Source organism: Hyphomicrobium sp. 2TAF46 (genome assembly GCF_052114865.1).
Taxonomy (GTDB): Bacteria; Pseudomonadota; Alphaproteobacteria; order Rhizobiales; family Hyphomicrobiaceae; genus Hyphomicrobium_B.
In genome coordinates this window covers 55,635-284,963 of record NZ_JBFRFO010000006.1, presented here as the reverse complement: position 1 = coordinate 284,963, position 229,329 = coordinate 55,635, and the positions used below count along the sequence as shown (strand labels likewise).

Annotated in this window: 213 protein-coding genes and 1 tRNA gene (2 of these 214 running past the window's edge); 124 read left to right on the top strand and 90 right to left on the bottom strand. The window is 59.3% G+C overall.

Features of this window, described 5'->3' with window-relative positions; genetic code table 11:
- Position 1, top strand: a 1-nt sliver of a protein-coding gene (locus AB4Z24_RS14555; protein WP_441709294.1) for a hypothetical protein. The gene continues 3,338 nt to the left of window position 1, outside the view; just 1 of its 3,339 coding nucleotides falls inside the window; its start codon lies off the left edge, out of view; its stop codon straddles the left edge of the window (only 1 of its three bases is visible, at position 1).
- 2 nt (positions 2-3) lie between these two features.
- Here AB4Z24_RS14555 and AB4Z24_RS14550 read toward each other — a convergent pair whose 3' ends face one another.
- On the bottom strand, positions 4-852 hold the full coding sequence (locus AB4Z24_RS14550; protein WP_441709293.1) for a fumarylacetoacetate hydrolase family protein: 849 nt from the start codon (positions 850-852) through the stop codon (positions 4-6).
- A gap of 206 nt (positions 853-1,058) precedes the next feature.
- On the opposite strand from AB4Z24_RS14550, the gene AB4Z24_RS14545 reads away from it, so the two are divergent.
- Together AB4Z24_RS14545 and AB4Z24_RS14540 are read left to right on the top strand one after the other, a co-directional pair.
- The gene (locus AB4Z24_RS14545; protein WP_441709291.1) at positions 1,059-1,616 is read left to right on the top strand and encodes a PRC-barrel domain-containing protein; all 558 of its coding nucleotides are present in this window, start codon (positions 1,059-1,061) and stop codon (positions 1,614-1,616) included.
- Between the two features lie 53 nt (positions 1,617-1,669).
- On the top strand, positions 1,670-2,914 hold the full coding sequence (locus AB4Z24_RS14540; protein ID WP_441709289.1) for an MFS transporter: 1,245 nt from the start codon (positions 1,670-1,672) through the stop codon (positions 2,912-2,914).
- Positions 2,915-2,921: 7 nt separating this feature from the next.
- Here the strand turns inward: AB4Z24_RS14540 and AB4Z24_RS14535 are convergent, their stop codons facing one another.
- From AB4Z24_RS14535 to AB4Z24_RS14525, 3 genes are all read right to left on the bottom strand, one after another.
- The gene (locus AB4Z24_RS14535) at positions 2,922-6,077 is read right to left on the bottom strand and encodes an efflux RND transporter permease subunit (RefSeq protein WP_441709287.1); all 3,156 of its coding nucleotides are present in this window, start codon (positions 6,075-6,077) and stop codon (positions 2,922-2,924) included.
- A 1-nt stretch (position 6,078) separates the two neighbouring features.
- Complete coding sequence (locus tag AB4Z24_RS14530) at positions 6,079-7,293, bottom strand: efflux RND transporter periplasmic adaptor subunit (RefSeq protein ID WP_441709285.1); 1,215 nt, start codon at positions 7,291-7,293, stop codon at positions 6,079-6,081.
- Positions 7,294-7,635: 342 nt separating this feature from the next.
- On the bottom strand, positions 7,636-8,940 hold the full coding sequence (locus tag AB4Z24_RS14525; protein ID WP_441709283.1) for an NRAMP family divalent metal transporter: 1,305 nt from the start codon (positions 8,938-8,940) through the stop codon (positions 7,636-7,638).
- A 322-nt stretch (positions 8,941-9,262) separates the two neighbouring features.
- Here AB4Z24_RS14525 and AB4Z24_RS14520 point away from each other — a divergent pair, with 322 nt between their 5' ends.
- Positions 9,263-9,568, top strand: coding sequence for a hypothetical protein (locus AB4Z24_RS14520; protein WP_441709281.1), 306 nt, complete (start codon positions 9,263-9,265; stop codon positions 9,566-9,568).
- Between the two features lie 301 nt (positions 9,569-9,869).
- A complete protein-coding gene (locus AB4Z24_RS14515) occupies positions 9,870-10,292 on the top strand; it encodes a CBS domain-containing protein (RefSeq protein WP_441709279.1) in 423 nt (140 codons plus the stop codon).
- A gap of 381 nt (positions 10,293-10,673) precedes the next feature.
- Here the strand turns inward: AB4Z24_RS14515 and AB4Z24_RS14510 are convergent, their stop codons facing one another.
- From AB4Z24_RS14510 to AB4Z24_RS14500, 3 genes are all read right to left on the bottom strand, one after another.
- Entirely contained in the window at positions 10,674-11,165 is a 492-nt protein-coding gene (locus AB4Z24_RS14510; RefSeq protein ID WP_441709277.1) for a DUF302 domain-containing protein, read from the bottom strand.
- A 160-nt stretch (positions 11,166-11,325) separates the two neighbouring features.
- Complete coding sequence (locus AB4Z24_RS14505; protein ID WP_441709276.1) at positions 11,326-12,153, bottom strand: alpha/beta fold hydrolase; 828 nt, start codon at positions 12,151-12,153, stop codon at positions 11,326-11,328.
- Between the two features lie 82 nt (positions 12,154-12,235).
- The gene (locus AB4Z24_RS14500; protein WP_441709274.1) at positions 12,236-13,006 is read right to left on the bottom strand and encodes an alpha/beta hydrolase; all 771 of its coding nucleotides are present in this window, start codon (positions 13,004-13,006) and stop codon (positions 12,236-12,238) included.
- Between the two features lie 214 nt (positions 13,007-13,220).
- Here AB4Z24_RS14500 and AB4Z24_RS14495 point away from each other — a divergent pair, with 214 nt between their 5' ends.
- Positions 13,221-14,150 (top strand): cupin domain-containing protein, encoded by a 930-nt coding sequence (locus AB4Z24_RS14495; RefSeq protein WP_441709461.1) that lies wholly within the window; start codon positions 13,221-13,223, stop codon positions 14,148-14,150.
- A gap of 486 nt (positions 14,151-14,636) precedes the next feature.
- Here the strand turns inward: AB4Z24_RS14495 and AB4Z24_RS14490 are convergent, their stop codons facing one another.
- Positions 14,637-15,338 (bottom strand): DUF4336 domain-containing protein, encoded by a 702-nt coding sequence (locus AB4Z24_RS14490; RefSeq protein WP_441709272.1) that lies wholly within the window; start codon positions 15,336-15,338, stop codon positions 14,637-14,639.
- 233 nt (positions 15,339-15,571) lie between these two features.
- Here AB4Z24_RS14490 and AB4Z24_RS14485 point away from each other — a divergent pair, with 233 nt between their 5' ends.
- From AB4Z24_RS14485 to AB4Z24_RS14470, 4 genes are all read left to right on the top strand, one after another.
- Positions 15,572-15,796 carry a hypothetical protein gene (locus AB4Z24_RS14485; protein ID WP_441709271.1) on the top strand — a complete coding sequence of 75 codons (225 nt, stop codon included), beginning with the start codon at positions 15,572-15,574 and terminating at the stop codon, positions 15,794-15,796.
- A gap of 2 nt (positions 15,797-15,798) precedes the next feature.
- On the top strand, positions 15,799-17,310 hold the full coding sequence (locus tag AB4Z24_RS14480; RefSeq protein ID WP_441709269.1) for a sodium:solute symporter family protein: 1,512 nt from the start codon (positions 15,799-15,801) through the stop codon (positions 17,308-17,310).
- Positions 17,311-17,409: 99 nt separating this feature from the next.
- Positions 17,410-17,643, top strand: coding sequence for a hypothetical protein (locus AB4Z24_RS14475; RefSeq protein WP_441709267.1), 234 nt, complete (start codon positions 17,410-17,412; stop codon positions 17,641-17,643).
- A 624-nt stretch (positions 17,644-18,267) separates the two neighbouring features.
- Positions 18,268-18,693: a hypothetical protein gene (locus tag AB4Z24_RS14470; RefSeq protein ID WP_441709265.1), complete on the top strand. Its 426-nt coding sequence runs from the start codon at positions 18,268-18,270 to the stop codon at positions 18,691-18,693.
- 373 nt (positions 18,694-19,066) lie between these two features.
- Here AB4Z24_RS14470 and AB4Z24_RS14465 read toward each other — a convergent pair.
- From AB4Z24_RS14465 to AB4Z24_RS14455, 3 genes are all read right to left on the bottom strand, one after another.
- Positions 19,067-19,153: transfer RNA gene (locus AB4Z24_RS14465), tRNA-Leu, on the bottom strand.
- 64 nt (positions 19,154-19,217) lie between these two features.
- Positions 19,218-19,730, bottom strand: a complete 513-nt coding sequence (locus AB4Z24_RS14460; RefSeq protein ID WP_441709264.1) for a thioredoxin family protein — start codon at positions 19,728-19,730, stop codon at positions 19,218-19,220.
- Between the two features lie 112 nt (positions 19,731-19,842).
- Positions 19,843-20,757 carry a ketopantoate reductase family protein gene (locus AB4Z24_RS14455; RefSeq protein ID WP_441709263.1) on the bottom strand — a complete coding sequence of 305 codons (915 nt, stop codon included), beginning with the start codon at positions 20,755-20,757 and terminating at the stop codon, positions 19,843-19,845.
- A gap of 198 nt (positions 20,758-20,955) precedes the next feature.
- On the opposite strand from AB4Z24_RS14455, the gene AB4Z24_RS14450 reads away from it, so the two are divergent.
- Positions 20,956-21,243 (top strand): hypothetical protein, encoded by a 288-nt coding sequence (locus AB4Z24_RS14450; RefSeq protein ID WP_441709261.1) that lies wholly within the window; start codon positions 20,956-20,958, stop codon positions 21,241-21,243.
- Between the two features lie 135 nt (positions 21,244-21,378).
- Here AB4Z24_RS14450 and aspS read toward each other — a convergent pair whose 3' ends face one another.
- Positions 21,379-23,205: an aspartate--tRNA ligase gene (aspS, locus tag AB4Z24_RS14445; RefSeq protein ID WP_441709459.1), complete on the bottom strand. Its 1,827-nt coding sequence runs from the start codon at positions 23,203-23,205 to the stop codon at positions 21,379-21,381.
- 247 nt (positions 23,206-23,452) lie between these two features.
- On the opposite strand from aspS, the gene rnd reads away from it, so the two are divergent.
- A complete protein-coding gene (gene rnd, locus AB4Z24_RS14440; protein ID WP_441709259.1) occupies positions 23,453-24,607 on the top strand; it encodes a ribonuclease D in 1,155 nt (384 codons plus the stop codon).
- Between the two features lie 167 nt (positions 24,608-24,774).
- Here rnd and AB4Z24_RS14435 read toward each other — a convergent pair whose 3' ends face one another.
- The 7 genes from AB4Z24_RS14435 to AB4Z24_RS14405 all read right to left on the bottom strand — a co-directional run bounded on the left by AB4Z24_RS14435 (position 24,775) and on the right by AB4Z24_RS14405 (position 33,299).
- Positions 24,775-25,704 carry a DnaJ C-terminal domain-containing protein gene (locus tag AB4Z24_RS14435; protein ID WP_441709458.1) on the bottom strand — a complete coding sequence of 310 codons (930 nt, stop codon included), beginning with the start codon at positions 25,702-25,704 and terminating at the stop codon, positions 24,775-24,777.
- Positions 25,705-25,781: 77 nt separating this feature from the next.
- Positions 25,782-27,317 (bottom strand): Ppx/GppA family phosphatase, encoded by a 1,536-nt coding sequence (locus tag AB4Z24_RS14430; RefSeq protein WP_441709257.1) that lies wholly within the window; start codon positions 27,315-27,317, stop codon positions 25,782-25,784.
- A gap of 15 nt (positions 27,318-27,332) precedes the next feature.
- The gene (locus AB4Z24_RS14425; protein WP_441709256.1) at positions 27,333-29,504 is read right to left on the bottom strand and encodes an RNA degradosome polyphosphate kinase; all 2,172 of its coding nucleotides are present in this window, start codon (positions 29,502-29,504) and stop codon (positions 27,333-27,335) included.
- A gap of 93 nt (positions 29,505-29,597) precedes the next feature.
- Positions 29,598-30,272, bottom strand: a complete 675-nt coding sequence (locus tag AB4Z24_RS14420; protein ID WP_441709254.1) for a hypothetical protein — start codon at positions 30,270-30,272, stop codon at positions 29,598-29,600.
- 8 nt (positions 30,273-30,280) lie between these two features.
- Positions 30,281-31,366: an AI-2E family transporter gene (locus AB4Z24_RS14415; protein WP_441709252.1), complete on the bottom strand. Its 1,086-nt coding sequence runs from the start codon at positions 31,364-31,366 to the stop codon at positions 30,281-30,283.
- A 51-nt stretch (positions 31,367-31,417) separates the two neighbouring features.
- Positions 31,418-31,972 carry a CDP-alcohol phosphatidyltransferase family protein gene (locus tag AB4Z24_RS14410; RefSeq protein WP_290995912.1) on the bottom strand — a complete coding sequence of 185 codons (555 nt, stop codon included), beginning with the start codon at positions 31,970-31,972 and terminating at the stop codon, positions 31,418-31,420.
- Between the two features lie 193 nt (positions 31,973-32,165).
- Complete coding sequence (locus AB4Z24_RS14405; protein ID WP_441709250.1) at positions 32,166-33,299, bottom strand: DUF2066 domain-containing protein; 1,134 nt, start codon at positions 33,297-33,299, stop codon at positions 32,166-32,168.
- A gap of 221 nt (positions 33,300-33,520) precedes the next feature.
- Here AB4Z24_RS14405 and purM point away from each other — a divergent pair, with 221 nt between their 5' ends.
- Positions 33,521-34,654: a phosphoribosylformylglycinamidine cyclo-ligase gene (gene purM / locus AB4Z24_RS14400; protein ID WP_441709248.1), complete on the top strand. Its 1,134-nt coding sequence runs from the start codon at positions 33,521-33,523 to the stop codon at positions 34,652-34,654.
- A gap of 51 nt (positions 34,655-34,705) precedes the next feature.
- Here purM and AB4Z24_RS14395 read toward each other — a convergent pair whose 3' ends face one another.
- Positions 34,706-36,526 (bottom strand): methanol/ethanol family PQQ-dependent dehydrogenase, encoded by a 1,821-nt coding sequence (locus AB4Z24_RS14395; RefSeq protein WP_441709246.1) that lies wholly within the window; start codon positions 36,524-36,526, stop codon positions 34,706-34,708.
- A gap of 264 nt (positions 36,527-36,790) precedes the next feature.
- On the opposite strand from AB4Z24_RS14395, the gene AB4Z24_RS14390 reads away from it, so the two are divergent.
- Together AB4Z24_RS14390 and AB4Z24_RS14385 are read left to right on the top strand one after the other, a co-directional pair.
- Entirely contained in the window at positions 36,791-37,048 is a 258-nt protein-coding gene (locus tag AB4Z24_RS14390; RefSeq protein ID WP_441709244.1) for a hypothetical protein, read from the top strand.
- A 208-nt stretch (positions 37,049-37,256) separates the two neighbouring features.
- Positions 37,257-38,348: a glycosyltransferase family 4 protein gene (locus AB4Z24_RS14385; protein ID WP_441709243.1), complete on the top strand. Its 1,092-nt coding sequence runs from the start codon at positions 37,257-37,259 to the stop codon at positions 38,346-38,348.
- On the opposite strand, the gene AB4Z24_RS14380 is transcribed toward AB4Z24_RS14385, so the two are convergent.
- Entirely contained in the window at positions 38,341-39,660 is a 1,320-nt protein-coding gene (locus AB4Z24_RS14380; protein ID WP_441709241.1) for a glycosyltransferase, read from the bottom strand. The genes AB4Z24_RS14385 and AB4Z24_RS14380 overlap by 8 nt on opposite strands.
- A gap of 217 nt (positions 39,661-39,877) precedes the next feature.
- Here AB4Z24_RS14380 and purN point away from each other — a divergent pair, with 217 nt between their 5' ends.
- The 3 genes from purN to AB4Z24_RS14365 all read left to right on the top strand — a co-directional run bounded on the left by purN (position 39,878) and on the right by AB4Z24_RS14365 (position 42,668).
- Complete coding sequence (purN, locus tag AB4Z24_RS14375; RefSeq protein ID WP_441709239.1) at positions 39,878-40,531, top strand: phosphoribosylglycinamide formyltransferase; 654 nt, start codon at positions 39,878-39,880, stop codon at positions 40,529-40,531.
- Between the two features lie 197 nt (positions 40,532-40,728).
- Complete coding sequence (locus AB4Z24_RS14370) at positions 40,729-42,090, top strand: cytochrome P450 (protein WP_441709237.1); 1,362 nt, start codon at positions 40,729-40,731, stop codon at positions 42,088-42,090.
- A 383-nt stretch (positions 42,091-42,473) separates the two neighbouring features.
- The gene (locus tag AB4Z24_RS14365; RefSeq protein WP_441709236.1) at positions 42,474-42,668 is read left to right on the top strand and encodes a hypothetical protein; all 195 of its coding nucleotides are present in this window, start codon (positions 42,474-42,476) and stop codon (positions 42,666-42,668) included.
- 59 nt (positions 42,669-42,727) lie between these two features.
- Here the strand turns inward: AB4Z24_RS14365 and AB4Z24_RS14360 are convergent, their stop codons facing one another.
- Positions 42,728-43,234, bottom strand: coding sequence for a DinB family protein (locus AB4Z24_RS14360; RefSeq protein ID WP_441709234.1), 507 nt, complete (start codon positions 43,232-43,234; stop codon positions 42,728-42,730).
- Positions 43,235-43,288: 54 nt separating this feature from the next.
- Positions 43,289-43,711: a nucleoside-diphosphate kinase gene (gene ndk / locus AB4Z24_RS14355; RefSeq protein WP_441709233.1), complete on the bottom strand. Its 423-nt coding sequence runs from the start codon at positions 43,709-43,711 to the stop codon at positions 43,289-43,291.
- A gap of 240 nt (positions 43,712-43,951) precedes the next feature.
- Here ndk and AB4Z24_RS14350 point away from each other — a divergent pair, with 240 nt between their 5' ends.
- From AB4Z24_RS14350 to AB4Z24_RS14335, 4 genes are all read left to right on the top strand, one after another.
- Positions 43,952-45,367: a GYF domain-containing protein gene (locus AB4Z24_RS14350; protein ID WP_441709232.1), complete on the top strand. Its 1,416-nt coding sequence runs from the start codon at positions 43,952-43,954 to the stop codon at positions 45,365-45,367.
- A gap of 4 nt (positions 45,368-45,371) precedes the next feature.
- Positions 45,372-45,722: a DUF3147 family protein gene (locus tag AB4Z24_RS14345; protein ID WP_441709230.1), complete on the top strand. Its 351-nt coding sequence runs from the start codon at positions 45,372-45,374 to the stop codon at positions 45,720-45,722.
- A gap of 41 nt (positions 45,723-45,763) precedes the next feature.
- On the top strand, positions 45,764-47,665 hold the full coding sequence (gene abc-f, locus AB4Z24_RS14340) for a ribosomal protection-like ABC-F family protein (RefSeq protein WP_441709228.1): 1,902 nt from the start codon (positions 45,764-45,766) through the stop codon (positions 47,663-47,665).
- A gap of 177 nt (positions 47,666-47,842) precedes the next feature.
- Complete coding sequence (locus tag AB4Z24_RS14335; RefSeq protein ID WP_441709226.1) at positions 47,843-48,145, top strand: hypothetical protein; 303 nt, start codon at positions 47,843-47,845, stop codon at positions 48,143-48,145.
- Positions 48,146-48,227: 82 nt separating this feature from the next.
- Here AB4Z24_RS14335 and glyS read toward each other — a convergent pair whose 3' ends face one another.
- From glyS to AB4Z24_RS14300, 7 genes are all read right to left on the bottom strand, one after another.
- The gene (gene glyS / locus AB4Z24_RS14330; RefSeq protein ID WP_441709225.1) at positions 48,228-50,447 is read right to left on the bottom strand and encodes a glycine--tRNA ligase subunit beta; all 2,220 of its coding nucleotides are present in this window, start codon (positions 50,445-50,447) and stop codon (positions 48,228-48,230) included.
- Between the two features lie 139 nt (positions 50,448-50,586).
- A complete protein-coding gene (locus AB4Z24_RS14325) occupies positions 50,587-50,991 on the bottom strand; it encodes a hypothetical protein (RefSeq protein WP_441709223.1) in 405 nt (134 codons plus the stop codon).
- Positions 50,988-51,938 carry a glycine--tRNA ligase subunit alpha gene (locus AB4Z24_RS14320; RefSeq protein ID WP_441709221.1) on the bottom strand — a complete coding sequence of 317 codons (951 nt, stop codon included), beginning with the start codon at positions 51,936-51,938 and terminating at the stop codon, positions 50,988-50,990. The genes AB4Z24_RS14325 and AB4Z24_RS14320 overlap by 4 nt, the downstream gene beginning before the upstream one ends.
- A 168-nt stretch (positions 51,939-52,106) precedes the next feature.
- Complete coding sequence (locus AB4Z24_RS14315) at positions 52,107-52,301, bottom strand: hypothetical protein (protein ID WP_441709220.1); 195 nt, start codon at positions 52,299-52,301, stop codon at positions 52,107-52,109.
- Positions 52,302-52,320: 19 nt separating this feature from the next.
- Entirely contained in the window at positions 52,321-53,151 is an 831-nt protein-coding gene (locus AB4Z24_RS14310; RefSeq protein ID WP_441709218.1) for a S49 family peptidase, read from the bottom strand.
- Between the two features lie 96 nt (positions 53,152-53,247).
- Positions 53,248-54,048 carry a tRNA1(Val) (adenine(37)-N6)-methyltransferase gene (locus AB4Z24_RS14305; protein WP_441709217.1) on the bottom strand — a complete coding sequence of 267 codons (801 nt, stop codon included), beginning with the start codon at positions 54,046-54,048 and terminating at the stop codon, positions 53,248-53,250.
- Positions 54,035-54,268 (bottom strand): putative signal transducing protein, encoded by a 234-nt coding sequence (locus tag AB4Z24_RS14300; protein WP_441709215.1) that lies wholly within the window; start codon positions 54,266-54,268, stop codon positions 54,035-54,037. The genes AB4Z24_RS14305 and AB4Z24_RS14300 overlap by 14 nt, the downstream gene beginning before the upstream one ends.
- 100 nt (positions 54,269-54,368) lie before the next feature.
- Between AB4Z24_RS14300 and AB4Z24_RS14295 the strand changes: the two genes are divergently transcribed.
- Positions 54,369-55,385, top strand: a complete 1,017-nt coding sequence (locus tag AB4Z24_RS14295) for a polyprenyl synthetase family protein (RefSeq protein WP_441709213.1) — start codon at positions 54,369-54,371, stop codon at positions 55,383-55,385.
- Between the two features lie 13 nt (positions 55,386-55,398).
- Here AB4Z24_RS14295 and AB4Z24_RS14290 read toward each other — a convergent pair whose 3' ends face one another.
- The 3 genes from AB4Z24_RS14290 to AB4Z24_RS14280 form a co-directional block, all read right to left on the bottom strand.
- Positions 55,399-56,268 carry a 4-(cytidine 5'-diphospho)-2-C-methyl-D-erythritol kinase gene (locus AB4Z24_RS14290; protein WP_441709211.1) on the bottom strand — a complete coding sequence of 290 codons (870 nt, stop codon included), beginning with the start codon at positions 56,266-56,268 and terminating at the stop codon, positions 55,399-55,401.
- A gap of 69 nt (positions 56,269-56,337) precedes the next feature.
- Positions 56,338-58,158 carry a tetratricopeptide repeat protein gene (locus AB4Z24_RS14285; RefSeq protein ID WP_441709209.1) on the bottom strand — a complete coding sequence of 607 codons (1,821 nt, stop codon included), beginning with the start codon at positions 58,156-58,158 and terminating at the stop codon, positions 56,338-56,340.
- Positions 58,159-58,387: 229 nt separating this feature from the next.
- Positions 58,388-60,070 carry a 4Fe-4S dicluster domain-containing protein gene (locus tag AB4Z24_RS14280; RefSeq protein ID WP_441709207.1) on the bottom strand — a complete coding sequence of 561 codons (1,683 nt, stop codon included), beginning with the start codon at positions 60,068-60,070 and terminating at the stop codon, positions 58,388-58,390.
- 164 nt (positions 60,071-60,234) lie between these two features.
- Here AB4Z24_RS14280 and AB4Z24_RS14275 point away from each other — a divergent pair, with 164 nt between their 5' ends.
- Positions 60,235-61,119, top strand: a complete 885-nt coding sequence (locus AB4Z24_RS14275) for a uracil-DNA glycosylase (RefSeq protein ID WP_441709456.1) — start codon at positions 60,235-60,237, stop codon at positions 61,117-61,119.
- Between the two features lie 18 nt (positions 61,120-61,137).
- Positions 61,138-61,680, top strand: coding sequence for a molybdenum cofactor biosynthesis protein B (gene moaB, locus AB4Z24_RS14270; protein WP_441709205.1), 543 nt, complete (start codon positions 61,138-61,140; stop codon positions 61,678-61,680).
- Between the two features lie 21 nt (positions 61,681-61,701).
- On the opposite strand, the gene AB4Z24_RS14265 is transcribed toward moaB, so the two are convergent.
- Positions 61,702-62,409, bottom strand: coding sequence for a TIGR04283 family arsenosugar biosynthesis glycosyltransferase (locus AB4Z24_RS14265; RefSeq protein WP_441709203.1), 708 nt, complete (start codon positions 62,407-62,409; stop codon positions 61,702-61,704).
- Between the two features lie 150 nt (positions 62,410-62,559).
- On the opposite strand from AB4Z24_RS14265, the gene AB4Z24_RS14260 reads away from it, so the two are divergent.
- The 3 genes from AB4Z24_RS14260 to AB4Z24_RS14250 all read left to right on the top strand — a co-directional run bounded on the left by AB4Z24_RS14260 (position 62,560) and on the right by AB4Z24_RS14250 (position 65,639).
- Complete coding sequence (locus tag AB4Z24_RS14260) at positions 62,560-63,687, top strand: PA0069 family radical SAM protein (RefSeq protein WP_441709201.1); 1,128 nt, start codon at positions 62,560-62,562, stop codon at positions 63,685-63,687.
- Between the two features lie 32 nt (positions 63,688-63,719).
- Positions 63,720-64,358 (top strand): ribonuclease HII, encoded by a 639-nt coding sequence (locus tag AB4Z24_RS14255; protein WP_441709199.1) that lies wholly within the window; start codon positions 63,720-63,722, stop codon positions 64,356-64,358.
- Between the two features lie 165 nt (positions 64,359-64,523).
- The gene (locus tag AB4Z24_RS14250; RefSeq protein ID WP_441709197.1) at positions 64,524-65,639 is read left to right on the top strand and encodes a site-specific DNA-methyltransferase; all 1,116 of its coding nucleotides are present in this window, start codon (positions 64,524-64,526) and stop codon (positions 65,637-65,639) included.
- Between the two features lie 25 nt (positions 65,640-65,664).
- On the opposite strand, the gene mutY is transcribed toward AB4Z24_RS14250, so the two are convergent.
- Positions 65,665-66,795, bottom strand: a complete 1,131-nt coding sequence (mutY, locus tag AB4Z24_RS14245; protein ID WP_441709195.1) for an A/G-specific adenine glycosylase — start codon at positions 66,793-66,795, stop codon at positions 65,665-65,667.
- Between the two features lie 98 nt (positions 66,796-66,893).
- Between mutY and AB4Z24_RS14240 the strand changes: the two genes are divergently transcribed.
- The 9 genes from AB4Z24_RS14240 to AB4Z24_RS14200 all read left to right on the top strand — a co-directional run bounded on the left by AB4Z24_RS14240 (position 66,894) and on the right by AB4Z24_RS14200 (position 75,882).
- Positions 66,894-67,448 (top strand): DUF721 domain-containing protein, encoded by a 555-nt coding sequence (locus tag AB4Z24_RS14240; protein WP_441709193.1) that lies wholly within the window; start codon positions 66,894-66,896, stop codon positions 67,446-67,448.
- Between the two features lie 214 nt (positions 67,449-67,662).
- Positions 67,663-68,295 carry a DsbA family protein gene (locus AB4Z24_RS14235; RefSeq protein ID WP_441709454.1) on the top strand — a complete coding sequence of 211 codons (633 nt, stop codon included), beginning with the start codon at positions 67,663-67,665 and terminating at the stop codon, positions 68,293-68,295.
- 13 nt (positions 68,296-68,308) lie between these two features.
- Positions 68,309-69,115, top strand: a complete 807-nt coding sequence (locus tag AB4Z24_RS14230; RefSeq protein WP_441709191.1) for a DsbA family protein — start codon at positions 68,309-68,311, stop codon at positions 69,113-69,115.
- A gap of 57 nt (positions 69,116-69,172) precedes the next feature.
- A complete protein-coding gene (smc, locus tag AB4Z24_RS14225) occupies positions 69,173-72,634 on the top strand; it encodes a chromosome segregation protein SMC (protein ID WP_441709189.1) in 3,462 nt (1,153 codons plus the stop codon).
- Between the two features lie 654 nt (positions 72,635-73,288).
- Positions 73,289-73,699, top strand: a complete 411-nt coding sequence (locus AB4Z24_RS14220) for an AtpZ/AtpI family protein (RefSeq protein ID WP_441709187.1) — start codon at positions 73,289-73,291, stop codon at positions 73,697-73,699.
- 50 nt (positions 73,700-73,749) lie between these two features.
- Positions 73,750-74,466, top strand: coding sequence for a F0F1 ATP synthase subunit A (locus AB4Z24_RS14215; RefSeq protein ID WP_441709452.1), 717 nt, complete (start codon positions 73,750-73,752; stop codon positions 74,464-74,466).
- 63 nt (positions 74,467-74,529) lie between these two features.
- A complete protein-coding gene (locus AB4Z24_RS14210) occupies positions 74,530-74,754 on the top strand; it encodes a F0F1 ATP synthase subunit C (RefSeq protein WP_045835060.1) in 225 nt (74 codons plus the stop codon).
- Positions 74,755-74,801: 47 nt separating this feature from the next.
- On the top strand, positions 74,802-75,380 hold the full coding sequence (locus AB4Z24_RS14205) for a F0F1 ATP synthase subunit B family protein (protein ID WP_441709185.1): 579 nt from the start codon (positions 74,802-74,804) through the stop codon (positions 75,378-75,380).
- A gap of 10 nt (positions 75,381-75,390) precedes the next feature.
- Positions 75,391-75,882 (top strand): F0F1 ATP synthase subunit B family protein, encoded by a 492-nt coding sequence (locus AB4Z24_RS14200; protein ID WP_441709183.1) that lies wholly within the window; start codon positions 75,391-75,393, stop codon positions 75,880-75,882.
- Positions 75,883-75,973: 91 nt separating this feature from the next.
- Here the strand turns inward: AB4Z24_RS14200 and AB4Z24_RS14195 are convergent, their stop codons facing one another.
- Positions 75,974-76,543 (bottom strand): hypothetical protein, encoded by a 570-nt coding sequence (locus AB4Z24_RS14195; RefSeq protein ID WP_441709181.1) that lies wholly within the window; start codon positions 76,541-76,543, stop codon positions 75,974-75,976.
- Between the two features lie 256 nt (positions 76,544-76,799).
- On the opposite strand from AB4Z24_RS14195, the gene ispH reads away from it, so the two are divergent.
- The 3 genes from ispH to rnhA are packed head-to-tail and all read left to right on the top strand — an operon-like array spanning position 76,800 to position 79,282.
- On the top strand, positions 76,800-77,807 hold the full coding sequence (gene ispH / locus AB4Z24_RS14190) for a 4-hydroxy-3-methylbut-2-enyl diphosphate reductase (RefSeq protein WP_441709179.1): 1,008 nt from the start codon (positions 76,800-76,802) through the stop codon (positions 77,805-77,807).
- A 21-nt stretch (positions 77,808-77,828) separates the two neighbouring features.
- Positions 77,829-78,800, top strand: a complete 972-nt coding sequence (locus tag AB4Z24_RS14185; protein ID WP_441709177.1) for a homoserine kinase — start codon at positions 77,829-77,831, stop codon at positions 78,798-78,800.
- Positions 78,797-79,282: a ribonuclease HI gene (rnhA, locus tag AB4Z24_RS14180; protein WP_441709175.1), complete on the top strand. Its 486-nt coding sequence runs from the start codon at positions 78,797-78,799 to the stop codon at positions 79,280-79,282. Before AB4Z24_RS14185 ends, rnhA begins: the two co-directional genes overlap by 4 nt.
- Here rnhA and AB4Z24_RS14175 read toward each other — a convergent pair.
- Complete coding sequence (locus AB4Z24_RS14175) at positions 79,274-79,771, bottom strand: peroxiredoxin (RefSeq protein WP_441709173.1); 498 nt, start codon at positions 79,769-79,771, stop codon at positions 79,274-79,276. The genes rnhA and AB4Z24_RS14175 overlap by 9 nt on opposite strands.
- A gap of 54 nt (positions 79,772-79,825) precedes the next feature.
- Positions 79,826-80,650, bottom strand: a complete 825-nt coding sequence (locus AB4Z24_RS14170; RefSeq protein ID WP_441709171.1) for a protein-disulfide reductase DsbD domain-containing protein — start codon at positions 80,648-80,650, stop codon at positions 79,826-79,828.
- A 155-nt stretch (positions 80,651-80,805) separates the two neighbouring features.
- Between AB4Z24_RS14170 and AB4Z24_RS14165 the strand changes: the two genes are divergently transcribed.
- Positions 80,806-81,423: a YqgE/AlgH family protein gene (locus AB4Z24_RS14165; RefSeq protein WP_290995830.1), complete on the top strand. Its 618-nt coding sequence runs from the start codon at positions 80,806-80,808 to the stop codon at positions 81,421-81,423.
- A gap of 33 nt (positions 81,424-81,456) precedes the next feature.
- Here the strand turns inward: AB4Z24_RS14165 and AB4Z24_RS14160 are convergent, their stop codons facing one another.
- The 12 genes from AB4Z24_RS14160 to coxB form a co-directional block, all read right to left on the bottom strand.
- Entirely contained in the window at positions 81,457-85,260 is a 3,804-nt protein-coding gene (locus AB4Z24_RS14160; RefSeq protein WP_441709169.1) for an EAL domain-containing protein, read from the bottom strand.
- 14 nt (positions 85,261-85,274) lie between these two features.
- Positions 85,275-85,883 (bottom strand): GNAT family N-acetyltransferase, encoded by a 609-nt coding sequence (locus tag AB4Z24_RS14155; RefSeq protein WP_441709168.1) that lies wholly within the window; start codon positions 85,881-85,883, stop codon positions 85,275-85,277.
- Between the two features lie 6 nt (positions 85,884-85,889).
- A complete protein-coding gene (locus AB4Z24_RS14150; RefSeq protein WP_441709166.1) occupies positions 85,890-87,191 on the bottom strand; it encodes a M16 family metallopeptidase in 1,302 nt (433 codons plus the stop codon).
- Between the two features lie 2 nt (positions 87,192-87,193).
- Positions 87,194-88,588: a threonine synthase gene (thrC, locus tag AB4Z24_RS14145; RefSeq protein WP_441709164.1), complete on the bottom strand. Its 1,395-nt coding sequence runs from the start codon at positions 88,586-88,588 to the stop codon at positions 87,194-87,196.
- A gap of 84 nt (positions 88,589-88,672) precedes the next feature.
- The gene (locus tag AB4Z24_RS14140; RefSeq protein WP_441709162.1) at positions 88,673-89,467 is read right to left on the bottom strand and encodes an SURF1 family protein; all 795 of its coding nucleotides are present in this window, start codon (positions 89,465-89,467) and stop codon (positions 88,673-88,675) included.
- 2 nt (positions 89,468-89,469) lie between these two features.
- The gene (locus tag AB4Z24_RS14135; protein ID WP_441709160.1) at positions 89,470-89,844 is read right to left on the bottom strand and encodes a DUF983 domain-containing protein; all 375 of its coding nucleotides are present in this window, start codon (positions 89,842-89,844) and stop codon (positions 89,470-89,472) included.
- A 149-nt stretch (positions 89,845-89,993) separates the two neighbouring features.
- Positions 89,994-90,932 (bottom strand): cytochrome c oxidase subunit 3, encoded by a 939-nt coding sequence (locus tag AB4Z24_RS14130; protein ID WP_441709158.1) that lies wholly within the window; start codon positions 90,930-90,932, stop codon positions 89,994-89,996.
- A 124-nt stretch (positions 90,933-91,056) separates the two neighbouring features.
- The gene (locus AB4Z24_RS14125; RefSeq protein WP_441709156.1) at positions 91,057-91,659 is read right to left on the bottom strand and encodes a cytochrome c oxidase assembly protein; all 603 of its coding nucleotides are present in this window, start codon (positions 91,657-91,659) and stop codon (positions 91,057-91,059) included.
- A gap of 21 nt (positions 91,660-91,680) precedes the next feature.
- Positions 91,681-91,845 carry a protein CoxF gene (locus AB4Z24_RS14120; RefSeq protein ID WP_441709154.1) on the bottom strand — a complete coding sequence of 55 codons (165 nt, stop codon included), beginning with the start codon at positions 91,843-91,845 and terminating at the stop codon, positions 91,681-91,683.
- A gap of 7 nt (positions 91,846-91,852) precedes the next feature.
- The gene (locus AB4Z24_RS14115; protein ID WP_441709152.1) at positions 91,853-92,776 is read right to left on the bottom strand and encodes a heme o synthase; all 924 of its coding nucleotides are present in this window, start codon (positions 92,774-92,776) and stop codon (positions 91,853-91,855) included.
- An 87-nt stretch (positions 92,777-92,863) separates the two neighbouring features.
- Complete coding sequence (gene ctaD / locus AB4Z24_RS14110) at positions 92,864-94,489, bottom strand: cytochrome c oxidase subunit I (protein ID WP_441709151.1); 1,626 nt, start codon at positions 94,487-94,489, stop codon at positions 92,864-92,866.
- 95 nt (positions 94,490-94,584) lie between these two features.
- Complete coding sequence (gene coxB, locus AB4Z24_RS14105; protein WP_441709149.1) at positions 94,585-95,565, bottom strand: cytochrome c oxidase subunit II; 981 nt, start codon at positions 95,563-95,565, stop codon at positions 94,585-94,587.
- Between the two features lie 447 nt (positions 95,566-96,012).
- On the opposite strand from coxB, the gene AB4Z24_RS14100 reads away from it, so the two are divergent.
- Entirely contained in the window at positions 96,013-96,558 is a 546-nt protein-coding gene (locus AB4Z24_RS14100) for an invasion associated locus B family protein (protein WP_441709147.1), read from the top strand.
- A 78-nt stretch (positions 96,559-96,636) separates the two neighbouring features.
- On the opposite strand, the gene AB4Z24_RS14095 is transcribed toward AB4Z24_RS14100, so the two are convergent.
- A complete protein-coding gene (locus AB4Z24_RS14095) occupies positions 96,637-97,059 on the bottom strand; it encodes a hypothetical protein (RefSeq protein WP_441709145.1) in 423 nt (140 codons plus the stop codon).
- 478 nt (positions 97,060-97,537) lie between these two features.
- Between AB4Z24_RS14095 and bcsS the strand changes: the two genes are divergently transcribed.
- From bcsS to AB4Z24_RS14065, 6 genes are all read left to right on the top strand, one after another.
- Positions 97,538-98,350, top strand: coding sequence for a cellulose biosynthesis protein BcsS (gene bcsS / locus AB4Z24_RS14090; protein ID WP_441709143.1), 813 nt, complete (start codon positions 97,538-97,540; stop codon positions 98,348-98,350).
- Between the two features lie 54 nt (positions 98,351-98,404).
- Positions 98,405-98,713 (top strand): hypothetical protein, encoded by a 309-nt coding sequence (locus AB4Z24_RS14085; RefSeq protein WP_441709141.1) that lies wholly within the window; start codon positions 98,405-98,407, stop codon positions 98,711-98,713.
- A 617-nt stretch (positions 98,714-99,330) separates the two neighbouring features.
- Entirely contained in the window at positions 99,331-100,002 is a 672-nt protein-coding gene (locus AB4Z24_RS14080; protein WP_441709140.1) for a TetR/AcrR family transcriptional regulator, read from the top strand.
- On the top strand, positions 99,999-101,213 hold the full coding sequence (locus AB4Z24_RS14075; protein WP_441709138.1) for an efflux RND transporter periplasmic adaptor subunit: 1,215 nt from the start codon (positions 99,999-100,001) through the stop codon (positions 101,211-101,213). Before AB4Z24_RS14080 ends, AB4Z24_RS14075 begins: the two co-directional genes overlap by 4 nt.
- Entirely contained in the window at positions 101,213-104,350 is a 3,138-nt protein-coding gene (locus tag AB4Z24_RS14070) for an efflux RND transporter permease subunit (RefSeq protein WP_441709136.1), read from the top strand. Before AB4Z24_RS14075 ends, AB4Z24_RS14070 begins: the two co-directional genes overlap by 1 nt.
- A gap of 91 nt (positions 104,351-104,441) precedes the next feature.
- Complete coding sequence (locus AB4Z24_RS14065; protein WP_441709134.1) at positions 104,442-105,608, top strand: tellurite resistance TerB family protein; 1,167 nt, start codon at positions 104,442-104,444, stop codon at positions 105,606-105,608.
- Between the two features lie 87 nt (positions 105,609-105,695).
- On the opposite strand, the gene AB4Z24_RS14060 is transcribed toward AB4Z24_RS14065, so the two are convergent.
- From AB4Z24_RS14060 to AB4Z24_RS14050, 3 genes are read right to left on the bottom strand one after another with little or no spacing between them, the layout of a single operon-like run.
- Positions 105,696-106,799, bottom strand: coding sequence for an HlyD family secretion protein (locus AB4Z24_RS14060; RefSeq protein ID WP_441709132.1), 1,104 nt, complete (start codon positions 106,797-106,799; stop codon positions 105,696-105,698).
- Positions 106,792-107,544 (bottom strand): ABC transporter ATP-binding protein, encoded by a 753-nt coding sequence (locus AB4Z24_RS14055; protein WP_441709130.1) that lies wholly within the window; start codon positions 107,542-107,544, stop codon positions 106,792-106,794. The genes AB4Z24_RS14060 and AB4Z24_RS14055 overlap by 8 nt, the downstream gene beginning before the upstream one ends.
- On the bottom strand, positions 107,541-108,671 hold the full coding sequence (locus tag AB4Z24_RS14050) for an ABC transporter permease (protein ID WP_441709128.1): 1,131 nt from the start codon (positions 108,669-108,671) through the stop codon (positions 107,541-107,543). The genes AB4Z24_RS14055 and AB4Z24_RS14050 overlap by 4 nt, the downstream gene beginning before the upstream one ends.
- Positions 108,672-108,949: 278 nt before the next feature.
- Here AB4Z24_RS14050 and AB4Z24_RS14045 point away from each other — a divergent pair, with 278 nt between their 5' ends.
- Positions 108,950-109,666: a DUF2147 domain-containing protein gene (locus AB4Z24_RS14045; RefSeq protein ID WP_441709126.1), complete on the top strand. Its 717-nt coding sequence runs from the start codon at positions 108,950-108,952 to the stop codon at positions 109,664-109,666.
- A 104-nt stretch (positions 109,667-109,770) separates the two neighbouring features.
- Here the strand turns inward: AB4Z24_RS14045 and AB4Z24_RS14040 are convergent, their stop codons facing one another.
- Entirely contained in the window at positions 109,771-110,592 is an 822-nt protein-coding gene (locus AB4Z24_RS14040; RefSeq protein ID WP_441709125.1) for an alpha/beta hydrolase, read from the bottom strand.
- Between the two features lie 550 nt (positions 110,593-111,142).
- On the opposite strand from AB4Z24_RS14040, the gene AB4Z24_RS14035 reads away from it, so the two are divergent.
- From AB4Z24_RS14035 to AB4Z24_RS14025, 3 genes are all read left to right on the top strand, one after another.
- Positions 111,143-112,963 (top strand): hypothetical protein, encoded by a 1,821-nt coding sequence (locus AB4Z24_RS14035; protein ID WP_441709123.1) that lies wholly within the window; start codon positions 111,143-111,145, stop codon positions 112,961-112,963.
- A 117-nt stretch (positions 112,964-113,080) separates the two neighbouring features.
- Entirely contained in the window at positions 113,081-113,296 is a 216-nt protein-coding gene (locus AB4Z24_RS14030; RefSeq protein WP_441709121.1) for a hypothetical protein, read from the top strand.
- 120 nt (positions 113,297-113,416) lie between these two features.
- The gene (locus tag AB4Z24_RS14025) at positions 113,417-113,650 is read left to right on the top strand and encodes a hypothetical protein (RefSeq protein ID WP_441709119.1); all 234 of its coding nucleotides are present in this window, start codon (positions 113,417-113,419) and stop codon (positions 113,648-113,650) included.
- On the opposite strand, the gene pabB is transcribed toward AB4Z24_RS14025, so the two are convergent.
- Entirely contained in the window at positions 113,627-115,420 is a 1,794-nt protein-coding gene (pabB, locus tag AB4Z24_RS14020; RefSeq protein WP_441709117.1) for an aminodeoxychorismate synthase component I, read from the bottom strand. The genes AB4Z24_RS14025 and pabB overlap by 24 nt on opposite strands.
- Positions 115,421-115,739: 319 nt before the next feature.
- On the bottom strand, positions 115,740-115,955 hold the full coding sequence (locus tag AB4Z24_RS14015) for a 2TM domain-containing protein (RefSeq protein ID WP_441709115.1): 216 nt from the start codon (positions 115,953-115,955) through the stop codon (positions 115,740-115,742).
- A 192-nt stretch (positions 115,956-116,147) separates the two neighbouring features.
- On the opposite strand from AB4Z24_RS14015, the gene AB4Z24_RS14010 reads away from it, so the two are divergent.
- Both AB4Z24_RS14010 and AB4Z24_RS14005 read left to right on the top strand, forming a co-directional pair.
- Positions 116,148-116,357 carry a hypothetical protein gene (locus AB4Z24_RS14010; protein WP_441709113.1) on the top strand — a complete coding sequence of 70 codons (210 nt, stop codon included), beginning with the start codon at positions 116,148-116,150 and terminating at the stop codon, positions 116,355-116,357.
- Positions 116,358-116,884: 527 nt separating this feature from the next.
- A complete protein-coding gene (locus AB4Z24_RS14005; RefSeq protein ID WP_441709111.1) occupies positions 116,885-117,298 on the top strand; it encodes an NUDIX hydrolase in 414 nt (137 codons plus the stop codon).
- A gap of 99 nt (positions 117,299-117,397) precedes the next feature.
- Here AB4Z24_RS14005 and AB4Z24_RS14000 read toward each other — a convergent pair whose 3' ends face one another.
- Positions 117,398-118,663 carry a DUF763 domain-containing protein gene (locus AB4Z24_RS14000; RefSeq protein WP_441709109.1) on the bottom strand — a complete coding sequence of 422 codons (1,266 nt, stop codon included), beginning with the start codon at positions 118,661-118,663 and terminating at the stop codon, positions 117,398-117,400.
- 46 nt (positions 118,664-118,709) lie between these two features.
- Here AB4Z24_RS14000 and AB4Z24_RS13995 point away from each other — a divergent pair, with 46 nt between their 5' ends.
- Positions 118,710-118,832, top strand: coding sequence for a hypothetical protein (locus AB4Z24_RS13995; RefSeq protein WP_441709107.1), 123 nt, complete (start codon positions 118,710-118,712; stop codon positions 118,830-118,832).
- A 195-nt stretch (positions 118,833-119,027) separates the two neighbouring features.
- Here the strand turns inward: AB4Z24_RS13995 and AB4Z24_RS13990 are convergent, their stop codons facing one another.
- Positions 119,028-119,624: a hypothetical protein gene (locus AB4Z24_RS13990; protein WP_441709105.1), complete on the bottom strand. Its 597-nt coding sequence runs from the start codon at positions 119,622-119,624 to the stop codon at positions 119,028-119,030.
- Positions 119,625-119,926: 302 nt separating this feature from the next.
- Between AB4Z24_RS13990 and AB4Z24_RS13985 the strand changes: the two genes are divergently transcribed.
- Positions 119,927-121,702: an ABC transporter ATP-binding protein gene (locus tag AB4Z24_RS13985; RefSeq protein WP_441709103.1), complete on the top strand. Its 1,776-nt coding sequence runs from the start codon at positions 119,927-119,929 to the stop codon at positions 121,700-121,702.
- A gap of 41 nt (positions 121,703-121,743) precedes the next feature.
- Here the strand turns inward: AB4Z24_RS13985 and AB4Z24_RS13980 are convergent, their stop codons facing one another.
- The 3 genes from AB4Z24_RS13980 to AB4Z24_RS13970 all read right to left on the bottom strand — a co-directional run bounded on the left by AB4Z24_RS13980 (position 121,744) and on the right by AB4Z24_RS13970 (position 125,641).
- Positions 121,744-123,927 (bottom strand): amylo-alpha-1,6-glucosidase, encoded by a 2,184-nt coding sequence (locus AB4Z24_RS13980; protein ID WP_441709101.1) that lies wholly within the window; start codon positions 123,925-123,927, stop codon positions 121,744-121,746.
- Between the two features lie 74 nt (positions 123,928-124,001).
- Positions 124,002-125,093 (bottom strand): glycosyltransferase family 4 protein, encoded by a 1,092-nt coding sequence (locus AB4Z24_RS13975; RefSeq protein ID WP_441709099.1) that lies wholly within the window; start codon positions 125,091-125,093, stop codon positions 124,002-124,004.
- Between the two features lie 287 nt (positions 125,094-125,380).
- Entirely contained in the window at positions 125,381-125,641 is a 261-nt protein-coding gene (locus AB4Z24_RS13970) for a hypothetical protein (RefSeq protein WP_441709097.1), read from the bottom strand.
- Between the two features lie 595 nt (positions 125,642-126,236).
- Here AB4Z24_RS13970 and AB4Z24_RS13965 point away from each other — a divergent pair.
- Both AB4Z24_RS13965 and AB4Z24_RS13960 read left to right on the top strand, forming a co-directional pair.
- A complete protein-coding gene (locus tag AB4Z24_RS13965; RefSeq protein WP_441709096.1) occupies positions 126,237-126,494 on the top strand; it encodes a hypothetical protein in 258 nt (85 codons plus the stop codon).
- A gap of 171 nt (positions 126,495-126,665) precedes the next feature.
- Complete coding sequence (locus AB4Z24_RS13960) at positions 126,666-126,974, top strand: hypothetical protein (protein WP_441709094.1); 309 nt, start codon at positions 126,666-126,668, stop codon at positions 126,972-126,974.
- A gap of 71 nt (positions 126,975-127,045) precedes the next feature.
- On the opposite strand, the gene AB4Z24_RS13955 is transcribed toward AB4Z24_RS13960, so the two are convergent.
- The 4 genes from AB4Z24_RS13955 to AB4Z24_RS13940 all read right to left on the bottom strand — a co-directional run bounded on the left by AB4Z24_RS13955 (position 127,046) and on the right by AB4Z24_RS13940 (position 129,471).
- Entirely contained in the window at positions 127,046-127,327 is a 282-nt protein-coding gene (locus AB4Z24_RS13955; RefSeq protein WP_441709092.1) for a hypothetical protein, read from the bottom strand.
- Positions 127,328-127,637: 310 nt separating this feature from the next.
- Positions 127,638-128,219, bottom strand: coding sequence for an HdeA/HdeB family chaperone (locus AB4Z24_RS13950; protein ID WP_441709091.1), 582 nt, complete (start codon positions 128,217-128,219; stop codon positions 127,638-127,640).
- A gap of 500 nt (positions 128,220-128,719) precedes the next feature.
- Positions 128,720-129,052 (bottom strand): hypothetical protein, encoded by a 333-nt coding sequence (locus AB4Z24_RS13945; RefSeq protein WP_441709089.1) that lies wholly within the window; start codon positions 129,050-129,052, stop codon positions 128,720-128,722.
- A 266-nt stretch (positions 129,053-129,318) separates the two neighbouring features.
- Positions 129,319-129,471 carry a hypothetical protein gene (locus AB4Z24_RS13940; RefSeq protein ID WP_441709087.1) on the bottom strand — a complete coding sequence of 51 codons (153 nt, stop codon included), beginning with the start codon at positions 129,469-129,471 and terminating at the stop codon, positions 129,319-129,321.
- A gap of 224 nt (positions 129,472-129,695) precedes the next feature.
- Here AB4Z24_RS13940 and AB4Z24_RS13935 point away from each other — a divergent pair, with 224 nt between their 5' ends.
- The 4 genes from AB4Z24_RS13935 to AB4Z24_RS13920 all read left to right on the top strand — a co-directional run bounded on the left by AB4Z24_RS13935 (position 129,696) and on the right by AB4Z24_RS13920 (position 133,228).
- Positions 129,696-130,223, top strand: a complete 528-nt coding sequence (locus tag AB4Z24_RS13935; protein WP_441709085.1) for a hypothetical protein — start codon at positions 129,696-129,698, stop codon at positions 130,221-130,223.
- Between the two features lie 254 nt (positions 130,224-130,477).
- Positions 130,478-130,693 carry a hypothetical protein gene (locus AB4Z24_RS13930; protein ID WP_441709083.1) on the top strand — a complete coding sequence of 72 codons (216 nt, stop codon included), beginning with the start codon at positions 130,478-130,480 and terminating at the stop codon, positions 130,691-130,693.
- 292 nt (positions 130,694-130,985) lie between these two features.
- Positions 130,986-131,345 carry a hypothetical protein gene (locus AB4Z24_RS13925; RefSeq protein WP_441709081.1) on the top strand — a complete coding sequence of 120 codons (360 nt, stop codon included), beginning with the start codon at positions 130,986-130,988 and terminating at the stop codon, positions 131,343-131,345.
- 512 nt (positions 131,346-131,857) lie between these two features.
- Positions 131,858-133,228: a hypothetical protein gene (locus AB4Z24_RS13920; RefSeq protein ID WP_441709079.1), complete on the top strand. Its 1,371-nt coding sequence runs from the start codon at positions 131,858-131,860 to the stop codon at positions 133,226-133,228.
- 25 nt (positions 133,229-133,253) lie between these two features.
- Here AB4Z24_RS13920 and AB4Z24_RS13915 read toward each other — a convergent pair whose 3' ends face one another.
- Positions 133,254-133,562 carry a formate dehydrogenase subunit delta gene (locus AB4Z24_RS13915; RefSeq protein WP_441709077.1) on the bottom strand — a complete coding sequence of 103 codons (309 nt, stop codon included), beginning with the start codon at positions 133,560-133,562 and terminating at the stop codon, positions 133,254-133,256.
- A gap of 350 nt (positions 133,563-133,912) precedes the next feature.
- Between AB4Z24_RS13915 and AB4Z24_RS13910 the strand changes: the two genes are divergently transcribed.
- The 8 genes from AB4Z24_RS13910 to AB4Z24_RS13875 all read left to right on the top strand — a co-directional run bounded on the left by AB4Z24_RS13910 (position 133,913) and on the right by AB4Z24_RS13875 (position 141,491).
- Entirely contained in the window at positions 133,913-134,851 is a 939-nt protein-coding gene (locus tag AB4Z24_RS13910) for a sulfonate ABC transporter substrate-binding protein (protein ID WP_441709075.1), read from the top strand.
- Between the two features lie 87 nt (positions 134,852-134,938).
- A complete protein-coding gene (locus tag AB4Z24_RS13905; RefSeq protein ID WP_441709074.1) occupies positions 134,939-135,889 on the top strand; it encodes a sulfonate ABC transporter substrate-binding protein in 951 nt (316 codons plus the stop codon).
- Entirely contained in the window at positions 135,886-137,064 is a 1,179-nt protein-coding gene (ssuD, locus tag AB4Z24_RS13900) for an FMNH2-dependent alkanesulfonate monooxygenase (RefSeq protein WP_441709072.1), read from the top strand. The genes AB4Z24_RS13905 and ssuD overlap by 4 nt, the downstream gene beginning before the upstream one ends.
- On the top strand, positions 137,061-137,858 hold the full coding sequence (ssuC, locus tag AB4Z24_RS13895) for an aliphatic sulfonate ABC transporter permease SsuC (RefSeq protein ID WP_441709070.1): 798 nt from the start codon (positions 137,061-137,063) through the stop codon (positions 137,856-137,858). The genes ssuD and ssuC overlap by 4 nt, the downstream gene beginning before the upstream one ends.
- Positions 137,858-138,697 carry an ATP-binding cassette domain-containing protein gene (locus AB4Z24_RS13890; protein WP_441709068.1) on the top strand — a complete coding sequence of 280 codons (840 nt, stop codon included), beginning with the start codon at positions 137,858-137,860 and terminating at the stop codon, positions 138,695-138,697. The genes ssuC and AB4Z24_RS13890 overlap by 1 nt, the downstream gene beginning before the upstream one ends.
- Positions 138,698-138,867: 170 nt before the next feature.
- Positions 138,868-139,845 carry an aliphatic sulfonate ABC transporter substrate-binding protein gene (locus AB4Z24_RS13885; protein ID WP_441709066.1) on the top strand — a complete coding sequence of 326 codons (978 nt, stop codon included), beginning with the start codon at positions 138,868-138,870 and terminating at the stop codon, positions 139,843-139,845.
- Between the two features lie 11 nt (positions 139,846-139,856).
- Positions 139,857-140,702 (top strand): ABC transporter permease, encoded by an 846-nt coding sequence (locus AB4Z24_RS13880; RefSeq protein ID WP_441709064.1) that lies wholly within the window; start codon positions 139,857-139,859, stop codon positions 140,700-140,702.
- Positions 140,703-140,708: 6 nt separating this feature from the next.
- Positions 140,709-141,491 carry an ABC transporter ATP-binding protein gene (locus AB4Z24_RS13875; RefSeq protein ID WP_441709062.1) on the top strand — a complete coding sequence of 261 codons (783 nt, stop codon included), beginning with the start codon at positions 140,709-140,711 and terminating at the stop codon, positions 141,489-141,491.
- A gap of 785 nt (positions 141,492-142,276) precedes the next feature.
- On the opposite strand, the gene AB4Z24_RS13870 is transcribed toward AB4Z24_RS13875, so the two are convergent.
- The gene (locus AB4Z24_RS13870) at positions 142,277-142,516 is read right to left on the bottom strand and encodes a hypothetical protein (protein WP_441709060.1); all 240 of its coding nucleotides are present in this window, start codon (positions 142,514-142,516) and stop codon (positions 142,277-142,279) included.
- 493 nt (positions 142,517-143,009) lie between these two features.
- Between AB4Z24_RS13870 and AB4Z24_RS13865 the strand changes: the two genes are divergently transcribed.
- The 3 genes from AB4Z24_RS13865 to AB4Z24_RS13855 all read left to right on the top strand — a co-directional run bounded on the left by AB4Z24_RS13865 (position 143,010) and on the right by AB4Z24_RS13855 (position 144,767).
- Positions 143,010-143,303 (top strand): hypothetical protein, encoded by a 294-nt coding sequence (locus AB4Z24_RS13865; RefSeq protein ID WP_441709058.1) that lies wholly within the window; start codon positions 143,010-143,012, stop codon positions 143,301-143,303.
- A gap of 457 nt (positions 143,304-143,760) precedes the next feature.
- Positions 143,761-143,973, top strand: coding sequence for a hypothetical protein (locus tag AB4Z24_RS13860; protein WP_441709056.1), 213 nt, complete (start codon positions 143,761-143,763; stop codon positions 143,971-143,973).
- A gap of 491 nt (positions 143,974-144,464) precedes the next feature.
- Positions 144,465-144,767, top strand: coding sequence for a hypothetical protein (locus AB4Z24_RS13855; protein WP_441709054.1), 303 nt, complete (start codon positions 144,465-144,467; stop codon positions 144,765-144,767).
- A 532-nt stretch (positions 144,768-145,299) separates the two neighbouring features.
- Here AB4Z24_RS13855 and AB4Z24_RS13850 read toward each other — a convergent pair.
- Together AB4Z24_RS13850 and AB4Z24_RS13845 are read right to left on the bottom strand one after the other, a co-directional pair.
- A complete protein-coding gene (locus tag AB4Z24_RS13850; protein WP_441709053.1) occupies positions 145,300-145,719 on the bottom strand; it encodes a hypothetical protein in 420 nt (139 codons plus the stop codon).
- A 10-nt stretch (positions 145,720-145,729) separates the two neighbouring features.
- Positions 145,730-146,200 carry a hypothetical protein gene (locus AB4Z24_RS13845; RefSeq protein WP_441709051.1) on the bottom strand — a complete coding sequence of 157 codons (471 nt, stop codon included), beginning with the start codon at positions 146,198-146,200 and terminating at the stop codon, positions 145,730-145,732.
- Positions 146,201-146,677: 477 nt separating this feature from the next.
- Between AB4Z24_RS13845 and AB4Z24_RS13840 the strand changes: the two genes are divergently transcribed.
- Positions 146,678-147,256 (top strand): hypothetical protein, encoded by a 579-nt coding sequence (locus AB4Z24_RS13840; RefSeq protein ID WP_441709049.1) that lies wholly within the window; start codon positions 146,678-146,680, stop codon positions 147,254-147,256.
- Between the two features lie 287 nt (positions 147,257-147,543).
- A complete protein-coding gene (locus AB4Z24_RS13835; RefSeq protein ID WP_441709047.1) occupies positions 147,544-148,626 on the top strand; it encodes a hypothetical protein in 1,083 nt (360 codons plus the stop codon).
- Between the two features lie 315 nt (positions 148,627-148,941).
- Here AB4Z24_RS13835 and AB4Z24_RS13830 read toward each other — a convergent pair whose 3' ends face one another.
- The 3 genes from AB4Z24_RS13830 to AB4Z24_RS13820 are packed head-to-tail and all read right to left on the bottom strand — an operon-like array spanning position 148,942 to position 155,004.
- Complete coding sequence (locus AB4Z24_RS13830; RefSeq protein ID WP_441709045.1) at positions 148,942-150,162, bottom strand: GIY-YIG nuclease family protein; 1,221 nt, start codon at positions 150,160-150,162, stop codon at positions 148,942-148,944.
- Complete coding sequence (locus AB4Z24_RS13825; RefSeq protein WP_441709043.1) at positions 150,155-152,212, bottom strand: DEAD/DEAH box helicase; 2,058 nt, start codon at positions 152,210-152,212, stop codon at positions 150,155-150,157. Before AB4Z24_RS13825 ends, AB4Z24_RS13830 begins: the two co-directional genes overlap by 8 nt.
- 23 nt (positions 152,213-152,235) lie before the next feature.
- On the bottom strand, positions 152,236-155,004 hold the full coding sequence (locus AB4Z24_RS13820; RefSeq protein WP_441709041.1) for a class I SAM-dependent DNA methyltransferase: 2,769 nt from the start codon (positions 155,002-155,004) through the stop codon (positions 152,236-152,238).
- A gap of 482 nt (positions 155,005-155,486) precedes the next feature.
- Between AB4Z24_RS13820 and AB4Z24_RS13815 the strand changes: the two genes are divergently transcribed.
- On the top strand, positions 155,487-156,593 hold the full coding sequence (locus AB4Z24_RS13815; protein ID WP_441709039.1) for a hypothetical protein: 1,107 nt from the start codon (positions 155,487-155,489) through the stop codon (positions 156,591-156,593).
- 218 nt (positions 156,594-156,811) lie between these two features.
- Here AB4Z24_RS13815 and AB4Z24_RS13810 read toward each other — a convergent pair whose 3' ends face one another.
- The 3 genes from AB4Z24_RS13810 to AB4Z24_RS13800 all read right to left on the bottom strand — a co-directional run bounded on the left by AB4Z24_RS13810 (position 156,812) and on the right by AB4Z24_RS13800 (position 158,841).
- Positions 156,812-157,663 carry a hypothetical protein gene (locus AB4Z24_RS13810; RefSeq protein WP_441709037.1) on the bottom strand — a complete coding sequence of 284 codons (852 nt, stop codon included), beginning with the start codon at positions 157,661-157,663 and terminating at the stop codon, positions 156,812-156,814.
- Positions 157,664-157,960: 297 nt separating this feature from the next.
- Positions 157,961-158,380 (bottom strand): hypothetical protein, encoded by a 420-nt coding sequence (locus tag AB4Z24_RS13805; protein ID WP_441709035.1) that lies wholly within the window; start codon positions 158,378-158,380, stop codon positions 157,961-157,963.
- Between the two features lie 143 nt (positions 158,381-158,523).
- A complete protein-coding gene (locus AB4Z24_RS13800; protein WP_441709033.1) occupies positions 158,524-158,841 on the bottom strand; it encodes a hypothetical protein in 318 nt (105 codons plus the stop codon).
- Positions 158,842-159,030: 189 nt separating this feature from the next.
- On the opposite strand from AB4Z24_RS13800, the gene AB4Z24_RS13795 reads away from it, so the two are divergent.
- From AB4Z24_RS13795 to AB4Z24_RS13785, 3 genes are all read left to right on the top strand, one after another.
- Complete coding sequence (locus AB4Z24_RS13795) at positions 159,031-159,609, top strand: DUF3102 domain-containing protein (protein WP_441709031.1); 579 nt, start codon at positions 159,031-159,033, stop codon at positions 159,607-159,609.
- The gene (locus AB4Z24_RS13790; RefSeq protein WP_441709029.1) at positions 159,609-161,246 is read left to right on the top strand and encodes a recombinase family protein; all 1,638 of its coding nucleotides are present in this window, start codon (positions 159,609-159,611) and stop codon (positions 161,244-161,246) included. The genes AB4Z24_RS13795 and AB4Z24_RS13790 overlap by 1 nt, the downstream gene beginning before the upstream one ends.
- A gap of 278 nt (positions 161,247-161,524) precedes the next feature.
- On the top strand, positions 161,525-162,847 hold the full coding sequence (locus tag AB4Z24_RS13785; protein ID WP_441709027.1) for a tyrosine-type recombinase/integrase: 1,323 nt from the start codon (positions 161,525-161,527) through the stop codon (positions 162,845-162,847).
- Positions 162,848-163,149: 302 nt separating this feature from the next.
- On the opposite strand, the gene AB4Z24_RS13780 is transcribed toward AB4Z24_RS13785, so the two are convergent.
- From AB4Z24_RS13780 to copC, 4 genes are all read right to left on the bottom strand, one after another.
- Complete coding sequence (locus AB4Z24_RS13780) at positions 163,150-166,302, bottom strand: efflux RND transporter permease subunit (protein WP_441709025.1); 3,153 nt, start codon at positions 166,300-166,302, stop codon at positions 163,150-163,152.
- The gene (locus AB4Z24_RS13775; protein WP_441709024.1) at positions 166,299-167,615 is read right to left on the bottom strand and encodes an efflux RND transporter periplasmic adaptor subunit; all 1,317 of its coding nucleotides are present in this window, start codon (positions 167,613-167,615) and stop codon (positions 166,299-166,301) included. Before AB4Z24_RS13775 ends, AB4Z24_RS13780 begins: the two co-directional genes overlap by 4 nt.
- A gap of 818 nt (positions 167,616-168,433) precedes the next feature.
- Positions 168,434-169,345: a copper homeostasis membrane protein CopD gene (gene copD, locus AB4Z24_RS13770; RefSeq protein WP_441709022.1), complete on the bottom strand. Its 912-nt coding sequence runs from the start codon at positions 169,343-169,345 to the stop codon at positions 168,434-168,436.
- Entirely contained in the window at positions 169,345-169,716 is a 372-nt protein-coding gene (copC, locus tag AB4Z24_RS13765; protein ID WP_441709020.1) for a copper homeostasis periplasmic binding protein CopC, read from the bottom strand. The genes copD and copC overlap by 1 nt, the downstream gene beginning before the upstream one ends.
- A 208-nt stretch (positions 169,717-169,924) precedes the next feature.
- Here copC and AB4Z24_RS13760 point away from each other — a divergent pair, with 208 nt between their 5' ends.
- The 13 genes from AB4Z24_RS13760 (at position 169,925) to AB4Z24_RS13700 (ending at position 183,774) form a co-directional block, all read left to right on the top strand.
- On the top strand, positions 169,925-170,650 hold the full coding sequence (locus tag AB4Z24_RS13760) for a response regulator (protein ID WP_441709018.1): 726 nt from the start codon (positions 169,925-169,927) through the stop codon (positions 170,648-170,650).
- On the top strand, positions 170,647-172,077 hold the full coding sequence (locus tag AB4Z24_RS13755) for an ATP-binding protein (protein ID WP_441709016.1): 1,431 nt from the start codon (positions 170,647-170,649) through the stop codon (positions 172,075-172,077). The genes AB4Z24_RS13760 and AB4Z24_RS13755 overlap by 4 nt, the downstream gene beginning before the upstream one ends.
- Entirely contained in the window at positions 172,078-172,464 is a 387-nt protein-coding gene (locus AB4Z24_RS13750) for a hypothetical protein (protein WP_441709014.1), read from the top strand.
- A 55-nt stretch (positions 172,465-172,519) separates the two neighbouring features.
- Positions 172,520-174,025, top strand: a complete 1,506-nt coding sequence (locus AB4Z24_RS13745) for a TolC family protein (RefSeq protein ID WP_441709012.1) — start codon at positions 172,520-172,522, stop codon at positions 174,023-174,025.
- A gap of 104 nt (positions 174,026-174,129) precedes the next feature.
- Positions 174,130-175,527 carry a multicopper oxidase family protein gene (locus AB4Z24_RS13740; protein ID WP_441709010.1) on the top strand — a complete coding sequence of 466 codons (1,398 nt, stop codon included), beginning with the start codon at positions 174,130-174,132 and terminating at the stop codon, positions 175,525-175,527.
- Positions 175,528-175,683: 156 nt separating this feature from the next.
- Positions 175,684-176,199: a cupredoxin domain-containing protein gene (locus AB4Z24_RS13735; protein ID WP_441709008.1), complete on the top strand. Its 516-nt coding sequence runs from the start codon at positions 175,684-175,686 to the stop codon at positions 176,197-176,199.
- 28 nt (positions 176,200-176,227) lie between these two features.
- The gene (locus AB4Z24_RS13730; RefSeq protein WP_441709006.1) at positions 176,228-176,587 is read left to right on the top strand and encodes a copper-binding protein; all 360 of its coding nucleotides are present in this window, start codon (positions 176,228-176,230) and stop codon (positions 176,585-176,587) included.
- A 258-nt stretch (positions 176,588-176,845) separates the two neighbouring features.
- The gene (locus AB4Z24_RS13725; RefSeq protein WP_441709005.1) at positions 176,846-177,232 is read left to right on the top strand and encodes a hypothetical protein; all 387 of its coding nucleotides are present in this window, start codon (positions 176,846-176,848) and stop codon (positions 177,230-177,232) included.
- Between the two features lie 184 nt (positions 177,233-177,416).
- The gene (locus AB4Z24_RS13720; protein ID WP_441709003.1) at positions 177,417-178,619 is read left to right on the top strand and encodes a methionine adenosyltransferase; all 1,203 of its coding nucleotides are present in this window, start codon (positions 177,417-177,419) and stop codon (positions 178,617-178,619) included.
- Positions 178,620-178,707: 88 nt separating this feature from the next.
- Positions 178,708-179,415, top strand: a complete 708-nt coding sequence (locus AB4Z24_RS13715; RefSeq protein ID WP_441709001.1) for an ABC transporter ATP-binding protein — start codon at positions 178,708-178,710, stop codon at positions 179,413-179,415.
- Positions 179,416-179,419: 4 nt separating this feature from the next.
- Complete coding sequence (locus AB4Z24_RS13710; RefSeq protein WP_441708999.1) at positions 179,420-181,783, top strand: FtsX-like permease family protein; 2,364 nt, start codon at positions 179,420-179,422, stop codon at positions 181,781-181,783.
- 4 nt (positions 181,784-181,787) lie between these two features.
- Positions 181,788-183,026: an efflux RND transporter periplasmic adaptor subunit gene (locus AB4Z24_RS13705; RefSeq protein WP_441708997.1), complete on the top strand. Its 1,239-nt coding sequence runs from the start codon at positions 181,788-181,790 to the stop codon at positions 183,024-183,026.
- 67 nt (positions 183,027-183,093) lie between these two features.
- On the top strand, positions 183,094-183,774 hold the full coding sequence (locus AB4Z24_RS13700; protein WP_441708996.1) for a DUF6629 family protein: 681 nt from the start codon (positions 183,094-183,096) through the stop codon (positions 183,772-183,774).
- Between the two features lie 394 nt (positions 183,775-184,168).
- On the opposite strand, the gene AB4Z24_RS13695 is transcribed toward AB4Z24_RS13700, so the two are convergent.
- From AB4Z24_RS13695 to AB4Z24_RS13685, 3 genes are read right to left on the bottom strand one after another with little or no spacing between them, the layout of a single operon-like run.
- The gene (locus tag AB4Z24_RS13695; RefSeq protein WP_441708994.1) at positions 184,169-185,056 is read right to left on the bottom strand and encodes a ribose-phosphate pyrophosphokinase; all 888 of its coding nucleotides are present in this window, start codon (positions 185,054-185,056) and stop codon (positions 184,169-184,171) included.
- On the bottom strand, positions 185,053-186,612 hold the full coding sequence (locus AB4Z24_RS13690) for a thymidine phosphorylase family protein (RefSeq protein ID WP_441708992.1): 1,560 nt from the start codon (positions 186,610-186,612) through the stop codon (positions 185,053-185,055). Before AB4Z24_RS13690 ends, AB4Z24_RS13695 begins: the two co-directional genes overlap by 4 nt.
- A complete protein-coding gene (locus AB4Z24_RS13685; RefSeq protein ID WP_441708990.1) occupies positions 186,609-187,967 on the bottom strand; it encodes an MBL fold metallo-hydrolase RNA specificity domain-containing protein in 1,359 nt (452 codons plus the stop codon). The genes AB4Z24_RS13690 and AB4Z24_RS13685 overlap by 4 nt, the downstream gene beginning before the upstream one ends.
- 833 nt (positions 187,968-188,800) lie before the next feature.
- Between AB4Z24_RS13685 and AB4Z24_RS13680 the strand changes: the two genes are divergently transcribed.
- The 9 genes from AB4Z24_RS13680 to AB4Z24_RS13640 all read left to right on the top strand — a co-directional run bounded on the left by AB4Z24_RS13680 (position 188,801) and on the right by AB4Z24_RS13640 (position 195,896).
- Entirely contained in the window at positions 188,801-189,073 is a 273-nt protein-coding gene (locus AB4Z24_RS13680) for a DUF5676 family membrane protein (protein WP_441708988.1), read from the top strand.
- Positions 189,074-189,240: 167 nt separating this feature from the next.
- Entirely contained in the window at positions 189,241-189,444 is a 204-nt protein-coding gene (locus AB4Z24_RS13675; protein WP_441708986.1) for a hypothetical protein, read from the top strand.
- 34 nt (positions 189,445-189,478) lie between these two features.
- A complete protein-coding gene (gene copM / locus AB4Z24_RS13670) occupies positions 189,479-190,036 on the top strand; it encodes a CopM family metallochaperone (RefSeq protein ID WP_441708984.1) in 558 nt (185 codons plus the stop codon).
- Positions 190,037-190,203: 167 nt separating this feature from the next.
- Complete coding sequence (locus AB4Z24_RS13665) at positions 190,204-192,753, top strand: heavy metal translocating P-type ATPase (RefSeq protein WP_441708983.1); 2,550 nt, start codon at positions 190,204-190,206, stop codon at positions 192,751-192,753.
- The gene (locus tag AB4Z24_RS13660) at positions 192,750-193,127 is read left to right on the top strand and encodes a cupredoxin domain-containing protein (RefSeq protein ID WP_441708981.1); all 378 of its coding nucleotides are present in this window, start codon (positions 192,750-192,752) and stop codon (positions 193,125-193,127) included. Before AB4Z24_RS13665 ends, AB4Z24_RS13660 begins: the two co-directional genes overlap by 4 nt.
- A gap of 10 nt (positions 193,128-193,137) precedes the next feature.
- Entirely contained in the window at positions 193,138-193,458 is a 321-nt protein-coding gene (locus AB4Z24_RS13655; protein ID WP_441708979.1) for a DUF2933 domain-containing protein, read from the top strand.
- Positions 193,455-194,108, top strand: a complete 654-nt coding sequence (locus AB4Z24_RS13650; RefSeq protein ID WP_441708978.1) for a methyltransferase family protein — start codon at positions 193,455-193,457, stop codon at positions 194,106-194,108. The genes AB4Z24_RS13655 and AB4Z24_RS13650 overlap by 4 nt, the downstream gene beginning before the upstream one ends.
- A gap of 59 nt (positions 194,109-194,167) precedes the next feature.
- Positions 194,168-194,638: a hypothetical protein gene (locus AB4Z24_RS13645; RefSeq protein ID WP_441708976.1), complete on the top strand. Its 471-nt coding sequence runs from the start codon at positions 194,168-194,170 to the stop codon at positions 194,636-194,638.
- Positions 194,639-194,774: 136 nt separating this feature from the next.
- A complete protein-coding gene (locus AB4Z24_RS13640) occupies positions 194,775-195,896 on the top strand; it encodes an acyltransferase family protein (protein WP_441708974.1) in 1,122 nt (373 codons plus the stop codon).
- A 120-nt stretch (positions 195,897-196,016) separates the two neighbouring features.
- On the opposite strand, the gene AB4Z24_RS13635 is transcribed toward AB4Z24_RS13640, so the two are convergent.
- Complete coding sequence (locus tag AB4Z24_RS13635) at positions 196,017-197,336, bottom strand: hypothetical protein (protein ID WP_441708972.1); 1,320 nt, start codon at positions 197,334-197,336, stop codon at positions 196,017-196,019.
- Between the two features lie 160 nt (positions 197,337-197,496).
- A complete protein-coding gene (locus AB4Z24_RS13630) occupies positions 197,497-197,871 on the bottom strand; it encodes a DUF305 domain-containing protein (RefSeq protein ID WP_441708971.1) in 375 nt (124 codons plus the stop codon).
- A 701-nt stretch (positions 197,872-198,572) separates the two neighbouring features.
- Between AB4Z24_RS13630 and AB4Z24_RS13625 the strand changes: the two genes are divergently transcribed.
- The 13 genes from AB4Z24_RS13625 (at position 198,573) to AB4Z24_RS13565 (ending at position 216,265) form a co-directional block, all read left to right on the top strand.
- Positions 198,573-201,056: a heavy metal translocating P-type ATPase gene (locus tag AB4Z24_RS13625; RefSeq protein WP_441708969.1), complete on the top strand. Its 2,484-nt coding sequence runs from the start codon at positions 198,573-198,575 to the stop codon at positions 201,054-201,056.
- Positions 201,053-202,372 (top strand): alpha/beta hydrolase, encoded by a 1,320-nt coding sequence (locus tag AB4Z24_RS13620; RefSeq protein ID WP_441708967.1) that lies wholly within the window; start codon positions 201,053-201,055, stop codon positions 202,370-202,372. The genes AB4Z24_RS13625 and AB4Z24_RS13620 overlap by 4 nt, the downstream gene beginning before the upstream one ends.
- On the top strand, positions 202,369-203,682 hold the full coding sequence (locus tag AB4Z24_RS13615; RefSeq protein ID WP_441708965.1) for an MFS transporter: 1,314 nt from the start codon (positions 202,369-202,371) through the stop codon (positions 203,680-203,682). The genes AB4Z24_RS13620 and AB4Z24_RS13615 overlap by 4 nt, the downstream gene beginning before the upstream one ends.
- 25 nt (positions 203,683-203,707) lie before the next feature.
- Positions 203,708-204,277, top strand: coding sequence for a general stress protein (locus AB4Z24_RS13610; RefSeq protein WP_441708963.1), 570 nt, complete (start codon positions 203,708-203,710; stop codon positions 204,275-204,277).
- Between the two features lie 156 nt (positions 204,278-204,433).
- On the top strand, positions 204,434-204,721 hold the full coding sequence (locus AB4Z24_RS13605) for a hypothetical protein (protein WP_441708962.1): 288 nt from the start codon (positions 204,434-204,436) through the stop codon (positions 204,719-204,721).
- Between the two features lie 76 nt (positions 204,722-204,797).
- On the top strand, positions 204,798-207,365 hold the full coding sequence (locus tag AB4Z24_RS13600; protein WP_441708960.1) for a cation-translocating P-type ATPase: 2,568 nt from the start codon (positions 204,798-204,800) through the stop codon (positions 207,363-207,365).
- A 138-nt stretch (positions 207,366-207,503) separates the two neighbouring features.
- Positions 207,504-208,280: a polyphosphate kinase 2 gene (gene ppk2 / locus AB4Z24_RS13595; RefSeq protein ID WP_441709450.1), complete on the top strand. Its 777-nt coding sequence runs from the start codon at positions 207,504-207,506 to the stop codon at positions 208,278-208,280.
- 169 nt (positions 208,281-208,449) lie between these two features.
- A complete protein-coding gene (gene pgm / locus AB4Z24_RS13590; protein ID WP_441709448.1) occupies positions 208,450-210,102 on the top strand; it encodes a phosphoglucomutase (alpha-D-glucose-1,6-bisphosphate-dependent) in 1,653 nt (550 codons plus the stop codon).
- 29 nt (positions 210,103-210,131) lie between these two features.
- Positions 210,132-211,373, top strand: a complete 1,242-nt coding sequence (locus tag AB4Z24_RS13585) for an acetate/propionate family kinase (RefSeq protein ID WP_441708958.1) — start codon at positions 210,132-210,134, stop codon at positions 211,371-211,373.
- 17 nt (positions 211,374-211,390) lie between these two features.
- Positions 211,391-212,707 carry a glucoamylase family protein gene (locus tag AB4Z24_RS13580; protein ID WP_441708956.1) on the top strand — a complete coding sequence of 439 codons (1,317 nt, stop codon included), beginning with the start codon at positions 211,391-211,393 and terminating at the stop codon, positions 212,705-212,707.
- A gap of 27 nt (positions 212,708-212,734) precedes the next feature.
- Entirely contained in the window at positions 212,735-215,101 is a 2,367-nt protein-coding gene (locus tag AB4Z24_RS13575) for a phosphoketolase family protein (RefSeq protein WP_441709446.1), read from the top strand.
- A 5-nt stretch (positions 215,102-215,106) separates the two neighbouring features.
- Positions 215,107-215,706 (top strand): histidine phosphatase family protein, encoded by a 600-nt coding sequence (locus AB4Z24_RS13570; RefSeq protein WP_441709445.1) that lies wholly within the window; start codon positions 215,107-215,109, stop codon positions 215,704-215,706.
- 328 nt (positions 215,707-216,034) lie between these two features.
- Complete coding sequence (locus tag AB4Z24_RS13565; RefSeq protein WP_441708954.1) at positions 216,035-216,265, top strand: helix-turn-helix transcriptional regulator; 231 nt, start codon at positions 216,035-216,037, stop codon at positions 216,263-216,265.
- A 125-nt stretch (positions 216,266-216,390) separates the two neighbouring features.
- On the opposite strand, the gene AB4Z24_RS13560 is transcribed toward AB4Z24_RS13565, so the two are convergent.
- Both AB4Z24_RS13560 and AB4Z24_RS13555 read right to left on the bottom strand, forming a co-directional pair.
- Positions 216,391-216,747 carry a hypothetical protein gene (locus tag AB4Z24_RS13560; RefSeq protein ID WP_441708952.1) on the bottom strand — a complete coding sequence of 119 codons (357 nt, stop codon included), beginning with the start codon at positions 216,745-216,747 and terminating at the stop codon, positions 216,391-216,393.
- 248 nt (positions 216,748-216,995) lie between these two features.
- On the bottom strand, positions 216,996-217,241 hold the full coding sequence (locus AB4Z24_RS13555; protein ID WP_441708950.1) for a hypothetical protein: 246 nt from the start codon (positions 217,239-217,241) through the stop codon (positions 216,996-216,998).
- A 144-nt stretch (positions 217,242-217,385) separates the two neighbouring features.
- Between AB4Z24_RS13555 and AB4Z24_RS13550 the strand changes: the two genes are divergently transcribed.
- Genes AB4Z24_RS13550 through virB11 form a run of 10 tightly spaced genes read left to right on the top strand, consistent with a single transcriptional unit; the run spans position 217,386 to position 226,158 of the window.
- Positions 217,386-217,682: a TrbC/VirB2 family protein gene (locus tag AB4Z24_RS13550; RefSeq protein ID WP_441708948.1), complete on the top strand. Its 297-nt coding sequence runs from the start codon at positions 217,386-217,388 to the stop codon at positions 217,680-217,682.
- A gap of 3 nt (positions 217,683-217,685) precedes the next feature.
- A complete protein-coding gene (locus AB4Z24_RS13545; protein ID WP_441708946.1) occupies positions 217,686-218,024 on the top strand; it encodes a type IV secretion system protein VirB3 in 339 nt (112 codons plus the stop codon).
- Positions 218,017-220,386, top strand: a complete 2,370-nt coding sequence (locus AB4Z24_RS13540; protein ID WP_441708944.1) for a VirB4 family type IV secretion/conjugal transfer ATPase — start codon at positions 218,017-218,019, stop codon at positions 220,384-220,386. The genes AB4Z24_RS13545 and AB4Z24_RS13540 overlap by 8 nt, the downstream gene beginning before the upstream one ends.
- Positions 220,387-220,417: 31 nt before the next feature.
- A complete protein-coding gene (virB5, locus tag AB4Z24_RS13535; protein ID WP_441708942.1) occupies positions 220,418-221,143 on the top strand; it encodes a P-type DNA transfer protein VirB5 in 726 nt (241 codons plus the stop codon).
- A gap of 36 nt (positions 221,144-221,179) precedes the next feature.
- Positions 221,180-222,199, top strand: coding sequence for a type IV secretion system protein (locus AB4Z24_RS13530; protein WP_441708940.1), 1,020 nt, complete (start codon positions 221,180-221,182; stop codon positions 222,197-222,199).
- A gap of 2 nt (positions 222,200-222,201) precedes the next feature.
- Positions 222,202-222,384 (top strand): hypothetical protein, encoded by a 183-nt coding sequence (locus AB4Z24_RS13525; protein WP_441708938.1) that lies wholly within the window; start codon positions 222,202-222,204, stop codon positions 222,382-222,384.
- Positions 222,371-223,054 carry a virB8 family protein gene (locus AB4Z24_RS13520; protein ID WP_441708936.1) on the top strand — a complete coding sequence of 228 codons (684 nt, stop codon included), beginning with the start codon at positions 222,371-222,373 and terminating at the stop codon, positions 223,052-223,054. The genes AB4Z24_RS13525 and AB4Z24_RS13520 overlap by 14 nt, the downstream gene beginning before the upstream one ends.
- On the top strand, positions 223,051-223,968 hold the full coding sequence (gene virB9 / locus AB4Z24_RS13515; protein WP_441708934.1) for a P-type conjugative transfer protein VirB9: 918 nt from the start codon (positions 223,051-223,053) through the stop codon (positions 223,966-223,968). The genes AB4Z24_RS13520 and virB9 overlap by 4 nt, the downstream gene beginning before the upstream one ends.
- A gap of 11 nt (positions 223,969-223,979) precedes the next feature.
- Complete coding sequence (gene virB10 / locus AB4Z24_RS13510) at positions 223,980-225,125, top strand: type IV secretion system protein VirB10 (protein WP_441708932.1); 1,146 nt, start codon at positions 223,980-223,982, stop codon at positions 225,123-225,125.
- Positions 225,103-226,158: a P-type DNA transfer ATPase VirB11 gene (virB11, locus tag AB4Z24_RS13505; protein ID WP_441708930.1), complete on the top strand. Its 1,056-nt coding sequence runs from the start codon at positions 225,103-225,105 to the stop codon at positions 226,156-226,158. The genes virB10 and virB11 overlap by 23 nt, the downstream gene beginning before the upstream one ends.
- 225 nt (positions 226,159-226,383) lie before the next feature.
- Here the strand turns inward: virB11 and AB4Z24_RS13500 are convergent, their stop codons facing one another.
- From AB4Z24_RS13500 to AB4Z24_RS13490, 3 genes are all read right to left on the bottom strand, one after another.
- Positions 226,384-227,283 carry an ArdC family protein gene (locus AB4Z24_RS13500; protein ID WP_441708928.1) on the bottom strand — a complete coding sequence of 300 codons (900 nt, stop codon included), beginning with the start codon at positions 227,281-227,283 and terminating at the stop codon, positions 226,384-226,386.
- Between the two features lie 706 nt (positions 227,284-227,989).
- The gene (locus tag AB4Z24_RS13495) at positions 227,990-228,823 is read right to left on the bottom strand and encodes a HupE/UreJ family protein (protein WP_441708926.1); all 834 of its coding nucleotides are present in this window, start codon (positions 228,821-228,823) and stop codon (positions 227,990-227,992) included.
- A gap of 27 nt (positions 228,824-228,850) precedes the next feature.
- Positions 228,851-229,329, bottom strand: partial view of a cation diffusion facilitator family transporter gene (locus AB4Z24_RS13490; RefSeq protein ID WP_441708924.1) — the final stretch only. 868 nt of this gene lie beyond the right edge of the window; 479 of the gene's 1,347 nt are visible here — the last part of the coding sequence; the start codon falls outside the window, past its right edge — the gene reads right to left on this strand; the stop codon is at positions 228,851-228,853.

Below are 229,329 nucleotides of genomic sequence, written 5' to 3'. Positions count from 1 at the left end.
AGTTCAGAGCTTGAATTCGACGACCGTCTGACGCTGCGTTCCAAGGCCCTCGATCTTGAGTTCCATCACGTCGCCGGCCTTCAGGAATTCCTTCGGGTTGCGTGCGGTGCCAACACCGGGCGGCGTGCCGGTGGTGATGATATCGCCGGGGTCCAGAACCATGAATTGCGTCACGTAGGCGAGAAGCTCGGGGATTTTGAAGATCATCGTCGAAGTCGAGCCGGTCTGCTTGCGCACGCCATTGACGTCCAGAGACATGGCGAGGTTATCGGGATCGGGCACTTCGTCCGGGGTGACGAGCCACGGGCCGATCGGCCCGAACGTCTCGCCCGACTTGCCCTTCACCCACTGACCGGCACGCTTGCTCTGGAAGACGCGTTCCGACACGTCATTGCAGATGGTGTAGCCGGCGATGTAGTTCGCCCAGTCTTTCGCCTCGACGTAGCGCGCACGGGCGCCGATGACGAAAGCGATCTCGCATTCCCAGTCGAGGTGCCTGGAATTTCTCGGATACATCACGTCGTCATAGGGGCCGGAGATCGAGGTCGAAGCCTTATTGAAGAGAATGGGCTCGGCCGGGATTTCCTGCCCCGTCTCCTTGGCGTGGTCGGCGTAGTTGAGACCGATCCCGATGAAGTTGTGCGTTCCGGCGACGGGTGCACCGAGGCGGACACCGTCCGGCGCCTTGGGGAGCGACGCGAGATCGAGGCCGCGCAACCGCGCCAGGGCGGCCGGCGAAAGGTGTTCGCCAGCAAGATCGGGAATAACGCCCGAGAGATCGCGAACGGCGCCTTCCTTGTCGAGGATGCCGGGTCTTTCGGCACCCGGGGCGCCAAAGCGTACAAGTTTCATCTACAGGGGTCTCCAAAGGCAGCCGTCAAACCGTTCGGCCGAGCTTCTAAGCAGAAAAAGCCGGGGCTGCCAATCGCATGGCAATAACGGGCGGCATCGGAACTTGAGCCTTCCCGGCCGGTTGACATTCACCTGCGGAGTGTTCGCCGATCGATGCGGACCCTGCTGGAATCCACGTTTCGGCCTTCAGCCCTGGGGAACGATCCATGAGAAAGAGGTTTACGGCCGGTTGCTGCCTACCGGTCCTCGTTGCGGCGCTCGTTGCGGTCCTGGGCGCCGGACCCCAGGCCGCAAAGGCGGACACGGGCACGCTGGCGCAACAACCCGCCGCCAAGCCGGAAGCCGCGCCGCCAGCCAATGCACAGGCCAAGCCAGTTCCGGTCGAGCCCGCGCCCTCCGGGACACCGGCAATCGTGGTGGACGACAGTGCGGTTTCGAGCTTGCTCGGGAAGGACGTGAAAAGCGCAACGGGCGAAAAGCTTGGGCAAGTCACCGATATCCTAGTCGGGCGTTCGGGCGAGGTGCGCGCCGCGGTCATCGACTTTGGCGGTTTCCTTGGCGTCGGCTCGCGCAAGATCGCCGTCGCATGGCCGGTGCTGCATTTCTCACCGCAAGGCATCACGCTGGAAATGGGACGCGATGAGTTGCGCGTCACGCCGGAATATCATCCAGGAGAACCCGTCGTCATCGTCGGTTCGGCAGGCATCCCGCCGCCGGAGGCTACATCCTCACCTCCCCCGCAATCTCCGGCGGCGACCAAATGACGGCGCGACCTTCGCCCGTCGCAGCCACTCATTCCACTGCCGCGGATTGAGACATGGGCGGCTTCAAAGGGCCGTTGGTGCCTTCTCTCCACACACCGTCCAAACGAAGCCAGATCGGCGTTGACTGGTTCGCGTTTTTCCTGGCGGACGCGCAAGTCGGGTTCGGTCCGTTCCTGACTGTTTATCTGACATCAGAAAAATGGACGAATGCCGACATCGGCCTTGTGCTGACGATCGGCAGTCTCTTCGCTCTTATCGGACAAGTCCCTGCCGGTGCGCTTGTGGACGCGATCGGCCGCGAGCGGACGCTGGCCGCAGCCTGCACGCTGACCGTCGGCGCAACTGCATTTTCCATCGCGATCTGGCCGACATTCTACGCGGTGTTCCTGGCGCAGGTGTTTCATTCGGCGGCGAGTGTCGTGATCGGGCCGGCGCTGGCGGCGATCAGTCTGGGGCTCGTAGGGCACAATCTCATCGGCGAACGAATGGGCAGGAACGCCCGCTTTTCCTCACTCGGCAGCATGTTCGCGGCCGCGAGCATGGGCCTTTCCGGCTATTACTTGACGAGTCAGGCTGTTTTCTTTGTCTCGGCGGCGATGACGATACCAGCGGTGATGGCGCTCTACCTAATCCAACCTTCGGACTTTCATCGCGAGGAACTGGAGCCGAAGCACGAGCCCGAATATCATCTCCTGCAGGCCACCAAGACGATCTTCGGCAAGCGGCAATTGTTGATCCTCGGGGCGGCCGTCTGCCTTTTCCATCTTGCCAATGCAGCCGTGCTGCCGCTTGCCGCAAACCTCATCACCTTGCGCTCGAGCAAGTCTGCTACCGTTCTCGTCGCGCTTTGTATCATCGTGCCGCAGTTCATCGTCGCGTTGATCTCGCCCTGGATCGGGCGCTATGGCGATCAACATGGCCGGCGTCCGCTTATGCTATTGGGATTTGCGGCGCTTCCGGTTCGCGCGGCTTTGATGTCGTTCAGCTCCGATCCGGAAGTGATGGTCGCCATCCAATTTCTGGATGGGATCTCGGCAAGCGTGCTCGGCGTACTCGTTGCAGGCATCGTGGCGGACGTGACGCAAGACTCGGGCAACTTCAACCTTGCCCTTGGATTCATCGGCGTTGCGATGGGGATCGGCGCATCGATCAGCACGACGCTCGCGGGTGAGATCGCGCTGCACTTCGGAACGTCGACGGCATTTCTGACGCTCGCCGTGATCGGCTTTCTCGCGTTCCTCGTCGTCACGCTGGCAATGCCCGAAACGAGAGTCGTCGAGGACTCTGACAGCGAATAGGCCTCTATTATTCCGCCGGCTTCGCTCCTGGAGGCGGCGCGGCTTTGGTTGGCGCTTGCTTTTCGAGCGGCTCGCGCTTCGCTCCGGTTATCCAGTTGGACAAGCGATCCATATAGAGAAAGATGACCGGCGTCGTGAATAGCGTCAGAACCTGGCTGATCGCCAAGCCACCGACCATCGAATAGCCGAGAGGTTGACGGATTTCGGCGCCGGTTCCCGTGCCAAGCATCAACGGGACGCCGCCCAGGAGTGCTGCCAGCGTCGTCATCATGATCGGCCGGAACCGCAACAGCGATGCCTTACGTATCGCCTCAAGCGACGTCAGATGCTCGTTGCGCTCGGCGTGAATGGCAAAGTCGACGAGCATGATGCCGTTCTTCTTGACGATGCCGATCAACAGGATGATGCCGATCATCGCCACGAGGCTGAAGTCATATCCAAAGATCATCAATGTCGCGAGCGCGCCCGCACCGGCCGACGGCAACGTGGAGAGAATCGTGATCGGGTGAATGTAGCTTTCGTAGAGAACGCCAAGGATCAGATAGACCACGAAAAGCGCGGCCGCGATCAGCAGCGGAATTGTCGTCAGCGATTGCTGGAACGCTTGAGCGTTGCCTTGGAATGTCGTCTGCATTGACGCGGGCAAGCGAAGCTGGCGCTCGGCCGCCTTGATCGCGTCCGTTGCGGTACCGAGTGACACTTCCGGCGCCAAGTTGAAGCTGATCGTGACCGCGGGGAATTGCCCCTGGTGGGAGATCGAGAGTGGCGCAGTCGGCCGCGTAGTCCAACTCGCGAAGGTCGCGAGCGGAACGAGGCCGCCTGTCGTCGGTGAGCGAATGTAGAGATTGTCGAGGCTTCCCAAATCGCCCTGGATGGATGGCAGCACCTCCATAACGAGGTGGTAGCTGTTCTGCTGCGTATAGTACTGAGCGATTTGGCGCTGACCGAATGCGTCGTAGAGCGTCGCGTCGATTGCATCCGGGGTTAGCCCGTAGCGCGAGGCTTCGTCGCGGTTGATGTCGATGGTGAGCGTCGTTCCAGCGAGCTGCTGGTCGGTCGCCACGTCGCGAAGCTCGGGCAAGGTTTTGAGCTTATCGAGAATCTTCGGGGCCCAGGTGTTCAACTCATTCTCGTCCGCGTCCTGCAGCGTATACTGGAACTGCGTTCGCGAAGCGCGACCGCCGACAGTCACGTCCTGCGCTGCCTGCATGAAGAGACGCGCTCCTTCGACCTTTGCAAGCTTCGGCTGAAGCCGGCGAATAACTTGAAATGCCGTAGCATCACGCTGGGCTTTCGGCTTCAAGGTTATGTAGACGCGGCCGCTGTTGAGCGCGGAGGTGGGGCCTCCGGCTCCAATGGCCATGGCGACGGTTGCGACGGCGGGATCGCTTGCGACCACCTCGCCAATCTTCTCCTGGCGGCTAAGCATGGCCTGGAAGGAAATATCTTGGGCTGCTTCGGAAATGCCGGTGATGAGGCCCGTGTCCTGCTGAGGGAAGAAGCCCTTCGGAATCTCGATAAAGAGGTAGGCAGTGAGTGCCATGGTCGCGAAGAAGGTCATCAGCGTAAAGAACTGATGGCGAAGCACAAAGTCGAGGCCATGGGTATAGCCATTGAGCATCGCCGCGAAGCCGCGTTCGCTCAAATTGTAAAGCCGCCCGTGCTTGACGTCCTTTTCACTCTTCAAGAACCGCGACGCCATCATCGGCGTCAGCGTCAGCGAAACGAAGGCGGATACCGCTATCGTCATCGTAACGGTGACGGCAAACTCGCGAAAAATGCGGCCGATGATGCCGCTCATGAACAGCAGCGGGATGAACACGGCGACAAGCGAAACGCTGATCGAAATGACGGTGAAGCCGATCTCCTCGGCACCTTTCATCGCGGCGTTATAGGGCGTGTCGCCGTACTCGACGTAGCGGACGATGTTTTCCAAGACGACGATGGCGTCATCGACGACGAAGCCGACAGAAATCGTCAAGGCCATGAGCGAAAGATTATCGAGGCTGTAGCCCATGACGTACATGAGAGCGCAGGCCCCGAACAGCGCAAGGGGGACGGTGACGCTCGGTATGACCGTCGCCCACAAACTTCGCAAAAACACGAAGATGACCGCGACGACGAGTGCGACCGAAAGGAGAAGCGTGTATTCCACATCGTCAACGGAGGCGCGGATCGTTTCCGTCCTATCGCTCAAAATTTCGATGTGAATCGCCTTTGGCATCGATGCCTGAAGGCGTGGCAATTCAGCTTTGATGCGGTCCACGGTTTCGATGACGTTCGCACCGGGTTGCTTGAACACGATGAGAAACACGCCACGCCTGCCGTTCGTCCACGCCGCCTTTTTCGTATCCTCGGGGCCACGGACCGCCTTACCCACGTCGCGAACGCGGATCGGACTGCCGTTGCGGTAGGCGATAATCACGTCGTCCCATGCCTTTGCTTGCGTCAACTGGTCGTTGGTATAGATCGTGTAGCCGCGATTGGTGCTATCGAGCGAACCCTTGGGGCTGTTGACCGTCGTGATCGACAGCGGCAGGCGGACCTCCTCTAGAGTGAGGTTCCGCGCGTAGAGCTTGGCGGGATCCAATTGAATGCGGATTGACGGCTTCTGCTCGCCACCGATCGTCACCTGTCCGACGCCAGTGATCTGGCTGATCTGCTGCGCGAGCTTGGTGTCGGCGTTGTCATCGACCGCCGTCAGGGGCATTTCGTCGGATGACGCGGACAGGATCAAAATGGGGCTGTCCGCCGGATTGACCTTCCGATAGATCGGCGGCTGCGGCAAATTTTGCGGCAACTGGCCGCTGGCAGCGTTGATGGCCGCCTGGATGTCGTTGGCGGCGCCGTCGATATCGCGATTGAGATCGAACTGCACGACGACGGTCGTGACGCCGAGGCCGCTCGTCGACGTTGTCTGAGTGACGCCGGGTATCTGCGCAAACTGGCGCTCGAGCGGTTGCGCCACGTTCGATGCCATCGTTTCAGGGCTGGCGCCGGGAAGCGTGGCCGAAACCTGAATTGTCGGGAAATCGATCTGCGGCAGCGGCGCAACCGGCAGGCTCAGGAACGCGATGACGCCGACGAACAGAATGCCCACCATGATCAGCGAGGTGCCGATCGGATAGCGGATAAAGATGCCAGATACGCCGCCGGTCGCCATGTTAGTCGGCCTCCAGCACGGTGTGTTTGGATGCGGATATCGGGGCGCCAGGAGGCGTTGCTTTCTGTTTCTGCTCCTCCTTTTTCTGATCTTCTGGCAGGTCGACGAGCGAGCCCGGTTCCAGGCGATAATACCCGGCGGTAACGACCTGCTCTCCGGCCTTCACGCCGCTCTTGATAACGGCTTGGCCATCTTGGATTTCGCCGACGACGAGATCGCGCCGTTCAGATTTTCTGTCGGGCCCGACGACATAGGCGAACAGTTTGTCTGGCCCACGTTGGACGGCGGCGTCGGGAATAACGACGACATTCTTTTCCGTCGTGATCAACAGGCGCGTCGCGACCGTAAGCCCGGGCCAAAGTGTCATTTCGGTGTTCGGAAATTTGCCTTTCAACTTGATCGAGCCGGTGGTCGTGTCGACCTGGTTATCGACGAGCGAAAGCTCGCCCTTGGCGAGTTCCTGTTTTCCGTCCGACGTGAATGCGGTGACGGGCAGCGCTCCATGCTTCAGCTCATCAAGGATGCGAGGGAGCCGCTCTTCCGGCTCGGTGAAAATCACGGCGATGGGTTGAATTTGCGCAATGGTCGCGACGCCGCCGGTATCTCCAGCATGAATGATGTTGCCCTGGTCGACGAGCCGAAAGCCGACGCGGCCGGATATGGGAGCGGTGATGGTCGTATAGACGACCTGGACCTGCGCATTTGCAATCGACCCAGTATCAGCCTTGATGAGCGATTCCTGCTGCGTGATGTTCGACTTCTGCGTGTCGATCTGTTGCTGGGTGGTTGCAAGTGTGCCGACTTTCTCGAAACGCTCGAGATCGCGCTTCAGGTTGGCAAGGTTGGCCTCATCCTGCGCCTTCTTCGCGACGGCTTGATCGAGAATGGCCTGATAAGGCCTCGGATCAATCTGAATCAGAAGATCGCCGGCTTTGACGAACTGGCCCTCGTCGAAGGCGACCTTGACAATCTCGCCGTCGACGCGCGAGCGAACCGTGACAGTATTCCAGGCTTGCACTTGTCCGAGACTGTCCAAGTAGACAGGAAAATTCTTAATCTCGGCTGTCGCGACAGAGACTGGCACGCGTTCATCGGGCTTCTTTTTTGCAGAGGTCTCAGTTGCCACGCGGCGATGCTGCCAGACCCAGTAGCCGCCTCCGGCCAAGCCCAACAGAATTATCAGCCAAATGAAAGTTCTGACGCGGGTCCTCAACACGTCTGCTCCATGCGTGGCGACTGAGGAGTTGTGAGGCGGACACCCCGCCTCGCATAAACGACGGATTAGAGCGGCAGTTCCGTCGACCGCCCTTTCGGAGCGCCCGCCGACCAACGGCGGACACGTGCCTACTTATATAGTTACTGCTTGGATCCGCCGCGCACGTCGCGCCCCGGCATTCGCTCCGCTTGCGGATTATTCACGCGCCGACGGAACGGAAGGTTAGAATAGAACTTGTGGTTCAGATGCGAAACCGGCTCAAGGTAACGAAGGAGATGAGCGCTGCAGCGCACCGCGAGAGGCGATGCCGTTCTAGAATGTACGCGCAAGCAAGTGGGATCGTCAGATCACCAGGAACCCGATCGTCGCAAGAGCCATGACGAAAGTTGCCATCCAGCCGACGATAAGCATTGGGCGCGGGAGCGTGAGCCGCCCCATGATGTGAGGGTTCATCGCCATCACCATCATCACGGCCATTAACGGCGCAGCCAGCATGCCGTTGACGACCGCGCTCCAGTATAGAGCCTTGATGGGATCGATCGAGGTGAAGTTCAATGCCACGCCGCCGAGCGTCGCGACAGCTATCGTCGCGTAGAACGCCTTGGCTTCCCGCAGCTTGCAGTCAAGACCTTGCCGCCAGGAAAAGAGCTCGCTCACACCGTAGGCGGCGGAACCGGCCATCACGGGGACCGCCAGCATTCCTGTCGAAATGATGCCGATTGCAAAGAGCGCGAACGTGAATTCCCCCGCCACGGGACGAAGCGCCTCTGCGGCCTGAGCAGAGGTTTGGATTTCGGTCACGCCGTTTGCATTCAACGTCGCGGCGGTTGCGAAGATGATGAACAAGCCAATGAGGTTCGATACGCCCATTCCGACCATCGTGTCCGTTCGAATGCGCGAAAGTTCGCGGCCCGCGTTGCGAGGCGTGATGCACAACGGCTTGATATGCCGCCGATGCAGCTCTTCCACTTCTTGGCCGGCCTGCCAGAAGAACAGATAGGGGCTGATCGTCGTGCCAAGAACCGCAACGAGGCCCATGGCGTGGGCGGCATCGAATTTGAATTGCGGTATGAATGTTCCGTGGAGTGCCGTGCCCCATGGCACATGAGCGGTGAAAACGACGCCCACATACGTGAACAAGCATAATGTCGCCCATTTGAGCACGGCGCTGTACCGCGCGTAGCTCATGAAGGTTTCGAGAAGGATACAAACGATGCCCAGCAGTACTGTATAGACCCGCTCGGGACCGCCGATCAGCAAGCCTACCGCAGCCCCCATGGCGCCGACGTCAGCGCCAAGATTGATCACGTTCGCCACGAGCAGAAGACAGATAACCCCGCGCAGCAGCCACTTTGGATAATGGCGCCGCAAATTATGCGCGATGCCGTGCCCCGTCACGCAGCCGATCCTGGCCGCAACGGCTTGGATGGCGACCATCAGCGGAAAGCTGAAGAGCATCGTCCAAGCAAGGCCATAACCGAATTGCGCGCCAACTTGGCTATACGTCGCGATACCACTCGGATCGTCGTCAGCTGCACCCGTCACCAACCCTGGGCCAAGCGTTTCCAGTATCCCGGCCGATGAAGGCGGTGCCTCAATCCCGACAATTCCGGAGGCCGTTTCAGTCGCGTTCGGATCCATCGACATCGCCGACCTCCCCTTTTTTAGCTGTCCCTGCGAGCTAGCACCTCGAACCGAAAGGCAGCACAGCAATCAACTACAACAACGGGAATTCCGTATCTATTCGATGCGCCCTCGGCAAGCCACGCTCCGCTGAGCGTGGCCAGAATGCGCGCTGATATCAGTGCAATTTGTATCTATTCTCGAGGAGAGACTGGTTAAACCCACTTGGCTAGTTCAAGCGGACTATTGCGCGGGAGTGCACACCCCACGATGTGCGTTTTCGTTACAGCCGAATGGCAGCTCTGGAGGGGGGCCTTTGCCGTCCCAAGTTCAGAGGAGTTCTCGGATGAACATAACTTCAAAACATATCGTAAGCGCACTCATCGGCTCTCTTTCGCTGCTTGCGGTCGCTGCATCGAATGCCAACGCGAACTATCTGGGCTTGGCTGACGGCAACCCTGGCCCCGCCGATACTTGGGCGGCGACACATCCGGACTTCGGCAAAGTCACGCATTCCTATCATCCAGTGACAGGTCAACCAATGATGGGATTTCGCGCTGCGAGAGGTTGTGCGGGCTTGCGCGAGGCAGCAATAGAGACGGGCTCGGCGCGGATGTGGCACCGCTATCACATGTGCGCGGCGGCTCAGTAAGCTTTCTCTCGCCGGAGGTTTCTGGTGCGGACGGTGGGACTCGAACCCACACGACGTTACCGTCTCAGGATTTTAAGTTCGTCGATGTATCAATCGCTACGTAGGCCGTTAGGATGTCCTAGCGGCGCGAAGCGCACATACGCCGTTGCCAGTTTCCTCACCCAGATGCGGACATGAGCACGACAGCAGGCCGGACTGCTTTTGTCGAAACTCAGATCGTCGGGTTCGATCATGCCCGAATGATAGTGCTGAGGCGTGCAGTCGGACCTAATCGCGTGCCACACTTCAGAGGAGGTCGGCCATGAAAGTCAAAGAAGCGATGCATAAGGGAGTCGACTGGGTTGGCCCAGATACTCCGGTCATCGAACTTGCGAAATTGATGCGTAGCCGCGATATCGGTGCCGTTCCAATCGGAGAAAATGACCGCCTGATCGGAATGGTCACAGACCGCGATGTCGTCTGTAAAGGATTGGCGCTGGACAACTTCGATCCGCAACGGACGACGGTGCGAGATGTAATGACGGCAGGTATCCATTGTTGCCGCGATGACGATGACCTTGCCAAGGCAGTGAAGCACATGGAAAGCCAGAGCGTCCGCAGGTTACCGGTGATAAACAAGAGTAAACGAATGGTCGGCATCCTCAGCCTGGGCGATGTTGGCCATTCGGCGTCTAGCGATATGTTGGCTGAATGCGTCAAGAGCATCTCGGCCCACCACCACTGAAGTGCAGCACGCAAGGCCTTGCCGAGCGGTTTTTGAAATGGCGTGGTGCGGACGGTGGGACTCGAACCCACACGACGTTACCGTCTCAGGATTTTAAGTTCGTCGATTGATCAATGCTTATAAGGCTCGTTAGGACATTTTGATCTCAAATCGCTCTATTACGTTTCAGTACGTTAGTTGAAATGTCCTAACGGGGTCAGCTTTACGGCGATGTAAAACCTCGGTTCATCCAGCTTTCAACTTTCCCGTCGCCTAACTGGGTTCATTCAACATCGATAAGAGCCCAGTTACGAAATGCGCAATTCTCGCTGTTGCGGGTCTGGCCGCCCTGGCTGCCGCATCGCAGTCGACGCAACGCCCGCATCCGCACTCGTCGAGGCTCTAGCCGGCCACCTTGACCAGCGCCGCCTCGAGCTCACGATCGAGGTATCGCGCAACATCGTTGATCGTCTCGTCCTCGAACTGCCCGAAAAGCGTCGATGGCCTGTCATACTCGAATACTACGTCTCCCGCTTCTGTCTCAAAAAGCGCGACGCGGAGTGGAGCGTAGAGCGCTGCACCCAGATTGTGACGCGTCATCTTCGAAGCGGTAATTGGATTCCCAATCTCGTATTGCACAGCATTCCGCTTCCGGCCCGCGATTTCCAATAGCTCCCCATGGTCGCGTGAAATGAACATAAAGAGCCTAGGGCCGTTCTCTTCGATCTCTTTAATGCGTTCTTGATCACCGTTGCTCAGTAGAACTTTGATGTGCTCGTCGAGCTTCGGGAGATCAGCCTCGAGGGCGGCACGCACCTCGTTAAATGCTCGTCTGCAAGTGATCCGTACGTGTTCGACTGGGATCGGCGTGGACGATACTTTGACAGCAGGCATGGCTTTCTCCTTTGGATAGCCTTGAACATGACAGCGTGTGTCACGTCGACTTAGCGGGGGGTGTCTAGATCGCGACTATGTTCAGTCTCCGAAGCCGAACACCGGCGGACGTTCGCAAGACCGAGGCGAAGATCCAGAGACGCCGCTTCGATCTGGCGCGTCAGCGGAGGAAATCCAGAGCCTGCTGAACGAAAACGGGGTAGTACTGGAAAATGCCCCCATGGCTGGCATCCGGAAAAATGCTCAGCTGCGCGTTGGGGAGGCGGCGGGCAAGCTCGAACGAGTTGATCGTCGGCGCCATAACGTCATCGTCGCCGTTGGCAACGAGAACGGGGTGATGAATCTCGCTAAGCTTGGAAGGATTTCCCTGCCCCCAGGCATGAATGGCGGTTAGCTGTGCACCGATGGTCTCGTTGTTGATGCTAGCATCCCGATCTGCCGTGCGCTCGTTCAGGCGAGCGAGGAACGCATCAGCCGCAGCTTGACCGTTGCCAGTTTGAGTGAAGAACAGAAAATGCTTCGGATGTTTTCCTGAGGCGCCCGCCTTAGCGACAGCGTCTTGTAGAACTGCGCCCATGTTCGAGATCCCTTCGCCGCCTGCGGGACCAGAACCGGCGATGATGAACTTGCGGACGAGGTCGGGCTCCTCCTGCACGATCACCTGCGCGATGAAACCACCCAGCGAGAAACCCAACAAGTCGACTTTGCTCAAACCCAGCGCACGGATGAACGCGACCGCATCGCTAGCCATCGCTTCGACGGAAGCGGGCGTTGCGCCACCAGAAGCGCCAACGCCACGATTGTCGAATGCAATCACGTGGCGTTCAGCCGCTAGGCCATCGACGATCCTGGGATCCCAGTCATCGAGCACCGCAGTCAAATGATGAAGCAGGACGACGGGCAACCCGCCATTTTTTCCCAGCTCCCGGTAGACGAACGGGGTTCCGCCAACATCGATCGATTGGCTCAGGGCATTAACGAAAGACATTTCTTCATTCCTCTCGGTTGGACGGCAGCGACATCAAAGGCGAATGGAGGACTCCCGGCACAAATGCGCCGGGAGTCTAACGTCACTTCGCAAGCGCCGCCTTTTCGATGACCGCAGCGACTTCGTCCGCATGAACAACGAGCGAGGCGTGGCTGCCAGCGACATCGGTGACGTGGGCACGCATTCGGTCGGCGAACGTCTTCTGCACCTCAGGTGCGATGACCTTGTCCTTGGTGGTGATCACATAGAACGTTGGCTTGTCGCGCCAAGCTGCCGTATCGACGGGAGCCTCGAAGGCCACGTGATTCAGTGGGAGCTGGTGGTTGGCCAAGGATTCGGCAATTTGGGGAGGCAGATCGGCCGCAACCGCCGAAGGAAATACTTTCGGGTCGATGTAGAGGTTGCCTTTGTCGTCCGGATGAATTGCGGCCGTGCCTTCGGTGGCAGGACCGCCGTCGGACAGGGTCTTCAAGGATTGTCCCACATCGGGAGCGAATGCGGACACATAAACGAGCGCCGACACTTTGGGATCATCGCCCGCCTGTGTGATGACGACGCCGCCCCAAGAATGGCCGACGAGGACAGTCTTGCCGTCCTGCTTTGCGAGCGCCTGTTTGGTCGCATCGACGTCTGCAATAAGTGACGTGAGCGGATTTTCAACGAGGGTTACGTTGTACCCCTTTTTCGAGAGAATATCCGCAACCGGCTTCCAGCTCGTTTGATCGACGAAAGCGCCATGTACCAGTACAATGTTATGTGCCGCCCCACTGGGAAGCTCAGCCGCTTGGGCAGAGGTCACAATTGCTGCTGCACCAGCCGAGAGGATGGAGGCGGAGATTAGAAGATTTCGCATCGAATGTTCCTTTAGGAAGGTCGGACAGCTCAGGTCCAAAGATTGGTTGAGCGTTTCCAGTAGGACTCGCGGTTCTTCCATTCGCCTTGGCTGAAATCGTTGGCGTTCGCCGCGTCGGCCTGCGGCGCATCACCTAAGATGGGAGGATTTTGGACGATAGGCTTCTTCCGTCCGAATATTGTGTCGGATCGTGCGGTGGCTTAGAATGGCAGCTATGGATGTGCTCGCTGACGTTCTTGATCGTGTCCGCTTCGGGGGAACGCTGCTTTTCCACTTTGAGCTCGGGCATCCCTGGAGCCTGCAACTCCCAAAGCGCCCCTACGCTCTGTTCCATTACCTCAGTAAAGGCGCCGCCACTCTGGCTCTCGCACAGGGAGAAGATTTGCATATAAGCGCGGGCGACTTCGTCGTCATTACAAGTGGCGAACAACATCTGCTTTATTCTGATCGCCTGACGAAGCCCTTCCCGCTAATGGATCTTGAACGACCGCCCGGACGTCTCGGTGTCGTACGACACGGCGGCAATTCGGAGCCGACAGCGACGATGATCTGCGGGAATTTCACCGTATCGCAGCCCTTGCGCAGCAGCGTTCTTGAGTTCCTCCCTCCCGTGCTTGTGCTGAGACCGCCAACGAACGGCGAGGGACTCGATGCGATTCTGAAGCGCATGGTCTCCGAATCGGCGTCGGTGCGTCCTGGTCAGGACATTGCCCTCTCGCGATTGACGGAGGTCCTCTTTGTCGAAGTGTTGCGAAGCTGGATCACATCGCTCCGTCCGGGAGAAGGTGGATGGCTTGGAGCGATGGGCGATCCGCATATCGGACCTGCGCTGCAATTAATTCACGAACGACCGGAGAGGCCCTGGACACTCCAAGAACTAGGCAATCGGGTGGGCCTTGGCCGCTCGGCATTCTCCGCGCGCTTCACAAAGCTCGTTGGCCAGCCGATGCAGCGTTATCTGATCGCGCGCCGGATGGCAGAGGCTGCATTCCTTCTCGGATCGAGCGATGAGGCTATTGCGAGAATCGCCAGTCGGGTTGGCTACGAAACAAGCGCCGCATTCTCGAAGCTGTTCCATCGGCACTATGGCTTGTCGCCCGGTCGCTACCGCGCAACGCGGCATAAGACCGACAGCGAAATCTAATTATGAGCTATCTCTGCAGAGCGGAAGTCACGATATTACACCTGCAGTCCGAACAAGCGCGTCCTAACGCTCCATTTTGCGAAACCGGATCGCATCGCGCGACAATGGCTTTTTACTAGCGGCATCAGTTTGGTGCGGACGGAGGGAGTCGAACCCTCACAGCATTGCTGCCCCAGAATTTTAAGTTCGTCGATTGAGTAATTCCCGCAACGCTCATTAGGACATTTTGGGATCAAACAGCCCTATTAGGTATCAGTGCGTTAGTGAAATGTCCTAACGGCACGCAGGCGGTGTAGTCCGTTTCCGTAGGACTAGCCGCCGTTGTTACGCTTTCTGAGACGTCCGCTTTTGACCCTAAGCGGACATCGGATTCCCCCGCCAGCGTACTACCGCGCAGCTTCTGCTGCGCAGAGGAAGCAGGCATCCACCACCTGGTCGGGGCTGGCAGGTTGATCGGGCTGGAAGCACGTCTGCTCTTCGGTGGTATCAGCCCATCAGCCACCGGAAGGCCCTGGCAATGAAGGCTTGGCCGTCCCGTTCCACGGGAATCCCGTGGGCCATGACTACCTTCTTGGCGGGCCACTCGAGGACGCGTTGCAGCGCAGCCCGTGCTGCGCAGCGATCGACGAAGGCCACACGAAACTTCCTGGGCACGGACGGTTCGGCCGCCATCATCAGATCCAATCGCGCGATGACCGCCCGCCAGCCATGGAACCAGCCCACCGGAAATTGTTGAAGCAGGTCAGTGAAAAGAACTGTGCCGCTGTGCTTATGGAAGAAGACGACTTCAGTCGTAATCCTGTTGCCCCGCATGAGCACCTGATCAAGATCAGCCGCCCATTCAGGCGGCGGCACATCACCGAGTTCGGCATGGAGATCAAGATCCTTGCGTCGCACCCGTAGCCCAGGCGTCCCGTAGAGTCTGGCCAGCGGATAGGCCTCCTGCCACTCGTCAAGAAACAGGTGGTGCAGCGAATTTGGCGCAACCAAATGATGCACCTCGCCGAGAGCTTGCAATTCTCTTCGGAGGTCCTCGGAGAGTGCAACGGGCGACCAGATGAGGAGACCGCCATTGGTAAGCCGGATCACGACCATTCGCGTTGGATATCGGAATCCAATCACTTTGACTTCCGGTCCGTCGGCCAGCCATATATTTGGCCCGAAGGGCTGCAGCGACAGGGCATCCATCAAATCCACCGACGTATTCGAAGACCGATAACATCATAACTGTGCTTTTTACATGTTTTCAGTCGCAAGGCCGATTCCGCGATGGCGAGAAAGCGGACGTCAAGTGGCTGCTGCCTTGAGCGATTGTCGGGCAAATTTCCCAACTCCCCGCGTGTCTGGTGCCCTTCGACCCAACACCCGGACCGGGCAATGTCTGCGTTGATGGACGTCTGCCCGAAATCTGGGGACCACTCATGCGCGTGCCACTTCCGGTTTTCGTCAAGCTCTGGTTTGGATTCGATCTCCTGCTCGCCCTATTCCCGCCACTGCACTGGGCAGCAAGCGGCACGGAGCCGGTGCTCGGTGTGCCCAAGCCGCTCTTCTATCTTTACGGAACAAGCCTTTGCATCGCAGTCAGCGTTGTTGTCGCCTATCTCTGCGACAAGGGCCTCGGCGGCGGCCGGAGCGAGGAACGCTAGGCATGGCTCTCCTCATCACCTACGGCGCACTAGTGCTGTTCTTCGCCGTCGTGGTTCTGATTCTGCAGCGCTCCTATGTGGCGGACCGAAACTTTACGGACTTTGCCGTCGCGGGCCGTTCATTCAGCGGATTCTTCCAGGCGATGGCGTTCTTCAACACCTATCAGCCCGGTTTCGTCTTTCTCGGGTCATTCGGCTTCATCGTGAAGACCGGCGTCGTCGGCATGGGAATTTCGACGCTTCTGGCGCCGATCGTCATGTACCTGATGGCCGACCGGGTGTGGACATGGGGCGCCAAATACGATCTTCGGACGCAGCCCGACCTGATGGCGCTGCGCTATGACTCCAAACACGTTCGACTGGTCGCGGCCCTGGTCGGCATCTTCGGACTTTTTCCGTGGATGGTGCTCGGCATGCAATCACTGGGGGCGGTGTTCTTCGCGCTCTCGCTCGGACACTTGTCTTTTACCGCAGCTGTGGTGCTCGGCGTCGTCGTCATGACGATCCGGCAGATCTGGACGATCCGTATGGGCATGCGCGGCATCGTCATCTCGGATCTGTTCCAGGGCATCGTCGCTTATCTTTTCGGTAGCGCGCTCATCATCGGGCTGATCGGTTGGCTCTATGCCAACGGGGCGTCGCTTGCCGCCTTACCGGCGGAACGCTTCGAGATTCCGGGCCCCAAGACGGATAGTCCCCTTCTCTTCATGTCGCTGACGCTGCTGCCGCTGCTCTGCAGCCTGTGCTGGCCGGATCTCTTCGTCCGGCTCTACACCGGGTCAGGCGTTGCAGCCGTGAAACGCTCGTCGGCCTACTGCGCGCCAATGGCGCTCGTCTTCGTGTCGAGCCTCGGATTTCTCGCGCTGCTCGCTTCGGGCCGTCCCGATGTCGCGGCCAATCCTGATGCCGCATGGTTCACGCTTGCACTGGCCGCCGGAGGACCATGGTTGCTCGCGACGGCCGGCGTCGTGGTTTTCGCGGCCTCAATGGGAAATATCGATGCGACGGTGCAATCGATCGGCGCGCAGATCGCCAACGACATCCTCGGCGCGGTCCGCGCCGATGGCAAAGCGATGAGCCAGCGGGGACTGATGCTCACCTCCCAGATTGCCATGGCTGCGATTACGCTCCTCTCGGCTACGATCGCGTGTTTGCCGCTGCCGGCATTGTTCACGATTGCTCTATTCGCCTTCCAGATCATGGTGCAGATCTCGGTGCCGCTCTATGCCGGCATTTTCACAAAGTTCGGCAACCGGCAGGGGGCCTCGTGCGGCATGCTCGCTGGCATTATCACTGTCTGCGCGCTGCAGTTCGCCTGGCCAGTCGGCATTCCATGGGCCTATGGGCTGACGACTGGCGCGATCGGATTACTCGTCAATCTCGCGGTCTTTCTTCTGTTCGGCGTCGCCATTCCTCGCAAGCGCGTAGAGCAAGACCGCATCGATGCGCTGTTCGCGCGAACGTCCGGCAAACGCTCTGCCGAGCTTGAAGCCGTGCCAAGTTTCATATCGTAATCATCATTTCGGAAGAGCCATGTTTCGCCAAGCTCGATCGGTGGGTGGGGGCTGCGAGAAGGCAATAAAAAAAACAAACATGCACAGGGGGAATGTCCGATGGCCAATGTTGGAAAGACGGTGCGTCCGCAGCCGCGTTGGGTGACGGCATGGTTCATCGTCGATGCGTTCGTTGCGCTGGCGCCGCCCCTCTATTGGGCCTTTGACGGCGTTGGTACCCCCGTCTTGGGGATTCCGGCTGCAGTGCTCTATTTCGTGGCCGTATCGACCTGCATCGCGACGAGCATCGTTGCCGCCTACGCCGCGGAAGTTCGCAATGGGGATGCGCTCTGATGCTGATCACCTTCGGCTGCATTGCCGCATTCTTCGCCGTTATCGTCGTCATCCTGCAGCTCAGTGGCATGCGCGACAGCAGCTTCAGCGAGTATGCCGTCGGCCAACGGTCGTTCGGAGCCAATTATCAGGCGATGTCGTTCCTCAACACGTGGTACCCGGGTGCCATGTTCACGGCCTTCGGCGGCATGGCGGCGAGCGCAGGCGTCATCTCCTTCTATGTGCTGTCCTACAGCCTTCTCACCGTAGTGCTGATGTATCTGATGGCGCGGCCGGTGTGGGTGTGGGGTAAGGCGTTCGATCTCCGTACGCAGCCGGACCTTCTGGCGCTCCGCTTCAATTTGCGCCACATCAGGACCATCGCGGCCATCATCGGCATCGCGTCCGGCGTTCCATGGCTGGTGCTCGGCATGCAGGCGCTCGGCACGCTATTCCAGCATATGTCGCTTGGTGCGCTGTCGTTCTCGCAAGCGGTGATCGCCGGCGTCGCGATTATTACGCTGCGCCAAATCTGGACGGTGCGCATGGGGATGCGCGCGGTGGTGATTTCGGACATGGCGCAGGGCGTTATGTGTCAACGACCTCGTTGGCAACTACTGGCTGCTCGACCAGCGTCAGCTCATCGTGATCGCCAAGCTCGGCATGCTGGGCTTGACCATTCTGTCGTCGTGGCTGGCGTGTCTCGAATTGCCAGCACTGTTTCAGTTGGCGGTACTTGCCTATCAAGGCGTCATCCAACTGGCGGTGCCGCAGTTCCTCGGCATTTTCTGGCGGCGCGGGAACAAGTACGGTGCGATAGCCGGCATGGTTGCCGGTTTCGCTGTTGCGGTCACGCTCGAGCTTGCCTTTCCCGGCTATCTTCCGTGGGCCTACGAGTTGACCTCAGGGGCCGTCGCCCTCGTTGTCAACCTCACAATCTATGTTGCTGCCGCCTATGTCGTACCGCAAACGCGCGAAGAGAGGTCCCGTGTCGACGGGCTCTTTGACCTCATAGAGGCGAAGCGCGCTATACAGTTCGGCCCGCTCGACACCGCCCCGCAGACGACCTGATCTCTGAAAGGATAAGTGATGGACAGCCGCACGGCACAAGCGATCGTCCATTCTCATTTCACAGAGCAGGATATCGCCTTCATCGGCCGCTCGCGGCTATTCGCTATGATAGGGGATGCTGGAGCCATCACCCACCGGGGTCCGCTTCTGGCCCTTAGCAGAACAAGCTGCCTTGTCCGCTCACTGGCGAACTATGCACGTGCTGTCGGAGGCGCGTGATCCACACTTTCCGAAGGTCGGCCAAGGTCTGCTTTCTCTGCAAAGCGGAAGCCACTTCGTCGCCCAACGAGTCCAAAAAACGTGTCCTAACACGTCGCTCGCGCGAACTGACTATCAGTACGTCAAATCGACTTTTTCGATAGGCATTTCAGCTTGGTGCGGACGGAGGGACTCGAACCCTCACGACGTTACCGTCTCAGGATTTTAAGTCCTGTGTGTCTACCGGTTCCACCACGTCCGCGCCGGTCGGACTTATGGCGAGTCGAGCGGCCAAGTGCAACAGCCGGATGCAAATCCCTGACGGATCAGATCGGGTTTGCGCCCGCTGACGGGGCCGGGGCCGGGGCCATATCGAATACGTGGCGCGCTTTCTTCATCAGAGCAAGAAGTTCGGCGGGCGATTCGACATCCAGAGAATGCGGATATTGGGGGTCGCCCCCAACGAGCTTGTCGGAGACGTTGCCGTCGGGATCGATGAAAAGCGTGCGCGGGACATACGAGCCGTCAGGTGAAAGCTCGCTGTTGAGTTCCTTTTCCTGATCAACGTCAGCCAAGATCATGACGAAATCGCGCGAGGCGGCGACAACCGCTGGGTCTTTGAAGACTTTCCGAAAGCGTTTGCAAAACGAGCACCACGTCGCGTGGAAGACCATCAAAACGGGACGGCGGGATTTTGTCGCTTCATAGATACCGGAGCGTGCGTCGCGCCAGTTGATCTCGGCACCATTCCAATCACTCGCATGGTTCGCGGTGCGTGCGAGGGCTGCAAGAGGAAGCGCGGCCAATAATAGCGCAGCGCAAACAAGTGGACGGATCATGCTTTGGAACTCCAACGCTCGTGACTTGCTTTTTCGTGCTTTGGCGGCCGCGAAACAAGTCCGCGAAAATTAACTACACGTCATCGGCTGCGTCAGCGGCCTGCGTGTTCACTCAGGTAAACCGGTTTTCGTAAGCTTGCAGATGGATAAAGGCCGTTTCGAGAAGGGGCGTTGCGACGCCCTGCGCCCGCCCCCGGCGAATGATATCGCCGACGATCTGATCAGCTTCGATGCGGCCGCCACGTTCGATGTCGCGAAGCATAGATGCCGAAATCTTGGAGGTTGGATCGCACATCAGAGTATGCGTGAAATCGAGCATTGCCTGGTCCGGCGGGTAGCCGTTCGCGGTGGCAATGGCCGCGCATTCGCTCACGACGCCGGTCATAAATTCGCGACCCTGCCCGGCGCGATTGATCTCGCCGACGGAGGCGCGCATCAAGCATGTGGATGATGCGAGCCCGGCTATGAAGAACCACTTTCCCCACATCGAGGCAATGACGTCGTCAGAGTGACGCGCATCGCAGCCCTTCGCGAGAACATCGTGGAGCCTTGCCGATTTGCTCGTTTGCTCGGCAAATCTCGGCCCGAGCGTGACGGCTGCGAACGGCCCGAAGTGGTGAATGGTACCATCCTCGGTCAAGGTAACGCTGATCTGGCACATACCGCCGAGGACGCGCGGAGCGCCGAACGCATCGTCGAGAGTTTCAAGATGCTTCATGCCGTTGAGCAGTGGCAGAACCAAAGTTTCATTGCCGACGGCGGGCCGTATCGTTTCGATGGCTTCACCCAGGTCGTAGGCCTTGGCACTCAGGATCACGGCGTCGAACGGGCCTGAGATTTCCTCGCGCGTGATCGCGTTAACTGGCGTCGTCAAATTCCCGACGGGACTTTCGATCTTGATGCCGTCGCGGAGAAGTTGATCGCGGCGTTTCGGCCGGACGAGAAACGTCACGTCGGCGCCGGCCTTCGTCAGCCGTCCGCCGAAATAGCCGCCGGTTGCTCCAGCACCTAGAAAGAGAAGCCGCATGATTAAGATCCGCTTTTTGTTTCTGTCCGAACGGTAATGCCGGGAAGACGTCTTGAGTTTTAACGCACTCTCTGGCGATCACATCATCTCACGATTGGCAGTGTTTCGCGCACAGGGAGTTGTTTGGCGGTGATGCATGAAGCTCCCTATGTGGAGGGTGACGCGGAGAGATCCGCAGCGAAACATAATGGAGCTTACATGATCCGCATAATTTCAGTTGGACTGGCGACGGCCTTCTTTGCACTTCCTGCCCTTGCGGAAGAGTCACCTTCGAGCGATGCCGGAAAAACGGCAGCCTTTAGCGCCGAGCTTGCAAGCGCGGCCAATGCCGAGCAGGCCCGGCAGCAGCTCGCACATCAGGGCTATACGGCGATTTCCCCTCTTCACCGCGATTCCGGCCGTTGGGTCGGCACGGCCATCAAGGACGGCAAGACCGTATTTGTCGCCGTTATCGCGCCGCGGGCCCCGAACGTCGCGACGGAATAACGTCTTCTTAACAACAAAAATCGGCGCTCTCCGATCATGGATGGCGCCGATTTTTAGTTTCCGCCAAGGCAAGAGCTTTGCGCTGGATCCCCGGCCTGCGACACGGCTGCGCCGTGCTCGGCCGAGGATGACGAACTAATTCTTCTTCTCCGGTGCAACGACGCGGATGGAGAGTTCGCGGAGCTGCTTCGGCGCGGCCTCGCTCGGAGCCCCCATCAGCAGATCGGCCGCTTGCTGGTTCATCGGGAAGAGCGCGACCTCACGCACCGTCTTCCCTCCGGTCAGCAACATGACGATGCGCTCGATGCCCGCGGCCATGCCGCCGTGCGGCGGCGCGCCGTACTGGAAAGCGCGGTAGAGACCGCCAAAGCGCGCCTCGACGTCGGCCTTGGATAGTCCGGTGATCTCGAAGGCTTTGACCATCGTCTCCGGCACGTGGTTACGCACCGACCCCGAGGCGATCTCGTAGCCGTTGCAGACGATGTCGTACTGGTTCGCCTTGAGCGCGAGGAGTGCGTCGCGGCCGGACTTCTCGGCCGCTTCTAGCGCCTCACGCCCCCCCTTCGGCATCGAGAACGGGTTGTGGGAGAAGTCGATCTTCTTGTCTTCCTCGTTCCATTCGTAGAACGGGAAGTCGACGATCCAGGCGAGCGCAAAGCGGTTCTCGTCGATGAGCTTCAGCTCCTGGCCGACACGATCGCGCGCGAGACCAGCGAACTTGTAGAAGTTCGCCGGGTTGCCGGCGACGAAGAAGACGGCGTCGCCATCTTTCAGGCCGAGCTGCGATTTGATCGCGGCCGCGCGTTCCGGCCCAATGTTCTTTGCAACGGGACCGGCTCCGCCTTCTTCGCCATCGCGCCAGAAGATGTAGCCGAGGCCCGGCTGGCCTTCACCCTGCGCCCACGAATTCATACGGTCGCAGAAGGCACGGCTGCCGCCCGTCGGCGCCGGGATGGCCCAGATGCGCGCCTTCGGGTCTTTCTCGATCATGCCGGCGAAGACCTTGAAGCCCGAGCCGCGGAAGTGCTCCGTGACGTCGGCCATCTCGATCGGGTTGCGCAAATCGGGCTTGTCGGAACCGTACTTGGCGATTGCTGTGTCGTAGGGAATGCGCGGCCAGTTCTTCGTTACGGGTTTGGCCTTTCCTTGCCCGCCTTCGGCAGGACCTGCGAACTCTTCGAACAGGCCGGTGATGACCGGCTCCATGGTTGCGAAGATGTCTTCCTGCTCGACGAAGCTCATCTCGACGTCGAGCTGGTAGAATTCTCCCGGCAATCGATCTGCGCGCGGATCTTCGTCGCGGAAGCACGGAGCGATCTGGAAATAGCGGTCGAAGCCGGAGACCATCAAAAGTTGCTTATACTGCTGTGGCGCCTGCGGCAGTGCGTAGAATTTTCCAGCATGGATGCGGCTCGGCACCAGAAAGTCGCGCGCGCCTTCCGGGCTCGAGGCCGTCAGGATCGGCGTCGGGAATTCGTTGAAGCCTTCGTCGTGCATCCGGCGGCGGATCGACCGCGTGATCTCGAGCCGCTTCATGATGATGGCGTGCAGCGTCTCGCGGCGGAGATCGAGGAAACGATACTGCAGCCGCAGGTCTTCCGGATATTCCGGCTCGCCGAAGACCGGAACGGGCAATTCCTTCGCGGCCGACAGGACTTCGATTTCGGTCGCATACAGCTCTATTTCACCGGTCGGTAGCTCGGAATTCGTGGTGCCTTCGGGCCGGTCGCGAACCTTGCCGTCGATGCGGACGACCCACTCGGACCGCAGCGTCTCGGCCGTTTTGAAGGCGGGGCTGTCGGGGTCTGCGACGACTTGGGTCAGTCCATAATGGTCGCGCAAATCGATGAAGAGCACTCCGCCGTGGTCGCGCACGCGATGCACCCAGCCAGAAAGCCGCACATGTGAACCGACGTCAGTCTTCCGAAGGGCTCCGCATGTGTGCGAGCGATAACGATGCAGCTTAGCCTCGGCCATGGCCGGAAACCCTTTGATCGATGTGGGTGAAAATCGCCGCGGAAAAGCGCATGCGGCCGCGCGAAAGTCAAGGTTAGCACCCTACACGTTAATGGCCCAGGGACCCAAGGGCTCAGTCCGGACCTTACCGGGCCAGCGGAGCACTTCCGGAATCCCTTGCGAAAAAACGCCCTACCTCTGCGATCATCCTGATGGCGACAACTTCCTGACCATGCGCTATAGGGCTGCCCTGATGCGAATGATCACGACCACGTCAGAACTGTCGGCCCTTTGCGAGGTGCTGGCAAAAAGTGAATATGTTGCGGTTGACACCGAATTTCTGCGCGAGCAGACGTTCTGGCCGTTGCTGTGCCTTATCCAGCTCGCAGGTCCAGAAGCCGAGGCCGTTGTCGACCCGCTCAGCCCAGGCCTCGATCTCACGCCATTCTACCAGCTGATGGCGGACACCTCGGTCGTCAAGGTGTTCCATGCGGCGCGCCAGGATATCGAAATCATCTTCCTGAAGTCGGAGATCGTGCCCGCGCCCGTCTTCGATACGCAGGTCGCGGCGATGGTTTGCGGCTATGGCGACAGCATCAGCTATGTGAACCTCGTCAAGAAAACGACCTCGGTCGACCTCGACAAGAGTTCGCGGTTCACCGACTGGAGCCGGCGGCCGCTCTCGGAAAAGCAGCTCGACTATGCGCTTGCCGACGTCACGCATCTCAGAGACGTCTATCAGCGCCTGAAACAGACGCTGGAGAAGACCGGCCGCACGCCGTGGCTGCAGGAAGAGATGCACGTTCTCACGAGCCCCGCGACCTACGATGCGAAGCCCGAAAACGCCTGGCAGCGGCTCAAGCTTCGCGTCAAGGGACGGAAATCGCTGGCGGTGCTGATCGAGCTTGCGGCTTGGCGCGAGCGCCTTGCGCAAACGCTCGACGTGCCACGGGGCCGTGTGCTCCGAGACGATGCATTGTACGACATCGCCAATCAGATGCCGGCGAGCGCCGATTCACTCGGCCAACTCCGGACACTTTCGGATGGCTTCGCACGATCACAGCGGGCCAAGGAAATCGTCGACGTCGTCAAGGCGGGTCTTGCGCGCGATCCCAAGACGCTTCCCAAAATCGAACGCAATGAAGCGCTTTCGGCCGAAGCGAGCGCCACGCTCGAATTGCTGAAAGTGCTTTTGAAGGCTGCTGCCGCGGAACATGGCGTGGCGCCCCGCATCATTGCCGATACCGACGACCTCGAACAGCTTGCAACGTCGGACGAAGCCGACATTCTTGCGCTCCAGGGCTGGCGGCGGACGCTCTTCGGCGATGCCGCTCTGAAGCTGAAGCGCGGCGAACTCGCTTTGACGCTGGTCGATGGCGAAGTTCGCGCTGTGCCGGCTGCGAGATAGGGCTGACGCACCTTTCGTCATCCTCGCGGAAAGCGAGCGTACGCGAGTGACCGCGGGGATCCAGCGCAAGGCTGCCGAAGGCTCACTATTGCGTCTCCGACGATTCTAACGCTGGATTCCCAGCCTTCGACGCGCCCGAGGCGCTCTCGGCCGAGAATGACGAAAGCCTACCTCCTGCCCGGGTCGTAGGCGTGCTTCTGGCGCCATTCGGAGAAGAAGTACGACAGGCTGTCGTCGATATCCTGTGGCAGCACGATCTTGACGGTCACGAGCTGATCGCCCTGCGCACCGTTCTTGCCGCGAACGCCCTTGCCCTTGAGGCGGAACGTCTTTCCTGAACTGCTGCCCTTCGGGATGTTGAGCTGGACCCGGCCGGTTGGAGTCGGCACTTCTACGCGGCCGCCGAGAACCGCTTCGTCGATGGTAATGGGCAGATCGAGAAGAATGTCGTCGCCGTCGCGCTTGAAGTCAGGGTGCGGGCGCACCTTGATTTCGACCAGCGCGTCTCCCGGCTCCGAACCCTGACCGCCGTGGGTGCCCTTGCCCTTCAGCCGCAGCGTCTGGCCGTCCATCACGCCTTCGGGCACCGCAAGGTCGAGGACGCCGCCATCGGGCAGCGTAACGCGCTTTTTGGCGCCCAGAACGGCTTCGAGAAAATCGACCTCGAGCGAATAGCGCAAATCCTGGCCGCGAGGGGCAAAGCCATGGCCTGTGCGGCGGCCACCGCCTCCGGCCGAACCGAAAACATCGGAAAAAATGTCGGAGAAGCTGAAGTCTTCGAAGCTGCCCCCACCCGGGCGTCCTTCGAAGCCTCGCGCCGAAAACGGGCCGCGCTGCCCCCCAGCCGCCCGGTTCCACTGCGGACGCCGCATGTCGCCCTTGGCGTCGATCTCGCCGGCATCGTACTGGCGGCGTTTCTCGGGGTCGCTGAGGATGTCGTTGGCGGCGGTAATCTTCTTGAAGCGCTCGGCGGCGCCTGCATTGTTAGGGTTGACGTCCGGATGATTGGCTTTGGCCGCCTTACGAAACGCCGCACGGATCTCGTCCTCGGTGGCTCCCCGCGAGACGCCGAGAATTTCGTAAAGGTCTTCCGCCATGGAGGCTGTCTTCATCCCGGTAACTTTTGTAGCAGACTAGCAGAAAATGACGCACCGCAAGCGAGGCGTACTGCCTCTCAACGGGTAATTCGGATTTCCGGCCTTTTGCCGACCAAAGCCGCAAGCGTCTCGAATCGGCGGCGTAGCCTTTCACCGTCCAAGGCTGCGTAGGCCTCCGGTATCGTCAACACCAGGGTGCCGTTCTCGTAGCTGAGCGGCGTCTGGTCGATGACACCCGCCATGCCGATTGAAAGCATATGGGCAGTCCGGATGGCGGCACCAACGATCCGTGCCCGGCGCTGCACGCGTTTGCTGACCAGACTGCGCAGCCTCTCGGACAGATGCTGGCCGGTTTCCTCAGACGTTTCATGGCGATGAAAGACCGAGAGGGCCAGGAAGATGCGGCCCTGATGATCGACGCCGCCGAGGCCGGCATGGGCGATCGTATTGACGCTTTGCTCGCCGCGATAATCGGGATGGGCGCGCCAGCCGACATCGGAAAGCAGGCAGGCGGCATGGCGGAGGCGGCGCTCGTCAGCCGTCTCTTCCTGAGCGGGGTCGGCGAAGAGCAGATCGGTCCAACTGCAAAGCTCGATTGCATGAGCGAGAGATCGCGAACGTAAAGCCGCGTAATCTTCGCAGAAGCTGATCAGCGGATCGCGCGCCTGCTCGAAAGGCGGCAGAAGGCCATAGATGAGCCCTTCGCGAATTCCGAAAACGGAAAATACGACCTGACGCGGTTCCATCACGCGCAGCAGACGTTCGAGGACGAGCGCGCCGAACGGGAGCACCTCGCGGCGCGCCCTGGCGACACCGGTGATGCCCGGGATGTCGAGAGGCTTCTTTGCTTTGCGAAACTGCTCGCAGAGATCGAGCGCTTCGCGCGTCGTCAGCCGATAGCCCTGCATGACGCGCAGCGGATAATCGACGCGATCCATCTGCATCTTGGCGAGGGAACGCCACGTACCGCCGACTGCATAGAACGTCCGGCCGGCGCCGTTTCTGATCCACGGCAGGCTTGCGAGGGCACCATCGATAACTTCGACGGCGCGTTCGATCTTGTTGCCGGTTGTATCGATCAGTCGCAAGCCGCCAAGGGGCAGCGTGGCGGCCTCCTTGAGCTTATCGAGTTCAAGGTCGATCAGCTCGAGGCTGCCGCCGCCGAGATCGCCGGCTATGCCGTCGGCATCGACGAAGCCCATCCAGATTCCCTGTGCGGCGAGGCGTGCTTCCTTCTCGCCGGATAAGATTTCGATCCTGGCACCGATGGCCAGCTCGCCCTTTTCGATGAAGTCGCGGCCGTTCTGCGCGTCGCGAACGGCGGCGGTGGCGATGACCTTGAGATTTTTGACGCTCAGGATCTGCGCAATAACCCTGAAACGTGCGAGTGCGGCGAGTGCGCGATCAACCGCCTCGAGTCCGAGGCTGCCCGTCGTCGCAACCGAGCGGCCCAGACCGCACAGAATCTTTTCATTGAAGACGGGGGTCGGTGCGCGAACCGCACCTTCATAGACGACGAGACGCACCGAGTTGGAACCGATATCGACAACGCCGATAGGTTCCATTTCCGCGGTACGCTCGTTTGCGCCCGAGAGTTCTTTCCACCGTGTCAAAATTGGACTCCCGGTTCAACCGGGCTGGCGAAAGCGTTGCGGGAAATTCTCTTTGAGAGATTGCCCGCGGCCCGAAAGCGATGGATTGGTCATGAAGTACTTCTGGGCATTAAAGGCTTCCTCCCCCGGACCCGGTTGTATCCGGGTCGAGCTGCCATCGGCGTTGATCCGCCAGCTCTGTTGATTGTCCTTCAAGTTCGCAACCATGATCTGAGCGAGCACTTGTTCGTGTACAGTCGGGTTCTTGACGGGCGACAGGGCCTCGACGCGCCGGTCAAGATTGCGCGGCATCATGTCGGCGGAGCTGATGTAGACGGCGGCCTTGGCGGAAGGCAAGGCCTCACCGTTAGCGAAACAGTAAATACGCGCGTGCTCGAGGAAACGGCCAACGATGCTTTTCACCCGGATGTTGCTCGAAAGCCCCGGAATTCCGGGGCGCAAGCAGCAGATGCCGCGCACAACGAGATCGATCGGGACGCCGGCATTGCTCGCGTCATAAAGCGCCGAGATGATTTGCGCATCGACGAGTGCGTTCATCTTCCACCAGATGCCGGACGGTTTACCGGCCTTGGCGTTTCTGATCTCTTCGGCGATGTGTGTCATAATTCTGTTACGAATGCCGTGCGGGCTCGCCGCCATGCACTCGAGTTCCACGGGCTCGCCGTATCCCGTTACGAAATTCAGAATGCGGGTGATGTCACGCGCCATCACCGGATCGGTCGTGAAGAGCGACAGATCCGTGTAAACGCGTGCGGTTTGCGGATGGTAGTTGCCGGTGCCGATATGACAGTACGTCGCCAGCTCGGTGCCCTCCCGGCGAACGATCAGTCCCAGCTTGGCGTGCGTCTTCAGTTCGGTAAATCCGTAGACGACGTGCACGCCCGCGCTTTCGAGATCGCGCGCCCAGCGGATGTTCGCTGCCTCGTCGAAGCGGGCTTTGAGCTCGACGACGGCGGTGACGGATTTGCCGGCCTCAACCGCTTCTTTCAATGCCTGAATGATCGGGCTGTCGCGCGACGTTCGATAGAGCGTCCACTTGATCGCCATCACGTTCGGATCAGCCACCGCCTGACGCAAGTACTGAACGACGACGTCGAAGCTCTCGTAGGGATGGTGGACGACGATATCCTTGTTGCGAACGGCCGCGAAGCAATCGCCGCTGAATTCGCGGATGCGCTCAGGAAAGCGGATCGGGAACGGTTTGAATTGCAGATCGGGCCGGTCCTGCACGATGAGCTGCGAAGTGTCTGCTAGCGCCAGGATGCCGTCTTTGATGAAGACGCTCTCCTCGCGCACCTCGAGTTCGTCGATGACGAAACGGCGCAGACGTTCAGGCATCCGCGATTCGAGCTCGAGCCGGATGACGTTGCCGCGACGGCGACGCTTCAACTGACTTTCGTAGGAGCGAACGAGATCTTCGGCTTCTTCCTGGAGTTCGATATCGCTGTCGCGCAAGACGCGAAAGGCGCCCTTGCTCTTGATTTCGAAGCCGGTGAACAGCTCGGGCAAGAACATGCCGATAACGTATTCGAGCTGAATGAAGCGGATTTCCTTGGGCTTGTCGGGATCGGCTTCAAGACGGATGAAGCGCTCCAGCTGGCCGGGGATGGGAATGAGCCCATTCATCGTTTTGCCGTCGATCGGGCGCACCATTTCGACGACGATGGTCATCGCCTTGTTCGGAATGAACGGGAACGGATGCGCGGGATCGGCGGCGATCGGCGTCAGGATCGGAAAGATGTGCGTCATAAACAGACGCTCGAGCCAATCGCGCTGCGTCTTCGTCAGGTCCTCGGTTTGCTGCAGCACAAAGAACCCGGCACCGGCCAGCTCCTCCGTGATGGTGCGCCAGCTCGCCTGCTTGTCGGCCACAAGGACGGTCGCGAACTTGTTGATCGACGCAAGCTGCTGCATCGGCGTCATGCCGTCCTGCGAGAGCGTCGTGATGCCGGCGCGGATCTGGCCGTAAACACCGGCGGCGCGAACCATGTAGAATTCGTCGAGGTTGGCTGCGGCTATCGATAGGAAGCGCAGACGTTCGAGAAGCGGATGATTGACGTTGCCTGCTTCTTCAAGAACGCGACGGTTGAACTGGAGCCACGACAGCTCGCGGTTATAGAAGCGGTCCGGCCCTTGGGGAACGGTTTCGACACTCGTTTTGCCACTTCTTTTTTGCGCGGTTGCCATAGTAGGGGAATTGCTCCGAATCCGGTCGATAGATCTAGACTGTACACTACACCCAAATGACGGTTGGGTGGCTTAATGCTCAGTATAAGACGATTAGTAGCCAAGTGAGTCCAGCGTGACAGCAGCAATCGCACGCGTGACGCGGCGCTGCAGCACGAGCGCGCGGCGGTCGGCCTCCGCAACGAAGCGTTCCGCGGCCAGCATGGAGCGTTCCATCCGGACGAGAACGTAGTCCACCAATTGCGGCTCGACGCTCAACTGGCGGTCGGCGAAAAGCTTGACCAGGACGGCGCGAAGAAGCGTGTCATCCGGGGGATCGATGATCGCGAGCGGCAGCGCTTTCAGCCGGGAGCGAAGATCGGGAAGCGCAATCGCCAAATCCCCCGGCACGGTGTCGGTCGTCAGCAGGATCTGCAGGCGCTGCTCGCGGACGAGATTGAGAAGGTGGAACAGCGCTGCTTCATCGCTGATCTTCTGGACGTCCTCGACGAGAAGAGCCCCCTTGGAGGCCATCGCGGGCACCGCTTCCCGCGTGATCGCGGAGGCCTCGAACGGCGTTGCTCCGGCCCGTTTCAGCCAGATGTTGGCGAGGTGGGTCTTGCCGCTGCCCTTCGGGCCAGCGAGCACGGCGGCGCCAATCGGCCAATCCGGCCAGCGGTCGACGAGGGCGACCGCGGAGGCGTTCGATTCAGAGACAAGGAAGTCCTCAAGGCCCATCGCCGCCCGGTGCGGCAGTTCAAATACAAGCTGCTCAGGGGTCGTGGTCATGGGGCTGTTCAAGGCTTGTCCTTCAATTTCAGCTCCACCTCACCTTGATAGACCGATGACTCCAGATAGGTTCGGAGGGCAAAGCGTACGAGCACGCCGATTGCGGCGGAAACCGGCACGGCAACCAGAAGGCCGAGAAATCCGAACAGGTAGCTGAACGTCAACAGCGCAAAGATTATCCACACCGGGTGCAAGCCGACTTCGGAGCCGATGATGTACGGGCTCAAAATCCCCGATTCCAACGCCTGTCCGCCGAGCATGATGCCGGCGACAATCAGAATGGGCGTGATATCCGGCCAATGCTGCATGAACGCAATGATCATCGCCGCGAGCGTGCCGAGCGACCATCCGAAGATGGGAATGAAGGCGGCAAGGCCCGTCAACGAGCCGACGAGCAGGCCGTAGTCCAGTCCCGCCAGACTCAAGGCAATCGCGTAGTAGAGAGCCAGGAGGATGCACACCACGCCTTGGCCGCGGATGAATGCGGAGATGCGGCTGTCGATCTCGATGGCGAGGCCGCGGATCTGGTCCGCTTCGTGGCGCGGCAGCCAGGAGTCGATCTTGGCCATCATTTTCGGCCAATCGACAATGACATAGAAAAAGACGACCGGCGTAATGAGTACGATGGTGAAAAAGTTCACAGCGGCTGTGCCCTGTTTCCACAGTTCCTGGGCGAATGTCGCGATCAGAGACGGCGCCGCGGACGTGAAGGAATCGAGCGCCGATCTTACTGTGGCTTCGGCTTGCGGATATCGCGTCCCCAGGTGCTCGCGAGCGAGCGCTTCAATCGTATCCTTCAACCGAGTGATTTCTCGCGGCGCGGCTTCGACGAGCGCCGCTGATTGTTGCACGAGAACCGGGACGACGAAGACAAGCACCAGTATGATGATGCAGACCATCGCCGCGAGCAGGATAGCGGCGGACATCCAGCGCGGGACGCGGGCGCGGCCCATGGTGTCAACGATGGGGTTGAGGAAATAGGCGAGCGCCAAGCCGATCACGAAAGGGACAAGCGCCGGCGCAATCAGTTGAACGATATAAGCGAACAGCAGCGCAGTCGCCGTCCAGAACAGCGCGTGCCGCTCGAAATGCATTTTCGTCGATCCTTAAATCATCGGCCCAGTGGAATACATGCGCCCGAATGCTCAGCTTTTCGAGCCCGTCGTTTCGTAGAACGTCATGTGTTTCAGCCAGACGCGCAAATAGGCAACAAGTGAGATTATCGTCGTCGCAGCCGCGAGGAGCGTCAATAGCTGAACCGGGCCTTTCAGCTTCAGCGCGAAGCCCTCGTCCGCCAGCACAGTGGCGGCCAGCACGATCTGAGCGACGGTATTCATTTTGCTGACGGCGAGCGGCTTCATCGGCGTCGGGTGATCGAGCAGCCAGGACAGGACAACCGCGATGACGATCAGCACATCGCGGGAGACAACCAGGATGACCAGCCAGGACGGCAGGCGGCCCGTCACGCCGAGGGCGATGAAGATGCAGACGATGAGCAGCTTGTCGGCAAGGGGGTCGAGATAGGCCCCGAGCTCGGTTTCCCAATTGAAGCGCTTCGCGAGAAAGCCATCGACGGCGTCCGAGATACCGGCCACGACGAAGGCCAGGAAAGCAGCCTGGAGCTCGCCCGTAAGCAGCAGCCAGAAGACCACAGGTACGAGAATGACCCGGCCGAGCGTAATAAGATTTGGAATGCTCACGCCGAACTGGTCCCCGTCTTTTTGGATCGTGCGAAGTTGCAACCGGTTATGCCGCGCGACCCTAACCTTTGGATGTTTATCTCGTCGAGAACATCCTCCCTTGCACTGCGGAAATGCAGCAGCAACGAAAGCGCGCAGGGAGCACTATCCGCGGAAAGGCCGCCTGCCTTCTCACTTATATATTTAAATTATTTCAATATCTTGAGCGAAGGACCCAGGACCCTTCCGCGCCCGACATGCTCAGTCCCCGGGCGCCGAGGGCATTTGCCAAGCCGCGCGCGCCGCCGGGGTATTTGAGCGAGATGTCGGCGCTGCTTTCGGTAACGGCCCCGATGTTGAGCGCGTCAACACCCGGCGTGTCGAGGAGTTGCCCACGCATCTGGTCCCATTGGTCGGAGCTCGAGAACTGGACGGTGAGACTCACGTCCTCGCCGTTCCCGCTCGTCGATGCGGCCCATACGGGCATGTCGGCTCCCGGGGCGGCGGGTGGTGGCCCGGCGGTCTTAATGGCCTTCCAGCGGCCTTCCAGCACGCCCAGCGACACGATCGCGGCAAGCTGCGAGGCGTAGTCGAGATCGCCGTCCGATACGCGATACGTCCTCTTCAATAGCAGAGGCCCGACCGCGTCGCGTCCGGCCAGGGTGACGGTCAGCTTCTTGGACGCAACATCCGGCTCTGCAACGGCCATGACAACAAGACCGGTGCCGTAGTCGCTGGTGAGTGCGCGAAGGCCCTTGTCGTCGCCTGCCAGCATCGCGGACACGATATCGGCCTGGATCGAGGGCTTCAGGTCCTTCACCGTTATCGGCGTGATCGTGTGCTTCAGGTCGAGCCCGGTCCAGGCGCGGCGCCACAGGCCCGAGTCGTTTCCGGCGGTTGGCGGATTGCCCTGCTGCATGACCGTCAAAACCGTGACGGGAGGGGCCTGCTGATCGACGAACGGTATGCCCTGGCGCGACAGAGCGGAACGCACCGCGTCGGCCTGGAAGGAGAAATCGAGGCTCGCGATATAATCGGTTGCAGAATTGCGCTCGGAACGGACCGAGACGCCCGACACCAGATCACCGGCTTTCAGATCCGACACGGCCGACAGCCGCTTATAGGCCGTCACCGGCACCAGTCGCTTCAGGAGCGAGCGGAGGGCTGCCTGCTGACCATCGGCCATTGCCTGATCCTTCGCCGCGACCGCGTTGGCCGCATTCGCTTCGACCGGATAATTGGCGACGGTGTAGGCCACATCGGCGCCGGCCGAGAACGCAGGCGGGTTGAGGCCAACCGCCGCCGTCCACATGACTATCGCGATGGCTAGGCAGCGACCAACGGACACCGTAATCCCCCGTTTCACGTTTCAGGCGATGTATATGGCAGGCAAGTTAAGCATCCACGGAACTTGCCAGCGATCCCTTCGTTTGCTCTCGGGACCAGTCGCTGCTACGACCCCCATCACGGGTTGGCAATGGGGCAAAAGTGAGTTTAACCGATGCCTCCCCACAGCGCCGTTCAATGACGCAGCTTCAATTCCCAAAACTCTCCCCACGATGAGGACTAATGCCCGCGGCTGACGAGACTTCGAAACAATCCATCACCTATGCCGATGCGGGCGTGGACATCGATGCGGGGAACGCGCTGGTCGCTGCCATCAAGCCGCTGGCGCGCGCCACGAGCCGCCCCGGCGCCGATGTCGATCTCGGCGGGTTCGGCGGCCTCTTCGACCTGAAGCGGACTGGCTTTCGCGATCCGATCCTCGTCGCGGCGAATGACGGGGTGGGCACGAAGCTCAAGATCGCGATCGAAACGGGACGCCATTCGACCATCGGCATCGATCTCGTCGCGATGTGCGTCAACGATCTCGTCGTTCAAGGCGCGGAGCCATTGTTCTTTCTCGATTACTTCGCCGTCGGCAAGCTCGACGTCGCGGTGGCCCGTGAAGTCATCGCAGGCATTGCCGACGGGTGCCGGGACGCGGGATGCGCACTGATCGGCGGCGAGACCGCCGAGATGCCCGGTCTCTACAAGGGCGGCGACTACGATCTCGCGGGCTTTTCCGTCGGGGCGGTCGAGCGCGATGAAATTCTACCGCGCGCCGATCTCGCCGTCGGAGATATCCTGCTCGGATTGAGGTCGTCCGGCGTGCATTCGAACGGCTACAGCCTCGTCCGAAAGCTCGTCGAACATGCGGGGCTGACTTGGGATTCGCCGGCGCCCTTTGCGCCAGACCAGACGATCGCGGAAGCGCTGCTGACGCCGACGCGTATTTACGTCAAGCCGCTGCTTGCCGCCATTCGCGGAACGGGCGGATCAGGAATGAACGGCGCCATCAAAGCGCTATCGCACATCACAGGCGGCGGCCTTTCGGAAAACGTTCCGCGCGTGATGCCGAAGGACATGGCGGCGCGCATCGATCTTGCTTCCTTCGACGCGCCGCCGGTTTTCGGATGGCTCGCGAAGACGGGCAACATCAGCGATGCCGAGCTGCTCAGAACCTTCAACTGCGGCATCGGCATGATCGCCGTCGTCTCGAAGGCGAAAGTCGACGAGGTGATCGCCAAGCTCAAGGCGGCAGGCGAACAGCCGGTCATCATGGGCGACGTGATCCCTCCGACCGGCGAGAAGTCCGAGGCAAAAGGCAAAGGCGAGGCCTGGGCCGTGAAGTACGAAGGCAAGCTGCAGTTTTCGGTTTGACGCCTCCGACTCGCGTTCCGCGAGCCGGCCGGAGGCGTCGTTAGAGTTGGTTCAGGGCAACGCGAAAACGGTAAGCGAACCGCCGAGGCTCGTATAGTCCGCGAGCCTCGCGAAGCCGCCCACGGCGCCCGAGCCGTCGTCCGGATTGGTAAGACCGGCCGCAAGACCGATGCCCGCCCAGCCGCCGACGCCCGAGAAGACCGCAACGTACTGCTTGCCCGCGTGCATATAGGTCATCGGGTTGCCGACGATGCCGGACGGCGTTTTGAACTTGAAAAGCTCCTTGCCGTCTCGTTGATCGACGGCTTTCAGGTAGCCCTCCAAGGTTCCGTAGAAGGCTATTCCGCCTGCCGTCGTCAGCACACCCGACCAAACGGCGAAACGCTCCGACGTCGACCAAACGGTTTTTCCTTTCGCGCCATCCCAAGCGATCAGTCCGCCGGTTGCTCCTTGGGATGCAGGCGCTGGATACATCGTGAGCGTCGCGCCGACGTAAGGCTGACCGATGGCGTAGGACACCTTGAAGGGTTCGTAGTCCATGCACATGCGCGTGACGGGAACGTAGAAGAGCCCGGTCAGTCGCGAGAATGATGCTGGCTGCTGGTTCTTGGAACCAAGCGATGATGGGCAGATGCCCTTCGTTGTTTCATCCGTTCCTGTTTCGAATGGCGCGTACTTCTTGGCAACGACCGGACGCCCGTAGTTCGGGTCGTTTTTATCCATGACGATCGACGTTGCCCAATTGGTATCGGGATCGAACTTCTCGGCGACGAGCAGTTCTCCCGTCGCGCGATCCCAGGTGTAGGCAAAGCCATTGCGATCGAAGTGCGAAACGGTCTTTCGATCGTAGCCGTTGATTTCCAGATCGGCGAGGATCGGCTCGTTTATGCCGTCGTAATCCCATTGGTCGAACGGCGTCATCTGATAGGCCCAGCGCGCGACGCCGGTATCAACGTCACGGGCGAACATTGTCATCGCCCATTTCTGATCGATCGGTTTCCCATCAGAACCGGCGCGTTGAACCGGGTTCCATGTCGAGGGATTTCCGGTGCCGTAATAGATGAGGTTCAGTTCCGGATCGTAGGCCATGTAGCCCCACACCGGACCGCCGCCGATCTTCCACTGATCGCCGTTCCAAGTCTTGAGAGATGAATCCTTCCCGGCCGGCTTGCCGAGAACGAGCGTTTTTTCGGGATCGACAAGAATGTCCTCGTCGGGGCCCATCGAGTACGCGCGCCAGAGCTTGTAGCCGGAGTTCAAGTCGTAGGCGGTGATGTAACCACGGACGCCGAATTCGCCGCCCGAAACGCCGACGATCACCTTGTCCTTGACGACCAGCGGTGCGCCTGTGCCCGTTGCGCCCTTCTTCGGATCGTCATCAGCGACCTTCCAGAGTTCCATGCCGGTCTTGGCGTCGAGCGCGATCAAGGATGTGTCCGCGGTGTGAACGAGGATTTTGCCTTCCGCATACTGCACACCGCGATTGACGCTGTCGCAGCACATAACGGCAATGACGGACGGATCCTGCTTCAGTTGATATTTCCAGATGATCTTCTGGTCGCGGGCGAGATCGAGCGCCGTCACGACGTTCGGAAACGGCGTGACGAGATACATCGTGTCGCCGATGACGAGCGGGCCGCCTTCATGGCCGCGGAGCACGCCGGTCGAGAAGGTCCAGGCGACTTTGAGTTCGCCGACGTTGTCCTTGTTGATCTGATCGAGCGCGGAATATCGCGCGCCATTGTAGTCACCAGACTGGACGGCCCAGTTCGCGGCGTCCCTCACATGCGCAATCACATCACGGTTGGCTCGCGCCGCGGTCGTGAAGCTCATTACCGATACAAGAATTGCGAGGCCGAGCCACTTCTGCATTCCATAACCTCCGAGTGAGCCCTGTCGCCGACTTCGTTAAAATCAGGACTTGGAGCACATGGGCTCATCAGAGCTGCGGAATGAAACAATTTGAAAGGCGGCAAGCTGAAGCGTGCGCGCCACCACCGCGCGGAGGCCCTAACAGCGGTCGATCGCCGGTCCCCGCATTCATCCTTGCAGCGAAGCGGAGCAAAAGTTCGCCACGGAATTGAAAAATTTCAGGGCTAGCTTGCCGGGGAATCAACGTGCCACCGGAGGCACCCTATGTCTGGAAATGCAGCCGACCTCGCGGTCGGGGAATTCATCGAAATCAAGTACCGGGTTCCGCAGCGCGCCTTCGAGGACAACGGCGAGCCGTGCCTTTCAGACCGTTGGTTCATCGCCGAGATCATCTACCAGGATTACGATACCCCGCCTATGGCCCGGCTTGCCGATGGGCAGTTCACGGATATTCGGCCGTTCATGACCTGGCGGCGAATCCCAGGGCGCGGCTCCAGCGACTTCGCTGGAACACGCGGCTGAGGACAAAGATGATTAACTTGCCGGTTCCGCCGGCAATTCCGTCCGACTGTCACACAAACGAAAAGAGCGGGCGTCAGAAGCGGGGTGAACCGGACGAAAGATTCGGATTCGCCTCTCGTTATGCGCTCAGGCATGGGCCTGGGCCGTCCTGGCTGCCTCGCAGAATTTGCTGCCCGAGGGGATTCCAGCCCAACTTCGAGGTAGCGCCATGCGAATCCTCATCGCCACGGACGCCTGGAAGCCGCAGGTCAACGGTGTCGTACGCACCTATGAGAACCTGAAGCGCGAACTCGAAGCGACAGGCCATTCCGTCACGATCCTGTCACCGCTCGATTTTGCGACGGTTCCCTGCCCTGGTTACAAGGAGATCCGGCTCGCGCTCGCACGACGGTCCGTGGTCGCCCAACTCCTCAAAGAGGGCGCCTACGACCACATTCACATCGCGACGGAAGGGCCGATCGGGTGGGCGACGCGCGGCGTGTGTTTGCGGCGCGGCATACGCTTCACGACTTCGTTCCACACACGGTTTGCCGAATATATCGAGACCTATACCGGGCTTCCTGCCTGGATCAGCTACGCCTTTCAGCGGCGCTTTCATCGACCGAGCATCGGCACGTTCGCGGCGACGCCATCTCTCAGGGCGGATCTGGCGCGGCGCGGCTTTCGCCGGTTGATGCTCTGGTCGCGCGGCGTCGATACCAATCAATTCAAGCCGCGCGCGCCGTCTGATCGGCACACCGAAGACGCAGAGACAGGGCCAACGTTCCTCTACGTCGGGCGCGTCTCGCGGGAAAAGAACGTCGAAGCGTTTCTCAATCTCGATCTGCCAGGGCGGAAAGTGGTTGTCGGCGACGGACCTATCCTCGGCATGCTGCGCCGTCAGTATCCGGATGTGATTTTCAAGGGATCGAAGACCGGCGACGATCTCGCGCGCGAATATGCCAATGCGGACGTCTTCGTTTTTCCAAGCCGGACCGACACATTCGGATTGGTGTTGCTCGAGGCGATGGCTTCGGGCCTCGGCATCGCGGCTTATCCGGTTACCGGGCCGATCGACGTCGTGACGCCAGGAGTCACCGGATATCTCGATGAAGACCTGCAGGCGGCGGCGCTCGCGAGCTTGAAGCTCGACCGTGATCAGATCCGTGTGCAGGCGATGCAGCGGGACTGGGCGCGCGTCGCCAACATCTTCCTCGCCAACGTTCACCAGGCGCGGCGCGCGACGGGGCTCGGCAGACGGCTATTCAGAGCCAGGGCCGCTGGACCGCACATCAAGGCGAGCGCGCGCCCGATCAGTTGACGATTTCCTTCAACGGCACGTTCGCCAATTCGGGCGCTGCGGCTTCGGGAAACGGTCCGCCGACGATGCTGCGGACGATCTCGACAGCGCGGGCGGTGCCGTTTTCGTACTGCATCGCGCGGCCAAACTCTGCGGCGCGCGTCCGGTATTTCGGATTGGTCGCCACATCGCGCAGTCTTTCCGTCAGCGTCTCTTCGTTCCAATTTTGGATTTCGAGGAATTCGGGACCGGCACCCAACTGGAAGACGGTGTGCCCCCAGTATTTCTGATCGAGCATGAACGGGCAGATGAAGCTTGGCCGGCCGGCGCGAAGAGCCGAATTCGTCGTACCGACGCCGCCGTGGTGAACGACAGCTGCGACCTCGCGGAAGAGCTTGTCGTGGGGTGCGAATTCATCGAGGAGGTAGAAATTTTCCGACAGCAGAAGGCGATGAAATTCGCCGCGGCCGTTGCCGATGATGGCGCGCAGACCTGCGGCTTCGCAGGCGCGCAGGATCAGTTCCGAGCGTTCGAGCCCAAGCGCCGGCATGCTGCCGAAGCCGATATAGATCGGACGCGGACCGGCGGACAGGAATTCGGTCAGCTTCTTCGAAGGCCGCCAGTCCGGCGCCGTCTCGCGGGTCCAGTAGCCGGTGAAATAAATTTCATCGCCTTCGGTATTGGGACGGAGCTGCAGAACCGGGCTCACCGGATACATCACCGGGACGCGGCGGCCGTTGACGTGATGGGGATGCTTCAGCCGATACGTTCGGCGGAGGCCGAGGGAAGTGCGGATTTCATTGATGACGGAGAAATACGCGAGCCTCTGCAGACCCAATACCGAATAGCCATGCCTGTTCCAGGCCGGCTTCGCGGTGCCTGGAATGCAGGACAGAAGGGCCTCGGCGGAAGGCGAAACCGAGCCGAGACCGACAAGGATTGCGGGAATGCGCTTCGCTTCGGCGATTTCGCCGGCGACCGAGATGACCGGGTGGAACAGGATCGCGTCGGCATCGGCGGAGGCTGCGACGGCGTCGCGATAGATGCCTTCGAACAGAGCCTTCATGTCGCGGCCCGGCCAAAGCCACTTCGTCAACATTACGAGGGTGTGGCGGCCGGCCACTTCGGCCATTTCGCCCTCTTTCATGAATTTGGAGAAGTCGGTCCCACAGCGGCGCGATTTCAGCCCCTGCTTCTCGACGAAATCCTGAAAATCCTCCGGAACCGCGAGGCTGACCTCGTATCCCTCGTCTTTCAGCGCAAGGCCCAGTGCGACCATGGGCTCGACATCACCGAGTGTTCCGACGGTGAGGAGAGAAATCCTGCGCGCCATTGCCATCCAATTAAGAATTAACCGCCCGCGTTCTGTACGCTGCGGACTTGCCGTCCCGAATTCATTTGATCGTCCCCGATCGCCAACAGCATGCGTGAGCAGAATACGGGCCGCAATCTTTGAGCATAAGATTGGCTAATAACCCCAGGTTTCGTGGCGCCTAGGCATCAATAGCCGCTCTCGCCTGACGAAGCGGGCTCTGCTAGACACCCGCTCCATGAGCACAAAAAAGCGCACCGCCATTTTGATCTCGGGCCGCGGCTCGAACATGCAATCGCTCGTCGAGGCCGCACGCGCGGCCGACTATCCGGCCGAAATCGTGCTGGTCGCTTCGAACCGGCCGGAGGCGCCGGGCATCGGCTGGGCAGAGAAGCAGGGACTGGTGACCGCCATCATCGACCACAAGCAGTATCCCTCCCGGGAGGCGTTCGAGGCTCAACTGCAAACGGCGCTCGACGCGCATGGCGTGGAACTTATCGCGCTCGCGGGGTTCATGCGCCTGATGACACCAGCGTTCGTCGAGCGCTGGCGTGATCGGATGGTCAACATCCATCCGTCCTTGCTGCCGAGTTTCAAAGGTCTTCGCACGCACGAGCGCGCGCTCGAGGCAGGAGTGAAGATCGCGGGCTGCACCGTCCATTTCGTTCGGGCGGAGATGGATGATGGGCCGATCATCGCCCAAGCTGCCGTTCCAGTACTTCCCAGCGACAGCCCAGATACGCTTGCGGCCCGCGTGCTCGCCGCTGAACACCGAGTTTACCCAGCAGCGTTAAGACTTGTCGCCGCAGGTGGAATTCGATCGGCAGATCAAAAAGTAACTATAATTCAGCATTCTGGCGAAACAGACTCGCTGTTTTCCCCTGCAATCTAAGACACACCCAGCATTTGATAGTTACCCTGCGCTGGCCGTCGCATGGACAGGTCCCCCCCGAACCATGGTAATTCTGTGGCTTCCGGGAAGGGGATATCCGGCGATCTGACGTGCAGCGCGCTGTTTCACGAGCTGTTCGAAGCCCCGTTGGGCGCGCACGCGCACGGCTCCGCCGGAACCCGATTGGAGAAATGCCTATGGAAAGTACCCCCAGCACAGCACTGGGTCTAGGTGACGAGTCGAGCATCTGGTTCAAACTGACGCCGCTTCTCCGCGGCGATCCCGACAATCCGATGCGCATCCTGATGCACATGATGGACCGTTATGGTCCGGTTCTGCCCGTGACGATGGCGAACCAGCGCGTGGTGCTGATCTCGGAGCCCGAATATTTCAAGCACGTGCTCGTCACGAAAGCCGACAGCTACACCAAGTATTTCGACGGCCTGAAGCCGATCTTCGGCAAGTCGATGATCACGAACGACGGAGCGCTGTGGCAGAAGATCCGGATGCCGCAGCAGCCGGCGTTTCATCCCGACATGTTTGCCGAGTACATCCCGTACTTCCTCAAGGCCATCGAAACGAAGATGGCGCTTTGGGGCGAACTTGCCAAGTCCGGCGACACGGTCGAGATGGTCGAGCAGACGTGGACGCTTGCCGCCGACATGATTTGCAAGGCGCTGTTCGATCGCGACATGCCGTTCAATCCGCACGTCGTCTTCAAATGCGTGAAGACCTACACCGACGTGATGAACCATCGCGACATTCGTCTGCGCAAACAGGCCGGCGAAGTCTTCGAGATCACGGAAGAAGATCCCGCCAAGGCGATGGAAGTCTGGGCAAGCGTTCCGCCGGCCGTTATGGGTGCCGACCCGCGGGAAGCGCGTGAGCGCACGCTGCTGAAGATGATCGAAGCCGCGGTAAACGATCCATCCGTTCCCGAGTTCGACCGCGAGCAAGCTGTCGACGAGCTGAAGCAATACCTTTGGGCTGGCACCGAGACGACGGCGCTGACGCTCGCTTGGGCGCTTTATGAAATTTCGCGGCGGCCAGAGGCTGCCGAGCGTATCCGCCGCGAAGGCGAACAGGTTTACGGCGACCGTGAACCGACTGCTGCCGACTATTCAGGGCTCGCCTATACGCGCGCGGTGATCCAGGAAACGATGCGGATCTATCCGCCTGTCTGGGGCTTGATCCGCGTCGCACAGGCGGAAGACGAGATCGGCGGGGTCAAGATCAATCCAGGTGATCGGGTAACGCTCTTCGCTTACGGTGCCCATCACAACGCGAAGTTCTGGCCGGAGCCTGAATCCTTCCAGCCGGAACGGTGGATGGCAGGCAACGCCAAGAAGCAGGTGAAATACAGCTACATCCCGTTCGGAGCGGGCAAGCGTTCGTGTATTGGCGGCGCAATGAGCCAGGTCGAGAACACGCTGGCGCTCTCGCTATTGCTTCGCCGTTTCCGGCCGGAGTACGTGGGCAAGTATCCTGCAGGTCTCAACGCCACAGTGACACTGACGCCGAAGGGCGGGCTGCCGTTCAAAATCAGAGAGTTGAGCTGACGTCTCGGCTCAATGCCTCGCGAATTTCGGAGAAGGCCGGGACAGACGTTCCGGCCTTTTTCAATGCTCACAAATTGTAGTGTCCTGTTATGCACGCGCCTTCGCGCAAAGCGCGCGAAACCTCGATTCCCGCTGCCCTGGAAGCGCGCAATCGATCTTTTCCACAGTTAATTCGCGACCTATTCAGAGGCTCCTTCTTGAGCCAAACGCTGAGCGATCTCGTAAATTCGTGTTGTACCGCCTCGCAGTTGCGAACCCAGTTGGTGTTCAGGGCGAGCCGATGCTGTCATATTGACGGCACGTTAGCGATTTAAAAGGACTTTCCAGGTGTCACTTCCCCCGGTGACGTCCACATAGGTTCCAACTCCAGGAGGCCCCTCACCATGGAGTCCGTGAGAACTGTAGTGCTCGGCAAGCCCGTTTTCCTTCTAACGGGTGCGAAGTCTCGCAAAACGAAAGGCCATGCTTCGAACTCGCTCGAAGTCGAAGCTCCTGAGAAGCTGCTCGAAACCGCACGCCGCAATCCCGATGCCGTCGCATTCGGATTTGTCGCCGGGAGCTGGGTCGCGGCCGCCTGAGGCCGCCTGCTACCAAATTACCTTGAGAATTTGCGGACTGAGCCAGTTACTCAGTCCGTCTAGATATTCTCCCCGAACGGCAGGTCGGTTACGCCCGGCTTGACGCCAAGGCCTGTCAACAGTGCGTGCACCTGGCCGCGGTGGTGGGTCTGATGATTGAACAGGTGCACGATCAGTAACGCCTTCGGGCGCGTTAACTCACGGCCCGTCGCACCCGAGATCCACGTGAGGTCACCCGCCATGTCCGGCGGCTGGAGCCGATCGGCCCAATCCTGAATGACGCCATCGAAACGACGGCGCTCGTCATGCAGCGCTTCCCAAGTCTCGCAGAGTGCCAGCCCCTCAACGATACCCCGCTTCGCCGGAGGCGGCGCGGCGCCGAACCGATGCAGCCACGCCTGATCGGCCCACAGCAGATGATTGAGGGTCGCGTGGATCGAGCCGAAGAATGCGCCTCGATCCTCTTTGCGTTGCGCGTCGCTAAGCCCATCGGACGCGCCATAAACGTTGGCGTTTTGCCAAGCGTTATAGCGCGCCATCGTGCGAACATAGCTCGGAGAGATCATTTCCCTGTTCCAGGCGCGTTATGATCCGAACGAGTTCGGTGAACTGCCAGCTGTTCAGCCGACGATTTCATCGAGACGGAAATTGAGGGCGATTTCGCGATCGGCGGCGGCTGCGCTATCCGAGCCGTGGGTGGAGTTCGAGCCCTTGGATTCAGCGAAAAGCTTGCGGATCGTGCCGGCTGCCGCCTCTTTCGGGTCGGTGGCGCCCATGACTTCGCGATATTTTGCGATGGAGTTCTCGCCTTCGAGAACCTGGAGAACGACGGGGCCGGATGTCATGAAATCTACGAGTTCGCCGTAAAATGGCCGCGCCTTGTGTTCTTCATAGAATTTTTCAGCCTGCGCACGGGTCCACCGCACACGCTTCTGAGCCACGATGCGCAGACCCGCGTCTTCGATCACGGCGTTGATCTTGCCGGTGAGATTACGGCGCGTTGCGTCGGGCTTGATGATGGAAAACGTGCGTTCGATGGCCATAAGTCTGTCTCGCTTTACGGATTTTATGTGGGTCGAGCGGGCTTATAGCGATGCGAACAGCCGCCAGCAAGCGTCTGACGTGCCCCAGTCGAAGCATTCGGTTGCACGTCATACGCAATAAGTCGTGGTTTACCGCATAATCGCCCGATTGACGGGCGCAATTGCGTATGAACAGTGTGGACCGGCGCGAGGCGCACGGTCGGGAGGTTAGGCATTGACGCCTACGTGTGCGAAGAAGCGATGATGACGGGACAGGCCAACGAAATTCAGTGGTATATTGCTCGCGACGGCAAGCAGCACGGGCCGCTTACCGACGTCGAGATGCGTACGTTCGTCGCGCATAATTACCTGCGTCTTGCCGATCTCATCTGGCGGCCAGGGATGCCCGAGTGGCAATCGGCGCCAACCGTTTTTCCGACCGCTTTCGAAGCGCACGGCGAGGAGCCGAAGAAAGCGCCGGCCCGATCGCAGACCTCGAACGCAAGCTCTTCCGGTCAGCCTGCGCCTTATGCGAATTCCACAAGCACCCATACGGATAGCCACGGCAACGATTACCCTGAGCAGGCGGCTCCCCGGCCAGAGCGCAATCTGGTGAAGCGGTTGGCGCTCGCGAGCGTCGCCGTCACGCTCATCGGCGGCGGGGCGTTTGCGCTCGCGACCTATCGCGGTCCAATCGCGGACATGGTTTCAGGCCCTGGCACATCGGCCGAACAAGCACCGATCGTTGCTGCTCCCGCCGATCCACACCCCAATGCAACAGCCGAGGCGCAGCAGCCGCCGACCGATCTGGCCAGCAATGGCGTGACGATGTCCGCACCGCCGCCCTCGAATGACGTCATCGCGAATGCGGCTGGCCCGACGACGACCGCATCCGTATCGTCACCGTCGCCCGATGCAGCGCCAGCACCCGCCGCTGCGGCGCCGAGCGCTCCAAGCACGCCGACGCAAGTTGCGACGATCGATCCGCAACCACCGGCCGCCGCGCCATCAAACGGCGTCGATGGTTCGCCGCTCGACCAGCGCCTGCAAAAGGTCGCGGTGTGGTCGCTGATCAAGAAGGAGTATCCGGACTGGTACGCCACCCAGATCGGGGATGCGAACAAGCTTGCCGCCGAAAACAAGTCCGATAACGAAGTCGCGGCGCTGCTGGCGCAGGGCCTCGTCAATCTTCGGCGGCAAAACGCGGAGAAGGCACTGGCCGCAAGCTCGGACAGACTGCAGGCCATCGCGCAAGCTTTTCTCGATCAGCTGAAATCGCTCAGAGCACAGAGCGTCAGCGCCTGCTTCGGGTTCATTTCGAAGGGTGAGATGAGCCCGGCCGTCGTGCAGATGATGGAACGTCCGGAAACTGCGACGGCGCTCAATGCGCAAGCCGGAGCGATTTTCCAGGCCATCTCGGAAGGCACGAAGAACCCGGTCAAGCATGACTCGGCGGTCAAGAGCGACTACGACCTCCTGATCAAGGAACTCAGCAAGCTCGGCTGGAAAGAAGAAGATCTGCAGGTCTTCTCCAATCCAAAACTTCTTGCGAAGCGCGAACCGGAACAGGTTTGCAAGATGGTGCAGGAATGGTTTGTCGCGCACCTTGCCGTGCCGGACAAAGCTGTGCGTGAAAGGTTGCTCTTCGAGACGCTGAAGCCGGTCGTGTCAGGGTGATGCGATGGTTTACACCGCGATCAAAGTTCTTCTGACCGCGGTTCTGGTTGTTGCAATTTCGGAAGTGGCCAAGCGCTCCACCGTTTTCGGCGGGATACTCGCATCGTTGCCGCTCACGTCGCTGCTGGCTTTCATTTGGCTTTATGGTGAAACGGGCGACGCGGGAAAAGTCGCGAGCCTTTCCTACAGTGTCTTCTGGTACGTGCTGCCGTCGCTGGTGCTGTTCATCGCCTTGCCGCTGCTGCTGGCGCGTGGCGTCAATTTTTGGCTGAGCCTCATCATTGCCTGCGCGGTAACAGCCGCGGCCTATGCATTGATGGCCAGTATTCTGGCACGCTTCGGCGTAACGCTCTGACCCAGTGACAGGACGCAGCGGACCGGCTATCGGCTTCGCCCATGCTCCATATCAACGATCTCACCTACCGCATCGAAGGCAGACCGATTTTGGAAGTGGCGACGGCCGCTATTCCGTCTGGCCATAAGGTCGGCCTCGTTGGCCGCAACGGCGCGGGCAAGACGACGCTCCTGCGTCTTCTGAAGGGCGAGATCGCGCCGGACGACGGGTCGATTTCCATGCCGCGGAATGCTCGGCTGGGTCACGTCGCCCAGGAGGCGCCCGGCGGCGACGACAGTCTCATCGATTGGGTGCTATCGGCGGATACGGAAAGGGCCAAGCTTCTGAGCGAGGCCGAACACGCGACCGATCCCGAGCGCATCGCCGAGATCCAAATGCGGCTGACGGACATCGAGGCGCATTCGGCACCATCGCGCGCGGCGCGCATTCTGTCAGGTCTCGGCTTCGACGAAGATGCGCAGCGGCGCGCCTGCCGCGAGTTTTCCGGCGGCTGGCGGATGCGGGTGGCGCTTGGTGCGATCCTGTTCTTAAAGCCGGACATCCTGCTGCTCGACGAGCCGACGAACTATCTCGATCTCGAGGGCACGCTCTGGCTCGAAAACCATTTGAGGGCCTATCCGCACACCGTGCTGATCGTCAGCCATGACCGCGATCTTCTCAATCGCGCGGTTTCGTCGATCCTGCATCTCGATAAGGGCAAGCTGACGCTCTACTCCGGCGGCTACGATGATTTCGAGGAAACACGCCGCGAGAAGCAGCGCCTCGAAATGAAGCTCAAGAAGAAACAGGACGAGCAGCGCCGGCATCTACAGGCCTTCGTCGATCGTTTCAGAGCGAAGGCGACCAAGGCCTCGCAGGCGCAGAGCCGCATCAAGGCGATCGCGAAGATGCAGCCGATCGCCGAACAGGTCGACGAGCGCGTCGTGCCTTTTCACTTTCCCGATCCGCAAAAGGTGATCGCCAGCCCCCTGTTGCGCATTGAAAAGGCGAGCGCCGGATACGAGCCGGAACGGCCGATACTTTCGGGTATCGATCTTCGCATCGACAACGACGACCGCATCGCGCTGCTCGGACAGAACGGCAACGGCAAGTCGACGCTTGCGAAATTGATCGCGGGACGCTTGAAGCCTCTATCCGGCGACGTGTTCGGCGCGCAGAAAATCGAAGTCGGATACTTCGCTCAGCATCAGCTCGACGACTTGGCTCCGAATGCGACGCCTTACGACTACATGCTGAAATTGATGCCGGACGGGACGGAAGCACAACGCCGGACGAAACTCGGGACATTCGGCTTCAGCGCCGCGAAGGCCGATACGGCGTGCGGAAAGCTTTCGGGTGGCGAAAAGGCGCGGCTGCTGCTGGCGCTGACGGCGTTCAACGGTCCGCACGTTCTGATCCTCGACGAGCCGACGAACCATCTCGACGTCGATAGCCGCGAGGCCTTGATACGCGCGCTGATGGAATACAACGGGGCCGTCATTCTGATCAGTCACGACCGGCATCTGATCGAAGCCAGCGCAGACCGGCTCTTGCTGGTCCGCAACGGCGCCGTCACGTCGTACGACGGGGACATGGAAACCTATCGTTCGCTTCTGCTCGAGGAGCGCGGTGCGCGGACGGCGGAACGGCGTGACGACGGCGGCGGCGATGCGCGTTCATCGCGTACCGATCAGCGGCGCGCGGCCGCTGAACGACGGGCAGAGCTCGCGCCGCTGAAAAAGGCGATGCTCGCCGCCGAAAAGCAGGTCGAAAAGCTCGCGAAGGAAATCGCTGCGCTCGATGCCCTGCTCGGCGACCACGAGATCTACAGCGCCGACCCTCCGCGTGCGCAGGCTGCCGCGCAGAAACGGGGGCAGTTCGTCCGCGAACTGCAGACCGCGGAAGATGCGTGGCTTTCCGCGACAGAGGCCTATGAAGAAGCTTCGGCCGAGGTCGATGCATAGGGCGGCCGAGCCGCCTTCAGGGCCGTTTTGGAAGTAAGTTCAGCGGACAAGGCGATTTCGTCGCTGTTGCCCACATCTGGACGAAACCGGAGTCGGAACCCATTTCAGCTTCAAGAAGTTCAAATGATCGCGCAGCCAGACAGTGCCCCCCGCGTACTGCGCTAACAGAGAACAGCCATGAAGCAGAAATTCATCTACCACCCCCTCAATCGGAAGCCCCCTCGCGCACAGGCTGCGAGCGCGAAGTTGGTGGTTTCTGAATACCTTGCTTACATCGCGGTGCTCTCGATCGGCGTCGTGGTCGCGATCATCACATTTGCTTACGCCGCGAATATCACCGTTCACTGGCTCAGCGCGATGAGCGGCCCCAATTATTTCACGTCCGAAACGCAGCGCGTGACGCATCCAGGCGAAAAGCTCACTGCGCCAACGAAACTCGCAATGGTTGCCACGTCGGACGCCACGGGTCGAAAAGACTAGTCACGGCTTGCACATCGATCGACTTCATCCTCGGCGCTCTGCCGAGGATTTTTTTGTCATGCGAAGGCGTGTAGCGGCGCAACTAGCCGCTGATCTTCGAGAAATCGGCAACGGTGAGGGTCGCGGCGCGGATTTCGGAGAGAAGCCGCAGGCGGTTCTCGCGGATCTTCGGATCCTCGGCATTGACGAGAATTTTATCGAAGAACCGATCCACCGGCGCGCGAAGTTCCGAAAGCGCGCGCATGGCGCCTGCGAAGTTTTCGACCTGGATCGCCGCGACGGTATCCTGTTTCACCGCCTCGATGGCAGCGGCGAGCGCCGTTTCTTCCTTCTCGGTCAGAAGCGCGAGATCGTAAGTACCGGCGTAGGACTTTTTATCCTTCTTCTCTTCGATCGAGAGGATGTTGGCGGCGCGTTTCACGCCCGCAAGAAGGTTGGCGCCGTCTTCCGTTTTCAAGAAGCCGTCGAGCGCTTCGACACGGCGGACGATGAGAGCCAAGTCATCCTGGCCGCCGAGCGAGAACACGGCGTCGATCAGATCGTGGCGCTTGCCTTGATCCTTGAGGAAGACTTTTAGGCGGTCGGCGAAGAAGGAGAGAAGGTCTTGCGTAATACGCCAAGCTTCTCCAACAGTTGCATTTGCAAACGCCTTTGCTGCCGCTGGCTCTGTCTGCGATATAACGTCCGCTACAAGACCCGATTTGAAACCGGCTTGCTCCAACAGCTCTGCCGCCTTCTTCTGTTCTTTTAGATCGTTGAAGCGCTGTATCACGAATACATCTGCCATCGTGGGCGTGAGGTGCCGCACCAACGGCACGCGCAGATCGTTCTCCAGCACAATGCGGATGACACCGAGGGCGGCGCGGCGGAGCTGATAGGGATCGCCTGATCCGGTCGGCTTTTCGTTGATGGCCCAGAAGCCGACGAGCGTATCGAGCTTATCGGCAAGCGCGACGGCAACGGCGACGGCATCGCCCTGCTCTTCACGCGGCACGGTGTCGGTCGGGCCCTTCGGCTTGTAGTGCAGCTCGATGGCGCGGGCGATTTCGGGCTTTGTGCCTACGTGCTCCGCGTAATAGCGGCCCATCAAACCTTGAAGCTCAGGGAACTCGCCGACCATCTCGGAAACGAGATCGGCCTTGGAGAGACCAGCGGCACGGCGCGCATCCTGCGGATCGGCGTCGCACGCGCCCGCAAGCTCGAATGCCAACTGCTCGATGCGCTCGACGCGATCTTTCTGGCTGCCGAGCTTTTCATGGAACGTGATGCCTGCGAGCTTGCCCGCCATCTCGCCGAGCGGATGTTTCAGGTCCTGCTCCCAGAAGAACTTGGCGTCCGAAAGCCGGGCGCGGATCACCTTCTCGTTGCCCGAGACGATTTGCGCGCCGCCGTCGGTCGGGACGAGGTTCGAGACGAGCAGGAACTTGTTGGCGAGCTTCTTCGATTTCGCGTCGCGCAGCGAGAAGCACTTCTGATGCGTCTTCATCGACGTCGTCAGGACTTCGCCCGGAACTTCGAGGAAGGCTTTATCGAATGTGCCCAGCAGCACGAGAGGCCATTCGGTGAGGCCGGCATTCTCCGAAAGCAGCGCTTCGTCTTCGACAAGCTCCAGCTTCGCCTCTTTGGCGAGCGCGTGGGCCTGCTCGGAGATCGACGCGACGCGCTTCGCGGGATCGAGCATCACATGATGGGCCGCAAGCTTTTCTTCGTAGTCGTTGAAGTTCTTGACCTTGAACGGGCCTGGCCCAAGGAAGCGATGACCGCGCGTTTCATGGCCTGACGGCAAGCCCGCGATCTCAAACGGGACGACCTTGCCGCCGAGCAGGCAAAGCACGGATTGCAGCGGGCGCACCCATTGGAAGGGCGACGAGCCCCAGCGCATGGATTTCGGCCATGGGAATTTGCTCGCGACGTCCGTCACCGTTTCGGCGATGATTTCCGGCGCGGCGCGGCCGGGCTTCTCGATCTTGGCGACGTAATAGTCGCCCTTCTTCTCGTCCTTGACGATGGTCGCGTCTTCAATCGACGCGAGACCTGCGGATTTCAGAAAGCCCTGCACGGCCTGTTCGGGCGCGCCGACGCGCGGGCCCTTTTTCTCTTCCGAGATTGCGGGAGAGCCTGCGGGCACGTTCTCGATAACGAGGGTCAGTCGCCGCGGAGTCGAAAATCCCCGCGCTTCGCCGACGTCGAGGCCGCGCGCCTTCAGTCCGTCGACGACCAGTCGCTTCAGATCATCCGTTGCACGCAATTGCATGCGCGCCGGAATCTCCTCCGATAAGAGCTCGAGTAGTAGTTCAGACATGCAAGATCGATCTCGGTGAAATGGCTCTCATCCCGTCATGCAGGAAGAGCACGGGTGAGGGTTGGAGATGCGGGCCGCCGTCGGCGGGCCTCACCCTAGGCCTCTCCCCGTTGCATGACGCAACGGGGAGAGAATGTCGTTAAGGGTTTGTTGGTGCGGGTGCCGGAGCCGGTGCGCTTTCGGGCGCAGGTGTCGCCGGAGCCTCGTGCGCAGGTTCGGCCGCCGGGGCCGCGGGCGCAGCAGGCGGAGCCTCAGCCGCGGGCGGTGGTGTCGGCGGTGGCGTCTCGGCCTTCATAGCCGCACCTTCCGCCGCGGGCGCTGTTTCCTCGGCCGCCTTATGACCCGGCACGAGCCCCGCAGGGAGCGATGCCCTGACGGTATGACCGATGTCGCGTGTCGCGCCGGTCGTGTGGAGGTAGCCCACACCGACAGCAAGCAGAGCTACGAAAAAGGCGAAAATCCACGGCAGCCGCCGCAGGGCGAAGAAGCCGATAATGAATAGCGGTACTGCAATCGAGACAATCCCGAGCGTGGTGTCGTTCATGCGCGTCCTCCTCCTTCAGTCTTTAGCCACGCGGCGCAGCAGGCTTTCGCCAGGTCGCGGACGCGCAGGATGTAGCTCTGGCGCTCCGTGACCGAAATCACGCCCCTAGCGTCGAGCAGGTTGAAGATATGGCTCGCCTTGATGCACTGATCGTAGGCGGGGAGCGCGAGCAAGTGCTCCTCGCCACCTTTCGCTCCGGCCTCGAGCAATGCCTTGCACTCGGCCTCAGCGTCTCTGAAATGGCGGAGCAGCAGCTCGGTGTCGGCGTGCTCGAAGTTGAACCTTGAGTACTCGCGCTCGGCCTGCAGGAAGACGTCGCCATAGGTGAGGCGTTTGGCGTCGTCGCGGCCGTTGAAATTGAGATCGTACACCCGGTCCACACCCTGAACGTACATCGCGAGACGCTCGAGCCCATAGGTGATCTCGCCGGCGACCGGATTGCAGTCGAAGCCGCCGACCTGCTGGAAGTAAGTGAACTGCGATACTTCCATGCCGTTGCACCAAACCTCCCAACCGAGACCCCAGGCGCCGAGCGTCGGGCTTTCCCAGTCGTCTTCGACGAAGCGAACATCGTTTAGCGAGGTATCGATGCCGATGGCATCGAGGCTCGCGAGATAGAGCTCCTGAATATTCGGCGGAGACGGCTTCATGATGACTTGAAACTGATAGTAGTGCTGCAGCCGGTTGGGATTTTCGCCGTAGCGGCCATCCTTCGGACGGCGGGAAGGCTGCACGTAGGCGGCTGACCAAGGCTTCGGGCCGAGCGCGCGTAATGTCGTCGCCGGATGAAAGGTGCCGGCTCCCACTTCCATATCATAGGGCTGAAGGATGACGCAGCCCTGAGCGCTCCAGAAGCTCTGCAAGGTCAGAATAAGGTCCTGGAAGGCATCTTTGGGGCGCAACGCGGGAAGCCGTGCGGCTCGCGTCGAAACCGTCGTTTGGGACATTGTCTTTGCTCGTTCGGGCTGAATTCGCAGGCAATATACGCGTTAACGGCACCTTGTCACGCTCTGCCGACCGTGGGTGGGTCTTTCCGGCACCAGGGGGACTTTGGCAGGCTTCGAGCCGGGGCTGACGTGCTGGCCGCGGGCGTGGCTATCGCTTTGATGCGGACTTCAATTTTCCCGCTTCACCCGGGGCTTATAAACGCCGGCGGCCTCATCCCATTCGAGATTCCCGAGGTCGCGCACATTGGCCGTGGCTTCAGCTTTCCGGGTGCTGGACCGAGCATTACGGGACATGGCGGACAGAAGCCGGTAGCCGGCAAGTCCGGCTATGCCTACGATTGCGAGAAACATGACTGGGGGCATTGCAAGGCCCTCCGGGCGCCTAGATCCCAAAGCGCGACCAGAGAGATCGCGCTTCCATAGCCGACACCAGATCGTCGGCAAAAGCAAGACCGTTGCCCAGGCCTGACGCGCCCGGCGCCCGGCGAAGGCGTGAGAGCAGCCCTGCCTTTTCGGGCTCGACGACCTTCAGCTTTACCTTATCGCCGAAGAGCTGCCGCATCTTGGAACGGACATCGGTTATGCCGTCGATCAAGCCGAAGTCCGTGGCCTTCGACGCTGACCAGAAGGCGCCCGAGAACAGTTCCGCATCGGGTGCTTTGAGCTTGCCGAGGCGGCGTTCCTTGACGAGACCAATAAATACGTCGTGTACGTCCTGCTGGATCGCCTTCAGGCGTGCGACGTCGTCGGCATCTTCGGGCAGGAACGGATCAAGCTGGTTTTTATCGGCGCCTGCCGTATAGACGCGCCGCTCGACACCGAGCCGCTGCAAGAGATCGACGAAGCCGAAACTGCGGGATACGACGCCGATCGAACCGATAATCGACGACGGGTCGGCGTATATTTCGTCGCCGGCGATCGCGAGAAAATAGCCGCCCGATGCGGCAACGTCCTCGCAGAAAACATAGACGCGCTTTTCTTTCTCCGCCGCCATCTGGCGAAGGCGATTGAAGAGCAAGTTGGATTGCACCGGCGAGCCGCCCGGCGAATTGATTACAATTGCAACGGCCGGGAGCTTCGAGAGCGCGAACGCTTTTTCGATCGCGCCGGCATAGCTTGCGAGCGAGAGGCCCGGACGCAGCGGCGTCGCCATGCCGATCGGGCCGCTGAAACGCAAAACGGGAACGACGGGCTTGCGAGAAAACGGCCACATGAGGCTTCACTCCTGCGAGCAACTTTGCTCTGACGCTGCGTCATGAAAAGGGAGTTGGATGATCTAGTGCAACCGGCCACGGCTTGCCAGAGGCGATCAGCCGCCGAATTGCGCGGGAAGCGCGGCGCCGTGCCTGAAAATCGCCTCGATCTCCGGAAGAAACGCCTGCTCGGGTCCGTGAAGCACAAGCGGCGGTTTGATCGTGATCGGCGCCCGGCTGCCTTTGATGCCGCTCACGATCACTCGAATTGCAGATGCACCGGCGCGCGGATAGATCGGCAGCACGCCGATGCCGCCAAACCGTCCTTCAAAAACCGATAAAATCCGAGGCAGCGCCTCCGCCTTATGGATCATCGCGACACGGCCTCCAGGCGCCGCCATGCGGGTCATGAAGCGCGCCCAAGTTTCCAGGGCATCCTCTGCCATCTGATGCGAGACGGCCTTCAGCGGGCTCGGCGCGGCCGTGCTTCGGCCTTCCTGATGGTAGGGCGGGTTGGCAAGGACGATCGGGAACGACTCGGATGCGATGCCCGAACGTGTGAGTGCATCGGAAGAGCGCGCTATGTCGGTTTCGACAACCGAAACGCGCACCTTCAGCCCGTTACGTTCGACGTTATGGCGGGCCAAAACCGCAAGATCGCGCTCGCGCTCGACGAGTAGAACTTCGGCATCCGGACAACGCGCCGCGACGCATAGTCCGACGACGCCGACGCCAGCACCGACATCGAGAACAGGGCCTTTGCCTGCGGTCTCGGGGCTCAACCATGACGCGAGCAGCACCGCATCGGTTCCGGCGCGGTAGCCGTTGCGCGGCTGGCGAACGGTCAATGCCTCGCCAAGAAAAAGGTCTTCGCTTGCTGCCTCGATGATGGATTGCTCGGGGTCACTGACTTGCATTTCCGGCCACCCAATCGCCTAGTCCAGCGTGCTTCAGGATCTCGGCTGCCTTTGGCCATAGTTCGCCAGGAACGACAAGACGCCGCGGGAAAGCGCCGATTGACCCTTCCATAAGACTAATATTTCGATCAAATACCACCGCCTCGATGCCCTGATCCTTCAGCAGCGCTTCCGCGTAACTGATGAGGACGGGGTCATTCGTCACAATCAACTCGCGCATGGCAAATCCTAAACTATTAATCAAAGCGGGCCGGCGAAGGCTGGATGACGGCCTGGAGGCGACTACCTATGTTAGTGTCATGTAAAAATTGGGGGCCAACTTGGGTCGCGTGATTCCACTCGAAGACGTTCGCGAGACGGGGCAGAAGCTACAGCCGCTTCTCGATCTTGTATCGGATGACCTCGAGGCCATAAACCGGATCATTCTCGACAAAGCCGTGTCGGATGTCGATATGATCCCCGAGCTTGCCCATCACCTTATCGATAGCGGCGGCAAACGTCTCAGGCCAATGCTTGCGCTCGCATCAGCGAAGCTCTGCAGATATGGCGGCAACGGACACATCCGTACCGCATCAGCCGTCGAATTCATGCATACGGCAACATTGCTTCACGACGATGTCGTCGACGAGAGCGCGACGCGGCGGGGCCGGAAGACGGCGCGCATGATCTGGGGCAATCAAGCGAGCGTGCTGGTCGGCGATTTTCTTCTCGGTCAAGCCTTCAAGATGTTCGTTGACGTCGGATCGCTGACCGTTCTCCGCATCATGTCGAATGCGGCGGCGACGATTGCGGAAGGCGAAGTCATGCAGCTCGCCGCTGCCAAGAATACATCGACAACCGAAGACGATTACCTTTCGATCATCAATTCGAAGACTGCTGCGCTGTTCTCCGCCGCCGCCGAATCTGGTGCCGCGCTCGCGCAGCGGCCGGTGGAAGAGCAAGCCGCTCTTCGATCATACGGCAAGAATCTTGGCCTCGCGTTTCAACTCGTCGACGATGCGCTCGACTATGCTGGCGACAGCAGCCGCCTCGGCAAGTCCGTCGGTGATGATTTCCGCGAGGGCAAGATCACGCTGCCCGTCATCCTCTCGTTCCGGCGTGGCACGAATGACGAGCGGCAGTTCTGGAACCGCACGATAGCCGAAGGCGAGATCGCGGACGGCGATCTGGAGCACGCGGTGAGCCTAATGCGACGGCACAAGGCGATCGAAGCCACGTTTGAGCGGGCGCGCTCCTACGGGGCCATCGCGCGCGATGCGCTGGCAATCTTCCCCGAGAGCCGCGAGAAGGATGCGCTCGAGCAGGTCATCGGCTTCTGCATCAGCCGTACTCACTGACGAGCCGTCGAGTTCAGATCAAGCGCGTCGCGGCGACCCACCAGCCCGGCTGGATTGCTTTGAGAATTCGGACGCCGTTTGTCGCGGCCTGTTGCGTATCGAAGAGGGCGAAGCAGGTCGGACCAGCGCCCGAGAGCTGCGCGAGGCGGCACCGCGGCAGCTTCGCGAGTTCAGACAACATCACTCCGATTTGCGGGAAAAGCTGGCGAGCGGGCGCCTCGAGCGCATTGCCGCGCGTTGCGGCGTACCTGATTACCTCGCCGAACGACGACAGGAGCGGCGGCTTTTCGGCTTTCGCGTCCGCGGGCAACGGCGGGGCGGCGAGGAGACGGAAAACTTCCGCCGTCTTGTTGGTCGGCACATCGACGAGCGGATTCGCGAGGATCGCAAACATCTCTCCCGGCAGAGCGATGTCGTGAATTGCCTCGCCGATGCCCGTCATGATCGCGCTTCGGCTGTGCAGGCAAATAGGAACGTCGGCGCCCAGTGTGCGCGCGATCACCGGTAAATCGAGCCCGGCGATTTCCGGATGGGCCGCGCCAAGAAGCCTAAGCGCCGCTGCCGCGTCTGCCGATCCGCCGCCAATGCCAGCGGCGACGGGCAGATTTTTTTCGAGCGTCAGACCTCCGAGAATGACATTGGGTAGAATGCGCGTCAGCGTCTCGACGGTGGCGTCGACGAGATTGGCGTGGCCGAGAGCGTTTGCGAATGGACCCTCGACTTTCGTCAAGGCAGGCACGTCGCTGGTCATCGTCAGGCGGTCGCCGACGTCGGCCGCGAATGCCACGAGGCTCCGGAGTTCGTGGTAGCCGTCACTGCGACGGCCGAGAATTTCAAGCGTCAGATTGATCTTGGCGGAAGCGAATTCCTGCATCGGGGGCATGAGGTCTCAATGGCATGAAAAACGGGCGCCTGCTGGCGCCCGTTGGATGTTATCTGGCTTTGGAGAAAATTACTCAACAGCCCTGCTCGAAGGCGATCCGGCTTTATTTTCGCTGCGCTTGCGCGAAGCTTCGTCCCTTTGAACCTGCCGGGTCTTCTCGGCGTTCTTGGCTTCGCCCTTCGCGTCAAGGCCGCGTTCGAGCTTGGCCTTGATCTTATCGACGTCCTGGGGCTCCGGATCGAGGGAAAGAGCCTGGCTCCACTGGAAGCGTGCCTCGCGTTCGCGGCCGACCTTCCAGAAGGCGTCACCCAAGTGATCGTTCAAAGTCGGATCTTCGGGCTTGATCTCGACAGCACGTTCGAGAAAGCGAACCGCTTCCTTGAAGTTGCCCTGCTTGTAGTGGGCCCATCCAAGACTATCGACGATGTAGCCATCATCCGGCTTCAGCTGCACGGCCTTCTCGATCAGGCGCGTTCCTTCCTTGAGGTTCTTGCCCTGATCAACCCAGGAGTAGCCGAGATAATTCAAAACCAGCGGTTGATCGGGAGCGAGCGTGAGCGCGCGCTTCAGATCCGCTTCGGCGGCGGGCCAGTTCTTCAGCCGCTCATACGATGTGCCGCGCGCATAGTAGTAACCCCAGTTGCGCGGATCGTTCTTGTTGAGGACCGCAAGGGCCTTCGTAAAGTACGTCACGGAGCCGGCATAATCCTTACGCGCTCTCATGATGTTGCCGAGCGCCTCGAGCGGACGAACGTCCTTGGGGTCGGCTTCGATGAGCTTTGTGAGGATCGCCTTCGCCTCGTCGGCCTTATCGAGCGAGTTCAGATCGAAAGCCTTGCGAATGTCGATCGCGCTCTGCAAGGGCGTGCCTTGCGGAATCTTGTCATAGGTCGCAATCGCGTCGCTATACCGTTTCACGGCCTCCTGAGCGTTGGCGAGGGCCGCCAGTGCAAAGGCGTGATCGGGCTTCGCATCGAGAGCGAGCTGCAAATAGATCGTGCCGAGGCTGACGCCGCCTTCTCCGGCAAGCGCCTCGCCGAGGCCATAGAACACCTCCGCCAGGCCGTCGGTCGGGTTGGAGATCAGGAGCGGCGGCTTCTCTTTGCGATTGATGACGTCCAGCATCTCTTTTGCAAGCGGATGTGGGTCGCCCTGCGTTTTCGCCAGCTGCTCCTTCATCACCTGACGCGCGGTTTTGAAGTCGCCGTAGTGGGCGGCGGACTGCGCGTAGGCAAGCGATGTGCGGAGTGTACGGCTATCCTGCTTGAAGACCTTCTCGTAGGCCGCGCGCGCATCGGCCTTGCGTCCGGCAAGGTCGGCGATCAGCGCCTTGTGATAGCGCAGGTAGAACTGCGCCCAGTCGGGCTGCTTCGGCATATCGAGGGCCTTCAGCGCGCCGTCGACATCGCCGGCCGCGAGGCGGGTCCAGCCGATCGCAATTGCGCTCGTCAGCTCACCGATCGGATTTTCGGACGCCGCCGTGAAGTGCTCTTCGGCTTTCGCGTAATTGTTGCTCTTGAAGGCGGTCACGCCCAAAAGGAACTGAGACATGCGATGCGACTGGCGTGTCGCCGCCAACTGCTCGGCGAGGGGAATGGCCTTCGGCCAGTTGCCCGACATCGTCTCCATCTGGAAGGCCTGCTCGAGCAGAACTTCATTCGTCGGATCGCGTTCGAGGGCCTTACCGTAGAAACCGGCGGCCTCCTGCGTGTCCTGCGCCGCGCGCGCGAAACGGCCGGCCAGATAGTTGCCGAGCACTGATGTCGACGTCTCGTCCTGGACAAGGTCCTGGTCTTGCGAGCGGGCCGGAGCCTCGCTGAAAAACCCCGCGATCGTCATCGCGATCGCACCAAGGCCTACACTCAGCACACGCCCGAGGGGTCCCCGCATCGACATTTTTCCTTTGCTGCCGGTAGGCATTCTGATTCCTGCGGCCCCAAGCCTAGCAAAGATACCGCGCGCTTGGCGACACGCTTCACATGAAAAATGGGAAAGGAGCCGAAATTGCTAACCGTTATGGCCATGGCATACACGCAACCGCACGAAAATCGGCAAATGACCCGGGCCATTTTGTTGCTGAACGCACTAGAGGGAGACATTCCCTCCAGGCCTTTGAGCGTTACATTCCGGCGTAATTGGGCCCGCCGCCGCCTTCAGGGCATGTCCAGACAATATTTTGGCTCGGATCTTTGATATCGCACGTTTTGCAGTGGACGCAGTTTTGCGCGTTGATCTGGAATCTCGGCTGGCCGACCTCGTCCGTCACGACCTCATAGACCGCGGCCGGGCAATAGCGCTGCGCCGGTTCTGCATACTCGGGCAGATTGATCGCGATAGGAACCGCGGGGTCAAGTAACTTCAAATGTACGGGCTGATTCTCTTCGTGATTGGTCCCTGAGAACGAGACGTTCGTCAGCCTGTCGAATGTCAGCTTGCCGTCGGGTTTCGGGTACGCAATCGGCTTGTAGTTTGCCGCGAGCCCAGTCGCTGCTGCGTCTGTTTTTCCATGCTTCAGAGTGAAGCCGAGGCCGATGCCGGAAATGATGGTGTTGAGCCAAAGATCGACGCCGCCCAGAGCGACGCCGAGGGCCGTGCCGAAACGCGACCAGAGCGGCTTCATGTTGCGCACCTTCTTCAGGTCGCGTCCGATGTCGCCCGTGCGAACGGCCTTCTCATAATCTTCGAGTTTGTCGTGCGCGCGGCCCGCAGCGAGCGCGCCGGCGACCGCATCGGCGGCTGCGATGCCCGAAAGAATGGCGTTGTGGCTGCCTTTGATGCGCGGCAGGTTCACCATGCCCGCGGCACAGCCGAGCAAGGCTCCGCCGGGAAACACAAGGTCAGGCATCGACTGCCAGCCACCTTCGGTGATAGCGCGAGCGCCGTAGCCAATGCGCTTGCCGCCTTCAAACACATCGCGAATGGCCGGATGCGTCTTGAAGCGTTGGAATTCCTCGTAGGGCGAGAGGTAGGGGTTCTTATAGTTCAAGTGCACGACGAAGCCGACGGAAACGAGATTGTCTCCGTAATGGTAGAGGAACGAACCACCGCCGGTGCGGTTGTCGAGCGGCCATCCGAACGTGTGCTGCACAGATCCGGGACGATGCTTCTCCGGCGCTACCTGCCAAAGCTCTTTCAAGCCAATTCCGAACTTCTGCGGTTCGTGGCCCTTCGCCAGATCGAACTTGCCGATCAAAAGTTTCGAGAGGGAACCGCGCGCGCCTTCGGCAACCAGCGTGTACTTGGCGCGGAGTTCCATGCCGCGCACGAAGTTTTCCGATGGAGCGCCGTCGCGACCGACACCCATGTCGCCAGTGGCGATACCGGCGACCGCGCCATTCTCATCATAGAGAACTTCGCTCGCGGCAAAGCCCGGATAGATTTCGACGCCGAGTTCAGCCGCCTGCTCGCCGAGCCACTTACAGACCGAACCAAGGCTGACGATGTAGTTGCCGTGGTTCTTCAAGAGCGGCGGCATCGGCCAGCCCGGCAGGCGGATATCGCCCTGGGGACCGAGCACACGAAACACGTCCTCGGTCACCTCTGTCTCAATGGGGGCGCCTCGCTCCTTCCAATCGGGGATGAGGCGATTGATGCCGATGGGGTCGATGACGGCGCCGGAAAGAATGTGGGCGCCGACCTCGGACCCTTTTTCGACGACGACGACGGAGATGTCTGAGCCTGCGGCTGCGGCCTTCTGCTTCAATCGAATGGCAGCTGAGAGCCCCGCGGGGCCGGCACCGACGATGACGACGTCGAAATCCATAGCCTCGCGCGGCGGCAGCTCGGCCTCGTCAGCGGACATTTTCACCTCGATTTGATTGCTAGAAAGCCATTTATGCTCGATTAGGTCCGGGCGTCGCAGCCGTCAAGCTGACCGGTGTGCACGGCAGATGCCCATTCGTGAGGCTCGGCAGCGGCGCGCAGCCGCGTGCATTTGTCTTGCGGCACCTCTATTCTCGTGACCCGATGGTGATATCGAACGCCCAGGATGAAATGCTTTCGCTGCTCAATTGGTTGCAAGCCATGGGCGTGGATGCCGCTGTGGGCGACACAGCGCATGACTGGCTTTCGCGCGGGAACGAAGCGCCGGGAGCTGCATTCGCGTGGCCGGAACGCGGCGATCCGGCATCTCCGGCCAAGGCCCCGTCCGATGCCGTCCGCGCCGATCCGCGGCAATCAACCCTTCGCTCCAGGCCCGCCGAACCCCAGGGGGCATCCGACGCCGGCAGGCCTCGCGCCGTCACGCCTCTCGGCGCGAGCGAAGCCGAAACCGGTGCTCGGCGCATCGCACGCGCGGCGAACACGCTGCAGGAGCTCGAGGCGGCGCTGCAGACCTTCGACGGCTGCGGGCTGAAGGCCACCGCAACAAAGCTTTGTTTTTACCGCGGCGCGCCATCGAGCGACCTGATGATCATCGGCGAAGCACCGGGCCGCGACGAGGATCTCGCCGGAAAGCCATTCGTCGGAAGAGGCGGGCAGTTGCTCGACAAGATGCTGGCCGCGATTGGACTGACGGAAGCCGACGTTCACATCACCAACGTCGTCTATTGGCGGCCGCCCGGCAATCGCACGCCGACGCCGCAGGAGACGCTTGCGTGCCGCCCATTCCTCGAACGGCAGATCGAACTCGTCTCGCCGAAGATCGTCGTTGCGGTCGGCGGCTCAGCTGCCAAGGAAATTCTGGGCGTCACAGAGGGCATCATGCGGCTCAGAGGCAAATGGCGGGAGATTACCGCCGGTGACCGCAAAATCCCGGCGATCGCGACGTTGCATCCTGCCTATCTGCTCCGCACGCCGGCCGCGAAACAGCTCGCGTGGATGGACTTGTTGCAGATACGAGCGAAGCTTTAGACTCTCACGAGGACCGTCATGGCCGGCATCGATTCCGAGCGCACATTCGTCCCCGTCAGGATCGCCATCCTGACGATGTCCGATTCACGAACCATCGCTGAAGACACATCCGGCGATTATCTGGAACGCGCCATCGGCGAAGCCGGGCATGTTCTCGCCGGCCGCAAGCTCGTGAAGGACGACACGCCCCTCATCAGAAGCATCGTCGAAGGCTGGATCGACGATCCATCGGTCGATTGCGTGATCACCACGGGCGGCACCGGGTTTACCGGCCGCGACGTGACACCAGAAGCGGTGAAACCGCTCTTCGAAAAGGAGATCGAAGGCTTTGCGATCCTCTTTCACATGCTGTCGTTTCAGAAGGTCGGCACCTCGACCATTCAATCACGTGCCTGCGGAGGCGTATCGCGCGGGACGTTTATTTTCTGTCTGCCGGGATCGACGGGCGCATGCCGCGACGCCTGGGATGGAATTTTGAAATTCCAGCTCGATGCCCGCCATCGGCCGTGCAATTTCGTCGAGATCATGCCCCGGCTCGAGGAGCATCGTAAGGCGGGCTGATCGCGGGAGTTCGAAACCGCCTTAGCGCGCCGTCTCGACGTTTCCGTGCAGGCGAGCGACCATGCCGATGGGCAAGCCCGCGCCGTACAGCATCTGGCAGATCTGACTGCGCATGGAATGCAGCAGATAGCCTTCGCGCTTGTATTGCTCGGCCGACGTCACGGCGTTGGCGTCCAGCATCGTGAGGCGACGGCGGCCGAGACGCCGGGCCAGATCGATATCCTCCATGATCGGCAGATTTTTGTAACCGCCGACCGCGTCGAAGAGCTGGCGCGGGATCAGCAAGCCCTGATCGCCGTAGGGGATGCGCAGGACCTTGCATCGCAAATGAACGAGGCTCTCGAGCACACGCGGGGCGATGCCTTTGTCGTCGAGACGGAACGTGAAAGCGCCCGCGGAGGGCGCACGCTCACCGCGATCGACGCCTCGCATGAAGGCAATCGCGCTCCGATCCCAGTCGTCTTCGAGAACGGTACCGGGATGCAAAAATAGAAGCCAAGGGAAGCGTGCCATTGCGGCACCTTGGGCGAGCTGTCCGCCACGCTCGCGGGTGCTGACGACGACGTCTGCGCCGGCCTGATCTGCGACCTCTGCGGTACTGTCCGTCGAGCCGCCATCGACGACGATGACCTGTTTGACAAGCCCGTCCACGGCTGAGGGAACGAGGGCAGACAGTGTCGCTGCCAACGTGCGCTCAGCATTACGCGCAGGAATGATTACCGAGATCATTCGCTTTAACTGACACGGAGGAGACCCTGCGGCAAGGCGCGCCAAGTCGCGGGGGGTTAACCAGCTAGAAAGGCTCAGTCTTGCGTTTGTTCTTTATTTGTTCCTCGAAAACTGCTAACCGAAGGCGAGGTTCGAGAAGGCGCTCCGAATATGGCTTCTGACAGAGACCTTTCTGATTTTCCGGGCATGCCTGACGTTGCTGAATCTGGCGTCGTCGATTCCGAACGCCGCCGCGGCCGGGGTGCGCGATCGAACAAGACTGGGCGTTTTGAGGCGCAAGCGCATGAAGAATTCGACGACGGCTGGGAGACGCTCGGCGATCTCGATGCCTTCAAGACTGAGGTTTTCGAGGATACCAGCAAGACGATCATCTCGCACAATGACAGCCCGGACGTTTCTTTCGACAGTTCGATAAATCCGTACAAGGGCTGCGAGCACGGCTGCATCTATTGTTATGCGCGGCCGACCCATTGCTACCTCGGGCATTCGGCGGGCCTCGATTTCGAGACCAAGCTCTATGCGAAGCCCAATGCCGCGGCGCTCTTGGAGCGCGAACTCAAAAAGCCCGGCTACAAGCCGGAAACGATCGTGATCGGCGGCAATACTGACCCTTATCAGCCGATCGAGCGGGAGCACAGGATTACGCGCTCGATCCTGGAAGTCATGGCGGCGGCCAATCATCCGCTCGGCATCGTTACGAAGTCGGCGCTCGTCGCGCGCGACATCGACATTCTCGGGCCCATGGCCTCGAAAAGCCTGGCGCGCGTTGCGGTTTCGATCACGACGCTTGATCGTCATGTCGCCCGCGCGATGGAGCCGCGCGCCGCGACGCCCTCGAAGCGGCTCGATACCGTGCGGCGGCTCGCCGATGCCGGAATTCCGGTGACGGTCATGGTCGCGCCGATCGTTCCGGGCCTGACGGATCATGAGATCGAGCCGATCCTGGAAGCTGCGCGCGAGGCCGGCGCGCGGGAAGCTGGCTACGTGCTGCTCAGGTTACCGCTCGAGATCAAGGATCTCTTTCGCGAGTGGCTTCGAGAAGAGTTTCCAGACCGCGCCGAAAAGGTCATCTCGCTGCTCCGTTCGATGCACGGCGGGCGCGATTACACAGCGGATTTCGGCGTTCGCCAGCGCGGCCGCGGACCCTACGCGACCCAGATCGCGCTCCGTTTCCGGCTCGCGAAGAAACGGCTCGGCTTCGGCGAGGAGCGCGTTTCGCTGCGGAAGGATCTCTTCATCAAGCCCGGAAATGGGGGACAACAACTACGACTGCTTTGACAGGGAGGTTGGCACGGTGATCAAAGTGACGAATGAAGATCGCCGATTCGCGCATAAAGCCGACTTTCGAACTCGAGGCAGCAGAGCATCTGCTCGGGTCTCGTCCGATCGCGGGCGTGGATGAAGCCGGTCGCGGACCGTGGGCTGGCCCCGTCGTTGCGGCTGCCGTCATTCTCAATCCCGATAAGATCCCGGCGAACATCGACGACAGTAAAGTGCTCGACGAGGACTCTCGCGCGTTTCTTTTCCGGCGCATCATGAAGGTTGCGATCGTCGGCGTCGGGATTGCGGACGTCGAGCGCATCGACCGCGAGAATATTCTCGGCGCTACACTCTGGGCGATGGCGCAGGCGATCGGCCAGCTTGCCGAAGTTCCAAAGCTGGTGCTTATCGACGGCAACAAGGCGCCGAGCGTGTCCGTTCAGACGCGAACGATCGTCAAGGGCGACTCCAAGTGCCTTTCCATTGCGGCGGCATCGATCATCGCGAAAGTCACGCGCGATCGTCTGATGACGCAGATGGCGCGCGATTATCCAGGATATGGCTTTGAGCGTCACAAAGGTTACGGCACACCTGAACATCAGGCCGCGATCGACAAGCTCGGAGTCTCATCGCTTCACCGACGTTCGTTCAAACCTGTTCAATTGGCACTCGGGCTCGCCGACGCTTAATCCGCGCGCGCCTCAAGTTGCACATCGAATCAAAAAATATAAATCGCTTGCTCGTGTCTAAGCTGTATTCACGCGCGCTTCTCATCATGTACAAAGCTCGCAGGCACGCGCTGTGAAACATCAGGAGCGTCCGATTTGTAATTCGTAGCGTAGCAGGTTCAGTACATGGGTTCGCGTCGCGTCAAAGTCCGCTCGCAAAGCGGAAAGATTCTCGTTGGTGATTGCATCGCCGAGCTGAAAAAGCTCCCAACCGCAAGCGTCGATCTCGTCTTCGCCGATCCACCGTACAATCTGCAGCTCGCCGGCGATCTCATGCGCCCGAACAATACGAAGGTCGACGGCGTCGACGACCAGTGGGACAAATTCGACGACTTCGCAGCGTATGATTCATTTTGCCGCGCATGGCTAACGGAAGTCCGTCGCGTGTTGAAACCCGATGGCGCGATCTGGGTCATCGGCTCGTACCACAACATCTTCCGACTCGGCGCCGCGATCCAGGATCTCGGTTTCTGGATTCAGAACGACGTCATCTGGCGCAAGGTGAACCCGATGCCGAACTTCCGCGGCAAGCGCTTCACCAACGCGCATGAGACGATGATCTGGGCAGGCCGCGATCGCAAATCGCGCGTGACCTTCAATTACGAAAGCCTCAAGGCTTCGAACGACGATCTGCAAATGCGTTCGGACTGGCTGTTCCCAATCTGCTCGGGACCGGAGCGTTTGAAAGACGATGGCGGCCGCAAGGCGCATCCGACGCAAAAGCCCGAAGCGCTCCTGCATCGCATCCTGATCGCATCGACGAAGCCCGGCGACACCGTGCTCGATCCCTTTTTCGGAACCGGCACGACGGGCGCCGTCGCGAAGCGGCTCGGCCGCAAGTTCATCGGCATCGAACGCGATATCGATTATGCGACCGCGGCCGACGAGCGAATCGCGAAAGTGGAGCCGCTCGAACTTGAGGCAATCGAGACGTTGCCGTCGAAGCGCAACGAGCCGCGGATTCCATTCGGCCAGATCCTTGAGCTCGGGATCATCAAGCCGGGCCGTAAGTTGTTCGGTCCGCGCCGGGAAGTCCGGGCGGAAGTGCGCGCCGACGGCACGCTCTTCTACGATGGTCAGCAGGCGTCCATTCATCGTCTCGGCGCGATCGTCCAAGGCAAGGCCGCTTGCAACGGCTGGACGTATTGGCACTTCGAGGCGGAAGGAAAGCTGAAGCCGATTGACGATCTTCGTTCCGAAGCGAAGCGTCAGCTCGGGCTTAACGGCCGGATCTCGATCTAAATCTCGCGAAGCCCGATTGCGGGACTCAGCTCTGAGCCAAGCCGTGCGCGATGACTTTCTTCATCACACTCGGCAACGCCTGCGTATGCAAGTCCCGGCGATGAACCCATCGGCAGCGTTCCTGCTCGGCCCAGAGCGTGAAGCTTGCGTCGATCGGGACGAGCGCGCGGTAGACGATCAGCTCGAGCCGGAAGTGGGTGAAGACGTGGACGACGGCGCCCGGCACGGGCAGCCATGACGTCGTTACCGGAGCGGAGCGCATCGCCTCCTTTTTTGCGGGCAATGCGTCGTTCCACGGAGTCGACGGCACCTCGAGCATGCCACCGAGCAGCCCGGCTTCGGGACGCTGACGCAGGAGGATGGTGCCGTCTTCCCGCTGCACAAGAAACGCGACGCCGTATCGCGACGGCCGCGCCGTCTTCGTGCCGCGCATCGGTAACAGCTCGGCGAGGTTTTGCGCGCTCGCAGAGCAATCTCGCTGCAGCGGGCAGACGAGACATGATGGTTTTCTCGGCGTGCAGATCTCGGCGCCGAGGTCCATCATCGCCTGCGCGAAGTCGCCAGCGCGCCGTTGCGGTGTGAGCGTCGCGGCGAGCCTCTTGATTTCGGGTTTGGCGGCAGGAAGCGGTTGCCTCACCGCAAAGAGCCGCGACACGACACGCTCGATATTGCCATCGACCGGCGTCGCCTTTTCGCCGAACGCGATCGCGGCGATCGCCGCGGCGGTATACGGGCCGATGCCCGGCAGCTTCAGAAGTTCGCTCTCGCTGCTCGGGAATTTTCCACCGTAATCGCGGGCGACGGCGTCAGCGCAGGCCTTCAGATTGCGTGCGCGCGAATAGTAACCGAGGCCTGCCCATTGCTGCAGGACCTCCTCCAATTGCGCCTGGCTGAGTGCGGTGACGGTCGGCCAGCGCGCCACGAATTTCTGAAAGTAGGGAACGACGGCCTTCACGGTCGTCTGCTGCAGCATAATCTCGGACAGCCAGACGCGGTAGGGGTCAGCCTTTTTGCGCGGGCCGTAGCGCCAGGGCAGATCGCGGCGCTCGGCCTCATACCAAGCGAGCAGAGCCCTGACCGTCATCGGTCCGGCCGGGCGCAACGGCAGCTGCTGCTGTCGCCTGCGAAACGCTGCATTTTCCTGGACCGCGCCCATGCGCCCTTTATCTCCGGTTGCGCGGGAACCTCGAATCGCATCGACAATGCTAGACTTCCTTTACGTCACCACAAGCCTGCCCGCGATGAGAGACGCCCTTGAGCACTAAAGAACCCACAGCTCAGATGCGCCCGCTACCTCCGGACGTGCGGACTGTGAGGGGGCAATTTGCGAAGGCGGTCGGCGCGTTCGTGCCCAAAGTGACGGCGGCCGTGTTCGAGAAGTATGGCTTCCACAGCGCCGAGATCATGTCGTCGTGGGAAACGATCGTGGGGGCCGACCTCGCGCGGCTGACGCGGCCCGAGACGATCAAATGGCCCCGTGGTGCGCGCTCGCCCGTCGATGGGGAGGATAGCGGACGCAGCGCCGGCGCAACGCTTGTCGTTGCCTCCGACCCGGCATTCGCGCTCGAGGTTTCCTACCGGCACGCGGAAATCATGGACCGGATCAACCGTTATTTTGGATACCGGGCCGTGACCCAGCTCAAGGTTCATCAGGTTCCCCGCGCGGAGACCGCAGCGTCACCGCAGAAAGCCTCCCCTCGTTTGGCTGGACCGAAGGCTGTGGTCCAATGCGCGGCCAATTCTCCGGATGACATCGCGGCAGCTCTCGAGGCCCTCGGCAAAAGCATTGCCGCCGCCTCGACCCGCTAACGAGATTCCTGGATTTGCTGGGATATTACCTGCCCTTTAGTTGCCATTGGCTGCGGTTTCGGCTTATTCCGGCGCCAGATCCGTGCTAGGCGGCGTGCGTCGAACGCCGTATTCCCCACGGCATGCATTCCCGAGAGGAGTTGGGACCTTGATCGAGTTCAAAAATTTTATTCCGGGCCTTTCCTCTCAAGGACGAGGCATTCGCTTCGGTCTCATGGCTTTGGCAGCCGTCGCTGGACTGGCGTTCGCAAGCGCTCACCCGAGCCTTGCTCAGGGCAAAGGCCCGGCCGAGGTTTCGGTCGATGAACTGATGAAGCCGACAGATCTTCCCGACCTCGCTATCGGGCCCAAGGACGCAAAGGTGACGATCGTCGAGTACGCGTCAATGACGTGCCCGCACTGCGCGCATTTCTCGACCGAGGTCTTCGAGCCCCTCAAGAAGAAGTACATCGATACGGGCAAAGTTCGCTTCATCTTCCGGGAGTTCCCGCTCGATAATCTCGCCGCCGCCGTGTCGATGCTGGCGCGCTGCGCAGGCGGCGAGAAGGTGTTTCCGCTGATCGAGACGTTCTACGAGAAGCAGGCGGATTGGGCCTTTGCCAACGGAAGCCCCGTGCCGAAGCTTTTCGACATTGCGAAGCAGGCTGGCTTCACCCAGGAAAGCTTCGATAAGTGCCTGACGGATCAGAAACTTCTCGATCAGATCACGGCGCAGCGCTCGCGGGCGAGCGATACCTTTGGCGTCAATGCCACACCGACTTTCTTTATCAACGGCAAGCGGTTGCAGGAGGCTCCATCGGTCGAAGCATTTGATAAGGTGCTGGAGCCGCTGCTAGCCGCGAAGTAACTGGAAATCCTTGATGCTCGTCCGTTCGCTGGGTCTTGCCACCACCCTTGTCGTCGCTGGTTGGCTCTCAGGTTGCGGCGCATCGTTTCCGCCGCTTTCTCCGAATGCGACGGCGAGCATTTCCACGGACGGCAGCGCTCTCGGTGCTGCCTATCCGTCGATCGGGTCCGAAAAGCCGGACGGCATGCCGACGCCATTCGGCGACCCGAATGCGACGTCGACCGGCGGCCGCGAAGTCATCGAGAACCCGACAGTCGCCGACGTCATGGCGCCGAGCCCCTTGCCTGAGATGAGCTGGGGCCGGACCGACGCGCCCGTGACCATCGTCCAGTACGCGTCGCTGACCTGCCCGCATTGCCGCCACTTCCACGAGACGACATATCCCGAGCTGAAACGCCGGTTAATCGACACCGGAAGGGTGCGCTACATCCTGCGCGAGTTCCCGATCGGGAAAACATCAGGCAACGCGACGATCGCGCTGCGCTGCGCACCGCCCGATAAGTACTTGGAACTTTACGGGAAATTCATGCAGCAGCAGGCGTCTTGGGTGTCGCAGGAAGTGCGGCTTGACGCCATCTACGCCGTCGCGCGACAGGTGGGGATGACGCGCCCGCAGTTTGACGCTTGCCTGCAGAATCAAGGCATGATCGAGAACTTGAAGTGGGTAAAGGATCGCGGCCGCAAGCTCGGAATCGTTGGTACGCCGAACTTTTTCATCGGCAACAAGCTCATCAAGAAAGAGCTGACGATCACCGAGATCGCTGACTACGTCGAGCAGGCCGGCCGAGGTGGCACGCCAACGGCAGCTGCAAGCCCCTAGGGGCAGTTTGCGCCGGTCCTGAGCCACGACGCACGGCATCGAGGACTGACGAGTAGAATGAAAATCACGCGGCTCAGGCTTCTGGGATTCAAGTCCTTCGTCGATGCGACGGAGCTTGTTATCGAGCCTGGCCTCACAGGCGTGGTCGGCCCCAACGGGTGCGGAAAATCAAACCTTCTCGAAGCGCTTCGCTGGGTCATGGGCGAAAGCTCGCACAAGTCGATGCGCGCCGCCGCGATGGACGACGTGATTTTCTCAGGCAGCGGCGGGCGGCCGGAACGCTCGAGCGCCGAAGTCACGATGTTCCTCGACAACAGCGCGCGGAAAGCGCCTGCCGAATTCAACGACGGCGACATCATCGAGATCACGCGGCGCATCGAGCGGGAAGCGGGTTCCGCTTACCGCATCAACGGACGCGAAGTCAGGGCGCGCGACGTCAAGGTGCTGTTTGAAGATGCAGCGACGGGCGCGCGGTCGCCGGCGCTGGTGCGCCAGGGGCAGATCGGCGAAATCGTCAATTCGAAACCCGAGCAACGCCGGCGCATTCTCGAAGACGCAGCGGGCATCGCGGGCCTGCACACACGGCGGCACGAAGCCGAATTGAAGCTCAGGGCCGCGGAAGCCAACATCGAGCGGTTGAACGATGTCGCCGGCCAGCTGCAATCGCAAACGGAGTCCCTGAAGCGGCAAGCGCGGCAGGCGCGGCGCTACAAGGAACTGTCGACCGACATCCGTCAGCAAGAGGCGCTTGCCTTGCATCTGACGTGGCAGGACGCGCATCAAAGCGTCGAGCACGAGGAGACGCAGCTTACCGAAACGATGATGCGTCTCGGCGCGGCGACGGAAGCGGAAGCGAGGGCCTTTAAGGAAGAACTTCGCCTTGCGGAAGCGTTGCCGCCGCTTCGCGAAGCGGAGGCCGTGAAGGCAGCGGCGCTCGCCCGCTTCAAGATCGAGCAGGAAAACCTCGAGCGTGAGGCGAACCGGGCTGCCGAACGGGCGCGTGAACTCGAAGCGCGTGCGAAACACCTTGAGGCCGATCTCGCACGTGAAACAGGCTTCATTCACGAAGCCAAAGAGACATTGCTCCATCTCGATGCCGATCTCGCCGCCATCAAGGAGGCCGATCGCAAAGCCATCGACGAAGAGGCGAAGGAAAAAAGCAAACTCGAGACGGCGGAAGCGCACCGTGTGCGGACGGATGCCCTTTTCGCCGATATCACACATCGAGCGGCCGACGCGCGCGCGAAGCTTAAAAGCCTCGAGGCGGCTCTCGCCGAACGCAAAGATCTCGTCGGCAAGATCGCGCGCCAGATCACGGCTTTCGATGCGCAGATCGAAAATTTGAGATCGAAAGCGCCTGACGGCGAGCACGTTTCCGATATGGCGCATCGCGGGCAGGCGCTCGCGCAGGACATCAGCAAAATCGAAGCCGATACGCTGACGACTGAAGAGACCGTCAAGGCGGCACAAGCCGAAGCGAAGGCCCGGCGCGACGAGGCGCAGCGCGTTCGTCTCGCGGCCAACGCATTCTCGACCGAGCGTGACACGATCGCGAAACTTTTAGCGCGGTCGGACGAAGGCGCGTATCCGCCGGCTGTCGACAACATCCGCGTTTCTCCGGGCTACGAGACGGCTCTCGGCGCAGCTTTGGGCGATGATCTCGAAGCGCCGATCGCTCCGGAAGCGAGCGTGCATTGGCGGCGTCTCGATCTTCCAGCCGAAGATCACGCGCTGCCTGCCGACGCGGAACCGCTCGTCATGCACGTTGAAGCGCCGCAAGAGCTGACGCGACGGCTTCGGCAGATCGGCGTCGTCAAGCGCTCGGAAGGCGCACGCCTGCAGCCGCATTTGAAAACGGGGCAGCGCCTCGTATCGCGCGAAGGCGATCTCTGGCGTTGGGATGGCTTCGTCGCTGCTGCGGGCGGCGTCACGCCTGCGGCGCAGCGGCTCGCTCATAAGAACCGCCTGGCGGAACTCGATCGCAGCGCGCAGGCCGTTCTCGACCGAGCCAAGGACACGATCGACGGCGAACGCAAAGCGGCGGCGGCGGCTCAGCACGCCGAGGCCGAGGAACGCCGGTTGCGCCAGCTTTGGCGCGAAAAGCAGAACGAGCTTGCGCAAGTCCGCCAGCAATTGACGGGGCTCGAGAAGCTTCAGCGCGAGAGCGAGACGCAGCTTGCCGCGGTGACGGCGCAACGTGCGCGCGCCGACGAAGAGTTGACGAACGCTCAGGCGCGTCACGTCGAAATCGAGGCGCACATCGTAACGATGAGCGTCGGTGAAGATCTCGAACCACAGCTCAAGACCGCGCAAGCGGAAGCCGAGGAGGCCCGCCGCGAGGTCGCGGAATCGCGGGCACGTCTCGGCAGTCTCGAACGCGACAAGCAGATCCGGGTCGAGCGCATCCGCCACGCCAACGCCGACATCGCGCGTTGGCATGGCCGTCAGCAAAGTGCCGAAGCGCAAGTCCAGGCTCTCGACATTCGCCTCAAAGAAGCGCGCGATGAGATGGCCGCGACGGCGGATTTGCCGGAGCGCATAGCGGCGCAAAGGGAAACCTTGCTGTCGGCTCTTTCACGGGCCGACGACGAACGGCGCACGGCCGCAGATACGTTGGCTTCCGCTGAGAACGCGATCCGGGCGGCAACCGAGTCTCTGCGCACTATCCAGTCGGAAGTTTCGGCGGCGCGCGAAGCCAATGCGCGCATCGAAACGCGGCTCGAAAACGCGCGGCAGAAGCGCCAGGAGGCGGCGCGGCATATCCGTGAGGCATTCGACGTGGTGCCGGAAGCTTGCCTTGCACTCGCGGAGCTTCCCGAGGCGTCGGCCATTCCGTTGCTCGACGATGTCGAACGGCATTTGACGCGGCTCAAAGCCGACCGGGAACGTCTCGGCGGCGTCAACCTGCAGGCGGACGACGATCTAGCAGAGGTTTCCAAACAGCTTGAAAGCCTCGTTGCCGAACGCGACGATCTCGAGCAGGCCATCGCGAAGCTGAGGGGCGCTATTCAGCAGCTCAATCGCGAGGGGAAATCGCGACTGGATGAAGCGTTCGCGACGGTCAATGCGCATTTCGAGCGGCTGTTCACGCACTTGTTCGGGGGCGGGGAAGCGCGGCTCGAAATGATCGAGAGCCCGGAGGACCCGCTCGAGGGCGGGCTCGAAATCATCGCCAAGCCGCCCGGCAAAAAGCCAGCGACGCTGTCGCTCCTATCCGGCGGCGAGCAGACGCTGACAGCTTTGTCGTTGATCTTCGCCGTGTTCCTGACGAACCCCTCGCCGATCTGCGTCCTCGACGAAGTGGACGCGCCGCTCGACGACGCCAACGTCGACCGCTTCTGCCGGCTCATGGAACAGATGTCGACGGAGACGGCGACGCGGTTCCTCGTCATCACGCACCATCCTATGACGATGGCGCGGATGAACCGGCTGTTCGGCGTCACGATGGCCGAAAAAGGCGTGTCACAACTAGTCTCGGTCGACCTGCAGACGGCGCAAAGCTTCCGCGAAGCAAGCTAACTACCGATCCTTATTCGCATTATTCGGCTTATGCTGACCCCAGGGTTAACGTCTCGGGAACCAGAGACTTGGGCACACGTTTCGCTTTCCTGGAGAAAGGAGACCGCCCAATGCAACCACAGAATGATCCGCGCGCACGACGTTCGACCATCGAACCGACGGACGCCCGGCAGGCGTCGCCACGCAAAACGAATTTTCGGGTTTTGCTGGCGTCAATGGCGCTCGCAGTGGCGGTCGGTGTCGTTTTGGTTGCGAGCTTCTGGCAAACGACACCAACGGGCATGGACTACTCCTCGGGTGGTAAGCTTGGGCAGCAAAGCCCGACCCCGCAAAGTCCGCCTGCAACCCCGCCAGCCGCGGCGCCAGAGGCAGCGCCTAGCTCAACGAATCCTGGGGGCCAACAGACCCCTTCCACTCCATAAATTCATAAAAAAATATCTTTTGATCACTGGGCCTTCCCGATTCCGGGGAGGCTTTTTTATTTTGCGTCGCACACGCGAAAAAGGCGCGACAATCCCTGCGCGGTTTAGCCGTACCCTGGCGATGGAGATGATTATGCCCAATTCCTTGACACCCCCAGACCCCAAATCTATGGTCCGCGCCGTCGATCTCCCTGAGAGGCCGGTTTTCCTCGTGTTCTGGATGGATTGAGCCATGTCAGCCGATGGCAAGGGTCAGCGTCCGGAAGGCGGTGAAATTAGCCCGGAAGACCGCGAAGCAATTCGCCAGCGGTCGGCAGAAATCGGCCAAAAGCTCGATGCGCTCCAAGCACGGAAAGCGGAACGGGCGAAGGTCGGGTCGGCGACGGGCGGATCTCAGCAGTCCGCCTATGGAACGGCCTTCAAGTTTGCTGCTGAGCTCGTTGTCGGTGTTGTCGTCGGCGGAGGGCTCGGGTGGGCACTCGACAGGCAATTCGGCACGGCGCCGTGGTTGATGATCCTTCTCGTGGTCATTGGCTTTGCGGCGGGTCTTCTAAATGTTGTTCGCGCCGCTCAAAGGGCGCAGGCAGAAAATGAGCCGCTACAAAAAGCGGCACCGTCCGTCAAAGATGACGACGGGGAATGAGACACTAGGGGGTTACCTTGGCCGCTGAAGGTGCCGGACATCACAGTCCGATGGAACAGTTCGAGATCCGGAAGCTCGTAGATCTCGATATTCTTGGTCATGACGTCTCTTTCACGAACTCATCGCTGATGATGATCGTGGCAGTTCTTCTCATTTCCGGCTTCATGATTTACGCGATGAACGGCCGTTCGCTCGTGCCGACGCGCATTCAATCGCTTGCAGAGATCGTCTACGAATACGTCGCCGGTATGGTCAAAGAGAACCTCGGCGACGAGGGAATGAAGTACTTCCCGTGGGTGTTCTCGATTTTCATCTTCATCCTGGTGTTGAACGTCATCGGCCTCATCCCGGGCAACTTCACCGTCACCAGCCACATCATCGTGACGTTCGCGCTGGCCGCCATGGTCTGGCTCGTGGCGACGTTCATCGGTTTCTGGAAGCATGGCTTCGGCTATCTGAAGCTGTTCGTTCCATCGGGCGTACCGTTCTGGCTGATGCCCGTCATCGTGCCGATCGAGCTCATCTCCTACTTCATCCGTCCGGTCAGCCACTCGGTGCGTCTCTTCGCCAACATGATGGCGGGCCACACGATGCTCAAGGTTTTCGCCGGCTTTGCCGTGATGCTTCCCTGGTGGGGCAAGATCGCGCCCGCCGGATTCATGGTTGCCTTCACGGGCCTCGAGCTGCTGGTGGCCTTCCTTCAGGCCCTCATCTTTACCGTGCTCACCTGCATCTACGTCAACGATGCCGTGAACATGCACCACTGATAGGTCCGGCTACCGGACTTTCGGAATTCCAACGCAAAAAGCGAAGCAAAGGGAGACTTTGAAATGGAACTCGCAGCAGCAAAGATGATCGGTGCGGGCCTTGCCTGCTCGGCTCTGATCGGCGCCGGCGTCGGCATCGGCAACATCTTCGGTAACTACCTCTCCGGCGCGATGCGCAATCCGTCGGCTGCGCCTGGCCAGTTCACCAACCTGCTGATCGGCTTCGCTCTCGCCGAAGCAACGGGCCTTTTCGGTCTTCTGATCGCGCTCATCATTCTTTACGGTTGAGACTGGGCTGGTAAGACCAAGATACGCCCAAGCAACCGGAGGCTACTATGTTTGCCGGCACGACCCTGCTGCTAACGGCCGCCGCTCAGGCGGCCGAGATTGCCGCTGAAGCTGGCGCCGCGCCGCATCAGTCAGGCGGCTTGCCGCAGCTCAACTCGCATTACTTCTCGCCACAGCTCTTCTGGCTGGCGATTACGTTCGTGACGTTGCTTTTCGTGATGTCGAAGATTGCGCTTCCGCGCGTCGGAGAGGTTCTCGAAGAGCGTCGCGACCGCATCAAGCGCGATCTTGACGCCGCGGCACGCCTGAAGGCCGAAACCGACAAAGCGCTTGCCGACTACGAAAAGGCGCTTGCCGACGCGCGTTCCAATGCTTCGGGCATTGCCAAGGAAACGCGCGAAAAGCTCGCCGCCGAAACGGATACGGAGCGTCATCGCGTCGACGATCAAATCGCCGCGAAGCTTCGTGAAGCCGATAAGCGTATCGCCGCCACGAAGTCCAAGGCGACTTCGGCAATCGGCGAGATTGCAACGGATACGGCGAGAGCTGTCGTCGAAAAGCTCATCGGTCAGAGCGTTACGCCCGATGACGTGAAGAAGGTTCTCCGCCCGGTGGCGGGCGAGTGAGGATTTAGAGATGTTCGATCCAAATGATCCGCTTTTCTGGGTTGCACTCTCCTTCGTCGTGTTCGTGGCGGTCGTGCTTTACTATCGCGTCCCTGCACTCGTTACGAAGTCGCTCGACGATCGCGCGGATGCAATCCGCCGGGAACTCGACGAGGCGCGGAAGCTGCGCGAAGAGGCTCAGGCCCTGCTCGCTGACTACCAGCGTAAAGCCCGCGAGGCCGAGAACGAAGCCAAGTCCATCATCGAGCAGGCCAAGCGCGAAGCCGAGGCCCTTGCATCCGACACGCGTAAGGCACTCGTCGAGAGCCTAGAGCGTCGCTCGAAGATCGCCGAAGAGAAGATTGCACGCGCCGAAACTCAGGCTTTGAGCGAAGTCCGTTCGACGGCAGTGGAAACTGCGATCGCGGCCGCACACGAGATCCTTAAGGCCCGTGCTGGCGGTGCGACCGGCGAATCGCTGGTTGCGAGTTCGATCAGCGACCTCCGGGGCAAGCTCAACTAACGGGCGCCGGAGACAATCCGAAATCAAAAAGGCCAAGCTTCGCGCTTGGCCTTTTTTGTTTTACCGGATTTGCAGAGTTCGAGAGCTGGCCTCAGCCGGAGCTCGGTGCCCGGCTGTCGAAGCCAATGATAAGCTCATATTCGCCGGGCCGCGATCCTTCGGCGATCGGGAACGTCACCGTTCGCACCGCAGAGAAATAACTAATCGGCTTGTCGAGGCCGACGTTGACGTCAACCTTCGCGCTGTCCGACGCGACTTTGGTGCGCTTCGAATCGTTGACGGCGACTGTGATCGGCAGCGTCACGTTGCCCGGCTGGCCTTTGGGGCCGAGAAGAAGGCGGCCGGAAAAGCCGTATTTCACGGTCACGCGTCCGGGCTCGATCTGGCACTCGCGGGCCGTCTTCGTGATCTCGCCACGTTGCGCGACGGCAAGCGCATCGCCTACGTGGCCGACCTGATAGAACGTGATGTAATTGTCGTGCGGCGCGATGATGAGCCGCGGACAGCCAGCATCAACTTCACCGACGAACGTGCTGCCCGTGGTCGGGTCGCCCGATTTGGCGGCGTCGAGCAATTGCGCCTCGGACACCGACGAAATCTGTGGATTATCAGACGAGCCGCCGAACATGCCGCCGCCGAGACCCGACGTCAAAGACGACATTCCGCAGCCGCCGAGGGCCGCCAGCGTGACCGCAAGCGAAGCGGAGGCGCACACCCGGGCTGGCGAAGGACAACGGCGCACCGTCGTCACATCCCTGCTATAAGGATGCCGAAAACCCGAATTGAGCAACATTGTCCCCCAAGGTTCAAACTTCCGGCCCCTTGTTTTGTCTAAAAAGCACCGTAGCATCCGATAGTTTCGGTTCCCAAGTGCATTTTCACGCGCGCCGAACGAGTATAAAGGACGTCTTTCTTCCATGTCGGGCCTTAACCAAATCGAAGCGACCGTGCAAAAGCCGCCTCTCAAAATCCTACTCGCTGCCCCGCGCGGTTTCTGTGCCGGCGTCGATCGTGCCATTCAAATCGTAGAACAGGCTTTGACGAAATTCGGCGCCCCCGTCTACGTCCGTCATGAAATCGTGCACAACCGTTATGTTGTTGATTCCCTGAGGGCTAAAGGCGCCGTTTTTGTGAAGGAGCTGGATGAGATTCCAGATACCTCGCAGCCCGTGATTTTTTCGGCACACGGTGTGAGCAAGGCAATTCCTGAGGCGGCGCGCGGCCGAAACATGTTCGTCGTCGACGCGACCTGCCCGCTCGTATCGAAGGTCCACATGGAAACGGCTCGTCACCACGAGCAGGGCCGGGAAATTATTCTTGTCGGGCACCGTGGCCACCCCGAAGTCGTGGGCACGCTCGGACAATTGCCCGAAGGCGCAATCACGCTGGTCGAATCCGTCGAGGATGTGCGGGCATTCACACCGAAGGACCCAGAAAATCTTGCCTTCGTCACGCAGACGACGCTGTCGCTCGACGATACCGCCGAGATCGTTGCCGTTCTCAAAGAGCGCTTTCCGGGCATTGGTGGCCCCGTGAAAGAAGACATCTGCTACGCGACGACCAACCGTCAGAATGCGGTCAAGGCCTTGGCCCCCCAAATCGATGGATTGATCGTGGTCGGCGGCCCGAAAAGCTCGAATTCGTTGCGTCTGGTCGAAGTCGCGGAACGCGCGGGCTGTCGGTTTTCGTTCCTGGTCGAGCGCGCGACAGACATTCCGTGGGAGAAGCTCGACGGAGCGGCAACCATCGGCATCACGGCTGGTGCGTCGGCGCCCGAGGTCATCGTCGAAGAAGTGGTCGAAGCGTTTCGCAGCCGCTATGATGTGACGATCGACGTCGTCACGACGCTCGAGGAGCGCGTGATCTTCAAAGTGCCGCGGGAAGTCCGAGTCGCGCGCGCTCCCGTCGGGCAGCAGCAGCACTAACTCCATCCAGCGCGCGGGAACATGGCCGTCTATACAGAAGTCAGCGACGACGAGCTTGCGCGCTTCATCGATGGATACGCGCTCGGGCGGCTGCTTTCATTCAAGGGAATTGCCGAGGGCGTCGAGAACACCAACTATCTGGTGCACACGACGGACGGCACATTCATTCTGACGCTCTACGAAAAGCGTGTCGATCCCGCCGATCTGCCGTTCTTTCTCGGATTGATGGAACATCTGTCGGCCGGCGGCGTCACCTGCCCGCTGCCGGTACGCGACAAGAACGGGCAGATTTTGAACGAGCTTGCGGGGCGGCAGGCGGCGCTGATCACCTTCCTCGAAGGTGTCTGGCCGAAACGGCCCAAAGTTTTCCATGTCCTCGAGCTTGGGAAGGCCCTCGCCCGCATGCATATCGCGGGCGAAAATTTTGCGTTGAAGCGCGCCAATGCTCTGGGCCTTAACGGGTGGCGGCCGTTGTTCGATAAATTCTCGGCGCGAACCGAGGAGATCTGCGGCGGCCTTCATGACCTGATCGCGAATGAGCTTCGCTACCTCGAATGCTCTTGGCCGCAGGATCTCGCGGAGGGGATCATCCACGCCGATCTCTTCCCGGACAACGTCTTCTTCGTCGACACCGAGCTTTCGGGCCTTATCGATTTCTACTTCGCGTGCAACGATGCGCTCGCCTACGACATCGCCATTTGCCTCAACGCGTGGTGCTTCGACGCCAAATCGCAATTCGAACCTGCGAAGGGCGGTGCGCTGCTAGAGGGTTACAACAGCGTGCGCCCCTTGAGCGCGGCGGAGCGCGCGGCCATGCCGGTGCTTGCTCGCGGCGCAGCGATGCGCTTTCTGCTGACGCGCAGCTACGACTGGCTCAACACGCCGAAAGACGCGCTCGTCGCCCGCAAGGATCCCGCCGACTACGTGCAGCGGCTCAAATTTCACCAATCGGTCGGCGATATCGCCGAATACACGGCACAGCTAACTTCATGACCGGCGAACGACCTAAAGTTCTGATCTACAGCGACGGCGCCTGTTCGGGAAACCCGGGGCCCGGCGGCTGGGGCGCCATCCTCATTTCCGGCGAACACCGGAAGGAGATCAATGGCGGCGAAGAGCTGACGACGAACAATCGCATGGAGCTCAAAGCAGCGATTTCGGCGCTCGAAGCACTCAAGAAGAAGAGCGACGTCGAGCTCTGGACGGACAGCGTCTATGTCCGTAACGGCATCATGTCGTGGATTCACGGCTGGAAGAAAAACGGCTGGCGGACTGCCGATAAAAAGCCGGTCAAAAACGCGGAGCTCTGGCAGGAGCTGGACGCGCTCCGCAACAAGCATCACGTCGTCTGGCATTGGCTGAAGGGCCATGCCGGCCATCCGGAAAACGAGCGCGCCGACGAACTGGCGCGCATCGCCATGGCCCCGTTCAAGACGCGGGGCCGACCGGCTTTGCGGGCCAACGATTCAAAGTGAGCGGTCGATCATCGAGCAGAGGTTGGCGGCGCTCGACTTTTCCGCGACAGGCGGGCTGTCCTCGACGTTCAGGACTTTGACCACGCCGTTATCGACGAGCATCGCGTAGCGCTTCGATCGGAGCCCGAGACCGAAGTTCGAAAGGTCGATCTCGAGACCGACCGCCTTGGCAAAATCGCCCGAGCCGTCCGCCAGCATTTCGATCTTGCCCGTTGCACCGGTGTCTTTCGCCCAGTTCGTCAAGACGAAGATGTCATTCACCGCTGTGCAGGCGATGGTGTCGATGCCCTTGGCCTTCAGTTCATCGACGCGTTCGACGAAGCCCGGCATGTGGCTTTTGCTGCAGGTCGGGGTATAGGCGCCCGGAACAGCGAAGATCGCCACTTTCTTGCCGGAGAAGATTTCGCTTACCGATTTGGGTTGCGGGCCGTCCGCCCCCATGACCGTGAACTTGCCGTCCGGCAGCTTATCTCCGACGTTGATCGTCATGGCGTCCTCTGAGTTCGTTTCTCCAGGTGGCTTCTATGTAGCCGCTCAAAAGCGCTACTCAAGAGTAATCGTCGCTTCGGACTGGCCCTTGCCGTCGATCATCGTGACCGTCAGCGGCTTGCCCTTCAAATCTTTGACGTCGACCCCGTCCGTCAGATCGACTTCGAATACGGCCTTCCCCGACGCGTCCTGCACGCGTTTCGGCAGCGGCACATAGAGGCCTCCCGGCGCTTCCACGAACGCGTCGGCCGTTGCGAGCGCCGTGGTTTCGACGTTCAGCACGAGCTTCGGTTTTCCTGCGTTTTGATCGAGATGCCAGCCGGCCAGAGTGGGGTCTATGCCCTGCCGTGGCTTCGTGACCGGAACATGAGCAAGAATGTTCGTCAGTTCTTCGGAAGTGCCGACACCCGGTGGAATCACCAGTTGCAGCTCAGCTTCGGCAGGGATGCAGATGTCCTTGCAAACGCCGTAGGCGACCTTGGCGTGAAGCGTAACGGGCTTGGTCGGATCTGCCGGCTTCACCGAGACGGGGAAGAACACGCCGTTTTTGTATCCGACAACGTCTCCGGCCTTGTCGTGCAGCCGATGCGGCGCGGGAAAAAGGACGGTCGCGGATGCGAGGTTGGCCGATCCCTGCCAGTCGAATTCCGGCGGCACGCCACCGGCATCTCCCGGCGAACGCCAATAGGTTTTCCATCCGTCGGGCATCGCTACCTCGACGCCAGCGTAAAGCCCGGACGTTCCATCACGCGTGGCGCTTCCGGCCAGAAGCCGGGCCTTGTTGTTGAAACCTTCGTGCCAATCGGACGCGACGGGGCCAGGATCGCTCGATGCTGTGGCAGTGCCCAGAACCAAAAATGCTATAGCCAGTCTGATCAAAACATCGCCTTTCGATATTCGTTCATGGATCGGGCGCGCCGCCCCCGCGTTCCTGTCCAATTATACGTCGCAACGAAACCTGACGTTATAGCGGCGTCCTTATTGCACTTTTGGACGTCTTCACGCGGCGGTTCTATGGGGCTAGTCTCTCCGATATGAAAGTAAACCGACCGACGGGCCAGGCAACAGGCCCCGATATCAAGCTTGAGGGGCAGCTTCTCATCGCTATGCCGGCGATGACGGACCGCAGATTTCAGCGCTCGGTCATTTACATGTGCGCCCATTCGTCCGAGGGGGCCATGGGCCTCATCATCAATCAGCGGGCCAACCACATCACGGCGCCGGATCTGCTCGAAAGGCTCGGTATTTCGGCGCGCAACCCCGATGACGAGATCACAAGCGAGGTTTTGTCGCTTTCCATTCAAGTCGGTGGCCCGGTCGAGACGGGCCGCGGTTTCGTGCTGCACAGCTCGGATTATTTTTCCGAAGATTCGACGCTCGCGATCGAGCCAGGCGTCTGTCTGACGGCAACGATCGATATTCTGAAGGCCATAGCGCAGGGGCGCGGGCCGGCGCGGGCGCTGTTGGCGCTCGGCTATGCGGGCTGGTCGCCGGGGCAGCTCGAAACCGAGCTGCAGGCCAACGGCTGGCTGCATTGTCCGGCCGATCCGGAACTCATCTTCGACGAGGATCTCGAGAGCAAATATTCCCGCGCGCTGGCGAAAATGGGAATCGATCTCTCACATCTCGTCAGCGACGCCGGGCACGCCTAGGAATTCCGCCCGGCCTTTCTTTCCTTCTCTCTCTCAAGCGCTGCCCGAGCTGACCTTCGGGGCTTTCGTCTCGTCGCCCGTCGCGCCGGGCGTCGCGGGGCCGCCGCTCGTCCTTCCCGTCGGAAGCGGCGTTCCGGCCAGTCGCGCGAGACTTGCGGCGATCGAGGGCGGGAGCGTCGAAAAATCCGGCTCGGTTGAGGGCTGCGACGGAAAACCGGCGCCGTTGACAGGCAGGGGCGGCGGCGCCCCAGGCGGAGGCGGCGCTCCCGTCGGGCCGTCGCTTCTCAACGAAGCCGGTACGATCGAGGGCGCGACCGACGGAGCGGGCGGTGGCGTGGCGCTAGCGCGGGCCAAAGCTTCTGCTAGCGGCGAGACGATGTTCGGCTGTGCTGCCTCGGATGGCCGATCCTTCGGCTGCATGATCGGAGGAAGCGGGCTTCCGTTCTGCAGGTTCGCGGGGGGTATCGCGAGATGGGCCAGCGGAGCTGCCTCAGGTCCCTTCGCAGCGGCTAGCTGGCGCGGCTTGGATGGCGGCCGCTGCGGCGATTGCTGCGGCTGCCCCTGGGGCTGCATCGGTGGCGGGAATGGAGCGGAAATCGTAAGTGGGGCTGCCGCACCATTATGCGCCCCATTGAGGGCCCCGTTCATCGGCAGGCCGTTCATGGACGCGCCGTTCGGGGGCGCAGCGAGGGCCGCTGCACCGTTCGCTTGCGGCTTGGCGCTGGCGGGTGCGGTCGCCGCTTTCTGGCGTTGGCGCACGATGGATCCCGACGGCAGCGCCGCCTGCTTTGATTGTGCGGCAAGCTTGGCCGGAGGCGCCGTCTTTTCGTCGGGCGATGCCGCCTTTGGCGGAGGCGCGATTGCGCGTGCGGGCTTCTGCGCAATCTCCTTGGCCGGGCTTTTCGTCTTCGGCCGGAAGAACCCGCGCGGCTGCATCTTCCGCTCGGAGCGGCGAACCATTTTCAAAAGCTGCGAGACGGCACGGTCCGGGATCGGCTCGCCGAAATGATAGCCTTGCGCGTATTCGCAGCCGATCGAACGCAAGAATGCCGCTTCGTCGGCGCGCTCGACGCCTTCGGAGGCAATCGTCTTCGAGAGCTCGTGCGCCAACGCGACCATAGACCGGACGATCGCAGCGCCCTCGCCCGTGCTGCCACCTCGGATAAGCTCGCCAGAGACCTTGATCGTGTCGAACGGAAAGCGGTGCAGATATGCGAGCGAGGAAAAGCCGGTGCCGAAATCGTCCAGCGTCAGCTCGACGCCAGAACCGCTCAACATCTTCAGCACCTCGACGGCCTGCTCGGGATTATCCATGAGCAGGCTTTCGGAAATCTCCAGGCGCATCGTTCCGACGGGAGCGATGTTGCGGCCGAGAACGTGACGGATTTCCTGCACCGACTCGGGCCGGAAGAGTTGGCGACCGGAGACATTCACGGTCACGAATAGCGGCCGCTCGGAACGCGGCAGCTCCAATACCCAGCGCGCGACGTCCTTCGCTGCGCGCAGCAGAAGATGCGACGTGAGCTTGATCAGAAGCTCGGTATCTTCGCTGTCTGCGACCACTGCGAGCGGATTTACGAGTCCGAGCTTTGGATGCTCCCAGCGGAGTTGCGCTTCGAAGCCAGCCAGCTCCTTCGTCGGGAGATAGACGATCGGCTGGTAGAGGACCCGAAGCTGACCCTTTTCGATGGCCCGCGCGAGATCGCCTTCGACCTCATTGTCGAGAAGACGGTCGCGGCGCATTCCGGGCTCGAAGACCTCAATTCGATCTGAGCCAGCCTGCTTCGCGCGGTACATCGCGAGCTGAGCGTCCTTCAGAAGATCGCCGTCGGCGCCCTGCGTTCCGTCCCAAAGGGCAATGCCCATCGATCCCGTCAGCACGACTTCCTGGTTCGCGAGTGGTATCGGCGCGCGGAGCGAGCGGCGCACACGTTCGGCAAGCGCGGGAAGATTGCGGGCTTCGCGCTCGCCCGTGAACAACAGAGCGAACTGATCGCCGCCGACGCGTGCAACCGTATCTTGCGGGCCGAGATGACGTTGCAAACGGCGCGCAACGGTCAACAGCAGGCTGTCGCCGCGCACGAGCCCCAAGGACGCGTTCGCACTCTTGAATTTGTCGAGATCGATGTAGATCACCGCGGGTTTTACGGTGTTGTCAGTCTTGGCGCGAACCATGACCGCCTTCAGGCGATCGAGAAACAGCTCACGGTTCGGAAGGCCGGTCAGGCTGCAATGGACGGCGTCGTGCAACAGCCGCTCATGCGCGCGCTTGGTATCGGAAACGTCACGCAGCAGGCCGACACACCGCAACGTCCGGCCGTCGGAGTTCGGCACACTGGCCGCCTCAAGCTCGAACCATCGCCAGCTGTTGTCGGCGTGGCGCAAACGGAAATCGCTCTTGATCCTGATGCCCGAGCGTTCCTGAGCCGACATCAGCGTGACGCGGAAGCGTTCCTTGTCGGTCGGGTGGACGTGCTTCAGGAACTCCTCGACCTTGGCCGATAGCTCGCCGGGCATCAACGACAGTGCGACTTCGACTTCGGGACCGACCTTGATTTCGTCACGGCGGATGTTCCATTCCCAGACGGTCGATCCGGATGCGGCAAGGGCCAGCGATCGCGCCTGCAGTTCCGACGGCGCGCCGGCATACGAGGTATCAGCTGAGCGGAACGCGAACTGCGTAACGGTGAAGCCCATAAGGATGACGACGAGGACAAGGCCTGCAACAAGGCTTGCGACGACGACGTCGCCCGACATACGGCCGCTCAGCGTCATTCCCGTCGCGAAGATCCAGACGAGGAAAAGCAGCCACGTCGGCACGAGCGAGAGCGCGCGGTCCTGGCCTTTCATCGCCAGGAAAACAGTGAACAGGCCGCCCACACCACCGATCGCCAGGAACGAGAGCCGCGCGAACGTCGCGGCAAGACGAGGATCAATGACAGCGACGGCGATGAGCGTCAGCTGCGCCACCATCCAGACACCGATCATCATCCGGACGAGGCCGTGCCATAGCGCGAGGCGTAGGAACGTCGTGAGGAAGATGATGAAACTCGACGCCATCGCGGCTTCGCCCGCGGCGCGATAAACGGCGTTATCCTCAGGCCGCAGGTTGAACAGCTTGTGGAAGAAACCAAAGTCGACGCAGAGATAGGTGAGCACCGTCCAGGCGACGAGCGCGGCAGCCGGGAAAATCAATTTGTGATTGGCCGCGAAAATCGCCGTCAGGAAGATTGCGAGCAGGCCGGTCAGGCCCAGCATCGCGCCGTTGAAGAGCTGACGGTCGCGGCTTTTGATTTCGTAATCGATCGGCTGCCAGAGATACATGCGCGCGTAGCGCTCGCCGGCGAGCTCGGCGACGTAGGTAATGGTCTGGCCTGGTTCCAACGTGATGCGGAAGACGTCGGCCTTGTCGCTCTTGATGCGCTCAGGGACGAAGCCGACCGAGGGCGTAACGCTTTCGATGCGGCGCGCATCGAGATCGGGCCAAACGGTACCCGAACCAACGATCGTGTAGCGGTCGGCGGTCAGCAACCGTTCGAGAGATTTATCGGTCTTGTTGGTCAGCGCGAACACCATCCAATTCGGACTGGTGCCCGGCACAGAGGCCCGGACCGTCATGCGGCCGGAGACGCCATCGGCGCCAGCGGCGGTCTCGACCTGAAGACTATCGCCGCGGCCTTCGTAGGCTTCACCGAGCGTGGTGATCTCGAGGCGATCCTGATCGCCTTGCACAGGGATCGGCGTCAGGGCTTCGGCTCGTCCGGAAAGCGCCACGAGGCACAGCGCCAGCGTGCCCAGCGCGGAAAGCCAGGCTCTGGCGTATCTCCCCCGGTTCATCCCCCCTGCTCCCATCAGCGCCCCCGCTCCGATCCACCGGGAGCCGGCCCGTCGGCGAGCCGAGCATAAAGCAAATGATCTTCCCAACGACCGTTGATCTTGAGGTAGGAGTTGGCAAGCCCCTCACGCTGAAAACCGGTGAATTCGAGAACGCGCATCGACGCGAAGTTGGACAGCATGATAGCGGCCTCGATGCGATGCAGCCGCAGCGCATTGAAGGCCATCGGCAGGATCATGCCGACTGCCGCGCGCATGTGGCCACGGCCCGCGTACTTCGCACCCATCCAGTAACCGAGCGACGCCGTCTGCGCGGATCCGCGCCGGACGTTCGAGAGCGTTATGCCGCCAATCAAAGCGCCGGTCGCATTTTCGAAGATGAAATACGGGTACGAGACGTCGTTGTGAACGTCCTTGGCGTAGGCGCGCAGGCGGCGGCGGAACATGGTGCGAGAAAGATCATCCTGCGCCCAAGTCGGCTCCCAGGGGGTGAGATGGGCGCGACTGGCGGCCCTAAGTTCCGCCCATTCAGAGTAATCCGCGGCGACGGGCTGGCGTAGCGTCAGCGTCGAGCCCTGGACGGTCTCGAAATCTTCATCGGGACGGATGGACCGAAGAAAAGCCACTCTGTCTCACCTCGTTCCTTCGGCGGCGGGCATCCGCGTGCCGCGCGGCGTGAACCTTCCCGCAATACGCGAGGCCTGGCCATTGGATTTCCGGCCTGAGCCGATGACCGCGACGGAGGGAGCCTCTTCGGTCAGGGTTTGTGCGAACGCCTTGATGCGATCGCGATCGACGGCGTCGACTTCCTGGATCAGTTCCGCGACGGGAATGAGACGTCCCTGGGCAAGCAGCTGCCGCGCCATTTGTTCGGCATTGACGGCGGAACTCTCGAGCGCCATCAGCAGGCCGGCCTTGAGCTGCGCCTTCGAACGCAGTAACTCGGCGTCTGTCGGACCGGTTTCCGCGATCTCTTCAAGTTGCTGGACCACGACGTCGGCGAGTTCGCCGACCATCTCAGGTCCAGTCGCTGCATGCACGGACAGCATTCCGGTATCCCTCAGTCCCCAAATCGAAGAGTCGATCGAGTAGCAAAGGCCCCGATCCTCTCTGATCTCCTGAAACAACCGTGACGACATTCCACCGCCGAACAATCCCGAGAACACCTGCGCCGTGTAGAAAGCCGGGTCCAGATACGAGGGCGACGGCAAACCAATCAGAACGTGACTCTGCTCGAAGGGCTTGCTCGACGCCGCAAAGCCGCCCCGATATTGCGCAGCTCTGTCGAGTCCCCGTGTCCTCTGAGTGAGCCCGCCGAATAGGGCCTCAACGTGGCGAACGATGTCTTTGTGCTGGACTGCGCCGGCAGCGGAAACCACAATCGAGTCAGGGATATAGTGCTCATCGAGATATGATCTCAGATCGGTCGCGGTAAATCGGCCGACGCTCGCCTTCGTACCGAGGATCGGCCGGCCGATCGATTGGCCCGGAAACGCGACGCCCTGCATCAGGTCGAAAGCCATGTCGTCGGGGTTATCGTCAGACGCAGCAATTTCCTGCTGGATGACGACGCGTTCGCGGTCGAGGTCGTCGGCTGCGAATTTCGAATTCAGCAGAATATCGGCGATGAGCTCTAGCGCGACCGGCTCGTCGCCCTTCAGAACGCGGGCGAAATAGGCGGTCGTATCGAGCCCGGTCGACGCGTTGAGGTCGCCGCCCACGCTTTCGATCTCGTCGGCAATCTGGCGGGCGGAGCGCGTTTTCGTGCCCTTGAACGCCATGTGCTCGAGAAAATGGGCGAGGCCGTGCTGATCCTCGCGTTCGTGGCGCGCACCAACGGCGACCCAGACACCGAGCGAGACAGTCTCGAGAGACGGCATCCGGTGGGTGACGATGCGAAGGCCACTCGGAAGCGTGGTGAGTTCGGTCGCCATCGCTACACCCCCGATGCGACGCGGCTGTGGTGCAGGACGAAGTCTTGGATCGCCCGCAAATCGTTCGGCAGGACCTCGAACCGTTCGGCGTCGATCATCAGGTGTTCAAATCCTCGCGGCAACGCCGGGTTTTTGCCCGTGATCGCTTCAATGGCGTCCGGAAATTTGGCTGGGTGCGCCGTCGACAAAACGACGGTTTCGCCGTGAGGCACCCGTTCGGCCGCAACGAGAGCGCAGGCGGTATGCGGGTCGACTACATATCCGGTTTCGGTGGCGGTCGTGCGAATGCAGTGCGCAACGTCGGCTTCGGAGGCCGAGACGGCGGCGAAGTCGGCTTTCAGCGCGGGCCACAGGCTGCCGAGTTCGAAGCGGCCATTGGCGGTGAGCGAATTCATCAGGCTCCGAACGAGGGCAGCGTCGCGGCCCGACGCCTCAAACAGATAGCGTTCGAAGTTCGAAGAGACCTGGATATCCATCGACGGGGACGTCGTCGGGACGACGCCTCGCATCGCGTAGACGCCGGTTTCGACGGCACGCGGGAGGATATCGTTTTCGTTCGACGCGATGATCAGCTTGTCGACGGGCAGTCCCATCCGCTTGGCGACGTAGCCAGCAAAAATATCGCCGAAATTCCCGGTCGGCACCGAGAAGGTCAGAGGGCCCCTCACGCCCGTCAGGCGCGACGCGGCGTAGAAGTAATAGGTGACTTGCGCGACGATGCGGGCCCAATTGATCGAGTTGACGCCCGACAGTTCGACCCGGTCGCGGAAGGCGTGGTCGTTGAACATGCCTTTGACGAGCGCCTGGCAGTCGTCGAACGTGCCGTTGACGGCGATGGCGTGGACGTTCTTTTCCTTCGGCGTCGTCATCATGCGCCGCTGCACGTCGGAAACGCGGCCCTCGGGAAAGAGAATGACGACGTCGACGCGCTTCGATGACCTGAACGCCTCGATGGCGGCGCCGCCGGTGTCGCCGGAGGTCGCGCCGACAATCGTTGCCCGCGCTCCGCGCTTGGCGAGCACGTGATCCATCAACCGCGCTAGCAACTGCATCGCGACGTCCTTGAACGCGAGCGTCGGCCCATGAAAGAGTTCGAGGATCGTCAGTCCCGGCTTCAAGGCGTGGAGCGGGGTGACCTCGACGCTGTTGAACGTCGCGTAGGCTTCCCCGGCCATGCGGCCGAGCTCTGCGCGCGTGATGTCATCGCCGGTGAACGGGCTGATGACATCGACGGCGATTTCCGCGAACGACTTCTCGGGGAACGAGGCGATGGTTGCAGGCGCGAGCACCGGCCAGTGTTCGGGGACGTAGAGGCCGCCGTCTCGCGCGAGACCGGCGAGAAGAATGTCCTCGAAACCAAGCTTTTCGACTTCCCCGCGCGTTGAGATGTATTTCAAATCTGCTCTCTTTGCCTAATCCTGCCGGCGAGCCTAATTGGACCGGCACCTGCGAACAACCGAGCCCGGTCAGGCCGGTTCGAATCATTCTTCCTTTGGTTGTAGCTTTTTGCCGTTGACGCTCTCAAGTCGTTGCCGAGCAAAGATTGCGAAAACGACGATGAGCGTCGCGGCCAGCCCATACCATGTAACGACGTACTGGAGATGGTTGTTCGGGATGTTGATTTCCGTCGTGCCGCCCTTTGGCCAGCCGCCTGGATTTTCAGGCAAAGCGTCGGCGTCGAGCGAAAACGGCGCGTAAGCTTGGCTCTTTTCGGCATTGAACTGGAGGGGCGTCGGCGGGCCTTGCGGCCCCCACTGCATCGCGTCGAGGTCGGGCCAGTACCAACGGTTTCCCGTGTAGTCATTATCGGGAGCAAACCAGGGCTTGGGATGGCCAAGACGCACCAGTCCGGTGATCGTCACAGGACCCGCCACTTGGCCTTCGGCACGCTTCGACGGGTCCTTCAACTCGTCGGGGATCCACCCGCGATTGACGAAAATGGGCGGCAGGCCGCCTTCCGGAATGAGAAGCGTGTAAACATGCCAGCCCTGCGAGGCGGTGGTCGGCGCGTAGACATGGCGCTCGCGGCCATAATCGAATGTGCCGGTGACGCGCGTATGCCTGTATTCGACATCGCCGGACCGGACGTATCCCGCCAGCACCGCCGGATACGAAACCGGCTCCGCTGTTCGCCTCTCGTCGATCTTGGAGATCAGCGACTCTTTCCATGCCATCCGATGCCATTGCCAGTTGCCAAGCCCCATAAGGATCGGCAGCATGATCAACGTCAGAATGGTAGGGACGATCAGACCTGCGGCGCGCCAGCGCGCGAACATAGTCACTCCTTGGCGAGACGGCCTTCCTCGGCCTTGTTTTTGAATTGCAGCGCGATCAATCCCGCCTTGAGGAAGCGTAGCAGAAAAACCGCGATGAGCGGGGTAAGGATACCCCAGAGCAGCACGTGCATCCACCATGGCACGCCGAACTTGAATTCGGCGATGAGCGCGCCTCCGACACAAAGAAATCCGAGGATGAAGATCGCGAACACGGCCGGACCATCGCCCGTGTCGACGAACTTGTAATCCAGTCCGCAACCGCCGCAGCGATCACGCAGGTTCAGGAAATTGACGAAGAGTTTGCCCTCGCCGCACTGCGGGCACCGGCAAGTCAGCGCGGTTGCGAGCGGCGAAATGGGTCTAGCGGCATGGACCACAGCAATCTCGATTTTTGAGAGCTCAACCTGCCGCCGACCGTGGCCCGGCGGGACGCGCGGCGCAACTCTGAATAGTGCCGCGCCTCAAACACAAGAGGCGGCTTTTCGGCCGCCTCCTGCAAAGTTCCGTTGGTTTCAACTGGAGCGCCTTATTCGGCTCCCGCCGTGATCGCGCCTGCGCCCCACACGTAGATGCAGGCGAACAGGAACAGCCAGACGACGTCGACGAAGTGCCAATACCAGGCAGCCGCCTCGAAGCCGAAATGCTGCTGCGGCGTAAACGCTCCGCGCAGCGACCGGATCAAGCAGACGAACAGGAAGATCGTGCCGATGATCACGTGCGCGCCGTGGAAGCCCGTCGCCATGAAGAACGTCGAACCGTAGCTATGGCCAGGGAAGCTGAAGGCAGCATGGCCGTATTCGATGGCCTGGCAAACCGTGAAGGTCATTCCGAGGAGAACCGTCAGGATCAGGCCGATAACCAGTCCACGGCGATCGTTTTTCAGAAGCGCGTGGTGCGCCCACGTAACCGTGCAGCCCGAAGTCAACAGAATGAGCGTATTGACGAGCGGCAGGCCCCAGGGGTTGAACGTGTGCTTGAAAAAGCCCGGGACGGTCGCAGCCGTCGGATCGACGGCTGCCGGCGGCCAGTGGCCACCATAAAGCTCGTCACGTGCAACAAGGCCGACGAGATGGCCAGGATTGTTCATGAGTTCGTGCACGCCGGCCGGAAAGAGCGCGCTGTCGAAATAGGCCCAGAACCAGGCGACGAAGAACATCACTTCCGAGGCGATGAACAGGATCATGCCGTAGCGCAGGTGCAGCTGAACGACCGGCGTCTGGAAGCCCTGGTTGGCTTCGCGAATGACGTCGACCCACCATGCCCATGCGGAGGCGAGAACCGCGGCGCCGCCGATCGCAAAGAGCCACGGTCCCTTGACGCCGAGGACACCCTCGCCATCGACATGCGTGCGCATCCACGCGATAGCGCCGACCGCCATGATGAGCGCCGACACGGAGGCCAGAACCGGCCAAGGGCTCGGGTTTACGAGATGATAATCATGATGCTTTGCGTGGGTATCAGCCATTTCCGTCTCCGTCCCCTTCAGGCTCTGGCCCGTTCTTGCTTGGATAGAAATATTGACGAGGCGGTTTCAGCGTCCCGTCTCGTTCGCAGATCTTCTTTCTTGTTTTCGTCAGTCTGCATTCGTTTCAGCCCCCCTTCTTCGGCTGCGCGGGCGCAACGTCGGCTGCCGCCGCCTTGGGCTCAGCCGGGAAGAAGGAATACGACAGCGTCACCTCGGGCTGTAATGCGGTGGAGCTGTCTTCGACCAGCTTCGGGTCGAGGAAGAACGTCACCGGCATTTCAACAGTCTGGTGCGGCTGCAGCGTCTGCTCCTTGAAGCAGAAGCATTCGATCTTGTTGAAGTAGGAGCCGAACGCTTCGGGCGCGACGTTGAATATCGCCTGACCCTTCACCGGCTTGTCGGAATTGTTCGTTGCGCGGAAGAAGGCCAGCGCGGTCTCGCCGATCTTGACGTCCATCTTCGTGACGTCGGGCTCGAAGGTCCATGGAAGGCCAGGAGCAACGTTGGAATCGAAGCGTACCGTTAGCGTACGGTCGAGCACCTTTGCGGTGTTGCTGTCCGCGCGCTGCGTGGTGCCGCCATAGCCGGTGGCCTTGCAGAACATGGTGTAGAGCGTCGGCGATGCAGCGGTTACCCCGCCCATAACCGCGAGGGCGGCAAGGCAGCCGAGCACAACCCGCCGGTTTTGGCGGGCGGTCTTGGCGGCGGCGGCGTCATCCTGCTGCACGGTCTGGCCTCTCTTCATGCCCTACATCATTCCTTTGGCGACGTTGCCGCCGAGGTGGACAAAGGTTGCGACGTAGAAGGCCAAAACCATAAAGCCGAGCGTCAATGCGATCGCGATCGAACGGCGCCGGCGGATTTTCTCCGCAGCCGGATCGAGACGTTGGGGAAATTTGGGATCGTTGGTCAAAACAGCCTCACGCAAAAAAACGATGGAATATCGCTTCACTGAAAAGAACGGCAAACAGCACGTACAAATATAGGATCGAAAACCAGAAAAGCTGGCGCGCTGCGGTATCGGCTTCGCGGCCTTCGGTCGTGAAGTAAACGCGAACCGCTAGCCCCAGGAAGACCGCGCCAAGGACGACCGACGAGACGAGGTAAGCAATCCCCCCAAGCCCGGTAAAGTACGGCACAACGGCCAGCGGCACGAGAATGATCGAGTAAAGCAGGATCTGCTTCCGCGTCTCCGGGAGACCGGCAACGACCGGCAGCATCGGCACGCCGACGCGCTCGTAATCGCGACAACGGTAAAGAGCCAGCGCCCAGAAGTGCGGGGGCGTCCACATGAAGATGATGAGGAACAGCAAGATGCTATCGAGGCTGATGCTGCCCGTGACGGCGGCCCAGCCGACCATCGGCGGGAACGCGCCTGCCGCGCCGCCAATAACGATGTTGTAGGGCGTCCGCCGCTTCAGCCACATCGTGTAGACGAACAGATAGAAGCCGATCGTAATGGCCAGCAGCGCACCGGCGGTCCAGTTGACCAACACGCCGAGCGTCAGAACCGAGCCGACGCTCAGGACACCGCCGAAGCTCAGCGCTTCATCGCCGGTGACGCGGCCACGCGGCAAGGGACGGGCGGCCGTGCGGGCCATGCGCGCATCGATGTCGGCGTCATACCACATATTGAGGGCGCCCGAGGCGCCCGCTCCGATCGCGATGGAGACGATCGCGATGAAGCCAAGAATTGGATTGATCGAACCGGGCGCCACAAGCATCGCAGCAAGCGCCGTGAAGACGACAAGCGTCATTACCCGCGGTTTCATCAGCTGGATGAAATCGCCAACGCTGGGCTCCAGCGTCAGGTCGGCTTGGCCAACTTCACTTTGAATGCTCATCTCGCAAGCGCCGTCAAAAAATTCAGTTTCAGCAAATCGGAATGGCGACGGGGCGAATGCATCGCCCCGTCGCTCACTCAACTTTCATCAGTGATGGTCCGTCGCAGCGATCCGCGGCAGAGTTTCGTAGGAGTGGAAGGCTGGCGGTGACGGCAGCGTCCATTCCAGCGTCGTCGCTCCGACACCCCACGGGTTGCCCGCCGCCTTCTCCTTGCGGATGAAGTAGGCGTAGAACATCGCGAACAGGAAGACGACCAAGCCCGCCGTCGTGATGTACGAGCCGACTGACGACACCCGGTTCCAGTAGGTGAACGCTTCCGGATAGTCAGCGTAGTGGCGCTGCATGCCGGCCAGTCCAAGGAAGTGCTGCGGGAAGAACAGCACGTTGGCGCCAATGAACGTCAGCCAGAAGTGAATCTTGCCGAGTGTCTCATTGTACATGTAGCCCGACATTTTCGGGAACCAGTAGTACCAGCCCGCGAAGATCGAGAAGACGGCGCCAAGTGACAGCACGTAGTGGAAGTGCGCCACGACGTAATAGGTGTTGTGAAGCGAACGATCGATGCCTGCGTTTGCGCACATCACGCCCGTCACGCCACCGACCGTGAAGAGGAAGATGAATCCCAGCGCCCAGAGCATGGGCACGCGGAACTGAAGCGAGCCACCCCACATCGTCGCGATCCAGGAGAACACCTTGATGCCGGTCGGCACAGCGATGACCATCGTCGCGAACATGAAGTAGGCCTGCGTGTCGACGCTCAGGCCCGCCGTATACATGTGGTGAGCCCAGACGATGAAGCCGACGAGTCCGATCGCCACCATTGCGTAGGCCATGCCGAGGTAACCGAAGATCGGCTTCCGCGAGAACGTGGACACGATGTGGCTGATCATGCCGAAGCCCGGCAGAATGAGAATGTAAACTTCGGGGTGACCGAAGAACCAGAAGAGATGCGCGTAGAGCAGCGGATCGCCGCCACCGGCGGGATCATAGAATGTGGTTCCGAAGTTGCGGTCCGTCAGCAGCATCGTGATGGCGCCGGCCAAAACGGGCAGCGACAGAAGCAGCAGGAACGCAGTCACGAGAACCGACCAGGCGAAGAGCGGCATTTTATGTAGCGTCATGCCCGGAGCGCGCATGTTGAAGATCGTCGTGATGAAGTTGATGGCGCCGAGGATCGACGAGGCGCCGGCAAGATGCAGTGACAAGATTGCGAAATCGACCGCGGGACCCGGATGTCCAATTCGTCCGGAGAGCGGCGCAACGACAATCCAGCCCGTGCCAACGCCATCAGCGTCAGCCGTGCCAGGCACGAACAACGAGATGAGCAACAGCGTGAACGCTGCCGGCAGCAGCCAGAACGAGATGTTGTTCATGCGCGGGAACGCCATATCCGGCGCACCGATCATCAACGGCACAAACCAGTTGCCGAAGCCGCCGATCATGGCGGGCATGACCATGAAGAAGACCATGATCAGGCCGTGGCCCGTGACGAAGACGTTATAGATGCCTTCGTTGGCGAAGTACTGCAGACCCGGCTCCTGCAGTTCCATGCGCATCAGCAGCGACAGGAACACGCCGATGCAGCCCGCGAAGATCGCGAACAGCAGATAAAGGGTGCCGATGTCCTTATGGTTCGTCGAAAAGAACCACCGTTTGAAAAATGGCGGGGCGTGATCGTGCCCGTCGCCCGTTGCGTATGCAGTGCTTCCCATTTCGTAGAGCCCTTGTCCCGGAAGTTTTGTCTGAACTTCTTTTTTTGTTGAGCGTCAGATTGGCCGAGCGGTTGCCCGGCCATCATTCACTGCCCTTAATGCGCTTCAGCCACCGACTGAAAATCGACCTTGCTCGCAGTATCCTCATCGAGGATCTGCTGCGCTTTTTTCTTGTCCTTGGCCTTCACGGCCGCAATCCACGCATCATAGACCGGTTGATCGACGACGCGGACGGTGATCGGCATGGCAGAGTGCAGCTTACCGCACAGCACCGCACACTGGCCGTGATAGGAACCGACCTTCGTGGCTTTGAACCATGTCGCCGCAACGCGACCCGGAACGGCCTGCATCTTCACGCCGAAGGAGGGGATCGTCCACGAATGGATGACGTCGTTGGACGTCACCAGGACGTCGACGACCTTGTTCACGGGAACGGCGATCTCCTGATCGACCGTCAAACGGCGAAGCTTCTTCTCTTCGTTCCAGAGCGGAATTGAAGCGTTATAAAGCGCACTGTGAAGCTGGGCGCCCTGAAGCGAACCGAACTGCTTGTCGTAAGCCTCGTCGCCTATTTTCGCCCGGAGAATATCCTCGTCGTTGACGATGTTCGAGGTGATCGTCACCTTGTCGTCAACGTATTCATGCTCCCAGAACCAAGCATTGCCGGTTGCCTTGATCGTCAGATCGGGCTTCGGAAAGTTATATTGATTGAAGAGGAGGTGGAACGAGGGGATCGAAATGCCGACGAGAATGAGGATCGGGAGGATGGTCCAGGCGACCTCAAGCATCGTGTTGTGCGAGGTTCTGGACGGGGTAGGGTTCCGCTTCTCGTTGAAGCGGTACATCACGTAGACCATCAGAACGAGAACGAACAATACGATCACAGTGATGATCGTATTTACGACGTGAAAGAGGTCGAAGATCTGACCCATGATCGGAGTTGCAGGGAGCTGCAGACCCAGCTCGCCATTCGTCGGCTGCCCGAGACCGGCCATGGCAGGTGACAGCCCCCCGAGGGCAATCGCCAAACACGCGGCCGCCATAATGGCAACCGCGCCAAACATCCTATTCGACATTCCTTCGCTCCCAATACGTCGGCTCAGATCCCCCTGAACCGACAGCCTCCCAGATACATTTTCCTGACACCCCGGGCCGGCGTGTCATACCCGATTATTTGTTGCCCAGCTTTCACGCTGGGATGGCCCGCCGTCGCTGCGGACGTATGCCTCATCGATTTGTTAAGGCGAGTTGATAAAGAGCACAATCCGTTCATGCCGCTCAAGTCAAGCTTTCTGCGTCATTTCTTCGCGAAACCACTATACCTAAACAGCGAATCAATCCTCCTCAGCACGGGGCAACGGCACCTTGGGCGACGAAATTCGGCCAGAATCCTGGACGACGAAGCGCGCTCTTCCTACGCCGCTTGACCATTGGGCTCGGCTCGCGAAAGCAAGGACCATCTTTTGTCACCGGAAAAAACGGGCTTCTGGAGCCGATGCCGTCCGCTCATACATTTGTGGAAAATGATCGCCATCCCGAATAGGAGGCGGGCCGCGGGTCCGCTGGCTGCGCTTCTCGCATTTGCACAACTGACGGCAATGCTGGCGTTACCCGGCAATGCGTTTGCCGTCGATGCGCCCGAAGGAACGGTCAAGTCGCAGCACGGAGACTGGCAGGTCGTCTGTAAGGACCCACCGGCAGGTTCGAAGAACCCGGTATGCGCTCTCGTCCAAAGCGTGACGGCCGAGGACAAGAACAACATCGGACTTACGGTCTATTTCCAGAAATTTTCGAACGGCACGCGCGTACTCAGGGTGTTCGCGCCGCTCGGCGTGCTGCTGCCGCCCGGTTTGGGCCTCAAGATTGACGACAAGGATGTCGGCCATGCACCGTTCTTGCGGTGCCACAGCTTTGCCTGCTACGCGCAGGTCGTCGTCGAGGATCCGCTCATCCAGCAGTTGAAGACGGGCAAGACCGCCATCTTCATCATCTTCCAGACCGAAGAAGCGGGGATCGGCATTCCGATTTCGCTCAAAGGCTTTGGCGACGCCTTGGGCGAACTGAAATGACGAAGGCCGACTGGCTAAACCAATCGGCCTGAGCGAAACGAACCCATCGACCCATTCAGTCGTCCGGCGACTCAGAAGTCAGGCGACCCTGCGCTCGGCCAGTTCACCGGAACTCTGCCGATCCAGCAGGATCAAGCCGTCCCTCTTCTGTTTGGGCGGCAGCGGCAGCACGGTCGGCGTGACAGCCTCGGCTGCCTTCTCCACGGCTGCCGCGACGCGCGGAACGGTTTCTATATATTGACCCGCGATCGTCGCCCAGAAGTCGGCATGCGCAGTGTAGACATCGGCCGGTGTCGCCGGCTGCATCATTCGATGCGCCCAATGCACGAATGCCCGGGCCTGGCGTGCTTGTAGACTCGCGACTTCGAGCTGCGCCCGGCCAGCAGCTTTCAGAAAAGGCTGCCAGAACATCGACGTAGTGTCGACCATTTCAAAGGCCTGCTGGTAGAATTGGTAGTAAAATGAAGTATTCGTGCTACGCGCGCCCTCTTCATATGCCATTGCTACGTCCTCCCAGACACAAAATATGCTGTGGCCTTCGACGGCCAGTTTTTTAATGCTTCTGCGCCAGTAACTCTGACCTGGGCTAATTGTGGGTCAGTATCACGGCAGCCCGCGGGCCGCAGTTCACAGATGCGTGCTCCGGCAATCCATTCAAGAGCGCAAACGCAATCCCTGCGATCCGGTTAGGAATGTACGCTGCCTTCACTTCAGTTCCATGACTCAGATCAAATGCAATCGAGTTGAAAAATGTCCGTAGACTGAAAATCTAACTCTACGCAACCATAGTTATACAAACGTAAATTTCGCTTATTTCTGATTGAGCTTAAGAACTTTGCTTAGTTCATCTTGCGTTCTTCTTGACGCCCTTCACTTCATACAGCGTTATGTTCAGCTTGGTTAATACACATGTTTATAAGCGCGTCTGCGTTCCATGTTGCGTTTTGGGGAGTGCCGGGGGTGGGGCCAGCTCTCTGCTGTGGCCGGACCGGTCATCGCGGTTGCGGCGGTGTTTCTGTCCGGATCGGCGTCAGCGCAGACGAGTGATCACCCAACCGATTGGGTTCAGGAAAAATATGGCTGGCGCGAAGTCTTCAGCGGCGTCGACGCCGCGAATGATCAGTGGCTCGCCTATTCCGGAATGACCTTCGCGCTTCGGAGCGCGGATATCTACAGTGACGGCTGGCGACTTCGCGTTGGGGGCGGATATGGCCGCTACAGCTACGACAGCGCGCCTTCACATACAAATTGCGGGGTTGCCGTACAGAACGACATCTGCGGCGAAGAGGGGCGGACCGCGCAACGCTTCGAGGTCGCGCATTCCTACGCCGAGGTTCTTCTCGGATATTATCTTCAGCTCGGCCAATTAACCGCGAAGGCGTTCGCCGGGGCGTCGATGTCGTCCCAGCACCATCTCAAACGCGATCCGAACAATGACGATGATGGCACCGAATTCGGCGTCAAGGGCGCTTTGGAATTGTGGCTCACGCTCGACTCGGATTCCTGGTCGTCGCTCGACCTCAGCTATTCGACGGCGCGGAATGAATCCGCTGCCCGGTGGCGTTCGGGCTGGCGCCTACTGCCGGCGCTATCGATTGGTCCAGAACTTCGCTATGACAAGAATATCGAAACCGGGAACAACGCCTGGAATGGACGGGCCGGTCTTTTCACACGTTACGAATGGAGTGGCGGCGAGATATCGCTGGCGGGTGGCGGACTATGGCGGGTCGACGATTGGTCGACGGCGGCCCCCTCGGCTTACGGAAACGTCAACGTGCTCTTTCAATATTAGTATCGTTCGCGATACTTGATCTTCTGCCGGCGGCGGGGCTTCGGGGGAAAAATGATGAGGACGGCACTTCTTCTGGAGGCTTCGGCTCTCGCGCTCGCATTGCTCTTCCTCGCTCCCATTCCAATGCGCGTGCTCGCCGATACCTGCGCCTCGTCGCCGGTTGTCGCGCGCGGCGAAGAAGCTCGCTACGTCTGGCTCGCAAAAACGAAGGCGAGAGCGAATTGGCGCGCGAAGGTACGCGCCACGCCGGGCCTCGGGCCGAACTTCGCAAATTGGTCGCGGGCGCAAAATACCGAAGAACGCTGCCTTACGGGACCGGCGGGCAGTTTGTGCATTTTCACCGGTACGCCCTGCGCGCCTTGACCGGCGTGAGGCATTTCAATCTCACCTTGCGACGGATCGTAATTCGTCTTGGTCAATTAGGAAACATTTCGGCGATTTCAGAATTCGGCTTCCTGAAAGTGCGCTATAGAAGAGGGATGAGACACGTCCCGCTCGCATGATCAATTGCTGAGGGGATCCATTCTCGACGACGAACGAATTACTCAAGACTTGTGCATTCATTGTTGTTCGCGGTGTTTCGGATTAGCACTTAGAGGCGCGCCCGATATGAGGCGAATGACCCTTTCGAGAACATAGATCGATCTTGCGAGCGCGCGCGGCAGCCATTTGGCCGGCCCCTGACAGCGTTCTCGATTTCGCAAGATTGATGGAATCCGCCCGGCCCCAGGCTCGGGCGGTTGAGAGAGGAGCGGTGGGCTGCGGGACCTACTGCTCCTCTTTTTTCGACTTCATTTCTGCGGTCCGGTAGCCCATCCCCGACCTGCTCGGTTACAGCCTGAGCTGTATCCGCCACTAGGCCGGCCCTCTCCGATATTTTTTGCAAAACGAACAACTATTCGCCTTGACCTCTCCGCAATCGTCCATCAAGCAGAACGCCCATTCGCTTAAATCTCGCTTGCATACGGACAGTCGCGGCGATGCCGAAGCTCAAACCAGACACACAACGCGCGCGGCGAGAGCATATTCTCGACGCGGCGCTTCGATGCTTTTCCAACGGCGGCTTTCACGCCACCACGATGCAGACGATCTGCCGGGAGGCCGACGTCAGTCCGGGCGCCCTCTACGTTTATTTTGACAGCAAGGAAGCGCTCATCGCAGGGCTCTGCGAACGCGACCGCGCGGAATTTGCCGAACGGTTCGCCGCGCTCGCGACCGCGCCGGATTTCCTCAAGGCACTTGCCGCAATCGGCGAGCATTACTTCATCCATGAGGGGCGCGAGAGGCAGCGTTTCGCCGTCGAGATGGGCATAGAGGCGACACGCAATCCACGCATCGCCGAAATCTTCCTCGGCGTCGACAAGTTCTGCTCGGACAACTTCGAAGCGCTGTTCCGCCGTCTTGAAGAAGAGGGGCGCATCGCACCGCGGACGGACATCCAGACACTTGTGAATGTCTTCAATATCGTCGGCGACGGAATGTTCTGGCGCCGCGCCATTTATCCTGACGCCGACATGGGCTCCTTGATCCCTGTGGTCATCGACCTCATCGGCAGTCTGCTCAATCCAGTTAAGCAGGGGACGGTTGAACGGACGCCGGCGGAACACAAAGTATCCCGCGCGAAGGTATCCGCACGCGGGGGGCGCCGATGAGTCTTAGAAAATTTGTCTTTGGCCTTTTGGCTGCAGGTGCGGCGGCCGGAGGCGGCTACCTTTACGTCGTGAAGAAGCACACGGCCGAAGTGCAGGCCGAGAGGCTCGAAGCTGCAAAGCCCGTCGCCGCTCCTTCGGTCACCGTGTCGAAGGTCGCGATCGAAAATTTCGTCGAGACCGCGGCCGTCTCAGGTTCGCTCATACCACGCGAGGAAATCCTCGTCTCGCCGGAGGTCGATGGCCTGCGCGTTCTCGAGCTCCTCGCGGACGAAGGCGATAAAGTTAAAAAGGGTCAGGTTCTCGCGCGCCTCGTTGCGGAGCAGCTCGACGCGCAGCTTGCGCAGAACAATGCCAATCTGGCGCGGTCGGATGCCGCGATCGCGCAAGCCGAGAGTCAGATCGTGCAATCGGAAGCGCAGTCCAAAGAGGCGACTGCGCAATTCGAACGCGCCGTGCCCTTGAAGCAATCCGGATATCTCTCCGGCTCGACCTACGATCAGCGCGAGAGCGCCGCGCATACGACTGCGGCTCAGCTACTCGCGGCGCGCGACGGGCTGACGGCCGCGAAAGCCGAAAAGGCGCAAGTCGAGGCGCAACGCCGGGAGCTCTTGTGGCGCCGGAATAATACCGACGTGACCGCGCCTGCCGACGGCGTCATCAGCCGGCGCATGGGACGCATCGGCGGCATGGCTTCGACGGCCGGCGAGCCGATGTTCCGCATCATCGAAAACGGCGAGATCGAACTCGACGCCGAGATCGTCGAAACCGAATTGAAGAAGGTCAAGGTCGGGCAAAAGGCGATCGTGACCGTGCCCCAGAACGGCGACTTTGAAGGAACGGTTCGCCTCGTCTCGCCAGAAGTCGATAAGGCGACGCGGCTCGGTCGCGTGAAAATCTTCCTCGGCGTCAATCCGGCGCTCAGGATCGGTTCCTATGCGCGCGGGCGCATCCAAACCGACTCGAGCCACGGCCTTGCCGTTCCGGCCTCAGCCGTCACCTTCGATCAAGGTCTAACGTCCGTGCAGGTCGTCAAGAACGACACGGTTCAAAAGCATACGGTTTCGGTTGGCTTGGTCGCCGGTGATCTCGTCGAGATCAAAAGCGGCGTCCAAGAGGGCGATCTGGTTGTTGCGCGCGCGGGGACATTTCTACGCGACGGCGACGTCGTGCGCCCTGTAATGCCCGAGCCGCGGCTGAGCGAGGCGAAGTAATGCGCATCAATATTTCCGCCTGGTCGATACGCCGGCCTGTGCCATCGATCGTGCTCTTCGCGGTGCTGATGCTGCTCGGCACGCTGAGCTTCAAATCGCTGCCTGTCACGCGTTTTCCCAACATCGACATTCCGATCGTGTCGGTGACGGTCACGCAATCGGGCGCCGCGCCGGCGGAACTCGAGACGCAGGTGACGAAGGTCATCGAGGACGTCGTCGCCAATATAACCGGCGTCAAGCATATCACCTCGACGCTGACGGACGGCACGTCGGTAACGATCCTGGAGTTCAGGCTCGAGACGAATACCGACCGGGCGTTGAACGACGTCCGAGATGCCATAGCGAAAATTCGCGCCGATCTTCCGCGCACGATCGACGAACCCGTTATCGCACGCATCGATGTCGAAGGGCAGGCAATCCTATCGTTTGCGGCGACATCGCCGGCCATGACGCTCGAAGAGCTCTCCTGGCATGTCGACGACGTCATCAAGCGCAAGCTACAGGCGACGAAAGGCGTCGGCCGCGTCGAGCGCTATGGCGGCGTCGATAGAGAAATTCGCATCAATCTCGATCCCGATAAGCTACTTGCCTACGGCATCACCGCTGCGCAGGTGAACAGTCAGGTGCGCGCTACCAACGTTGATCTCGGGTCGGGCCGCGGCGAAGTCGGCAGCCAGGAGCAGGCGATCCGCACGCTTGCCGGCGCGCGCCAAGTCGAGGCCCTGTCAGACGCAAAGATCATCCTCGCGGGCGGCCGCGAAGTGCGCCTCAAGGATCTCGGCCGCGTCATCGACGATGCCAGCGAGCAGCGATCTTTCGGGCGTCTCAACGGTCAGCCCGTCGTTACGTTCTCCGTCTTCCGCACCAAGGGAACCAGCGATCTTTCCGTTTCGGACGCCGTCAACGCTTCGCTCAAAAGCCTCGAAGCCGAATATCCCGACGTCCAACTGACGAAGATCGACGACGCCGTCGCCTACACGCGCGGCAACTATGTCGCAGCGATGGAAACGCTGATCGAGGGCGCCGTACTGGCGGTGCTCGTCGTTTTCGTCTTCCTGCGCAATTGGCGCGCGACAGCCATTTCGGCGATTGCGCTGCCTCTCGCGGCAATTCCGACATTCTGGGCAATGAGCGCGCTCGGATTTTCTCTCAATCTCGTCAGCCTGCTCGGCATCACGCTCGCAACCGGCATTCTCGTCGACGACGCGATCGTCGAAATCGAGAACATCGTTCGCCATATGCACATGGGGAAATCTCCCTATCGTGCCGCACTGGAAGCGGCCGACGAGATCGGTCTCGCCGTCATTGCCATCACGCTGACAATCGTCGCGATTTTCGCGCCCGTGTCGTTCATGGGCGGAATCGCCGGCCAGTACTTCAAGCAGTTCGGCATGACCGTCGCGGTGGCCGTGCTCGTGTCGCTGTTGGTTGCGCGTCTCATAACACCGATGATGGCGGCCTATCTGTTGCGCCCCATTCCCGAGAAACCCCACATCGACGGCGCGATCATGCGCTCCTACACGAAGTTCCTAGCGGCGACGCTTCGTTGGCGCTACCTGACGCTGATTTCGGGCGTCGCGCTTTTCTCAGCATCGATCTACATGACGACGCTGCTTCCCACCGGTTTTTTGCCCGACGAGGACACGTCTCGCGTCGTTGTGTCGGTGGAATTGCCGCCAGGAACGCAGCTCGACGAAACGAGCGCGAAGACCGATCAACTCGTCAAGTCGCTGCGGACGATCCCCGAGGTTACGCAAGTGTTCGTTCTCGGAGGCACGAGCCCGACCGGGCAACTCGAGGTTCGCAGGGCAGCGCTTTACGTAAAGCTCGTTCCAAAAACACAGCGCAAGCTCACGCAAAAACAGCTGAAGTCGATCATCGCAGCAAAGATTTCCGATATTCCCGATACGCGCGCCTGGTACGTCAACGAGCGCGGCGAGCGCGAGCTTTCGTTCTCCATGCTGTCGCGCAGCGGTGAGGATCTCAATGCTGCGATCGGCAAGCTCGAAACGGCATTGCGCAGCGTTCCGGGTTTCCGGAACGTAGCAGCGTCCGGTTCGACGGAGCGTCCGGAGATCCGCATCGTTCCACGCCTCGATGTTGCGGCGCGCCTCGGGGTTTCTCCAGATCAGATTGCGGAAGCCATTCGCGTTGCGACGATCGGGGACGCAGGGTTCAACCTTGCGAAATTCACGGTCGGCGACCGGCAAATTCCGATCCGCGTGCAGCTTGAAGAGAGCATGCGGTCGGACCTCAAGCAGATCGAGCAATTGCGCCTGACCAACGCCGCCGGCAAAGCGATCCCATTAACGGCCGTTGCGACTGTCGAATTCGGACGCGGTCCGGCGTCCGTCGAGCGCTTCGATCGCATGCGACGGGCGGTCATCGGCGTCGATCTCGATCGCGGCGTGGCGTTAGGCACGGCGCGCGAAGAGTTTCTCGATGTCGTCCAGAAGCTGAACCTGCCCGCATCGGTAACACTGCAGCCATCCGGCGACGCGGAAGTTCAGGACGAAGTCGCGGATGGGTTCATCACAGCGATGGGAACCGGCGTTCTGATCGTGCTTGGCCTGCTGCTTTTGCTCTTCGGCAGCGTGTTCCAGCCGATCACGATCCTGCTGTCGTTGCCGCTGTCGTTCGGCGGCGTTGCGCTGAGTTTGTTCATCACCAACAATTCGATCAGCATGCCGGTTTACATCGGGCTCCTGATGCTGATGGGCATCGTGACCAAGAATGCGATCATGCTCGTGGACTTTGCGATCGAAGAGATCGCGGCCGGGGTGGATCGCGCCACTGCGATCATCGATGCTGGCCGCAAGCGGGCGCGGCCCATCATCATGACGACACTGGCTATGGCGGCGGGCATGCTTCCTAGCGCGATGGCGCTCGGCGACGGCGGCGAATTCCGCGCGCCAATGGCGATCTCGGTGATCGGCGGCCTGTTGGTTTCCACGATGCTGTCGCTGGTGTTCGTACCGTCGTTCTTTACCGTGATGGACGACCTCGGCAATGTCATGCAGCATATTTTCGGACGCTTCATCGGCCCACGCGACGAGCCGCCTGCCGAGCCGCAATCGCCGCCGGGCAGTTCGCCGGCTGCCGAGAGCCATCGTCCGTTACCGCTCGCGGCGGAATAATTCCGAAAGGATTGTTCAGGCGTCGGATTGTGCATGACCGGGTGCGTGCCTACGTTTCAGCCGTGCGGCTGAAACAGAAGGAACCCCCGCTATGTTCGACGCCAAATCCATGCTCGAAAATATTGTTCGCGGCGCAGCGCCCGCGGGCTCTTCAACTCCAGGACAACCGAATGGCGCCAACCCGCCCGGCGGCGGCATTGGAGATATTTTGAATGATATTCTTCGGAATGCCGGAGGCGGAACTCAAGGCGCACAAAGCGGAAGTGCCGGCGGCGGGGTTGGCGATATCCTGCACCAGATCAGCCAAAGCCTGTCGCAAGCGCAAACAAAATCGCCTGCGGACGTTTCTTCGCAGGCCGGACAAGGCACCGCAAGTTCCTCCCCGGATTTCGGGAACATTCTCGCTCAGATCAGAGACAAGCTCAGCGAAGCCGGCGGCTCGGTATCCGGCAGTGGCGGCGGCGGCTTCGGAGACATCCTGAGCCGGGTGCTCGCCCAAGCGACTCAAGGCGTCAAGGAGGGCTCGGAGCGCATCGGCCAACAGACCGGAGCAAGCGATGCTCTCGGACGGCTCACCTCGGATCCGCAAACGAGCGAGATGCTAGAAAAGCTAAAAGGCCTTATTCAAAACAATCCTTACGCATCGACCGCCGCAGCCGGTGGGCTTGGCGGTCTCTTGCTCGGAACGCAGACGGGCCGGTCGGTTGCGACCGGTGCAGCAAAGCTCGGAGCCCTCGCGATGCTCGGCGGCCTAGCCTACAAGGCCATTCAAAACTATGAGCAAGGGAAGCCTCTGCTTTCCGACTCAGCCGGGACGACCGATGTAGACAAGCCTCAGACCACCCAAGCCGCGCTATCGACCGAACCGCCTCCGACTGGCTCTGGCTATGAGCCCGCCGCAATGACGAATGATGCGGCAGTCCACTATCTGCAAGCGATGATCGCCGCTGCCTTCGCCGACGGGCGCATCGATCCGGCGGAGCAGACGAAGATCATGACCGGAATCAAAGAGGCCGGTCTCGATCGTGAATCCGAGACCTTCCTGGCGAACGAGCTCAATCATCCGCATACCATCGAAGAGCTGGCGAAGTCGGTACAAACACCACAGGAAGCCATCCAGCTTTACGCTGCGGCGCGTATGGCCGTTGCGGACAATTCTCCTGCTGAAGAGCGGTTTTTGGGGTCGCTCGCTCACGAGCTCGGGCTCGATCCGCGGCTAACGGCTCAGATCGATGCCACGGCGCGGGCGGCGGCTTGAAACCGCCCGTCTCGTACTCATTCGCGAACATGAAAAAGGGCGCCCGTGGCAATCACGGACGCCCTTCTTGCTGTCAGGATAAGCTGATCAGTTTGTTTTCGTGCCGCTCGAAGCGTTCGCGGCCTGATTGTCGAGCTTGAAGAAGGTGTCGACGCGCATGCCGGTAAAGAGCGGCGGATGATCGTCGAGCGAGACCATGACTTCAACCACTTCGACATCGTTCGGACGACGCGGACCGCGGGTTGCGATACGCGGCGCGGCCAATGACTGCGAAATCGATGTGACGGTGCCTTCGAACGTCTTGTCCGGGAAGGCGTCTGCCTTCACGACAACGCGCTGACCGACGTGAACTCTTGCGGCGTCACGCTCTTCGACTTCGGCGCGAAGGCGGAGGCTCGACATGTCGCCGAAGACCACGACGGCGCTTTCGGGCGAAGGAACCGCGGTTTCACCGACGCGCGCCAGCACGTTCAGAACGGTGCCGTCAGCCGGGGCGCGGATACGCGTGCGCTCGAGAGCGAGCTCGGCCGACGTCAGATCCGAACGGGCGAGAGCCAGCGACGATTCCAAACGCTGCTGCAGCGGCATGTTCGGCTGCGCATTAACCTGCGCAAGCTTCGACTTTGCGGCAGCCAGAGCGTCGATCTTGGCGGCGAGATCCTTGCGTGCCTTGTCTACCGCATCGGCATCGCCTTTTTCGGTTTTCTGAGCGCGGTATGCCGCGTCGAAAGCCTCGTGGGCGGCGAAAACGCTACGCTGCGCTTTGGCGACAACGTCTTCGGCGTTGCGGCGATCGAGAGCCGGGCCAGTTGCCGCTTCTTCGCCGCGCTCACGCTCACGAACGCTGGCTTCGGCGGATGCCGCGGCGATCTTGTTGTAATAATCGGCGTCCTCGAGGCGGATCAGGAGATCGCCGGCTTTCACTTGATCGTTGGTGTTGGCGAGGACTTCGTCGATCCTGCCGCCGACTTCGCTCGCAATGCGAACTTCGCCGTCCTTCGGCTCTACGCGCGCGGTGGCGGATGCAGCCCACTGCGCCGTCGGGGCCGTGGCGTCGGCATGCGCCGGGCCCGCCACGCTAGAAAACATCGTCTCGCTATGCGTCAGGGTGTTGAAAGCAAAGCCACCCAGCAACGCCAGGGCGGCGGCGGCGAGAATGGCCGTGACGGTTGGATCAATCTTCTTAAGCATGCAGCTTTCGCCTCTTCGTCAAATCCGTAATTTCGGGGGAATCTATGCCTTCCGGTCGGCGCTCTTCGCCGACAATTCTTCCGTCTTCGATGCGTACGACGCGATCGGCGTAGCCCAAGGTTCGCGGGTCGTGCGTTACAGCAAGCACGCTGCGATGCTGTTCCTTGGCAATGCGCGACAGCAGCGCCATCACGGCATGTCCGTTCTCGCTGTCGAGTGCGGCGGTCGGCTCGTCGGCGAGCACGATCGAAGGTGAACTTGCGATCGCGCGAGCGACCGCAACGCGCTGCTGTTCACCGCCTGACAGGTTGCGCGGATAGTTGGTCAGGCGGTGGCCGAGACCGACCTCACGCAGGACTTCTTCGGAGCGGCTCGTCGCAGCGAAACCTTTGACGCCCCTGACGTCGAGAGCGATGCGAACGTTCTCGATGGCATTCAACGTCGGGAACAGGTTGTAGGATTGGAAAATGAAACCGAGGTGCTCCCGGCGCACCTTGGCCAGCTCTTCGGCGGACAGGCCGTCGATCTTCGTATCGGCGATGCGGATGCTTCCTGACGTCGGCTTCATGATGCAGCCGAGGATCGAGAGAAGCGTGGTTTTGCCGGAGCCCGAAGGCCCCATCAGCAGCGTCAGCTCTCCGGGGACAAGCTCCAGCGAGACGCCTTTGACAGCGACCACTAGGCCGGCACCGGCGCCAAGCTCTTTGACGATATTATCCGCTTGCATGACGGGGGTCGTTGTCATCTCGCAAACACCGTAGCCGGATCTATCTTCGTGACCTTGACGATGGCCGAAAGCGCCGAGATCGCACACATGAACAGCGTCAGTGCGAACAGCCAGAATGCCAGGCCCGGCGTCATCACCAACGGCAACGACGAATTTCTACTGAAGTAAAGTATCAATAAGGCAATTGCCATGCCGAGCACGTAGCCCATGATTGCGCTCAAGCCGGCCTGAGCCAGAATTACCTTATAAATGTAACCTCTGGACGATCCGAGCGCGCGGAGCGTTGCAAATTCGTGAATGTGGTCCTTGGTACTCGAGTAGAGCGTCTGAGCGACGATAACGGTTCCGACGAGGCTGCCGAGAATTGCGCCGCCGATCAGCGCTAAGCCCGCGCCCGTGCGGAACAGCCATTGCTTGAGGCTGCGGCTTTCAAACTCGTCCTTCGTCAGCACGTCGGCTGAATCGAGGCGCTTCCCGAGATCTTTCTGCACTTCGGTGATGTTCGCCCCAGGAGCCAGCTTCACGAGCAGAAAGGTCGACTTGTCATCGTCGGCGCCAAGCAACTGGCGAGCGCGATTGAGCGTCGTGTACGCATAGGGCGATTGGGTGAACGAGCGAATGCCTTCCGTCAGCGCACGGATCTTGACGCGGCCGCCGGCGGCCTGCGCCGTGTCACCGATGCCGTTGATGCCCAGCTCGTTCAGGTAGGTGCTATCGACGGCGATGGCGTCAGGCGCCTTGATATCCTCGACCGTGCCTTGGATGAGGCCCCACGGAAGGAGACCCTGATCGGCGGCATCGGAACCAATGAGAACTACACGCGAGGAACCACCCTCGGGCTTCCGCCATTCTGCGAAAGCAACGACCAGCGGCACGACGCTTTCAACGCCCGGCGTCGCCAGCGCCTGGTGACGTTCGCGATCGCCCAACAAAAGACCGCCGTCCTCGAAGCTTTTAGCGCCGAAGGTGGTTACGATGAGGTCGGCATTCGAGCGGGCAATATTCGCCGTGATCATCCGGCTCGACCCGAGGTATAGACCGAGTTGCACAGCCACAAGGACGATAGAGAAAAGAATACCGATAAGCGTAACCGCCAAACGAACGCGATCGTGCAACAAATTACGAAGCGCGAGAGTAAAAACCATGTATCTGCCGGATCTCTCAGAGGGGTTTCTATTGGGCCTCGGGGCCTGCAGATGGCGCGAACTCCGCATCAATACCCGCGCGCCTTATGCAGGGTCATATAGCTCTATTGTCTCGCTACGACCACAGCCAAACGCCAAAACGTCCCGCGTCACGTTCCGCTTCGGACGGCGACAAAGGTTGATCGTCGGTGCGGAAACGTTTTCCCGGAAAGCCTTAGCGACCGTTTAACAAATAAGTTCCAATGTTTTGCCGCTTTCGGGGCATAGGAGTACTAAAGTTGAGCTTTCATCTGCGGTTTATTGTCATGCGTAGCTTCAATATTGCGAATTGTTCAGCTGCTGCCCTTGCAGTCGCGACATGCTTGCTTGGTGCTGCCATCCGCCCTGCTCCGGCGGCGGCCGATCCGAAAGAGGTCGGCGTCTGGTATGACGACACCGGAAAAGGCGCCGTCAAGATCGAGATCTGCACGCCGACGACGCTATGCGGAAAGATCTACTGGCTGCAAGAGCCGATGGCCAGCGATGGCCAACCGAAGGTCGACAGATACAATCCCGATGCTTCGCAGCGCAGCCGTCCGATCTGCGGCCTGCCGGTGCTGGGCGATCTCGTACAGCTCTCCGGCGGCGGTTTCGACAACGGCTGGGTCTACGATCCCAAGGAAGGCAAATCCTACGACGTCGCCCTCGACCTCATTAATGCCGATACGCTCAAGGTCACCGGCTACAAGGGCATGCGCTTTTTGGGCAAATCTTTCATCTGGACGCGCGCTCCGGCCGATTTGCCGTCCTGTGCTCCCGACGCAGCGGCGGCTCCCGGTCCGGTAAAGAAACAAGCGGCGGGCGCCACGACGAAGAAGCCCAACAAGACCGCTGCAGGGGCAGCTAAGCCCGCGGCAGCAACGAACGTCGCGGCGGCGCCGCACAAGAAGAAGCCCGCCGAGAAGGCGGTCGCGACGCAGCCTCAGCCGCAACAGGCGCCGGTTGCTTCGAACTAACCGAAACCGAATTCTGAAACAGAAAAGGCGGCGCCAACATCGGTTGGGGCCGCCTTTCTGCGATAGCGCCACATAGAAAAGAGAATGCCGGAAGACGGCGGCTGCTACTCAGCCGCCCCCAGCTGCTTCGAACCGGTCGAAGCGGGCTTTTGAACCGCGACCTTGTCGGCCTGGCGGGCCAGCAAGCGGTCCACGAATTCCATCGTCCGTTCGACGACATAGCCGCGCTGACGATCGAGCGTGACCAAGTGATAGCTGTCGTCGAGAACCGAAACTTCGACCATGCCGCCGAGCTGACGCTGGAGTGCCATCGTATTCTTGATGTCGCTCTGGTCGTCGTGGCGCGGATGGAAGATCAGCGTGTGGAGCTTCACGAGCGGCAGCATCGGCCGGACGTTGCGCACGAGGCAGAAGAATTCGTAGACGGTGCCGCCACCACGCTCGGTGATGTCGGCCGGCATGTTATCGCTGCCGCGCATCGAATCGAGCGCGAAATTGCGGACGCGCTCATCCTTGATGCCATAGGGCGCCGGTGTCCGGAATTTGAAGAGGCGGGCTGTCCACTTGTCGGTGATGAGATGGAAGAGCTTGATCGCCTTCGGGATAGCCCAGCCATTAACGGCGAGCGTCGGGGCGTAAAGCATCACGCCACAGGCTTGGTCTTGGCGATAGGCGGCGAGCCTCAAGGCCAGGATCGAGCCGGCCGAAGCGCCACCGATAATGACGTTGTCACAAACGCTGCGCAGGTGATCGAACGCGTCGGAAACCGACTTATACCAGTCCTGCCAGGTGGAAAGGCCGGAGACGTCGGTGCCGAAGGTGAGGCCCGGAACTACGGGGCAATAAACCGTCAGACCCTTACGGGAGAGCGCATGCGCGACAGCTTTCATCTCAAGCGGCGAGCCGCCCAATGAATGAACCAGCAAAACCCCCGATTTCCCGCCGGGAATGTAAACGCTTCCGCGAGGAGGCTGAAATTTTTCTTGGTTTTTCATTACCTACGTTGAACTCGTTATTACCCTGTGGGTCGCTAATACGACGGGGTCGCTTCAGATGCCAACGCAACTTTGTCGCGTCGCCGCGGATTTGAGCTATTTTGCAAATACCCTCAGTTCAGATTTGGTTTGTGAAGGTATTACGAAGTAGCTGAAAACACCATAGGTTTTGACCTCCGGATACTGACGATTGGTTAAGGTGGACTTCATGCCGCGCCGCCGTTTGCCGTGAAATTGTTACCGCATTGCGGAACAAGGCTACGCCTTCCCGGGGGAAACTTAGGTTCTTCAGGATACAGTCTCCTTCGAGATCAGTATTTTTGAGAGCGGAACGGGTAAGCGATCTGGAGCAGATGATTATCCAGCAACCCCGAGCTTCTAGACACTGTTCCCACGTAATCGATGCTTTATACTTAAACCGGCGTTACCGGCCGCGTCCCGCGGAAGCCCACCGGTAGGATCGGCCGGGGACTGAACTGAAGTGACCGTTTCCTTGCGTCTGCCCGTTTCGCTGCTGACCGCTACAGCGATGATATTGTGCCAGATCCCGCTGCGGATCGCCGTCGCCGAGCCCATCAGCCGGGCGGATTATGAGGCCTGTCAGGCCAAGGACGACGCCGCGCTCAGAGCCGCCGTCATCGGGATCGCGACGGACGCGATCAAGAACGGCACGAAATCTATTGATTACAAGGCCTTAGTTGCCGACCAGTGGCGGCAACGGAATCTCGACCAGATCATCGACAGCCGCGTCGATATCGCGGTTGCGGAGATAACGAACGAGACGAGCTGGTCGGAGCGGCTCCAGTCGCTGGCCGACAGCGAGAAGTCACAACAGCTGGCCACCGCAGTTGCCGAACGGGTTTATCGCTCGGATGCGGTGAAGGCCGGGATCGAGGATCTGGCCACCGGCGTTGCGACCGAAGTCGGCAAATCGATCGAATTCGCAAGCTCCGACGCGACCGGGCCCCTCCTCGACTGTCTCAAAGCCTATGTTGGCCCCCGCTATGGAAGTTCCGTCGCCGACGCTCTGGCCAGCGATGCGAGCAAAGGCGTCGTCGTCGATCCCAACAAGGGCACAAGCGGCGTATCGGCCGGTTCAGTGCTGAAGGAGTCGAGCGGCGGGCTCGCCGGCGCGACGATCCTGATCGTGCGGCGCCAGCTCGCCAATCTCGCGGAGCGTGTCGGCCAGCGCATCGTCGGCAGCGTGCTGTCCCGGCTGGTATCGGTCGTGGCGGGCGGCGTCGGCCTTGTCCTCATCGCCAAGGATCTCTGGGACTTCCGCAACGGCGTGCTGCCGATCATCGCCACCGAAATGAAGGCGCCAGCGACCAAGGACAAGGTTCGCGAAGAACTTGCCAATACTCTTCGCGACCAAATGAACGAACACGTTGCGGAGATCGCGAACGCCGCCGCGGACAATGTCATCAATGTCTGGCAAACGTTTCGGCGGGCCCATGCACTCGTTCTGAGAATTGCGGACGAGAACGGTGAATTCCGGAAGTTCCTCGACGGCGTGAAGCCGGATGCGTTGCCGCGGCTCGACGAGGTTGTGTCGATCCTGGTCGCCTCGGAAGGCGAGCCCGCCATTTTGAATCGCCTGCAGGACGGATCGCTGAACACCGCCGTTCACCTGATGCCGGAGAAGGGCCTCGAAATCGCGCGCGACCTGAAGTCCGTCGGTGCGGGGCTCGACTGGTCGGCACTGGCGGGCGACCAGCTCGGAAAGGTCACCGACTACGAGTTGCATAAGCGGATATCGCCGAAGGATCTCACCCGGGCTTCCCTCGACCGCATTCTGGCACTCAATGACCGGATCGCGATCATTCGGATTGCGAGCGTTCCTCCGGATGCACGCGAGTTGCTGTTCACGCTTGGCTCGAGCGATCTCGACAGCCTCCTCAGGTCGCTGTCAGAGGATGAGCTTCGGGCGCTCGCCGGCTACCTCTCCGGATTGAAGCCGGGGCCGCGCGAGAAGGTGTTGCGGGCCGTCGCCGCCGATCCAGCCAAAATGCAGGTCCTGGCTTCGCGCCGGGTTCGGGAGCGTATCATCGCGAGCAGCGATCAGGGCGCCGCGGCCGACATGATGCTCGCGCCGGCGGCCGGGTATTCGACCAAGGTGCTGGGGGACGATATCAAGCTCGTCTGGGATGGCCGGGTGGCGCCGCTGCTGCTCTGGGATAAGCATCCGCAAGCAATTGCCGGGGCCGGTCTTATCGGCTTGATATTGCTGGCTTGGTTTGCGCGGCTGTTTCGTCCGAGGCGCGTGTCCGTCGCACCCGCCAGCCCTTCCCAGCGCACGTAGACAAATCGGCACCGCCCAAAGCTTTCCACATGCAATCGGCCGCGCATCGGCTCAACGGGCTTTGCCGCCTGCTATATAGATTCGCGATTGCGAACCCATGAGACCAAGGGGGATGACATGCGCGTTCGATTGAGAGCCGAGGAGGGAGTGCACGACATGGGTTTGAAGGCGCCAGGCATTGTAACTTTTATGCTTTCAGTGATCCTGACGGTGATCGTTCTGATGTCGAAGTTCTTCGGTGCAGAGATCCCTTGGCTAACGGGAAATGAGTCGTGGGCGATGCTCGTCTCGTACCTAATTCTTATGCTCGGCTGCATGGTTCGCGGCATGTGAGGCGACGCGCGGAGTGATCCCTTTTTCAGCGGAGTTCGTTGCAATTTTTCGTTTTCGTGAGACCGTCCATTTACTATGTGCGCAGGTGTCGCGCGGCATCGAGCGGACTAGAGCATCGTCATGCTGCTGAGTATCGAACAGGGCATGCCGAAAGAGATTCCTCAAGTCTTTGCACGCCGCGCGCGGCTTTCATCGAAAGCCATCGTCACCGCGGTTGCGTTGACGTTAGCGGCTCTTGCTGCGATCGCTATCGCCTCGCGCCAAGACACGAAGACTTCGGTCAAGACACTAAGTCCTGTTACGCAATTGCCTGCCAAAGACCGATCGCTCCTAGTGCCGGTTGTCGCCCAGTAGGCGCGGCACCAGAGGTTCGGCGCGGATAAGCCCGCGCACAGAATTCCCGAGATAAATCCCGCTGGCCGCGTTGACGTCTTCGATCGTCAGCGCGGCTTCGACCGCTCTTCCCTCGTCGATGAGCGCGGCCCGAAGCGTGCCTGGCAGCAGACCGGCTGCAAGCCGCGGCGTCAGGAGCTTGCCGTTGCGTTCGACAAAGATCGTCGTGCGGCTGCCTTCAGCGAGTTCGCCATTCTCATTCAGATAGATAACCTCGTCGGCGCCGAGCGTTTCGGAGTAGTGTTTCCACTCCCGGTCATAAAGCTCGCGGCGCGTCGTCTTGTGATAGAGGAACAGATCGCCGCTGTTTACGCGCGTGTCGGAGATGACGTAGCGCATGACGGCATCGGCCGCGCTTTCCGGCTGCGGCGTTACGGTCGCGGTGACGCCTCCGTCCTCATCGAGAAGCAATCGCACACGCAAGCGCTTGTCGGGCTCCTCCGCGATCGCCTTGTCGATCGCGTCGCGCACCTTCGCGGCGTCGTAGACGTATCCGAAGTATGCCGCCGACGCTGCCAGCCGGGCCAGATGATAGCCCCTCAGCCACACGCCATCGCCCGGCACGTAGAGCATCGTTTCGATCAGCTCGAACCGGCGGACAGGGTCGGTCAGGAACTTCATTTTGAGCAGGCACTCGGCATATTCTTTCGGACCGTCGGAATCGGCGACGATGCCGGAGCCAATGCCCATTTCGCCCGCGCCCTTGCGATCTATAACAGCCGTCCGGATGACGACGTTGAACTGGGCCGAACCGTCGGGTGAGAAATTTCCGATGGCCCCGCAATAGACGCCACGAGGTTCGGTTTCCAACTCGCGGATCAGTTCCATCGCCCGGATTTTCGGAGCGCCGGTGATCGACCCCGGCGGGAAGATCGCTTTCAGAATATCCCTGATGCCGACGCCTTCCTTCAGATGGGCGCGCACGCCGGACGTCATCTGATGGAGGGTCTTGAAGGTCTCGATCGTGAACAGATCCGTCACGGTCACCGACCCGAGGTCGGCAATACGTCCCAAGTCATTGCGCATCAAATCGACGATCATCAGATTTTCGGCGCGATTTTTGATGTCGGTGGAAAGGCCCTGCCGCACCTCCGCCTCGCCCTCGGGCGTGCCGGCGCGCGGCGCCGTTCCCTTCATGGGCCGGGTCTCGATGACGCGATCGTGCAGGTCGATAAAGAGCTCTGGCGAGGCCGAGAGGATGGTGACATCGCCGGTATCGACGAGACCCGCATAGGCGACGCGCTGCTTCAGCCTCAGGTCGCGGTAGAGGGCGAGCGGAGAGCCTTGGAGATTGAACTTCGCCTTGAAGGTAAGATTGAGCTGGTAGATGTCGCCGCTGCGTATGTTCTTTTGGACTTCTTCGAAGCGCTTCAAATAGGAGACGCTGTCCCAGCTATGGGCAAGCTCGCCGAGGGTCGGATTTCCGATCGCCTCCTCCGTCAGCCATCCCTGCACTTCTGCGCCCGTCATTTCGCGCGGCGCTGAATAAAGGCCGAACCAGAGGAACGGCACTTTACGCCGTTCGGGCAAAAGATGCGTCAGCTTCGACTCGAGCAGATAGCCAAGCTCGTAGGAGAAAAATCCTGCTGCGTGCAGGCCACGGGAAATGCCAGCCTGTAGGGCCGCCAGCGCGGCTTCGACGTCTTCAGGAGCGTCGGCGCGAATGATCTCGAGCGGCTTCTCGAAGAGCTTCGATACGGCTTGCAGACTCGTACTGTTGTCGAGCAGCACGAAACCCTCAGCGAGACTTGGCGAGGCCGGCCTGGCAGAGCTTACTTGGGAGGGGGCCGACTCGGCCGTCCCCACAGTCTTTGAGGAAGATGAATGCATGCGCCGCTTCTAGCGCGGCCGCCGCGGGATTGCCACTCCGTCCTGCTCGCCAAATCTGCGCGATTTCGCCCGGATGTTCGTGGACGACCGCCAAAATTGGAATCACGAAAATTCTAACGAGGCTCGCACCGAGCCGGCCGCGAGAAGGTTCGCGAAGCGTTCCAACGTCGTGACCGCCCGATCCGTGCTTCGGCAACGGGGTCGCTTTATAGCGGACAGCTCACCTGCGAATGGGCCGCACGGGTCTCACCGGGCGAGATGGTGCGTGCCATACGGAATAGGCATGGGCCGCGAGACCGATGCCCCAGCCAATGAGCACCCAGTAGAACCAGATCGTCTGCGGGTTCAAAAGATTGATGATTAGAAGGCCTACGTTGACGAGCACGTAGGCCAGGAAGTGAAACCTGAAGCCTGGGTTTTGCAGCAATCTGTCCATTTCGGCCTCCGACCGACACATGTGCGAAATCCGCCGCCCTTATGTACCGGCTTTCCCGCCGTCGCGCTCAAGAATCTATCGTCAATTGTCCGTGTGCCTATCGGAACCTTGTCTTCCTTGCGAGCGTTCAAACCCGATGCACTTGCGGATGCACAGCAAGTGCCGATCACGCGGGCGTTTTGGAGAACCCCCATGGGTACGAGTGAGAAGCCGAAGGCTCAGATCGATAAGGAACTCGATGAAGCCTTGAAAGAGACGTTCCCGGGTAGCGATCCCATTGCCGTCGACCGGAAGCGTGATGAGCCCGTGCGACCCGTCGATCGGCGCCCCCCGCTTATCGATCGAGACCTCGTCGAAAGGCTTTCTGAACAAGCCAAATCCGAGCGGGTAAAGTCAAAATAACAGACATAACGCTTGTGGCCGGGAACGCCGGCCAAGCCTCGCTCCGCACACCACATAAGTTCGACCGGACAACGCATGTCGTCTGGTCGCATTTATATATTTTGTTTTTTGCGTCCCTCAGCTAAGGCCCAGGATTAGGCGAAGGCGCGGGATGCGTCGGGCTGGCGTTGGGCGAAGACGGCGATGTTACGGGTTTAGCTACAGTCGAAGCGCCTGTATTTGTCTGATCGACGGTCGGGCTGACGCGGCCATAGAAATACCAGCCGATAAGCGCCAACGCGATTAACAGTGCGACAATGCCAATTGACGATGAACCTGTCGTCGGGCGGGAAAGGTCGTCAACTTCCCTTCGCTGACCCGTTTGGGGATCGGTATAGATAGCCATTTCTGCTTCCTCCAGCATCGGTTTGAAAAAGTAACGGATCCGAAAAGAGGAAGGTTCCTGGCAGCCTCAAAACAATAAGCCGTTCTTTCAAAACGATGATAATGAGCAATCTGGCCTTACGCGCACGACTGGAAGACAATTTATGACAATTCGACAGGTTGGAGCCCTGCCCCTGCGAAAGACGCGCGACGGACTGGAGGTCCTGCTCGTATCGTCCAGAGAAACGGGACGATGGGTCATTCCGAAAGGATGGCCTTCAAAGCGGTTGAGTGATCCGGCCGCCGCGGCGCGCGAGGCCAAACAGGAAGCTGGCGTCACCGGGAAAATTTCAGGCATACCGATCGGCAGTTACCGCTATCGGAAGATCATGCTGGACGAGACACGAGTCCTTACCGTTGCTTGCTACGTGCTGTGGGTGAAGAAGCAACGGAAGCGCTGGCGCGAACAGGACGTGCGGACGCGCGTCTGGTTTCCGCAGGACGAGGCCGTCAGAAAGGTGCGGGAGCCCGGGCTAAAGACACTCCTCGCCAGTCTCGACGGCCGGCGCAAGCGCTAGAGCGTTTCCGCTTTTTCTCTGAATTGCGAAAACGCTCAAGCCTTTTGTTTTGACGCAATTCCGGACGCAAAACCGCAGCGCACTTTTGCTGGAATTGCTTTAGGCGGCGCCACGCTTCTTCGTCAGCGGCATTGGCGGTGGTGCGTTTTCCCAGCCAAAGACCGAGCGGCCGCCAAGGAGCGATGAATTGGCGCGTTCCTCAGCGATGAAGTCATCGAAAGACGGGCCATCGGCGGTGTGTTCCAGCTGCCTCGCCTGCTCATCCAATCTCTTCAGCGCTGCAAGCGTTTCGCTGTTTCCAAGCTTGGCCTTTTGGACGGCGGACTTCAGAACCTTGATCGTTTCATCGTAAACTTTCGTCGGGACCGGATAGGGGTGCCGGTCCTTGCCGCCGTGTGCCAGCGAAAACCGCGCCGGATCCTGGAACCTGTAGGGCGCGCCGTGCAGCACTTCCGCGACCATGGCAAGCGATTGAACCGTTCTTGCGCCAACGCCTGGCGTCAACAGCAAATCGGGAAAATCCTTAGGCCCCTGTTCAGCGGCGGCCGCGAGCGTTCCATGAAGGCGGCGTATGAAGACGTCGCTAGCGCGAACCTCGTGGTGCGCGGGCATAGCAAGATGAGGCAACGAAAGTTGTTGCCCGTGCTCGGAGTGGGGTTGCGTTTCCGCCAGCAGTTCCGCGACGATCTTATCGGGACCCAAGGTCGAGAGCAGATCGAGTTGTGCCGATCGTGATGCTTCTGCCCTGCGGTCCGTAAGGTTGACGATTTCGCCCTGATCCGGACCGTCGATCGCCGTGTGCGGCTCATCGATGAAATTCGACCGCGACTGCGAATGCCAATGGTAACGGCGAGCCTGCCGTTTCTCCGTGTTCATGCCTTGCTGGACGACAGTCCAGTGTCCCTCGCGGGTGACGAAGAAGCCGTGAAGATAGAGATCAAAGCCGTCCTGTACGCCGGCGCTGTCGACCTTGGCGACGAGCCGGCTCGTCCTTGTCAATTCGTCAGCGTCAACGCCGGCGCGCTCACCTACGAGATTCAATTCCTGCGGCGTCTGACGCGATTGCTTGCCGCGGCCGCCGCAGACGTAGACCCCGAGTTCGTCCTGCAGGGGGCCCAATCCCCGTTTCAGCGCGCCGATGACGCTCGTCGTGACACCGGAGGAATGCCAGTCCATTCCCATCACGGAGCCGAATGACTGGAACCAGAAAGGATGGGCAAGGCGGGCCAATAATTCGTCCCGGCCGTATTCTTCTACGATTGCCCGACATATGACGGCGCCGAGCGCCGCCATGCGGGCCGACAGCCATGCGGGAACACGGCCGCCATGAAGCGGAAGATCAGCGCTGCCTGTACGTCGTGCCATCGGCTCCATCAGAACGACCTCTGATAAAGATATGATGAGTCGGTGGATGCGACCACAGCGACGCGCCTTCGCTCAGCTGCAGATCGCGGCGCGCGCGCTCGAGGGCCGCTTCGAATTTCGCCTTCCTGTCCAGCCGGGACGCACGTGCCCGTCGCGTGAAGTCGCGTAAATTCATGCACCGTTTCCTCTAAAATTTTCGGGATATGCACGGGCAGTTCCGAAGTACCGATTCCTCAGAAACTTCGGACCTTTGCCATTTGCGGATGGTCAACTACCCCCCGACCCTGGTGGTTCCGAGCAACCGGGCTCATCCTCTTTCTTGCGGCGAACCGGCGCAGTCATGAGCAACTGCAATCCAATCGTTCTAACGCGCGGAACTTCTGCTGGTGATCCGAGCGATCGGCGTCGCTGAGCTGCCGCCGGAAGAAGATCTTGCCAGTGCATCGAGAGAAGCCAGCCCGGTCGTCGATGTCGCGCCGGAAAAATTCGACAGGAAGGTTGCGGTGGAGGCCGGTTCACCAAGGACAGGCGGATAAAAGCTCGGTGAGTTAGCGGACGGCGCAGGTGCCGAAGGCGTGGCCGGCGCAAGTATCGTGTTGAGCGAGACGCCTGTTGCCGTCTGCGGTGTCGTTACGACATCAGCACTCAAAATCGAGACATTCGAACTGTTCGGATCAATCTGGAGCGCCTGTGGGCTCGCTGCCGCCGCATCCAGCCTGATGGTCTCGGTCGGCGAGGGGTTCACAATGGACGGCACTTCCGAACTCGATTGGTTTGTGAGGACGCCGTTCGCCGGCGCCGGCGTCAGCGGTGAGGTATTGGGCGTCGGGGTCAGCGGACCAATTGTCGTGGCCGGCGATGCGCCCGAGGGCGCGGCCGGCGTGCTGACCTGTTGAGCCATCGCAGCCGACGAGACGCCAACGATGAGACCAGCGGAGAGGGCTACTAAAATTTTGGCCATGGTCTTCAATCCTGCTTACGCGTCATCACCTAGGAACTTAAGAGACGACTCACAGTTCCGAACCGAGACTGAGCTGTACTCTCTAGTGGGAAGCCGTCCTGGCGCAGTTGTGTGCGCTACTGTGTGCGCTACGCTGAGTTAACCGGTCGCAGTCTCTTCGCTGCCTGATCGCCGCATCCGCAGCGTTACATAGGAAGTGCGAAAGCGAAGGCCTCACTTAGCGAAACCGTCCGCCGATTGCGGAAAATTACGGCATTCGAGATCAATCACTCGTTAGCGAATAGAAGTGCCTGTCTTGAGGGATGCGTAACTTGACGAGCGACTTGTCGACTTTTGCAAAGCACCCATACCGCTTTATCATCGCAATCCTGGGCGGCTACCGGTGGGGGCATCTCGCTATCCTGCTGTCAGTGATGGCCGCCGTCACCTTTTCGGTTTCCACGCAGTACGGCTTGAAAAAGCTGGTGGACGCGCTTTCCGATCCTTCGCGACACGGGACGGTTTGGTTCGCCTTCGCCTTGCTCATCGGATTTATCGCGGCCGACAATCTCTCGTGGCGGCTCGCCGCGTGGATCGGCCATTCAACGTTCACGGGCGTTTCCGGACGGGTGCGGCGGAAACTTTTCCGGCATTTGACAGGGCATGCTCCGAGTTTTTTCCAAGGTCAGGCTCCCGGCGCGCTCACGAGCCGGATCACCGCCACCGCCAACGCGCTCTACACGACCGAGACGATGGTAACGTTCAATGCCATGCCGCCGCTCATCGCGACGGTCGTTTCGATTATCTATTTGACAACGGTCAGCGTCGCGATGGCGTTAACGTTGAGCGGCGTGGTCGGGGTCGTCGTCGTTCTGATGTTCTACTGGGCGGCGCGCGGCACGCCGCTGCATCACGGATACGCTCGCGAAGCCGCGAACGTCGACGGCGACATGATCGACGTCATTTCCAATATCTCGGTCGTGAAAGCCTTTGGAAGGATGCGGAGCGAGCACCGCCGGCTCGGCGGCGTCATCAGCCGTGAAGTGCGCGCCCGCAAAAAGAGCCTGTACTTTCTCGAGCGCCTCCGGATCTTTCATGCCGTTACCACCGCAGTGCTGACATGCTGCGTGCTCGCCTGGTCGATCGTGCTTTGGCAGCGAGGAGAAGCAACGGCGGGCGATGTCGTCCTCGTTTCGACGCTTGGTATTTCCATACTGAGCGCCACGCGCGATCTTGCGGTTGCGCTCGTCGATGTAACGCAACATCTGGCGCGTTTTTCCGAAGCGCTGACGACGCTCCTTACGCCGCACGCCTTGCCCACCGTTTCGTCGGCGAAACGTATGGCAGCGGCACGCGGTGCGGTGGAATTCCGTGACGTCAGCTTCGCCTATCCCGACGGCAAGCAGGTCTTCTCGTCGTTGAGCTTCAAGATCGAACCTGGAACGCGGGTTGGAATCGTCGGCCCCTCGGGGGCAGGGAAATCCACGCTCTTTTCCCTCATCCAGCGGTTCTACGACGTTCAATCGGGCGCCATTCTCATCGACGGCGAAGTCGGCGCGCTGCTGCCGGACGATTCCTTGAGAAAGGCGATTGCGGTCGTGCCTCAGGACGTCAGCCTCTTCCATCGAACGCTGCGAGAGAACATTCGTTATGGGCGGCCGGACGCCAGTGACGAAGAGGTTATGGCGGCGGCCAAGATGGCGCGATGCCTGAGCTTCTTCGAGCAGTTGCCTGACGGGCTCGATACCATCGTCGGCGACCGGGGCGCCAAACTCTCAGGCGGTCAACGGCAACGGGTTGCGATCGCGCGCGCATTTTTGAAAAACGCGCCCATTCTTCTTCTCGATGAAGCAACCTCCGCGCTCGACAGCCATTCCGAGGAATTGATCAGGGAAGCCCTCACGACGCTCATGCACGGGCGAACGGTGATCGCGATTGCCCACCGCCTGTCGACGCTTCGCAACTTTGACCGCATCATCGTCATTCAGAACGGCGAGGTGGTGCAAGACGACACGCCGGAAACCCTGATCAGCAAGGCCGGCGCGTACAAATCACTCGTCGATCTCGAAGTCCGTCGTCTGAAGTCGGCGGCAGCGTAGCGCGCGCGATTGGCCGAGCGATTGCCGGCGAAACAAATTTTTTATGCCAGCACGACTTTTGCGCCGTTGCGGCAATCTGTGACGTCGATCGACACGCCGCCGTTCTTCCGGCGCAAAATGAAGTCGGCAGAACCCGCGCCTGCCCGCATATTGCGAACCGTCACTTCGCCAATGCGCTCCGGCAAATACGGAGCGCTCAGCGTGATGGTGCGGGTGGCACCGTCGATTTTGAGGCCCATCAACGATTTCAAGAGATGGGGCATCGAGCCACTCGCCCAAGCTTGGGGCGAACAGGCGACCGGATAAAGGATCGGCTCGCGGCCCGCACGGCGACGAAAGCCGCAGAACAGTTCCGGCAACCGCCTTTGCGACATATTCAGCGCGGCATCGAGCAAGCCATTAAAGACGGTGTCGACCTGATCCGATCGTCCGTAGCGCGCGAAGCCTGCGCCGATCATCGCGTTATCGTGCGGCCAGATCGAGCCATTGTGGTAAGACATCGGGTTGTATCGCGCCTCGGTGCTCGCGATCGTTCTGATGCCCCAGCCGGAGAAGAAACCCGGCGACAGCATCTGCTCGATGACGCGCATCGCCCGTTCGGGACACGCAATGCCCGAACTCAGCGCATGGCCCGCGTTGCTCGATCGGACATCGAGACGTCTCTTTCGGCCATCAAGGCCCAGGGCATATGTGCCGATCTCAGGCGACCAAAATTTTTCCTCGAACTGCTTCTGAAGAGCGGCCGCTTCAGCCTGGAGACGGCGGGCCAGATCGTCGTCGCCCTGCATCCTGGCCATGCGTGCCGCTGCGTTCTTCGCCTCGTACACATAGCCTTGCACTTCGACCAGCGCGAGCGGCCCTTCGGCGAGAGTTCCGTCCCTATTGAAAATTGCGTCGTGACTGTCCTTCCATCCCTGGTTCGACAGCCCGTTTTCGGTTTCGCGGGCGTATTCGACAAAGCCGTCGCCGTCCGGATCACCAGGCCCGTTTATCCATTCCAGCGCTTTGAGGATTGCCGGCCAAATTTCGCGGAGAAATTCCTTGTCTTCGGTCGCCTCGATGTAGGCTCCGGCCAAGACGACGAAGAGCGGCGTGGAATCGACGCTGCCGTAATAGAGGCCGAAGGGGATTTCGCGCAGCGCCGCCATCTCGCCGCTACGCATCTCGTGGAGAATTTTGCCCGGCTGGGCGTCGGCGGCGGCGTCGTGCGATTGAGCCTGATAACGAGCAAGGCGCCGAAGGACGCCGCGGGCTATGCACGGGTCAAGCCAGAGGACTTGCAGTGCCGTTATCAGCGCGTCCCGACCAAACGTCGTCGAATACCAAGGCGTCCCCGCGTAGGGATAAGGTCCGTCCGGCGTCTCGGTGATCAACAATCGCAGATCCGCCAGCGAGCGCTTCAGCACGCTGTCGAGATCGGGATGGGAGACCTCGATACTGGTTGCCTGGCTCTCCGAACGGCGAAGGTGGCGTTGCGCGTCCAGCAATCCTTTGACGTAGTGAGTGCATGGGACTTTTGCGCGATCGCCGGCCGCCACCGATGTTACGTAAACGCGCTGCGATCCCTTAGCAGGAATATGGAGGCGAAAGAACGCCGACGTCTCCTTCAACGAGACGGGCTCAGGATCAATATGGACAGTCGTTTGACGGATGACCCGATCTAGACCCGAATACGAAAACCCGACGGAATGCGGAGATTCCACGTGCCTGCGAACCGTTCCACGCTTCTCGCGGCGCATGCCCCGCACCTCAAAGATGTCCAAGAAATCGGCATCGAAGAAGATCGTGACGGGCAGATAGAGATCGATATTCGAATGGTTGGTGAAGACCAGCCGCTGGCGCAAGCTGGCGTCACGGACATAGGTCGTTCTGAAAACGTGGACGACGTCCTTGTGCAGCCAAAGGGCGCCGTTCGAGTAGACGTCGGTGTTTGTCAGATCGGAGCAGAGCTGGAGATCCAGCCGGCCGAGCGTCGAGCCGAGAAGCAACGGCGGACGTCTCGCTATCAGCATCTCGAGACGAGATAGGTACCTTGTATCGTTATAAAAGAAGCCGTCCGCGTGGTTGCCGAATGCGCCAATGTCACCATGCGTGTCGACGACGACGAATGCATCGTCGTGCTTCAGCGTTTCATGAGCGCGCGGAGAGCTGTCAGCCTCAGCGTGTATCCGCTCAGGCTCGTGCTCGGGAGAATGATCAGGTGGCCGGGATGGCGCGACTGCCATCGCAAAAAACTCCGTTCAAAAAAAGATCGCGCCAAGCTAAATATTAGACGCTTTCGATGGCGGCTGCCACTGCGTCAATTGACGAGAGTTTCGTGGGGTGAGGTGATTTCTTCGCTGCGAGATGCCGGCACGCGGCCTGCCGTCGCAAAAGCCCGTGCATAGAGCGCAACGTAAGCTTTCGCCATCGATCCGGCCGTAAATCTTTCGTCGAACCGGTCACGAATTCTCACGCGATCCAGCGCCAGGACGCTCGGCAGCGTGGCGATGGCGTTTTCGACGTTATCTACGATGAAGCCGGTTATGCCCTCGTCGATAACCTCTCGAACAGAGCCGTGATCGAATGCTAGAACCGGGGTTCCGCATGCCATTGCCTCAATCATGACCATGCCGAAAGGTTCCGGCCAGTCGATCGGGAAAAGCAGGGCCGAAGCCTCTCCTAGAAATTTTGCCTTCTCCCGGTCGCTGATTTCACCGACGAAATGAACATCGTCTCCCTGAAGCAGAGGTTTAATTTTTTCCTCGAAATATTCGACGTCGACCGCGTCGACCTTGGCCGCGATTTTGAGGGGGAACCCGGCGGCGCGCGCGATTTCAATGGCGCGATCGAGCCGCTTTTCAGGCGAGATGCGGCCCAGGAATGCAAGATAACCGCCGCGTGGATCGAATGTCGGACGGTGAAGCGCCTGCGGCAGGCCGTGATAGACCGTTCCTGCAAATTTTGCATGGGGGATGGGCTCTCGCTGCGAATCCGAAATGGACACAAGGCTCATCTCAGGGAAGGCGCGATAGAGAAGCTGAAGGTCCGGAAGGTCCTGACGTCCATGGAGCGTCGTCAACGTCTTTTGTGCGATCGTGCGAAAGACGGGAAACTGAAACTGATCGATGTGAAAATGGATAACGTCGAAGGCCGAAGACATGCGCCGGATCTTATCGACCATCATCATGTAGTAAGGAATTGGATCGCGTACCTCCGGATTGGACCGCAGCGATTGCTCACAACACGAAACAAGTTTTGCCGACGTTATGGAATCTCCGCTCGCAAAGAGCGTTACGTCATGACCTTGGGCGACGAGTTCTTCAGTCAGATATGAAACAACCCGCTCCGTTCCCCCGTAAAGTTTGGGCGGAACGCTCTCAATCAAGGGCGCGACCTGTGCGATCTTCATGCGTACGTCCTTCCCGTGGTCGGAAAGTTTAACGTAGCGGTGCTTGAATCGTTCCCCGATTACATGCGGCGCGATGACAGACGGCGTTTCGATGAATCGCACCACGCACACACGAGCGCGGCGCTGAGCATTCCTTCAGAGACATCGGATGGCGTAGGGAACTTTCTCCCTACGCGCGTGAGCCGTGCACGCGGCCACGACGAACATCACCGAACGACCGCCCGAAAACGCGAAACGTGCGGATGCAAAAAATTCGGACCGAGCGCTTACGAATTCGACGCGAGATACTACCGGTTGCGGAGATTCGGGTTCCGCTGCGTCGGATCGGTGAAGAACGGATCGTAGTTCTGCTTGATCGGCGCAGGATACGTCGAGGTAGTGGGCGATGGAACGGAGCCCGCCGTGCCGGAATCAGGAAGGCTCGACGGCGGGATTCTGACCATCGGCGCGGCTGGCTGCGTCAGCGTTGGCGAACGAAGGCGCGTTTGCGCATGGACGGGCGAGGCGAAGAGCGCCGCAACAGTGACAAGTATAAGAGTCGTTTTCATTTTGCCTCCGTTTCCCCCCGATCGATAATGCGAGACGCCCGTAGTGGCAACGTGTCTGAATGCCCATCCCCCATGCACTCTTAGAAACCGGGACCCGCGCAACGGCCGAAACATCGGGTTTGGTCCCCGAATCGCGTCAGAAATTCTGGGTGATCCACGTGGCAGCCGTTGGGCAATCTGGAGATACCGAACGCTCCCGTCTGTTAGCGGCTAACATTGCGTTTGTCGGGGCACTCATCAAGATGGGGCGGCGCGATGAGGTTCACGAATGACATTATGATGACGCGCGAACGGGTGCGCCGAATTTCGGCGCATCGACGAAACGGCGATTCGATCGGATTGGCGAGATCACGGAGCAATGAAATTTCGCCTGCCGCCATCTGCTGCGAAAGTGGATAGAATTCCTTTGGGTCTCATCGAAAACAAGGCAACCGACAAAGACCTGCGAGTCCGCCGTGTAACACTTGTCTTAGCAACCAACGTCCGACGCTCCTAAAACCGGGCGCAACGCCTGGAGGACTGAAGACGGCTGGGCCCGACGCGTGCCAGCATGGGTTTCGACTGAACTTCTGTTGCTGATGCGGAAGGTGAGCCGATGGGAAAGCTGGTTCTTCTGAGTGGTGAGCGCGCAAAGAAAGAGTTGGAAGAAAAGCAGCGAATTATCGCTGGACTGAAAGAGCTTCTGGCCCGCGCCGAATGCGGCGACCTGAAAGCGATTTGCTACGCAAGCGTCGATGCCGACGGCCAGAACGTCACTCTCGGAATTTTGCAGGATGACAAGACGGGCCTGCACGAGCTGATCGGTCTATCGCAGATGCTGAGCGACGCTATCCTTCAAAGCGCGCGGGATTAGCCGCCGGGTTACTTACCGCCGAAGAGTGCGCCTCCGTCTCTTTTTGGAGCGCTCGTTCGAGTCTCTGAAACCGTGCGCGAAAGTTCTGCGCCGCGGAGAGCGCTTTATAATCAGTTCCGGTCAATCTGACCGCTGATGGTGCGCGCACTCATTTTCATTCGGAGAGAGACAGTGAAGACCATAGCAATCGCCCTTGCGGCTTGCGCGATGATCGCGGGCGGCCTGGCGACAGCTTCTGCTGAAATGGCCAGCCCGAGAGAGAATTCGCTTGTTCAGCCGACGCACGGGCGTAGCGGCGGCGGATGGGGTCCGGATGCCGGCGTCTTCGTCGACGTGCCGTGGGAAGCCTTGGGAAATACCAATGCCCCTCCCCCTGATCCCAATGCCAATCGCTGTCGCGAGGCCCGTCACGCATGCTTCGGACAGTGGGGTACCGACGGTCGCCAGTACGGCCTTTGCATGCAGCGTCGCGGATGCTGATTTGCCACCCTTACGAGATGCGGGCGAGGCGAGGTTGAGGTGAGAGGCAAGCGCCGCTCACCTCATGATCTTCAAGCAACAGGCTTGTGCTTCGAAGCGACCTTCTTGTGCGTGTGCTTCGACGCATAGTGCTTCTTGGTGTGCTTGGAAGCGACGTGCTTGTGAGAGTGCTTCGAGGCGATGTGCTTGTGGGTGGGCTTCGATGCATAGTGCTTCGTGGGCTTATGCGTCGCATGCGCCTGGTGATGATGGCTGTGGTGCACATGTTTCACCGGCTTTTCGGCTGCACTCGCGACGCTTGCGCCAAGCATCATCGCGGCGGCGGCCAGGGCCACTGTCATAGCGGTCTTCATTTTTAGGCTCCTAGTTTTTCGAAACGTCTCTTTCGACGTTGGCCCCTGTCATAGGGTGCTTCGCCTGTCGCATAGATGAACAAATCGGCTGATTCGATATACAGTTTCGTAAGGTGGGTGCGGTCGTTAATTCCGGATTGCGACGGCGCCAGAAAACTTTATCGGAATAGCTATCGCATATTGGCAGTCAATTAATTGGCGCTTGAAATTCCAGAAAGCCGTTTGCCGGCTCGCCTATCAGTTTGCGGCAAATAAAATGGCAGAGGAGCGGACAGCCCGCTCCTCTGTCTCGCGATCGCAGATTTACGACCTACTCGTTTTCACCCATGAATTTCTCGGCGGCCGTCACCAAGCTCGCCTTGGGATTGGCCTCGCAATAATCTGCGATATCACTCGTTTGCTTAATGAATTTCTCAATATCCAGGATCGTCGAGCCATTGTTGTAGCTAGCATGATAGCCAGCGAGCCACATGAACGTATCACCGATATTCTTGCGCACATCCTTGTTCGTCAAAACCGTTTCGCATGTGACGATTGCCAGGTCGTAGCTTTGGGGGCTGGCGTCGTCGATGTTGTCGCCCATAAACTTTTCGCTCGCCGATAGCACGCCGATTCCCGGATGTTCGGAACAAAATACGACTGTTTTATTGAAGGCGTCGGATAGTTTGTCCCAATCAACGACCGTGCCCTGTTCGGCGGTCGCATGATATCCGCCCATCCAATTCAGAATGCCGTTGACGAATGACAGGTCGCTCGGCGTCTTCGCTTCATAGGCCGAAATCAATCTCTCGCAGCTGATTGTCGATACGTCGATCGGGTCGGCTGCTGCCGCGAGCGGAAAGATTGCCCAGATCAACAACGACGACAGAACAGAAAGGAAGACACTCTTCATCGAACGGCCCCTGATGAAACCACCGACCGGCGCAGCTTGCGGGTCGGAGACGCGGGATGATCCCCAGCAGGACGACGCTAGTGCAAAGAGGTTAATAATCGCCGGGAGCACACGCGTGAAAGAACTTGGATCGAGCACGACGCACCGATCGCACAACGGCCATTTGCTCAGTTCACGCCGTTCATTTGCAGGTGCCGAAGGATTCGATAAATCCGTAACGAGGCACGCTGATTGCACGTCGCGTTCAGAGCACAGCGTTGAAGGGCCGCCCTTGCCTTGTTTCGGGACAATGTCATCTGGGTCGATTTCCGGATCTCGAAAGACATCAGAGACAAGCAGGCCTTATCATTTGCCGAACGCATGAACGCTAGCTCGGCGCGAACACGCCGACATCTCGCGGCCTCCAGAGCTGCGCTCGACGCGATCATGCGCACGCTTGGAGGCTGGCCGAGCGGCTCCAAACCAAACGAGAAGTCATAACCGCGAACGCTGATCCTGCCTTAAGACGCCTTTCGTCGGGAGGTGCCCGCGGGATAGATGACCTCGCCTCCATCTACCCCATACTGCGTGAGGTCGTGAGGTTCCAAACTGCCGGCCGAAACAACGATCGGGACCTTGAGGGCTTTGACGGCGTCGCAGAAGTCCAAAGTTTCCTTTTCGACGTCGAACTCGATAACGACAGAATTGACCTTCGTTTCCTGCACGAAGGCGAGTGCCTGTCCGTATGATCCAAAGACGTAGGCGCTGCCGCTTCTCTTGCGGCGCGTATCGCAAAAACGCATTGGGTGATTGGTCGAGCGCTCGACGATGACGATTGCTCTGTAGCTTCCCATGTCGGGTACCTCTAAGCCTCTCGGCTTCAGGAGCGGGATTTCCGCAGTCCCTTGAGGTCAATCTATCGGCGGCTCAAAAGGTGACAATGGATAAAGCGTAGAGCCGCAAAAATATCTGTGAGTTCGGTCGAGGATATCGCGGCGATGCTCCTCGCGCGCCTACGAATGGACATGATCACGGTGGCCGAAACCTCGGATCGAACAGCAGAAATGCAAGCTCCGCGAATTCGGCGTTGGAGTTCCGCTCGGCGGAGGCATGGGTCGGATCACGGATGTGTGGCGTCGTAGTGCGCGGCTTGATTGTACATGACGTACCGGCCGGCCACGAACCCAATCGCGACGAGGATGCAAGCGATGGCAAAGAGTTTGGCGTGGCGATGCATTGGACCTCCGATCACCGAGACCCCCGTGTCTGCCACAGGGCGATCCTTCAAGTCGAGGGCGTTTCGTCGAATGTCGAACCGAAGGCCGGTTAAGTGATTTCGGCCACCCGACGCGATATATCGATACCGGCGGAAGGACGGGGAATTGACGATCGGCTGGACTCGAGGCGAGGCGACCGGCCGTTACTCTATGATGCTGCTCGGGGCACTGGACGAGACGAATAGCTGGAGAACAGTCAACCGTGGGTTCGGATCGGTGGATGCTTGCACTGGACGCCAATGCGTTCAGCTATTGGATCGAGGCGATGAACGCGGCCCCGGAGCAACCTTCGGGACGATTAGCCGAAGAGAAGCTCGCCCTCGTCCGAATATTTCTCTGGATGCCGCCTGAAGCCGGTTTCCATTTGGTGCCCACAGTCAAAGTCGAATACGAGGCGATACCCAATCACGCGAAACGCGATTGCCACATCGCCTGGGCGCTGAGCCAAGTTTCCGAGATCCAGCCTTCTCCTCAGGAGGCCCTCCTCGCTAAGCGCACGGAGGAACTCGTTTCCTATCGCGTAGGTGCGAGCGACGGGAAAATCATTGCCGAATGCGAGCAGGCTCGCGTCGGGGCGCTGTTGACCTGCGACGGAAAGCTCATCGAGCGGCTTCGAATGGAAACGCGCGTTTGGCTGGTCCGGCCGTCGGAGTTTTGGGATCGCATGCGGATCCCAAGAGGCAGTCCTCCGAACAGGAGACCTGCAGACGGAAGCCCGCTACTTCAATGCTCGTGGTGGCAGTGGTGACGCAGACCTCGGGATGTCTCTCTGGTCATCTGCAAACACAATCTCTCTTATTTTAACTTTCCATGCGAAGTTTATTGCGCGCTATTGCGACGCGACAATTGCATTTGTTGTCGGCGCGCGGTTCCGGATACGCAAGTATTATCCGAAAGACATAGGCCAAATGCATATAATCAAAAGCGACCAACCATTACAAACCGAGCTTATCGTTTATGGCTTAGAGAGACCTTTTTGATTGGAAGAAGGATACTCAAAAAATGGCTCAGAAACCTCACGAACATCACCAAAAAGCCGCCGAGCATCACGAGCAGGCTGCCCAGCACCACAAGGAAGCTGCCAAGCACCACCAGGCAGGCCAGCACGAAAAAGCTGCCCATCACGCCCATTTGGCAGAGGCGCATCATATCCACGCAAAAGAACATCACGAAGAGGCAGCAAAAGCTCATCTCGCAATGCACGGCACTAAGCATTGATCGTTACATGCGTCCGTCGCAATACGGTGTGATTTAGATCTCGGTCGCGGGAGTGTGCGCGGCAACGCCGACACTGCCGGTTCATATCAACCAGAAGCCTCGCTCCAAATATTCGGATTGGGACCAGACTTCGAATGGCGTTTCTGCACCTCTCGCGATCCCTCTCGTCGTAGCAGCCCGGTTCAAGCATAAAGTCGCACTTGCCCAGACGCCGGCGGTGTCGCGAAGAATGGACCGAAGAAAATCGCGTGCCAAACCTGGATACGTCGCACGATGTTTGATAGAAGCGCGTATGTCCTTCTCGTCGCTGCTACGTATTCTGATTTGGGCGTGCTTTGCTCTAACGGCGAGCCAGGCTCCGAACGTCGCCTCCAGCTTTCCAGACGTTAAGCCTCCGCACGTCTCGACTTGGGGGACGAAGGACGAGAATTTCGTCGCGCCCTCACGGCTCCAGATCGTTTCGAATTTTCAATCCTTCATCAAATCGGATGCTGGGTCGAACGGTCATGATTCCGCAGACGCGACCGGCGGCCATGCGGCTGAGCCAGAGCTTCGCAGTGAATTTTCGACGTGGATGCGGCAGGCTCATGGACTGGGCTCGTATCATCTCGCTCAATCGTCGAATGATCCTCGCGCGCCGCCTTTCGGCTGAGCTGTCTCTACTCATCATCATTCTAACGCCGCAAATGCATCAAGCGTCGCCACTGGGCGAGGCTTAGCTGCGGCATGCAACAATGGAAATTCAAATGGATGACTCCGACCTGACTTTGGCCGCTCCGCATTCGACGGTTTCAAAGCGCGAAAAAGAGCTCGAAGAAAAGCTCGGCTCCCGGCTGCTTTTAATTTGGCTACTGGGAATGATCGCAAGCGTTGAATTGCTCGTGATCGTGCACGTTCTTAGACACTAGAAGGAAAGACCGCAGCCGGATCAGATGCCGGCTGCGGTTTCCGTTATGACGCCTGAGGCTTTCGCAAAAGTCTCAATGTGAATGAAAGTCCTGTCGCAGACGCCGCAAAATATTTCCCCGCAATTCATGGGAGTTTCTCTCGAACCCAAGAGCAAGCGGCGATAAGCTGTGGCGCACAGGGATTGCCCAAGCCGCGCTAATGTGCCGGGTCGGCAAGCGCCACGTTGGGCACCTCGATTTTCGGGGGGTTTCGATATTGCGGACCATCACTTCCTCAATCGCTTTCGCGATCCCCGGCATCTTGATCTATCTCGTTGTGCACTTGGCGTTTTGGCCGGCGCAGATGTCGCCAGACTCTTTAGATCAATGGCAGCAACTGCTGACTTGGGACTTTGAGGATACACATCCTGTCAGCGGCACTTTGTTGAATTGGATGTTTTACCGCATCGTACCCAGTCCGGCCTTCGTGGTCTTCGCGCACTACATGCTCTTCGCGCTGGCGACCGGCTACTTCCTAACGGAGTTGCGCCGCTGGGGCGTTGCTCTCCCGATCCTCGTGGCGGCCGCCGTCCTGTTTCCGCTGTTCCCTCCGAACTTCCTCACGGTAACCACACTATGGAAAGACGTGCCCTTTGCAACGGCGCTCATCGCCTTGACCGCTCTCTTGCTCCGAGGCGCCCGCTCGGGTTTCATTCTGCCGGTGTCGGCGTGGGTGGCCACGGGGGCAGCGGGGATCGCCCTCGTCCTGCTTCGCCACAACGGTGTCATTGTGGCGGCCGGTGTCTTCCTGGTCCTCTGCGCCGTGCGGCCCGCACGCGTGCCTGCCGCCACGCTCGCCGTCGTCCAGATCGTGGCATTCGTCCTGTCGAAAACGCTCCTCCTTATGAGCATCTCCGCAGCGCCGCAATCCGCTCAGCTGCGCAGCATCATTGCGCTGCCCATGCTCGCGGCGATGATCCGCTCCGATGTGCATTTATCGGCCGAGCAGGAACAGACGATCCTCGCCATCGCGCCCCTCGAGGCGTGGAAGTCTGTCCCTTGCGGGAATGTCGTTCCGTTCTATTTTGACGATCCTCGCGTTTCGCACGCCGGCATCGAACCGGACAAAGTCTTCTCGACCGCAGGCTCACTAGCCATTCAGCATCCTATCGTTGCCTTGCAGCAAGAGCTTTGCATGACGGAGCTGTTTTGGCGGCCCTGGGCGCGGTCGCACGAGCAGGTCGCGGACACTCCGCTCGAAATCACGCAGAACGCACTCGCGGCGCAGCTCAAGCTGACCACGCAATCGAAAATTCCTGGCCTCGCCAATTGGCTGCGCTGGTTTCGCGGCCGCTATTTCAACGGCAAGGGTCCGTTCAACCGGCCGGCCCTCTATCTCCTCGTTGGGCTGATCGCGACAGTAAGGCTGACGATCATTGCCAACCCGCTGTTATGGGTGTCCTGGCTGCCGGCGGGATTGAACTGCGCGAGCCTGATGCTTCTCATCCAATCCCAGGAATACCGCTTCGTATGGCCTTCGGTTGCGGTTTCGTTGCTGATCGCCGTTTTTGCCGCTGGCATCGAGGTCAGCCGCCGCCAATCAACGGCGACACTTCATAATGCTCGTGTTATCGCGTCGGACTCCTAACCAAGCGCGGTACGCACTTTAGCAGTCAGCCCGCGTCGCCGCCGCCGTCGGCGAAACTTGGCTGGGCGCCCTCCGGTGCTTTCTTGCGCGGGTCGACGGTCACTCGCCGTCCATCGGATTTCGGCCCCTTGAAATAGTCGTGCATGGCCTCAAGGAAAAGCGGCTTCAGCCCCTCTCCGCCCGCATCGATTATACCTTTCATGGCATCACGCATCCGCCGCTCCCACGTATTGTGGATGTGCTTGGCGATGCCATCCAGAGCTTCGGACTTCGGATAAACCTCGAAGTACTCGGTGATCTGATTGGCCATTTGAATGAGATGGGCTCTTTCCATGGAGCACCTTCGTTCTTTAGGACACCGACCGCTTAACGCTGCTATTGCGGACCCTGTTCCCAAGATTGCATCCAAAGAGCGCGACCTGCAATCGACAAAAGTCGTTGTCTGATCGATTTCTGAGGCTGCATTTGTGCGTCGCGCAACGACGGCAATAGCTAATACCCGGCGAAAGAGACCGGGCCGTTCGTGATCGCTTTCTAGGCAATCCTTTTGACCAAAAGGAATAAGCAAACACCGCATAAGCATTGCGAAAAAACTTCGTAGACGTTCCGAGCTTGCGACGTCAGCCTTCGAAACCATAGGCCTTCTCAGCGCGTGTCGGGGGACTCATGGATCGCAGGCGCCTTATGCTTCAGGTTGCTCTTGTGGCGACGGCGGTCGCTTCAACGATTTTCGGGTCAAGCCTACGGGCCGAACCTCAACATGAGGTTCGTGTCGGATACCAAAAGAACGGCATTCTCGTTATTGCTCGTCAGCAAGGCATTCTGGAACGGCGTCTTGCAAAAGAGCATGCGACAGTAAAATGGGTCGAATTCAGCTCCGGGCCACCGTTGCTCGAGGCGCTTGGCGCTGGCAGCATCGACATCGGTCAAACGGGAGATGCGCCGCCGATTTTCGCCCAGGCCGCAGGTGCCAATCTCGTCTACGTCGCAGGTCAATCGATCACGAATGGGCAGGGCATCCTCGTTAAAGCCAATTCACCGATCCACACGCTCGCTGATCTCAAGGGCAAACGCATAGCCTTCACGAAAGGCTCGAGCGCGCACACGGTCATCCTTCTCGCTCTCGAAAAAGCCGGGCTGAAATATAGCGACATCACTCCCGTCTACCTCAGCCCGCCTGACGGAGCGGCGGCGTTCGGGAACGACAGCGTCGATGCCTGGGCCGTCTGGGACCCGTTTTTCGCAGTCGGGGAAGTGAAGTACGGCGGCCGTATCCTCGTGAAGCCCTCAGAGCTTGCCAAGACGAACTCGTTCTATCTCGCGAATAAGACGTTCGCCGCGGACAACAGCGCGCTGCTGCGGGAAGCACTCGACGGTCTTTCCGAGACCGCATCGTGGGCCGACGCACACCGCGCCGACGTCGCGAAGTCGCTTGCGGCCGTGACAGGGCTCGATCTGAAAATACAGACGCTTGCCGCGAACCGGTCATCGTTCGTGGTCGGGAAGTTATCGCGTGAGATCATAGCGTCCCAGCAGCACCTTGCCGGCCGCTACTTCGAACTCGGCCTGATCCCCAAGCCCATCGTCGTCAAGGACGCCATCTGGAATGCACCCCAATCGTAGTTCCGCCGGAGCGGAGCGAGCCTGCGCGGAGCCTTTCGCTCAGCTTTCGCGCACGCCGTTAAAGCCCTCTCAATGGAAGGAAAAGTCATGATCATTTCTCGCAGGCATCTCGGTGCGATCGCGCTTGCCGCGTTCGCTACAAATATCGGCAGCCTTACGGCCAATGCGGAAGACAAAGTCATTCGCATCGGCTACCAAAAATACGGCAACGTCATTCTTCTCAAGGCAAAGGGAACGCTCGAACCCAAGCTTGCCGCCATCGGCTACAAGGTCGCCTGGGCCGAATTCCCATTTGGCCCTCCGCTGCTCGAAGCCATCAATGCAGGAGCCATCGACTTTGGACACACGGGCGAAGCTCCGCCGGTGTTCGCGCAGGCCGCTGGCAGCGCGATCGTCTATGTCGCGCACGAGCCGCCGGCTGCGGAGGGCGAAGCCATTCTTGTTCCCAAGGACAGCCCAATCAAATCCGTGGCTGAGCTCAAAGGTAAGAAAGTCGCCTATGCGAAGGGCTCCAACTCCAACTATTTCGCCGTCAAGGCGCTCGAAAAGGCCGGCATAAAGTTCGGCGAGTTCGAGCCGGTTCATCTCGCCCCCGCCGACGCGCGCGCAGCGTTCGAGAGCGGCAAGGTCGATGCGTGGGCGATCTGGGATCCCTACTACGCTTCGGCCGAGGCGACGGGGAATGCTCGCGTCCTGACCGATGGCACGGGCCTCGTTTCCAACCACCAGTTCTACTTCGCGGGCAAATCCTATGTCGATGCCAACTCCAAGGCCATCGACGTCGTCCTGGCGGAGCTGAAGGTGGTTGATGACTGGGTAAAATCGGATCCTAAAGCGGCAGCGGAACAACTCAGCCCTCCTATCGGCATTCCCGCACCGATCCTCGAAGCCGCGTTGAAGCGCCAATCATATGGCATCAAGCCGCTCGACAATGCCGTTGTCGCAGAACAGCAGAGCATCGCCGACAAGTTCCACGCTCTCGGTCTTTTGCCGAAGGCCATCAAAGTCGAAGAGATTGTCTGGAGAGCTGGCACGTGACGAAGCACGCTATCGAGAATATCAACGTTCTCTGGTTTTTGCCGACGCATGGGGACGGTCGCTTTCTCGGCACAGCCGTAGGCGGCCGTCCCGTCGATCTCAAATATCTCCGGCAGATCGCGCAAGCCGCCGACGACCTCGGCTACTACGGCGTCTTGATCCCAACGGGGCGCAGCTGCGAGGATTCCTGGGTCGTTGCATCGGCGCTCGCGCCCTTGACGGAGCGTTTGCGATATCTCGTGGCCGCTCGTCCCGGGCTTGTATCCGTTTCGGTTGCGGCACGGATGGCCGCAACGCTGGACCGGATTTCCAACGGACGGCTGCTGATCAATATCGTGACCGGAGGAGATCCGGTCGAGAACAAGGGTGACGGGCTATTTCTTGGGCACTCCGAACGCTACGAAGTGACTCAAGAATTTCTCGACGTATTTAAGGATCTCCTTGCCGGCAAGACCGTCGACTATGTGGGCAAGCACATCAAAATCGAAGACGGGCGGCTGCTCTTTCCGCCTGTGCAGCCGGGCGGACTGCCGATCTATTTCGGCGGCTCCTCGGCTCCGGCCATCGACGTTGCCGCTTCGAGCGCGGACGTCATCTTGACGTGGGGCGAACCACCCAAAGACGTCGCGGAAAAGATCGCCCAATTCAAAGCGGCCGCAGACGCCAAGGGCCGAAAGGTCAAGTTCGGAATCCGTCTGCACGTGATCGTGCGAAATACAAATGCTGAAGCCTGGAAAGCGGCTGAAGATCTTATTTCACATCTCAACGATGAGACAATCGCGGCTGCGCAGAAGGTGCTTTCGCGGCTCGATTCCGTCGGGCAGAAACGCATGAGCGCCCTGCATCAGGGACGGCGCGACGAGCTCGAGATCAGCCCCAATCTTTGGGCCGGTGTCGGTCTCGTGCGCGGCGGGGCGGGGACGGCGCTCGTCGGCGATCCCGAAACGGTTGCAGCACGCATCAAGGAATATCGCGACCTCGGCATCGAGACCTTCATCCTGTCTGGCTATCCCCACCTTGAAGAAGCGTACCGGTTCGCGGAACTGGTCTTCCCTCTTTTGCCCATCAGCCACGCCAAACATGTGGAGGCAGGCAGCGTCAACACGGGTCCATTCGGCGAGACGATTGCCAATGACATCCGGCCGAGCGCCATCAAACAAGCATCGCAATCATGAGCGCTCGCCGTCTGCTCATCCGGGCGGACGCCCTAATTCCATGGGCTCTGCCGGTGGGATTGCTTCTCGTATGGGAAATCGCCAGCCGGCTCGGCTTCATTTCGAGTCGCATATTGCCGGCGCCATCGGATGTGGCTTTAGCAGGCTGGCGGCTCGCGCTCACCGGCGAGCTCTGGAGCAACATGGGGGTGAGCTTTCTGCGCGCCGTCACGGGCCTCACCATCGGCGGATCGCTCGGCTTCATTTTGGGATTGGCCAACGGCCTGTCGCGCAAATCCGAGCGGACGACCGATACTCTCCTGCAGATGGTTCGCAACGTTCCTCATCTCGCCCTCATTCCATTGGTCATCCTTTGGTTCGGGATCGGCGAGACTGCGAAGATCTTTCTTGTCGCTCTGGGTGTTTTCTTCCCGATCTACATCAACACACTGCATGGCATCCGCACTGCCGATCCGCACCTCATCGAGATGGGGCGCATCTACGGCATGACGAAGCCTGAGCTCTTCTGGCGCGTAATCCTTCCCGGCGCGCTGCCATCGATCTTTGTCGGATTGCGTTACGCGCTCGGCTTCATGTGGCTGACGCTCATCGTCGCCGAGACCATCGCCGCGTCTTCCGGGATCGGCTACATGGCCATGCAGGCTAGAGAATTCCTGCTGGTCGACATCGTCGTCTTCAGCATCCTCGTCTACGCGCTCCTCGGCAAATTGGCCGACAGCGCGGCGCGGCTGCTCGAGAGAACCTTCCTCAGCTGGCATCCCGCGTTTCAAACTCCGCATCGCGAGAACCGATAATGAGCACGATAACTGCGGCACCGCGAGTCGGCCCTGCAAGTTGGTCAACGCCGGCGTGGAATACGCCTGAGCCGGCTTCATCGACGACCGGCTTGAGCCTGACGGTGCGAAATCTTCAAAAGTCCTTCAAAGACAGGCAGGTGCTCAAGGGGCTGGATTTCCACGTGCCCGCCGGCCAGTTCGTCGCCATTGTCGGCAAGAGCGGGTGCGGAAAGAGCACGTTTCTGCGACTGCTGGTCGGGCTTGAGCGACCAACCGGGGGTGAATTCTGGTTTGGCCCGAATTCCAAGGAAAACTATGACGAACGAACCGCGCGCGTCATGTTTCAAGAGCCGCGTTTGCTGCCCTGGGCGTCCGTGCTTAAAAATGTTGAGGTCGGCCTTGGCCGTGACCGGCGCTTGTCAGGTTCCCGCGAGCGAGCGAGCGCAACTCTTGAGAAAGTCGGCCTCGCCGATCGCCGTGATGACTGGCCTTCGGTCCTTTCGGGGGGACAACGCCAACGCGTGGCACTCGCTCGCGCCCTCGTTTCCAGACCTCGCGTCCTGGCTCTCGATGAACCTCTCGGCGCGCTCGATGCGTTGACGCGGATCTCGATGCAAAAGCTGCTCGACCAAGTCTGGCGTGAGCAAGGCTTCACTGCACTACTCGTTACTCACGACGTTGCAGAAGCGATCACGCTCGCTGATCGTGTTCTTGTGATGGAAGAGGGCGCGATCAAACTTGACCTCAGTATTGACTGCCCGCGCCCGCGGTCGCGCGGTTCTGCTGAAGTCGCGGCGCTCGAAGGCCGCATTCTGGATGAACTCTTTCGCGGATCCGTGGCAGGCGAAGACGCCTGAGCAAAAATTTCAGCAAGCGCCGCTCGATGCAGACTTGCCAAGGCATTTTGTAGCGACCGCACAGCGGCGCTTATCGGCACGTGCCCAGAATATGATCAGCAGTTCTTCTTCGTTATATCCGACTGGCATCTCACTTAGGTTTTCGTGTTGAGACGTTTCCAGGGGATGAGATGATGAAGCTGTTTCGACTCGCGCATGCAATGATCTTTCTGGGCTTCGCGCTCGCCCTTCCGTCCATGGCTACGGCGGCGGAAAAGCTCACCGAGATCAGAATTGATTGGGCGACGTACAATCCCGTTTCTCTCGCTTTGAAAGACAACAAGCTCCTCGAGAAGGAATTCGAGAAGGACGGAATTGCGATCCGTTGGGTTCAATCGCTGGGTTCGAATAAGGCGCTTGAGTTCCTCAATGCAAGCTCGCTCGACTTCGGTTCGACCGCGGGCGCCGCGGCCCTCATCGGTCGCATCAACGGCAATCCGATCAAATCGATTTACGTCTATTCGCGGCCGGAATGGACCGCGCTCGTTACCCGTCCTGATACGGGCATTACGAAGGTCGAGGACCTCAAGGGCAAGCGCGTCGCGGTTACGCGCGGCACCGACCCGCATATCTTTCTCGTCCGGGCACTGCAGGGCGTCGGCCTGACCGAGAAGGACCTGACAATCGTGGTCCTGCAGCACGCGGACGGAAAATCTGCGCTCATCCGCGGCGACGTCGATGCATGGGCCGGGCTCGATCCCGCCATGGCATCGGCTGAAGTCGAGAGTGGTGCGAAACTCTTCTATCGCAATCGAGAAGCGAATACGTGGGGCGTGCTCAACGTCCGCGAAGCTTTCGCCAATGAGCATCCGGATATCGTCAAGCGCGTGCTTGCGACATATGAAAAAGCCCGCGCCTGGTCGATAGCGAACCCCGCCGAGTTGCAAAAGCTGCTCGTTGCGGCAACGAAGCTTCCCGATGCTGTCATCGAGAAGCAGCTCAAGGAGCGGACCGATCTTTCCAATTCCGTGATCGGGCAGCAGCAGAAAGACACGATTTTGGCGGCCGGACTTGCCCTTCAAAAGGCCGAGGTCATCAAGCCTGACGTCGATGTTGCCGGCGCAGTCGACGCGCTGATCGATGCTAGATTCACGACTGCATCCAATTAGCGCGACGCTCTATGGTTGCGTCGGAAAGCACTGGCATCGCTGTCGAGGAAAAATCGAGAGCTGCGGTTGCCCGCAGGGGCCTCAGGCTCGGCGGGCTTCCGGCTATCGGAATCGGGTTCATTCTCCCGATCGCGCTCGGGCTTGGTTGGGAGCTTGTCGTTCGATCTGGCGTTGCCAACGGGCGCTTGGTACCTCCACCCTCGCAAATTGCGGCCACGCTACTCGAACTTGCGCAAACTGGTGAGCTTGCGGTCCACATCAGCGCGACGAGCCTCCGCCTCGTCGCGGGCTTCGTAATAGGGACCGTAGCCGGCACGCTGCTTGGAGCGGTTGCGGGTTACTCCTTGTTCGTTCGAAGCCTCATCGATCCGACGCTTCAGGGCCTCAGAGCCGTTCCCTCCATTGCGTGGGTGCCGCTCTTCATCCTTTGGTTCGGAATTTTTGAGGCTTCGAAGATCACACTCATCGCGGTCGGCGTGTTCTTCCCGGTTTATCTGGGTGTGCTCGGAGCCATTCTCTCGGTCGACCGGAAGATCGTAGAGGTGGGACGCATTTTCCGGCTGTCGCCCATCGCGCTCGTCCGGCGCATCCTGCTGCCATCTATTCTGCCGGCTTATGTCGTTGCGCTTCGCAGCGGTCTTGGGCTCGGCTGGATGTTCGTCGTCGCGGCGGAATTCATGGGCGCGTCCGAAGGGCTCGGTTATCTTCTGGTCGATGGCCAACAACTTGGCAAGCCTTCGCAGATCGTCGCCGCGATACTGCTTTTTGCCGCTCTCGGGAAAACGAGCGATTGGATTCTTTTCTCGGCGAGCGCCCCTTTTCTTCGATGGCAGGACTCTTTCGGCCGAACCAATTGATGCATCATGCTCGAGCTTCGCAATATCGGTAAGATCTATCCAAATCGAACGGTCGCGCTCGACGACGTTTCGCTCGAGTTCGCGCCGGGCGAGATCGTCGCAATCGTCGGCGGCTCGGGATGCGGGAAGAGCACTCTGCTTCGTCTGCTATCCGGCCTCGATAGGCCGACCCAGGGTGGCGTATTTCTCGACGGACAGGCCATCACGGCTCCGCATCCCGCTGTTGGCATCATCTTCCAGGAGCCGCGGTTGCTGCCGTGGCTGAGCGTCAGGGACAATGTCGGCTTCGGCTTGGCGCATCTTGCGCGAGCGGACCGGCACGAGCGAATTGACACCGCCTTGCAGCGGGTCGGTCTATTAGACTACGCAAAGCGATGGCCGCATGAGCTTTCAGGTGGTCAGAGCCAGCGCGTCGCAATCGCCAGGGCTCTGGTGACCCGCCCAACCGTTCTATTGCTTGACGAACCGTTCTCGGCACTCGACGCGTTCACGCGCGTCGAGTTGCAAGATCATCTGCTTGAGCTTTGGGACGACGGCCGCCAAACGCTCGTTCTGGTGACCCACGATATCGAAGAGGCGGTTGCCCTGGCATCGCGTATCGTCGTGATGCAGCCCTCCCCGGGACGCATCGGAGCTATTTTTGACGTCACGCTTGGCCGGCCGCGCGATCGTCTGACGTCCGCTTTCGACGACGAGAAGCGCCGCGTACTTCTTGCCCTGGACGCGTCGCTATCTCGCGGCCGCGCGCTGCGGGCTAATCGACCAAATCTTGCAACAGCGTCGCGATGACTCCGGAGATCTTGCTGAACTGCTCCGAGCACACGCCGAGAGGCACAGTCCTCTCAAATCATTCGAGAAATGGCGTTGCAAATCGAATTGGTTGCGGGGGCTCGCAACAGCCCCAATCCCCCCAGCGCAAAAGCCCAAATTTGGGCGAGAATAGGCGATGGGCACCCACCCTCCCCGACGACGTCGGCGAATTTGTCGTTCACGTATCGAAAGGGGTCGATGATGACTGAAGTCGATCTTTCCTGCATCGGCTGCGCACAACCTTGCCGACAACGTCATCAAGCATACGGCCCCCCGGTGCTCACCGGGCGGAGTCGTCCTTGCGGCAGCTGTTGGGCACGGCCAAGTCGAGACGCATCACCAGGCGCTTCCGTATCGGGTGGGGCTCGGCAACCAGTGGCTTCAAGATCACCCTGTCGATGATCTTCGGCGTTAGTCGAGCGCCGGAACTGTCTCCATAGCCGTTGCGAAGTCACTCAATGAGGCTGCGATAACTGGTCTTGGTTGCATCGGCGAGACCCGTGAATGCGGACGAAGCGCAATGGTCGGCGACTAGCGCCGACATGCTACCAGGTTTCGTTTGCTTTGCGCCGATCTCAGATTTTGCGATCGATTGCAAAGGAGCCGCCATCGCTTTGTGGTAAGCGATCCAGAGCTCCTTTGAGAACACGAGGCCTGGCAAAGGAATTTTCTTGCGACCGGCAAGCGAAGATAGATGCGTCGCTTGCCGCGGTTGTCCGTGAAATCGTGGACTACTTAGGAAGCTTGAAGCTTTTTGCCAGCCATCAGGCAATGCCTACCGGCGGCTTGTTGAGGTATTCTTCTTCACCCTCTGCGGGCCATCCTAGCGCAAAGAACATGCCCTGGAGAAAACTATCGATGTCGTCCAGGCTCCGGCTAGCGTGGACGATCTCTCCATCACTGGAGAGGCTGTAAGCATGCTGATTTGCAGTGAGTGCAAGCCTCAGCTCCATCGCATTAAATTTGGCTACGTCTAAACGCCACTTTGCTGCTTTCTTGAGCATTCATTTGTCTCCTGATTAATGTCTCTCGTACCATTGGGCTCAATCTCCCAATCGGCTTTAATCCCGGCATCCGTCTCGGCGTGGCTCTCGACCATGCACTGTGAGAACTCTTATGCGTGACTGGCGATCATGTTTCGCCCAGCCAGAAGCTGTTTGAGCAGTCGCTCCACCTTTGCCTGCTTCAACTCGATGGGATGCCTCATTAGTCGGCCTCGGCGTCATAATCGGCAACGTTGCGGCGAACCTCTTCTCCTTCCAGGAGAGACGTGGCGTTTTGCTTGAATGCTCGCGTCGGCTTGCCGTCGGTAAATTTCGGCAGAGCTGCGAGGCAGATGCCCCAGCTTTATCAGTTAGCTCTGAACCCGAGCCTAGCCGGTAACTCGGGGGTCTGTCGTTGATACTCATTAACTGCCTCCTAAGCGCAATCTGGTAAGAAATCACTATGGTGCTATATTAGTGCATCAAAGCACCAATCCTAGAGAAAGATACGATCTTGGTAAAAACTACTCGCCTCACAGTTCGGCTGCCTGAGCAGCTGCATCAGACGTTGACAAGAGAAAGCGACACTTCTGGCGATCCGCTCAACGCCGTCATCGTCAATCGGCTAGAGCGCTCGCTGGGGATCGCGTATGTGCCGACGCAGGAAGCTCTAGCGGATCGGCTGTCGGCACTTGAAGTGCGGGTATCTAAAATGGAAGCGGAGCGTGATCTGAGCCCCGAGACTGACGGGGGCGAAGAAGAGAGCGCAAGTCTACGGCTACTGAAGAAGCCATTGCGCAGTGAATAAATGATCAGCTCAGGAACGAACCGGCTTCGTTGCCTCTTGCGTTCTGAAGTCTGAAAAAGAAAACCCCGCATTGGCGTGCGGGACTGAAATCCACGCCGGTCGCGTCGGCGTTACGTAGGAGTCGGAAAGCTGACTACGTATCAGCGACATCGGCCGAACACAACAGTAGGTGCTCGCCGCGATGACAGTATCGTCACTAGAAATAGCTGCACAAGCATACCCAGAAGTTCCAACGCCAACAAACAGCAAGATGTCCGAGCCGCAAAACTCCAAAAGTGCGAAGAAGCCCTTCAGAGCGGTGCCGGGGGAGTTGGGGCAGTGCAGGGCTGTAGCTGGCGGCAGTTTGGCTGCTGGCGTTCTACTCTACCGTATCGCCGGGCTCTGGAGGATACGCCAGAATAAGCTGTGTCGTCGGGGCCGAGAATGGCTCGCGTACAGCCGCCAAGATTGGGCAACTATGGCCGGACTCAGCCTCAGTCAGGTGAAGAACACGGCCCTGCCGGAACTGAAGAAATATTGCTACGACTACATACACATCGCGCAAGCCAAGGTGAAGCACGACGGGCCGAAGCTGTTATGGGTCAGCCTCGACACCGACAAGCTCGCGGAGGCGATGCAGACGGCGAAAAATAATTGGGAAATGGAGGAAATCAGCTTCGATAAAAAGTGACCCGTATCGTCCTCAGATCAGCCGCTCAAAAAACGCTCAATCAGAAATCTCAATAATTCCGAGTCTGCTGACGATCTTAGATCATCCTGAAATCAGACTATTATAGATCGTCCTGAAATCAGCCGATCTTATACCCTAGGAGGATAACACTAGGAGGATAACTCTAGGATCGCTTATCCTCTTACTTACGTAAGAGGGAGAGTACTCGACCTTCGGTCTTCGTATCTCGGGACCATTCGCTAACGCTTAAGTGAAGTGCGAGCTTCGCTCGCATCGTGCTTCGGAAGAGGATGAACAAATGCGAAAGTTCTTATCCGAGAACACAGATCACTTAGGAAAAGGGACTGCCGCCGCGTAAGTCTTGCTGATTGAAATTGATTGCAATGGCCATTCCGGAGATAGGCCAATGCGCGTTAACTCTTTCCGTTAGCGCGAAGGTAGAAGTTTCAGAGTAAGGCGAGGGTTATGCTGAATTAGGAAGTGAGCGGCCTATGCACGCGCTTTTACCCGCCTTAAGTTCAATGATTGTGTTTGCCGCCGCATTGTTCTGGACCATTGGGCATGGCGACACCGTCACCTCGGCGACTGCCATAGGGTTCACCGTTGTCTTCACGATCACAATCGGTGGCACCGTCGTTGCCGCACTGATCGTCGCCCAGATTAGCTACGAGCAAAGTCGATCATCTTTACGCAAGGCTGGTTTCCTTCGCGGCAATTTCGGTCGCGACACTGGCGATTGCGCTGATGGCTTGGTCGCTCCGAGCGCGCCACCCAGACCTTGTTGGCTTTCTTAAAGCTTTCCCACCTTTCGCCCTCTACCCGACTATTGCTGCATGGACAACGTACGTGCTTGCCTTGTGGTGGCAGAGCCGTCGAGCTTAAGGGCTTCGCCCAATCCGAGGACAGCTACGCGCTACTTTGCGTATTCTGCTGTCACCTCGCGGAACTGATCAACCAACCCGGCCACGAAACAACGGTTCGTGGCACACGTGGGCGTCCTCACTCGCATCGTCCGTCGGCAGAACACCACTCGATCGATACCAACGCCAATCGGACTGATGTCGTAATCGGTTCCAGAACCTCTGCCGGGGGCTACGTCGGACCCGCCGTCCGCTATGCGTTCAAACGTCGTCAGATCGTGCGTGACGCTGATCTCCGGAGTTCTGGCTACCCTGTACTTGAGCTATTCGAAATCGCCGCCAGCAACGAACATCGAGTCAGCAAAGACCATCCGGTCTTTAGCAACGCACGCTGAACTCTGGAACGTATGTTCTGCCGATGAAGCTTCGCGACGTGCCACAATTTTGCAATCAATTGCAAAGCGAGTTAGCCCCACATTGCGGTCGCGACCGCAAAATCCTTTCCACGCAACGTCGACCCCGTCAGAAATCCGGAGTCTCGCTCCAGCCATTCCAAGTATCGGCGTACGAACGCGATTTCCACTGCATCATAGATTGAGATGACTGGCTTGGAGAACTTAGGGTCCGAAAGCCTGAACAGAAGTACCTCGAGGTGATATGTGGAGGGAGGTGCTTCATTCGTCACGTAGTGCAGAAATCTTGGTAGCCAGAAAGCCCTAGCCGCGTCGTTCAAATAATCAAGCGCCACGTAGTCGTCGCTGTGTTCGCCGATCTGCCATGATGAGTTTGAATATTTCTCGCGGACGTGCTGCGCCTCCAAACTGAACTGGGTCTGAGGTTGCAAAACCTCTTTTGGCAATCTTCTTGAGGCGGCAAACGTGCTCATCGCATCCCCCTCAAGGCTTTAGGCCAAGTTTGCTGGGCACGCGGAGCGTTCGACCTGGTTCCCCAGCGATTTCCCGCCCGCCATCCTCTCCCATACCCGAAATCTCTCCAGGCGAAATCTCGAACATCATGCTTTCAAGTGCAGGAGGCCATCGCGAAGCCTTTTTGCTATTCCAACCGCCGATGACACTGTGAAGCTCATCGAGATTAAGATCAAAGAGCCCGTGTATCGTCCAACCGTTAGCAAGCCGATACGCTCGCCGTAGCACAGGAGTGACGACATCGGTAACGGTCGCACCCTCGAGATTTTGGTAATTGATGAAACGCGTAAGGGTGGTATTTTCGTCCTCAACTACGCTTTGCCAACCAAATTGCGTGCCATCAAGAGCGGCCTCGATAGGTGGAAGATGCACTTCTTTCAATTTTCGAGGGTTGGTCGACCGAACGTAGATGCTCCACCAGACGAAGGCTTTGACGGTCATGCTCGTACATCTCAAAATATTAGCTGCGGCGGTCCTCGCAAACAAAGCTTCATCGAAGACTTGTGCTGCGTTTTTCTGAAGAACTCGCTGCCTGTGGCCGTCAGGTCCCCAGCTTTTGGCGCTAACGTTAATTCCGTGAGTCCTCGATCCGGTTCACACGGGAAGAGAGAGGCCCGTTGTGCATAGCCAACAGGGACGGATTGGCCATCCAGAGGGACAAAGTTCGAGAAAGTGGACAATTGCAAGAAATCTGAATTCCTCGCGTCCAATGGCTCTGAATACTGTCTTCGAAAATGGATAGCTGAGAAAAAAATTGGTCGTCGCCTTCGTATCAGCTCGTCGATGTTGAAGGTCACGGATGATGTCGTAAGGAACTAGCTCCCGGACTGCGATTGTCGATGTCGTTCTGGTTGCGATCGCTTCGGCGCTATTGGCTTCATCCAAGACCAAACGCTCGGGAAGAAGATCGCCTTATGATTGTCCGCCGCTGATTTCCTCGAAGGTGTGCGCCGTATTCAAATCGCTTGCAATTTCGTCCGGCCTGCCGTCTGTTGCCGAAAGCACGACATTTGCAGCGCCAATATTGGCTTGCTGTCTCTTCGCTTGCCAAGCTTCGTAGTCTGCAAGCATGTGTCCATAATTCATCACGCGCCAATGCCTCACATCGTTTTAGGCAGCAATGGTTGCGGGACAGATCAGGGTGGGGGTCGCTACAGCATGATGATGATATTTTTGGTTTTCGGTACGGCTGCGCTGTTCTCGCGCTTTGTTTCTCGCGCGCTTCCGAAAGGCGCTTGGTTTTTTATCTTGGCGTCCGCGCTAACTGCGGTCTTTTGTGTTATCGTGGGGTTTGGATATGGTGTTTTTCTTGCCTACATGAGGCCGGGCGGGGACCATATTTCGCTTCCAGACTATCTTATGAGTGGAATGAGAAATGGCTTTTTAGCTGCCCTGAGCGCACCTGTTTTCGTCTGGCATTACCGCAAGGGACCGACATCGCCGGTCAACACCAAGCTCAGCGACCGTTACGCTGGATTGCATAAGCCTGACTATTGATTTGGTCACGAACGGGTTGACTGATCCTGGTAGTCACCTCACCGGCTCAGAACGAAATCATCGCAAGGCTGCTCGAACCTCTTTCTTGCTCGACTTCCGGCCAAGCTCGCGCTCAAGGTCGCGCCTCATCCTTCGTCGAGAAGAGGCCATTCCGTTGCTCTCAGCCGCCGGATTGGCCACAAGTTAGAACGTGCCATCATGTCGAGAAAAATCCCGAGATAAGTCATTTACTCGGCTGGTCGCGGAGTTAGAGTTTGCTGTCGCCCTCGCGTGTATCGGGACGACAAATGGACAGCAGACAAGCAATCTCCGGACTTCATGATCACCCTTCGATCGCCAATAACCCATGTGCGACCGACCACTGGATAGCCGCATCTTGGATGCAAAAAGCTATCCGTCGTAGCGAACTCGACCTAGCCGCGCAGGCGACTTCGCATCTCTATCGCTTCCGCGGCGCTAACGCGCTACGCCGTCTCTTGATCGTTTCGTTCGAAGACGTCGGCGTCGCTTCGACCGAGACTGTTTGCGCGATCGTTGATGCAGGCCGCCAGCCCCCGTTCTTTCGGAACGAAGACGTAGCGGCAGCGACAGTATCGTTATCGAACGTCCTCGCTGCTGCTTCTAAAGATCGCTCCGCCGATCTCTTAATATCGGCAATCAATAGCCATCCGTCCTTGGCCGATGTTCGAGCGCGGGCCAAAAACATGAACGACGGCCAACGTCTCAACATGATCGCCGATAGCTCCGCGACCCTTCATGAGCGGGGGGCCGCAACGCTGTACGCTTCCGGACTCGTCGGACAAAATCGGAGAGCCTGGAGAGTTAAGCTCGATGAGGTGCTGGCAACCTTTAAAACGCTCGGCGTTCCTGCACCGTTGATTGACGTTGTTCGTTGCGCGGCGTGGCTGACGAGAGAGCCGTTGACGATCATGCTGCCGCTTTTTTGGCTAGCTCTGAGGTCAGCACGAGCTGAGACCATCGATGACGCGGTGCCCGCAACAAAAACCGTCGCCGGTGTTCCCCTCTACGCCTTCGACAAACACACCCGGATCGGAAAGCTCGCAATTCAGCGTTTCGCCCGAGAGAATATCGAAGTGCGGCGCGTCCTAGAGGCTCGCATTGCCAAAGCTCAACGTCCCGCGGCCGCCTGCATGGCGGCGTTTTACGCCGACGGCGCGCCGATCTCGAAGCGATTGGTTTGGGCAGGTAGCGCGGAGATCGAAAAGCTCGGTCGCGAAGGTGATCTGTCTCGCGTCGGCGTTCCGCTTGAGGCAGCTGAGCCATTGATGTCGGCCGTCACGAACAATCTCGGCCACCTTAACGACATCCGAGAACAGCAGCTGCTCAAGCACCTGAGGGCGTCGCAATGACGAGCGAGGTCCTAACCCCCGATAATTTTCCATTATCGCGACGCAGTGCAGAAGCCCGTTCAAGTGGCCCCACCTCTCCTTCCATTTTTGCAATTGATTGCAAAAATCGACGGTCCAATTGGCATCAGCACGAGGGCTCGCACTCGACAGGCTTTGGAGATAAACGATCCAAGGCTTCGGACGATGCTTGTTCATCTCCTTCGAGTCGGGCGGTTCCTGTGAATGTTGAACAGTGCTGGCCCTAATATACCGCGCGTTATCGTCGAAGTGGCGAAGTGCACCACCATTTGCGGAGGTTGAGCTCCGAACTTCCGATTACTTATCGCCTCCTGATTTTGTTCTGCCAACCAATACGAGATTGGCGGTCTGAGGATCGTAAATATAGTTGGTAATCGTCCCGTCCTTTATGCGCTCCACCACCTCGTTCACGATGAAGACGGGCACGAGGAACCATTCCCGCGGAATGACCGGGTTGCCGAAGCGATCCTTAATTTCGATGTCGAGGCGCGCGGGATCGAAAACGCGATGGATCAGATTTTCGAGTTTGGTGCGGTTTATGTTGTAGAGTTCATAGGTGGCAACGATTTCCACATCAGCCATAAGGAAGGTCGGATCAAGCTTTGCATTGGCGATCCGCCTCGCCACATCACCACCCGTCACGCCGATTTTGTGCAGAACGTCGCGGTGAGCGGCGACAACCGGATGCTCCGACCTGCTGCGTAAAACGTAGATCATACCGCTCGCGAGATCACCGTCATCGGCTTCGTCCGCGAACAGTGGGCCAGCGGATGGCTGGGAAATGAGACGGCTGCTCTCATCTTTGTATAGTGCGCGCTGAAGCGATCGGAGCAAGAGATTGCTCTCCGTACCGTTTGAATAAATCACTTGTAGTCGCGCATCCAATTGGCCATTGGGGGCCTTGATAGGCTCACCAACTTCGGCAACAAGCGCCGTTTGGCCGCCAAGGATGAAGAACTCTCCCGCCTTGATATCTGATTTCAGAAAGCCTGCGTCTTTCCTGATGCGGCGTGCGATCCGCTCCCCGGTTTCAAGTTCTTTCGCCACCCTATCGAACAACGGCTTGAACTCCGCAAAATCATCGCATGGGGTGCGATTGGCAATTTCCTCGGCGGCGCGCTTCTCGGCCGTCGCGCGTACATGCCGAAGCGCGGTGATGTCCGATGAACCCGCCGCGCCTTCCAACTCGGCAAGCAACTCGTCGTCGTCCATAGTTTCCGCTGGCGTCGCAGCAACGGCTTCCGCGACCGTGAGCAGCCCTTGGTAATCCATCGACGCAAGAAGGGAGCGGCATTCACCGAGCGAACGCAGCCGATCAAGGCGCACAGCATAAAGCCGCTCGAAGATATCGCCCTCCTCGCCATGCTGCGGAATGCGACCATTCTGCTCGACGAAGCGTTGGATTTCCTCGAAACCCGCAATAATGCGTTCTTCGCGCGGCGACCGAGCACTCTTCTTTTCAGGCTGCGCAAATTCGTCAAGTTCTTCGCGCAGTTCATCGAGGTCCAGATCACCCATAGCGGCCCTCATCCTTGAACTTCACAAATGCGGCTGCGCCTTCTGCCATCCGCTTTTCCCAGGCATCGGTCGAACCGATTGAAGGGAGCCGTCCACGTTCCTTCTTGAACTTAACGGCGCGCACAGCAAGCTCCTTGGCTTCCTCCGGCGTCAGCGTCGTGCGCTTAGCGGCAATCGCCGCCGCGACCTGTTTGAGACTTTCTTCGCTCATCGTCTTGGAGAGGATAGCATAGGCTTCGCCGAAAGGGTTGATGCGGTCTATAAGGTCGATGTCTAACTCCCGCACGTCCATCGCGAACTTGCGCACACCGTCGATCAACGCCGTGTTGGGGCTCGGCTCGTCGTCTTCACCATCAATCGCAAGCTGCTTCGCCTGCTGCGTCAGATTGAGGGCGGCAACGGCGTGTTGGCGCACAGCCTCCTGATCTTCCTCATCGAGTTCTGGATATTTGTCCTTGATGATCTTGCCCATGCGAACCTGCGTCAGTTCTTCAGGCACAAGTTCCTCATCAAAGAGTCCGCGTTCGATGGCTGTCTTGTCCTGAACAAAGGCGGCGATCACCTCGTTCAAGTCCTCCTGGCAAATGCGTGCCGCCTCCTTGCTCTTGGGTTCAGCGAGACCCTTGATCTCGATCTGGAACTGTCCCGTCTGCTCGTTGAAGCCGATATTGCACTTGTCTGGATCATAGCCGCCTTCGCCGTAGTCAAATCCCGGCGTTGGGCCGCTTCCCTGCCTCTTCGGATTGAACTCAAAGCGCGGGGCAAGAACCTGCTCCATAAGAAGGCTTGCCGCGATTGCTTTCAGCGTGTCGTTCACCGCTTCGGCAACCGCTTCCTCGGATGCGTCTGGCTCGGCGATCAAGTTCGTGAAACGCGCGCGGGTCTTGTCCGGAGCGTCGCGTGTGGCGCGACCGATGATCTGCACGATTTCCGTAAGGCTGGACCGATAGCCGACCGTCAGCGCGTGTTCGCACCAAATCCAATCGAAGCCTTCCTTCGCCATGCCGAGCGCGATGATGATATCTACATGGTCGCGGTTGTTCTTCTGCGCGGGGTCTTTCAGCGCAGCCGAAACACGATCACGCTTGTTCGGGCCGTCATCGACAAGATCGGCGATGCGCAGCATACGGCCCTCTGGCGTCTTCACAAGCTGGAAGCCGGTCGCGGGGTCGATGCCCTGCCATTCGCCCAGCTCGCTGATGATGTGCTCCACCTCCTTGATCTTGTCCTTTGTGCTTTCGCGCGAATTGACGTTCGGGATATGAATGATGGTCTTCTCGGCGGGATTGAGGACGTTCAGAATGTCGTCAGTGTACGAGCCGGAATAGAAGAAGTAGCCCATATCGAGCTGTTTTAGATACTCATAGCCATTGAGCTGCTCGTAATAGGTGTAGGTGACGGTATCGAATTTTGCTTCGTCTTGCGGGGCCAGCACAGGCATAGCGTCGCCCCGGAAGTAAGAGCCTGTCATCGCCACTATATGCGTCTTATCGCGCGCAATGAGCTGCCCGAGATGCTGGCCGAGCTTATTGTCGGGATCGGCGGAAACGTGATGGAACTCGTCCACGGCAATCAGCCGGTCGTCGAACGCCTCCACACCGAATTTGTCGACGGCAAAGCGGAAGGTTGCATGAGTGCAGACCAGAACCTGGTCGCCGCTCTCAAGAAACGCCTTAACGGAGTTGACCTTGCCGCCGTTGTCAGAGCCAGGCGCGTTGCACAGGTTCCACTTCGGCTCGACGCGCCAATCAGCCCAAAAACCGTATTGGGTCAGAGGCTCGTCGTTGAAGCTCGCGCCGATGGATTTTTCCGGCACGACGATGATGGCCTGCTTACGACCCTGATTGGAGAGCTTGTCAAGCGCGATGAACATGAGCGCGCGGCTTTTGCCTGATGCGGGCGGAGACTTGATGAGAAGATAGGGTTCGCCGCGCTTCTCATAAGCGCGCTCCTGCATCGGCCTCATGCCGAGCGCGTTGGCCTTCGTCGAAACACCGTTGCGGGCGTACGAGACCGAGATAGAGGGTACTGATTTCTTCTGGTTGGTCATGTGCCTCCCCCGCCTAGCATTTCTTAGCTCCGCCCGTTCCTGGCCACGCCTTGGCCAACGGTCATTTTAATGTAGAGGTCGAACAACCTCTCCAGCCGCTCCGTATCGTTCTTGAAGCGGCGACCGATATAGATGCGCTCGAGCACTTCGTCATTGCGCTCGTGTGCTCCACGCAAATCGGCGGGCATCTTGTCGGGATCGTAGAGATCGGCGATTGTGGCCGGAAAATTCGCCTCGCGCGCAATCAAAATGTCTTCTGCGCAGCGCGTCAGGTCGGCCTTGTTCTTCTCGGTGAGCGTCGGCACCGGAAACGTGTTCCAGCCGATTGTATTGGAATAAGAGAAATCCGTCCGCATCCGGACGCAAACTGTCGCAATCCAAACCCAATGAAGGCGCGAGGCGATGACAGCCATATTCCAAAGGGGAGCATTGAACAGCGCGAAGCATTTGTTCGAAATGATTGTCCCGCGAGGTAGCAGTCCGCAGGGTAGATAGTTTCGATTTTCGGAGCTGATCGCTGCAACTGCAATCACGGCTTCATCGCCAGACTGACGCCGTTCATCAAATCTATGAGGCGTATTCGCTCCGCGTTGCGTCGCAATCTTGGGGCTAGCAAGCCTCATTTCGCGGACTTTCTGCAATCGCGGGCCGATCACAGGATGCCGAAGCGCCTCTTCGGCGTCAACGTCATCAATCCAGATGCAGAAACGGGGTTTCCCTCCGATAAATTCGTCCGAGCCAAATATTGGCCGCACAAACTTTTTTCGATCCTCTGACGACAACCCAAGATGGGTCAACTCATCTTGAGAAAGTAAGAGATTACCACCGTCAACGGGTTTACTGCCAAAGGTCATCTCCGAAATATTCGTCAGCGGCTTGGATGATTTTCGAACAACCAAATCTGGTCCTGCCACCAGATAGGCATTGATGTGCTCAACTTCTTTCGTGATTGCAGTCCCGTCGTCGGCGAGTGAAAACAATTGCCGCAGCTTACCAACATGATTGGCGATACCCACGATTACAACGGTGACGCCCGCCTTGTAACTCGCAAGATTTGCCCATTTGAACGATGTGTGCGCAAACGCGATCTGATGACCGGCTTGAAAGATGAGCGGCCAAAGGATCGGAACTTGCTGACCCTGACAGATTGAATTTGTAGCCACAAAAGCTGCTGCCGAATTGGTGCGTGTGCCGTAATCAGCAGCCTTTAGAAACCAACCGGCAACGTAGTCGAGAGATTTCCAATTCTGCGTGCGCCCCTCGAAGATGATCCGCAAGTCCGACTTTTGTGCCTCGGATTGCCAAGTCGAGCCAAGGTAGGGAGGATTACTACAGATATAGGTTTCACCACCCTCATTCTCGAAGTCGATCTCCGGCTGATCGAGCGGCTCCTGAAGAAGATCGTCGCTGTGTATTTTCACACTGGTCCCTGTTGGTGGGCAGACGCTCAACCAGTCGAGCCGCAGGGCGTTGCCGCAAGTGATCCAGCTCTCGGCATCCAGGGGCAAAAACTCTGCCAGGGCTTGCTTCTGGCCACGATGCAACACATCGCACTGATATTCGGCAATGATGAGCGCGAGGCGCGCGACCTCGGCTGGGAAGTCGCGTAGTTCGATACCACGAAAGTTCGTGAGGGGAATTTCCGTCCGACGCCCCGTTTCCCCGCGCCGCTTGTTGATCTCGGCTTCGATGGCTCGCATTGCCTTATACGCAATGACAAGGAAGTTGCCGGAACCGCAGGCCGGGTCAAAGACCCTAATCTTCGCCATGCGGCTGCGCAGGTTAAGAAGTTTGCGGGAATTGCCGCCCGCTTCTTCAAGCTGATCACGCAGATCATCGAGGAACAGCGGATCGAGAACTTTCAGGATGTTCGGTACGCTCGTGTAGTGCATACCGAGTGCGCCGCGCTCCTCGTCCTCCGCGACAGCCTGGATCATTGACCCGAAAATGTCTGGGTTGATCCTTTTCCAGTCGAGGCCGCCGATGTGCAGAAGATAGGATCGTGCGATCTTGGAAAAACGCGGAACGTCGAGGCTGCCGGAGAATAGGCCCCCGTTTACATAAGGGAAGGCGTCGGCCCAGCGAGGTACCTTGGCATTCGCTCGATCCTCAATTTTCGTGTTCATCGCTCGGAACAGCTCGCCGACGACTTCGTGGGTATTGGAAGAGTCGCGTGCACTCATCTGCTCGATGGCGGCTGTGAATAAACCGGTGCCATTGAAGATGTCCGTATCTTCGGCGAAGAAGCAGAAGATCAGCCGCGCCATAAAATGGTTCATGTCACGGCGGCGCTCGGCGGAGCCCCACTCGGGATTGTCTTTCAGAAGCTCGACATAGAGCCGGTTCAGGCGGCCTGTGGCACGGATATCGAAAGCATTATCTGTGATCTGCTTGACGGTGGTTATGCCCGCAAGCGGTAAGAAGAAGCCGAAATGGTCGGGGAAATCTTGGTAGGTGGACGCGACGGTCTCACCACTTTCTAAGTCCTCAGCCTCGAAGTTCGTGCCGTCGGTGGCGAGGATGAAGCGTGCTTTGGCCCTGGCAGTGGCCGGGCTTGCCTTCAGCGCCGCCAGCGTCTTTGTCAGCTCACCCGGCAGACCGACGGCGATATGGATGTTGTTGGTTTGTAGGACGCCGCCGAGATCAGATTTGTTCGATGTACCGCTGCGAAGACGCTTGATCGTAGTTTCCTTGTTGCCGAATGCTTCAAGGAAGGCGAACGGAAACTCTTCCGGGTCGAACGGCGCAGCCGCAAGGGCCGATACGGCCTCTTCGATTTCGACAGGGTTCATTGCGACTCACTCAGCGTGGCACGTCTTTGTGGACGGCCCCTGCAAATTTCCACGATTTCCCTCGTGCATTCGCACATCGTCCCCCAATTGCGAATAAGTCCGCTTTCTATGTCCTAGGCCACTATGTCGGACAAGGCTCGGCCACGGAAGACCAAGCAGATTGCATGCCCCCACCTTTTCGCTGCCGATTGCACTTGACGCGCGCTAGCAAGGCGGCATCGCGACGCGCCCAGTAGCGCAACGCAACGGCTGAATTTGTGTGCCGGGCAAAGTTGCGCCGCCATAGGGGCAACTCCGAATTTTTGTTTTCTCCAGGCACTTGACGATCTTGTTGCGATTGAAATTCGGGCCGACTCACTTTCTTATGCGCGCTTGAACACAAACGGTGCGTTGCAGGGGAGGGACCAGCCGAGCGTGTGCTCTTAGCTTTGCGGATCAAGCCCGCAGCGCGCGTTCGGTGCGCCTATTTGGCGAGGCATCACGTGCTCAACGAGCAATCGGACTACGGCAAACAGCCGTTCATTGATATTCCCGCTTCCGCTTTTGAAGTGAAAGCGATCTATTGGACGGAACCAGATCGTTCCGTCATCAAAGAGATTAAAGCATTTGTGGCGAAGACTGGCCGCCCGTATCTCTGGCCAAGGCACACTCACACCAAGCCGCCAAAGGGCGCGCGCCCCGTATACCTGGGGGAATTCGATCTGCCAGAAGCATACCTGCGGAACTCAACTCTCCATTCGCCTTGTCCGTGTTGTTGCCCCAAAAAGCCAAAGTTTGCGCTTCACGGCAAAATCGCATGGTTCCCCGACGAGGGCGTAATCCGCCTTATCGGCCCTGATTGCTTTAAAACTCTCAACCCGAGCGGCCACGAAGAGGCCGTTGCCGAACTGAGGCGGCGCGAGGCCCGCGAAAGCGATATCGCATATTTGCTCCGGCTTGCTCAGAACGTTCGCTTCATCCGTGACGCCATCGACGAAAACCTTGAAATAGCGACCGCTGTGGAAAAGATGCGGAACGGCGTTCTCGCGGCACTGGACGAGCACAACATTCCGCTTTGGAACCATGTGCGCAACGGAGAACTAAAAATCACGAAAGAAAAAATTCGCGTCAGTCAGAGTGCAAGCGGGGCGACTTCGCGAACGAGCAAGATCATCCAGAAAACCTATGCCCACATCAAAGGGTACGAACTGGTTTCGCCCTTTTACAGCAGTATCGTCCTTAGTCTGACGAACGCTCGCAAGATGCTCGATGCAATTGATCTCAGCGCGAAATCGGTCGCCGAGATTGAGGGTATGGACGACGCTACACGGACGACGACTGCTCGGGGACTTAAGCAGACACTTGCCGAGCTTCGGGAGAAACTTCAAAAGTTGGACGAGCTACGGCGCTTTGCATCCTTCGAAACGATCAAGACCCTCAAGACGTGGGCGACACGTGAGGACGCCGCGCTCAATTTTCACGTCGACCGGAAGGATGACAAGCTTGTCATCGGTGCGTCTCCGATAAAGTGCACCCGTCTGCTGATCGATCTCGCGGTTGATCGCAATGTGACTTGGATTGAAGAGATGAAAGCTACGGACTTCAACTAGCGCGACAACGCGCTAGGCAACTGCGCAAATTCCCCTTTTGAACTCCTGAGCAACGCACGGCTTGTAAGGCCAAGCTTGTTGGGCGCATGCAGCGCTTGACCTGGTTCGCCACGGATAGAAATACAGACTCACTGCCGCAATTCGAAGGCCAGGCAATGTGCCAAGCCTATTCTCACGCTCGCGATGGCGACCACACAGCCACTTTAAATTTGAACTTACTACAGTCCGACATTCCACATCGGGCCAGAGCGTTCTTCATCCTTGATGCTATCCGAGCCAAAGGAGAGGCGAACCCCTCCGAAGACGGTTCCCGTTCCACCTAAGCCAAAGGAATAGTCCGAGATGGACGCATCAGCGTCATCGAAGCGGTAGCCTGCAAAGAACGTGACGGGCTTCGCCCATGGTCTGTAATTGCCAGTAACGATCACGGACCTAACGTCAGCCTCGGCCGACTCATAGCTCAGGTGATTGAAGTCGCCCTCAACATCGAAGCGCACGTTGTCGGTGAAGTAATGACGGAACCCAACGACGCCCATCAGGTGGTCGGGACTGTAATCGGACCACTCCACCTTCCCGTAGCCTACCCGCGCATAGAACGTATTGTTGGGTAGGAAATAGGCACCTTCTAGCCCACCGAGGTAATCTCTAACGTTCTTGTCGCCGAGATAACCCAGCGCCCCCGCGTGCAAGTTTGCATCTTGAAAGAACGCACCCAATGCAAAATCCCGGTCGCGGTAATAGCCGTGGACGGCCCATGAAAGCACCTGAGCGTCCAAGGCTCCGGAGCTTTTCCATGAATTACCGAGGTCGGCTTGCAAGTTGACGTAGCGTTCGGGATTAAAATTGATTGACCCCTTCACCGTCCAATCATCTCCGGTCGCCCCATACGGAGCATCCACCAGTCCGGCGTAGCTCCCCTGGACATAGCCAGCCGTGTGAGGCGGATTGTGCAGATAGACATCTTCATAAACCCCACCTGCTAGCGGTGGGACAAGATCGGCGGCAACGACGGGGAGGGACAGAGAAACGGTGGTGAAAATGAAGATAAAAGACGATGAGACTTTGGTCACAGGTATGTTCCCCAGCGGGGGACCACGTGGCCACCCCGGTATAAATTTGTCGGCGGGTGGAACGCGATACAGGTGAAAATTACACCCGATGTCTATCGAGACCTAATGCTTAAAAAGTATATAAATCATTACCGATGATGGAGCCGCGCCAACAAGGCTAGCCAGCCTGCGCCCGATACGTTCCGCATGAGCGACGCTCAAAAGCATGGCCACACGCCATGCCGCACAGCGAAATGGTTAAGATTATTCCCCGCGCTGCGGAGATTTTGAATTACGATATCCGTGAGGTCTTCTGCCTCATTCTGGCCGCGGCCCCTTCGGCACGGGCGTCGATGAACCCATACCGTAGCTGTCGGGCACATACTTTTGGCAACACTCCATGATTAGGATCGACTGATAGTACGGCTCGCGGCCGGGATCGGAAACCGGGTATTTGACGCTAACGGCGTAGTAGCGCTTTCCGAACAGTGCGTTCAGGAATGGGGTCTGGAGAAACGTATCAGATCGGTCCACCGAACAGCATTGGGGGTAGTCCCGCATGTAGGCGGCCACGTCAGTGATCGCGGCCGAACGGCGCTTCACCACGTACTGTAGACCGGCTTCGATCAGCTCCCTGTCCGAATTCCACCGGAGGGCATCGAAACAGAAGCCGCTAAGCTTCAACAGAAATAGGGCCGGAACGACGGCTATCAGAGCCGTTAGGACGAGGTATTTCACAACTGCTACCTTTTATACAGTTGGGCGGCGCAGCTGGCCTCTAGCGCCGCTTTCGTCAGCGTAGTGAGTGAGACTCAACGGCTCGCAAAGGCGGGCATCGCTACCCGCCAAGCTCGCAGCGTACTGGTTGATTGAAGACGAAATCAGGCTACGGCAGGGAGATCATCCCACGCCTTAGTACGCGCCTCGCGGCCTTCTTCCATTAGCGTTGCCAAGTCGCCTTTCTCTAGCAGTTCGAGTGTGTGCTTGAGGATCGACTTGGTTTGCGTAAGGGCTTCCGCTTCTATCTCGGAAATCGTTGTGGTTGGTGTTTTAGATAGAGAACAACACACCTCTGTGGAAACAACGTGTTGCCTGTCAGTGTCATAGAATTTGACGGTGACGTAACCCCACATACGACTAGGGTCGTTTGTCCGTCGGCCGATTTTATCAAACTCTAGGTCGTGAAATTCGAGCTTCATGGGGGGAGCCTCTTTTTTCATCCAGTCCCCATTTTGTTCCTGAGTCGTTCGATTTCGGCAACCATTTCTGGCGCGCGTGCTCGATCCTGCTCTGCTGTTTACCTTGAACAACGAAACCTATGTCGTCACCCTTGTGAAAGTGCGTGCAAATTGCAACCTACTTCAACATCTGTTGGTGGAGTAGGGCGTATGAACGAACTAAAATTGAAGAAGCTAGCAGACAGCATTCGCAACAATCTGGTTCGCGTTGGGGAAGAAGAGCGCCGTTTGCGTCTCTTTCGTTTGCAGGTCGGGCGGGACTTGATTGAAGCGAGAAAAGCCCTTCCGCATGGCAAGTTTCTGCCGTGGGTCAAAGCTGAGTTCAGCATGTCTCAGCGCAGCGCTTATAACTATATGGAGCTGGCCGAAAGCATCGATAAAATTCAGGCACAGCCACCGCTCAAAGTTGCAACGCTTGCTAATTTGCCAGATAAAACGGTCCTAGCGCTTGCAAAGGCACCGGAGAAAGTCCGCAAGAGGTTGGCGGCAAAAGTCGCTGATGGGGAGAAGATCACCGCGCCAGTGGTACTGAAACTTCTCAAACCCAAGAAAGACCCGCTTCACGATCTGCGAACCTCAGCGTGCGAGTGCGTGGAGTTTCTTTTCAACGCCCTTGGGGACAAAAAATACACGTTCTTCGAGAGCTATGACGAAACGCTGCCTATGCTCTTTCATGCGGTGCTTATGGATGCTCGAAGGCAATTGCAGGAATTTGAAGAGGCTGCGTGATGAGCCACGGGAAACATACGGTTGGCGGCGCAAAACGTGTCGCCATTTATGCACGTTTCAGCAGTGATCGACAAAATGAACGATCTACGGAAGATCAGTTTGCTGTATGCCGTGACCGCGCAGCGCAACACGGCTTTGAAGTCGTCAGGTTGTACGAAGACAAAGCCAAAAGCGGGGCATCGTTCTTCGGCCGCGACGGCATTAACGATCTGCTGGCCGATGCCAAGCATGGCGCGTTCGAAGTTGTATTGGCTGAAAGCCTAGACAGACTTTCACGTGACCAGGAAGACATCGCACACATTCACAAGCGTCTGCGCCACGCGGGCATCGCCTTGATCACGCTTTCCGAAGGTGAAGTGAACGAACTGCACATCGGCCTGAAAGGCACGATGGGCGCTATTTATCTGAAAGACCTTGCTGACAAGACGCGGCGCGGATTGAGCGGCGTCGTTCGAGACGGGCGGCACGCTGGAGGTAAAGCGTTCGGATATCGAGCGGTGCCCGGCAAGCCTGGCGAACTTGAGATCGTAGAACATGAAGCGGAGATCGTTCGCGAGATTTTCGCCCAATACGTTTCAGGGAAGACCCCGCGCGATATTGCGAAAGCGCTGAATGCCCGAAATGTACTGCCGCCGCGCGGTAAATTCTGGACAGCTTCCACGATCAGCGGCTCTCGCGCACGCCGCAATGGCATAATCCTGAACGACCTTTATCGAGGCGCTATTGTCTGGAACCGACAATCATTCGCCAAAGACCCTGATACCGGCAAGCGCGTGTCCCGAGCAAACCCACAATCAGACTGGCAGACTTGTGAGGCACCGCATTTGCGGATAGTCCCAGATGATCTGTGGAATGCCGCACAAGCCAACAAGGCTGCACGCGGTGGGCCGCATCCCTACACGAAGCGCAAAACCAGATACCTTCTGTCCGGCCTTATTAAATGCGGCTGTTGCGGTGCTGGCATGACAGTGCACGACACCCGAAATGGCCGTGTCCGCCTTCGCTGCGCTCGCATGTACGAAGCCGGTGCCTGCGATAATCGGCGCGCCTATGACATGCGCGTGATTGAGAAGTTAGTGATTGACGCCCTAAGGTTCGAGTTTTCGAAGCCAGAGGCAATGGCCGACTTCATCAAAGGGTACAACGCAAACTTGAAGCGGCGGACCGCCGACAGCTCATCACGCCGAGCCATGATAGAACGCCAACTTGCAGAAGCAAAAGCGTCCATAGCTCGCTGGCTGAAGCTCTACGCTGACGGCCATGCGACCGACGCTGACATGACAGAGCATATCCCGGCCATGAGGGAGGAAGTCGCGAAGTTGGAAGCGAAGTTGGCGACCATCGAGCAGCCTCCGACGTTCATAGACCTAAATCCACCTGCGATCGCCGCTTACCAAGCGATGTTAGAGCACTTACCGAGCATAATTGTTTCGGGCGACGCAGACAGCGGGCCAGCCAAGCCGCTGCGAAAGTTGATCAACACCATCGTCGTTAAACCTCCCGACGAGAAGCACACTATGAGGCTGGAGCTACGAGGTAAAATCTTCGAACTCATCACCGCAGCAAAGCTACCCGGAGTGACGATCACGCAAAGTTCTGGAATGGGGGATAATGTTGGTTGCGGGGGCTGGATTTGAACCAACGACCTTCAGGTTATGAGTCGCTTAGAACGTGTACGAATTGAGAACATTTGAGACGCACAGAGACGATTGCATCAGCGCGATAAGTATTGTAATATCATCATGTTACAAGCTTGCCTCATCGCATGCTGTATCGCACCATTTCAGCCGAGCTTCGTCGTGCGCTTACCCGTGGCTTACCCGACACGACTTTCAGGTTCAGCTATTGAAACCTGATGATCTGACCACGGTTCAACAGGTTGTTGTGACCCCCTATCTTACCCGGAACTTACCCGATGCCGCTAGAACTTCTGACCGACCGCCGCGTTGAAACCGCCAAGCCTAGCGCTGGTCAGGATAGATTTGAACTGCGCGACACCAAGGTCCGTGGCCTTGAGCTGCGTATCGGCAAGAGGGAGGGATCAAAAACCTGGGCGCTTCTCTACACGCGCCAAACGGATGGCCGCGTCCGCCGCGTCACCATTGGTCCCTATCCCGAAATAGGACTTGCCGAGGCGCGGCGGCGTGCCCTTGGCTTCAAAGTCAACATTGAATCGGGTGCTGATCCCGCAACGGGCATTCAAGAGAGCAACGCGGCGCCGACATTCAAGGAATTGAGTGACGAGTGGATCAGAATACATGGACCAAGCAAGGGCGCGAAGTCCTTGTCCGACAACGTCTCGATGCTGAGACGGCACATCCTGCCCGTGATCGGCGCTAAGATGGCCCACGACGTCACCAAGCGTGATGTCTTGCGGTTGCTCGATCTCGTCGCGCTCAAGGCCGACGCTAGGCTCGGCAAGAAGTCGCTCGCGGCGCGTAAGACCAGGGATGTGCCGGTCCTCGACACGGCGCGTCAGCTGTCGCACCGTCCGGCTAGGGTCTACGAAGTCATCCGCGCGATTTATCGTTGGGCCATCAGCCGCGATATCCTAGCCATCGACCCGACCTTCGGGATGAAGCCACCCCTGAAGAAGGAGCGCCCGCGCGAACGGGCCTTGACGTCAGAAGAAATCAAGCAGTTTTGGACGAGGCTTGGCGACACGCCACTCACCGAAGGGGTTAAGCTCGCCTTGAGACTAGCCCTCGTCACCGCGCAGCGGATCGGCGAGGTATCGAACATCGTCAAGACCGAGCTTGCGCTCCACGGGCCGACACCAATCTGGTCTCTGCCCGCTGAGCGCAGCAAGAACCGAGAGGGACATCGGATTCCGTTGTCGCCTCTTGCGGTCAGACTCATCAAAGAGGCTCAGGCCCTCTCAGGCGAGAGTAAATTCCTGTTTCCGTCACCGAAGGACGACGCATCGATTGGCTCGGGTGCCGCGACAAAAGGCATGCAGCGCGCCCGGCCGACGTTCGACCTCGCGGACTTTCGGGTGCATGACTTGCGCCGCACGGCGGCGACGGGCATGGCCGAGCTGGGCTTCAATCCCTACACCATCTCGCTCGTGCTCAATCATATCTCGGCGCGCACCGGCACCATCACCAGCGCGGTGTACGTCAAATACAGCTACGACAAGGAAAAGCGCGAAGCGCTCGAGTCTTGGGGGCGGCGGCTGGAGGAGCTAGTGGGGGCAGTCATCGGCCTTGAAACCGTTATACCCGCAGCAGCTCCCTAAACGAACGGAAAGTGGAAGTGCCGCCTACCCACCCTTCGGGTCAAGATGAGATATGTGGGTATAAAGCGATTGATTGATCTCCGAAGGTAGCTACAGACAATAGCGGAAAATAACAATCCGCCTCTGACGGTGACGAGGGATCGGCGTGCCAAGCCAACATACGGTTCAACGTTTAAGCAGACGCAAGCTTGTCGTCGGCCAAGGCGCGTGCATGGCAACTTTCTATGCGCGCTGATGCTTTGGGGGCGGCTTCATGTCTTACGTTATCTGTAGAATCCTGTGCGAGCCTGCCTCATCCGAAGCTACGTCGCGGTGATCAACTGCCCGGCCTCCTGGTGATAAACCCCGGATAATTTCCACCCCTTTACCAATCCATAGATCGCAGGAATGACGATCAGCGTCAGTAGCGTCGATGACACCATACCGCCAATCATCGGCACCGCTATGCGCTGCATGACCTCGGACCCAGTGCCCGTGCTCCACAGGATCGGCAGCAAGCCTGCCATGATGGCGACGACGGTCATCATCTTCGGACGCACGCGTTCGACGGCGCCCACCATGATGGCATCCTGCAAATCGGCGCGTGTATAGGGGCGGCCTTCGGCGGCGCACCTTGATTTCACCTCCTCGACGGCATGGTCGAGATAGATCAGCATGACGACGCCGGTTTCGGCGGCAACACCTGCGAGCGCGATGAACCCTACCGCCACCGCGACGGACAGGTTGAAGCCCAGCCACCACATCAGCCAGAACCCGCCAACAAGCGCAAACGGCAGCGACAGCATGACAATGAGAGTTTCGGTGAGGCGGCGGAAGTTGAGGTAAAGCAGCAGGAAAATGATCATCAACGTCACAGGCACGACCAGTTTAAGCCGGGCTTCCGCGCGTTCGAGATATTCAAACTGCCCGCTCCACACCAGGTATGTACCGGCGGGGAGCTTGACCTGATCCATCACCGCCTTTTTGGCGTCGGCAACGTAGCCGCCCAAGTCACGATCGCGAATATCGACGAAGATATAGGTCGCAAGCTTGGCATTTTCCGTGCGGATGCTGGTTGGGCCTTGCGTCAGTTTGATATCGGCCACTTCGCCCAAGGGCACCGTGCCACCATTTGGCAGCGAGACCACGACATCTTTGGCGATGGCTTGCGGATCGGACCTGAGATCGCGCGGATAGCGGATGGCGACGGTGTAACGCTCGCGGCCTTCAACAGTGGTGGTAATGGGTTCAGCGCCTAGCGCCATCGCCACCACATCCTGCACGTCTGAGACCATCAAGCCGTAGCGGGCCATGCGGTCGCGATTTGGGATAATTTCCAGATAGTAGCCGCCCGTCACGCGCTCTGCGTAGGCGCTGGACGTGCCTGAGACGCCTTTGAGAACAGTCTCTACGTCGCGTGCGACCTTCTCCATTGCGGCCAGATCTTTGCCGATCACCTTGACGCCGACGGGTGTCCGGATGCCGGTCGCCAGCATGTCGATGCGTGCCTTGATCGGCATGGTCCAGGCATTGGAGACGCCAGGAAACTGCAGCGCCTTGTCCATTTCTTGAATGAGCCCATCGACCGTGAGCCCGGGCCGCCATTCTTCCTTGGGTTTCAGATTGACGATGGTCTCAAACATTTCGATCGGGGCCGGATCGGTCGCCGTCTGCGCGCGGCCTGCCTTGCCATAGACGGAGGCGACCTCGGGGAACGTGCGTATAATGCGGTCCTGCGTTTGCAGCAGCTCGGCGGATTTTGTCACCGAAAGGCCCGGCAACGTCGTCGGCATGTAGAGCAGCGTGCCCTCGTTGAGGTTGGGCATGAACTCGCTGCCGACCTGCGTCACCGGCCAAACCGAAATCGCAAGTATCAACGCTGCCAATACAATCGTCAGCGTCTTGGCCTTGAGGACGAGCCGAATAACCGGCCGGTAGATGGCGATGAGGGCGCAATTGAGCGGGTTCTTCGCCTCGGGGATGATTTTACCGCGCACGAACAGGATCATCAGCGCCGGCACCAGGGTCACGGACAGAATAGCCGCTGCCGCCATGGCAAATGTCTTTGTAAACGCGAGCGGCCCGAACAGGCGCCCTTCTTGCGATTCCAGAGTGAAAATCGGCAGGAACGATACCGTTATAATAAGCAGCGAAAAGAATAGCGCTGGACCAACTTCCGCCGCCGCTTCGATGAGAATTTCGACGCGCGGCTTGTCAGGCGGCGCACGTTCCAAATGCTTGTGCGCATTTTCAATCATGACAATGGCGGCGTCGATCATGGCGCCGATGGCAATGGCAATGCCACCGAGGCTCATGATGTTAGAGCCAATGCCGAGCAGCCGCATCGCCAGAAACGACATCAGCACGCCCACCGGCAGCATGAGAATGGCAACAAGCGCGCTGCGCACATGCAGCAGGAACACAATACAGACCAACGCCACAACGACGCTCTCCTCGAAGAGTGTCGATTTGAGTGTCGCGATGGCACGGTGGATCAGCTCCGAGCGATCGTAGACCGGCACAATTTCCGTGCCCTCAGGCAGCGACGGCGCGATTTCCTTCAGCCGGTTCTTGACGTTGTCGATCACGGTCAGCGCGTTAGCGCCGGAGCGCTGCAAAGCGATGCCGCTCGCGACTTCGCCTTCGCCGTTCAACTCCGTGATGCCGCGGCGCTCGTCGCCCGCAAGCTCAACGCGGGCGACATCCTTGAGCAGCACAGGCGTGCCACCGTCTGCCTTGACCACGATACGTTCGATATCATCGATGCCTTTGAGGTAGCCGCGTCCACGAACCATAAATTCATGCTCGCTGAGTTCCAGCGTGCGGCCACCTACATCCATGTTGTTGCCGCGGATGACATCACGGATTTTGGCGAGCGGAATACCGAGAGAGCGCAACCGGCCGGGATCGACCACGACGTTGTATTGCTTGACGAAGCCGCCGACACTAGCGACTTCAGCGACGCCCTCGGCCTTGGAGAGCCCGAAGCGAACCTCCCAGTCCTGCAACGAGCGCAGCGCTGCAAGCGATTTATCCTTGCTGAGAAGGGCGTATTGGTAGACCCAGCCGACGCCACTGGCATCGGGCCCAAGCGTTGGCGTGACGCCAGCCGGAATGCGCTTTGCCGCAGCATTCAGATATTCAAGGACGCGCGAGCGTGCCCAATAGATGTCCGTGCCATCCTCAAAGATGACGTAGACGAAGGAGACGCCGAAGAACGAAAAGCCGCGCACGACTTTGGATCGCGGGACCGTCAGCATTGACGTGGTCAACGGATACGTGACCTGGTCTTCGACCACCTGCGGCGCCTGACCTGGGTATTCGGTGTAGACAATAACCTGCGTATCGGAAAGGTCAGGGATGGCGTCGAGCGGCAGCGTGCGCACGGCCCAAATTCCCGCCACCACCGCGAAGGCGGTGGCGATGAAGACCAACATAAGATTCCTGGCCGACCAGGCAATGAGGCGGGCAATCATGGCTTTGCCTCCGGCACAGAAGGCGCCGAAAATGTCTTCAGCGCCGATTGCAAATTGCTTTCCGCATCGATGAGGAAATTGCCATTGACGACGACCTTTTCGCCTTCGGCGACACCATCGAGAATCTCCGTGAAGCCGTCTCCTTTGCGGCCGAGTTTGACGTCTCGAGGCTCAAAGCGGCCGTCGCCGAGGTCCAGTATTACGACTTGACGATTGCCACTATCGATAACAGCGCTGGCCGGAACTGCCACGGCCATCGCCGCCGCGCCAGTGGCAATCTCAACGTCGCCGTACATGTCGGGCAATAGCGCGAGATCGGAATTGGGTAATTCAATGCGAACGCGCGCGGTGCGTGTTTCCTTCGTCAAGTGTGGATAGACCACCGCCACCTTGCCAATGAACTGTTTTCCGGGATGGGCACGTGTTTTTATTATTGCTGTCTGACCGGCCGAAACCGCATCGATGTCTCCCTCGGCGATATCCGCCATCATCCAGACCTGCGAATGATCGGCAAGGCGGAACAGAACATCTCCAGCCTTGAACGCCTGGCCCTCGACAACGTTGCGCTCAAGGATAACGCCATCGCCGGCACCGCGAAAAGTGAGCGTATCGGGCACGCGCCGTTCCCGAATGACTGTTTCGATATACTCTACCGGCACACCAAGATTGACCAAGCGCCGCCGCGCGCCAATGACGCCGCCGGGGGCAAATTTGCCGTTTGAGAGCGCCGTTGCCTCATCTCCCCTCCCACCGGCATTCTGTTCGATGATTAGGCGAACGCCTTGGTTTTGAACTTCCTGCCCGAATACCGTGACAAGGGGATCTCCTTTTTTGACGTGCGTGCCCGTGGTCGCGGGGCCAACGCTTTCAACGTATCCGTCGAAGCGTGGCGCTATAACCGATATCCGCCGCTCATCGAGCTGGATGACGCCCGGTGCTTTTATGGTGCGTGTCATCGATTGCTTGACTGCGGCAACCGTCTCGACGCCGGAACGTTGCACTTTTCCGGGGGAAACACTGATCGAGTTGCCGTCATGCTCCTCGCCCTCATAGACTGGGATGTAGTCCATCCCCATCGAGTCTTTCTTGGGCGAAGGCGAGATGTCCGGCAGCCCCATCGGATTGCGGTAGAACTTGACCTTGCGTGTGTCAGGCGCAGGCTTGGGCAATGCCATGCTGTCGTTGACGGATTTCTCATCCGCTCGCGCGTTCATATCCGGATGCCCAAGATGGGTCACCCACAACAACAGCATTGCGGCAGCGGTCAATAGCACGGCACCAAGGGCAGCCGAACGCAAAGTTATGCGTTGCATCGTCAAATCTCCAGTTGTCATGAACCGCGCGCGGCCGTGAGGGCCAACGCGAATGGCACGCCGCAGCAATTTGCCGGGAGCGCGCTCACGCCCGACGGGCGGGGCTTAGACGATCGGAGGTCGGAGAAGAGGCGGGATGAGAGAGCTTGCGGTGACCAGTGACGGCGGCGGCAAGACCCGCGCACTCACGGTCTTACGGTCCAATCGTACTTCCGTTGGAAGCGCAGACAAATTCTGGAAACATTTGACGAGGCAGGCCGCCATATTGGGGCAGGACTTCTGAGGGCATTCCGGGCATGGTTTCAGCGGCTTGTGGCAGGGCGTGTCGCCCATACTCATTGAACCTGCTGAGGTTGCGTTGGTAGCGGCAAAGGCCGATGTCACCGGAAACACGAAAACTGCCCCGAGCATGGCGAGCACGCCGAGGACAAGAAACCAACGCTGAACGAGCCGAATTTTCAAGTGTCTAAGGTGCCAGAACTGTTTGGACTGCGTGATCATAGCCAACTTTAGCTTACCGGCCAGTAAATTTGGCGTAAGCCGCGAATAACGGGTCAAGACGACTTCAGTTATCATGTGATAGCTGAGGCAAAAGCTCGCCAGAATAAAACACGAATTACCATAGCGCATATTGATCCAGATCAGCGCGCTGGCTGGCTCAATACGTTGATCAATTCTGCAATCTTGCGCCTCTGATCGGCAGACAACGAGAATAGGATAGATCCTGCCGTCGCGGCATTACACGATAAAGGCCATTGGCCAGCGAATTGAATGTCCTTCCTTCTCATGCTCCGTTTCGCACGCAGTAGATCAATGGCTCACGATTGACCAATCGCAGGCTCAAGAGTGCCGAGCAGGCTGACGACCGTGATGATCAAGACACCGAGGGCTTGTTCGCCAACCACGTGGCGGCGGAGTCTTTGTGCTGCTGTGTTGTCAGGGCTTGGGTCTCTCGTCAAAGCGGGCATGAGCCAGAAGCGGTTGGCGGCGGCGAGCATCAGCATGCCCGAAAAGAGGCCGAGCTTGACAAGCAGCAATTGGCTGTAAGGCGTCGCCAACAAATTTGAGACGGAACCAACCAGATACCAGCTGTTGATCAAGCCGGAGCCGACAAGCGCAGCCACCGCGACGTAACCCATCCCTGAGAAGCGGTGGAGAACTGCCATGGCAACTGGTGAGCGGTCGGCGAGCACGTAGGCAAGCGCAAACAAGCCGCCAAACCAAGCGCCCGCTGCGAGCAAATGGACACTGTCGGCCGCGATATGAAGTCCTCTCAACATGCCTTCGCTGTGCATTGTGTGGCCGGTTCCAGCCAACGTTGCCAGCAGCGCTCCAGACAAAACCAGGTTGAGCCCAGAGGGCAGATGTTGCTTCGATGAAATGAACAAAAAGGCTGTTAGCCCGACAATTCCAATACCGAGCATCAGTCGCGCTGCCCATACTTGGCCAAACAGCGTATCGGATAGTACAGATTTCAGGGCCTCGGGATCAACGGCACCGCTGAGAGAGCCGGTCATATTTGCAGCTACGAAGGCCAACCACAGCGCGGCGCTGACAATTGCCGCGAGTGCCAGTCCGAATTGGACTGGCCGAAGCCAGCTGGATAGCGAAACCAGCTTAGGATTGGTTCGGCCCGGATAAGCATAAGTCGGGAAAAGCGACACTCCGAAGAGTGCCATCGCCGCCGCATAATGCAGGAAGCGAGCGCCGATGAGCCCGGCCTCGATCATCAGTGTTTGACCGTAAAGGAGTACGTGCCTTCGAGCTTATGGGTGTCTTCGGATACCGCGTGCCATTTGATACTATACACACCATCTGCCAAAGCTGCAGGTAGTGGAACGATCAGTTGCTTGTTGTCGATGGGGTCGGCCACGGCCGTGCCCGTTTCAATCTTCTCACCCTTTTCGGTCTTCAACTCGATGCCAGAGAATTTTGCAATCAGGCCCTCGTTGAAAATCAACCGCAAGTCTTTCGGCGACTCTGCAACGACAGCGCTAGCCGCAGGATTGGTCGATGTAAGCTTCGCATGAGCCTGAGCGGCTGTTGTAATGACGGCGCACGATATCAGCACCGTCGTGACCACGAGTGTTCTACGAATCATCGTTGACCTCATTCCCATCGCATTATCCGGGCACGGCGTTGACCAATTGATCTGTAATGCCGGTCCAAGACGGCAACATGGCAGAAGTTCGGCAACAGTTCACCGGCAAAAGCTGCCTTGTTACGTCTTGTTACGAATTAGAATGTGGATGCCAGCGAACCGGCACTTAAGCTACTGACTTGAAAAAATATTTGATTCGAGGCGCGCCGTGGAGACCGAGCCGCACATTCTGATCGTCGACGATGACCGTGATATCCGCGATCTACTGTCGCGTTTTCTTCGCAAGAATGGCTTGCGCGTCGATGTTGCCGCCAATGGCCGCGATATGCAGCGTCAATTGGCAGAGTCACGAGTCGATCTGATTGTGCTCGATCGGGTGATGCCCGGCGAAGACGGTTTGAAACTGTGCCGCGAACTTCGTGCCAGCAACCGGGTGCCGGTGATCATGCTGACCCTGCTCGGTTCGGACACAGACCGGATTGCTGGCCTGGAAACCGGCGCCGACGACTACATCTCGAAACCGTTCAATCCTCAAGAACTCCTGGCACGCATCCGCGCTGTTCTGCGGCGTTCCAACGATTTGCCGTTGCAAAGTAGCCTGCAACAAGCGGGCGTCTTGCAATTTGGCGGCTGGAGGCTGGATCGCACCCGCCGCCGTCTCGTTTCTCCAAACGGTGTCGCAGTTGTTCTAACCGATGGTGAATTCGATCTGCTGGTCGCGTTTGCAGAGCACGCCCAGGTCGTCCTGTCGCGGGAGCAACTTCTTGACCTTGCGCGCGGCCGCTCAGCCGTTGCATTCGACCGGAGTATCGACATGCAGATCACGCGATTAAGGCGCAAAATCGAAATCGATGCCGACGAACCTGAACTGATCAAAACGATCCGCAACAAGGGATATGTGTTTACGCCCGACGTCACCGGAGGGGCGGCATGACGCGAGTTCTCGATACCGTCAAAGGCAGGATAATTGTCATCCTCCTCGTTTTCCTTTCCCTGTCTCATGTCGCAGGCTTGTGGCTTTATGCTGAGAGGAGTGAAGCAGCGACAACACTTTTGCACGACGCGCTTTTGGCCGAACGGATTGCGCTGATTTCAAAGCTGGTCGAGCGGACGCCTGCCGCAGAACGGCCTGCTCTGCTGACGGTCGTTAGCGGGCCGTTTGTGCGGTTCTCACAGCCGGGCGCGCCTGCATTGGGCGAAACACTGCCGGAAGGGACAAGGCCGCATTTATTTGAGCATCTGCTGAGTGTGTTTCTCGACCGGCCTATCCACGAAGACATGAGGATGGCCTATGCGGCAAGAGACGACAGCCACGGACTTAAGGGATTGCTCGCCGCCGTCAACGGACCTGAGCAGGCCGAAATCAACCATATCCCAGTAAAGCCCTTGGCTGAAATCAATCCTGTTGGCGCGGTCACGACTGAAATCAAACTCGGCGACGGTTCCTGGCTCGAGGCAACATCGCCTTTACTCAGCGTCAAGCCATTTTCACTTTGGAAGGCCGGCGTTCCGTTGGCGGCAATGCTTGCCTCGGTTCTGGCCGTTGCAGCCTGGGTTCTCAATCGATGGACGCAGCCTCTGACAATTTTTGCGTCCGCTGCTGAACGGCTCGGCACCGACATTCATGCCCCACCGCTCGACGAAAAAGGGCCACTTGAGGTTCGAACTGCGGCACGCACTTTCAATGTCATGCAGGATCGCATACGCAGCCTCGTTCAAGACCGTACGGCATTCGCAGCAGCAATCGCACATGATCTTGGCACGCCGATCACACGGTTGCGCCTCAGGGCGGAAGAGATCCCGGACGCAGAGACACGCCAGCCGATTCTTGCCGACCTCAATCAAATGCAGCGGATGATCACTGCAACACTTGGATTTGCACGCCTCGACTTCTCTGCCGAAGCCAGCGAGGCCATCGATTTGATGTCCCTCGTTCAGCGCGTCTCGGACGATCTAATCGATTTGGGAGCCGACGTCTCGATCAGCGGGCCGCAGCATTTGACTGTCAACACGAAGCCCGTTGCTTTGAGCAGGGTTCTCTCAAATGTCGTCGAGAATGCTGTCAAATACGGCAAGCGCGCAAATATCACAGTGGCTGCACGCGGCAGTTCTCTTGAAATAGCAGTCGACGACGTTGGACCGGGTATCCCAGAGCCGATGCAGTCAGTAGCCTTTGATCCGTTCCGGCGCCTGGCATCGATGAATGATGAGACCGTAGAGGGGACTGGACTCGGCCTGACGGTCGCGCGGAGCTTGGTTCGCGGTCTGGGTGGTGAGATCAGCCTGCGCAATCGGGCGACAGGCGGCTTGCGTGTTACAATTAGCCTGCCGAATCAAACCTCGCTGACGAAAGGTCAATAGATGCCGCTGAGGCTGCTCATCGCTTTGATAGCTTTGTTCGCGCTGACGGCGTGGCGCGATAGAGCGCCCGAGTGGCCCGCTTCTGGACCGATGCCCGATGAACCTGGACACGCGCCACGCTTTAAATACGATCCGGTTGATAAGGGGACGCGCAGTTACCGGCCTGTTGATCCGATGCCCTGGGGCGACGTCAACCGGCGCGTGGCACCCGAGGGTGCGTTGCCGACCGCGAAGCCGGAAACTTCGCCGCCTGCCCAGCCGATGCAAAAGACGCCTGAAGCACCAAGCGCGGTCAAACCGCCTGCTGCAACGCCCGAGGCACCGGCAAAAGTAGACCCTGTTCCGAGCGAGCTGCCAACGGATCGGCAGCAACACGAAGGCCATTGAGGGGCTGCGCTCGGGGGAGCGCAGTTCCGACCGTTTGAACGACTGGGGGAACGAAATGAAACGAGCAACGGCTATTCGAGCCGGAAAAAACGGAGTGTTCCGCCCGATGTTCGCAGCGATGATGACAAGTCTCGCGCTCGGCGGTTGCGCACAATTTTCGGCCGACGGCGGCATGCTGGCCGTGCAAGATCAAACGGGAGGTGTGCTGAGCCAAGACGTCGTAAAAATCAGAAATGAGGACGACGCAGCCCAAGCACAGGCTCGCGTTAAAGCCCTTCTCGGCAAGACACTGACGGCTGACAGCGCCGTGCAGATTGCACTTTTGAATAATCGCGGACTGCAATCGGCCTACAACGAACTTGGGGTATCAGAAGCGCAGATGGTTGAGGCGAGCCTGCCGCCTTCGCCAACGATTTCCTTGGCGGCGCTGGCTGGAACCGGAATCGAACTTGAGCGGCAGATCGTGAGCAATGTATTGGCGCTTCTGACGTTGCGGGACCGCAGCGAGATCGCGCAAGACCGCTTCCGTGCGGCTCAATCGCGGGCCGTCGAGGCGACGCTTAAGACGTCCGCAGATGCGCGACGTGCCTATTACCGGGCAGTCGCTTCCGCGCAAATCGTCAGCTTCCTTGAAGAAGCGCGCGTTTCGGCGGAATCTGTTTCAGAGTTGGCCAAGAAACTGGGTGAAACAGGCGCACTTCCCAAAGTCGAACAGGCTCGCGAGCACGCGTTCTACGCTGAGGTCAGCGGGCAATTGGCTCTATCACGTCTCAAGCAGCGCTCTGAGCGAGAAAAGCTCAATCGCGCCCTTGGCCTTTGGGGCGATCAAACGAAATACCGGCTTCCTGCTTCGCTCATGAAACTACCCGCAACACCGAAACCAGGCACTGACATCGAAGCCCGCACTGTAACGTCCCGGGCCGACCTCGAAGCAGCGCGCATCGAGCTTGCGGCTTTGGCCAAGCAGTATGGGCTGACCCAAGCGACGCGCTACATTGATGTTCTTAACGTCAGCAGTCTCGGACGATATGAGCGAAAGTACATCACCGACGTGAGCTATTCGCTCAACGCTGGACCTCCGCCAACGCTCGTCAAAACGGAAGCACCGGCCAAAGAGATTACGCACCGCCACGGTATTGATGTGGAGTTTCAAATTCCCATTTATGATTTCGGTGAGGCAAGAATGCGGCTCGCAGAAGAGACGTATTTGCAGGCGGTCAATAGGCTCATCGAAAAGGCCGTCAATGCCCGCTCTGAAGCGCGCGAGGCCTATACAGCCTATCGCGGCTCGTACGATATCGCGAAGTATTACGATAAGGAAATCCTGCCGCTGCGCGAGTTTATATCGCAGCAAGAGCTGCTGGCGTACAATGGTATGTTGTCAGATCTGTTTTCGCTGCTTGCGGACGCTCGGGCTCGCATCGCGGCGAACGTGCAAGCGATAGAAGCCAAGCGAGACTTCTGGCTTGCATCTGTCGATTTGCAGACCGCCGTTTCCGGAGGCGGCAGCGACATGGCTGCTGCTCCTTCCGCGGCGATGACTGGAGCCGGAGGCGGGTAGGGCGCGGTGGCTGAGGCGGTGAATTGCCCCCGCTCCGTAACTGCCCGCAATGCTTGAACGTAGTGCTGTGTGATCCCGGCCATTGGGCCGCCAAGGAGCGCGTTATGACAATGTCACGTAGACAGCTGATGGCGACCACTGGCGGTCTAGCGCTGATGAATGTTGGCCTTGTCTCGGGGCGCGTCGCGGCTGCGAGTATTCCCGAAGCCCAAATTCAGAATTCTCCGCTGATGCAACCACCCTTGGTTCCAACGTCAGGGCCGGACTATCAACCCGTTGTGACGCTCAACGGCTGGACGGCGCCGTGGCGCCAGAACGGTGATTGGAAGGAATTTCATCTCGTCGCCGAACCCGTCGTGCGCGAAATTTCACCCGGCATGAAGGCGCATTTGTGGGGCTACAACGGCCAATCGCCTGGACCCACCATCGAAGCTGTCGAAGGCGACAAGGTTCGTATTTTCGTCACCAATAAGCTGCCTGAGCACACAAGCATCCATTGGCACGGCCAGCGGCTGCCCAACGGCATGGATGGCGTTTCTGGTTTAACGCAGCCAGCGATCCCCGTCGGCAAGACAATGGTCTACGAGTTCCAACTCCGCCGATCAGGTACGTTCATGTACCACCCGCATGCCGACGAAATGCTGCAAATGGCCATGGGCATGATGGGGACTTTCATCGTTCACCCAAAAGATCCAAAGTTCATGCGCGTCGATCGCGATTTCGTTTTTCTATTGAATGCCTACGACATCGAGCCCGGCAGTTACGTGCCGAAGGTCAACACGATGCTTGAGTTCAACTTGTGGACCTTCAACAGCCGGGCGTTCCCCGGCATCGATCATCTCGTCGTGCGCAAAGATGACAAGGTTCGCATCCGCTTCGGCAACCTGACGATGACAAACCATCCGATCCACCTTCACGGTCATGAGTTCGAAGTCTCCTGCACCGACGGCGGCTGGACAAAACCGGAGGCGCGTTGGCCTGAAGTCACAGTCGATTGTGCGGTTGGGCAAATGCGAGCCGTGGATTTCATCGCCAATGAGCCGGGCGACTGGGCGTTCCATTGCCACAAGTCACATCACACCATGAATGCTATGGGACACACTGTGAAGACCTATGTCGGCGTCGATCTCAACAGCGTGCGAAAGCAAATCTCCAGTGTGGTCAAAGGCGGATTCATGCCGATGGGCGCGGCCGGTGGCGCCGACATGACCGAAATGGAAATGCCGCTTCCTGAGAACACGCTCCCCATGATGACGGGCTACGGCCAATTTGGTGCCATCGGAATGGGCGGCATGTTCTCGGTCGTCAAGGTTCGCGAAGGCTTGGATAAGAACGACTATAAAGATCCAGGCTGGTACAAGCATCCTGCGAACACGGTTGCTTACGAATGGACCGGAGAACCCGGCAAGGCGGCTGAAGCACCAGTGATGAAAGACTCAATGCCTGAAGGACAGGGCGTAGAGGTCGACGTCGTCAAACCCAGCGGCCATTCGGGACATTAGAGCCTGAACGTAGGGCCGGTTACACGCCGTTACCAAATTAGCCCCTCGCGCCCGTTTTTTCTCCACCATTCGATGACATATCCAATGCGTTCAGGGAGGCAGTTTGCTTTGCCTGTTCGCCGATGCAGCAATCCGGTGCAGCGAGGGGACAGTAGAATGCAGAATTGGCAGTGGGGTGGATTGGCCGCAATCGTAGCTTTGGCAGGCTTTGGAGCCGCCTTTGTGCATTTCACGAGTGCCGATATGGCGCACGGGCATGCAGAACATGGGGGTGTGGCGCATGCCGAGATGTTCGCAGCCGGAGAACCCGCCGACCCCAATAAGGGCTTCCGGGTTGTCGAGCTGGCGATGACCGAAGGCAGCGGCACGATGGCGTTCACGCCTGACGCGATAGACGTCAAAACCGGCGAGCAGATCAAATTCGTAATCAAGAATACGGGTGCGCTCGACCACGAATTCAAACTCGACTCAAACGAACAAATCGCCAAGCACAAAATCGCGATGGCGAAGAACCCTGAGATGATCCACGACGATCCCAATGGCACGCGGCTCCAGCCTTCGAAATCGGGTGAGATCTTCTGGAAGTTTTCTAAGGCTGGAACCTTTGAGTTCGCCTGTTTAATTCCCGGCCATTACGAAGCCGGAATGCACGGCAAAGTCGTCGTGAAATAGTTTGTAGACTTCAACAAGGAGAAGACGCATGCGTAGAATGATGATTGTAAAAGCAGCCGTTATGGCTGCTGGCTTCGCCGTGGCGAGCGTGCCCCTTGCTCTCGCACATGAAGGCGAAGTTCACTCGGCCGACGCTTCCCCGGCAGCAGCCACTGCGAAGACTTTGCCGATGGTGGCTGGCGAAGTAACGAAAGTTGATGCCGAGCAGGGCAAACTTTCGATCAAGCACGCCGCCATCCCGAACCTCGGTATGGACCCGATGACGATGGTCTTCAAGGCCGGCGATCCTGCGATGGTCAAAGACCTCAAGGCTGGTGACAAGATCAACTTCACGGCCGATAAGGTCAATGGTCAGCTTACGGCGACGAAAGTCGAGAAGGCGAAGTAGACGACGGTCACAATTTTGAATGGTCGGATGAGAAGGGCGGGCTGTGTGGCGGCTCCGCCTTTTTTTGGTATCGCCGATTGTCGTTGGTCGCACCGGCAGTGCCTGTTCAACTTTCCAAGATCGGTAGAGCTTGATGCTTATCAAGGCTAGAGTCTGGAAGACTTGGCATCACCTAGCCGCAGATGGTGTGCGCCTCTTGACCAAGTCCGGCTCTGTGCGCAATCGGCGGTTGATATTTCGAATTCGCCAAAAAGCACTTTGGGCCTCGGCGATACGGGCAAAGCCTCCAAGCATCGCACGCTATTCGTACTGTCAGAAACAAACCCAGGAGTAACCACCATGACGATGAACAATTCGCTCCGCTGCGCCGCGCTCGCTATCGCGCTGCTCGCTACAATTCCAGCCCTCGCGCAAACTTCCGATACGAAACCTGCCGACGCTGCGAAACCCGCCGATGCCACGAAAAGTATGGATTGTTCTGAAGCAAGCATGAAGGCAATGCATGATTCCATGATGAAAATGACGGACGCAAGCAAGAAGGCCGCCGCCATGAAGGAGATGGACATGGCCACGGATATGATGGCGAAGAAGGATGAGAAGGGCTGCATGATGCAAATGGATAAGGCAATGGGCATGATGAAGTAGGCCGAGAAAAGACAGGCATCCGCCATATTCCGGCGGATGCCATCGTGACTCACCAAGGCTGCTGTTCATAGCGACCGCGCAGATCCAGCACCAATGCAATGTGCGCGTGCTTGCCGAGCAGCGCAGCGATAGAACTGATGGGTGACTTTAGCCTAAATTTGTAAGCTACGATGATTGGACACCGATGCAAGTCCTGATCGAACACCAGCCTGGCCCATGGGCAGGCGAAAGGCCTGTCGAGATCGTCGAACGCAAGGGACTCGGTCACCCCGACACGATCTGCGACATGCTAAGCGAGCAACTCAGCTTGGCGCTCTCAAAACACTATCTCGATCACTTCGGCCTCATCTTGCATCACAATGTCGATAAGGCACTCCTGGCCGCAGGCCGGTCTGAACCGGCGTTTGGCGGTGGCCGCACTTTAGTGCCCATGGACATCTTTCTTTCAGGACGCGCAATCCATGACGTCCACGGTAAGGTCGTACCCGTTTGTGATCTTGCGAAAGAGAGTACTGCAGCCTGGTTGCACCAGAACATGCACGCCCTCGACCCGGCAACGGAAGTTCGCATCCACTGCTTGGTCCGGCCGGGCTCTCCAGAACTGGTCGACTTGTTCTTGCGGCAGCGGGACCACGGTGTTTACTTGGCCAATGACACATCGTGCGGCACGGGCTTTGCCCCATTGACCGAGCTTGAGCGTGTTGTCTTGGCTGTTGAACGCAAGCTCAACACTCCTGAATTCAAATCTGAGTTTCCGGAGACAGGCGAGGACATCAAGGTAATGGGTCTGCGCGAGCGCGACGACATTACTCTGACAGTTTCATGCGCGTTCATCGGCCGGTTCCTCAAGAATATTGGCGCCTACAGCAACGCGAAAGATCGGCTGCGGGAAGCCGTGCTGATGACCGCAGGGAACATCACTGGCCGGCCCCTTGCGGCACGCATCAACTTGGCGGACGAAATCGCAATTGGTTCCGTCTTCTTGACGGTTACAGGTACATCGGCCGAGGCAGGCGATGACGGCCAAACGGGTCGCGGCAACCGAGCGAATGGCCTTATTACGCCGTGCCGCCCCATGACGCTCGAGGCATCGGCGGGCAAGAACCCCGTCACACATGTCGGCAAGCTCTATAATGCGGCGGCTTCGCGCTTGGCTGCCGCCGTGATTGCAGAGGTGCCAATTGTTACAGAAGCAGAATGCTTTCTCGTCAGCCAGATCGGTGCGCCAATCGACCAACCGCGCATCGCGCATCTTCGCATCAGAAGCAACGACGGCGGGCTGAGTTTCACGGTGACGGACAAGGTTCGCGCCATCGCGGAGCGGGAAATTGCCGCGATTCCCTCGCTATGGAAGTCATTCTTGGCACAGAACCTCTCGGTGGCGTGATGATCGGCACCACGCAAAGGCTCAACTGTATTTTGATGCCGAGAACAACAGCCCGGAACACGCAGGGCAAACGTGATATGAGCAGCACATGGCTGATATGGTCTTTAAAGCAAAGTCCTTGACCAAGACCTACATGTCCGGCGAGCTCGCCGTTCATGCCTTGCGGGCAGTGGACCTCGAAATTCTTACAGGCGAGGTTGTTGTCCTTCTGGGCCCTTCCGGCAGTGGGAAGTCGACGCTCCTGAATATCATGGGAGGGCTCGACCAGGCCACGAGCGGGCAATTGTTTTTTAGAGACGTGGAGCTGACCGCGCTTGGGGACGGCGCTTTGACGGCCTATCGCCGCAAGCATGTCGGTTTCGTGTTCCAATTCTACAATTTGGTGCCGAGCCTTACGGCCTATGAGAACGTCGCGCTGGTGACTGAAATCTCCGAGCACCCTATGCGTCCGCAGGATGCGCTTGCGCTCGTCGGGCTCGAAGCGCGGATGGATCATTTCCCCTCGCAACTCTCGGGCGGTGAACAGCAGCGCGTCGCTATTGCGCGCGCAATCGCCAAGCGGCCGGATGTGTTGCTGTGTGACGAGCCGACAGGAGCCCTCGATTCAAAGACGGGGATTCGCGTGATTGAGGCGTTGCTCAGCGTCAATGCCCAACTCGGGACCACAACACTCATAATCACGCATAACGCCAGCATTCAGGATGTTGCGGATCGGGTCCTGTTCTTTGCAGACGGCCAGATCTCGAAGACACACAAGAATACGTCTCGCCGGGCCGCAGCCGAACTCATCTGGTGATTCAATGCGTGCGCTCGACATCAAGTTGACGCGTGACTTCCGGCGGCTCTGGGCCCAGGCCTTGGCAATTGCGCTCGTCATAGCGGGAGCAGTCGCGACGCTTATAATGGCGGTCGGCTCCTACCGGTCCCTCGATGAGACTCGCAACGCCTACTACGAACGTTACCGGTTTGCCGATGTTTTTGCGGTGGTACGGCGCGCCCCGAAACCGCTTATTGGCCCGATTTCTGAAATCCCTGGCGTGGCGGCCGTGGACGCGCGCATTGCCAAACTGGCGCTGCTCGACATTCCAAACTTTCGCGAGCCTGCGACCGGACAATTTATCTCGCTCCCCGAATTCGGGGAGCCGGTTCTCAATCGGCTGTATCTGCGATTGGGCCGCCTACCTGATGCCGCCAGAGCAGAAGAAGTGGCCGTCAGCGAGAGCTTCGCCAAGTCGCATCGTTTTGAACCCGGCTCCAAGTTCTCCGCCATATTGAATGGCCGCAAACACGAACTCGTCGTCGTCGGAATCGCACTATCGCCTGAATTCATCTACGCCGTAGGGCCGGGCGATATCATGCCCGATGATCGCCGTTTTGGAATCATCTGGATGCCGGAAAAGGCGCTTGCCAACGCGTACGATCTCGATGGCGCATTCTCGTCAGTAGCTCTGAAACTCTTGCCGGGCGCTTCGGAACGCGAGGTGACTATGCGCCTCGATGCGCTGCTCGACCGTTATGGTGGAGCAGCGGCGCACGGGCGCAAGGACCAAACCTCACACGCATGGCTCAACCACGAACTCGACATGCTCAACAACATGAGCCGCACCCTTCCGCCGATATTTCTTCTGGTGGCGGCATTCCTGGTCAATCTAACCCTCAGCCGGCTGGTCGCCCTCGAACGCGAGCAGGTCGGCCTCTTGAAGGCACTCGGCTATGGCAACGTTGCTGTTGCGTTCCATTACTTCAAGTTCGTGATTCTGATCGTCCTGGTTGGCATAATCATTGGAAGTGCGGCCGGCACCTGGCTCGGCGCACACGTCACTCGGTTGTTTGGCGATTTTTTTCGCTTCCCATTTCTCGTATTTACGAAGAACCCTGATCTCTACATTGCGGCAGCGGCTCTGAGCGCGGTTGCTGCACTGGTGGGCGCAGCCCGTGCGCTTCGCGAGGTCGTAGCACTCGCACCGGCCGTTGCAATGCAACCTCCCTCGCCCCCGAGATTTCATCGCATTTTACCTGCGTGGCTCAAGTTCGATAGAGTTCTGTCGCAACCGGTTGTCATGATGCTGCGCAATATTTCGCACCATCCGGTTCGGGCCGCATTCACGATGCTGGGCATGTCGCTCGCGACGGCCATACTCGTCGTATCGCTCTTTACGCGTGGTACGATGGAGGAATTGATCAATGTCACCTATTTCATGGCAGACCGGCAGGACGCGACCTTGAGCTTCGTCGAAAAGCGATCACAGGACGTCGTGTATCAGGTGACCCGGCTTCCGGGCGTGCTTGCGGTCGAGCCTTACCGGGAGGTTCCCGTTCGAATTCGAAAAGGAACCGTCGAGCGGCGCATCATCATCAGTGGCAGACCGGCCGACGCCGATCTCAGGCGGATCATCGACGTTGATCTGCACCCTGTCGTCCTTCCAGAAAGCGGTTTAGCGATTTCGGACTTACTCGCCAAGATCCTCGGAGTGGATGTCGGCGATTTCGTCGAGGTTGATTTGCTGGAGGGGCAACACCGGACCGTATCTCTGCCCATTGCGGCGCGGGTCGAGGACTATTTCGGCATTAGAGGCATGATGGACGCCAGTGCCCTGTCACGATTGATGCGCGAGTCACCGTCCGTCGATAGCGTCAACCTCGGCGTTGATAAAAACAAGCTTGACGACCTTTACGATGCGGTAAAGCGCCTGCCGGTCATCAGCGGCATGCCACTGCAGCGTGAGTCACTCGCGAACTTTCGCACGACCGTGGCGTTGCTGTTAACCACCATGGCCAGTATCTACACTGGGCTCGCTGCCATCATAGCTTTTGGCGTGGTCTACAACAGTGCCCGCATCTCGCTTTCAGAGCGAGCTCGCGAGTTGGCCAGTCTGCGTGTCCTTGGCTTTACCAAAGGTGAGGTGTTGCGCATCCTGCTCCTCGAACTCGCTCTCCTCACGTTTCTTGCGCAGCCTCCAGGATGGGTATTCGGCTATGGCCTCGCCTGGATCATGCGGACAAATTTGGCCGGCGAGCTCATGCGCGTGCGCTTGGTCGTCGAAAATTCCACGTACATTATTGCCAGCGGAATTGTGATCCTCGCTGCAGTCTTTTCTGCGCTGGTCGTGCGCAAGCGCGTCTACCGGTTAGACCTTGTGGCTGTCCTTAAAACACGAGATTAGATCCATGCAAGAAATTTGGCTGAAACGAGCGATAAGCGTCATCCTTATTGGGGCAGCAATCGCCGGGATCGTGTGGTTTGCATGGCCGCAGCCGGTTGCGGTCGATCTCGCTACAGCATCCTCTGGCCCCATGGAGGTATCGGTCGAAGAGGAAGCCAAGACACGCGTGCGCCACATCTACACCGTCTCAGCGCCCGTTGCCGGCAAGGTTTTGAGGATCTCTCAGCCCGGCGAGTCGCACGAAACCTCGCACCACATCGGCGATCAGCTAACCGCAGGCGAAACGATTGTCGCTGTCATGCAGCCGATGGCGCCGAACTTCCTTGATGTTCGTTCGCGCGAAGAATTGCAGGCCGCGGTTGGCGCCACCGAGGCTGCCGTGAAGTTGGCCGAGGCGGAGGTGCGCCGGATCGAGGCCGCGCTTGAATTTTCCCGTGATGACCTAAAACGGGCGCAGACATTGGCGCGCACCGATACAATCTCGGCGAAAGCGCTGGACAAAGCCAAGCTGGACGTGGCGACGAATGAAGCGGCGCTGGCGAGTATGAAGGCGCAGGCCGACGTGCGGCGTAGCGAGCGCGCGATGGCAAACGCCCGTCTGATAGACCCTGCAAGCGCTACCGCGCCGGAAAATCCCGGCTGTTGCATTCAGATTCGCACACCCGTAACCGGCCGCGTCCTCAGGATCATTCAGGAAAGCGAAGCCTCCGTTGCGGCGGGCGCACCTCTCATCGACATCGGTGACCCGCTCGATCTCGAAGTGGTCGCCGAGCTTCTCTCGACCGACGCCGTTCAAGTGAAGGCCGGTGCGCCGGTCCGAATTGACGGCTGGGGTGGCCCCCCGGTGCGGGGACGTGTGACGCGCGTCGATCCTGCCGGCTTTGTCAAGGTCTCGGCGCTTGGCATCGAAGAGCAACGGGTGCGTACCGTCATCGATTTCATCGACCCGCCTGCCGCTTGGTCTCAGCTCGGTCACGAATTCCGGGTCATCGTCCACGTGGCCATCTGGAGTTCCGAAAATGTTCTGACTGTGCCCGTCAGTGCGCTGTTCCGCAAAGGCGACGATTGGGCTGTCTTTGGTCTCAAGGATGGCCGCGCACATACGATCGTCGTCCAGATCGGGCACCGTAACAACCGGCAAGCAGAGGTGATTTCTGGCCTTGCAGCGGGCGAGAAGGTCGTGCTTCATCCCAGTGACCGGGTAAAGGACGGCGTCGCGGTCTCAGAACGTGAAAGCGGCTGAACCAAACGGCGGCACCTGAGCCAATTGATTCAGAAACCACCTCTTCGTTTGGGAGCAGGGCTCGATTATGTGCTTTTCGGCCAACGTAAGTTACGCCGCAGCGGCAGTTCTTTTGCCGGCTGGCGGGCTTGCCACCCAGAGGGCATACTGGGCGAACCGTGACTACCTGCCTATTGCGGTTCTGCCGTTCCTATTTGGGCTGCAGCAACTCTTCGAGGGGCTCGTTTGGACCGGCAATGCTCTCTCAAGCGATAGCATGGTCCAGCGCTATTCATTAGCTTACATGTTCTTCTCGTGGCTAGCCTGGCCCGTCTGGGTCCCGTTCTCGACATACTTTCTGGAGCCGTGCCGGCGGAGACACATTTATCTGATCTTTGCCATTCTAGGCGGCATGCTCGGAGCCGTGCAGTACTTCCCCTATTTTGCGCATGACGGATGGCTGATTACGACGTTCCTTCCCCATGCGGTTGTCTATCAGGGAACCGTGCTCTTCGATTTCATCATGAAGCGCGAATTGACGTATTCGATCTATCTCTTCGTCATCATTGCTCCGCTTCTCACATCATCAAATCGCCACGCTCAGATTTTCGGTTTACTTATTTCAGCCGTCGTTACGGTGACGTATCTCTTCTTTAAGTATGCCTACATATCGGTTTTCTGTTTTGGTGGCGCGCTGATGTCGCTGTACATTGTCTATTGGATTTTTAGCGAAACAGCGCCGGATCGAGGAAGAGCAGTATTCCAGTAGACAACCGGTGTCGCACAGCCGAATGTGCGGGCCAATATGTCCACCCATCGCGACCAATGAGTTCGGCACAAGCGTAGACCAATTGAACCCATGATGAGCGGTTCGCGAATAAGATGCCGCAAACGTCCGTCGTGCCGCCGCGGTTTCTGAATCCCGCAAATCGACTGGCACCCTATCCGATATTCAACCGTCGCAGCCGCCGACCATTGGCTCGCATTATGATGGTGATAAAGCGCGGCGGCCCGTGCGAATTCTCTCGGAGGCGGCTAATTTAGTAAGAGCCAGATCGCAGCATGCGTCGGCTTGGGCTGGGCGGCAGGTCTCCGCCGCTGCCGTTTCCGCCTGTATTGTAGGCACTTCCGCCGCCATGTGATTTCTCCCGGCCAAACCCGGCCTATTGCAGGAATTCTGACATCGCCTTTGCTACAGCGCCGCTGATATCAATTCCGTTCGACGTGTGCGGCACTGTGTTCGTGGAAACGATTTCAGACGCACCCGCCGTCATGAGCCGCTCGTATGCGTCTTCGGCAAATACCCCGTGGACGCCGAGGCACACGGGGGCGATGAAACCTAGACTGAGCAGACACCTCACGGCGACCTCCATGGTTCGACCCGACGAGATAATGTCGTCGACGAGTACCGGCGTCTTTCCACGCCATTGTTCGATATCCGGAAAGGTTATGTCAACGTCCCGATCTCCTCGCCGCGTCTTCTCGAGCGTCACGTACGGCACACCTGCGTCCGCGGCGACTACACTGACCCATTGCTCGCTCTCGGCGTCAGGTCCCACGACGAGTGCGGTCGATACATGATTGCGGATCCACTCCGATAGCTTGGGGGCGGCATGGCATACGCCGACAGGGTTCGAATATATCTCCGACATGGAAGCCCGGCGATGCAGGTGTGGATCGACAGTCGCAATCCAATCGAAGGCTGATGAAAGAAATCTACCGTAAGAACTCGATGTGATCGCCTCGCCCGGGTGAAAGCGCTTGTCCTGCCGCATATAGCCGAGATAGGGCGCGACAAGCCCAACGTGAGATGCGCCGAGGTCTCGCGCGGCATTCGCCGCGAACAGCAAAGGCAACGTCTTTGCATTTGGCCGATCGAGCGTGCACACCAGTACGATTGATCGACCTTGAACGTCGCTACCAAAGCGCATGTACGTCTCGCCGTCGGGAAAGGTGCGAGTTTCGAGTAAGCCCAGATCTGCGCCGAGGATTGAAGTCAGGAGATGTGTGAACTCCTCGTTTCCTGGCATCGCGAACAACAATGGCTTCATGGGCCCTCCGCGATGAAAACAATCTGCCGCTGAGCGGCAACGTAGTGGAGCGCATACTCCAATTCGCCTCGGGATTGAGAATGTACTGTAAAAAGTGGTTGCTTTTTTTCCACGCGGTCTCCCACCCGGACATGCAAGTCAATCCCTGCAGCTGGCGATTTTGGAGCCCCTGCTAGCTTGGCGATCTTGGCGAGGCGCCTGTTGTCGACCGCAGCGACGCGACCGGGAAATGTTGCCACAATGGGGTGGTGATGCTCAGCGATTGGCAGGGTTCGCATCCCGCCTTGCGCTTCGCATATGGCCTGGAACTTGATCCACGCGCGTCCCGAGTCGAGGGCCTCGGCCGCCATGGCCCGTCCTGTACCAGGCTGTGCGCGCCCCGCCAGTTCTAACAAGTGCGCGGTGAGTTCAAGTGCACGGTCACGCAAATCAGCTGGCGCGTCCGGGCGGCGTTGAAGGACGCTAAGAACATCGCGCGCCTCGAGCGCTGGTCCGATACCGCGCCCGACCGGTTGGCTACCGTCGGTTTCCACGATGCGAACATTGAGCCCAAGGGCCGCCCCGACTGCGGTTAGTCGTTCCCCCAGTCTATGGGCGGCTTCCACGCTGCGCACTTTGGCAGTGGGCCCGATCGGCAAATCGAACACAGCATGGGTCGCGCCGGCGGCGAGCTTCTTGGATATGACCGAGGCCACGAGCTGACCATCGCTGTCGAAGTCCAATGGCCGCTCGACACGGATGATAATGTCATCTGCCGGACTTAATCGCGCGGCTCCTCCCCAGGCAATGCACCCGCCTTCGCGTTCGACGACGCGGCGCATCGTTGCTAAATCCAGATTAACTGGCGCCAGAGTTTCCATCGTATCCGCAGTGCCTGCGGGCGACGTGATGGCTCTCGAAGATGTCTTTGGGATCGGTAGCCCGAGTGCTGCTATGATCGGGACCACCAACAGTGTCGTCCGGTTTCCCGGCAGGCCCCCCACGCAGTGCTTGTCCGCAACCACGGGATAGGGCCATGAGATCCGGTCGCCGACGCTGATCATGGCCCGCGTGAGACCAACGGTCTCGTCAAGATCGAGACGATTACCGGCGCACGCTGTCACGAATGCCGCGAGATGGATATCCGAGTAGAGACCCTTGGCAATATCGCCGACGATGGCGTTGAGTTCATTTTCACTGAGACGCGCGCCATAGGCTTTGGCACGAACGAAGCTTTCCGACTCGTTCGGTTCGGGATGCGTGAGTTCGATGACGTCCCCGTCACGCGCACCAAACAGAGACCACGCGGCTTCCGACAGGCTCGCCTCTTCAAGTCCCAGGAGGTCCGAGCGGATGACATTCAGTGTCGCCAGTAGGCTTTTGCCATTCGCGGATACTCGCACGCGTGAGCGCGCTTCGAACCCCTCCGACCGGCAGACATGGCAATCGGCGCGCATGTAGACAATGTGTTCCTGATACGTGTCGATACCGAGCCGGCGCAGGACGAGTTGCGACGGGGCTGTTGCTCCCGTCTCGTGTCCCACGGGCACCACCTCCAGATCTTTAGCGGCGCTCATGTCATCGACACCTTTTCGAGATAGTCTGGAACGAAGCTTTCCCATCCGAGGCTTTCCTCAATATGTTTTCGCATGGCGTCGGCCGCCGCCGGTTCGCCGTGCGTAAGACAAATTTTACCCGGCGCCTTGCGGAACGACTTGAGCCAATCGAGGATTTCCGCATAGTCCGCGTGACCAGAAAGGCTTTCAAGGTTGGCCACTTCGGCACGCACTGGGATGTAGTCCCCATGAATCTTGACGGTTTCCGCTCCACCAACCATGGCGGCACCTCGCGTTCCGCCTGCCTGAAAGCCTGAGAAAAGAATCAGGTTCTTCGGATCTGGGGCGAAGGCCTTCAGGTGATGCAAGACGCGTCCGCCCGTCGCCATCCCGCTGGCCGAGATGATGATCATTGGGCCATGTTTTAGGTTCAACTCTTTTGACGCTTCGGGGCTGTTGACGAACTCGGCGACTTGGCATGCCGCCTTGCACTCCTCCACGCTCAAGCGATGCTCGGAACGGTAGGTGTGGTAAATTCGAGTGGCATCCACGGCCATCGGGCTGTTGAGATAGATCGGAACATTGGGGATCTTGCCATGCCCCTTCAGTCTTGCAACGAGGTGAAGAAGTGTCTGCGCCCGTCCCACGGCGAATGCGGGGATGACAACAACGCCACCGCGCGAAAGTGCACGATCCAGGTGAGACGCAAGCTCAAGCTCAGGGTCCGCAGGGCTGTGCCGTCTATTACCGTATGTCGACTCAAGCACGAGCACATCCACGGCCTCGACTTTCGTCGGAGGACGCATGATAGGGTCATTGGGTCTACCCAAATCGCCGGAGAATAGAACGCGCTTTCCCGCGCTTTCAATCAGGATCATTGCTGCGCCGAGTATATGGCCCGCAGGCAGGAGACGCGCGGAGGATGCCGCGCTAAGCCGGATCGGCTCGTCAAAGTCGACAGGGTCGAGGTGCTTAAGCGCGCGATTGGCATCGTCCACGGTGTAGAGGGGCAAGGCTGGCTTATGCTTCGAGAAGCCACGCTTGTTGGCGAAGCGCGCTTCTTCCTCTTGTAGATGTGCGGAGTCGGGCAGCAATATCTCGCAAAGCTCCTGAGTAGCCTTGCTGCAGTAGACGCGTCCACTGAATCCGTTTTTTACAAGCAACGGAAGATAACCGCTGTGATCGATGTGCGCGTGCGTTAGCACGACCGAGCTTATCCGCCTCAGGTCGATCGGCAGAGGCTGCCAGTTCCGCAATCGGAGCTGTTTGAAGCCTTGGAAGAGTCCACAGTCAATGAGAGCAGGTGCCTCGCCGTCGTCAAAGAGATACTTCGAACCAGTAACCGTGCCCGTGCCACCCAGAAACGTTAACTCCATATATCGCCTCCATTAAGTTTTTTGAGTCTGTTGTGGTGACGGTCGCCATTGGCACTTTTCACATATTGAGAACTGTACTGCTGGGCGGGACTGCTTTGAAAGCTCAATTCGCAATCTGCGGCGAGATGTGCGGCCCCTAGTTGACCGCGATCAACGTCTAGCAGGAATTCTTTCAATCGGACTGATCTCAATCCCATGATCGAAATCGTAGCCGGACCTGACTTTCGCTTGGTGGTTACACAGCATTCGATTGATCAATCATGGCCGCTTGCTGCGGTCGATGACGGGCGTACAAAATGCGCTGACAGATTGCAGTGAGCACGGCCGAACAATTGCGTTCGGCCATTTCGATTCCTCTAGTTCTGATGGATCCTCTTCAAATACTTCGAAAGCTAAGCGTCCGGACAGTCGAAAAACACTTTGGACGCATGCTGTGTCGAAACAGCAAGACAGAATAGTCACGCAATGCTGTCTAGTTACACCCCGTTACAAAATTGGTAGGCCGGCGAGCGGATATCAATGTCCTAGATCAAAGGTAACCTCTCAGTTCCAATTCAGGATCCAAATCGAAGAGGCTTTGAAACAGGTCGGACGTAAGAGAGCAGTCATGATCAGAATTGAAGACGCCGTCGTCCGTTTCCTCAGCGTTTCTGGCGTTATGTTGGTTGTCTGGCACACCGCGTCCGCTCCGGTGGCCACCCCTTTTCTGATCTCGCCTCTGCTACTGTTCTTGGTCGTGATCACAATGCGATTGCTTTGCCCGCCGGACGCTGAGATCCGCCCGGCCCGCATCGGGCCCGACCCCATCAAACGTACAAAAAGGAGGACGCATCGTGGACAAGCTTAACACTTTGTCGGTTGGCATTGCATCTGCGGTCACGATGGCGCTCGCAAGCGTGCTGTGTGCCATGGCCTTCGCTTTCTGGCCAGACGCGACGCTCGATTTCTTCGGTACCTTCATGCACGGGCTTGACCTGAACGTCCTCAAGTCCACCACCCCGATTGGGCTCGGTCGAGCGCACTATGGCGCCGCAGGTCTCGGGATTATCGGGTTCATCTTGGGCGTCGTGTTCGCCTCAATTTACAACTTCGTTAGCCGGCGATAGTGCGGAAGGGATTGCTCCTATGCAAAGAGCGTCTACGGCTGTGCAATTGCCGTCGAGCAGATCGCGCCGGAGTCTCGAAGTAGGCCGTCCGGAACCGGCAGTGGAGCCAACCGGAAAGCATCTGAACTTTGTCAAAGCCCTGTTCGTTAACATAAGGAGACTCGATCATGTCTAAGACCACCCCTGCCCACGAGCACGTGCCGCATGAACCGGAGAAAGCCGGCTGCTGCGGTGGAGAACATGGCAAGGGCAAGAAGGCGGCACCGACTCTGAAGGAACAACCCGTACCATCTGAGCATGACAAACTCGAGCCGGCCCAGCACGCGCATAGCGGTTCTTGCGGTTGCGGAAGCAGCAAGGCGAACAAATAACTGCACCCATCCTCTTGAACCTAGGAGAACGACAATGATGAGAGCATTGAAGGGTCTGTCGATAGCCACAGTAGCTGTAGGGTTGTTATCCGCTTCAATAGTCGGGGGTCGCGCGGAAGACACGTCACACGAAGCGCACCATCCTGCCGGTGCAGCAACTGAAGAACCTCAAGCAGCCAAGCCCGACGCGACTACAAAACCGGATGCGACGGCCGACGCCAAGAAAATGGGTGGCATGATGGACGGCGACCACATGTCCCAAATGATGAAGATGATGCAGGAGATGCACGGAAAGATGATGGGCGGCGGCATGGCGATGATGCCCAAGGGCGACGCTGGTCCGTCAAGCATGGCACTCAATGGCATCATGATGAAGATGCAGCAAGATATGGCGATGACCTATACGGGCAACACCGACATCGACTTCGTCAAGGGCATGATTCCGCATCACCAAAGCGCAGTCGACATGGCGAGAACTGTGCTCGCTTTCGGCAAGGACCCGGACGTCAAGAAGATGGCCGAGGGTGTCATCAAGGCCCAGGAATCGGAAATCGCCTGGATGAAGGAGTGGCTGAAGAAGCAGGGTCAGTAGGCCGCCCCAGGATATTCAGCGCGGAGCTATCCAGCCCCATGCTAGCGTCTATTTCAGTCCGGCATTGCCGTAGGCGCACTGGCGCACCGAAAGCATGGTGGAGGATGTTGCCAAGCACTTTGGCCAATTTACGCATAACTGATAAAATAATATTAGGAGATCAGGTCATGGCTGAGGCCGCGACGCTATCCCGACACTCGTCAGAAGGCGGGCAGCCGCACGATGCAGCGGCGGAGTCGCATGTCGAACTCTCGATTGGCGGTATGACGTGCGCCCACTGTCCGCCGGCGATTGAGAAGGTTCTGACGGCCGTGGAGGGCGTGACAAACGCTCAAGTCAACCTTGCAAGCCGCGTGGCGAGCATCACCTACGATCCCGCTCGCGCCAAGGTCACCGATTTGGTGCACGCAATTCGAGCGCATGGGTATAGCGCCGGCACAGCGACGACCCGTATCCCACTGAAGAACATGCACTGCAGCTCGTGTGTCATCCGCACCGAGCTTGCACTGCAGATGACCCCAGGCGTGGTCTCGGCACGCGCGAGCCTGCTGACCAATGCGGTTGATGTTGAGTATCAGCCCGACAAGACCGACTTCGCCGCTATTCGCAAGGCCATCGAGCAGGCGGGCTACAAGGTGGCCGAGACTGGTGCGGCGGCCGAGGTCGAGCCTGCCGACGAGGGCCTCGCGCCAGAAGAGGTCGCACAGCAAGCGGAATACCGCACCTTGATGCGGAAATTCTGGTTTGCGGCCGCCGTCTCCGTGCCGGTCATGGCGCTGAGCTATCCCGATCTCATCCCGGGATTGCGCGATTGGATGCCAATGGGCAGCGGCACGCGGCGTGCGGTCTGGGCGCTTCTCGGTGTCGTGAGCCTGCCGGTGATGCTGTGGTCAGGCTCGCAATTCTTCACCGGCATGTGGGACGCGCTGAAGCACCGCGCGGCCAATATGCATACACTGATTTCCATCGGCATTACGGCCGCCTTTCTTTATTCGGTCGTCGCAGTAACCTTTCCGCAATTCTTCCCGAATATGGCACTGGCTGAAGTTTTCTGGGACGTGACCGATGTGGTCGTGGCGCTCGTGGTCTTGGGGCTCGCTCTCGAGATCAAGGCCAAGGGGCGCACCTCTGAGGCGATCAAGAAGCTCGTTGGTCTTCAGCCGAAAACGGCGCGGGTTCTCCGTGACGGCAAGGAAATCGACGTTCCGGTTGAGGAGGTCATTGCCGGAGACACCGTCATTGTTCGACCCGGCGACAAGATCCCGGTCGATGGGTTGGTGCTCGAAGGCACGAGCGCAATCGACGAGTCCATGATCACCGGCGAATCCATGCCGGTCGAGAAGGGCGTCAGCGACGAGGTCATCGGCAGCACCCTCAACAAAACCGGTAGTTTCAAGTTCCGGGCGACCAAAGTCGGCAAAGACACCGCACTGGCGAACATCGTCCGCATGGTCAAGGATGCACAGGGTTCGAAGGCACCCATTCAGCGGGTCGTCGACACCGTGTCTGGCTACTTCGTGCCAGCGGTGATGATCCTTGCTATCCTCGCGTTTGTCGCCTGGTACAATTTTGGACCAGAGCCGCGCATCGTTTACGCGACCATCGTTCTGGTTACCACACTCATTATCGCTTGCCCGTGTGCGCTTGGCCTTGCCACGCCGACCTCTCTCACAGTGGGTATCGGCAAGGGGGCTGAGAATGGCATTCTGATCCGTTCGGGCGATGCCCTGCAAAGTGCTGAAAAACTCAATGCCATTATTCTCGACAAGACCGGCACCATTACGCGCGGCGAGCCGGCGCTTACGGATGTGGTGGTAGCGGAAGGCCAGAGTAAAGACGTGGTCCTGCAGCTTGCCGCGTCGCTTGAGCGAGGCTCCGAACATCCCCTAGGCGAGGCCATCGTCAAGGGTGCTGGGGCGCGCAAGCTCGTTCTGACTGATGCCAAAGACTTTGCGGCCATCCCCGGTCATGGCGTCAGCGGCCGCATTGGCGACCGCGCTGTTCTGCTAGGCAATGCCAAGCTCATGCGCGATCGTGGCATCGGCATTGAAATGCTTATTCCAGATTGGGAACGGCTCGCCAGTGAGGGCAAGACGCCGATGTATGTGAGCATCGACGGCAAGGCCGGTGGGCTCGTTGCCGTTGCCGACACGGTCAAGCCCGACTCTAAGTCCGCCATCGAAGCATTGAAACGTCTTGGCATCGAAGTCGTCATGTTGACCGGCGACAATGAACGCACCGCAAGAGCAATCGCCAGCCAGGTCGGCGTCGATCGCGTGCTCGCCGAAGTTCTGCCCGGCGAAAAAGCGCACGAAGTCCAAAAGCTCCAGCTCGAAGGCAAGACAGTCGGAATGGTAGGTGACGGCATCAACGATGCGCCGGCCTTGTCACAAGCCGACGTGGGCTTCGCCATCGGCACAGGCACCGACGTCGCTATCGAGGCGAGCGATGTAACCCTCATCAAGGGCAGCTTGATGGGTGTGGTGACGGCAATAGAGATCAGCAAGGCGACCATGAAGAATGTGCGCCAGAACCTTTTTGGTGCCTTTGGTTACAACGCGCTCGGCATCCCGGTTGCCATGGGTGTGCTTTATCCTTTCCTGGGAATTCTGCTCTCGCCCTTGATCGCTGCAGCCGCCATGGCCTTCAGCTCGGTCACGGTCGTCACCAACGCCAATCGGCTGCGGTTCTTTAAGCCAAGGAGGATCTCGTCATGACCCCGGACCGCTGGCTCGTTACCGCTCTTGGCCTTGGGCTCATCGCATTCATCGTATGGTTCTTCTGGATGAAGCGCTCCACCGGTGTGCGCCCCTCTGAAACGAGCGGTGGCTACCAGGAGGCGATGATCCTAGTTAAGGGTGGTTATACCCCTGACACCATCATCGTGCGCGCTGGAAAACCGGTGCGGCTCAACTTCCGGCGCGAAGAGACCGCCTCTTGCTCTGACAAAGTGATATTCGCGGATTTCGGCAAGAGCGCCGATTTGCCGACTGGCCAAACTGTGCCGGTAGAATTCGTGCCGAAGACGCCCGGCGAATACGTGTTCGCCTGCCCGATGGGCATGTTTAAGGGGCGGCTGATCGTTGAATAAGGAGCTTGCCATGACAGACCACGAGCGTTTGAATCACGAGACCGCCGCAGGAAGCAAATTCTGGCCGTCCCGGCGCAATATCGTTCTAATCGCTTTCCTTGCCATGGGTGGAGTGCTCCTGTTTACCGAGCACAGGGCGCACGTCCTCGGAATCATACCTTGGCTGTTCCTGTTCGCTTGTCCGCTGATGCATGTGTTCATGCACGGGGGGCATGGAGGTCATGGCGGACACGGTGGCGGCCATGCTGGTCACGGCCGGCCTGATCAGACGGGCCAGGAGCCACCAGGATCTACGGGAACATGGGACCCATCCAAGGGAGAGAAGTCATGACCGATCAGGTACCCGCCTACGGATTGTGGAGTTTGGTCGTCATCAACTCCGTGATTTTCATTATGTTTGCTTACACCTTCTTTAAACCGCAGACGGCCCGCGACTGGCGTTCATTCGGCGCCTTCAGCGCTTTCCTCGTTGCCCTTTTCACCGAAATGTACGGCTTTCCGCTGACAATCTATTTTATGTCAGGCTGGTTGCAGAGCCGCTACCCCAACGTGGATTGGTTTTCGCACGACGCTGGCCATCTCCTGGAGATGTTGTTTGGCTGGAAGACGAACCCGCACTTCGGCCCGTTCCATATTCTGAGTTTCGCCTTCATCGGCGGCGGCTTCATACTGATTTCGAATGCCTGGTACGTGCTCTACGAGGCGCAAAAGTCGCGAGTACTCGCAACGACCGGTCCCTATGCCTATGTTCGCCACCCGCAGTATGTTGGCTTCATCCTGGTGATGTTCGGCTTCTTGCTGCAATGGCCGACGATTCTCACGCTCCTTATGTTCCCGGTGTTGGTTTGGATGTACGTGCGCCTGGCCCGCGAGGAGGAGCGCGAGGTTATTGCCGAGTTCGGCGACACCTACAGGAAGTACGCGGCCAACGTCCCGGGCTTTATTCCCCGTCTCTCAGGACCGGCACGTGCACCTAAGTGAGTCATGTTGGGGCGGTCATAGAAGGCCACGCTATGAATTTGACGAATGAGGCATCGACGATGACAAGTTCACAGACCAGACCAACGGGCGCGCCAATAGAGCGGTCGCCGCACGGCACATTCGGCTTCGTATTCAATCACGGGGTGCCGTTCGTATTTGCGGGCCTGCTCTGGTACGTGCTCTGGTGGGGGCATTCGCCCGAGCTGCAAACAGTGGACGCAGCCATGTGGCACGTCTCTTGGGTCGGAGTCATCGCTCTCGTCTACGTGGCGCTGCAGGCACGCGCCGTTCTCGCCCAGCCGCGTGGAGGCGTTGGCCATTCGATGATCGAGATACTCGTATCTCTCGTACCGCTTTTTGTGGTCGGATACGCTTTCATCGACTGGATGCGCGGAGCAAACACGTTGTCCGTCTTTCAGGTGATCGTCATGGTGCAGGCAGCCATTGCGATCCTGATTGATGTCGTCATCTTCACTTGGTTTTCGGTGAGCTTGACCCGGCTTTCGGCGCACACGATCAAAATGCAGTAGCTTGTAATCAGTGGCGGCTGGTGCCGGTTGCCGGATAGGGCACCTGCCAAGCCAGTGCATCTCCCAAATTCGTTGCGCCTGGTACGAAGTTTGCTGACCTTGGGACCCATGATGCCGGCTTCCTGATTTGGTCCCCATGCCCTTAACTTATCCTCCCAAAATGCAACGCTGGCACACGCTTGACGATATGCTTGCGCCGGAACGAAACAGTTTCGGCATCATCCGTCTCGCAATGGCACTCTGCGTGCTCGTCTCGCACTGCTTCTTTTTGGCAACCGGATCAAGCCAGCAAGAACCGCTATCCTGGACGGGCTACACTCTGGGCGACTATGGGGTCCAGACCTTCTTTATCCTCAGCGGCATACTCGTGACGCAGAGCTTGGCTAAGAGCGGCGATGTCCTCGATTTCGCAATCGCCCGCGCGTTGCGAATTTTCCCGGGACTTATTGTCTGCGTCTTCGCCACAGCGCTCATTCTCGGGCCGATTGTCAGCAATTTTGATTTTGCGAGCTATTTTACCAGCAGAGAGCTGCCGCTATACCTCATCAAGACACTGCTTCTGACAACCGGCTCGGCACCCCTGCCGCAGGTCTTCAGTGAACTTCCTGCACCAAATCTTGTCAATCTGTCGCTGTGGACATTGAAGTATGAGGTGCTCTGCTACATTGGCCTCGGCGTTATCGGCATTGTCATGCTCGCGTTGAACAAACGTCGCGCTTTCGGAATTGCAGTTCTCGCAATGTCTCTTACCGCTATTTTCTACAAACGGCCGGAGCTTGGCCCTGACAACGCGTTGGTGGACAGCATCAGATACTTTGCGTTGTTCTTTGGCACCGGCGTGATCGCGTTCGCTGCTCGCATGCGCTTGCCTATCACCGGACTCGCTTTGCCGCCCTTGTTTGTCATCTGCGTTGCGGCAGCAGGCACGCGTTGGGCCGAACTCGGCTCGGCTGTTTTCCTTGGCTACGGTGCTTTGTGTATCGCTTCTCAAAAATTCGGTGCTCTCCGCGCCACCACCAATCGTTACGACCTGTCGTATGGGACGTACATCTATGGCGTTCCGGTCACGCAAACGCTTTTGCATTTCTGGCCAACCATGGGATTGCCTGCACTCGTCGGATTTACGACGGCGATCGTCTTGCCGCTCGCGTTTGTGTCGTGGACGCTGGTCGAAAGCCCTGCACTTCGGTTGCGAAAGAGTTTGCGTTTGTCGTACAGCTCGTGGCTACGGGGTACTCGCGATGAGCTGGTTGCTTAGCTCGTCGCAAAATTTGCAACCGGCGGCTCGCCAATTGCTCGTGTGCTCTATCTCGTCAACCCCGGCATAACCTTCGGCTTTACAGTGCCGAAGCATGCCCGATTGCGCCATTGGCAAATTCTAGCCGCAGTGCCGCGGGTCAGCCGACGAAGAGCACCCGAGCGGGTGCGAGCTACCAGTTTGCTGCCAAAGCACAGGGGCGAAACCGCCGCCGGGGGTGCGGAAGTTTGTCGTCTGACCTTGGTAGAGCCGGGCAGCAACGATCCGCACGTTGCCGTCATAAGTGTAGCAGCGAACGTCGACCTTCATAACTTGGTGTTGGCCATCGAAGACCACGGTCCGCGCACTTGGCTTGACCAATTCCTGAGCTACGTAGGTCCCATCGAGAATATTCTGCCAAACCTGCCGTGTGAGCTTGTCGCCCCGATAAGCCGCCTTGCTGCCAAATCCGGAAGCGGGCTTAAAGAAAAGATGATTGCGCCACGCCCACAGCTCCTCACCGCGATTTCTCGTCACGAGCACCGTTTTGGGAATGCCTTTCGCGACGATCTCGATCAACTGGCGGCTAACGCCCCAGTTCTCAAGCGTATTGACCTCGGTCAAGCGCACTAAGTTGCGCTTGTCGGCAAAAAGAGCATGTGTCCACGGGTTAGGCGTGACCACGGCATCCCCTGCGAGGTAGGCGGAGCGAAGCGTCGCGTGGTCCTCGTCCTTAAAACTAAAGTCGGTAGAACGATTATAGACGAGATCGATCGTTTGAGCGCCGAGCCAAAGCCTGCCGCCGCGATGTTCGAGCGCCGCTGGCGACGTAATCACGCAGCCGATCCCGTGGCGTTGGAATAGACGCTGAAACAGGAGAAACTCGGGATACAAGTACTGGGCTTCGGGCTCTCGATCGACGATGGCGATCATAGCAAGCGGTTGGTCGCCTCTTTGTCGGCGCCACTCGCCGTAGAAATCCTCCATGAAGATGGCATCAGCGGCGTGGTCGCCAAACTGCCCTGGAAAAACATTCTCGACAGCCGGGCAGCATGCCTTCTGGGCTCGCGCCAGGAAGGCATTGATCAATGCCCCGCCGGCATTTGTGTTGATCTCGATCAGCTTTGGACCGTCGCCACCCAAGTGAAAGTCGTAACCCATGAATACGCCAACTGGGCCTAGGTTGAACTGGGATATCGCGGGTGCCGATTGCAAGGCAGCCTCGCGATAGGGTTCGAGTTTGGCGATCGTTTCGATTGCACCGATGATTTCGGCCATGCGAGCGGCGTGTTCGTAGCGAAGGAAGACTGGCACATTGGAAATGAGCGTTGGGTGCGTTAATGCCAGCTTCTGGAAGAAAGATGGATCGCCGATCTCGGTTTCGAGGGCGTTGTTCAAGGCTGCTCGATCGAGCGTAATACAAGTGCAGTCTGCGTTGAGGCTGTCCGGGCCAAGGCTCATTGATCACCCTCCTTCGGATCGTCGCGCCGCCGATTTTGATTGTAGCGTCGCCTTCGCGGGAACGTCTCAATTCTTGATCGCCGGGTAGGCATTATTAAGCCGAGCGCCGCAGCCGTCTAGCCGTGACGTTCGCGATTGATAGGTAGTGTTTTTTCTAGTTCTATTTGCTAAGCTCGTTCAGTTTCGCTTTCATTTTATTTATTTCCGATTGCTGGCCAGAAATAATATTTTTGCATAGTTCCTTCACTTCAGCGTCGTTGATGGACGCATTTTCGCACATCAGGATAGCTCCTGCATGGTGCGGAATCATCGACCTTAAGAATTGTGAATCAGCGATCGCTGTTTGCTGCCGGATCAAAACAAAGAACACTCCGAGCGCTAGGATGCTGATAGCAACGATCATGCGATTGGCAGCCTTGTTTTCATACATCGCCCCCATCAACACCATCTCGATGATGACCATCGGTGCAGTCATCAGACCTGCCATGTACACTTGGTTGTAACTTGAAAAGACGTTCTCGAATTTATCGACCATTGCATACATGAAAATGTACATTGATATGAACGACAACACGGTCATTATGAGAAGGCGTAAGTATTGATTTGTGTGCACTGCGTTTCCTCGCTTCTAATGAAGACAACAATCAACATCCGCAGGTAAAACTATGTCAGCATTCGTCACACAAAAAAGTGAATCCGAATGATAACAATAGACGATGTCAGCGCTTAAATCAGGTTGGCGGAGTCGATTCCGCCCGATTAGCAACTCGCAATCTGGTTTTCCGTTCCGGAACGCCGCGCGTCGATTGCCCCCGTTAATTGCCGGCCTGAGTAGTTTCCGAACCTGCCGCTCTCTCTTGGCAGGCAGCTAAGCTCGAGGCTCTGAACGCAATCTCCAGATCGTCATGGAACGTAAGTCAACGCGCCGCGTTTAGCACGGGGATCCTGTGCCCAAAAGCCATCATGGATAGCGGAAAGGATCGCATGTTCCGGCACCTGATTGTCACGCCGCTCGTCACGTCATCGGTCAAGGACAGTCAACATATTTGGATATCTCGTGACGATTGTCTTGCTCGTCACATTCTTCTTTTTCAAGTTTGCATATATTTCGGTCTTTTGTTTCGGGGCAGCGATCATGTCGCTTTTCATTGTCTACATGAACTCGCGCAATGATCAGAAACTCCCAGCTCACCACAATGTCCGGGTTGTGCGTGAAGTGATACGAGGAGCGTCTTGATGAAAACGATCAATCTACATGTTGGCGAATTGCTGTCGCCGCTCGGTGCTCTTGGCGTCGAAAAGCAGTTGTCAAAGCTCGGCGGCGTGACGGCAGCGGCAGTCAATCAGGTTTCCGGCAGCGCGACGGTCACTTACGACGAAGCCAAGATATCGCCCGTACTCATCGAGAGTGCCATCGCGCAATGCGGTTACCACTGTGGGGGCGAACTTCAACCCTCCCATCTATGTGAACCTCGCGCGTCATCGCCCCGGGGTTCCGCAGCAACCATCACAGCCGGTACTCGTCTTCATACACATGACCATGCTGCCATGCGCCAAGGCGCCCGTCCGGCGCCCGATGCGTCTGCAGCCGCGCGCAAACCGGAACTGGCGCAATCGCCGACGGCCGGCCACAAGGCGCATGGTAGAGAAAACAGCGATGACATGGCGGCGGAAATGGGACACGGGGCAGGCATGGATATGCAGGCCATGGCCCGCGACATGCGCAACCGCTTTCTGATTGCGCTCGGTTTCACTGTGCCAATTTTTTTCCTGTCTCCTATGGGCATGGACTCGATTAAATTCTCACCGCCCTTCGGCCTGCGGCTCGATCTCGTGTTGTTCGTTCTGGCCAGCGGCGCCATCCTCTATCCGGTCTGGCCGTTCGTCGTTGCAGCCTATCGCGCGCTCAGGAACGGCGTTGCCAATATGGCGGTGCTGGTCGTCCTCAGTGTCGGCACCGGGTACCTGTTCAGTGTTGGATCGACGTTCATTTACGGTGGCCAGCAGTTCTATGAAGCATCGGCACTCCTTCTGGTCTTCATCTTGCTTGGACACTGGCTCGAAATGCGCGCCAGGGCCGGTGCCTCGGAAGCCATTCGTGCATTGATGGATCTGGCGCCGCCCAAAGCAACCGTGCTGCGTGACGGCAAGGAATTGGAGGTGCCGACAGCCGAAATTATTTCTGGCGAAACGGTCGTGATCCGGCCGGGCAACAAAATTCCGGTTGACGGCACAATCACCGAAGGCGCGTCTCTGGTCGATGAGTCGATGCTCACAGGCGAGTCGATGCCAGTCGAAAAGAAGGCGGGCGACGCGGTTATCGGCGCGACTATCAACAAGAGCGGCACGTTCCAGTATCGCGCAACCAAGGTCGGCGCGGACACGGCGCTCGCTCAGATCGTCAAGCTCGTCCAGGAGGCGCAGAACTCCAAAGCGCCGTCGCAACTCCTGGCGGATCGCGCAGCGCAATGGCTGGTCCTGGCCGCGGTCGCGACGGGTCTGCTTACCTTCGCCGTCTGGTATTGGTGGATTGGCCAGCCCCTGTTGTTCGCCCTCAGCCTCGCGATCACCGTCTTCGTGATCGCCTGCCCGGATGCGCTCGGACTGGCCACTCCTATGGCCATTATGGTCGGCACCGGGCTAGGCGCCAAAAATGGAATCCTGTTCAAGAACGCGTCGGCGCTGGAGGACGCGACCAAGCTGAATGTCATTATCTTCGACAAGACAGGCACGCTGACGATGGGCAAGCCGGAGGTTGTGGAACTCGTGACAGCTGCGGGCGCCACCGAGGATCAGTTGCTGTCTGCGGCCGCAAGTGTGGACGCCGGATCGGACCATCCCTTGGCGCAGGCCATCGTCCGGCGGGCCGCAAATGTGAAAGTACCCAAGGCGAACGGGTTCAAGAATATTGAAGGCAAGGGCGCGCAAGCCGAAGTTGACGGCAAGACAGCCTTGCTCGGCAACAAGCTGCTGATGACGGAGAACAAAATCGAACTTGGCGAGCTTGGAACAAAATCCGCAGAATTGCAGGGCGCCGGACGGACGGTCGTTCACCTCGCCGTAGGCGGCAAACTGGTGGGCTTAATCGCCATCGCCGATGCCGTGAGACCGAGTGCGATTGAGGCGGTCAAGGCGCTGCGCGCGCGCGGTGTCGAGGTCATCATGCTGACTGGAGACAACCAGGGCACGGCAGAGCGCATCGCGAAGAGTCTCGGGATCGACAGAGTGTTCGCCGACGTGCTGCCCGGCGACAAGGCGAGCAAGGTCAAGGAACTCCAGGCCCAAGGCAAGAAAGTCGGCATGGTCGGCGACGGCGTCAACGACGCTCCGGCTTTGACGCAGGCCGATGTCGGCTTCGCAATCGGCGCAGGCACTGATGTCGCAATGGAAAGCGCCGACATCGTACTGATGAAGAGCGATCCTTTCGACGTGGTCGGCGCTATCGAGCTGTCCCGAGCAACGCTCAGGAAAATGCATCAGAACCTCTATTGGGCGGTCGGCTACAACGTCGTTGCCTTCCCACTGGCTGCTGGCGTGCTCTATCCATTCTTGCTGAGCCCGACCATCGCTGCCATCGCAATGTCCGGCAGCTCGGCGGTCGTGGCGATCAATGCCCTGATGCTGAAGCGGACCAAGCTGACAGGCATCCGCAGCCAGAATGCTTCCGCCCCCGGACCAACACCATCAATGGCAGCCACCCCAGCGTTGGCGGCGTCATGACCGGTCGCACCGTACCAACGACCCTGTCTCTCAGCACAATGGCCGCCATTGGCGATCACAGCCGCATGTCAGATCATGGGACCAAGTCAGCTCGGATAAGATTTCCCGTCGGCTATCACAGCCTTCATCCGGACGTGAGCATGAACTTCCAGATGAACCGCTGGTACAGTTGGGTGGGCGAGCCCGACATGTTGCAGGAGATGCGAGTTGCGGCTCCGCGGATCTCGAATTATGCCGACTGGACGCGGGAGTTTGTGGCACTTGCCAAGCTAGCTTGGCAGCGGGGCCATATCCTACGGGCCGGGTTCTATTGGCGGTCGGCTGAATTCTTCATGCGGCCAAACGATCCAGAACGAAAGACCGCCCGGGAAAAATTCTTGGAAGCGACTCGGTCGGTCTACAGGCTTGAACTCGGAAAGCGCCACGCCGTGCCCTATGCCGACGGAAACATCGAAGGCATCCTGCCTGCATACCGTTTCACTCCTGCGCACTCCAAAGCCACAATCGTATTCTTCGGCGGGTTCGACAGCTACGTCGAGGAGCTGACCGCGGCCTTTATTTACCTCCGCGACGCTGGCTATGAAGTCATAGCCTTTGAAGGTCCCGGTCAAGGAGGTGCGCTGAACGATTCTGGTCTGCACATGACCGCTGAGTGGCACAAGCCGGTCAAGGCGATTCTGGATTATTTCAAGCTCGATCGCGTCACCCTCATAGGACTTTCAATGGGTGGATGCCTAGCTGTCCGCGCCGCAGCCTTCGAAGAGCGCATTGAGCGCGTGGTTGCCTATGACATTTATCCAGATGCGCTGGATGTCAACTTGCGGCAGGTCACCTTGCTGCGTCGCCGATTGCTGAAAGTTCTGCTGGTCCTCCGTGCCGCTACAATTGTCAACATCATCGCGAACCGGATCGCCAAAACATCACCAGTCGCGGAGTGGGGTATCGAGACTGGCATGCACGTAAACGGCGCATCGTCGCCGTACGCATTCTTCAGAAAGACAGAGCAGTTCATTACCGCTGATGTCTCGGCGCTGATCAAACAGGACGTTCTCTTGCTAGCTGGCAGCGAGGACCATCTCGTCCCGTTGGAGCATTTCTACAGTCAGACCAAGTCGCTGAGCAACGCGAGCTCGGTCACCGCACGGGTGTTTACCCCGAGCGAAAGCGCGGAGAACCACTGCCAAGTTGGCAACTACGGTCTGGCTCTGCGAACTATCGTTGCTTGGCTCGACGTGATGCTGCTGGAAAACGTGAACCGTCACCACAACATCCCCGCGTTAGCACCGGAACTGGCTACGGGGACGGCGGCAACATGATCAATCGCGCCACATCCACCGGCGTGCCGCTGAGCGTCATGGTTGTGCTTATGCTTTCGGTTTTCACGGTGTCGATGGGTTACGGCATCGTCCTGCCCCTCCTCCCGTACGTGATCGAACAGCTGCTTGGCGCGAGTGGCGATGCGGGCCAAGTCTCCCGCGCGACAGGCCTATTGACCGCCCTCTACACGCTGGCGCTGTTTCTCTTTGCCCCGGCTTGGGGACGGCTGTCCGACCGATGTGGACGCCGCGCCATACTTCTCGTCGGGCTGATTGGGTTCAGCGTGACGATGCTAACCTTCGCGTTCATCGAGAATCTGACCTCGATCTACGCCGAGCGCTTCCTGGGCGGATTGTTCTCCGCTGCGGTCACGCCCGTTGCGCTTGCCGCGATTGGCGATCTCGCGACAACAGAAGAGGCGCGGGCGCGCCGCCTCACGTTCGTCAGTCTGGCGGGCATCAGCGGGTTTCTGCTCGGACCGATGCTGGGCGTTTTCGTTTCGCGGGGGGCGGCAAACATGCTCCCAATCGCCGGCGCGGCGGGGTCATTGGCATTGCCTCTGGCGGGAACCGCGATACTTGCTCTCTTTGTGGCGGCCGCCGCCGCAATAGTCGTCCCGGGAACGAAAGAGAGCGACGCCCACGCCAAGCGCTACCGGCCCGATTCGGCGACGTCGCCCTGGCTTGTCCCCATGTTGCTCGCGCTCGCGTTCATCGTCTCTGCTGCGGTCGGCGTATTCGAGGTTGGATTGGCGCTGCGCGGCAAACAGAACCTCGGGCTGACGCAATACCAGATCGCCCTGATGTTTACCGAGTGCAGCTTGGTGATGTTCGTCGTACAAGCCATCGCGTTCTCTCCCTGGATCAAGCCCGAAACGACGCGCTGGTTCATCGCGCCAGCCCTCGCTGTACTGGCGGCCGGATTGTTCCTGGTGCCTCGCGCATCCGACTTCACGCTGATGCTCGTGGTGATCGGAGCGGTGGCGGCGAGCGCCGGCATCTTGTCGCCCATCCTGACCTACTGGATTTCTAGCAAAGCCGGCAAAGCGCAGGGAGCGGAACTCGGCAAGCAGACGGCGGCGTCGAGTCTGGGCGTCACGGTGGGTTCGGCGGCCGGTGGCCTGCTGTTCGATGTGACTTTGCTCCCTAACGCCTCGTTCCTGCTGATGACCTTGTTCACCGGTTTCGGCCTCCTGCTAAGCCTCGGCCTCCCGAATATGCTCGTGTCACGCAAGGGCGGCGAAGATGGCGAAGTTCGCCACGTGCCGAAGCCCCCCACCTATGCCGCAACAGGCCGGCCCACCGCCTGAACTTGAACTCTAGAAGGAGCACACCATGACAAAGAATGATGCAGTCGTCGCCGTATTCACCGACCATCACGGAGCTGAGGCCGCCATCCGTAAGCTTGCGGGAGGCGGGATTGACATGAAGCACTTGAGTATTGTCGGCAAAGGCTATCACACCGAAGAGAAGGTGATCGGCTTTTACAATACCGGCGACAGCGTCAAATTTTGGGGCACGAATGGCGCCGTCTGGGGCGGTCTCTGGGGGCTGTTCTTCGGTGGCATCTTCATGACAATGCCTGTTGTTGGTCCTGTCATGGTGCTCGGACATCTCGCGGCGATGGTGTTCGCGGCGATCGAGGGGGCCGTTGTCGTTGGCGGCTTGAGTGCTCTCGGGGCAGCATTGTTTAGCCTTGGCATCCCGAAGGACAGCGTGATCCAATATGAGGATGCATTGAAAGCCGATGAATTCCTGATTGTAGCGCATGGCCCCGTCGAGGAGATGGTACGCGCCAGGACAATCCTCGAGACGAGGAAACCCAGCCAACTCGACCTGCACAAAGACGTGAAAGACATGGCGGCACCGCCGGCAGACCATGCCCCGCATCATGCTGCAGCGTGATCGCAACGGATGGATGGCGCGGCGGGTTACTGCCTCGCCTTCTATCCTGAAGCGATTGTTTCCGACTCTATAGTTTGAGTTGGTGCTCGGTTGAAAACATCGAGAAATCTTTGGATAGCATCGTTACGGTGCCAGCTTTTTTAAAAGGAAAGCACAATGACAGAAGTAATTCGGACGGCGTCTCCATCGACGCTCAGTTACAAGCGCAGCGCCTCGACCGGTGCATTCTCGACGCTTTTGCTTTTCGCACTGTGCTGGGTAGGGGTGTTCATTGGGCTGCCCCTCGTTCTCAGCCATGCTTTCATCGGATTGTTCACACTGGAGCCCGCCGGATCGCTCTCGTCGCTCTTGATCGGCGGTTTGTCAGCTTTCGTAGCCGGGGGCCTCACCGGGGTAATCATTGCCCACTGCTATAATCTGGCTGGGAGATTTTTCGGCGAGTAACTGGCCTCTGTTGCCGATCAGACCGTTTGCCAGATTACTCGATGAACCAGTTAGACCGGAACTTAGAAAGTACAAAATGCCCAGCGATGCCCCCGGGTCCCCAATAATCGCCGGTCTTAGCTCATTGGACGCCCAGGCCAGACTCAAGAGCGAAGGGCCAAACGAGTTGTCCCGGGAGAACCGGCGCACACCGTTGCGAATCGTGCTCGAGGTTCTACGCGAACCGATGCTGCTGCTGCTCCTGGGCGGCGGTACCCTCTATCTCGTTTTGGGAAGTCTCAGCGAAGCCCTGGTTCTTCTATTTTTAGCAATGTTTTCTGTCGCAATCACTGTGGCGCAAGAGACCCGCACGGAAGGCGTGCTGGAGGCACTCCGCGACCTGACCAGCCCTCGTGCTCTGGTCATTCGCGATGGCGAGCGCAAGCGTATCGCGGGCCGGGAAGTCGTGCGAGGTGATATCGTCGTGCTCAACGAAGGCGACCGTGTCCCCGCCGACGCGACCCTTGTTCAAAGCAGTGACTTGCAGACCGATGAATCTCTACTGACGGGAGAGTCGGTGCCGGTGCGCAAGTTTTGCAGCGAAGTCAGCGCCGTGTCCACGAGCCGCCGCCCTGGCGGCGATGATCTTCCTTATGTGTTTTCTGGCTCGTTGATTGTTCGCGGCACGGGGATCGGCGAAGTGACTGCGACCGGCGTGCACAGCGAAATCGGCAAAATTGGCCACTCACTCAGCACGATGGAAACGGAGCCGCCGCGGCTACAGGCTGAGACCCGCCGGCTAGTGCGTTTGTTCCTCATGGTTGGCGGACCGGTGAGCATTTTGGTTGTCCTGCTTTACGGAATCTTGCGCGGCGGTTGGCTCGATGCGGTGCTTGCCGGCATCGCGCTCAGCATGTCAATGCTGCCCGAAGAACTTCCGATCGTCCTTACTGTTTTCATGGCAATGGGAGCTTGGCGGATGTCGCAAGCGCGCGTTCTGACACGGCGCGCGTCTGCCATTGAAACCCTCGGCTCTGCGACCGTCTTATGCACCGACAAGACCGGCACATTAACCGAGAACCGGATGTCTGTCGTCGCGTTGCGACTCCAGAACGGCAAAACTTTCAGCCTAAAGGAGCCGCCTGGCGGAAAAATGCCCGACGACTTCCTTGCCCTGGCTGAGTTTTGCCTACTCGCCAGCGCGCCAGAGCCAATCGACCCGATGGATAAAGCGTTTCATAAGCTCGGCCGCGAGCAGTTGGCCTCAAGCGAACATTTACACGGTCCGGATTGGACGCTCGCGCATGCGTACGGGCTTCGCCCCAACCTCCTCGCCATGTCGCAGGTCTGGAAGACCGCTGAGACCGGAAAAACATTTGTCGTTGCCGCCAAAGGCGCGCCAGAAGCAATCGCCGGGCTGTGCCACGCGACCGCCGCTGAACTTACGGCAATCACTCTGTCCGTCGAGGCCATGGCTGCAGCGGGGCTGCGGGTGCTGGGCATTGCACGTGCGTCGTATGCTGGGCAAAGTTGGCCGGTGTCGCAGCATGACTTCGGCTTTCAGTTTTTAGGCTTGGTTGGTCTTGCTGATCCGTTGCGAGCGAGTGTTCCAGCGGCAGTCCGTGACTGCCGGTCGGCTGGTATTAAGGTGATCATGATCACCGGAGATTATCCCGCGACGGCCAAAGCCATAGCCCAGCAGGCAGGCATCGACGCGGACAGCGTCGTTACCGGTGCAGAGCTTGAACTACTAGATGACGCAGCGTTGGCCAAGTCCGTTCGTACGGCAACGGTATTCGCGCGCATTATGCCTGAACAGAAGTTGCGCATTGTGAATGCTCTCAAGGCGAACGGCGAGATCGTGGCTATGACGGGAGACGGCGTCAACGATGCGCCTTCCCTCAAGGCGGCGCATATCGGTATTGCCATGGGGGGACGCGGCACGGATGTGGCACGTGAGGCATCGGCTATCGTGTTGCTCGACGACGATTTTGGTTCAATCGTCAAGGCCATCCGGCTTGGCCGCCGCATCTACGACAACTTGCGTAAAGCGATCAGCTTTATATTTGCTGTGCACGTTCCTATAGCGGGACTCGCACTCCTGCCGTTACTCCTTGGAATGCCCATCCTTTTCGGGCCCATGCACATTGCGTTCCTGGAGATGGTTATGGATCCGGTGTGCTCTCTCGCCTTTGAAGCGGAGCCGGAGGAAGATGACGTGATGCGCCGGCCGCCGCATGCTCCCAATCAGCCGCTATTTTCGAGCCAGCTTATCGGATGGAGCGTCCTGCAGGGCGCTATTGCTTTTGCACTTGTCGCCGGGATTTTTATACTTTCGTCGTGGACGGGCATGCCGGAAACGGAAGTAAGAGCCTTAACATTTTTTGCGCTGACCATGACTATCGTGGCACTTGTTTTTGTAAACCGCTCCTTCAGCGCTTCATTACTCATTGCTTTCCAGCGGCCAAACACGACCCTCGTATGGATACTAACTGCGGTCACAACAATGCTGGGGCTGACGCTTCTTTGGCCGTTCGCCAAGGACCTATTTCGCTTCGGACCGCTGCATTTCAACGATCTTGCGTTGACCGTGGGGGCTGGGATCGCCGTTTTACTTTTTCTCGAATTCTTAAAGCCACATTGGTACGAGCGGTTGCGGTCTTGAACAATAATTATCGGTTGCGCGGGAAACCAAAGAGAGTGTGGCCGGTATTGGACGCGGTGGCGTCCGGCTTGGCCGCCTTACGCTTTGTATCGGCGGCACGTCACACGCGGAGAAAGTCCAGACTTAGGAGCTAATGCAATGAATAGCGCCTTACAGGATGATGACAGTGACTACAAGAAGTCGCTGCGCAAGGCTCAGATCCAACTCGTGAAGCTGCAAAAGCATGTCATCAAGCACGGGCAAAAGGTCGTGGTGATCTTCGAGGGTCGCGACGCATCCGGCAAGGATGGAACGATTAAACGCATCGTTGAGCATCTGAGCCCGCGCGATACGCGTGTCGTAGCACTTAGCGCTCCGTCGGACCATGATCGGAAGGCCTGGTACTTTCAGCGCCACATCGAACATCTGCCTGTCACCGGCGAAATCGTTCTCTTCAATCGGAGTTGGTATAACCGCGCTGGCGTCGAGCCGGTGATGGGCTTTGCGTTAGACGAGGAGGTGGAGGAATTCTTGAATACAGCGCCGATGTTTGAGCATCTTCTCGTCCATTGCGGGTTCACGATACTCAAGTATTACCTCGATATCAGTCGTGAAGAGCAGGAACGGCGGCTGAAGAATCGTCTGAATGATCCATTGCGGCAGTGGAAGTTGAGCCCGATCGATGCAAAGGCATTGAAGCGTTGGGATGAGTACTCTAAGGCCAGAAACGTCATGCTTCGCCGAACTCAGGCCGTTTCATCTCCTTGGATTGTTGTCAAAGCGGATGACAAAAAATCAGCGAGGCTGAATGTTATCCGGGATAAACTTTCTCGGTGTGAGTTCCACGGCAAAGATGAGCATGGCGAATTGCCCGATCTCAATCGCGTGTTTCTGTTCGATGAGCGCCATCTCAAGAACGGGATGATAGAGACGTGACGAAAAAGGCTTCAACGCCACATCCGGCAGCGGGAGAGATCGGCACTGGGTATCCGGTAGCTCGAACCTCCGGAGTGTGGAAATGAGCCAGTCATCTTCCACCGATGAGGGCAACGGTAACCAGGGTTCCAAGCCAGAGACGGTGCCGGTAGTTGCGCGCGCCGCGCGGATGAGTACCACACTCAGCCCCCTCGCCGGCAAGCCGGCACCGCAATCGCTGCTTGTCGATATTCCAACGCTGCTCGCTGCCTACGTCGATCTGCGCCCCGATGCCAACGTACCCGCGCAGCGCGTCGCGTTCGGCACTTCTGGACACCGCGGCAGTTCGTTCGCGCGCACGTTCAATGAATGGCACGTGCTGGCGATCACTCAGGCAATCTGCGACTACCGCAAAAGCAAGAGCATCGTTGGCCCGCTCTACGTCGGCATCGATACCCATGCACTGTCGCTGCCGGCGTTCGAGAGCGCTCTGGAAGTTCTTGCCGCAAACGGTGTGGAAGCAATGATCGCCGAGGGCGGCGAATTCACGCCGACGCCGGTGATCTCGCATGCGATCCTCGGCCACAACCGTGGCCGCAACTCCGGCCTGGCCGACGGCATCGTCATGACGCCGTCGCACAATCCGCCCGGCGACGGCGGGATCAAATACAACCCGCCAAACGGCGGCCCGGCCGATACCGGCATCACCGGTTGGATCGAGGATCGCGCCAATGTTCTGCTCGCAGGCGGTATCAACGGGGTGCGGCGCATGCCATTCACGCAGGCGCGTCGCGCCGCGAGCACGCACGAGCATGATTTTCTTACCGGCTACGTGCGTGATCTCGGTCACATGATCGATTTCGATGCGATCCGCGGCGCTGGAATCCGCATGGGCGTCGACCCGCTCGGCGGTGCCGGCGTGCACTATTGGGCACCGCTCGCGGAGCGCTACGGGATAGACCTCACCGTGATCAGCCAAGAAGTTGATCCAACCTTTCGCTTCATGACGGTCGACTGGGACGGCAAGATCCGCATGGACCCGTCTTCGCCGTACGCGATGCAGCGGCTGCTCGAACTGAAGGACCGCTACGATGTGGCGTTCGCTTGCGATACTGACCACGACCGGCATGGTATCGTGACCCGCAGTAGCGGATTGCTGGCGCCCAATCACTACCTCTCGGTGCTCATCGATTATTTATTCCAGCATCGGCCGCAGTGGAGCCCGGCCGCAGCGGTCGGCAAGACCGTGGTCAGCACCGCGTTGATCGATCGGGTGGCAAAACGGCTGGGGCGCAAGCTTTACGAGACGCCGGTCGGCTTCAAATGGTTCGTCGATGGCCTGTTCGACGGCTCACTCGGTTTCGGTGGCGAGGAGAGTGCTGGCGCATCATTCCTGCGCCGGGATGGCACGGTGTGGACCACAGACAAGGACGGCATTGTGCCGGCGTTGCTGTCGGCGGAAATAATGGCCCGCACTGGCCGCGATCCAGGTGAGCTCTATCGCGACCTCGTCCGCGAATTGGGCGAACCTTTTGCCGATCGCGTCGAAGCACGGGCTACGCCTGAGCAAAGAGCCAAACTTTCAAAGCTTTCGCCCAAACAAGTGTACACCACGAAACTGGCAGGCGAGACGATCATAAGCGTACTCGACCACGCGCCGGGTAACAACGCACCGATCGGCGGCATAAAGGTAATTACCGCCAATGGCTGGTTTGCTGCACGCCCCTCCGGCACCGAAGACATCTATAAAATCTATGCGGAGAGCTTTAAAGACAAGGCGCATTTGCAATTGATACTGGAAGAAGCACAGAGCGCAGTCAACACTGCGCTCGCGGCGCAGTGACAACTGTGTTGAAAACAAAGAAGCCAGACATGCCCATCGATGGTCAGTTGAAAGGTTCAGAAGGCGCACTCGCGCTGGCGAACTCTGTTCTGACCATCAATGGCGGTTCGTCGAGTATCCGGTTCGCGATGTACGAGGCGGGCGAACCCCTGCGGCGGCGGCTTATTGGGAAAGTCGATCGTATCGGTCTCAGCGGCACGATGTTTTCGTTCAATGACGCCTCCGGAAAATACCACGATAGCCGCGCCATCGAAACTAGCGGTCGCAGTTCTGCGGTAGCATTTCTCCTCGACTGGCTCGAAACACAGCAGGATTTCGCTTCAGTCAAAGCCGTAGGGCACCGGATCGTGCATGGGATGGGGCACAGCGAACCCGAGCGCGTCACGCCAGCGCTGCTAACTGAATTGCACCGCATCACCCCGTATGACCCTGAGCATCTGCCGCTTGAACTCGAATTGATCGAGGCAATCCTCCAACGCCATCCGGCACTGCCTCAGGTGGCGTGTTTTGACACGGCATTTCATCGTACCATGCCACGGATCGCCAGCATGTTGCCTATCCCGCGACGCTACGAGGCTGCGGGCGTGCGCCGATATGGATTTCACGGCTTGTCTTATGAATTCATTTTGGAGGAACTCGCACGGCTCGGCGACACAGCGGCTGCAAACGGCCGCGTGATCCTTGCTCACCTCGGCAACGGCGCGAGCCTAGCCGCAGTACGCGATGGCCGGAGCGTCGATACCAGCATGGGCTTCACGCCCGCAGGGGGATTGATGATGAGCAGCCGCTCTGGGGACTTGGATCCTGGGCTGATCGGCTACTTGGCTCGCAGCGAGCAAATGAGCGCGACGCAGTTTCAGAATATGGTGAACCGCGAATCTGGGTTGCTCGGTGTATCGCAGATCAGCTCCGACCTGCGCGATTTGCTCGCGAAACAAGCAGATGACATTCGCGCGGCGGAAGCTGTGGCACTATTCTGCTACCAGACGAAAAAGTGGATTGGCTCGTTCGCTGCAGCGCTTGGTGGATTGGACACGCTGGTGTTCGCAGGTGGCATCGGCGAAAATGCGCCCATTGTTCGCGACAGGATCTGCAACGGATTGGACTTTCTAGGCATCGAAATCGATCACGAGCGCAACTCACACAACGCACCCCTCATCTCGCCCGACACAAGTCGTATCGCCGTACGCGTCATTCGCACAGACGAAGAACTCATGATCGCAAAGTCTGTCACCCGTGTTCTAAGATCTGCCGCTCAGGCAATAGAATGAACACCAGGGAGGCCGGCATGACGAGCCACTTGGCGAAGGACCCGAACCACCCCGTTAGCACCGACGACAGGCTGGAGGCGTTGCAGCGCGATGCCTTCGGATATTTCGTGCACGAGAGCAACTCTGCAAACGGCTTGGTACTGGACAAAACGCTACCAGGCGCTCCGGCCAGTATCGCGGCCGTCGGGTTCGCATTGGCTTCGTATCCGGTGGGTGTCGAACGCTTATGGATGACGCGCGCCGACGCCACAAGGCGAACGTTGGCGGTTTTGCGGTTCTTTTGGTTGAGCCCGCAGGGGACTGAGCCGGATGCGACGGGATACAAAGGGTTCTACTACCACTTTCTTGACATGGCGACCGGACGGCGTGCCGGGAATTGCGAACTCTCCACTATCGACACCGCTTTTCTGCTCGCCGGAATGCTCACCGCCGCCAGCTATTTCGATCAAGATTGTACAGACGAATTGGAAATCCGCTCGTTGGCCGATGCACTCTATCGCCGTGCCGATTGGCCATGGGCGCAGAATGGTGGAGCGACGGTTACGCATGGCTGGAAACCCGAAAGCGGTTTTTTGAAGTACCGCTGGGAAGGCTATGATGAAGCACTCATCGTCTATTTGCTTGGCCTTGGTTCGCCGACGCATCCGCTGCCGATGGAAAGTTATCTGGCATGGTGTTCCACCTACGAGTGGAAGAACATCTACGGACACGAGTTCATTTTTGGCAGTTCACTCTTCGTCCATCAATACTCGCACATGTGGATCGACTTCCGTGGCATCCAGGATGCCTATATGCGAAATAAGGGTATCGACTATTTCGAAAATAGCCGGCGAGCCACCTACATCCAGCAACAATACGCCATTCAAAACCCCCACGCCTACGTGGGCTATGGCCAACATGTCTGGGGGTTGACCGCAAGCGACGGGCCTGGCCCCAAGGTCAGGCAAGTACGCGGCGTCAAACGCCGGTTCTACGACTATGTGGCGCGCGGGGTACCGTACGGACCTGACGACGGCACCATAGCACCTTGGGCCGTGGTCGCCTCATTGCCGTTTGCTCCCGAGATCGTGCTGCCGACCATGCAGCATTTCAAAGACGCCTACCCGCAGATCATGGGTAAGTATTGCTTCAAATGCAGCTTCAATCTGACCTATCCGGAAAATTCGCAGGGCAAGCCAGGCTGGAGTTCGCTCTACCATTTCGGAATCAACTTAGGGCCCGTCGTCGTGATGTGCGAGAATTATCGTACCGGCATGCTCTGGCGCCTGATGCGGCAGTGCCCCTACCTCGTCACAGGTTTGCGGCGGGCAGGATTTGGAAACGGTTGGCTGTGAGAGCATGAGGTCATTCAATTGCGTAAAATGAAATCGAAGGCCAAGCCTCTTGACCCGGAATCGCTGCGCAAGCTGGACGCCTACTGGCGCGCAGCGAACTACCTGTCCGTCGGGCAGATCTATCTCTATGACAATCCGCTGCTGAAAACGCCGCTTCAACTTGCGCACGTAAAACCGCGCCTGCTTGGCCACTGGGGTACAACGCCGGGGCTCAACTTTATCTACGCCCATTTGAACCGCGTCATCACCCAGCACGACCTGAACGTCATCAACATCACCGGGCCGGGTCATGGCGGACCGGGGCTGGTGGCCAATGCGTACTTGGAAGGAACCTATAGCGAAGTCTATCCGACGATCACGCAAGATGCTGACGGGATGAGGCGGCTGTTCAAACAGTTCTCCTTTCCCGGAGGCATTCCGAGCCACGTTGCGCCGGAGACACCTGGCTCAATTCACGAGGGCGGCGAATTGGGTTACGCGCTGTCGCACGCGTTCGGTGCGGCATTCGACAACCCAGATCTCCTTGTCGCGTGCGTCGTTGGCGATGGTGAAGCGGAAACCGGCCCACTCGCGACGAGCTGGCACTCGAACAAGTTTCTCAATCCGGTGCACGATGGTGCCGTGCTGCCTATTCTGCACCTGAACGGCTACAAGATTGCGGGCCCGACCGTGCTGGCGCGCATACCGCGCGTCGAAGTCGCAGCACTCTTTCGCGGATATGGTTACACGCCGTATTTTGTTGAGGGCGACGATCCGGAAAAGATGCACCAGCTTATGGCTGAAGCGCTCGACGTTGTGGTGGCAGAAATTCAGAACATCCAACACGACGCTCGTGCGAATGGGTTCAGCAAGCGCCCGAGCTGGCCCATGATCATTTTGATTTCACCGAAAGGCTGGACTGGCCCGAAAGCCGTCGATGGCAAACCGACGGAAGGCACGTTCCGCTCGCATCAGGTTCCGATGGGCGAGATGAGTCACCCGGGCCACTTGGAGTTGTTGGAAGCCTGGCTGAAGAGTTATCGTCCGCAAGAATTATTCGACGCGACAGGAAAGCTGCGCACCGAGTTCGGCGACCTGGCCCCTAAGGGCACGCGCCGCATGAGTGCGAACCCGCACGCTAACGGCGGCGTCCTGCTGCGTGACCTTCAACTTCCAGATTTCTCGGACTACGCGGTCGAGGTCCCAACGCCAGGAGAGGTTACCGCTGAGGCGACGCGCGTCCAAGGAGAGTTCATCCGCGACGTCATTAAACAGAACCCAAATAACTTCCGCGTATTCAGCCCGGATGAGACGACATCAAACCGCTGGAATGCCGTATTTGAAGTAACAAACCGGTGCTCGACGGCGGAGATCATACCCATCGACGACCACATCGCACCCGACGGCCGCGTGATGGAGATGCTGAGCGAACATCAGTGCGAGGGCTGGCTAGAAGGCTATCTCCTGACGGGCCGGCATGGCTTCTTTTCTTGCTACGAAGCATTCGTCCACATCGTCGATTCGATGTTCAACCAGCACGCCAAGTGGCTGAAGGTGACGCGGGGTATTCCCTGGCGGCAGCCGATCGCTTCGCTGAACTATCTGCTGACGTCGCATGTCTGGCGGCAGGATCACAATGGGTTCACACATCAAGACCCGGGCTTCATCGATCACGTCGTCAACAAGAAGGCCGAAGTCATACGCGTCTATTTACCCCCCGATGCGAACACGCTGCTCTCGGTGACGGACCATTGTTTACGCAGCCGCAATTACGTGAATGTCGTCATCGCTGGGAAGCAACCCGCTCCGCAGTGGCTTTCTATGGACTCCGCTGTCGCGCATTGCGCCGCGGGCGTTGCAATCTGGCCTTGGGCGAGCAATGACGCCGGGGGCGAACCGGACGTTGTGATGGGCTGCTGCGGTGACGTGCCGACGCTCGAAACTCTTGCCGCCGTCGGCTTGTTGCGGACGTATTTTCCGAAATTAAAAGTCCGCGTGGTCAACGTTGTTGATTTGATGAAGCTGCAATCGCAGAACGAACATCCGCACGCCTTGAGCGATAAGGATTTTGACGCGCTTTTCACGACAGATAAGCCGGTCATTTTCGCCTACCACGGCTATCCGGCGCTCATCCATCGATTAACGTATCGCCGCACCAACCACGGCAACTTTCATGTGCATGGCTATAAGGAGGAAGGCACGACAACCACGCCGTTCGACCTAACGGTGATGAACGATCTGGACCGCTTTCATCTCGTGGCCGACGTCATTGATCGCGTGCCACAGCTCGGCCTAAGCGCTAATGCAGTAAAAGATTCCATGCGCGACAAGCTCATCGAACACAAGCGCTACGTTGCCGAATTCGGCGAAGATATGCCGGAAATCCGAAACTGGCGTTGGGGAACCAAGCAGTGACTGGTTTGCGCAGTGCGCTCCCGCGCCTTTACGTTATTCGGCACGGTGAGACGGCTTGGTCGCTCTCCGGTCAGCATACGGGTCGAACCGACATTCCACTTAACGAGCAAGGCGAACACGACGCCCGCAAGTTAGCAGAACAGCTCCATACCGTGCGCTTCCACCACGTGTTCACCAGCCCACTGCAGCGAGCACGGCGAACATGTGAGCTGGCAGGTCTGGCTGAAGGTGCGCAAATCGAACCCGACCTCAGTGAGTGGGACTACGGCGACTACGAGGGGCAGCGCCCAATCGATATCCGCAAAGTCCGGCCAGACTGGAATGTTTTTCGAGACGGATGTCCGCGCGGCGAGCAGCCCGCCGAAATTTCCGACCGCGCAGATCAGCTGATAGCTCGACTCCGAGTTCTGGACGGTAACATCGCCATCTTCTCGCACGGTCATTTTGGCCGTGTCCTCGCTGCGCGTTGGATCGACTTAAAGGTCGAACACGCGCAGCGTTTCCTTCTCAGCACAGCATCACTCAGCATTCTGGGTTATGAACACAACCGCGCCGCCGAGCCGGCGATCGTTTTGTGGAACAAGGTCGCAGACACGCGCTGGTGAAAAAATTAAACAAAAAGAAGAAAATTGTCGTCCGCGATAAGCAGTATTTGGCCTGAACCGGCCATTCTATGCATATTGCCCCACACCGCACTTCCGGGTCAACACCCACGCTGGAGACGACATTTGCGTCACGGACGGTCCGTCTTCAGGAGGAGACGTAAGGGCGCTTCAGGCTGTCCATTTGCGGCTCAATTGCAACAACTGCGCCGAATTCAGCTGAATTCGCATTCTTAATTGGCACTATTCCCAATTCTTGAATTGGCAATTCCCGCAAATCTTAATACGTATTGTATTGCACGTTAACATCCTGCAACCTGGAGATATCAATATGCTACTCGATTCCCATATACCGCCCGAGGGGGCTGCGATCCCCGCTGCCCCGGCTCTCGAAAGGCTCATTGGCCGCAAAGAGGTTCTCATTCTCATCGGCATCTCGAACGCCACATTGTGGCGCTGGATCAAGGCCGGACGGTTTCCGGCACCGCTCAAGATTGGCAAGAAGAAAGTTGCTTGGCGGTCGTCGGTTCTCGCCTCATGGATCGCGCAGCGTTCGGTGTGACGATGAGTGTTGGCGTTCGCTGTTGTATTCTGCGTATCCTATCTTCCTCGTCCGGCCAGTGCCCAGGGCCGGATGGAGGGGTTACCCAAGGGACGAGCGGGGCTCTCCCATTCGTTCAGGTGCCTTTAGGCCCGCGCAGCGCGCGCCAGCACCTTTTTCACGATCCTGTTTGAGAAGCTATACTGATAGGCGCGCCCGCGCCCGTGACGGGCGACTGTCAGTTCCGGCTCGAGGTAGCCCGCTTCGGCAAGATACTTGAAGCCGAGATTGACGGTGCGGGGCATGAACCCGGTCTTCTCCGAGACCGAACCAATTGTGATCGGCTCTTCCGCCACGGTCAGATAAAACGCAATCGTCATGTAGGTCAGCGACCGGGCGCGCTGTTCGTCGGCGATAGCGTTGCGTTTGGGATCCAGGATGTCCTCAACCACGAAGCTCATGAAGGCATCGAGATGATCTCTGTGGAAAACAGGCTTGCTCATTTTTAACAGGCACTCCATTACTCGTTACGTCGAGTCCGAACGTTCTGCGTCAAAGTCTGTATCGCGTGCTGCATAAGTTCTGCGTTTCCGATCCTGATCGTCACGGAGGCAAGACCGATGCGACACGCCGCAGCTACGCGCCCAATTGAACGGGCGTCTTTAATCCGTACTGCAGTGCGGGCTTGGACGCTACGGACGATGGTATGCCTATGCACAGGGATTTGCGGCGCGGCGCTGGGCTTACCAGTTCAACCGGCGCGGGCTGATACCGCCGGGTGCACGGTTGTGCTCTGTCTCGCCAATCCGGCCGGGTGGGCAGCAGTGGACGAATGCGTGGCACCGGTGACCGCGTATTTCCGGAGCATCAGACGCAAGTTCCGGCCGCCAATGTGTTCGGAGTCCGGGGCGACGTTCTCGTTTGCGACCCGCGTGATCGGCACATCGAAAAGCGACTTCGGCATCGAAATCCCGGTCACTGAAACGGTTCTCGTCATGCGCCGCCCCGACGGCACAACAGAAGAATTCGGCGGGTTCTAAAATCCGATCCATCGCACGACTGCCCAATCACACCCGGCGCATTCCGCCGGGACCGGCCCCCACTTGACCTGAAACTGGCCCTATTCAACGAGGAGAAACCGATGCTGCGGACCGCAACCCAACGCTTAGCGCTGATCTGTGTGATGGCGCTAGTTCTGAACATCGCCTTGGCGCTCAGTGTTCCCGATCCTGCGGCCGCAGGCGTCGCCGAAGCCATCGACAAAATCATCGAATACATCAACTCGCGTGTCGCCCGGTCGCTCGCCATCCTGGCGGTGATGCTGCTCGGCATGGGCTGGTGGTTCGGCCAGATCGACTGGAAGCGCGCAGGCGGCATCATCTTTGGCGTCGGCGTGGTGTTCGGTGCTGCCGAATTCGTCGACATGATCCGGGGCTGAACCATGTCAGACACCGAGCCCCTCACCAGCGACACGCTGTTTCTGGCTTGCACCCGGCCGGCGATGTTTGCCGGCGTCACGGTCGAGGCCATGGGCGTCAACGTGTTCGTGACGACGCTGCTGTTCTTAGGGCTCGGCTCGATTGTCTACGCGCTGACCGGCGTCGTGCTGCACGGCCTCTGCCGCGTCATCGTTCGCCACGACCACAATGCTTTCCGGGTTTTGGCCGGGTGGGCCGATACCAAGGGCCGTTATCGCAACAGTGCCTATTGGGGCGGATCGAGCGTGACGCCGCTCAGGGTGATGCGAAGTTACGATTTGGGAGATTTGGCCCATGGCTGACCGCGCGACGCTGATGACCCGCGAACTGGAATCGCAAGAGTTCATTCCCTATGGCCGCCATGTGGACGCCCACACCATCACGGTCGGCACCCAGGGCCTGATGACCATGGTCGAGATTGAGGGCTTTGCCTTTGAGACGGCGGACAATCGCGATCTCAACGGCCTGCAGGCGCGGCTCAATACGTTGTGGCGCAATATTACCGATCCGCGTTTGGCGCTTTATGCGCTGCTGATCCGCCGCCAGGCGCACCGTTATCCCGAGGGGAAGAGCGCCAGTCCCTTCGCGGCGGCGCTCGATGCCAAATACCAAACCCGGCTTGCCAACGACACGCTCTACGACAACCGCCACGTTCTGGCGCTGGTCTGGATGCCGGGGACGGTCGTTGAGGTCAAAGCGGCAGCGTTGTTTGCAACGCTGCGCCGGACACGGGAGACGGACAGCGAACCCGATCCCAAGGCACTCAAAGCGCTGGCCGACGCCACCCGGCTGGTGCTGGCGGAGCTGGCCCCCTTGGGCGCGCGGCAGCTTGGCCTTTTCGAGCACAACGGCATCCTTGCCTCCGAAATCTCCACCGTCCTGCATCATCTGCTCGGCGGCCGTCTGTCCCAAGTGCCATTGACGCGCGGTGCCATCCGCCATGCCATTCACACAGACCGGATCATCATCGGCCGCGAGACCCTCGAACTGCGCGATCCGGGTGCAACGCGCTATGCCGGGATGCTTGGCATCAAGGAATATCCGGCGCGGACCTCGCCCGGCATGTTGAATGAGCTTCTAGCGCTGCCGTTCGAACTGACCGCCGTGCAATCCTTCCGCTGCATCGACAAAGCCTCGGCGCGGGCAATTCTATCGCGCAAGCAAAACCAGATGCTCAACGCCGCCGACAAGGCGTTCTCACAAGTTGAAGAGTTGAGCGTCGCCCTCGACGATCTCGAAAGCAACCGCTGGGTGCTTGGCGAACACCACTTAAGCGTCGCCGTGTTCGCCGAAGCCGTCACCACCTTGAACGACCACCTCGCGGCAGCAAGAAGCGCCGCCGCGGCTGGTGGTGCGGTGATCGTGCGCGAAGACCTTGGTCTCGAAGCGGCGTGGTGGGCGCAGCTGCCGGGCAACTTCCGGTTTCGCAAGCGGTCGGGTGCGATCACGTCGGCGAACTTTGCCAGCTTGGCACCGCTGCATGGGTTTCCGAAGGGGCGGGCCGACGGCAACTCCTGGGGTCCGGCGGTGGCGATGTTCAAAACCCAAAGCGGGGCACCATATTTTTTCAACTTCCACGACGGCGATCTCGGCAACACCTTTATTTGCGGGCCGTCGGGCTCGGGCAAGACCGTGGTCTTGAACTTCCTTTTGAGCCAAGTGACCAAGCACGGCGCGCGCATTGTCCTGTTCGATAAGGACCGGGGTGCTGATCTGTTTGTCCGGGCGCTCGGCGGCTCGTATCTACCGCTCAAGAGCGGCGTGCCGACCGGCTTCGCGCCCTTGAAGGCCATGCCGTACGACGCGGCCGGGCAATCGTTCCTGACCCGCTGGCTGGAGTCGCTCGCAGGCGGCACACTCAGCGCAAGCGACCGGCAAGCCCTTACCAGTGCCGTCGCGGCGCTGGGCGAAAGCCCGGTGCACACCCGCAGCTTTGGTGCGCTGCGCAGTTATCTCGATCAAACCGAAACCGACGGCTTGGCGGCCAGGCTCAAACGCTGGCAGCGCGGCGACGCCTTGGGCTGGGTGTTCGACAACCCAGACGACGTCCTCGATGCCGGCGTGACCTACTCTGGCTACGACATGACCGAGTTTATCGATAACCCCGACATTCGCGGTCCGCTGATGGCCTATGTGTTCGAGCGTATCGAACGCACAATCACAGGCGAGCGGATTGTCATCGCCATCGACGAATTCTGGAAGGCGTTGGGCGATCCCATGTTCAGCGATCTCGCCAACAACAAACTGAAGACGATCCGCAAGCAAAACGGCCTGATGGTGTTTGCAACACAGAGCCCGGCCGATGCGCTGCGCTCCAAGATCGCGCACACCATCATCGAGCAATGCCCGACGCAGATTTTCATGGCCAACGGCCGGGCGAGCGCCAGCGACTACGTCACCGGCATGAAGCTGACGGCGCGCGAGTTTGAACTGATCGCCCGCGAGCTGACGCCGGAAAGCCGCCGGTTCTTGATCAAGCAGGGGCACGCGTCGGTCGTCGCTGAACTCGACTTGAGTGGCTTTGACGACGAGCTGGCGATTTTATCGGGCCGGACCGCCAACGTGCGGCTGGCCGACGACATCAGAGATGAACTGAGAAGCGATCCATCAGCCAGCGACGGCGAGAACTGGATAGTGGAGTTTCAGAAGCGGCGCAGCGCTTAGCAACCAAAACGGGGAAACCAGGAGACCTGACATGATCCAACACTTTTGGCGGCGCGCGATTCGCGCGGCCGCAGCCAGCGGAGCTTTGTGGCTTTTGACGCTGCCCGCAGCGGCGCAAATCCCGGTCATCGATGCCACCGGGATCGCCAAGCAGATCGAGCAAATCACCGAACTCAAGAATCAGCTGGAGACAGCCAAAAACCAGCTGACGCAACTGCAGTCGCTGCACGGGTCACTGAACAAGCTGACCAACATGGGCGACATCGCGGCCCTGCTGTCGAACCCGGCGGTGCGGCAAGCGCTGCCGAAAGACTTCGGTCAATTGGAAGCGGCGCTGACCGGTCATGGCGCAGGCGCGTTGGGATCGCGCGCCGAGGCCTACGCCCGAGACAACGAAGTCTATGCCCGTGCGGGCGATGATTTTTACGCCGCGGAAACCCGCCGGGCGCAAATGGCCAACGCTGGTCAGGTGAGTGTGGCGCAGCAAGTCTACGAAGCCGCCTCCAAACGCATGGATGGCCTCGACGAGCTGCGCCTTCAGATCGGCCAAAGCGAAGACCCGAAGACCACACTCGATCTGCAAGCGCGTATCGGCAGTGAAAGTGCGCAGCTACAAAACGAACTCCTCAAAATGCAGGCGCTCGCCATGTTGCAGCAGGCGGAAGTGCAGACGCGCGAGCAGCGGGCAAAAGAAGATTGGGACCGGAAGATTGAGGGCAATATCCGCGCTCTCGGCGGCACGGCCGCCAAGCCCTAATCCGAACCCCCGTCACCGCACGCACATGAGGTTCCCATGAATGTCTTTCAAAGCATCGATGCGGCGTTTCAGCAGCCCGCCATCCAGTTTCTGGAGCGGACGGCGTCGGGCCTGTGCAGTGCGCTCGCCGATCCGATGCGGGCGGCGCTGACACTCTATGTCCTGTGGTTCGGCATCCTGGTGCTGCGCGGGGCGGTGCAAGAGCCGATTCCCGAAGCGCTCGCCCGCATCCTCAAGGCCAGCATCATCACGACCCTGACGCTGAGCTACGCCAGCTACAACGATTACGTTGGCACGTTCTTCTTCGACACCTTGCCGCGCGAGATCGCGGCGGTCGTCGGTGGCGGCACACCGGCATCGCCGGGACGCTTCGATCAGCTGCTGACCCGCACCAATGTGCTGGTCGAAGAGATGTGGCGTGATGCCGGGTGGAGCTTTGGCTTGATCAAGGCGGCGGTGTCGTCGGTGGTGATCTACGTCACCATGGGCCTGCTGACGGCCTACGGCTACTTCACCTGGCTGTTTGCCAAGTTCGCGCTTGCGCTGGTGCTCGGTCTTGGACCGGTGTTCGTGGCGCTCGGTCTTTTTGAATCGACACGCGGCTTTGCGCAGGCGTGGCTGGCGCAAGTCGTCAACTATGTGATCCTGCAGATCCTCTCCATCGCCGTGCTGGCGATGATGCTGACGACGTTCGAAGGCTTGCTCGGCACCTCGAAAGGCGCCTGGGATTCAACCGCCTCGGCGCTCGGTATTGTTGCCGGCGGGACGTTCTGCTTCGGCGTACTTTGGAACCTGCCGGCAATGGCCGCAGCGCTCGCTTCCGGCGGGGCCTGGCTGGCGGTGCGCGGTCCGGCGGCGGTGCTGCGCGCGACGCATGCGTCCACCGTCACCAACATCGAAAGTGCCAAGGCCAGCGCCCAAAGCTTCGCAGCGCGCGGCCAAAGTCTCACAAGCGGCAACGGCTGGTTCCGGCCGCACGCGCGCACTGTCGCCGCGCGCAGCTCTGGTCCAACCATCGAACAGCAGCAAGCCATGACCGGTCAACAGAGGGGGTAAACATGCGGAAGTCTCGAACAGCTATTCTGATGGCGATCGTGCTCAGCCTGACAGGCTGCGCCAGTTGGCGCGGCGGACCGCCATCGTGCGACGGCTCCGTGCGCCGTCCGGTCGGCAGCATGCCGGACCGGACCAGTCTCGCACCAGACGTAGCGAGCGAAGGAGACCGCCATGGGCAAAGCTGAAGCCGTGCGCGCGAGCGATCTCGACGACTATTTTGCCACGGCCCGAAGGTTCGATCAGGATGCGGCGCTCGAAGCGCATGCCTCGGCCAAACGCGCCTGGCGCATTGCCGGTGGGGCGTCCGCCTTGACGGCGCTGAGCCTCATCGCGGTCGCGTGTCTGGCACCTCTCAAGAGCGTCGAGCCATTCGTGATCCGGGTCGATAACACGACCGGGATTGTCGATGTGGTCTCCGCCATAACCGGCCCCAATACCTACAACGAGGCGACGACGAAATACTTCGCTGGGCTCTATGTCCGGGCGCGGGAAGGCTTTGCGGCCAGTGAAGCCGAAATCAACTTCCGCACTGTGGCGCTGATGTCGGTTGCGGCCGAACAGCGCCGGTTCCAGGAGCTCTATCGCGGCAGCAATCCGCAAAGTCCGCAGGTGCAGTACGGCAAATCGGCGACGGTGCGGATTACGGTCTCGTCGGTGTCGATGCTCGACCGCAATGTGGCATCGGTCCGCTATCTCAAGACGGTTCTACGCGGCGACGATACCCAGACCACGCACTGGATAGCGACGCTGACGTTTTCCTATTCGAGCGAGACGATGTCGGCATCAGACCGGCAGATCAATCCACTCGGGTTCCTGGTCAGTGATTTCAAAGCAGATGCGGAGGCCGCCCCATGACGCACACAACACCAACAGCCAAACTCTTGGCAGGCGCATGTCTTGCGCTCATCGGATTAACGTCCGCAGCGCTTGCCGCCGAAGACCCGCGCGCCGGGCAGCTCGACGCGCGCGTGCGTTTTGTCGATTACCGGCCCTATCAGGTGGTGCGTGTCACGGGGCTGTTACGGCATTCGATTCAAATCGAGTTTTCGCCTGATGAGGAAATTCTTCAAGCGGCAATTGGCAACACTGTCGCCTGGGAAGCCGCGCCTGTCGGGCATATTCTGTTTCTCAAACCCAGAGAGCAGCAAGAGCCGACCAATATGTCGGTGGTGACGCAACGGCCCGACGGCACGAAGCGCAGCTATCAGTTCGAGCTGATGAGTGCCGGCCAAGACATCAAAGGCGAGCGGCCGTTCTACCTCCTCAAATATCAATACCCTGCCGACGAGGCGGCCAAGCGCAAGGCCGAAGCGCTGGCCGCCGCCGAAGCCCTCAAAGCCAAACAGGCCGAGCGCACGTTGGCGGCGGATGAGACCGGCGGTCCGCGCAATGCCCGCTACGCGGTGCAAGGCGCGGCGAGCTTTGAGCCGCGTGCCGTCTCCGACAACGGCAAGATCACGACGTTTGTGTTTCCGGAAAACATGGTCATCCCGGCGATTTATCTGGTGTCAGGTGACGGCAGCGAAAGCCTGGTGCCGAAAACCGTCACCGGCGGTGACGTGCGGGTCCACGCCATTGCCGCCAAGTTTGTCCTGCGCCAAGGCGATGAAGTCTTATGCATCTTCAATGAGGCCTATGTGCCGGAAGGTTTAGCGACCGGGACGCTGACAACCTCGCCCGCTGTCGATCGCCTGACACGCGATGCAAAATTGTCCGCCGGGGCGATATCACCCGCAGGCTCAACGCTAGTCGTCCAACCGCAAAAGTGAGGAGCGAGATTATGTCTCAGACCGATTCCGAAACGGTTGCAGGTGAGCGCGACAAGCACAGTGACGCCCGCGCCACATCGCCCGCCCGCGAAACCCGCCGCCGCACCATTGCCATCGCCGTTGGCGGCGGATCGACGGCCGTGCTTCTCTGGTTGCTCTGGTCCGGGCCCGCGCCGCAGCAAAAAATCGAACATGCGCGGGTGCAACAGACGGCGGTGTTCGAACCGGCGATTGAAAAGCCAGCGCCGAAAGAGCTGCCGCGGCTGGCGGTCATGACTGATATCAAGGCCGCGCCCGTGATCGAGGCTCCGCCCCCTGCGCCGCCGCCGCCCGATCCGATGCTGGAGGCGTCGCGCAAAGCCCCGGTGCTGGCAGTGAGCAAGCGCGACGCGCAGTTCTCACGCGGCGCGCCCATCACCACCGGCAGCATAAGTCCTGAGTTCGAGGCCGACGACAAAGGCCAATTCGAGCGCCGTCTCAAACCGCCGAAGCTGGAAGCGGTGCGCGCCGGGTTCCTCGGCAACCCGAACTTCGTCGTACCTCAGGGCACCGCGATCCCGTGCACGTTGGAAACGGCGATGCAGTCCGATCAACCGGGGTTTGTATCGTGCGTGATTCCGCGCGATGTGCTGGGCGCCAATGGCCGCGTGGTGCTGCTCGAACGCGGCACACAGGTGACGGGCGAATACCGTGGCGGCCTCAAGCAAGGTCAGGTGCGCCTGCATGTGTTGTGGAGCCGGGCGCGGTCCCCAGCTGGCGTTGTTGTCGATCTCGGCTCACCGGCGACCGACGCGATCGGCCGCGCTGGCGTTGGCGGCGAAGTCGATAACCATTGGTGGGAGCGGTTTGGCTCGGCACTGCTGATGTCGGTTGTCGGCGACGGCATGCGCATACTCACAAAAGCCGGGCAAACCGCGACCGGGGAAAGCTTCAACGGCGTTGGCCAGGCCGGCAACCAGGCGGCGGCGATTGCGGTCGAGCAGTCGATCAACATGCCGCCGACGTTGCACAAGGCGCAGGGTGAGCTGGTGACGATTTTTGTCGCCAGGGACTTGGACTTTTCCAACGTCTACCGGCTGACGCTGGCGCCGCAACCCGAGCCCGACCTTTGGCAAACTTCAACGGTGAGGACCGATGGCCGATCTCTCAAGGATTGACACAAGCGATGGGCGCGAGGAAACGCGGCGTGCCGTTCAGGAACAACTCGGCGCGCTGCAAGAGCTTCTCGACCGGCCGGACGTGATCGAAGTGGTCATCAACCGGCCGGGCGAGGTCTGGGTCGAAACCCGCGACGGCTGGGATACGATAACGAACGCCAACATGACGTTCGTGCGCCTCGAACGGCTGGCCAAGGCGACGGCCGCCTATGCGGCGCAAGCCTTTCGCGACGAGCGGCCGATCCTGTCGGCGACGCTGCCCTCAGGCGCCCGCATTCAGATTGTCGGACCGCCCGCGACGGAAGCGGGTGTGATCAGCGTCACCATTCGCAAACCGTCGGTGCGGACGTGGTCACTGGGCGAACTTCAAAGCGCCGGGCTGTTCGACGGCCCAAAACGCCAAACTAACAAAGACGATACAACCTCAGACCTCAGCACTTTACTCAAGAGCGGCGACACCAAAGCGTTTCTGGCTGCCGCCGTGAAAGAAAAAAATAACATCTTGATTTCCGGGGCGACGGGTTCCGGCAAGACGACGCTCTCCAAAGCGCTCATTGCCGAAATCCCCGACACCGAGCGCATCATTACAATCGAGGATACGGCAGAACTCGTGGTGCCACAGCCGAACCGCGTGGCGTTGTTCTACCCCAAGGACGGGCCAAAAGATGCGACGGGCCGCGCCCGGATCGGACCCAAAGACCTGCTCGAAAGCGCGTTGCGCATGCGCCCGGATCGCATCCTCCTGCAAGAGCTGCGCGATGGTTCGGCGTTCTACTATTTGCGCAACGTCAATAGCGGCCATCCGGGATCGATCACGACGGTGCATGCCAACAGCTGCGCGCTGGCGGTCGAGCAGCTGACCCTGCTGGTCAAAGAAAGCGACGGCGGCCGCGATCTCACCCGCACGGACATCCGCGAGCTGGTCAACGCCACGGTTGATGTCATCATCCAATGCCAAAGGATCGGCGGCGCCTTCAAAGTCGTTGACGTGGCGCTGACCGGCACCACACCAAACGATAAAGCACCGAACTAACCGCCGTTCCCTGTTCGGCAAACATCCTTCCCCCGTCACGTTCCCCGTCCCGGCATGGCCCTGAAACCGCAGGCCGTCCGGACTGCCGTCACCCGCAGGGCCGTAACAGACGTGGAGGAGCGCTTCAGCGCTTGACGGCGGTCCGGCGCCTGCGAGGCTCCAAAAGCGGGGCAAACAAAACACAAAGTGATCTGCGCCGGGCTAGAGCCCGGCGCAGGAAGAACATCACGCGGCGACTGCACACTCAGCCGAGAATGCCTTCAAAAACGTCACCGCCTGGTTGGCTTTGGCGGCGGCGGTAAAGATGGCGCGGCTGTCGGATTTTAAGAGCTGCAGGTACTGGGCGATATACTGGGCGTGATCGGCGCGCGGCGTGCAGGCAATGCCGAGTTCGGCGGAGATAAACGCAGCACTCAGTTCGGCAACGATTTCTTCGACTGCATAGGCGGCATCACCGAAGCGTTTGCCGAAGTCGCGGTTGAGCCTATGCTTGGCGCCGCTCCAATGGCCAAGTTCGTGCGCCAGAACCGACATGTAGCTTTCATCGCGGGCCATGGTGGCTGTGCCGCAAAAGCGGGTTTCCTCCGGCATCCGAATGGTATCGGTGGACGGCTGATAGAAGGCCCGGTCACCGCCGTGCGCAATTACGGCACCGGTTGCAGCCACGAAGGCATCGAACTGCGAACTCCGCACCACCGTCCCGAGATCGGGAATCGCATCGGGCTCAGCAAAGCCATCGACCTGCGCGCAATTGAAAACGGCGGAGGTCCGCGCAACGCGCCGCTGGCCATCGTCGTCGGCATCTTCTGGATCACCAGTCACCTCGAAGGATTTGTAGAACACGACGGGTGTGGATTTTTCGCCCTTGCGGACTTGGCAGCCGAGTTGCGTAAATTGGTGATACGTCGCCCAGACAGGGGACTTGAAGCCCTGCTGCTCGGCCGAGACCCAGAGCACGACGGTGTTGATGCCCTGATAGGCTTTTTTGGTCAGTGCGTTTTCCGGCATGAACAGCGGTGCGGAGGCATCGCGATGCCAGGGCATGGCGGGTTTGCCGGGATTGGCTTCGATGGCGGCAGCAATCGATTGCGTGATAGTGTCAAAGAGTGAAGGTTTGGAGGTCATGGCGTTGTCCTTGAGAACCGGACCGCCCGATTGCGGTCTCGATGCCCGGCCGCCAACGCGGACCCTAAGCGGCGCTGTCACAACCTCGCGCCTTCGCGACCCAACGGGCGCGCTGCTGCAGGGGCCCTGCGCCCCGAAGCGAGCGGGTTTGAGCAGCGCCGCGATCCGCGCCACAACGGGCAGCTGAGAGACAGCAGAAGGGGCGGCGCGATAGGCGCGTGACAGGAACGACCGCAGCGGTGGTTACGCGTGTTGTCGATTCCTGAAACAAGTAACCGGAGGCGTGCGTAACGCAGGCAGGACCTTAAACTGCACCGTTTATGGTGACGAAAATCGGACCGCTACCGTGAAGTATAGCGGCACGTTGACTCGGTCAGACTGTGAATTCAGACGGTCCGTTGCGCTATCGGCGAACCAAACGGGCGCGAGTAGGTGCCAATGCAGCCGGTAAGGACTGTAGGCGTTCCTATACAGCCCTCGACCCGTCTTGCGTTCACTCGGCGCCCTTAATTGGCGATGATGTCCGCTCTTGAAGGTGCTACTGCCTGGAGCACGGATGAATACGGCGCATCCAATCAGGCTTCCAGATCGTGATGGCCGGTGTACCTTGAAAGCCGACGGTCAAATCGCGTCGTTCGTGACCCTAAACGGACGTCGCGCCCCCGGGCCCAAGCCGTTGAAGTGCGACGCGATTCACCCAAGCCGGTCATTGTCCGGGCGTCTGGGACTGAGAATTCGGGACCGTTGGCGGCTGGATGTCGTCACCGGACGGAACGTCGTTCTTATAATGATCGAGAATATGCTGATTGGTACTGAAGCCGAACTCATCTGGATACGCGATGTGCTGGTAGCCATGCATTTGCATCAAAAACAACAGCGATCCCGCAATCACCAAGGTTGCATTGGAAATGATTGTGAAAGGCGCAAAGGCCTGCGTGCGACGAAGGAGTGCCAGCAACAACATCATGGCGGCCAGGGCTGCAATCTGTCCAAGTTCTACGCCTGCATTGAAGGCCAACAAGCGCGGTGTCAGTCCGTCATCTGGTAAACCGATATTTTGCAATCTCGTCGCAAGACCAAATCCGTGGATGAGTCCAAACCCAAACACCATGCCAAGCAAGTTCGGCGGCGTGATCCCAAACCACTTCCGGAAGCCATCGAGGTTGTCGAATCCTTTGTAGACGACCGAAATCGCAATGACCGCATCGATCAAGTAGTAGTTGGCCTGCACGCCGTAGAGTGTTGCGGCGATGAGCGTGATGCTGTGGCCAATAGTGAAGGCCGTGATGAAGGTGACGATGTCTTTGAGGTTCGTCAGAAAAAACATGACGCCAAACAAGAAGAGTAAGTGATCGTATCCGGTCAGCATGTGCGTGGCGCCGGCCCAGAAATAACTGAGCGGGCCGCCGTATTTGAGCATCCGGGCCTGGTCGCCATGAATACCGTGAGCAAATGCGGCGCTCATCGTCAGGCAAAAAGCTGCAATGGTGACGCTCGCAAGGAGCGCGGTGGTCCCGACTTGATGCTTCTCGCGTGTCATTTAGGTCCTATCGCTTGGAATTTCGATCTAATGTTTGTGTCCGGCAGGTTCGGTCATGCGAAAGGTTACAACGTCTGCGCGCTGGCCAGCGCTGAGGCGCAACTGGGCGGAAAATTCGTGCGGCTCAGCGGGCGCCTTGGTGCTTTCAAAAACACCGGAGCGGCCCGCAACTGGTAGCAGCGCAAGAGTTTCAACGGTGCCACCTGGACGATCAATGGCTACGGTGGCTTCCAACCCCACAACGGGGAGTTCGAGAACGAGCCGCATGCGTTCGCCTTTGGACGTATCAGCAATTGCCAACAGTCCGCGTGCTAGTGTACTCGCGACTTTGAATGCTTCCGGCGCATGGTGACGCCCAATAGTGTGCTCCGGCGCCTCGGCAACATCAGCAATTGAATCGGATCCGTGGACCCGAACGTTCACGACCGAAAGTGTCGGAATGTGATTAAACATTTCCCGCTTGAGGAGCGTTCCGATCTTGTCGGCATCGGTGACAGAAAGTTTGC

Bases quoted from the DNA above. Each gene is read 5' to 3' on its own strand.
- AB4Z24_RS14550 (WP_441709293.1), bottom strand. From the start codon at position 852: ATGAAACTTGTACGCTTTGGCGCCCCGGGTGCCGAAAGACCCGGCATC.
- AB4Z24_RS14545 (WP_441709291.1), top strand. From the start codon at position 1,059: ATGAGAAAGAGGTTTACGGCCGGTTGCTGCCTACCGGTCCTCGTTGCG.
- AB4Z24_RS14540 (WP_441709289.1), top strand. From the start codon at position 1,670: ATGGGCGGCTTCAAAGGGCCGTTGGTGCCTTCTCTCCACACACCGTCC.
- AB4Z24_RS14535 (WP_441709287.1), bottom strand. From the start codon at position 6,077: ATGGCGACCGGCGGCGTATCTGGCATCTTTATCCGCTATCCGATCGGC.
- AB4Z24_RS14525 (WP_441709283.1), bottom strand. From the start codon at position 8,940: ATGTCGATGGATCCGAACGCGACTGAAACGGCCTCCGGAATTGTCGGG.
- AB4Z24_RS14520 (WP_441709281.1), top strand. From the start codon at position 9,263: ATGAACATAACTTCAAAACATATCGTAAGCGCACTCATCGGCTCTCTT.
- AB4Z24_RS14515 (WP_441709279.1), top strand. From the start codon at position 9,870: ATGAAAGTCAAAGAAGCGATGCATAAGGGAGTCGACTGGGTTGGCCCA.
- AB4Z24_RS14510 (WP_441709277.1), bottom strand. From the start codon at position 11,165: ATGCCTGCTGTCAAAGTATCGTCCACGCCGATCCCAGTCGAACACGTA.
- AB4Z24_RS14505 (WP_441709276.1), bottom strand. From the start codon at position 12,153: ATGTCTTTCGTTAATGCCCTGAGCCAATCGATCGATGTTGGCGGAACC.
- AB4Z24_RS14500 (WP_441709274.1), bottom strand. From the start codon at position 13,006: ATGCGAAATCTTCTAATCTCCGCCTCCATCCTCTCGGCTGGTGCAGCA.
- AB4Z24_RS14495 (WP_441709461.1), top strand. From the start codon at position 13,221: ATGGATGTGCTCGCTGACGTTCTTGATCGTGTCCGCTTCGGGGGAACG.
- AB4Z24_RS14490 (WP_441709272.1), bottom strand. From the start codon at position 15,338: ATGGATGCCCTGTCGCTGCAGCCCTTCGGGCCAAATATATGGCTGGCC.
- AB4Z24_RS14485 (WP_441709271.1), top strand. From the start codon at position 15,572: ATGCGCGTGCCACTTCCGGTTTTCGTCAAGCTCTGGTTTGGATTCGAT.
- AB4Z24_RS14480 (WP_441709269.1), top strand. From the start codon at position 15,799: ATGGCTCTCCTCATCACCTACGGCGCACTAGTGCTGTTCTTCGCCGTC.
- AB4Z24_RS14475 (WP_441709267.1), top strand. From the start codon at position 17,410: ATGGCCAATGTTGGAAAGACGGTGCGTCCGCAGCCGCGTTGGGTGACG.
- AB4Z24_RS14460 (WP_441709264.1), bottom strand. From the start codon at position 19,730: ATGATCCGTCCACTTGTTTGCGCTGCGCTATTATTGGCCGCGCTTCCT.
- AB4Z24_RS14455 (WP_441709263.1), bottom strand. From the start codon at position 20,757: ATGCGGCTTCTCTTTCTAGGTGCTGGAGCAACCGGCGGCTATTTCGGC.
- AB4Z24_RS14450 (WP_441709261.1), top strand. From the start codon at position 20,956: ATGATCCGCATAATTTCAGTTGGACTGGCGACGGCCTTCTTTGCACTT.
- rnd (WP_441709259.1), top strand. From the start codon at position 23,453: ATGCGAATGATCACGACCACGTCAGAACTGTCGGCCCTTTGCGAGGTG.
- AB4Z24_RS14435 (WP_441709458.1), bottom strand. From the start codon at position 25,704: ATGGCGGAAGACCTTTACGAAATTCTCGGCGTCTCGCGGGGAGCCACC.
- AB4Z24_RS14425 (WP_441709256.1), bottom strand. From the start codon at position 29,504: ATGGCAACCGCGCAAAAAAGAAGTGGCAAAACGAGTGTCGAAACCGTT.
- AB4Z24_RS14420 (WP_441709254.1), bottom strand. From the start codon at position 30,272: ATGACCACGACCCCTGAGCAGCTTGTATTTGAACTGCCGCACCGGGCG.
- AB4Z24_RS14415 (WP_441709252.1), bottom strand. From the start codon at position 31,366: ATGCATTTCGAGCGGCACGCGCTGTTCTGGACGGCGACTGCGCTGCTG.
- purM (WP_441709248.1), top strand. From the start codon at position 33,521: ATGCCCGCGGCTGACGAGACTTCGAAACAATCCATCACCTATGCCGAT.
- AB4Z24_RS14395 (WP_441709246.1), bottom strand. From the start codon at position 36,526: ATGCAGAAGTGGCTCGGCCTCGCAATTCTTGTATCGGTAATGAGCTTC.
- AB4Z24_RS14390 (WP_441709244.1), top strand. From the start codon at position 36,791: ATGTCTGGAAATGCAGCCGACCTCGCGGTCGGGGAATTCATCGAAATC.
- AB4Z24_RS14385 (WP_441709243.1), top strand. From the start codon at position 37,257: ATGCGAATCCTCATCGCCACGGACGCCTGGAAGCCGCAGGTCAACGGT.
- AB4Z24_RS14380 (WP_441709241.1), bottom strand. From the start codon at position 39,660: ATGGCGCGCAGGATTTCTCTCCTCACCGTCGGAACACTCGGTGATGTC.
- purN (WP_441709239.1), top strand. From the start codon at position 39,878: ATGAGCACAAAAAAGCGCACCGCCATTTTGATCTCGGGCCGCGGCTCG.
- AB4Z24_RS14370 (WP_441709237.1), top strand. From the start codon at position 40,729: ATGGAAAGTACCCCCAGCACAGCACTGGGTCTAGGTGACGAGTCGAGC.
- AB4Z24_RS14365 (WP_441709236.1), top strand. From the start codon at position 42,474: ATGGAGTCCGTGAGAACTGTAGTGCTCGGCAAGCCCGTTTTCCTTCTA.
- AB4Z24_RS14360 (WP_441709234.1), bottom strand. From the start codon at position 43,234: ATGATCTCTCCGAGCTATGTTCGCACGATGGCGCGCTATAACGCTTGG.
- ndk (WP_441709233.1), bottom strand. From the start codon at position 43,711: ATGGCCATCGAACGCACGTTTTCCATCATCAAGCCCGACGCAACGCGC.
- AB4Z24_RS14350 (WP_441709232.1), top strand. From the start codon at position 43,952: ATGATGACGGGACAGGCCAACGAAATTCAGTGGTATATTGCTCGCGAC.
- AB4Z24_RS14345 (WP_441709230.1), top strand. From the start codon at position 45,372: ATGGTTTACACCGCGATCAAAGTTCTTCTGACCGCGGTTCTGGTTGTT.
- abc-f (WP_441709228.1), top strand. From the start codon at position 45,764: ATGCTCCATATCAACGATCTCACCTACCGCATCGAAGGCAGACCGATT.
- AB4Z24_RS14335 (WP_441709226.1), top strand. From the start codon at position 47,843: ATGAAGCAGAAATTCATCTACCACCCCCTCAATCGGAAGCCCCCTCGC.
- glyS (WP_441709225.1), bottom strand. From the start codon at position 50,447: ATGTCTGAACTACTACTCGAGCTCTTATCGGAGGAGATTCCGGCGCGC.
- AB4Z24_RS14325 (WP_441709223.1), bottom strand. From the start codon at position 50,991: ATGAACGACACCACGCTCGGGATTGTCTCGATTGCAGTACCGCTATTC.
- AB4Z24_RS14320 (WP_441709221.1), bottom strand. From the start codon at position 51,938: ATGTCCCAAACGACGGTTTCGACGCGAGCCGCACGGCTTCCCGCGTTG.
- AB4Z24_RS14315 (WP_441709220.1), bottom strand. From the start codon at position 52,301: ATGCCCCCAGTCATGTTTCTCGCAATCGTAGGCATAGCCGGACTTGCC.
- AB4Z24_RS14310 (WP_441709218.1), bottom strand. From the start codon at position 53,151: ATGTGGCCGTTTTCTCGCAAGCCCGTCGTTCCCGTTTTGCGTTTCAGC.
- AB4Z24_RS14305 (WP_441709217.1), bottom strand. From the start codon at position 54,048: ATGCAAGTCAGTGACCCCGAGCAATCCATCATCGAGGCAGCAAGCGAA.
- AB4Z24_RS14300 (WP_441709215.1), bottom strand. From the start codon at position 54,268: ATGCGCGAGTTGATTGTGACGAATGACCCCGTCCTCATCAGTTACGCG.
- AB4Z24_RS14290 (WP_441709211.1), bottom strand. From the start codon at position 56,268: ATGCCCCCGATGCAGGAATTCGCTTCCGCCAAGATCAATCTGACGCTT.
- AB4Z24_RS14285 (WP_441709209.1), bottom strand. From the start codon at position 58,158: ATGCGGGGACCCCTCGGGCGTGTGCTGAGTGTAGGCCTTGGTGCGATC.
- AB4Z24_RS14280 (WP_441709207.1), bottom strand. From the start codon at position 60,070: ATGTCCGCTGACGAGGCCGAGCTGCCGCCGCGCGAGGCTATGGATTTC.
- AB4Z24_RS14275 (WP_441709456.1), top strand. From the start codon at position 60,235: ATGGTGATATCGAACGCCCAGGATGAAATGCTTTCGCTGCTCAATTGG.
- moaB (WP_441709205.1), top strand. From the start codon at position 61,138: ATGGCCGGCATCGATTCCGAGCGCACATTCGTCCCCGTCAGGATCGCC.
- AB4Z24_RS14265 (WP_441709203.1), bottom strand. From the start codon at position 62,409: ATGATCTCGGTAATCATTCCTGCGCGTAATGCTGAGCGCACGTTGGCA.
- AB4Z24_RS14260 (WP_441709201.1), top strand. From the start codon at position 62,560: ATGGCTTCTGACAGAGACCTTTCTGATTTTCCGGGCATGCCTGACGTT.
- AB4Z24_RS14255 (WP_441709199.1), top strand. From the start codon at position 63,720: ATGAAGATCGCCGATTCGCGCATAAAGCCGACTTTCGAACTCGAGGCA.
- AB4Z24_RS14250 (WP_441709197.1), top strand. From the start codon at position 64,524: ATGGGTTCGCGTCGCGTCAAAGTCCGCTCGCAAAGCGGAAAGATTCTC.
- mutY (WP_441709195.1), bottom strand. From the start codon at position 66,795: ATGGGCGCGGTCCAGGAAAATGCAGCGTTTCGCAGGCGACAGCAGCAG.
- AB4Z24_RS14235 (WP_441709454.1), top strand. From the start codon at position 67,663: ATGGCTTTGGCAGCCGTCGCTGGACTGGCGTTCGCAAGCGCTCACCCG.
- AB4Z24_RS14230 (WP_441709191.1), top strand. From the start codon at position 68,309: ATGCTCGTCCGTTCGCTGGGTCTTGCCACCACCCTTGTCGTCGCTGGT.
- smc (WP_441709189.1), top strand. From the start codon at position 69,173: ATGAAAATCACGCGGCTCAGGCTTCTGGGATTCAAGTCCTTCGTCGAT.
- AB4Z24_RS14220 (WP_441709187.1), top strand. From the start codon at position 73,289: ATGTCAGCCGATGGCAAGGGTCAGCGTCCGGAAGGCGGTGAAATTAGC.
- AB4Z24_RS14215 (WP_441709452.1), top strand. From the start codon at position 73,750: ATGGAACAGTTCGAGATCCGGAAGCTCGTAGATCTCGATATTCTTGGT.
- AB4Z24_RS14210 (WP_045835060.1), top strand. From the start codon at position 74,530: ATGGAACTCGCAGCAGCAAAGATGATCGGTGCGGGCCTTGCCTGCTCG.
- AB4Z24_RS14205 (WP_441709185.1), top strand. From the start codon at position 74,802: ATGTTTGCCGGCACGACCCTGCTGCTAACGGCCGCCGCTCAGGCGGCC.
- AB4Z24_RS14200 (WP_441709183.1), top strand. From the start codon at position 75,391: ATGTTCGATCCAAATGATCCGCTTTTCTGGGTTGCACTCTCCTTCGTC.
- AB4Z24_RS14195 (WP_441709181.1), bottom strand. From the start codon at position 76,543: ATGTCGTCTTTGACGTCGGGTCTCGGCGGCGGCATGTTCGGCGGCTCG.
- ispH (WP_441709179.1), top strand. From the start codon at position 76,800: ATGTCGGGCCTTAACCAAATCGAAGCGACCGTGCAAAAGCCGCCTCTC.
- AB4Z24_RS14185 (WP_441709177.1), top strand. From the start codon at position 77,829: ATGGCCGTCTATACAGAAGTCAGCGACGACGAGCTTGCGCGCTTCATC.
- rnhA (WP_441709175.1), top strand. From the start codon at position 78,797: ATGACCGGCGAACGACCTAAAGTTCTGATCTACAGCGACGGCGCCTGT.
- AB4Z24_RS14175 (WP_441709173.1), bottom strand. From the start codon at position 79,771: ATGACGATCAACGTCGGAGATAAGCTGCCGGACGGCAAGTTCACGGTC.
- AB4Z24_RS14165 (WP_290995830.1), top strand. From the start codon at position 80,806: ATGAAAGTAAACCGACCGACGGGCCAGGCAACAGGCCCCGATATCAAG.
- AB4Z24_RS14160 (WP_441709169.1), bottom strand. From the start codon at position 85,260: ATGAACCGGGGGAGATACGCCAGAGCCTGGCTTTCCGCGCTGGGCACG.
- AB4Z24_RS14150 (WP_441709166.1), bottom strand. From the start codon at position 87,191: ATGGCGACCGAACTCACCACGCTTCCGAGTGGCCTTCGCATCGTCACC.
- AB4Z24_RS14140 (WP_441709162.1), bottom strand. From the start codon at position 89,467: ATGTTCGCGCGCTGGCGCGCCGCAGGTCTGATCGTCCCTACCATTCTG.
- AB4Z24_RS14130 (WP_441709158.1), bottom strand. From the start codon at position 90,932: ATGGCTGATACCCACGCAAAGCATCATGATTATCATCTCGTAAACCCG.
- AB4Z24_RS14115 (WP_441709152.1), bottom strand. From the start codon at position 92,776: ATGAGCATTCAAAGTGAAGTTGGCCAAGCCGACCTGACGCTGGAGCCC.
- ctaD (WP_441709151.1), bottom strand. From the start codon at position 94,489: ATGGGAAGCACTGCATACGCAACGGGCGACGGGCACGATCACGCCCCG.
- coxB (WP_441709149.1), bottom strand. From the start codon at position 95,565: ATGTCGAATAGGATGTTTGGCGCGGTTGCCATTATGGCGGCCGCGTGT.
- AB4Z24_RS14100 (WP_441709147.1), top strand. From the start codon at position 96,013: ATGATCGCCATCCCGAATAGGAGGCGGGCCGCGGGTCCGCTGGCTGCG.
- AB4Z24_RS14095 (WP_441709145.1), bottom strand. From the start codon at position 97,059: ATGGCATATGAAGAGGGCGCGCGTAGCACGAATACTTCATTTTACTAC.
- AB4Z24_RS14085 (WP_441709141.1), top strand. From the start codon at position 98,405: ATGAGGACGGCACTTCTTCTGGAGGCTTCGGCTCTCGCGCTCGCATTG.
- AB4Z24_RS14080 (WP_441709140.1), top strand. From the start codon at position 99,331: ATGCCGAAGCTCAAACCAGACACACAACGCGCGCGGCGAGAGCATATT.
- AB4Z24_RS14075 (WP_441709138.1), top strand. From the start codon at position 99,999: ATGAGTCTTAGAAAATTTGTCTTTGGCCTTTTGGCTGCAGGTGCGGCG.
- AB4Z24_RS14070 (WP_441709136.1), top strand. From the start codon at position 101,213: ATGCGCATCAATATTTCCGCCTGGTCGATACGCCGGCCTGTGCCATCG.
- AB4Z24_RS14065 (WP_441709134.1), top strand. From the start codon at position 104,442: ATGTTCGACGCCAAATCCATGCTCGAAAATATTGTTCGCGGCGCAGCG.
- AB4Z24_RS14060 (WP_441709132.1), bottom strand. From the start codon at position 106,799: ATGCTTAAGAAGATTGATCCAACCGTCACGGCCATTCTCGCCGCCGCC.
- AB4Z24_RS14055 (WP_441709130.1), bottom strand. From the start codon at position 107,544: ATGACAACGACCCCCGTCATGCAAGCGGATAATATCGTCAAAGAGCTT.
- AB4Z24_RS14050 (WP_441709128.1), bottom strand. From the start codon at position 108,671: ATGGTTTTTACTCTCGCGCTTCGTAATTTGTTGCACGATCGCGTTCGT.
- AB4Z24_RS14030 (WP_441709121.1), top strand. From the start codon at position 113,081: ATGCGCGTTCGATTGAGAGCCGAGGAGGGAGTGCACGACATGGGTTTG.
- AB4Z24_RS14025 (WP_441709119.1), top strand. From the start codon at position 113,417: ATGCTGCTGAGTATCGAACAGGGCATGCCGAAAGAGATTCCTCAAGTC.
- AB4Z24_RS14015 (WP_441709115.1), bottom strand. From the start codon at position 115,955: ATGGACAGATTGCTGCAAAACCCAGGCTTCAGGTTTCACTTCCTGGCC.
- AB4Z24_RS14010 (WP_441709113.1), top strand. From the start codon at position 116,148: ATGGGTACGAGTGAGAAGCCGAAGGCTCAGATCGATAAGGAACTCGAT.
- AB4Z24_RS14005 (WP_441709111.1), top strand. From the start codon at position 116,885: ATGACAATTCGACAGGTTGGAGCCCTGCCCCTGCGAAAGACGCGCGAC.
- AB4Z24_RS14000 (WP_441709109.1), bottom strand. From the start codon at position 118,663: ATGGCACGACGTACAGGCAGCGCTGATCTTCCGCTTCATGGCGGCCGT.
- AB4Z24_RS13995 (WP_441709107.1), top strand. From the start codon at position 118,710: ATGCGACCACAGCGACGCGCCTTCGCTCAGCTGCAGATCGCGGCGCGC.
- AB4Z24_RS13990 (WP_441709105.1), bottom strand. From the start codon at position 119,624: ATGGCCAAAATTTTAGTAGCCCTCTCCGCTGGTCTCATCGTTGGCGTC.
- AB4Z24_RS13985 (WP_441709103.1), top strand. From the start codon at position 119,927: ATGCGTAACTTGACGAGCGACTTGTCGACTTTTGCAAAGCACCCATAC.
- AB4Z24_RS13980 (WP_441709101.1), bottom strand. From the start codon at position 123,927: ATGGCAGTCGCGCCATCCCGGCCACCTGATCATTCTCCCGAGCACGAG.
- AB4Z24_RS13975 (WP_441709099.1), bottom strand. From the start codon at position 125,093: ATGAAGATCGCACAGGTCGCGCCCTTGATTGAGAGCGTTCCGCCCAAA.
- AB4Z24_RS13970 (WP_441709097.1), bottom strand. From the start codon at position 125,641: ATGAAAACGACTCTTATACTTGTCACTGTTGCGGCGCTCTTCGCCTCG.
- AB4Z24_RS13965 (WP_441709096.1), top strand. From the start codon at position 126,237: ATGGGAAAGCTGGTTCTTCTGAGTGGTGAGCGCGCAAAGAAAGAGTTG.
- AB4Z24_RS13955 (WP_441709092.1), bottom strand. From the start codon at position 127,327: ATGAAGACCGCTATGACAGTGGCCCTGGCCGCCGCCGCGATGATGCTT.
- AB4Z24_RS13950 (WP_441709091.1), bottom strand. From the start codon at position 128,219: ATGAAGAGTGTCTTCCTTTCTGTTCTGTCGTCGTTGTTGATCTGGGCA.
- AB4Z24_RS13945 (WP_441709089.1), bottom strand. From the start codon at position 129,052: ATGGGAAGCTACAGAGCAATCGTCATCGTCGAGCGCTCGACCAATCAC.
- AB4Z24_RS13935 (WP_441709085.1), top strand. From the start codon at position 129,696: ATGCTTGCACTGGACGCCAATGCGTTCAGCTATTGGATCGAGGCGATG.
- AB4Z24_RS13930 (WP_441709083.1), top strand. From the start codon at position 130,478: ATGGCTCAGAAACCTCACGAACATCACCAAAAAGCCGCCGAGCATCAC.
- AB4Z24_RS13925 (WP_441709081.1), top strand. From the start codon at position 130,986: ATGTCCTTCTCGTCGCTGCTACGTATTCTGATTTGGGCGTGCTTTGCT.
- AB4Z24_RS13915 (WP_441709077.1), bottom strand. From the start codon at position 133,562: ATGGAAAGAGCCCATCTCATTCAAATGGCCAATCAGATCACCGAGTAC.
- AB4Z24_RS13910 (WP_441709075.1), top strand. From the start codon at position 133,913: ATGCTTCAGGTTGCTCTTGTGGCGACGGCGGTCGCTTCAACGATTTTC.
- AB4Z24_RS13905 (WP_441709074.1), top strand. From the start codon at position 134,939: ATGATCATTTCTCGCAGGCATCTCGGTGCGATCGCGCTTGCCGCGTTC.
- ssuC (WP_441709070.1), top strand. From the start codon at position 137,061: ATGAGCGCTCGCCGTCTGCTCATCCGGGCGGACGCCCTAATTCCATGG.
- AB4Z24_RS13890 (WP_441709068.1), top strand. From the start codon at position 137,858: ATGAGCACGATAACTGCGGCACCGCGAGTCGGCCCTGCAAGTTGGTCA.
- AB4Z24_RS13885 (WP_441709066.1), top strand. From the start codon at position 138,868: ATGATGAAGCTGTTTCGACTCGCGCATGCAATGATCTTTCTGGGCTTC.
- AB4Z24_RS13880 (WP_441709064.1), top strand. From the start codon at position 139,857: ATGGTTGCGTCGGAAAGCACTGGCATCGCTGTCGAGGAAAAATCGAGA.
- AB4Z24_RS13875 (WP_441709062.1), top strand. From the start codon at position 140,709: ATGCTCGAGCTTCGCAATATCGGTAAGATCTATCCAAATCGAACGGTC.
- AB4Z24_RS13870 (WP_441709060.1), bottom strand. From the start codon at position 142,516: ATGCTCAAGAAAGCAGCAAAGTGGCGTTTAGACGTAGCCAAATTTAAT.
- AB4Z24_RS13860 (WP_441709056.1), top strand. From the start codon at position 143,761: ATGGCCGGACTCAGCCTCAGTCAGGTGAAGAACACGGCCCTGCCGGAA.
- AB4Z24_RS13855 (WP_441709054.1), top strand. From the start codon at position 144,465: ATGCACGCGCTTTTACCCGCCTTAAGTTCAATGATTGTGTTTGCCGCC.
- AB4Z24_RS13850 (WP_441709053.1), bottom strand. From the start codon at position 145,719: ATGAGCACGTTTGCCGCCTCAAGAAGATTGCCAAAAGAGGTTTTGCAA.
- AB4Z24_RS13845 (WP_441709051.1), bottom strand. From the start codon at position 146,200: ATGACCGTCAAAGCCTTCGTCTGGTGGAGCATCTACGTTCGGTCGACC.
- AB4Z24_RS13835 (WP_441709047.1), top strand. From the start codon at position 147,544: ATGGACAGCAGACAAGCAATCTCCGGACTTCATGATCACCCTTCGATC.
- AB4Z24_RS13830 (WP_441709045.1), bottom strand. From the start codon at position 150,162: ATGGGTGATCTGGACCTCGATGAACTGCGCGAAGAACTTGACGAATTT.
- AB4Z24_RS13825 (WP_441709043.1), bottom strand. From the start codon at position 152,212: ATGACCAACCAGAAGAAATCAGTACCCTCTATCTCGGTCTCGTACGCC.
- AB4Z24_RS13820 (WP_441709041.1), bottom strand. From the start codon at position 155,004: ATGAACCCTGTCGAAATCGAAGAGGCCGTATCGGCCCTTGCGGCTGCG.
- AB4Z24_RS13800 (WP_441709033.1), bottom strand. From the start codon at position 158,841: ATGAAGCTCGAATTTCACGACCTAGAGTTTGATAAAATCGGCCGACGG.
- AB4Z24_RS13795 (WP_441709031.1), top strand. From the start codon at position 159,031: ATGAACGAACTAAAATTGAAGAAGCTAGCAGACAGCATTCGCAACAAT.
- AB4Z24_RS13790 (WP_441709029.1), top strand. From the start codon at position 159,609: ATGAGCCACGGGAAACATACGGTTGGCGGCGCAAAACGTGTCGCCATT.
- AB4Z24_RS13785 (WP_441709027.1), top strand. From the start codon at position 161,525: ATGCCGCTAGAACTTCTGACCGACCGCCGCGTTGAAACCGCCAAGCCT.
- AB4Z24_RS13780 (WP_441709025.1), bottom strand. From the start codon at position 166,302: ATGATTGCCCGCCTCATTGCCTGGTCGGCCAGGAATCTTATGTTGGTC.
- AB4Z24_RS13775 (WP_441709024.1), bottom strand. From the start codon at position 167,615: ATGCAACGCATAACTTTGCGTTCGGCTGCCCTTGGTGCCGTGCTATTG.
- copD (WP_441709022.1), bottom strand. From the start codon at position 169,345: ATGATCGAGGCCGGGCTCATCGGCGCTCGCTTCCTGCATTATGCGGCG.
- copC (WP_441709020.1), bottom strand. From the start codon at position 169,716: ATGATTCGTAGAACACTCGTGGTCACGACGGTGCTGATATCGTGCGCC.
- AB4Z24_RS13755 (WP_441709016.1), top strand. From the start codon at position 170,647: ATGACGCGAGTTCTCGATACCGTCAAAGGCAGGATAATTGTCATCCTC.
- AB4Z24_RS13750 (WP_441709014.1), top strand. From the start codon at position 172,078: ATGCCGCTGAGGCTGCTCATCGCTTTGATAGCTTTGTTCGCGCTGACG.
- AB4Z24_RS13745 (WP_441709012.1), top strand. From the start codon at position 172,520: ATGAAACGAGCAACGGCTATTCGAGCCGGAAAAAACGGAGTGTTCCGC.
- AB4Z24_RS13740 (WP_441709010.1), top strand. From the start codon at position 174,130: ATGACAATGTCACGTAGACAGCTGATGGCGACCACTGGCGGTCTAGCG.
- AB4Z24_RS13735 (WP_441709008.1), top strand. From the start codon at position 175,684: ATGCAGAATTGGCAGTGGGGTGGATTGGCCGCAATCGTAGCTTTGGCA.
- AB4Z24_RS13730 (WP_441709006.1), top strand. From the start codon at position 176,228: ATGCGTAGAATGATGATTGTAAAAGCAGCCGTTATGGCTGCTGGCTTC.
- AB4Z24_RS13720 (WP_441709003.1), top strand. From the start codon at position 177,417: ATGCAAGTCCTGATCGAACACCAGCCTGGCCCATGGGCAGGCGAAAGG.
- AB4Z24_RS13715 (WP_441709001.1), top strand. From the start codon at position 178,708: ATGGCTGATATGGTCTTTAAAGCAAAGTCCTTGACCAAGACCTACATG.
- AB4Z24_RS13710 (WP_441708999.1), top strand. From the start codon at position 179,420: ATGCGTGCGCTCGACATCAAGTTGACGCGTGACTTCCGGCGGCTCTGG.
- AB4Z24_RS13705 (WP_441708997.1), top strand. From the start codon at position 181,788: ATGCAAGAAATTTGGCTGAAACGAGCGATAAGCGTCATCCTTATTGGG.
- AB4Z24_RS13700 (WP_441708996.1), top strand. From the start codon at position 183,094: ATGTGCTTTTCGGCCAACGTAAGTTACGCCGCAGCGGCAGTTCTTTTG.
- AB4Z24_RS13695 (WP_441708994.1), bottom strand. From the start codon at position 185,056: ATGAAGCCATTGTTGTTCGCGATGCCAGGAAACGAGGAGTTCACACAT.
- AB4Z24_RS13690 (WP_441708992.1), bottom strand. From the start codon at position 186,612: ATGAGCGCCGCTAAAGATCTGGAGGTGGTGCCCGTGGGACACGAGACG.
- AB4Z24_RS13685 (WP_441708990.1), bottom strand. From the start codon at position 187,967: ATGGAGTTAACGTTTCTGGGTGGCACGGGCACGGTTACTGGTTCGAAG.
- AB4Z24_RS13675 (WP_441708986.1), top strand. From the start codon at position 189,241: ATGTCTAAGACCACCCCTGCCCACGAGCACGTGCCGCATGAACCGGAG.
- copM (WP_441708984.1), top strand. From the start codon at position 189,479: ATGATGAGAGCATTGAAGGGTCTGTCGATAGCCACAGTAGCTGTAGGG.
- AB4Z24_RS13665 (WP_441708983.1), top strand. From the start codon at position 190,204: ATGGCTGAGGCCGCGACGCTATCCCGACACTCGTCAGAAGGCGGGCAG.
- AB4Z24_RS13660 (WP_441708981.1), top strand. From the start codon at position 192,750: ATGACCCCGGACCGCTGGCTCGTTACCGCTCTTGGCCTTGGGCTCATC.
- AB4Z24_RS13655 (WP_441708979.1), top strand. From the start codon at position 193,138: ATGACAGACCACGAGCGTTTGAATCACGAGACCGCCGCAGGAAGCAAA.
- AB4Z24_RS13650 (WP_441708978.1), top strand. From the start codon at position 193,455: ATGACCGATCAGGTACCCGCCTACGGATTGTGGAGTTTGGTCGTCATC.
- AB4Z24_RS13645 (WP_441708976.1), top strand. From the start codon at position 194,168: ATGACAAGTTCACAGACCAGACCAACGGGCGCGCCAATAGAGCGGTCG.
- AB4Z24_RS13640 (WP_441708974.1), top strand. From the start codon at position 194,775: ATGCCCTTAACTTATCCTCCCAAAATGCAACGCTGGCACACGCTTGAC.
- AB4Z24_RS13635 (WP_441708972.1), bottom strand. From the start codon at position 197,336: ATGAGCCTTGGCCCGGACAGCCTCAACGCAGACTGCACTTGTATTACG.
- AB4Z24_RS13630 (WP_441708971.1), bottom strand. From the start codon at position 197,871: ATGGTCGATAAATTCGAGAACGTCTTTTCAAGTTACAACCAAGTGTAC.
- AB4Z24_RS13625 (WP_441708969.1), top strand. From the start codon at position 198,573: ATGAAAACGATCAATCTACATGTTGGCGAATTGCTGTCGCCGCTCGGT.
- AB4Z24_RS13620 (WP_441708967.1), top strand. From the start codon at position 201,053: ATGACCGGTCGCACCGTACCAACGACCCTGTCTCTCAGCACAATGGCC.
- AB4Z24_RS13615 (WP_441708965.1), top strand. From the start codon at position 202,369: ATGATCAATCGCGCCACATCCACCGGCGTGCCGCTGAGCGTCATGGTT.
- AB4Z24_RS13610 (WP_441708963.1), top strand. From the start codon at position 203,708: ATGACAAAGAATGATGCAGTCGTCGCCGTATTCACCGACCATCACGGA.
- AB4Z24_RS13605 (WP_441708962.1), top strand. From the start codon at position 204,434: ATGACAGAAGTAATTCGGACGGCGTCTCCATCGACGCTCAGTTACAAG.
- AB4Z24_RS13600 (WP_441708960.1), top strand. From the start codon at position 204,798: ATGCCCAGCGATGCCCCCGGGTCCCCAATAATCGCCGGTCTTAGCTCA.
- ppk2 (WP_441709450.1), top strand. From the start codon at position 207,504: ATGAATAGCGCCTTACAGGATGATGACAGTGACTACAAGAAGTCGCTG.
- pgm (WP_441709448.1), top strand. From the start codon at position 208,450: ATGAGTACCACACTCAGCCCCCTCGCCGGCAAGCCGGCACCGCAATCG.
- AB4Z24_RS13585 (WP_441708958.1), top strand. From the start codon at position 210,132: ATGCCCATCGATGGTCAGTTGAAAGGTTCAGAAGGCGCACTCGCGCTG.
- AB4Z24_RS13580 (WP_441708956.1), top strand. From the start codon at position 211,391: ATGACGAGCCACTTGGCGAAGGACCCGAACCACCCCGTTAGCACCGAC.
- AB4Z24_RS13575 (WP_441709446.1), top strand. From the start codon at position 212,735: ATGAAATCGAAGGCCAAGCCTCTTGACCCGGAATCGCTGCGCAAGCTG.
- AB4Z24_RS13565 (WP_441708954.1), top strand. From the start codon at position 216,035: ATGCTACTCGATTCCCATATACCGCCCGAGGGGGCTGCGATCCCCGCT.
- AB4Z24_RS13560 (WP_441708952.1), bottom strand. From the start codon at position 216,747: ATGAGCAAGCCTGTTTTCCACAGAGATCATCTCGATGCCTTCATGAGC.
- AB4Z24_RS13555 (WP_441708950.1), bottom strand. From the start codon at position 217,241: ATGACGAGAACCGTTTCAGTGACCGGGATTTCGATGCCGAAGTCGCTT.
- AB4Z24_RS13550 (WP_441708948.1), top strand. From the start codon at position 217,386: ATGCTGCGGACCGCAACCCAACGCTTAGCGCTGATCTGTGTGATGGCG.
- AB4Z24_RS13545 (WP_441708946.1), top strand. From the start codon at position 217,686: ATGTCAGACACCGAGCCCCTCACCAGCGACACGCTGTTTCTGGCTTGC.
- AB4Z24_RS13540 (WP_441708944.1), top strand. From the start codon at position 218,017: ATGGCTGACCGCGCGACGCTGATGACCCGCGAACTGGAATCGCAAGAG.
- virB5 (WP_441708942.1), top strand. From the start codon at position 220,418: ATGATCCAACACTTTTGGCGGCGCGCGATTCGCGCGGCCGCAGCCAGC.
- AB4Z24_RS13530 (WP_441708940.1), top strand. From the start codon at position 221,180: ATGAATGTCTTTCAAAGCATCGATGCGGCGTTTCAGCAGCCCGCCATC.
- AB4Z24_RS13525 (WP_441708938.1), top strand. From the start codon at position 222,202: ATGCGGAAGTCTCGAACAGCTATTCTGATGGCGATCGTGCTCAGCCTG.
- AB4Z24_RS13520 (WP_441708936.1), top strand. From the start codon at position 222,371: ATGGGCAAAGCTGAAGCCGTGCGCGCGAGCGATCTCGACGACTATTTT.
- virB9 (WP_441708934.1), top strand. From the start codon at position 223,051: ATGACGCACACAACACCAACAGCCAAACTCTTGGCAGGCGCATGTCTT.
- virB10 (WP_441708932.1), top strand. From the start codon at position 223,980: ATGTCTCAGACCGATTCCGAAACGGTTGCAGGTGAGCGCGACAAGCAC.
- virB11 (WP_441708930.1), top strand. From the start codon at position 225,103: ATGGCCGATCTCTCAAGGATTGACACAAGCGATGGGCGCGAGGAAACG.
- AB4Z24_RS13500 (WP_441708928.1), bottom strand. From the start codon at position 227,283: ATGACCTCCAAACCTTCACTCTTTGACACTATCACGCAATCGATTGCT.
- AB4Z24_RS13495 (WP_441708926.1), bottom strand. From the start codon at position 228,823: ATGACACGCGAGAAGCATCAAGTCGGGACCACCGCGCTCCTTGCGAGC.